The following is a 163,113-nucleotide window of genomic DNA, read 5'->3' as shown; positions in this document are numbered from 1 at the left end:
CGGCGCCGCAGCGCCGACGCCCGCCGCGACGAATTCCCGACGCGGCCCGCCCGGCATGGGCGGGCCGCAGCCGCTTGACCCTCCGAGGGCGCGCCACGTGACAACCCAGCCCAAGGCCACCCAGCTCGACCTCGAAGCCGCGGCCAGGCTCGAGCAGGAAGCGGATACCGAGCTCCGCTTCCGCACGCTCACCGGCTTCGCCGCGCCGCTCGCCTCGGTGCTGCTCGTCGCGCTCTCCGTGTTCCACTACTACACGGCCGGCTTCGGCATCCTGACCGAGCACTGGCACAAATCCATCCACCTGGCCGCCGTGCTGGCGCTGATCTTCATGCTGTTCCCGGGCGGCTGGCTTTCCCTCGGGCCGAGGATCGGCAACGTGCCGGCGCTGGACTGGGTGATGGCCGCCGCCGTGGTGGCCGCCACCATCTACCTGCCGCTGATCTTCGACGAACTCACCTTCCGCATCGGCATGCCGAACGACACCGACGTGCTGATGGGCACGATCATGGTCGTGCTGGTGCTGGAAGCGACGCGGCGCGCCATGGGCTGGGTGCTGCCGGTGATCGTGATCGTGTTCATCCTCTACGCGCTCTACGGCAACCTGCTCTCCGGCGTGCTGTCGCATCCGGGCGCGGATTGGGCGGGCTTCGTCAACCATGTGTACCTGACGCAGGAAGGCATCTTCGGCATCCCGGCCAAGGTGGTCGCCACCTTCGTCTTCCACTTCGTGCTGTTCGGCGTGATCGCCACCCGCATGGGCCTCGGCCAGTTCTTCATCGACCTCGCCAGCGTGATCGCCGGGCGCTACCCCGGCGGGCCGGCGAAGGTGGCGGTGCTGTCCTCGGCGATGTTCGGCTCGATCAGCGGCAGCTCGATCGCCAACACCGTCACCACCGGCTCCCTCACCATCCCGGCAATGAAGAAGATCGGCTACAAGCCGCACTTCGCCGGCGCGGTGGAGGCGGCGGCGAGCGCGGGCGGGCAGATCACGCCGCCGATCATGGGCGCGGCCGCCTTCGTGATGATCGAGTTCCTGGAGATCCCGCTCACCACGCTGCTGCTGGCCGCCTCGGTGCCCGCGATCATGCATTTCTGGGGCGTCTTCGTGCAGGTGCATTTCGAGGCGAAGCGTCTCGGCCTGCGCGGCATGACGGAGGAGGAACTGCCGAAGCTGTGGCCGACCGTGCGCGACGGCTGGCCGACGGTGATCCCGCTGGTTCTCCTCGTCTGGACCATCGTGGAGGGCTACACGCCCTATCTCGCCGCCTTCTACGGCATCACCGCCTGCATCGTGGTCGGCTTCATCAACCCGCGGAACCGGCTGACGCTGAAGGATCTCTATTACGCCTTCGAGGTCGGCGCGCGCTACGCGCTGGCGGTGGGCGCGGCGGCGGCGGCGGTCGGCATGGTGGTGGGCGTGGTCACGCTGACCGGCGCCGGCTTCCGCGTCGGCTTCATCGTCACCCAGGCGGCGGCGCAGACGGCGGCGATGTTCCAGCCGATCATCGACATCCTGCCGACCGGCTGGGCCAGCCTGCAGGGGCTGACGCTCTTCCTCACGCTGGTCTTCGTCGCGCTGATCTGCATCGCCATGGGCGCGGGCATCCCGACCACCGCGCTCTACATCGTGCTGGCGGCGATCGCCGCACCTTCGGTGGTGCAGCTCGGCGTGCCGCCGATCGCGGCGCACCTGTTCATCCTGTATTACGGCATCCTGGCGGACCTGACGCCACCGGTCTGCGTCGCGGCCTATGCGGCGGCCGGCATCGCCGGCTCCAACCCCTTCCGCACCGGGCTGACCGCCTTCCGGCTGGGCGCGGCCAAGGCCACGGTGCCCTTCGTCTTCGCCTATGCGCCGACCATGCTGATCGTCGTGGACGACTTCACCTGGGCGAGCTTCGCCTTCGTCACGGCGACCTGTGCGCTGGGCGTGCTGGTGCTGGGCCTCGGGCTGACCGGCTACGCCTTCACCCATATGGGCATCTTCTCGCAGGTCGGGCTGGTGCTGTCGGCGCTGCTGATGATCGCGCCGAACGGGCCGCTCACCGCGGTGGGCGTCGGCATTGCGGCGCCGATCCTGGCCTTCAACTGGCTGCGGTCACGCCGCGCGCGCCGATCAGGCTGAGGCTGCGCCCGGCGCGTGCCCGGCATCACTCGCCGCCGAATTGCCACTGCACCGCCAGCGCGAGCACGAGCGCCGGTGAGTCCCGCCCGATGCCGGCCGCGGCGGTGACGCCGAGGATGGGGCCGCCCTCGCGCAGCCGGTGGCGCAGCCCGGCGCCGAGCAGGTTGGAATCGCGATCGCCGCGTTCCTGCTGCTCGCGCGCGTAGAAGCCGACGACCGCCGTCTCCGCCGTCACCGCCCGCCCGATCGCCGCGGCCAGCGCAAAGCGCCCCGGCCGTTCCCCGGAGATCGGGTCGAGCCGCACCGTCCAGCCGAGGTTGAGCGTGGCCGAGAGCGGCCGCTCCCCCTCGCCGAAGGTCCGGCCGAGCAGCAGCGCGGCTTCCACCTCCTCCGCCGTCGCGCCGGGCCCGTAGCCCGCCCGCACCGCGCCGAGCAGCCCGAGCGCCGGCCGCGCGCCGTCCTCCTCGACCAGCTGGTACCGCAGGCCCAGCGACGTCGTGCCGCCCCACTCGGCGTCCTCGCCCTCCGCCCGCGGGATCGAGCCATGGGCGGCGGACTGCCTGAGGCGCAGTTCCAGCGCCGGCGCCAGGCCGATGTCGAGGCCGAACTCGACCGAGCCGGTGCGGCGCGGCCGGCCGCTGCGGGCGCGCTCGAACACGGTGGTGAGGGAGACATCCACCTCGCCCGGCGCGTTCGGGCTGGGGCCGGTGACCGGCACCGGATCGCCGGCCACGGAAACCGCCTCCTGCGCCGCGGCGGGCATGGTGAGCATCAGCGCCGCGAACAGCGCCGAAGGCAGGAGGCGGCGGGCCATGGCCTTGTCTTTCCCGGGTTCGCACCCGGCAACCGCAGCGCCCGCCGCGGGTTCCGCTACACCGGCGCGAGGCCCACCGTCAGCCCGCCGCAGACATAGACCGTCTGCCCCGTGACGAAGCCGGCGCGCTCGTCGAGGAGGAAGGCGCAGGCATGCGCGATGTCCTCCGGCGTGCCGAGCCGCTTCACCGGCACGCCCTCGATGATCGCCCGCGTCTTCGGGCTGTTGTCCGGGTTGGCGCGGCGGAACAGCTCGGTGGCGATCGGGCCGGGGCCGATGGCGTTCACCGTGATGCCCTGGCCGGCGAGCTCCAGCGCCCAGGTGCGCGTCAGCCCGATCAGCCCGGCCTTGCTCGCCGCATAGGCGGTGCGCAGCTCCTTCCCCAGCGCGGCGCGGGAGGCGATGTTGACGATGCGCCCGAAGCCGGCCTCGCGCATCGCCGGCAGCAGCGCCTGCGCGGCGAGCACCGCGCTGCGCAGGTTGACGTCCAGCACCGCGGCCAGGTCGTCGATATCGGTCTCCTCCAGCGGCGCGGGGCGGACGATGCCGACATTGTTGACCAGCCGCGTCGGCGCATGCAGCGCCACCGCCTCGGCCAGCGCCGCGCGCGCCGCGGCGGCATCGGCGAAGTCGCAATGGATGTAGGCCTCGTTCGGCAGCGGATCGGAGGGCGCGCGCAGGTCGAGCGTGACGGGCCGCCAGCCCGCCTCGGCCGCGCGATGCGCGATGGCGCGGCCGATGCCGCCCGCGCCGCCGGTGATCAGGATCGAATCATGAGCCATGCGCTTCCCGCCTCCGCTGCCCGCTTCGCGGCGCCCTGCGGCGACCGCGGGGGCGTCACCTGAACGTATCCTCGAGCCAGCCGAGCAGGCGGTCGGCCAGCGCCGCGCGCCCGGCATCGAGCATCATGAGGTGCGATACCTCGTCCAGCAGCGCGAAGGGGCAGGCGTGCCAGGCAGCGGTGCGCACCACGGCATCGGCCGGGATCAGCCGGTCGCGCCGCGCGCCGTAGACCACGCAGGGCCGGCCCAGTCCCCAGGCCGGCGGGGTGGGCTGCGGCGCCTGCGCCTCGAGCAGCGCGGCCCGGCTCTCGCCACCCATCCGCCGCAGATGCCGCAACGCCACGGCCTCGGGAAGTTCCGGCGAGAACAGCGCCTGGCGCAGCAGCGCGGCCTCGGCGCCCGGGCCGCCCGGCTCGGTCATCCGCGAGACGGCACGCCACAGCGGCGGGTCGGCCATGGCCAGGCGCCAATTGGCCCAGGCCAGCCCCTCCGGCGGCACCGGGGCGAGCAGCGCCGCGCCCAGCACCGGCGGCTCGGCCAGCATGCGCTGCGCCACCAGCCCGCCGAGGGAATGGCCCACCAGCACCGCCGGCCGGCGGATCGCCACCAGCGCCGCGCGCGCGTCCTCCATGAAGTCGCCGAGGCCGGCGGGTGCGGCGGCGCCTCCGCGGCCGAAGCTGACGGCGAAGACGGCGTGCCCCGCTGCGGCCAGCTGCGCCGCGAACCCTTCCTCCCAGACCCAGGCGCCGCAGGCTGCGCCGTGCAGCAGCAGCAGCGCCGGCGCACCGGGGCGTGGCGCCGGCGGATCCCAGGCGAGCAGGTTGCCGCGCGCGAAGCGCAGCGTGACGGGGTCCGGCGGACGCATCGGCCGATGGTGGATCGGCGCGGCGCGTCCCGCAACCGGCCTGGCGCGCAGCCGCGGAACCTCCGTGGTGCGCTTGGGCGGACCCTCCGTGGCGCGCTTGCGCGGACCCTCCGTGGCGCGCTTGCGCGCGACGTGCCAAGTCTCACCCATGCACCACGGACCGGACGTGATGCTGGCGACGGTGGTTGCCTGCATCCTGCTCGCTTTCCTATTCGGCGCCGGAGCGCGCGCGCTCCGGCTGCCGGCGCTGATCGGCTACATCGCCGCCGGCATCGTGCTCGGCCCCTACACCCCGGGCTTCGTGGCCGACCGCGGCCTGGTCGCCGCCATGGCGGAGGTGGGCGTCGCGCTGCTGCTCTTCTCGGTCGGGCTGCATTTCCGCCCCGCCGACCTGCTCGCGGTATGGCGCGTGGCGGTGCCCGGCGCGGTGATGCAGATCGCGCTGGCCACCACGCTCGGCGCGGCGGTGGGCGGCTCGCTGCTCGGGCTGACCTTCGGCGCCTCGCTCGCCTTCGGCCTGGCGCTGGCGATCTCCTCCACCGTGGTCGCGACCAAGGTGCTGGAGGAACGCGGCCGGCTGGGCAGCGAGGCGGGGCGCATCGCGCTCGGCTGGCTGGTGATGCAGGATCTGGTGGTGGTCTTCGCGCTGGTGCTGCTGCCGGCGATCGCCGGCGCCGGGCCGGAGGCGGGGCAGGGCGAGGGCGCGCTGCGCTGGCAACTGGCGAAGGCCGGCCTCGCCCTCGCGGCCTTCGTGGTGGTGATGGCGCTGTTCGGCCGCCGTGCGCTGCCCTGGATGCTGGTGCGCGTGGCGCGCGGCGGCTCGCGCGAGCTGTTCACCCTGGCGGTGCTGGCGGTGGCGCTCGGCGTCGCCTTCGTCGCCTCGGCGCTGTTCGGCGTCTCCTTCGCGCTCGGCGCCTTCTTCGCCGGCGTAGTGCTGGGCGAATCCGATGTCGGCCACCAGGCGGCGGCGGAGGCGACGCCGCTGCAGCGCATCTTCGCCGCGATCTTCTTCGTCTCTGTCGGCATGCTGCTCGACCCGATGGCGGTGGTGCAGCAGCCGCTGGCCTCCGTCGCCGCGGTGCTGGCGGTGCTGCTGGCGATCGCCGGCGGCACGCTCGGCCTGCTGCTGCTGCTGCGCGTGCATCCGCGCGTCGCCGTCACGGTGGCCGGCGCGCTCGGGCAGATCGGCGAGTTCTCCTTCCTGCTGGTGGAAGTGTCGGTGCAGCAGGGCGTGCTGCCCGACACCGTGCGCGGCCCGGTGCTGGTCGCCGCGGTCGCCACCATCCTGCTGACGCCGCTGCTGCTGCGCGGGATGGAGGCGCTGGCGCCGCGGCTGGCGCGCTCGCCGCGGCTGGCGCTGTGGTGCGGCGAGCAACGGCCGCGCATCGCGCTCTCGCCGCAGGCGGCGTCGCTCGATGGTCATGCGGTGGTGGTCGGCACCGGCCGCGTCGGTTCCGTGGTGCTGCACGCGCTGCGCCGCCATGGCCTGCCCGTGCTGGCGGTGGACGAGGACCGCGCCGCCGCCGAGCGCCTGTCCGCCGCCGGCCTGCCCGTGGTCTGGGGCGACGCGACGCGCCCGGAGGTGCTGCACGCGGCGGCGCTGGAGCGCGCGCGGCTGCTGGTGGTGGCGCTGCCCGGCGCGGTGGAGGCGCGTGCCGTGCTGGCGCTCGCCCGCGCGGCGAACCCCGCCATCCACGTCGTCGTCCGCACCCATTCCGACGAGGAGGCGGTGATCCTGGAAGCCGAGGAGGGCGTCGGCCTGGTGATGATGGGCGAGCGGGAGGTGGCGCTCGGCATGGCCGAATACGCGATGCGCCGGCTCGGCGTGCCGCCCGGTGCGGCGCAGCGCACCGCGCAGGCGCTGCGCGCCCGGCGCGCGGAGGAACCGGGCGAAGGCTAGCGGGCGGTGCCCTATCGCCGCGCCGCCGCGTGATCCCAATAGGTGAAGTTGAAATCCTGCTGCGCGCGGGCCTGCAGGTGGCAGGTGAAGCAGCTGTTGAGCGGGATGTTGCGCCGCTCGCCGGTGCCGGTGAAGGCCGCATATTCCCATTCGCCGTTGCGCTGTTCCGGCCCGTAGCCCTCGCCCCAGCCCGCCTCCTTCTGCTGCGCGCCGATGGCGATCCAGCCCGGCTCGGGTATGAAGCGGCCGGATGTGTCGAGCAGCGGATTGCCCAGCGGGTCGAGACGCGCGCGGGTATCCGCCATGATGATCAGCGTGCCGTGCGGCGCCGGCTGGCCGGCGCGGGTGGCGGCATAGGCCTCGGGGTTGACGTAGAGATGCCGGATGATCTTGCGGTCCGGCTTGTCCACCGTGGCGTAGCGGATGAAGCGCTGCTGCCAGTCCGCCGGAAGCTCGATGTTCTGCGGCCCCGGCGTGTAAGCCGCGCGCGGTTGCGCAATCGCAACGGCGCCGAGCGCCACGAGCCCGAGCCCGGCGGCGATGATGGTCCGATGCATGGCACTCTCCTGGGGGCCTCGCCCGGCCGCATCAGGCCATGCCGGCGGCCGGCGAGGCAAGCGCGGATCACTGGCGTCCGTCGCCGCCAGCCGATATCAGGATCGGTGCCGGCGCGGGAGGAGACGAGATGAAGGATGCGCTGCTGGCCCTGGACCAGGGCACCACCTCGACCCGCGCCATCCTGCACGATGCCGCGCTGGCGCCGCGCGCGGCGGCACAGGCGGCACTGGCGCAGCACTACCCCTCGCCGGGCTGGGTGGAGCACGAGCCGGAGGAGATCTGGCAGGCCAGCCTCGCCACGCTGCGCGAGGCGCTGGCGCAGGGCGGCACGGCGGCGGGCCAGGTGGCGGGCATCGGCATCACCAACCAGCGCGAGACGGTGCTGCTGTGGGACCGCGCCAGTGGCCGCGCGCTGCACCGCGCCATCGTCTGGCAGGACCGCCGCACCGCTGCGCACTGCGCGAGGCTGGTGGCCGAGGGCGCGGCAGAGACGATCACCGCGCGCACCGGGCTGCTCTGCGATCCCTATTTCTCCGCCACCAAGCTCGCCTGGCTGCTGGACAACGTGGCCGGCGCGCGGGAGGCGGCGGAGCGCGGTGCGCTCGCCTTCGGCACGGTGGACAGCTTCCTGTTGTGGCGGCTGACCGGCGGGCGCGTGCATGCGACGGATGCGACCAATGCCTGCCGCACCATGCTCTACGACATCAGGCGCGGCGATTGGGACGAGGAGCTGCTGAAGCTGTTCCGTATCCCGCGCGCGGTGCTGCCGCGCATCCTGGATTGCGCCGCCGAGTTCGGCACCACCGAGCCTTCGCTGCTCGGCGCCGCCGTGCCGATCCGCGGCATGGCCGGCGACCAGCACGCGGCAACGCTCGGCCAGGCCTGCTTCGCGCCGGGCATGGTGAAATCCACCTACGGCACCGGCTGCTTCGCGGTGCTGAACACGGGCGAGGAGCCGGTGGTCTCGCGGAACCGCCTGCTGACGACGCTGGCCTGGCAACTCGGCGGCAAGCGCACCTATGCGCTGGAAGGCGCGATCTTCGTCGCCGGCGCGGCGGTGCAATGGCTGCGCGACGGGCTGCGCCTGTTCGCCGACGCCGCCGAGAGCGGCGTGCTGGCGCAGCGGGCGGACCCAGCACAGAACGTCGTCTTCGTGCCGGCCTTCGTCGGCCTCGGCGCGCCCTATTGGGATGCGGAGGCGCGCGGCGCGATCCTCGGCCTCACGCGCGGCACCGGCCCGGCGGAGATCGCGCGCGCGGCGCTGGAATCGGTGGCCTTCCAGACCCGCGACCTCATCGAGGCGATGGAGGCCGACTGGTCGGCATCCGGCGCGGGCCGTGTGCTGCGGGTGGATGGCGGCATGGTCGCCTCCGACTGGACGATGCAGTTCCTCGCCGACCTGCTCGGCGCGCCGGTGGACCGGCCGGAGGTGCAGGAGACGACGGCGCTCGGTGCGGCCTATCTCGCCGGCCTGCAGGCCGGGCTGCTGCCGCCGCCGGGGCCTTCGGTCGCGCATTGGCGACTGGAGCGCCGCTTCACCCCGAGCATGCCGCGCCCCGAGGCGGACCGCCGCTACGCCGTGTGGAAGGATGCGGTCGGTCGCGTCCTGACGCGCGGGTCAGAGGATGAGCTGACGCCATGATCTACGAAAGCTTCGGCGTAACACCGGTCATCAACGCCGCCGGCACCAACACCCGCCTCTCCGGCGGCATGATGCACCCCGAGGTGACCGCCGCGATGGCGGAGGCGGCGACCGCCTGCGTGGACATGCTCGAGCTGCAGGCCGCCGCCAGCCGCGAGATCGCGGCGGCGACCGGCGCGGAGGCCGGCATCGTCACCACCGGCGCTTCCGCCGCGCTGCTGCTTGGCGCGGCGGCGTGCATGGCCCGCCTCGACATCGCCGCCATGGACGCGCTGCCGGAGGCGCCGCCGCGCCGCGACTTCCTCATAGCCCGCAGCCAGCGCAACATGTACGACCGTGCGCTGCGCGTCGCCGGCGGGCGCCTCGTCGAGGTCGGCATTCCGGACCGCTTCAGCGGCGCCGGCGTGCGCGATGCCTCGGCGGCCGAGCTTGCCGCCGCGATCGGGCCGCAGACCGCCGCGGTGCTGTGGGTGGCGCAGCCCTGGTCCGAGCCTGCACTGCCGGAGGTGTCGCGCGTCGCGCAGGCTGCCGGCGTGCCGGTGCTGGTGGACGCCGCGGCGCAGCTTCCACCGGCCGCCAATCTCCGCCGCTTCGTCGCGGAGGGCGCGGACCTCGTCTGCTTCTCCGGCGGCAAGGCGATCGGCGGGCCGCAATCCAGCGGCATCCTCGCCGGGCGGCGGGAGCTGGTGGCCTCCGCGCTGCTGCAGATGCTCGACCTCGACCTGCCGGAGACGCAGTTCCGCCTGCCGCCGGAATTCGCCGGCAACGCGCAGCCGCCACGCCTGCCACATCACGGCATCGGTCGTTCCTGTAAGGCGGGCAAGGAGGAGATCATCGGCCTGCTGGTCGCGCTGCGCCGCTTCACCGAGGAAGGCGACGCCGCCCGCAGCGCCCGCCTGCGCGCGAAGCTTGAGGCCGTCTGCGCCGCAATGGGCGATACGCCGGCGGAGATCACCGCCACGCCCGTTCCCCTGCTGCTGCTGCGCCTGCCGGATGCCGCTGCGGCCCACAGCGCAGAGGCGCGGCTGCGCAGCCAGCGCATCCATGTCAGCCAGTCCCGGCTGCGCGAGGGCGTGCTGGTGGTGAACCCGCTGGCGTTGGCCGAGCGCGACCTGCCCGTGCTGGGCCGCGCGCTGGCGGATGCGCTGCGGGCATGAAGCGCCCCTGGCCTCGCATCCCGATCATCATCGTCCCTCCGCGCGGCGTCGCGCGGATCATGCTGTACCTCGTGCTGCCGCTGACGCTGGCGGCGGGCGTGCTGAACCTGTTCTTCGACGTGGACGCCTTCGAGGCGCGCACCGGCTTCTTCGACGCCATCGGCACCTTCATCATCGACGGCATCGTGGCGCTGGCCGGCCTGTTCGCCGCGCTCTACGCGGCATCGGTGTTCTTTCCCCGACGCTGGGGCGAGAAGGCGGGGATCGGCGGCGCCATCGTCGCCGCGCTGATCGCCGCCTTCTGCTTCCGGGTGCTGTGGCTCGGCGGTTCGGGGTAGCTCAACCGTAGCCGACGCCCTGGGTGTTCACATACACCGCATAGAGCGACTTCGCGGCCACCATGAACAGCCGGTTGCGGTGCGTGCCGCCGAAGGTCAGGTTGGCGCAGCGCTCCGGCAGGTCGATATGGCCGATCGGCGCGCCGGCGCTGTTGAAGATCCGCACGCCATCCAGCTCCGCATTCCCCATGCCCCAGCCGCACCACAGATTGCCGTCCACATCCACGCGGAAGCCGTCCGGCGTCTCGCCGGGGCGGCAGTTGTAGAAGACGCGGCTGTTGCGCAGCCTGTCGCCATCCACGTCGAAGACGCGGAAGCGGTTCGGAGAGGAGCGGTCCTCGCTGACATAGAGCAGCTTTTCGTCCGGGCTGAAGCACAGGCCGTTGGGGAAGCTGATGTCGTCCACCACCACCGTCACGCGGCCGGTCTGCCCGTCGATGCGGTACACATTGGTCGGCAGTTCCGGCTCCGCACGCTCGCCGGAGATGTAGCCCAGGATCCCGTAGGGCGGATCGGTGAACCAGATCGAGCCATCGGACTTCACCACCACCTCGTTCGGCGAGTTGAAGCGCTTGCCCTCGAAGCGATCGGCCAGCACGGTGATGCGACCGTCGCGCTCGGTGCGCACCACGCGGCGCGTCAGGTGCTCGCAGGTGACCAGGCGGCCTTCGCGATCACGGGTGTTGCCGTTCGGGTTGTTGGCGTTGTGGCGGAAGATCGCGGTCTGGCCGGTGATTTCGTCCCAGCGGTAGAGCCGGCTGTCATGCGGGTCCGACCAGACGAGGTATTTGTGGTCGCCGAACCAGGCCGGCCCCTCGCCCCAGCGCCAGCCCTCGGCCAGCCGCATGATCGCGGCCAGCGGCACGCGGTAGCGTGCGAAGGAGGGGTCGAGGATCCGGATGGCGGGGTCCGGATAGCGCTCGCTCATCCGCCACTGCGCGAGGGCGGGCGAGGCGAGCAGGGAGAGACCGGCGCCGAGAGCGGCGCGGCGTGACGTCGCCCGCAGGGCGCGGGATTCCGTGATCATGGCGCTTCCTCATGTCGTGCGGGCTCTGCGGCCCGCCGGCAGCCTTGCACATCGCCCGCCCAGGCTGGAACGATTATCCGCCCGGCGCCCCCTGGGTGTTCACGTAGAGGGAGTAGAGCGAATGCGCCGCGGCCATGAACAGCCGGTTCCGGTGCCGCCCGCCGAAGGCGACATTCGCGCAGCGCTCCGGCAGCGCGATGTGGCCGATCGGTGCGCCGGCGGCGTTGAACACCTTCACGCCGTCCCACTCCGGCCGCCCCATGCCCCAGCCGCACCAGAGGTTGCCCTCGATGTCCACGCGGAAGCCGTCCGGCGTCTCGCCGCTCTCGCAAGCGATGAAGACGCGGCGGTTGCGCAGCGTCGCGCCGCTCACGTCGTAGGCGAGGATGTTGCGCGGCTCGCTGCGGCTCTCGATGACGTAGAGGATGTTCTCGTCCGGGCTGAACGCCAGGCCGTTGGGATGGTCCACGTCGTCCGCCACCAGGCTGATCGCGCCGGTCTGCCCGTCCACGCGATAGACATTGGTGTGCGGCAGTTCGGGCGTGTGCTTCTCGCCCTCGTACCAGCCGCCGATGCCGAAGGGCGGGTCGGTGAACCAGATGCTGCCGTCGGACTTCACAACCACGTCGTTCGGGCTGTTCAGCCGCTTGCCCTCGAAGCTGTCGGCAATGACGGTGATGGCGCCGTCGTACTCGTGCCGGATCACGCGGCGGCCGAGATGCTCGCAGGCGATGATGCGGCCCTGCCGGTCGCGGGTGTGCCCGTTGGCGCGGTTGGAGGGCTGGCGGAAGACGGTGACATTGCCCGTCTCCTCATCCCACCGCAGCACGCGGTTGTTCGGGATGTCGGACCACAGCAGGCAGCGCTGGTCGCCGAGCCAGACCGGCCCCTCGCCCCATCGGCTGCCGGTCCACAGCCGCTCCACCGAGGTCAGCGGCAGGTGGTAGCGCTTGAAGCTCGGGTCCAGCGCGCGGATCGCCGGGTCCGGGTAGCGCAGGCTCTCGGTCCAGGTCATGTGGTCTCCATCCCTCTCTTGGCGAAGCATCGGTGCCGGCGCCATGCTGCCGCGAAGCGGAGGGGAGGGGAACCATGCCAGGCGCGCCGGCGCAGAAAGCCGAGCCGACAGCGACGGTCCGTCCGGCCCACCCGCTCTCCGCCCGCGCCGCCGCGACGCGCCAGCGCATCCTCGATGCGGCGCTGGCCGAGTTCGCCGAGAAGGGCCTGGCCGGCAGCCGGGTGGACGAGATCGCGGCGCGCGCCGGCGCCAACAAGCGCATGCTCTACGCGCATTTCGGCTCCAAGGAGGAGCTGTGGCTGACCGTGCTGGAACGCGCCTACGCCGCCAAGCGGGAGGAGGAGCGCGCCGTCGCGGTGGAGCACCTGCCGCCGCCCGAGGCCATGGCGCGGCTGGTCGCCTTCAACCTGCGCTACACCGCCCGCCACCCGGAATTCGTCGCGCTGCTGAACCAGGAGAACCTGCACCGCGCCGCCTATCTGCGCCGGTCGGAGGACGTGCCCGCACTCTACTCGCCGCTGGTGGAGGCGCTGCGGGGCGTGCTGGCGCGCGGCGTGGCCGAGGGCGTGTTCCGCAACGGGGTGGAGCCGATGCAGCTCTACATCTCGATCCTCGCACTCGGCCATTTCTACGTCGCCAACCGCCACACGCTGTCCACCATCTTCGGCACCAGGCTGGATACCGAAGCGGCGATCGCGGCGCGCGAGACCCACATTACGGAGGTGGTGCTGGGCTATCTGCGGCCGTGACTTGACCAGCCGCGCGGCGGCGGGTAACCGATCGGTTACTTAACGGGGAAACGCGCCATGGCGGAACGCCGCATCGGCCTCATCATGAACGGCGTCACCGGCCGGATGGGGATGAACCAGCACCTGATCCGGTCCATCGCCGCGATCCGCGCCGATGGCGGCGTGCCGCTCGCCAATGGCGACCGGATCATGCCCGACCCGATCCTGGTCGGCCGCAACCGCGAGAAGCTGGAGGCGCTGGCCAAGGCGCATGGCATCTCCCGCGTGAGCACGGATCTCGATGCCTGCCTGGCCGACCCGAAGGACGAGGTGTTCTTCGATGCCGCGACCACCCAGATGCGCGCGGCGCTGCTGCGCAAGGCGATCGCGGCCGGCAAGCACATCTATTGCGAGAAGCCGACCGCCGATAACCTCGAGGACGCGATGGATGTCGCGCGGCTGGCCAGGCGTGCCGGCATCAAGGCCGGCGTGGTGCAGGACAAGCTGTTCCTCCCCGGCCTGCGCAAGCTGAAGATGGTGATCGACAGCGGCTTCCTCGGCCGCATCTGCTCGGTGAAGGGCGAGTTCGGCTACTGGGTGTTCGAGGGCGACCTGCAGCCGACGCAGCGGCCTTCCTGGAACTACAAGAAGGCCGAGGGCGGCGGCATCATCCTCGATATGCTCTGTCACTGGCGCTATGTGCTGGACAACCTGTTCGGCGAGGTGGAGAGCGTCTCCTGCCTCGGCGCAACGCACATCCCGGTGCGCTACGACGAAGCCGGCAAGCCGTACGACGCGGACACCGACGACGCCGCCTATGCCACCTTCCAGCTGGCAGGCGGGATCGTGGCCCACATCAATTCCTCCTGGGTCACGCGCGTGCGCCGCGACGACCTGGTGACCTTCCAGGTGGACGGCACGCACGGCTCCGCGGTGGCGGGCCTGCAGAAATGCTGGACGCAGAGCCGCGTGAACACGCCGAAGCCGGTGTGGAACCCCGACATCCCGCAGCCGATCGACTTCTTCGCCGGCTGGCAGGAGGTGCCGAGCACGCAGGACTATCCGAACGGCTTCCGCGTGCAGTGGGAGATGTTCTTCAGGTATCTCGCCGGCGAGGTCGCGACCTATCCATGGGATCTGCTGGCCGGTGCCAAGGGCGTGCAGCTGGCGGAGGCCGGGCTGCAATCCTGGGCCGAGCGGCGTTGGATCGACCTGCCGAAGCTGGAGGTGTGATGCGATGACCGGCGGGCCGAAAGGCCCAGAGATCTGAATCGCATCACCCAGGGAGAATGCCATGCCGACGATCACGCTGCCGGAGGGCGAGTACAAGCTCGGCGCTCCGCGGGACTTCCCGAACGCGACGCCGCCCTTCCCACGCGTGGCGCTCGCCGCCGCGCATGTCGTGGCCGATCCGCTGGCCGAGCAGGATCCCTGGCTCGACGCCAAGGTGGACTGGGACCGCACCATCGCCTTCCGCAAGTATCTCTGGTCGCTCGGTCTCGGCGTCGCGGAGGCGATGGACACCGCCCAGCGCGGCATGGGCCTCGACTGGACGGCCGCGCAGGAACTCATCCGGCGCAGCCTCGACGCGATGCAGGACGTGCCCGGCGCGGTGATGGCATCCGGCGCCGGCACCGACCACCTCGCGCCCGGCCCCGACGTCACGGTGGACGACGTGATCCGCGCCTATGAGGAGCAGTGCGAGGCGGTCGAGCGGATGGGCGGCCGCATCATCCTGATGGCCTCGCGCGCGCTGGCAAAGGCCGCGAGGTCGCCGGCGGATTACGAGCGCGTCTACAACCGCATCCTCTCGGGCGTCGCGCAGCCGGTGATCATCCACTGGCTCGGCGAGATGTTCGACCCCGCGCTGGAAGGCTACTGGGGCAACCACGACCACATGGCGGCGATGGAGACGGCGCTCGCCGTCATCCACGCCAATGCCGCCAAGGTGGACGGCGTGAAGATCTCGCTGCTGGACGACCGCAAGGAGATCACGATGCGCCGCCGCCTGCCGAAGGGCGTGCGGATGTACACCGGCGACGACTTCAACTACGCCGAGCTGATCGCCGGCGACGAGCAGGGGTACTCGGACGCGCTGCTCGGCATCTTCGACCCGATCGCGCCCGCGGTCGGCGGTGCGCTGGCCTCGCTCCAGCGCAACGACCTGGCGACCTTCCACGACATCCTGGCGCCGACCGTCCCGCTCAGCCGCCACATCTTCAAGGCGCCGACGCGCTTCTACAAGACGGGCGTGGTCTTCATGGCCTGGCTCAACGGCCACCAGGACCACTTCGTCATGGTCGGCGGCCAGCACAGCGCACGCTCCATCCGGCATTTCTCCGAGCTGTTCCGCCTGGCCGACAAGGCCGGGCTGCTGCGCGACCCGGAGATGGCGGTGTCGCGGATGCGCAGCCTGCTCGCGGTGCACGGCGTCGCCTGATGCGGATAAGCCTCAACACCGTCACGGTGAAGGAGCGCTGGGGCCTCGCCGACTGCATCGAAGGCTGCGCGCGCCACGCCATCCCGGGCATCGCGCCCTGGCGCGACGTGTTGCAGGCGATGGGTGTCGAGCAGGCGGCGCGGCACATCCGTGACGCCGGCCTCGTCGTCACCGGCCTCTGTCGCGGCGGCATGTTCCCCGCCGCCGATGCCGCCGGCCGCGCCGCCGCGATCGAGGACAACCGCCGCGCCATCGAGGAAGCCCATGCGATCGGCGCGCGCTGCCTGGTCATGGTCTGCGGCGGCCTGCCGCCCGGCAGCAAGGACCTGCCCGCCGCGCGCGAGATGATGCGCGCCGGGCTGCACGCCATCCTGCCGGAGGCGCGTGCCGCCGGCGTGACGCTGGCGCTGGAGCCGCTGCATCCCATGACCTGCGCGGACCGGTCCGTGCTGTCCACGCTCGGCCAGGCGCTCGATCTCTGCGATGAACTCGGCGAGGGCACGGGTGTTGCGCTCGACGTCTATCATGTCTGGTGGGATCCCGATCTCGCGCGGCAGGTGGCGCGCGCGGCGTCACGCATCGCCGCCTTCCATGTCTGCGACTGGAAGGTGCCGACCACCGACACCGTCTTCGACCGCGGCCTGCCCGGCGAAGGCGTGATCGATATCAAGGCCATCCGCCATATGGTGGAACAGGCCGGCTATACCGGCGGCTTCGCGGAGGTGGAGATCCTCTCGAAGCGCTGGTGGACCCATGACCCCGACGAGGTCCTGGGCGAGATCAAGCGGCGGCACCAGACCGCCGTGTGATGCAAGAGCACGGGAGAACACGACCGATGATCCGCATGCAACGCCGGACGCTGGGCCGAACGCTGGTCGCCGCCGCGCTGGCGGCACCGCTCCTGCCGCGCGCCGCGCGCGCCCAAGGGGCTGCCGCTGCCTGGGCGCCGACGCGCGCGCTGCGCTTCGTGGTGCCCTTCCCGCCGGGCGGCGCCACCGACGTGGTCGCACGCATCCTCGGCGAGCGGATGCAGGCGAAGCTCGGCCAGCCGGTGACGGTGGAGAACCGCACCGGCGCCGCCGGCAATGTCGGCGTGGAGAACATCGTGCGCAGCGCGCCGGACGGCTACTCGCTGCTGATGGGCACCACCGGCACGCTGACGATCAACCCGCATCTCTACCGCAACATGACCTTCAACCCGGCCACCGACCTGGCCGGCGTCTCGATGGCCTTCGCGACCGACCATGTGGTGGTCGTGAACCCCTCGGTGCCGGCGCAGACCCTGCAGGAGCTGGTCGCGCTGCTGCGCGCGCGGCCCGGCCAGCTTTCCTTCGGCTCGGGCGGCAATGGCAGCTCCACGCATCTGGTGCCGGAACTGTTCAAGCTCGCCGCGCGCGTGGACATGCAGCACGTGCCCTATCGCGGCAGCGCGCCGGCGCTGAACGACACCGTCGCCGGCAACGTGCAGGTCATGCTGGACCAGCTGCCCTCCGCGCTGCCGATGATCCAGGCGAACCGCGTGCGCGCGCTGGCCGTCACCGGTCCGCGCCGCTCTTCCCTGCTGCCGAACGTGCCGACCATGGCGGAGGCCGGCTTCGCCGAGGCGCAGGCCACCTCCTGGGGCGCGGTGATGGTGCCGGCCGGCACGCCGGCGGCGGCCATCGAGCGGCTGAACGCGGTGATCCGCGAATCGCTCGCCGAGCCCGCGACGCAGCAGCGCCTGGTGGCGGCCGGCGCGGATGCCGTGGTCTCGACGCCTGCCGAGCTTGCCGCGACGATGCGCAGCGAGACGGAGAAGTGGGGCCGCGTGATCCGCGAAGCGCGCATCACGGTGAACTGAGATTGGCAACTGACACGGGGAACTGAGATGGGCGCGCTGCGCCGCCATGCGCCGGCCGTGCTCGCCCACCTCGCCGTGCTGGCGCTGTGGGCCTGGGCGACGACATGGGGCGGCGTGCCGCGCTTCATCCTGCCCGGCCCGCTGGAGACGCTGCGCGCGCTCTCCGCGCCGCAGATCGACTGGCCGCGCCACCTGGCGATGACCGCCGCCGAGGCCTTCGGCGGCTTCGCGCTGGCGGTGGTAATCGGCGTGCTGCTGGCGGTGGTGTTCACCTGGTCGGCTGCGCTGCGGCGCGGGATGATGCCGCTGCTGGTGACGCTGAACCTGATCCCGAAGGTGGCTCTCGCCCCGCTGTTCATCGTCTGGCTCGGCTACGGCCTGGTGCCGAACATCGCGATCACCTTCGTGATCTCCTTCTTCCCCATCGTCATCACCACGGCGCGCGGCCTGGCGGAGGTGGAGCCGGAGCTGATCGACCTCGTGCGCACCGTGCGCGCCACGCGCTGGCAGGTGTTCCGCAAGATCCAGCTGCCCTCCTCGCTGCCCTACCTGTTCAGCGGCATGCGCGTGGCGGCGGTGCTGGCGATCGCCGGCACGGTGGTGGGCGAGTTCGTCGGGTCGGAGGCCGGGCTCGGCTTCGTGATGATGGCGGCGCAGGGCACGCTCGACACGCCGGCGATGGTGATGGCGCTGATCCTCATCACGCTGGTCGGCGTCGCGCTCTATGCGCTCGTGGTGCTGCTGGAGCATCTGACGGTCACGGTCGATGCGCGCCTCCGCTGAACCCTTCCTTTCGCTGCGCGGCGTCGCCAAGACCTACCGCGCCGGCGGGCGGGAGACGGTGGCCGTCTCCGATGTCAGCTTCGACCTGGCGGAGGGCGAGTTCCTCGCGCTTGTCGGCCCGTCGGGCTGCGGCAAGTCCACGCTGCTGAAGATCCTCGCCGGGCTGCACCCGCACGATGCGGGGGAGCTGCGCATCTCCCACCCCGGCTTCGATCCCGGCCGCGACATCGGCGTGGCCTTCCAGTCGCCGCTGCTGCTGAAGTGGCGCCGCGTGCTGGACAATGTGCTGCTGCCCGCGGAGATCCTCGGCCTGCCCATGGCCGCGACGCGGGACCGCGCGCGCGACCTGCTGGCGCTGGTCGGCCTGGCGGGCAGCGAGGACAAGTTCCCCTATGAGCTGTCGGGCGGCATGCAGCAGCGCGTCAGCCTCGCCCGCGCGCTGGTGCACGACCCGAAGCTGGTGCTGCTGGACGAGCCTTTCGGCGCGCTGGATGCGCTGACGCGCGAGCGCATGAATCTCGAGATCCGGCGTATCTGGTCGAGCTCCGGCAAGACGGTGGTGATGGTCACGCACGGCGTGCAGGAAGCGGTGTTCTGCGCCACGCAGGTCGCCGTGCTCACCGCCGGGCCGGCGCGCATGGCGGACCATTTCGCGGTGGAACTGCCAGAGCCCCGGGAGCTTGCCATCCGCAACACGCCGGAATTCGGCGCGCTCGCCAGGCGCGTCTATGACAGGCTTGGACTGGAATGAGGGAGGAAACGCCAATGATCCGACGCATGCTTCTGGCCGCCACGGCGGCGCTCGGCCTGTCGGCCGCGCCCGCGGCCGCGCAGGACCGCATCACCCTGGTGCTGAACTGGCTCCCCGGTTCGGACCACGCGCCGCTCTACTGGGCGCAGCAGCAGAACCGCTACCGCGACGCCAACATCGCGCTGACCATCGAGAACGGGCGCGGCTCCGGCTTCGCCGCGCAGCGCACCGGCAGCGGCCAGGCGCAGATCGGCATCGTCGATTCGCCCTCCGCCCTGCAGGCGCGTGCGCAGGGCGCCGACCTCGTCGCCGGGATGATGATCTACGTGCAGTCGCCCTACGGCATCTATTGGAAGCGCAGCTCCGGCATCACCGGCCCGCAGGATTTCCGCGGCCGCCGCTTCGGCGCGCCGCCGGCCGATGCGGCGCGGGTGATGTGGCCGATGATCGCGCGCGCCATCGGCATCCAGCCGAACGAGGTGACCTGGGTGAACATCGCACCCGAGGCCAAGGTCGCGTCCCTGCAATCCGGCGCGATCCAGGCGACCACGCATTTCTACAACGTGCACTACATCTATGAGCGCGTCTTCGGCGACGACCTCGGCTACGTGCTGACGCGCGACATCGGCTTCAACCCGTACGGCAACGCCTTCTGGATCAACGGCCCCTGGCTGCGCGCCAACCGGGATGCGGCGCAGCGCTTCATCCGGGTGACGCAGGCGGCGTATCGCGACTGCCTGGCCAACCCCGCGCCCTGCGTGGAGGCGGTGTCCGGCCCGGCGGCGACCAGCGTGGAGGACCTCACCGTCTCCTGGCGCCTGGTGGCCGAGCTGATGGGCGACGACCCCGCCGGCAACCGCCCGCTCGGCGGCATGGACCCGGCGCGCATGGCGACGACGATCGAGGCGGTGCGCACCGCCTTCAACGCGCCGGAGATGACGCCGCAGCAGGTGATGACCAACGAGCTGCTCGATCCCTCCATCCCCTCGCACCGGGCGCCCGCACGATGAGCAATCCGAAGATCCTCACCACGGTCGTGGGCAGCTATCCCGTCCCCGACTGGCTGGTGGCACTGCCCTCCGAAACCGCTGTCGCCGACGCCACGCGGGTGGTCATCGCCACCCAGGAGCAGGCCGGCATCGACCTGGTCTGCGACGGCGAGCTCTACCGCTTCGACGTGAACCATCCCGAGACCAACGGGATGATCGAGTATTTCACCCGCCCCATGTCGGGCATCCGCAACGACAGCACCTTCGAGGAAGCGCTGGCCTATCGCGCCCAGCGCGGCATGGCCTTCCGGCTGCGCCCGCCCGGCACGGTGGACGGGCCGATCGGCCATGGCACGCTCGACCTGCCGGCGGCCTGCACGAAGGCGAAGCGTCTGGCGACGAAGCCGCTGAAGTTCACCGTCACCGGCCCGCACATGCTGGCCAAGACGCTGATCGACAGGCACTACGGCGGCAGCGCGGAGAAGGTGGCCTTCGCCATCGCCGACGTGCTGGCCGAGCAGGTCGCGCATTGCGACGCCGCGGTGGTCCAGCTCGACGAGGCGAACCTGCCCGGCAGCCCGGAGGAGGCGCCCTGGGCGGCAGAGGCGATCAACCGCGTGCTGCGCGCCGTGAAGACCAAGGCCGCGGTGCATCTCTGCTTCGGCAACTATGGCGGGCAGAGCATCCAGAAGGGCGGCTGGGACAAGCTGATGGGCTACCTCAACGCCCTGCAGGTGGACCATGTGGTGATGGAGAACGCGCATCGCCCGGCCGAGGAACTCGCGGTGTTCCGTGGCCTGCGCCCGGAGATCGGCATGGGCCTCGGCGTGGTGGACATCAAGCGCACGGATGTCGAATCGCCCGACGACATCGCCCGCGCCATCGAGCGCGCCGAGACGGTGATCGGCCCCGGCCGCGTGCGCTACATCCACCCGGATTGCGGATTCTGGATGCTGAAGCGTAACGTGGTCGACGCGAAGATCCGCGCCCTGGTCGCGGGCCGCGACCTGTTCGAGGGAAGGAGCGTGCGACGCGCCGCGTAGAAGCCGTCACCGGGCCGGGCCCCTGGCCCTGGATCGTCCTCGGCATCGCCGCGCTGGCCGCGGCGGTGCTGCTGGCGATGGGCCGCACGCCGATCTGCACCTGCGGCGACGTGAAGCTGTGGCACGGCATCGTCTTCAGCAGCGAGAACTCGCAGCACCTGACGGATTGGTACACGCCGTCCCACGTCATCCACGGCATGCTGTTCTACGGCGCGCTGTGGCCCCTGCGCGACCGGCTCGGCTGGTGGCCGCGGCTTGCCGTCGCCACGCTGGTCGAAGCCGCCTGGGAGATCGCGGAGAACACCGATGCGGTGATCCAGCGCTATCGCGAGGCGACCATCGCGCTCGACTATTTCGGCGACAGCGTCATCAACTCGGTGTTCGATATCGGCGCGATGTGGCTCGGCTTCTGGCTGGCGACGCGGCTGCCGGTGTGGGCCACCGTCACGCTCGCCCTGGCGATGGAGATCGGCGTCGGCCTGGCGATCCGCGACAATCTGACGCTCAACGTGCTGATGCTGCTCTGGCCGCTGGAGGCGGTGAAGACCTGGCAGGGCGGCGGGTGAGCGACCTCAGCAGCGGTCGGCGCGCTTTTCGGCAAAGTCCAGCAGGCAGCGCGCATAGCGCCCGGTGAAGCGCCAATGCGCGCCGCCGCCATGGCCCTGGATGCCGGAAGGGCGGTCCAGCATCAGCAGCCCCGCGGTGCGGTCGGCCAGCGAGCCGAGGATGCGGGCGCGCGCCTCCGGATCGGGGTCGAACTCGTCGCCGGCGAAATTCGCCACCGCCACCCGCGTCTCCGGGCTGCGCGCGCTGACGACGATGCGGCGGAGATCATCCAGCGCCCAGGCATGCGCGGGGCTGCCGCGCGGGCCATGCGCCGCCGGCGCGATGGCGATCACCGCATCCGCCAGGCCCGGCTCCGCCAGCGCCTGCAGCGCGTTCCATGCACCGCGCGACTGGCCGCCGGCGACCACCCGCGCATAGCCGCGGCGGCGAAGCTCGGCCAGCGCCTGGCGCATCCAGGCGGCGCCAGCCTCCGTCTCGTCGGTGATCGGGTCGCGGTCCAGGCGGATCACGTCGTAGCCGGCATTGTTGAAGGCGCGGACGTGCGGCTGCGGCTGCGAGCCGCGGCTGTCGGCGCCGCCCGGCGAGCGGCCATGCGCCCAGAGATAGGCCCCGCGCGCCCGCGCCGCGCCCTGCCAGAGGAAGCGGCGATCGGGCGAGAGCGACCAGCCGGGACCATCGGCCAGTGGCCGCGAAGGGGCGGGCGGCGTGTGCGCCTCCAGCCCCGGCCAGACCACGTCGAGGTCGCGCACATAGACGCGGCAGCCGCGCCCGCCCCATTGGGCGCAGTTCTCCAGGGCGCGCGTCTCGGTGGCCCTGGCGTCGTCCTCGATCGCGGCGGCCCAGCCCCAGGCGCCGTCCGGCGCGATGGCGAAGACTCGCGGCGTCGGCTGGAGCAGGAAGCGCTGGTAGTCGGCGCGGCCCTCGGCCGAGAGGTGGGGGGGGCGGGCCTCGTCGAGCAGAGGGGGCATGTCGGCGCGCGCGGCGGGTGCCAGCGCGGCCAGGGCAGTCACAAATCGAAGGATTGTCTTCAACATGCCGTGAAGAAGGAAACCATAGCGCAAGCCGGCCTGTCCAGCGGCGCCGCAGCAAGATTCGAGTGCGTATCGTTCCCTGTCTCATGCCCGCCGCCGCCCGGCGCGGACTTGCGGGGGCCGTGCGCCGGCGGCATGTTCCGCCACCTTTTCCGGACCCCCGAGGATCCCCGTTCGATGCGTGTCAAGGACGTGAAGAAGGTCGTGCTCGCCTATTCCGGCGGCCTCGACACCAGCGTGATCCTGAAGTGGCTGCAGACCACCTATGGCTGCGAGGTGGTGACCTTCACCGCCGATCTCGGTCAGGGCGAGGAGCTCGGCCCGGCGCGCGATAAGGCGCTGCTGCTCGGCATCAAGCCCGAGAACATCTTCATGGACGATCTGCGCGAGACCTTCGTGAAGGACTTCGTCTTCCCGATGTTCCGCGCCAATGCGCTGTACGAGGGAATGTACCTGCTGGGCACCTCCATCGCCCGCCCGCTGATCGCTCAGCGCCAGATCGAGATCGCCGAGCAGGTCGGCGCCGACGCGGTGGCGCATGGCGCCACCGGCAAGGGCAACGACCAGGTGCGCTTCGAGCTGAGCTACTACGCCCTCAAGCCCGAGGTGAAGATCATCGCCCCCTGGCGCGAATGGGAGCTGACCAGCCGCACGCGCCTGATCGAGTTCGCCGAGCAGCACCAGATCCCGATCGCCAAGGACAAGCGCGGCGAGGCGCCGTTCAGCGTGGACGCCAACCTTCTCCACAGCTCGTCCGAGGGCAAGATCCTGGAGGAGCCGTGGGACCAGCCGGACGAGATGGTCTGGCAGCGCACGATCAGCCCGATGGACGCGCCCGACAAGGCGACGGAGATCACCATCGAGTTCGAGCGCGGCGACGCCGTCGGCATCAACGGCGAGCGCCTCTCGCCCGCCACGCTGCTGACGAAGCTCAACGCGCTCGGCAAGGAGAACGGCATCGGCCGGCTCGACCTGGTGGAGAACCGCTTCGTCGGCATGAAGTCCCGCGGCTGCTACGAGACGCCCGGCGGCACCATCCTCTACGTCGCGCACCGCGCGATGGAGAGCATCACGCTCGACCGCGAGGCGGCGCATCTGAAGGACAGCCTGATGCCCCGCTATGCGGAGGTGATCTACAACGGCTTTTGGTTCGCCCCCGAGCGCCGGATGCTGCAGGCGCTGATCGACGAGAGCCAGAAGAGCGTGACGGGCACGGTCCGCCTCAAGCTCTACAAGGGCAACACCATCGTCACGGGCCGGCAGTCACCCAACAGCCTCTACTCGATGAAGCACGTCACCTTCGAGGACGACCAGGGCGCCTACGACCAGTTCGACGCCCAGGGCTTCATCAAGCTGAACGCACTGCGGCTGCGCCTCGGCGCGATGGCGGGGCGGAAGGGCGGGGCGCTGTAGGCGCCGCGGGGGGCGTTGCCCCCCTGCACCCCCCCACCAGGAGCCTGAGGCTCCTGGACCTGCGTCCGTTTAACGCCGAAGGCGGAGGGGGCACTTCGGCCCCCTCCGCCTTCGGCGTTGAAAAACAGATGTGGGGGTCCGGGGAGCTTCAAGCTCCCCGGCGGGGGCGTGGGGGCAGCGCCCCCGCTGGCGACCACACACCCACCCCCTCGCCCCCGCCCGCGCGCCCGGCTAGTTTCCGCCCCATGCGCTACATCTCCACCCGCGGCGAGGCCCCGCCCCGTGATTTCGAAGGCGTCCTGCTGGCGGGTCTCGCCGAGGATGGCGGGCTGTTCGTGCCCGAGTCCTGGCCGGTGCTGTCCTCCCGCGAATGGCGCGCGTTGCGCGGCCTGCCCTATCCGGAGCTCGCCGCCCGCATCCTGGCGCTGTTCACCGGCGGCCAGCCGGACGAGGCGGCGCTGAAGCCGCTGCTCGCCGAGGCCTATGCCGGCTTCGGCCACCGCGCCATCTGCCCCCTGGTCCAGCTCGACACCCGCGTCTTTGCGCTGGAGCTGTTCCACGGCCCGACGCTCGCCTTCAAGGACATGGCGATGCAGGCGCTCGGCCGCCTGTTCGACACCACCCTGGCCCGGCGCGGCGAGCGGGTGACGATCGTCGGCGCCACCTCCGGCGACACCGGCTCGGCGGCCATCGAGGCCTGCCGTGACCGGGAGGCGGTGGACATCGTCATCCTCCACCCGGAGGGCCGCACCTCCGAGGTGCAGCGGCGGCAGATGACCACGGTGCTTTCGCCGAACGTCGCCAACCTGGCCATCGCCGGCTCCTTCGATGACTGCCAGGATCTGGTGAAGGCGATGTTCGCCGATGCGCCCTTCCGCACCGAGGTGCGGCTGGCCGCGGTGAACTCGATCAACTGGGCCCGCGTCGCGCTGCAGATCCCCTACTACGTCGCCGCCGCGCTGGCGCTCGGCGCGCCGGACCGGGAGGTGGCCTTCTCGGTGCCCACCGGCAATTTCGGCAACGTCCTCGCCGCCTGGGCGGCGCGGCGGATGGGGCTGCCGATCGCGCAGCTCATCGTCGGCTCCAACCGCAACGACATCCTGACGCGCTTCCTCTCCGCCAACGACATGACGGTGCGCGGGGTGGAGCCCTCGCTCTCGCCCTCCATGGACATCCAGGTCAGCTCCAACTTCGAGCGGCTGCTGTTCGAGCTGCTGGGCCGCGACGCCGAGCAGACCACCGACATGATGCGCCGCTTCCGCACCGAGGGCCGCATGCCGGTGCCGGACGCCGCCTGGCGCGACGCCGCCGAGATCTTCCGCGGCTTCGCGCTGGACGATGAGGGCACGCTGGCCGAGATCGCCCGCCTGCACCGGGAATGCGGCTATCTCGCCGATCCGCACACCGCGGTCGGCACCGCCGCGGCGCTCGCGGTGCCGCCGGTGAACCCGGCCATCCCGCTGGTGGTCGCCGCCACCGCGCATCCGGCGAAATTCCCCGATGCGGTGCGCCGCGCCACCGGCAGCGCGCCCCCCCTGCCTTCGCGCCTGGCCGACCTATATGAGAGGCCCGAACGCCTCACCCGCCTGCCCGCCGATCTCGACGCCATCGAGGCCTTCGTGCGGGCGCATGCCAGACGCAACGCCCCCTGAGCGTTGCAGCCAGGAACAGAATGACCGACGCCATCCAGCTCACCCGCCTGCCCAGCGGCCTGACCGTCGTCTCCGAGACGATGCCCCGTGTCGAGACCGTCTCGATCGGCGCCTATGTGGACGCCGGCGCGCGGCATGAGACGGCGCCGGAGAACGGCGTCTCCCACTTCCTCGAGCACATGGCCTTCAAGGGCACCGCGAAGCGCGACGCCGCGGCGATCGCGCGCGAGATCGAGAATGTCGGCGGCCACATCAACGCCTACACCAGCCGCGAGAACACCGCCTTCTACTGCAAGGTGCTGAAGGAGGACACCAGGCTGGCCGCCGACATCATCGGCGACATCCTCTGCCATTCCGCCTGCGACAAGGAGGAGGTGGAGCGCGAGCGCGGCGTGATCCTGCAGGAGATCGGCCAGGCCAACGACACGCCGGACGACATCGTCTTCGACCATTTCCAGTCCACCGCCTATGCCTCCCAGGCGATCGGCCGCCCCGTCCTCGGCACCGAGGAGAGCATCAAGGCGATGAGCCGGGAGGCGCTGACCGGCTACATGCGCCGCCACTACGGCCACCGCCGCATGGTCGTCGCCGCCGCCGGCGCCATCGAGCATGCCGACCTGCTGGACATGGTGCGCACCCACTTCGCCGACCTGCCCGAGGCCGTCGCGGCCGAGGCCGAGGGCGCGCGCTACACCGGCGGCGAGTTCCGCGAGGACCGCGAGCTGGACCAGGTGCACCTGGTGCTCGGCTTCCCCTCGGTCTCGGCGACGGATGCGATGCACATGCCGACGCAGATCCTCTCCACCCTGCTCGGCGGCGGCATGTCCTCCCGCCTGTTCCAGGAAATCCGGGAGAAGCGCGGCTTGGTCTATTCGGTCTATTCCTTCGTCTCGCCCTTCGCCGATGGCGGCATCTTCGCGGTCTATGCCGGCACCGGCGAGGACCAGGCGGAGGAGCTGGTGCCGGTGGCGGTCGAGGAGTTGCGCCGCGTGCAGCGCGACGTGACGCAGGACGAGCTGGACCGCGCCAAGGCGCAGCTCCGCGCCAGCCTGCTGATGTCGCTCGAGAGCACCGGCAGCCGCTGCGAGCAGCTGGCCCGCCAGCTGCAGGTGCATGGCCGCATCATCCCGGTGGAGGAGACCAAGGCGAAGATCGCCGCGGTGACCATCGAGCAGGTGCAGCAGGCCGCCGCGCGCATGTTCCGCGCCACGCCCACGCTCGCCGCCCTCGGCCCGGCCGGCAAGGTGCCGGCGCTGCCGGCGATCGCGGAGAAGCTGGCGGCGTAGCGCCGGCATGCCGAACAGGAGGCGCGCATGAACGAACTCGACAGGCTTGCCGACCTCGTCGCCGCGGCGAAGCGCGCCGGCGCCGATTCCGCCGATGCGCTGCTCGTGCGCAACGCCTCGCTCTCGGTCTCCCGCCGGCTCGGCAAGATCGAGCAGCTGGAGCGCGCGGAGGGCACCGATCTCGGCCTGCGCGTCTTCTGCGGCAAGCGCCAGGCCATCGTCTCCGCCACCGACCCCGATCCCAAGGGCTTCGCCGCCCTGGCGGAGCGCGCGGTGGCGATGGCGCAGGTGGTGCCGGAAGACCCTTACGGCGGCCTGCCCGACCGCTTCGACCCGCCGCGCGATGTCAGGCCGCTCGACCTGTGGGATCCCGCCGAGCCCGGTGCCGCGCAGCTGATCGAACGCGCCGCCGCGGCGGAGGACGCCGCGCTGGCGGTCAAGGGCGTGACCAACAGCGAAGGTGCGGACGCCGGCTGGGGGCACCTGCACATCGCGCTGGTGATGTCGAACGGCTTCGCCGGCGCCTATGCCCGCAGCTCCCACAGCCTGTCCTGCACGGCGCTGGCCGGCGAGGGCACGGGGATGGAGCGCGACTACGAATGGTCCTCGGTGGTCCATCTGGAGGATCTGGAGGACGCCGCCGGCATCGGCCACCGCGCCGCCGAGAAGGCGATCGCCCGGCTCAACCCGAAGCGTCCGAAGACCGCGCGCATCCCGGTGGTCTACGACCCGCGCGCGGCGGGTTCGCTGCTCGGGCACCTCTCCGGCGCGATCAACGGCGCCGCCGTGGCGCGCGGCACCTCCTTCCTGCGCGAATCGCTCGGCCAGCCTGTGCTGGCGAAGGGCCTGACGGTGCGCGACGACCCGACGCGGCCGCGCGGCCTGCGCTCCCGCCCCTTCGACGGCGAGGGCATGGCGGGCATCCCGCGCGCCATCGTCGAGGATGGCGTGCTCACCACCTGGATCCTCGATTGGCGCGCCGCGCGGCAGCTCGGCATGGCCAGCACCGGCCATGCCAGCCGCGGCACCGGCGGCCCGCCCGGCCCGGCGACGACCAACCTCTGGCTGGAGCCCAGCGCCTTGACGCCCACCGCGCTGATGGCCGACATCGCCGAGGGCCTCTACGTGACCGACCTGATCGGCATGGGCGTGAACGGCGTGACCGGCGACTACAGCCGCGGCGCCGCCGGCTTCATGATCCGCAATGGCGCGCTGGCCGAGCCGGTGAGCGAGATCACCATCGCCGGCAACCTGAAGGAGATGTTCCTCCACATGGCCGCCGCCGACGACCTGCAGTTCAAGCGCGGCACCGACGCGCCGACCATCCGCATCGACGGGATGACCCTGGCCGGCGCATGAGCACGGAGACGCCGATCACGCGCGAAGGCGTGGAGTTCGCCTACCGCTTCCTGCTCGGCCGTCCGCCGGAGAACGAGAAGGCTTACGAGTACGGCCTCTCGGCCGGCACGGTGGAGGCGCTGCGGCGCTGGATCATGGCCAGCCCCGAATTCGCGGACAAGCTGCACCGCGACGCGCCGATCGTCTTCAAGCGCTGGCTCGCCAAGGAGCGCGAGGGGCGTGCGGTGGCGAAGGCGCCGGCCCCGCCGGCGAACGCCGCCGATCCATCGGCGCCCGCCGAGCCACCGACGCGGCCGGCCAGGCCCGCGCGCGCCGTCGCGCCCGCCCGCGCCGCCGCGCAGCGCGCCCGCGCCGCCGAGACGCTGGCGGCGGTCTTCGCCCGGCACGTCGTCATCCACACGCATATCGAGAAATGCGCGGGCAGCTCGGTGATCGAGGGGTTCCGCCGGCTGTTCGGCCCGCCCGCCTGCCTCGACCTGCGCGCGGCGGACGCGCCCAGGCCCGCCAAGCTCCCGCCCGAGCACCGCGCCCGCATCCGGCTGCTGACCGGCCACATCCACCATGGCGGCCACGAGGAGGCCTTCGGGCGGCAGCCGCTCTACATCGCCACGGTGCGCGATCCCGTGGCCCGGCTGGTCTCCTTCCTCGGCTTCCTGCGCCGCAGCGTCGCGCATCCCGAATACGCGCGCTATGCCGGGGTCCCGGTCGAGGAGGCGGTGCGGCGCATGGTTTCGCGGCGCTATTCCTTCGTCGGCAACGGCCAGTGCATGGCACTCGCCCGCACCCCGAGCTTCGAGGCGGCGCGCGCCAGCATCGAGCGGAACTACCTGCTGGTCCTGCCGCATGCCTCGGCGAACCGCATCCCCGCCCTGTTCGCCGATGCCTTCGGCCTGCCGCGCCCGAAGCAGGTGATCTGGGTGAACGCCACCCCCGCCAAGCCGCCCGAGATCGTCCCCGACGAGGCGCTCGCCGCGCACATCCACTCGCTGAACGCCGAGGATGACCGCCTCTACCACTGGGTGCTGGAGAACGAGGAGGCGCTGCTGGCCCGCGCGACGGAGCGGCTCGCCGCGCTGGCCGCGGCGGCCGCCCCCCCGAACCCGGCCCAGGCGGCGGCGCCCGATCAGAACACGAAGCGCGTCCCCACCAGCACCGACCGCCCCGGCGCCGCGAAGCCGTTGGCCGGCTCGTAGCGGCTGTCGGTGAGGTTGCGGCCCTCGGCGAAGGCCGCGATCGCCGGGGTGATCTGGTAGCTCGCCGTCAGGTTCAGCAGCATCCCCTGTGGGTTCCAGGCCGCGCCGAAGCGCGGCGCGCCGCTGTCCTCGTAGGAGGCGAAGGGCCCCTCCAGCGCGCGGCCGGTGAAGACCAGCTCCGGCACCACCGTCAGCCGCGGCAGCGGCGCGATGCGCGCCGAGAGCGCGAGCACGTTCTTCGGCCGCCGCGGCAACTGCCGCCCGGTGCTCTCATCCTCCGTCTCGGTGATGGTCCAGGCCGCGCGCAGGCCGAGCCAGGCGGCGGGGCGCAGCGTCAAGGACAGCTCCGCCCCCTGCGCCCGCGCGCGGTCCACATTCTCCAGCGAATCGAAGGCCGAGTTGAAGTTGATCAGGTTGCGGTAGCGCGCCGAGAACCAGGTGGCGCCGAAGGTCGCGAAATCCGCCCGGCCGGCGGCGGCGATGTCGGTCTCCACCCCCACCTCCCAGGCGAAGGAGCGTTCGGGGCGGAGGTCGGGATTGCCGCGGAAGAAGCCGCCGATGATGCCGAAGCGCTGGAACAGCGAGGGCGCCTTGAATGCCGTCCCCGCCGAGGCATGCACCCGCGACGCGACCTCCGGCAGCGCCAGCACCGCGCCGAGCCGCCAGGTGGTGGCGCCGTCGTAATCCTCCGCCGCGTCGTGGCGCAGCCCGGCCGAGAGGTCGAGCCGCCCGAACAGCCGCCCCTGCGCGCCCACATGCAGCGCGGTGGAGCGCGCCGTCGCGTCGGTGGTGGTCAGCAGCCCGCCGGAGATCGAGCGGCTGTCGCTGCTCTCGATCTCATGCGTGGCGCCGAAGGCCAGCCCGGTGTCCTGGAACGGCCCGACATCGCCGAGCCGCAGCCGGTTGCCCCAGTCGAAGGTCTGGCGCTGGCCGCGGTAGAGGTCGTCGGTGTCGCCGGGATTGCCGGCGTCCGGCAGGTTCAGGTAGCGCCGCCGGTCCTGCGCCACCGCGATGCGCAGGCCGGTGGTCCAGGCGCCGTCGAGCAGCGTGGTCTCGCCGCGGAGCTGGCCGAACCAGTTCTGGTCGCGCCCGGTGTAGTTGGGGTCGTCCAGGCGGAAGAAGGGCGCGTCGTCCAGCTCCGTCCGGTTCCGCCGCCAGCGCAGCAGTGCCTCCACCCGGCTGCCCGCATCGGGGCGGAAGCCGAGGCGGGCGGTGGCGGCGCGCGCCTCCAGCCCGTCGCGCTCGCCGCGGTTGGTCGCCATCCGCCGCGGCACCACGTTGAAGCCGCGCGTGGTGAGTGCCTGGCCCGTCACCATCCAGTCGAACCGGCCATCATTGCCGGCGGCGCCGAGCACCCCGCGGCCGGTGCGCTGGGTGCCGGCGGCGAGCTCGCCGAAGAGTTGCGCCGGCGTGCCCGGCGGCGCGCGGCGCGTCACCAGGTTCACCACGCCGCCCAGCGCGCCGGAGCCGTAGAGCGCCGAGGCCGGGCCGCGCACCACCTCGATGCGCTCGATGTCGCCCAGCAGCTCGTTGCCGAAGTTGAAGGCGCCGTTGGGCTCCGAGGCATCGTTCAGCGGCGCGCCGTCCAGCAGCACCAGCACGTGCCGCCCGGCGGCGCCGCGCAGGAAGGCGGTGGCGTTCTGCCCCGGCCCGCCCTGCTGCACCAGGTTGAGGCCGGGGATGGCGCGCATCGCCTCGGCCAGCGTCTGGTAGCCGCGCTCGGCAATGTCCTCCCGCGTCAGCACGGTGACGGCGGCGGGCACCCGCTCGGCCTCGGTGGGGATGCGGGTGGCGGTGACGATGGTGTCGGGGATCGCCTGCTGGGCATGGGCGCATGGCACCCAGAGCAGGGCGGTGGTGAGGAATAGGAGGCGGCGCATCGGTCTCTCCGTGCGGCGTGACGACATGCCCCGGGCGGGAAACCCGACCGGGACGGCTGGCGTCGTCGCCGCAGGCGAAGGCGAGCGCCGCCCGTTGCCGGACGGCTGTCGCTTCGTTGCGCCGGTGCACCCCGCCCGGCACGCGCGGGACGTCTCTGCGCCGGCCGGTCTCCTGGCTCGCGGAGTGCCGGGGGGATCCCCCCGGGGTCCCCTCCGCCTTCTCGGGTGACAGCACCCAATGGCGTATGGAGAGGACGGCTCCGCCTACAGTTGCGGGGGCAGCCGCGGACTGGACGGGGGAAACTTCCCGTCTTCGCGCGTTCCCGTTTCAGCCCTTGCGGGCCACCGATGCATGAAGTGAGCTAAGCATGCCGCGCGGGTCGCGCAAAGCCGGGCCGCCCCGGGCGGTGTGAGGATGCCGGAAAGAGGGATGTCGCATGTGGCGCACGGTTCTGATCGGGGCTTCGCTCACCCTCGCGGCCTGTGGCACGGCGCCGGGGCCGGACCTGTCCGGGCCCGCGCCCGCCGGTGCGCCGCGGACCGTGCAGAACCTGCCCGAGGGTGTGGCCGGGCCTGCCTCCGACGCGCCGTTCTTCCCGTTCGGCGGCGCTCGCCTGCCGCGGCTGCGCGGCTGGTCGCAGGATGACGAGCGGCCGCCCTGGCTGCGGGACCTGCCGGAGCAGCTGGAGCGCCATCCCGTCCCCGATCGCTGGCCGAACGACACGCTGGCGAAGCTGCGCCGCTGAGCCCGTCCAGCCGTTCAGGAGCCGGCGAGTGGCGCCCTGGCGTGCCCAGCCGCGGTGCGCACACCCCGGGCGATCGCCGGGCTAGAACAGCCGCTGCACCGCCTCCATCCCCAGCCAGCCCAGCAGCCCCAGCACCAGCGTGGCGAAGATGCAGCCCGCCACCGTCAGCCCGACGCCCCAGCCGGTGACCTTGCTGTCGTGCTCGATCAGCCCGAGCGCCATGACGATGTTGCCGAAGGCCGGCGGGCCGTTGGTGCCCGGCCCCGGCAGGATCAGCATGATCGCCACATAGGCGGTCAGCCAGCCGATGATCCGCTCCCCCAGCGGCCCGGTGAAGAAGCCGGGCCGGGGGCGGATGAAGCGCTCGATCCGGTTCAGCCCCATCGAGGAGGCGGAGGCCAGCCGCAGCAGGTCGGTGCGCTTGATGCTCTGCCGCGCCAGGATGCGCGGCAGCTTCGGCACCCGGAGCCCGAGCCCCATCTGCACGCCGAGCAGCAGCAGCGGCAGGCCGAACACGCTGGCCATGCCGGGCAGCAGGCCGGGGAGCAGCAGCAGCAGCAGCAGCAGGCCGAAGGCGCGGTCGCCGAAGGCTTCCGCCATCTCGCCGAGCGTGATCCGCTCGCCCGGCAGCGCGGCGGCGACCTCGGCCACGATGCGCGAGATCGGCGCCGTATCTTCGGCGTGCGGGATGCGCTCGGCGGTCATCGGGGGGTGGGCGTCGGGGATCTCAGGGCAGTCCGAACAGCCAGTTGAAGCCTGCCATCAGGATCCAACCCACGCTGCCGATGACGGACAGGCCGATGACGGCGGCGACCACGCCGAACAGCGCGCCGCCCAGGATGGTCACGCTGTCCTCCTCCATCAGCCCGATCGCCATGATCAGGCAGGCGAGCGAGGGCGGGCCGTTGGTGAAGGGCAGCGGCACGACGACGATCATGCAGAGCAGAACGCCCCAGACGCCGATCAGACGCTCGCCGAGCTGGCTCGTGACCACCGAGGGGCGCGGCTTCACCCAGCGTTCCACCCGGCGCAGCCAGGGCAGCGCCTTCTCGGTGATCAGCAGCAGGTCGCTCCGCCGCATGGAACGGCGCGTCAGCACCACCGGCAGCCGCGGGCTCGGCAGCCCATAGGCGAGCTGCGCACAGATGATCATCAGGGGGAAGCCGAAGATCGGGCTCAGGCCGGGAATGTAGACCGGCAGCAGATTGGGCAGGGCGAACAGCACGATGAGCACGCCGTAGCCGCGCGGGCCGAGCGCCTCGATCAGCTCGCCGAGGGTCAGGCGTTCCCGCGGCCAGCCACGCGCTATGCCGCAGACCAGTTCGGAGACGGGGAGGGCGTGGGCGTCCGCATGCTTCGCGGTCGTCGCCTCGCGCAGGCCTTCGATGGTACGCCCCTCCCGTTCCGGACACGTGCGGCCTTTATGGCCAAGGCTCTCCCCGCACGAGACGTAGCATGCGGCGGCGCCTGCCGACAGGGGCCTTGTTCACGCATGTGCGAGTGGGCGGCGGCCGCTTCGCCGTGCGCAACCGGCAGATGACATGACGGCCGGGGCTCTGCGACAAGGCGGCGCATGGACCCCGTGGATGTCGCCCTCTGCCTCGCGATGGATGTCTCGGCGAGCGTGGATTTCGATGAGTTCGCCCTGATGGCCGGCGGCACCGCCGCGGCGCTGCGCGACCCCTCGGTGCTGGCCGCCGCCACCTCCGGCCCGCGCGGGGCGGCGGCGATCTGCCTGCTGCTCTGGTCGGGCATCGGCGAGCGCGACCTGGCGGTCGGCTGGACCCGGCTGGATGGTCCGGAGGCCGCCGGGGCGCTCGCCCAGGCAATCGCGGACACGCCCCGCCTGCCGCGCGCCGGCGCCACCGCGCTGGGGGAGGGGATGGCCGCCGGCCTTGCCCTGCTCGGCGCCTTCCCGGACGCCACGGCGCGGCTGGTGCTGGATGTCTCGGGCGATGGCCGCCACAACCAGGGCCAGCCGCCCGGCCCGGTGCGCGACCTGGCGGTGGATGCCGGCATCACCATCAACGGCCTGGCGATCCTGAACGAGGAGCCCGACCTTCTGGACCACTACGCCACCGAGGTGATCGGCGGGCCCGGCAGCTTCGCGATGAGCTGCGCCGACTACCCCGATTTCGCCGATGCCATCCTGCGCAAGCTGCGCCGCGAGCTGGGTGGCGGCCTGCTGGTTGCCTGAGCGACCCGACCGGCGGAGGGCGCCGCCTGTAGCCTTGAATCGGCCGGCTCACTGGTTGCTTGCCCCTGCGGCCCGTCGCATAACCCGCCGCCTTCCCGCAGACGCGTCGCCAGCGACGGACCCCTTCCATGCTCATGCTGCTTCCCGGCCCCGTGCAGACCCGCCCCGAGGTCCGCGCCGTGATGGCCGAGGACATCGCCCCCTGGGACGACGAGTTCCGCGCCGAATACGCATCCATGCGCCCGCGCATCGTGAAGATCGCCGGCGGCGTCGAGGGCGAGCATGTCTCGCTGCCGCTGCCGGGCTGCGGCCACATGATGGTGGAGGCCGCGATCCGCACCTTCGTCCCCGCCGGGGGCCGGCTGATGGTGGTACAGAATGGCGGCTATGCCGACCGTCTCGCGCGGCTGGCGACCGAGGCCGGGCGCGTCGTCGTGGCGCTGCACCACCCCGACAACGAGCCCTGCCCGCCGGAGAAGCTGGCGGCCGCGCTGCACGCCAGCCCCGACGTCACGCATGTCGCCGTCGTGGTCAGCGAGACCGGCACCGGCATCGTCAACGATCCGGCGGTCCTCGGCCCGGTGATCCGCGCGGCCGGGCGGCGGCTGATCTGCGATGCGGTCTCCGGCTTCGGCGCGCTGCCCTTCCGCATCGCCGACCATCCGGAATGCGACGTGGTGGTGTTCACCTCCAACAAATGCATCGAGGGCCTGCCCGGCTTCGGCTTCGCAGTGGCGCCCATCGGGCGCGTCGAGGCGGCGGCGGGCAATGCGGGTTCCTGGGTGATGGACCTGCACGACGTGTATCGCCACGCGCTGCGCGACGGCTGGGGCAGCTTCCGCTTCACGCCGGCGGTGCAGGCGCTGCGCGCCTTCCGCGTGGCGCTCGACCTCTACGATGCGGAGGGCGGGCAGCCCGCGCGGCTCGCACGCTACGCCGCCACGCGCGACGTGGCCTATGACGGGCTGCAGGCGCTCGGCTTCCGGCCCTATGTGGAGCGGCCGAACCAGGGCCCGATCATCGTGGTGGTGCACCAGCCGCAGGACCCGAACTGGGACTTCGCGCGCTTCCTGCGCGGCGTGAAGTCGCGCGGCGTGGTCATCAGCAACCACTTCACGACCAAGGCGCCGACCATGCGCATCGGCTGCATCGGCGCCATCGACGCCGACGACATGCGCTTCGCGCTGAAGCAGATGGAGGCGACGCTCGCCGAGATGCGCGTGGGCAACCACGCCGCCTGACGCGAAGGCGCCGCCCCGCTACCCGAACATCGCGGACAGATCCGCCTGCGGCGCCCAGCGCGGGGCGTTGTCCTTGTCCACCAGCACGGCGCGCACGCCCTCGGCGAAATCCGGGTGGCGCGTGACCGTGCGGGTCAGCGCCAGCTCCATCGCCAGGCATTCGGCGAGCGTCATCCCGGCACCGCGACGCAGCAGCTCGAGCGTCACCGCCATGCTGGTCGGCGACATCTTCCCGAGGATCGCCAGCTGCTCCCGCGCCCAGTCGGTCCCCTCCGCTTCCAGCGCGGTGCGGATGGCGTCAAGCGACGCATGGCCGAAGCAGCGATCCACCGCCGCGCGCTGCGCCGCCACCGCACCGGGCGCCACCGGCTGCGCGAAGCGGTCCACCGCCTTCGCATCGCCCTCCAGCAGCGCCACGCGCAGCGCTTGAAGCTCGGCCCGTGGGACGAAATGCGTCGCCAGCCCGGCCTCCACCGCCTCCGCGCCCTTCAGCCGCGCGCCGGTCAGCGCCAGCCAGGTGCCGAGCGCGCCGGGCAGCCGCGGCAGCACGAAGGAGGTGCCGACATCGGGGAACAGCGCGATCGCCGTCTCCGGCATCGCCAGCATCGCATGCTCGGTGACGACGCGGTGGCTGCCATGCACCGAGACGCCGATGCCACCGCCCATGCAGACGCCGTCGATCAGGCTGATCCAGGGCTTGGGGAACTCGGCGATCGCGAAGTTCATCGCGTATTCGCCGGCGAAGAAGGCCTCGATCGCGGCGGCGTCGCCGGCCAGCGCCAGTTCGCGCATCCGCCGCACGTCGCCGCCGGCGCAGAAGGCGCGCCCGCCGGCCCCTTCCAGCACCACCAGCCGCACCGCCGGATCGTCGCGGAACGCGCGCAGCGCGGCGGTGATCTGCTCGATCATCCCGCCATCCAGCGCATTCAGCGCACGCGGGCGGTTCATCAGGATGGTGCCGGCCGCACCCTCGCGGCGGGCGATCACGCTGGGCTCGGCCATGGGTTGCGGTGTCTCGGCCATGCGCGGTCCCCTCGCGGTGGTGTCGCGCGGGGCTAGCGAATCGGGGAGGGGCGGGCAAGCCACCACGCCGGCATCAGCGGCGCGACAGGATGCCGAGCACCAGCGCCGTCACCGCCGCGCCGATCAGCCCCTTCTTCGCGCCCTGGCTCTTCAGCAGCGGCAGCAGCATCGCCGCGCGCGCGGCGCTGTCGCCGAGCTGGCGCATCGCCTCGTTGCGCACCACCAGCGCCTCCTCCGCCACCCTGTCATGCCCGGCGCGGCCCGCGGCGATGCCGATGATCACCATCAGCACCAGGTCGCCGGCCGCGACCAGCAGGGCGGCGCCGGGCGCGCCCCAATCGTCCACCAGCGCAGCGAAGGCCGCGACGTGCAGCATCAGCAGCAGCATCAGCGCAAAGACGGCCGCCGTGGCGGCGAGCGCGGCCTGGATGCCGCGCGCGCGCGCCACCCGGCGCAGGTGCAGCCCCTGCGCCTCGAAGGCGGCGCGGGCCAAGGCGATCAGACGCACCTCGCCGGGGCCTCAGCGATGGTGGCGGTCGCTGGTATAGACGTAGGTGGTGCCGCCCATCAGGCGGCCGAGCAGGAAGCCGCCCACCGCCGCCGCCACCACCGCCAGCAGCGGCCGCTCCCGCACCGTGTCGGACAGCGCGGTGGCATTCTCCTCGATCCGTTCGCGCGCACGCCTGGAATAATCCTCCACCGTCTCGGCGGCGCTGCCGAGGGCGGGCGTCACGCGCTCCTCCATCAGCCGCTCGACCTGGGCGCGCAGCCGGGCGAGTTCGGCCCGGGCATCCTCCGACATCCGCTCGCCCGCAGCGGCCGCGGTGTCGCGCATGTCGCGCATCGGGTCGGGTTCGCCGGCCCTGGGGATTTCGCCATAGGGTTGAGACATGCGGGGTCCCTTTCGTTCTGACTGTCGTTGTCGGCTCGAACGCTTCGGGGGCGAGCCGGTTTCCCTGGCCGGCCGGTTGACAGGCCACGGGGGCACGCGGAGCCTCCCGCCCCATGGATGGTCCGCTGCTGCGCTTCGAAGGCGTCTCCAAGAGCTACGCCGCGCCGGTGCGTGGCGCTGTCGCGCCGCCGGCCGCGCTCGACGGCCTCGACCTCGATGTCGCGCGCGGCGAGTTGCTGACGCTGCTCGGCCCCTCCGGCTCCGGCAAGACCACCACGCTGATGCTGCTGGCCGGCTTCGAGACGCCGGATGCCGGCCGCATCCTGCTGGAGGGGCGTGACATCGCGCGCCTGCCGCCGCACCGCCGCGGCATCGGCGTGGTGTTCCAGTCCTACGCGCTGTTCCCGCACATGACCGTGGCCGGGAATGTCGGTTTCCCGCTGGAGGCACGCGGCATCCCCAGGGCCGAACGGGCGCAGCGCGTCGCCCGCGCCCTGGAGATGGTGCGCCTGCCCGATCTGGCGGACCGCCGCCCGGCGCAGCTTTCCGGCGGCCAGCAGCAGCGCGTCGCACTCGCCCGCGCGATGGTGTTCGAGCCGCCGGTGGTGCTGCTCGACGAGCCGCTCGGCGCGCTCGACAAGGCGCTGCGCGAGGAGATGCAGCACGAGATCCGCACGTTGCACCGGCGCCTCGGCCTCACCATGCTCTATGTGACGCACGACCAGTCGGAGGCGCTGACCTTGTCCGACCGCATTGCCGTGCTCGCCGGCGGCAGGCTGCGCCAGGTGGCGACGCCGCGCGCGCTGTACGACGAGCCGGAAGACGCCTTCGTCGCCGGATTCGTCGGCGAGAACAACCGCCTGCCGGCGACGCTGCTGCGGCCTGCGCCGGAAGGCGCGGTGCTGCGCCTCGATGGCGGGGCGCAGGTGCGGGCGCGGCTGGCCGGCGCGGTGGAACCCGGCACGCGCTGCGTGGTGATGGTGCGGCCGGAGCGCGTGGCGGTTTCCGTCGCCTCCGCGCCGGCGGGCGCCTTGTCCGCCCGGCTCGCCGAGGCGTTGTTCCAGGGCGACCACATCCGCCTGCGGCTTGCGCTGCCCGACGGCGCCGAGATCGTCGCCCGCCGCCCGGTGGGCGAGGCGCTGCCCGCGCCGGGCAGCGAGGTCGCGCTCGCCTGGGCGCCCGACGAGGCGCGCGCATTCCGCGAAGGGGTTTCCTGATGCGCCGCCGATTCACGGCTCCGGACGCTTCGCATCCTCCGCCGACCGGAGGCGTGATGCGCCGCCGCCTCCTTCTCGGCACCCTCGCCGCGCCCGCGCTGCTGCCCTTCGCCGCGCGCGGCCAGACCCGCGACCTCACCGTCGTCTCCTGGGGCGGCGCCTACCAGGAAGCGCAGCGCGAGGCCTATTTCCGCCCCTGGATGCAGGCCGGCGACCAGCGGCTGCTGGAGGAGACCTGGGATGGCGGCATCGGCGTGCTGCGCGCCCGCATGGCCGCCGGCGACAACAGCTGGGACGTGGTGCAGGTGGAAGGCGAGGAGCTGCTGCTCGGCTGCGCCGAGGGCCTGTTCGAGCCGATCGACATCGGCGCGCTCGGCGGCCCCGACGCCTATATCCCGGAAGCGGTGCATCGCTGCGGCGTTGGCGCGATCATCTACGCCTTCGTCCTCGCCTGGGACCGCACGCGGCTCAGCCAGGCGCCGCGCGGCTGGGTGGATATCTTCGACACGCAGCGCATCCCCGGCCGCCGCGCGCTGCGCCGCGGGCCGAAGGTGACGCTGGAGATCGCACTCCTCGGCGACGGCGTGCCGGCCGCCGAGATCTACGCCACCCTCGCCACCCCGTCCGGCGTGGACCGCGCCTTCGCCAAGCTCGACACCATCCGCGACGTGCTAATGTGGTGGGAGCGTGGCTCGGAGCCGGCGCGCTGGCTTGCCTCCGGCGAGGTCGCGCTGGCCTGCGCCTACAATGGCCGCATCGCCGCGGCGAATGCCGGCGGGCAGGATCTCGGCATCCTCTGGTCGCAGAGCCTCTATACGCTGGACTACTGGGTCATCATGCGCGGCAGCCCGAACAAGGCGCGCGCGATGGATTTCCTGCGCTTCGTCGGCCGCGCCGACCGCCAGGCGGAACTGCCGCCGCTGATCCCCTACGGCGTCACCGCGAGGGGCGCGAATGAGCGCCTGTCGCGCCAGGTGCTCGCCCAGCTGCCGACGGCGCCGCAGAACGCCGAGGGCAGGCTGCGCATCAGCGACCGTTTCTGGCTCGACAACATCGACCGGCTGACTGCGCGCTTCGACAGCTGGCTCGGCGGCTGAGCACGCCGGCAGGCGGAACCCGCGCCCCGCGCCACCCGTTCGCGATCCGTCACCCAAGGGGGTCGCGCCCATGCCCATGCGTCTGAAGCCGCTTTCCCGGCAGACCATCCTGATCACCGGCGCCAGTTCCGGCATCGGGCTCGCCACCGCGCGCATGGCCGCCGCGCGCGGCGCCGCGGTGATGCTCGTCGCGCGTGACGAGCCCGATCTCCGCCAGATCGCCGAGGAGATCCGCGAGACAGGCGGCCGCGCAGAGTACCACGTCGCCGACGTGGCGGATGCCGCCGCGCTGGAAGCCGCCGCCGACAAGGCGGAGGAGAGCTTCGGCAGCCTCGATTCCTGGGTGAACGATGCCGGCGTCTCGACCTTCGGCGCCATCGAGGACACGCCGATCGAGGACCAGCGCCGGCTGTTCGAGACCAACTACTGGGGCGTGGTGAATGGCAGCCTGATCGCGGCGCGGCGGCTGCGCGCGCGCTGCGGCGCGATCATCAATCTCGGCTCCGTGCTGTCCGACCGCGCGATGATCTACCAGGGCACCTATTCGGCGACCAAGCACGCGGTGAAGGGCTTCACCGATGCGTTCAGGATGGAGCTGGAGGCGGCCGGCGCGCCGATCTCCGTCACGCTCATCAAGCCGTCCAGCATCGACACGCCCTATGTGGACCACGCCAAGCTGGAGACGCCGCTGCCCGGCCTGAAGCTGCCGCCGCCGACCTATGACCCACGCCTGGTGGCGCGCGCCATCCTCTTCGCCTGCACGAATCCGCGGCGCGACCTCTACATCGGCGCGGGCGGCGCGGCGATCTCGCTGGCCGGCGCATTGTTCCCCCGCCTCACCGACTACGCGATGGAGGCGGTCGGCAAGCCGGTGCAGACGAGCCGGCAGCCCAACCGGCCCGGACTGCGCGACAACCTCCACGAGGGCCGGCCCGGCGGTCATGAGCGGTCCAACCTGCGCGGCCAGCCGCATCGGAAGTCGAGCCTGCTGCTGGAGGCGCAGCTGCACCCGCTCGCCACCATGGCGACGCTGGCCGGCGCCGGCGCGCTGGCGCTCGGCGCGCTTGCGGGGCGGCGGAACGGCCGCGCCCGCGCGGCGCGGCGCCACTGGTTCTGAGGCGGGAGACGCGCATGCCTGACATCCCGATCACGCCGCACATGGACGTCGTCGGCAGCGATGGCGGCCATGTCGGCACGGTGGACCGGCTGGAGCCCGGCCACCTGAAGCTGACCCGCGAGGACGATCCGGCCGGACTCGGCGGCCACCGGATGATCCCGCTCTCCGCCATCGCCGAGGTGGAGCCCGGCCGGGTGCGCCTCGGCCTGGAGGCGGCGAAGGCCCGCGCCATGGCCGCCGGCGGCGGCCATCCCGACCGGATGGAGGAAGGCCTCGCCGAGCGCGGCCGCCCCGGCGAGGCGCGCGGGCCGCTGACCGGCAACGTCCATGGCGGCGGCACCATGGCGCAGCGCGCGGGCACCGGCGACGCCGGCAGCCCCGGCGGGGCCGGCGGCGGCGAGGGCTTCCCCGGCGACCCCAACATGGACCCGAGCGGTAGGGGAAAGGTGTAGCCTTTTATGGCGGAGGGACGTCCCTCCGCGTTCCCCTCTACCCGCCCATCGTGCCCGCCGGCCCGTGGCCGCGGTGTTTGCCGTTCGAGAGGTACGGCCAGTAGAGGGCGTGCGCGGCGTAGAAGTTCTCGCAGTAGATCGGCGTCGGCAGATAGACCCCATCGCCGGCGCGGATCGCCAGGAAATGGTCGGCCATCTTCACGCCGGGGTTCTTCCCGGCGTTGTGGAAGTCGTCCTGGCAGCCATGCTGCAGCCTGGTGATCAGGGTCCGGTTCATCGCCCGCACCAGCTCGCGCGCCTCCACGCTCCACGGTCCGCGCGGGGCGCCGGCTTCGAGGGCGGAGACGTAGATCTTGCGCCAGCCGGTTCCCTCATGCCGCCACATGCTCATCATGTCGTAGTCGGAGACCATGAGATGGCCGCCATGGCCGAGCACGGTGCCGGTCTCCTCGTTCGACTTGGCCTTGGTGGCGAAGGTCTTGCCGGGCAGCGTGCCGTGGAAGGCCCGCGCGCTACGTTTCGGGCAGCGGAACACGATCATCAGCCCGTGCTGCCGGGTGAAGCCGCGCAGGAACATGATGTCGCGCGCATCCATGCCGGATTCGGCCGAGAGCTTCAGGTCGAGCCCATCGGCGCCGGCCGCCTTTGCCTCGGCTTCCTTCACGCGCATCAGGTCGGCGACGCCGCCCGCGCTCATCCTGAGACCGCTCATCCGGCGCCTCCCTGTTCAATCCTGCCGCGAGCCCATCCTGCGTGCGCCGCCGCGCGCCGTCCATCGGTTCAGCGGCCGGGGCGGGAGAGCGTGGCCGGCGGCGGGGGCAGATAGAGGAAGACCTCGGGCTGGAGCATCGGCGACATGCCGCTGCCGCCCTGCGGCAGCGCCTCGCCGCAGGCCGGGCGCAGCACGCCGCAATCCCACCGCCAGCCATCCGGCCGCCCGGAGAGCGTGCCGCCGCGGGCGAAGTCGCAGCGGCAGAGCTTGCCCGCCATGCAGGATGCCACGCCGGCGCGTTCGGCCGTGCAGGATGGCGGATCCTGCGCGGCGGCGGGCGCCGGTGCGGCCATCGGCATGGCGAGGAGCGGCAGCAGGAGCAGGCGGCGCATGGCGTCCAGACTGCCGGAGGGGCCTGAACGGCGTGTGAATCACCGCCCTGCGGTTCGCGCCCTGGCCGGCCCGGCGGCCGTCAGCAAGCCCGACAGCCCCGCGCCACCGGCCTCAGCCGTCAATGCGGCTCCAGAAGCCCGAGCGGACCGAGCGCCGCCAGCGCCTCGGCGTCCGGCGGCTCCATCCCCAGCACCATCGCCTGCCAGCGCCGCGGCACCGCCACCGCGCCGCCGAGCCGCGCCGAAGCAAGCCCTGGCAGCGGCGCGCCCTCCTCAAGCCGCCGCCGCGCCACGGCGTTGAAGCGCTCCGCGCCGTCCGCCGCGGCGTGGGTCGCGGCGTCGTCGCGGAGCGAAACCAGCCGCTCGGTGGCCAGCGCCAGGATGATCGCCTGCAGGGCCTTACGCGGGGTGAGCCCGATCCTTGCCGCCAGTTCATCCGCCAGCGCCGCCACCGCGCGCCGCCCGCCGCCGAGTGCGGCGGCCAGCGCCTCCTCGATGCCGCCGGAGAGCGGGCGGCGACGTGGGCGGTCGGGTGGGGGCGGCGGCGCGGCGGCGACCAGGCGCGCACCAAGCAGCCGGGCGGTCTGCGCCTCGCTTGCGCGCGGGGCGCCGCGGGCGAAGACCGCGTGATGGAAGCTGGCATTGGCCAGCAGGTCGCGCGCCGTCGTGCCCCAGCCTTCGGCCTCGGCCGCCTTCAGCCGCTCGCGCTGCGCCTCGTCGAAGCGCAGCGCGTCCATCGTGTGCTGCAGCCGCGTCGAGCCGACGCGCGACAGCTTGGCCGGCGCCATCGCCGCATCCAGCTCCACGCTCCACAGCGCGTCGCCATGCTCGGCGCCGAACTCATGCAGGAGGTAGGCGTCCGGCAGCCCCTCCATCCGGCTCCAGAAGGCGCGTGCGGCGGCGCTGCCATCCGTCTCGATCCAGCGGGCCAGCGTCGCCCGGACCGCGGCCGGCTCCCCGCGCCCGGCGGCGAGCATGTCGCGGAGGATGCGGCGCCCCGGTGCCAGCGCTGCCCAGGCCGGCATGGCGTTGCAGCCGACATAGACCAGCCCACCCGGGGCGACCCGCCTGCGCAGGATCTCCACCACCGCGGCGCGGTTGCGGGGCGAGATCCAGGTGAAGACGCCGTGCAGCACGATGTAGTCGAAGCGCGGCCCGTCCTCCGCCGCGAAGCTCTCGAAATCGGTCTCGACCAGGTCGAGGTTGCCGAGCCCCGCCTCGTCCCGCAGCCGGCTGGCGGAGGCGATGTGCTCGGGCAGGAAGTCGAGCCCGGCGAAGTGGCCGTGCGGATTGACCGCCGCGAGCGCCGCCAACCCCACGCCGAAGCCGCAGCCCAGCTCGAGATATCGGAACCGCCCGCCCGCCGCGGGCGGAAGCCGCCCGCAGGCCAGCGTCACCAGATCCAGGTGGTCCGGCGCAAGATCGGGCTGGAGGTTCGGCGCGTAGCTCCGGTCAACCGGATAGCCGCCCGCCCAGCCCGCCTCGCCCGTATCAGCCAAGCAGGTCGTCCACGCCGGTCACCAGCGGCGGCGACTGTTCGATGGTCGCCACGTCGAACAGCTTGACCTCATAGAATTTCAGGCCGTCGAACTTGATGTCGAGCGACCCCTCCAGCCTGAATTCCCCCGCCAGGGATTCGATCTCCTGCGGCAGCACGGAGCCATCGCCGAATGCATCGATCGGCTCGAACTTGATGAAGGTGACCACCGGGCTGTTCTCGGTGACGAACTTGAAGTCGAATTCGTTGTCGAACAGGCCGGAGATCGAGTCCGCCAGGGCAAGGAGTTCCTGCCGGTCGCCCTCGAACTTCAGCGCGACCTCGTCCCAGTGGCCCAATTCGAGCTTGGCGAAGACGCCAGATCCGAAGCCAGGCTCCTTGATCGGTATGATGCCCGGATCGCTGATGACTTCCGACATGTGGTCCCTCCCGTGGAACGAACCGGCGCAGTTTGCACCGAGGCGCGAAACGATACAAATCACGAAATTCGAGAGGGGGTCGCATGGGCCGGCATGGGCGGGCCAACCTGTCCGGCCTGCTACGGTCCGCCGAGTGCCCCGAGCACGATGCCTTCGGTCAGCAGCTGCGGCAGCACCAGCGGCTCGGTGGCGCCCGGCGCCCAGTAGAGATAGAGCGGCACCCCCTCCCGCCCGTGCGCGCGCAGCAGCGCACCGATGGCGGGATCGCCGCGCGTCCAGTCGGCCTTGAGATAGGCGAGGTTGCGCGCCGCGAAGGCGTCCTGCACGGACGCGCTTCTCAGCGCAATGCGCTCATTCACCTGGCAGGTGATGCACCAGGCCGCGGTGGCATTGACGAAGACCGGCCGCCCCTCCGCCCGCAAGGCCTCGACCCGGGCGGCGGACCAGGGCTCGGCCCCCGGGCCGGGGTCGGCCGCCGCCGCCGGCATCGCGGCGAGCCGCGGCAGCAGGGCGAGCGCCGCCAGCACGGCCAGCCCCGCCGCCGCCCGGCCGGCGATCGCGCCGCGGCCGATCCCGGCACGCTGCGCCAGCCCGAGCGCCCAGAGCCCCGCCGCCAGCAGCACGCCGCCCGCCAACGCCCAGAGCACGCCATCCGGCCCCGATTGCTGCGCCAGCACCCAGACCAGCCAGGCGGCCGCCGCGAGCATCGGGAAGGCCAGCCCCTGCCGCAGCCGTTCCATCCACGCCCCCGGCCGCGGCAGCGCCCGCGCCAAGCCGGGGAACACGCCGAGCAACGCATAGGGCGCCGCCAGCCCCAGCCCGAGTGCGAGGAACACGCCGAGCGTCATCGCCGGCGGCATCGCCATCGCAGCCCCCAGTGCCGCCGCCATGAAGGGCGCGGTGCAGGGTGTGGCGAGGACGACCGCCAGCGCCCCGGTGAAGAAGGCCCCGGCCGGCCCGCCGCGCGAGGCGAGCGCCTGCCCGGCGCCGACCGGTCGCCCCATGGCGAAGACGCCCATCAGGTTCAGCGCCACCGCCAGCATCAGCCAAGCCATGGCGGCGACGAAGGCCGGCTCGGTGAACTGGAAGCCCCAGCCGATCGCGCTGCCGCCGGCCCGCAGCGCCACCATGCCGCCGCCGATCACGCCGAAGGTCGCCAGCACGCCGGCGGTATAGCCCGCCGCATGCAGCCGCACCTGCCCCCGCGCCTCGCCTGACAGCCGCGCCAGCGCCATCGCCTTCATCGCCAGAACGGGGAAGACGCAGGGCATCAGGTTGAGGATCAGCCCGCCGAGCAGCGCGAACAGCACCGCCTGCACGAAGCCCAGCCCCGCTGCGCCCACCGCCGGCCCAGCCACCGGCGCCGAAACCTCGAAGGCCGGCCGCTGCCCGCCCGCATCGCGCAGCACCACGGTGCCGGAGAGCGCTTCCGGCGTCGCGCCCTCCGCCAGCGTAATCCCGAGCACCATCGCATCGCCCCGCCAGGAGAGCGGCTGCGGCGCGGTATTCTCGATCACGCCCGACTCGTGGGGGAAGAAGAACGCCTGCTGCACCAGCGCCGGCGCCAGCCCCGGCCCGGCGAGGGTCAGGCTCGCCTGCCGGCCGGTCGCGCCGGCGCTCGCCCGCCAGGGCGCGGCGCGGGGCAGGCGTGCCGCGGTCGCCTCGAACAGCGCGCCCGTGGTGGGGGAGGGCAGGGCCTGGTCGGCGACCGGCAGGCTCAGGGTGAAGCTGCCCTCCTCCGGGATGCAGACCTCGGCGCAGACCAGCCATGTGGCCTCGGCGCGCAGCGCGAAGGTGTCGCCCGGCGCGGCGCTGGCCGGCACCCGGACCTCGATCGGCAGCAGGACCTCGCCCTTGTAGCCGAAATTGACCAGCGGCCCGTATTCGATCCGCTCCGGCGCCGGCCAGGCGATCGGCCCGGCGGCCGCGCCTTCCGGCAGCGTCAGAGCGATCTCGGTCGGCGCTCCCGCATCCCCCGCATTGCGCCAGTAGGAATGCCAGCCGGGCGCGAGTTGCAGCCGCAGCCCGGCCCGGAAGCTCTCGCCCGGCGCCACGGCGGCCATGTCCGAGGCCAGCGTGGCGACCGCACGCGGCGAGCGGACAGCCTCGCTCTCCGCCGCAAGGGCGGGCGTGACGCCGAGGCCGAGGAGGAGAAGCGCCATCCGCCACATGCTCGCATAGAACGGGACACCGGCGGCCGGAGGCAAGGGGCGCTTCGGCGGTGATGCGTCCCTGCCGGCACATGACAGCCCCCGCAGGCCGGCCGGGCCGCACTGCCGCGTGATTCGCGCGGCGGCTCAGGGCGGCAACCAGGAGCATTGCACCGGGTTGGATGCGCGTCGCGCGGCCCGGCGTTGAAGGGAGGCACCACGATGCGCAACCTGCGGACCACCGTGCCGCCGCCGGCCTGGGCTGCCGGCGTCTTGACGCTCGGCGCCTGCGCTCGCCGCGAGGGGCCGCTGCCCAGCCCGACCTCCGAGAACATCGTCGCGCCGGCCGCGCTTGGCGCTGCCACCGGCGGCCTGCTCGGCTCGCTGAGCGGCGATTTCGGCTTGGGGGCGCTGATCGGCGCCGGTGCCGGGGCGGCGGGCGGCTACCTGTTCGACCAGGGCTGACCGCCGCGGCGTTCCGCGCGGGGCCGGGAGGCGCTATCCCGCCCCGATGCCGCCGCTGCCCGAGCTTCCCGTCTCCGAGGCGCTGCCGCGCCTGACCGCGTCGTTGCGCGCGGGCTCCAATGCGGTGCTGGTCGCGCCTCCCGGCGCCGGCAAGACCACGCTCGCCCCCCTCGCGCTGATGGACGAGCCCTGGGCGCATCACGGCCGCGTCCTCGTCCTCGAACCCCGCCGCGTCGCCGCGCGCGCCGCCGCGCGCCGCATGTCCGAACTGCTCGGCGAGGCGGCGCCGGGCGGCACCATCGGCCTGGCCACCCGCCTCGACCGCGCCGTCTCCGACCGCACCCGCGTCGAGGTCATCACCGAGGGGCTGCTGGTGCGCCGCCTGCAATCCGATCCCGGTCTGGATGGCGTCGCCGCCGTGTTCTTCGACGAGGCGCACGAAAGAAACCTCGACACCGACCTGGCGCTCGCCCTCTGCCTCGACCTGCAACGCGCGCTGCGCCCCGAACTGAGACTTCTGGCGATGTCCGCCACCCTCGACATCGCCCGCTTCGCCGCCGTGCTGGGCGATGCGCCGGTGGTGGAGTCCCTCGGCCGCGCCTTCCCGGTGCAGGTGGAGCACCGCGCCCGTGACCTCGCCGACGCCCGCGACCTGCCGGAAGCGATGGCCGCCGCCATCCGTGCCGCGCTGAACCAGCACCCCGGCGACGTGCTCGCCTTCCTCCCCGGCTGGGGCGAGATCCGCCGCACCGCGGAGCGCCTCGCCGGCATCGCCGCGGAGGTGATCCCGCTGCATGGCGAACTCCCGCCCGCCGAGCAGGACCGCGCCCTGAACCCCGATCCGCAGGGCCGCCGCAAGGTGGTGCTGGCGACCTCCATCGCCGAGACCTCGCTCACCGTCCCCGGCGTGCGCATCGTGGTGGATGGCGGCTTCCGCCGGGCGCCGCGGCTCGACCCCGCCTCGGGCCTCTCGCGGCTGGTCACCCTCCGCATCAGCAAGGCCGCCGCCGAGCAGCGCGCCGGCCGCGCCGGCCGCACCGCGCCGGGGGTGGCGATCCGCCTCTGGACCGAGGCGCTGCATCGCGGCCTGGCGCCGGCCGACCGGCCGGAGATCCTGGAGGCGGAACTCTCCGGCCTGGCGCTGGACCTCGCCGCCTGGGGCGCTGCCCCGTCCGATCTCGCCTTCCTCGACCCACCGCCCGCCGGCGCGCTCGCCGCCGGCCGCGCCCTGCTGCGGGAGCTGGATGCGCTCGACGCCGAGGGCCGCATCACGCCGATGGGCCGCGGCATGGCGCGGATGGGCACGCATCCCCGCCTCGCGCGGATGCTGCTGGCGGCAGCGGATGACGGCGAGAAGGCGCTCGCCGCCGACCTCGCCGCGCTGCTGGAGGAACGCGATCCGATCCGCGGCCGCGACCAGCCGGCCGACATCAACGCGCGCCTCGAACTGCTGCACGGCGCGGATCATCCGCAAGCCGACCGGGCGACGATCCACCGCATCCGCCGCGCCGCCGCGCTGCACCGGCGCCGCCTGAAGCTGCACGGCACCGCGCTGCCCTGCGGGGAGGCCGGCCCTTTACTCGCCGCCGGCTTCCCCGACCGCATCGCGGCCAAGCGCGGCACCATGGACGGCGCCTTTCGCCTCGCCGGAGTTGGTGCTTCCGGCTCCGCCGGGGGACAAGGCGCGCGCCTCGCCGCCAACGACCCGCTCGCCAAGGCGCCGCTGCTCGCCGTCGCCGACCTCGAGTTGCAAGGCACCGAGGCGCGCATCCGCATGGCCGCCCCGCTCGACCTCGCCGTGCTGGAAGCCCGCTTCCCCGAGCGCCTGCGCTGGGAAACCGGCGCCAGCTTCGATGCCCGCGCCGGCGCCGTGCTGGCCCGCCGCCGCCGCATGTTCGGCCCGCTGGTGCTGGAGGAGCACATCCTGCCGGCGCCCGACCCCGCCACCGTCGCCGCCGCGCTGGCCCGCGCCGTGGCGGAGCGCGACTTCCGCGACCTCGACTGGACCGCGGCCGCGAAGCAGACCCGTGCGCGCCTGCGCTGGATGCGGCAGGTGGAGGGCGAGCCCTGGCCCGACCTCTCCGACGCCGCGCTGGCCGCGAGCGTGGAGGAATGGCTCGCGCCGCACCTGCATGGCCGCGCCAAGCTGGCCGAGGCCAAGGCGCTCGACCTGGTTTCGATCCTGCGCAACCTGCTGCCCTGGGAGCGGCAGAAGCGCCTCGACGCCGCCCTGCCGGCGCGGATCGACCTGCCCGGCGGCCGTTCCGCCGCGGTGGAATACGACCGCGAGGTGCCGACGCTGGAAGCCCGCGCGCAGCACCTGTTCGGCATGGAATCCCTCCCGCCTCTGGCCGAGGGCCGCGTGCCATTGCAGGTCGCGCTGCTCTCGCCGGCCGGCCGGCCCATCGCGATCACCGGCAACCTCGCCGAGTTCTGGCGCGGCGGCTGGCGCGACGCCCGCAAGGACATGCGCGGCCGCTACCCGAAGCACGCCTGGCCGGAGGAACCCTGGCGCGAGGGCGCCTGATCCCCGGCATGTGCAGTTCTTACCTGCGGCCAGCGAAGCTGGCCGAGGCCGCGAATGCGGCCCGCCGCAAGTGCGGCGAGCCAAGTGAAGCGCCGGCGCCTGAGGGCGAAGTGCGTCAGCTCTTCGCAAGCCGGTTATGAGCCGCGCGCGACGTCAGGCGCAATCCGGTTCGGTGCAGACCATAATCATTGTCCATCCGATCAACAGCAGTCATGAACATTACACAGTCATTTTTGTGCAGGAAGCAATACAGCTGGGCCATCATGCTCGCACCGGATCAGAACTACGGTAAAATCTTGCAGCGTTGATTTCAGCATCATGGCCCCGTCGTATCTTCTCCCATGCGGGGCAGGTCGGGGAATGGCCTGCTCTGATTTCAAGACAGCGCCAGGAGACATTTGAAGCATGCCAGGCCACCTCGACGAGCAACAGGAAGTGCTTCGCCAAGACGGCGCCGACCCATCCGTGGATGACAATGGCGACGGCGCCATGGATGCCGCCGGGCACCATCACGACGGCCATGATGGCGGCCATGACGGTCATCACGACGGCCACCACGGCCATCACCACGGCCATCACGGCGATCACGGCGGCGACATCGACTGGGACGCGCTCGGTGCGCAGGTCCTCGCCTACTATGAGGAGACCGGAAGCTGGGGCGATCTCGACAGTTGGCTCGCCACCGGCAAGCCCTGGCCCGCTTCCGCCGATGGTGACAACGGCGACAACGGCGACATCGACTGGGCGGCGCTCGGCGCGCAGGTTCTCGCCTACTACGAGGAAACCGGCAGCTGGGGCGATCTCGACAGCTGGCTCGCCACCGGCGAGCCCTGGTCCGCGTCGGATGACGACGCCGACCAGGGAAGCGCCACCGCCTCGGCCATGGCGGCCAGCGAGGTCAACCTGATCGCCTGAAGCCTGGTCGCCGAGGGTGGCATCACCTGCGGCGTGGACCATGCGTGCAAGGCCGGCGGCCAGACCATGTTCGAGGCGGTGGTCCGCACCGACCACGGCTTGGTCCCCGACACGCCCGGACGTGCCCGCCGGAAGCGGGCACGCCAACCGCCGGACGCCAGCATGCGGGCAACCGCATGCCGGCGACTGGCCATCCCGCCGGCGGACATCCCGGCCGGCGCACCGCCCGGGAACCGGGCCCGGGTCGCCCTGTTGGGGCGGTTGCCGGGGGCGGGCAACGCCCCTGGCAGCGTCCGCGCGACACCGGATCCGGGAGACGTCCAGATGAAGACAAGCGGCAAGCTGTGGCTTCTGCTGCCCACCGCGGCCCTGGCCTGCGGCTTGGTCGCCATGCCCCTGGCGCAGGCCGGGGCGCAGGGCCGCGGCGGCATCCCCTCCTTCCCCGACTACGGCTCGGACGTGCCGCCCAGCCAGCAGGGCCAGGTGTTCGGCGGTGATCGCGGCTGGAACCAGCGCTGGCGGGAGGACCGGAGCTTCGGCCCGGGCACGCCCTCCGGCGAGGATTGGCGCGGCCGCATGGGCATGGGCGGCGCGCTCCCCTGGTATCGCGACTCGGAAGAGGACATGGCCCGGATGCAGGAGCGCATGCGCCAGGGACGCGGCGAGGGGGGCATGGGCGGCCGCATGGCCGGCGATGGCCCCAACGTGCTGCTGCTGATGATCGAGCGCGACCGCCAGCAGGCCCGGCTCGAGGAGGCGCGCCGTGCGGTCGGCGAGGCACGCCAGGCACTGCAGCGCGACGACCAGCCCGGTGCGCTCGGCGCGCTCGACCGGGCGGAAGGTGCCACGCGGATGCTCTCCGTCCGGCAGGAGGCGGCGCTGGAGCGCCTGCTCCAGCAGGCGCAGCGGGCGGTGCAGCAGGGCAACCGGCAGCAGGCGCAGCTCGCGCTGCTCGAAGCGCGCCTCGTGCTGCGCGGCGAGGATGATGTCGCGCCCGGCCGCAACCTCTGGGACATGCAGGGCGCCGGCGGCCAGTCCGGCGGCCGCTGAGGCGTGCTTCCCGCGCGGGCGCCGCCCCGCGCCATAATGCCGGCGGCGCCGGTGCTCGACTGATGCCGGCGGAGCCCCCATGCGCCCTGTTGCTCGGCTCCACCCTGGCCGCCCGGCGCGGCCACGCAAGGAACCCGGCCGACCGCCTCCTGTTCGACCTCTGGCGGTTGCTGCCTGCGGGTGGCGAAACCGGCCGACCCGTGCGGCATCGCCCCACGGCAACAGGCATATCAGGAGACGCCCATATGAGGTTGAGAAACCGGCTGCATCTTCCCGCAGCGATGGCGCTGGCGATCGGCGTCGCGCTGCCCCTGGCCGGGGCCATGGCGCAGGGCAGCGACCAGTACCGCTACGGCCAGCAATACGGCCAGGGCTACGGGCAGCAGGGCCAGATGTTCGGCCAGGATCGCGGCTGGAACCAGCCCTGGCGCGACCAGCAAGGCTCGCGGCAGGGCAACCAGCGCGGCTGGAACCAGCGCGAGCAGTATGGCTGGGGCCAGGACGACCAGCGCTTCGGCCAGGGCAACCAGCGGAGCTGGAACCAGCGCGAGCAGTATGGCTGGGGCCAGGACGACCAGCGCTTCGGCCAGGGCAACCAGCGGGGCTGGAACCAGCGCGAGCAGTATGGCTGGGGCCAGGACGACCAGCGCTTCGGCCAGGGCAACCAGCGCAACTGGAACCAGCGCGGCCCGCAGCAGTACGGCCAAGGCGACAACAACTGGGGCAGCGGCCAGAACTGGGGCAGCGGCCAGAACTGGGGCCGTGGTGAGAACTGGGGCCGCGGCGAGGATTGGGGCACCGGCTCCGACCAGGAGCGCTTCGGCGGCGCGCAGGGCTGGGGCGGCCCGCAGGGCAATTGGCGGCGCTGAGCCGCATCCAGCCACATGACGGCCCGCCGGCGCGGGCACCGCGGGACGCCCGGGCGGGCGCTCCCGCGGATCGCGGGCGCGTCGGCGGCTGGAGCAGATTGCCGCGGGGCGGCACCACCCGGAGGCCTGAATTGAATCCGCTCCGCAGGCGACAAGTCAGGGCATTCGGCGTGAAAGCATGTGAACGGAACATGCTCTGTGCGCAGTTGATCAACGACAAGGAGAAGGCAGGATGAACGGCAGGGTTACGCTGCTGGGCACGGCGTTCGTGCTCGGTCTGGGAACGGTTCTGGCTGGCGGCGCGCAGGCGCAGGGCTGGCAGCGCCCAGGCCTTGAACGGCCGGGCAACGGCATGGAGAGTGAGCGCGGCTGGCGCGGCCAGCAATACGGCCAGTCCCAGGACCGCGGCCCGGGCGGTGCGCCCCCCTGGAGCGACCGAACGGGCCCGCAGACGGGCATGCAGCAGGGCATGGGCGGCCAGGGCATGGGACCCGGCATGGGCAGCATGCCGCGCGACATGTCAGGCATGATGCAGGGCATGGGCGGCCAGGGCATGGGATCCGGCATGGGCAGCATGCCGCGCGACATGTCAGGCATGATGCAGGGCATGGGCGGCCAGGGCATGGGATCCGGCATGGGCAGCATGCCGCGCGACATGTCAGGCATGATGCAGGGCATGGGCGGCCAGGGCATGGGACCCGGCATGGGCGGCATGCCGCATGACATGTCAGGCATGATGCAGGGCATGGGCGACCAGGGCATGGGCGGCCAGGGCATGATGCAGGGCATGGGCGGCGGGAGCCCCGCTCTTGTGATCCTGATGATCGAGCGCCAGCGCCAGGATGCGCAGCTCGGCGAGGCCCGCCGCGCCGTGGACGAGGCTCGCCAGGCCTTGCAGCGCGACGACCAGCCGGGTGCGCTCGGTGCGCTCGACCGGGCCGCCGACGCCACCCGCTCCCGCTCCCTGCGGGAGGAGCAGGCGCTCGAACGTCTGCTCATGCAGGCGCAGCGGGCGGTGCAGGCCGGCAACCGGCAGCAGGCGCAGCTTGCGCTGCTCGAGGCGCGCCTCGTGTTGCGCGGCGAGGACGATGTCGCGCCCGGCCGCAACCTCTGGGACATGCAGGGCGGCAGCGGCCAGTCCAGCGGCCGCTGAGGCGTGCCTCCCGCGCTGGCGCCGCCCGGTGGCGTCAGCGCGTCCAGACGCGCTGAGGGCCGATGTCCAGGTGGACGAAGCTCGGATAGGCGCCCACCCCCATGAAGCCGAGCCGGCGCGCCAGCCCCGCTGCCCGGGTGCCAAGCTCGTCCGCCGAGATCCCCGGCACCGCCATGTCCACCGCCTGGCCATGCAGGTGCAGGCTACGCCGCGCCGCGCCCTCGATCGCGGCGTTGGACAGCGGCGTACGGTAGCCCGAGCGCACGATGATCGGCCGCGAATAGTCCCACCCCTCCTGCAGCACGGAGAGCATGTCGAGCAGCAGCGGCGGCATGGGGCCTTCGACGCCGGCATGGACGTCGCGCAGCAGGTGGCGAAGGCGTGCGATCGCGGCGGGGATGTACTCCTCGCCGGCGCGGAAGGCGACGGCCACCTCCTCGCCGGCGGCGTTCTGCATCCAGAGGAAGCGCTCCGGCGCAATGGCCGCCGCGCGCGCCCGGCCCGAGCCGAGCGCGGCGGCGGCGATCAGGATGCTGCGTCGCCCGAATGCCATGCCGCAGCATTGACGCGGCCCGAACGCCCGCGCAACGGCCGCGAGAGCCGCCCGCCGTAAGGAATGGTGCGGCTGTGTCAGCCGCCTCGCGAAGCTCCGACCTGCGGCCCGCGTCGGAGAGCATGCCCTTGGCATGACGCGGGCCGAGCGGCCGAATGGCCGCCGCGCCAGGTGGCGCGCAGCCAAGCGGGCGGCGCCGGCGCCGGCGATCGAGGGCGAAATGCGTCAGCATTTCGCGAGGACGGCATCAGCCAGCCTTCGGCAGGATCCGCCAGTTCGCCTCGGCCCAGTCGAAGTAGAGCTCCCGCGCCTTGCGGGCGAAGGGGCCCGGCTGCAGGGCGCGCCCGCCGTAGTTGGTGCAGGGCTGCACCTTGGCGTAGTTGCCGGTGGAGAAGATCTCGTCCGCCGTCTCCAGCTCCTCCGGCCGCACCGTCCGCTCCTCCACGGGCACCCCGGCTTCGCGCAGCAGCGCCAGCACGCGCTGGCGGGTGATGCCGTTGAGGAAGGTGCCGTTCGGGATCGGGGTGATCACCACGCCGTCCTTGGCGAACATCAGGTTGGCCGAGGCGAATTCCGCGACATTGCCGATCGCATCGCAGATCACCGCATTCTCGAAGCCGCGCTCCACCGCCCAGGCGGTCGCCCGCGCGCCGTTCGGATACAATGCGGAGGCCTTGGCATCGGTCGGCGCCTGGTCCGGCGCCGGCCGGCGGAAGGGTGCGAGGCAGGCCGAGAAGCCGGTGAAGCCCGGCAGCGGGCTGTCATAGATCGCCAGCACGAAATCGGTGCTGTCCGCATCCGGCCGCGCCGCGCCGAGACCCTTGCGCACGAAGAACATCGGCCGGACGTAGAGCGTGGCCTCCGGCCCCATCCGCCTGATGCCCTCGCGGCACAGCTCCTCGATCTGCTGCGCCGTCATGGTCGGCTTCATCAGCATCTTCCGCGCGCTCTCGACGCAGCGGGCCGAGTGCCGGTCGAGGTCCGGCGCCACCCCCTTGATGCTGCGACCGCCGTCGAAGATCACCGAGCCGAGCCAGAAGGCATGGTCCATCGGCCCGGTGAGCTTCGGCTCCTCGGTCATCCACTGCCCGCCGTACCAGAACACCCCAGCCATCGCTCGCGCCCTCTTCATCCCTCGCCGGCAGCTTTCCCCCACCGGCCCCGGTCCCGCAAGCCGGGGGGCGCGGCAAAGGCGCAGGCCGGCATATTCCCAGGCGCCGCCGGCCGGCCTAGTTTGCGCGCCCTTGCGACATCCGGGGGAAGGAAGCGGAGATGACGATCCATTTCGTCGTCCATGACGAGGGCGACAGCGTAGGCGTGGTGGTGGTGGAGGGCCTGAAGTCCGGCACCCGCCTCAATGGCTGGATCATGGACCAGGACAAGATGATCGAGTTCGACGCCAAGTCGGACATCCCGATCGGCCACAAGCTGGCGATCAAGCCGATCAAGTCCGGCGAGACGATCATGAAATACGGCGTGGACATCGGCAAGGCGGTGAAGGACATCGGCGCCGGCGAGCATCTGCACGTCCACAACGTCAAGACCAAGCGCTGGTAAGGGGAACGCCGAGATGGCATTCGATGTGAAGGGCGCCTCCTTCGAGGGCTGGCGCCGCGAGAACGGCCGGATGGGCGTGCGCAACCACGTCCTGATCCTGCCGGTTGACGACATCTCCAACGCCGCCGCCGAGGGTGTCGCGCGCAACATCCAGGGCACGCTGGCGATCCCGCATGCCTATGGCCGGCTGCAGTTCGGCGCCGACCTCGACCTGCACTTCCGCACCATCATCGGCACCGGCTGCAACCCGAACGTTGCCGCCGTGGTGGTGATCTGCATCGAGCCCGGCTGGGCCGCCAAGGTCGCCGAGGGCATCGCCGCCACCGGCAAGCCGGTCGAGGCCTTCTCGATCGAGCAGAACGGCGACATCGCCACCATCGCCTCCGCCTCGCGCGCCGCGATGCGCATGGTCCGCCACGCCACCAGCCTGAAGAAGACCCGCGCGCCGCTCTCCGAGCTCTGGGTCAGCACCAAGTGCGGCGAGAGCGACACCACCTCGGGCCTCGCCTCCTGCCCGACCGTGGGTGATTCTTTCGACAAGCTCTGGGAGAACGGCAACACGCTGGTCTTCGGCGAGACCAGCGAGATCACCGGCGGCGAGCACCTGGTCGCCAAGCGCTGCCGCACGCCCGAGATCGCCGACCAGTTCATGGCGATGTTCGACCGCTACCAGCGCCTGATCGACGCCAACAAGACCTCCGACCTTTCGGAATCGCAGCCGACCAAGGGCAACATCGAGGGTGGGCTGACCACCATCGAGGAGAAGGCGCTCGGCAACATCCAGAAGATCGGCCGCAAGTGCACGGTGGACGGCGTGCTCGACAAGGCGGAGATGCCGACCCATCCGGGCCTGTGGTTCATGGATTCCTCGTCCGCCGCGGCCGAGATGGTGACGCTCTGCGCGGCCTCCGGCTTCGCGGTGCACACCTTCCCGACCGGCCAGGGCAACGTCATCGGCAACCCGATCCTGCCGGTGATCAAGCTGACCGCCAATCCGCGGACGATGCGCACGATGAGCGAGCACATCGACGTGGACGTGACCGGCCTGCTGCAGAAGCGGATGAACATGGACCAGGCCGGCGATGCGCTGCTCGAGAGCATCCAGCGCACCGCCGACGGCCAGCACACGGCCGCCGAGATCCTCGGCCACCGCGAATACAGCCTCACGCGCATCTACGAGAGCGCCTGACCACCCGCGCCCTTCCTTCTCCCACCTCCCGCGAGAGCGGGGGGTGGGACGCCAAATGCGGGCCGGGGTCCGGGCCCGCGCACCCCTACTCGCTCACCCCCATCGGATAGAGCGCCGCGACTGGCGCCCTGAACACGATGTTTTCCAGCGCCCGCGCGCCCTCGGTGACGATCACCGGCCGCCCACCATCCGGTAGATCTCCGCCAGTTCCACGCCGAAGCCGATGCTCTCCGGCGCCAGCGCGCCCTCAGTCACCGGCAGCGGCTCGGCTGGCCGGTTGCCTTCCGCATCGCGCCGCAGCAACTCCATGCGCGGCGAGGCGGCGACCTCCGCCTGCAAGGCGCCTTGCCCGACCTCGGCCGGCGCCGCACCAGTATTGCCTCGGCGCGACGCACGAAGCGGTACGGCAACGGGCGCGCAGCGGCAGCGAAACCCGCCGTGTGCATCCTGCGGACACGGGCGGCACGACACCGCCCGGTTCCGCAGGAGAACCCGCCATGAACCGCAAGGTCGTCTTCGTCCTCTTCGCCTTCCTCGGCTGCCTCTTCGCCCTGGTCGCCGCGCTGCCCTCCGCCCGCTCCGGCGAGCTTGCCGCCGCGCCGCCCACGCCCGACTTCCAGGTGCCGCTCGCCTGGATGGCCGAGGCGCTGGCGCAGATGCCCTTCATCCTGCCGCCGGGGCGGTGAGGGCTGCGTCGGCGTGCCACGACAACGTCGCCGAATGCGTACCGCGATATCTGCGATGGGCCGCCACCGGTCCCACCCATGCTGCGCGACGGGTCATGCAGGTGCCCAACTCGCCGACCGCCGCCCAATCCAACCACGACTGCTTGCGCAGGCATGCAGGACAAGCGACCATCCACCCGTAACACCCGCCAGGGTCTCCGCCCGATGACGCTGCGTGCCGCCCTCGTCCTCGCCGCGCTTGCCTCGCCGGCATTGGCGCAGTCCACGCCCGCGACGGTGTATTGCGCGAACGAGCGCATCGTCGTGGAGCGCTCGACCATGCAGCAGTTGCAGTCGCGGCTCGGCCACGCCCGGATCTGCGTGATCGGCCCGAGCTTCGACTTCCAGCCTGACGGCGTGACATGGGTGCGCAGCAACCTCCGCAAGGACGTCGGCGACGCCTGCAGCTGCCGCTGAGCGGGGGCCCGCCAGCCCCGGCTTGGGCGCGCGTGGCGCCGATGGGCAGCACGGCGAAGGGCATCCTCGCCGGCGCGCTGGCCCTGGCCCTGCCCATCCTGCTGCAGGTCGCGCTCGAGCCGATGCTGGGCGACGGCTTCCTGCTGGCGCTGCTGTTCCTGGCGGCGCTGGTCCCGGGCTTCGGCGTTGCGCTGGTCTGGTCGGGCGGCGCGCCTTGGCGTCTCGCGGCCGGGGCGCTGCTGATGATGGCGGTGCCCTTCGCCTCGCTCGGCATGCTGGATGCGCGCGTCCTCGGCCCGGTGCCGACCACGACGTTGGAGGCAGCGCTGGGGAACGGTCTCGCCGCCGGCTTCCGCCTGGCCGATGCGGCCCCCGATGCCGCCTTGCAGCGGATCGTCAACGCGAGCAGCACCCATCGCCCGACCGATCAGCGCAACCGCCGCGGGCCGCCGGTGACGGAGCGCGGCACCTTTCTGGTCGCGCCGGTCCTCGGCTCAGGCTGGTCGCAGGCCGATCCGGTGCGGCTCGTGGTGGTGCAGGACCTGGACGAGGCGCCAGCCCGCCCCTGGGCGCCCTCGGGCGGCGTGCTCAAGCTGCTGCCGGACCGGCTTCGGCAAGCCGCGGTGCGCCAGGCGCTGGCCGAGGCGGGGCTGGCGATGGCGCCGGACATCCTCATCGCCCGCTGGGTAGCCAACCCGGACTGGGCGCGGGTCGAGGCAGCCCTGCCGCTGCTCTGGCTCTACTCCGGCGCGCTGGCCGTCTGGAATGTGCTCGCGCGCGGCACGGAACAGCGAGGTGGCAGATAGACCGGGAGCGGGCTGTCGGCCGGGCAGCCGGGCGCAGGCGGGTCGAGACAGGCCGACACCGCGTCCCGCTACGCCAGCCAGTCCTGGGCATATATTCCTTGACCTGTCCCGCCCCCTCGCGCACACTCCTCGCCGAACGCCCGTCGCGAGGCCCCAGATGCGCCCCCCGTCGATCTACCCCCTCCGCCACACCCCCCGCCACGCCTGGTCCCCCATGACCGACGCCGAGTGGGACGCCCTCGCCCCCCTCGTCACCCACGCTGACCAGTGCCGCCCCGGCCGCCCGCCCGCCGATCCGCGCCGGCTGTGGAACGCCATCTTCTGGGTCGCCTGCTCGCATGGCGCCTGGCACCACCTCCCCGCCGAGCTCGGCCGCGCCGACACCGCCCATCGCGCGCTGCGCCGCCATCTCGAGGCCGGGCTGCTGGACCGGCTGCTGGTGGCGATCTCGCCGCATCCGCTGGCCGCGGCCGAGCTCGCCCCGCTCGCCTGGCGCATCGCCCGCGCCTGGCGCCGCGTCGCGCGGCTGGCCAGCATGGCGCAACTCATGCTCGCCCGCCGCCTCGGCCTGGCCTCCGCGCTGCCCTGCGCGCCGGAGGACCTGCCGAAGCCCTATTTGTCCGAATTCGCCAAACGCCTCGCCGCGCATGTCCGCGGCGCCGGCCCGATCCTGCTCGGCTTCCTCGCCGCGCTGCACCACGAGGCGATGGGCCGCCGCCATGCCTGGCGGCTGACGGACGCACCGGCCCGGTCGTGATCCGCCCCGCCGCAGTGCCCGCCCGTGCAGCCAGCGCTTCCGCCGCGGCCGGCGCGCGCGGTAGCCTGCCCGCCCACAGCCAGGGCGGGAGGCGCGCATGACCACATCCCCCAACCCCACGTCGGAGCCGGGCACCTTCCAGCTCGGCCTCTGCATGGCCGGCGCCGTCTCGGCCGGCGCCTATACCGCCGGCGCGCTCGACTTCCTGATCGAGGCGCTCGACACCTGGGAAGCGGCCCGCGCCCGCGGCGAGGCGGTGCCGAGCCACCGCTTGAAGCTGCGCGCATTGTCCGGCGCCAGCGCGGGCGGCATGTGCGCCGCGATCCTCGCTGCCCTGCTGCACCGCCGCTTCCCGCCGGCGCGCGACGCCGCCTCGCGCGCCGCCAACCCGCTCTGGCAGGCCTGGGTCGAGGGGCCGGACATCGCCAAGCTGCTCGACACCGCCGATCGCGGGGCGGATGCCGGGCCGGTGCTGTCGCTGCTCAACGTCACCGCCCTGCAGCAGATCGTGGACGGCGTGCTGGACGCGCCGGGCGAGCCCATCCGCCGCCCCTGGGTGGCCGAGTCGCTGCCGCTGTCGCTCTCGGTCGGCAACCTCCGCGGCGTGCCCTACGGCATGGGCTTCGGCGGCGAGGGCACGCCCTCGCACAAGATGCGCATGCACGCCGATTCCGCCGGCTTCGTGCTCGGCGACGGCAGCCGGCACCGCGACCTGGTGCCGCTCGCCCCGCCCTCCGGCAGCGGCGCGGGGAACTGGAAGCGGCTGGGCCAGGCGGCGCTGGCCAGCGGCGCCTTCCCGCTGGCGCTGCGCGCCCGCGCGCTCACGCGCCCCGGCGCCGACTACGCCAAGCGCGAGGTCGAGATCCCCGGCGACGGCCACCCGCTCTCCGCCCATCGCGAGGCGCTGGTCACCGGCATGCTGCCGGACTGGCCGGGCGGCGAGGCGCCCGGGCGCTACGACCATCTGTGCGTGGATGGCGGGGTCTTCGACAACGAGCCGCTGGCGCTCTGCCGGCGGCACATGATGGACCTGCCCGGCCAGCGCTTCGTCCGCGACGGCCGCTTCGCCGACCGCAGCGTGCTGATGCTCGATCCCTTCCCCGACACGCCGGCCGACGGCCCCTCCGACCCCGCCACCCCGCTGCATGCGCTGGCCATCGCGCTGACCGAGGCGTGGAAGATGCAATGCCGCTTCGGCGCGGTGGATGTGGCGCTCGCCGGCGCGCCGGACGTCTACAGCCGGATGATGCTGGTGCCCTCGCGCGGCGGCGCCGACGAGGCCTCCGGCGCGCCGCTGGCGGCCGGCGGGCTCGGCGCCTTCCTCGGCTTCTTCCACCGCGAGTTCCGCGCGCATGATTTCGCGCTCGGCCGGCGCAACATGCAGCGCTTCCTCGGCCGCCACCTGGCGCTGCCGGCGGAAAACCCGCTGTTCGCCGAGGCCGCGATCCGCCCTGCCGGCGCGATGCTGGCGCAGGTCAAGCCGGGCCACCTGCCGGTGATCCCGCTGCTGGGCGATTGCACGGCGGAGGAGGCGCTGCCGCGCTGGCCGGTGGGCAGGCTGGATCCGGCGACGCTGGCCGCGCCGATCCGCGCGCGCATGGATGCCGTGGCGAAGGACCTGCTGCGCGGCGCGCCGCTCGGCACCTTCGGACGCATCGCCGCGCGGGGCTACTGGTGGTGGAAGCGCGACGAGCTGGTGGCGGCCGCGACCGGCGCGATCCGCGGCGCGCTGGTGGCGAAGAAGCTGGTCTGATGCCACCGCGCGAAACCGGCGCGAAGGGCGAGGCCGCTTGCTATCGCGCCTGGTCGCAAAGCGACATGATCCGGCATTCGCGGAGCGATTCGCCGGAACATGCGCCTTCTTCCCGCCCTCCTGCTGCTCTTCGCCCTCGCCGGCGCCAGGGCCGAGACGCCGCAGCGCCTGCTTGGCCTGGCGGCGGAAGGCGGCGATCTGCGGGCCGAGCTGGCGGATGGCGGCGTGCTGCGCGGCGCCGATCTGGCCGGCGCGGTACTGCGCTTCGACGCGCTGGAACTGCGGCTCGACGAGGTCCGGCGTGACGAGCAGGTGCCCGGCGTCGCGCCCGGCAGCTTCGCCGGCGATGTCTGGCTGTTCCGCCTGCTGGCGCGCGAGCCCGGCGGCGAATGGGCGGAGTTCTGCACCGCCGACGCGAACGGCGAGCGCCTGGCCCTGGTGCTGCCGACCGAGCCAGGCGGCTTCGCCTTCACCTGCTCGGCCGGCGGCAACGGCAGGTGCATCCGGCTCGGCTATCGGCCCTGGGCACGGCTGGCGGATGGCCGGCCGCTGGCGCCGTTCCACGCCGCCTGCGTGCACCTGCTGCGCGCGGCCTATGGCGGTGATGAGCGCGCCTTCAGCCGGGACGCGGCGCCGGTGGACATCTACGACCGCGCCGGCATCCAGGCCTCCGCCAACGACCCCGCCCACGCCTTCGAGGCCGGCTGGTCGGAGGAGGGTGCGGTCTGCCTCGCGCATCCGCGCAGCCCGGAGAATGGCAGCTTGTCCGAAATCCTCCGCCACGCCCCGCGGCTGATCGGCCGGGCCGGCATCGAGGCCTGCGATGAGGCGCGGGCGGCCGCCCTCGGGGCGCTGGTGTTCAACCGCTCGCTGAGATGATGAGGTTGACAATCCACTCACGGATTGGTGATACACGCTCAAATCATGAGCGCTGTCTCGTTTCGAGAACGTCCTGTCCCGCCCGGCTTCGCCGCCGGCGCCCCGGTGCCGTGGTGGGTCAAGTTCGGCGTCAAGCTGGCGATCGGCACCCTGCCGGTGCCGGCGCGGGCTTGGCGGGCGCTTGGCCTGCGCCGCCATTCCTTCTCCGCCTCCGAAGCCCGCCGCCTGGTGCCGCCGCTGGCCAAGGCGGTGGCGCGCGCCACCACCCTGATGGGCCGCGCGCCGCGCAGCGTGCTGGAGATCGGGCCGGGTGCGATGGTCCGCCGCGCTCCGATCGCCGCCGCGCTCGGCCTGGGGCCGATCCTCTACCTCGATGTGGAGGACGACGCGCCGCAGGACCTCGCGCCCTACCGGATGGCGGCCGAGGCGGCGCGCGCGGCCGGGCTCACGCCGCCCGATCTCTCCGGCTGCGCGACGCGGGAGGATGTGCTGGCGGCCTGCGGCGCACGCCTGCTGCTTGGCGGGCCGGAGCTGCTGGCGGCGCTGCCGGCCGGCTCGGTGGACCTGGTGTTCTCCGAGGTCGTGCTGGAACATGTGCGGCGCGAGGCGATGGTGCCGCTGCTCGCGGCGTTGCGCCGGGTGACCGCGCCGGACGGCGTCGGGCTGCACGGCGTGGACTTCCACGACCATCTCGGCGGCGCGCTGCGTCAGCTCGGCTTCTCGCCGGACTTCTGGGAGAGCCGGGCGGTGGACCGCGCCGCCCTCTACAACAACCGCCTCGGCCTCAGCGAGATGCTGGAGCTGTTCGCCCGCGCCGGCTTCACGGCCGAGGCGCCGCACCGCCTGGTGTGGGAGGAGCCGCCGCTGCCACCGCGCGGCGTGCATCCGGCGCTCCGCCGCCGCGCGGAGGACAACCGCATCTGCCACGCCGAGCTCGAGGCGCGGCCCGGCTGACACGCCGTCCGGGACGGCATCCGAGCCCATGGGTTGCCGGCGATGGCCGGCCCGCGGCACTCTGCGGGCAATGCAAATCCCAAGGGAGTCGTCCATGATCCAACGCCGCACCGCGCTCGGCCTTGCCGCCGCGCTTGCCATGCCGGGCCTGGCCCGCGCGCAGGGCAGCTTCCCCGACCGCAACCTGCGCTACATCGTGCCCTTCCCGCCGGCCGGCCTGACCGACATCATGGCGCGGATCGTCGCGCAGAGGCTCACCGAGGTCATCGGCAAGCCGGTGGTCATCGAGAACCGCGCGGGCAACAGCGGGATCATCGGCGCCGATGTCGCTGCCAAGGCGCAGCCGGATGGCCACACGCTGCTGGCCATCACCATGACGCACACGGTGAACGCCACCCTCTTCCCCAACGCGCCCTACGATTTCCGCCGCGACTTCACCACGCTCTCGCTGCTCGGCTCGCTGCCGCTCGTCGTGGTGGTGAACGCGGAGAAGAACCCCGCGCGCGACCTCTCCACCCTGCTCGAGCAGGTGCGCACCCGGCAGATGAGCGGTGCCAGCTCCGGCAACGGCTCGCCGCCGCATCTCGGGCTCGAGCTGCTGCGCCGCACGGCCGGTGCGGGCGACAACCTGGTGCACGTGCCCTATCGCGGCGGCGCGCCGAGCGTCACCGACCTCGCCGCCGGCAACATCGACGTCATGGTCTCGAACCTGCCGGAATGCCTGGCGCAGATCCGCGGCGGCCGGCTGCGTCCGCTGGCGATCACCTCCGCCGAGCGCCACCCGCTGGTGCCCGAGGTGCCGACGGCGCGTGAACTCGGCAAGCCGGAGCTCGAGATCACCAACTGGACCGCGGTGATGACCAATGCCGCCGTGCCCGCGCCCATCCGCGCGAAGCTGGAGCGCGACATCCTGACCTCCATCCGCGATGCGGAGACCACCCGCAAGGGCCAGGAGGCCGGCTTCCAGGTGCTCGGCTGGGAGGCTGCGCGCTCGCAGCAATTCGTCGCGGCGGAAACCGAGCGCTGGGCGACCCTGGTGCGCGAAGCCGGCATCAGGTCTGAGGGGTAGAGGTGCCGAGGCTGACCCTCGCCGAGGCCGAGGCCCTCGCCCGCGCCGCGCTCGCGGCGGCGGGGGCCGGCCCGCGCATGGCGGCGTTCACCGCCGCCGCGCTGGTGGCGGCCGAGGCCGAGGGCCAGTCCGGCCACGGCCTCTCCCGCGTGGCGCAGTACTGCGCCTTCCTGAGGAACGGCCGCGCCGATGGCGCGGCCGAGCCCGCGGTGGTGGCAGAGCGTGGCGGCGCGGCGCTGGTGGATGCACGGCATGGCCTCGCCTATCCCGCCGTCGCGCTGGCGGTGGAGGAGGCGGCCTCGCGCGCGGCGGCGCATGGTGTCGCCTTCCTCGGCATCACCAACAGCCACCATTCCGGCGCGATGGGCCTGCCCGTCGCCGAACTCGCGCGGCGCGGCTTCGTGGCGCTCGCCTTCACCAACTCGCCGGCGGCGATGCCGGTGCCCGGCGGGCGCCGGCCGCTGATGGGCACCAACCCGGTCGCCGCCGCCTTCCCGCGGCGTGAGGCCGACCCGCTGGTGATCGACATGGCGCTCAGCGAGGTGGCGCGCGGGAAGATCATGGTCGCCGCCAAGGAGGGGAAGCCGATCCCCGAAGGCTGGGCGCTGGATGCGGAGGGCAACCCGACCACCGACGCGAAGGCGGCGCTCTCCGGCGCGATGCTGGCGATGGGCGGCACCAAGGGCGCGCTGCTGGCGCTGGTGGTGGAACTGCTCTGCTGCGCGCTGACCGGTGCGGCCTTCGGCTTCGAGGCCGACAGCTTCTTCGAGGAGCAAGGCAACCGCCCGCGGCTCGGCCAGGCGATCCTGGCGATCGACCCGGGCGCGCTGGCCGGGCGCGAGGCCTTCCTCGACCGGCTGGAGGTCCTGCTCGCCGCCATGCAGGCCGATCCCGGCGTGCGGCTGCCCGGCAGCCGCCGCGCGGCGCTCGCCGCCCGCGCCGAGGATCACGGGATCGAGATCCCGGATGCGCTGGCCGGCACGCTGCGCGCGCTTTGCGCCCCGCCGCCGGCCAGGTAAAGCTGCGCGCTTCGGAAACGATGCGCGAGGCCGCAGGGATGCCAGCCCCCGCCTATACGCCGGGCGAGCCGGTCCCCCACTTCCATGCCCGTGCCGCGGGCAATCCCCGCTTCGCCTTCGACACCATCGCCGGCCGCTGGGTGATGGTGCTGATCCCCGGCCCGATGGGCGAGCCGGGCAAGGCCGAGCGGCTCGCCGCCATGGTCGGGCCGCACGCGCATCGCCTCGACACCGACAACGCCTTCATGCTGGTGATCGGCACCGATCCCGCCGACGAGGCCGCCGGCAACCTGAAGGATGGTCCTGGCCGCCGCGTGCTGTGGGACGATGATGGCGCCGCCCGCCGCGCGCTGCGCGCGATGGAGCAGGATGGCACGCTGCGCCCCGGCTGGCTGCTGCTCGACCCGATGCTGCGCGTCTTCGGCGTCTGGCCGCTGGAGCAGGGCGCGGAGGCGATGGCCACCCTCGCCGCCTTGCCGCCGCCGGGGCGGCATGCCGGCGTGCCCCTGACCGCGCCGGTGCTGGTGGTGCCTCGGATCTTCGAGCCCGGCTTCTGCCGCCGGCTGATCGCGCTCTACGAGGAGCAGGGCGGCGACGAGAGCGGCTTCATGCGCGAGGTCGGCGGCAGGACGGTCGGCCTGCTCGATCCCGGCCACAAGCGCCGCAAGGATTGCCTCATCGAGGATCCCGACCTGCAATCGCAGTTCCGCGCCCGCCTCACCGCCCGGCTGATCCCGGAGATCCGCCGCGCCTTCCAGTTCAACGCCACGCGCATCGAGCGCTACATCGTCGCCTGCTACGACAGCGCCGACCAAGGGTTCTTCAAGGCACATCGCGACAACACCACGCGCGGCACCGCGCATCGCCGCTTCGCGGTGACGATCAACCTCAACACCGGCGAGTACGAAGGCGGCGCGCTCTGCTTCCCGGAGTTCGGGCCGCAGACCTATGTCGCGCCGCTCGGCGGCGCGGTGGTGTTCTCCTGCTCTCTGCTGCACGAGGCGCGGCCGGTGACGAAGGGCCGTCGCTACGCGACGCTACCCTTCCTCTACGATGACGCGGCGGCGAAGATCCGCGAGCGGAATGCGCAGTTCCTCGGCGAGAACAACGCGCTGCCGGAGAAGGCGGCCACCGGGTGAGCGACGGCCGGCCGAGTGACGGACCTGGCGCCCGCCTGCCGGACGCCGACCGCATCGCCGGCGTGGCGGCGGTGGCCGCCGTCTTCGCGGCGCGGCCCGATGCGGTGCTGCGCCTGTTCTACCTGCCGGCCCGCCGGCGCGAGGCGGGGCCGTTCTGCAAGCTGCTCGCCGCCGCGCGCAAACCCTACCGGGAGGTGCCGCCCGACGAACTCGCGCGCATCGCCGGCACGCCGCATCACGGCGGCATCGTCGCGGTGGCGGCGGCGCGCGCGGTGCCGGAGCTTGCCGCGCCCTTCCCGGCGGCGCTGCTCGGCGCGCGGGTGCTGCCGGTGCTGGACGGCATCGGCAATCCGCACAACCTCGGCGCCATCGTGCGCTCGGCGGCGTTCTTCGGCTGCGCGGGGATGCTGCTCTCGGGCGATCCGCGCCAGGCCGGGCTTTCGGATGCCGCCTACCGCACGGCGGAGGGCGGGCTCGAACACCTCGCGCTGTACCGCGCGACGAGCCTGGCGGTCGGGTTGCGGGCGATGGCGCCGCGCTTCACCACGGTGGCGGCGGTGGCGAAGGGCGGCGTGGCGCCGGCCGACCTGCCGCGGACGAAGCCCTTCGCGCTGGTGCTGGGCAACGAGGAGGATGGGCTGGCGCCCGCCACCCTCGCCGCCTGCGCGCATCGCGTGACCCTGCCGGGCTCCGGCCGGGTGGAGAGCCTGAACGTCTCGACCGCCGCGGCGGTGCTGATCCACGCGCTCGAAACGCTACCGCCGGCGGCGGGTTGAGACCGGGATGGAGTGCGACCTGCTGGTGATCGGCGCCGGCGCCGCCGGTATCGCCGCCGCCCGCACGGCGCAGGCCGCGGGGCGGAGCGTGCGCGTGCTGGAGGCGCGCGGGCGGGTCGGCGGGCGCGCGATGACCGAGACCACCACGCTCGGCGTGCCCTTCGACCTCGGCGCCACCTGGCTGCACGCGGCGGAGCGCAACCCGCTGGTGCCGCTGGCGCGCGGCCTCGGCATCGCGCTGGCCGACAGCGATGCGCTACGGCAGGAGATCACCTTCGTCGGCCGGCGCCGCGCCACGCCCGAGGAACTGGCCGAGTATGACGCCGCCGAGGCCGCCTTCGAGCCGGCGATCCGCGCCCGCGCCGCGGCGCCCGGCCCCGATATCGCGGCCGCCGAGGCGGCGCCGCGCGGCGGGCCGTGGGATGCGACGGTCGCCGCCTGGCAGGGCCAGGTGATCAGCGCCTGGCCGCTCTCGGCGATCAGCCTGCGGGATTTCGCGGCCAACCTGCTCTCGGGCGGCAACCTGTTGCCGGCCTGCGGGCTCGGCGCGCTGCTCGGGCGGCTGGCGGAGGGGCTCCCGGTGACGCTCGGCGCACGCGTCGCCCGGCTGCGCTGGGGGGGCGGGCAGGTGGTGGCGGAAGGGGCGTTCGGAACGCTGCGCGCCGCCGCCGCGGTCTGCACCATCCCGACCAGCCTGCTCGCCGGCACCGCCATCCGGTTCGACCCGCCGCTGCCGCAGCCGGTGATGCAGGCGGCGCATGACCTGCCGCTCGGCGCCGCGATCAAGGTCGGGCTGCGCGCCGTGGGCGAGGACCGGCTCGGGCTTCCCGCCCATGCCTCGACCGACCGCCAGGTCGCGCCGGGGGAGGAGCTGATCCCGATCACCTTCTGGCCGCAGGGCCGCGACCATGCGCAGGCCTGGATCGGCGGCCCGCTCGCCGCCGAGATGGAGCGCGAAGGCCCGGACGCGGCCGAGGCGCTGGTGCGCGCCGAGATCGCCGCCCGCCTGGGCAGCGATGCGCCGCACGCCTTCCGCCCTGGGGCGCTGGTTTCCGGCTGGATCGCCGATCCCTTCGCGCGCGGCGTCTACAGCCATGCGCGGATCGGCGCGGCGAGGGCGCGTTCGGTGCTGGCGGAGCCGCTGGCGGGCGGCCGGCTCTGCCTGGCCGGGGAGGCCTGCCACGCGGACCTGGCCGGCACGGTGGGCGGCGCCTGGGCCTCGGGCGAGGCGGCGGCACGTCACGCACTCGGCACCTGCGCTTGAACGGCGCGGGAACGGACCGACCTGTTCGCCACATGATCGCCACGGCAACTCCGTCCGCAGGCCGGTTGGACGTGCGGCAGACGGCGGAGGCGAAGACGCTCACGCTGTCCGGCCGGCTCGATACCGCCACCGCCGCCGCGCTCTGGCCGAAGCTGATGGCGGAGGCGGCAGGCGGGCCGGCGGTGCTGGATCTCGCCGGGCTTTCCGCGCTCGACACCACCGGCGCGACGCTGCTGCTGGTGGCCGAGGCGGCCGGCAAGGGCAACCGCATCGAGGGCGCCGCGCCGCCGGTCGTCGCGGTGCTGGACCGGGTGCGGGCCGCCCGGGCCGCGCCACGCCCGAAGCCCGAGGCGCGGCTGCCCGTGGTGGCCCGCATCGGCGAGGCGACCTGGCAGGCCGGGCGGGCGGTGCGCGATGCCGTCGCCTTCCTCGGCGAGCTGACGCTGACGCTGCTGGGCACGCTGCTGCGTCCCTGGCGGCTGCGCTTCCGCGAGACGCTGCGCCACCTGGACGAGGCCGGCACCCGCGCCTTTCCGCTGACGGTGCTGCTCGGCGTGCTGATGGGGGTGATCCTCGCCTTCCAGTCGGCGATCCCGCTGCGGCGGTTCGGCGCGGAGGTGTTCGTGCCGAACCTGGTCGGCATCTCGCTGCTGCGCGAGCTGGGGCCGCTGCTGGCCGGGGTGATCCTGGCCGGGCGCACCGGCAGCGCCTATGCCGCGGAGCTCGGCACGATGAGCGTGAACGAGGAGGTGGCGGCGCTGCGCATCATGGGGATAGACCCGATGGCGCTGCTGGTGCTGCCGCGGGTGCTGGCGGGGCTGCTGGTGATGCCGGTGCTCTCGCTGCTGCTGACCCTGGCGGGGCTGATGGGCATGGCCTTCATCATGGGTTTGTTCGGCTTCCCGCTGACCACGGTGCAGCAGCAGCTGGTCAGCACGCTGCATCTGTCCGACCTGCTGGGCGGCCTGCTGAAGGCGGCGGTGTTCGGGTTGGCCATCGCCGGCATCGGCTGCCATGCCGGGCTCGGCGCCGGGCGCGGGCCGCGGGCGGTGGGCGATGCGGCGACGGGCGCGGTGGTGGGCGGCATCGTCGCCATCGTCGTGCTCGATGGCATCTTCGCCGTGGCGTACGAAAGGCTGGGGATTTGAGCGGCGAGGCGAGCGTCATCGAGGTGGAGAAGCTGGCCGCGGGCTTCGGCGGGCACATGCTGTTCCGCGACGTCTCCTTCCAGGTGAAGCGCGGCGAGGTGTTCGTGATCCTCGGCGGCTCGGGCTGCGGCAAGTCCACGCTGCTGAAGCTGATGATCGGGCTGGTGCCGCCGGTGGCCGGGCGCATCGCCATCCTCGGCACCGATGTCTGGGCCACCGAAGGCGCGGCGCGGCTGGACCTGCTGCGCCGGATCGGCGTGATGTGGCAGCAGGGCGCGCTGTTCGGCAGCCAGACGCTGCTCGAGAACGTGGAGATGCCGCTGGCCGAGCACACCTCGCTGCGCCCCGCGGCGCGCAGCGAGGTGGCGCGCGTGAAGCTCGGGCTGGTGGGGCTTTCGGAAGCGGCCGCGCGGCTGCCCTCGGAGGTCTCGGGCGGGATGCTGAAGCGCGCGGGCATCGCGCGCGCGCTGGCGCTGGATCCGCCGATCCTGTTCCTCGACGAGCCCTCGGCGGGGCTCGATCCCGTCACCTCGGCCGGGCTCGACGAGCTGATCCGGGACCTGGCGCGCTCGCTCGGCACCACCTTCGTGGTGGTGACGCATGAGCTGGCCTCGATCCTGGCGATCGGCGACCGCTGCATCATGCTCGACCGCGAGGCGAAGGGCATGATCGCGGAGGGCGATCCGCGAAGGCTCCGGGACGAGAGCACGCATCCCACGGTGCGCGCCTTCTTCCGGCGGGAGGCGGCATGATGAACGCCACCGATTCACGCCTGCGGTGCTTGCTGCGCTGCGCCCTCCGGCGATCGGAGGCCGTATGACCTCGCACACGCTCTACCTCCGCGTCGGCATGCTGGTGATCGCGGGCGCGCTGCTGGCGGTGGGGTTCGTGCTGTTCCTGGCCGGCAACCGCGGCGGCACGACCTCGGTGATCTACGAGACCTATTCGCGGGAATCCGTGCAGGGGCTCGATGTCGGCGCGCCGGTGCGCTACCGCGGCGTGCAGATCGGGCGGGTGACGGAGATCAGGCTGGCCTCCGCCGAATACCGCCCGGCCGCCGGCATCTCCTTCACCGAGGCGTTCCGGCTGGTGCTGGTGCGCTTCGCGGTGGACCCGAGCCAGCTCGGCACCGTCCCGACGCTGGAGGAGGCCATCCGCCTCGGCCTGCGGGCCCGCATCACCGCGCAGGGCATCACCGGCGTGAACTACGTGGAGCTCGACTTCGTGGAGCCGGAACGCTTTCCCGTCATCGCCATTCCCTGGACGCCGGAATACCCGGTGATCCCCTCCATCCCTTCCACCGTCGCGCAGGTGCGCAACGCGGCGGAGGAGTTGGTGGCGCGGCTGTCCAGCGTGCCGCTGGAGCAGATGATGGGCGATCTCGCGCAGTTGCTTGCCTCGCTCAACCAGCAGACCACGGAAGGCGACCTCGCCACCACGCTGCGGGAGTCCGCGCGCGCCATGACGCTGCTGCGCGACGCGCTGGATGACGGAGAGATTGAGGCGACGCTGGCCGACCTGCGCGCCGCCGCCGGCTCGGCGCGCGAATTGCTGGCCGCGCCGGAACTGCGAGCCACCCTCGCCAGCACCGCCGCCGCGGCCGAGGACATCCGCCAGGTGGCCGCGCGCCTGCCGGCGGCGATGGAGAGCCTGGAGCGCACGCTGCGCTCGGCGCGGGGCACCAGCGCGGACCTGCAGGCGACGGTGGCACCGATCCTGTCCGACCTGCGGGCGACGGTGGCCAATCTGCGGGCGGCGACCGAACAGCTTCGCTCCTCGCCCTCGCAGCTGCTGTTCGGCGCCCCGCCGGCGGCGGACCGGCGGCGGTGAACCCGCGGCGCATCGGCGCCGACGATGATGAGGATGGTGACGAGGATGCGCATCACGCGACGACACGGCCTGGTCCTGCTGCCGGCGCTGCTGGCGGGCTGCACGGTGTTCCCGGACCGGCCCAACGTGCCGGTGCGGCGCTATGGCTTGGCGCCGCGGCGGCCGGAGAGCCGCCCGCCACGCCGCGGCGGGCCGGTGCTGCTGGTGCGCAGCCTGCGCGGCGTGCCGGGCCTGCAGGAACTCGGGCTGCGGCGCGTGCGGCCGGAGGGCGGCTACGACATCGCCCCGTACGAGGAATGGATCGCCCCGCCCGCCGACCTGGCGGAGCCGGCCTTGCGTGCCTGGCTGCTGGACAGCGGCCTGTTCGCCGCGGTGGTGGCGCCCGGCAGCCGGGCCGAGGCGTCGTTGGTGCTGGAGGCGCAGCTCACCCGCCTGGAGGCCGCGCCGGCCGCCGGCGAGGCGCGCGCCGCGCTCTCCGGCGTGCTGCTGCGGGAGGAGCGGCTTTCCGCCCGCATCCTCGCCCCGCTCGAGGTCAGCGCCACCGCGCCGCTGGCCGCGAATGCCGAGCCGCCGGCCCAGGCCGAGGCCATGGAGGCGGCGCTCGGCGGGGCGTTCACCGCGCTGGAGCGGGCGATCGCCCAGGCGATCCGGTAGCGTCCTGCGCCGCCGCGATCGCCTGGCGCAGCACCGCCATGTCGCCGATGTGGTTGGCGAGGATCAGCACCAGCCGCGCATCCAGCCGGCGCGAGGCCTCCGCATCCAGGCCGCGGTGCGCCTCCACCAGCAGGGCGAAGAGCGCGTCCGGATCGGCGAGGCGCGGGGTGGTGTCGAGCGTGCTCATGGGCTGGCCTCTGCCAGGGTGCGCGACAGCGCGCGGTCCAGCGCGGCGGCGATGGCGGCCGGTGCGGGCGTGGCGAAGCGCGCCGCCACATGCTGGTCCGGGCGCAGCAGCACCGCGCCGCCGCGCGGCGCGCCGAAGCGTGCGGCGGCGAGCCCCGTATGGTCCCACAAGGCGCCGGGCGCCTCCTCCGCGCTGACGAAGACCGCCGCGACGCCCGCGGGCAGGGCGGCGACCAGCTTCGGGTCGGGCGGGGCGAAGACCAGCAGCCGGAAGCCGTCGCCGAGATGGCGCAGCAGCCAGTCGGGCCGGCCTTCATGCAGCACCGGCGCATCGGGCGCCGGCGCGCCGGGCGGGGCGCCGCCCTGCCAGGGGCCGGAATCGGCGCTGTTCAGCGGGCTGTCGGCATAGGTGGAGGGGCGGGAGAGCCGGCCGGAATTGACCAGCGGGCGGGCGAAGGCGTGCTGCGCCGCAAGCTCCAGCACCGCGTCCCGATAGGCGCGCGCGGCGTCGGTCTTCGGCGTGATGAAGTCGGTGCTGCGGGTGGAGTTGAGGATGTTCTCGTCGGCGGCCGGGATGCGCTCCGCATCGTAGCTGTCGAGCAGCGCCTCGGGCGCGCGGCCGGCGAGCACGGCGGCGAGCTTCCAGGCCAGGTTGTCGGCGTCCTGCACGCCGGCATTGCCGCCGCGCGCGCCGAAGGGCGAGACCTGGTGCGCGGCATCGCCGGCGAAGACCACGCGGCCATGGCGGAAGCGCTCGATGCGGCGGCAGCGGAAGGTGTAGACGCTGACCCATTCCAGCTCGAACGGCACCTTTTCGCCGAGCATGGCGCGCAGGCGGGGGATCACCTTCTCCGGGCGCTTCTCCCCCTCCGGGTCGGCGTCCCAGCCGAGCTGGAAATCGATGCGCCAGACATCGTCGGGCTGCTTGTGCAGCAGCACGGATTGGCCGGGATGGAAGGGCGGGTCGAACCAGAACCAGCGCTCGGTGGGAAAGCCGACATCCCCCTTGATGACGACGTCGGCGATCAGGAAGCGGTCGCGGAAGACCTGGCCGGTGAAGGGCAGGCCCATGCTCTCGCGGATGAAGCTGCGCGCGCCGTCGCAGGCCAGCAGCCATTCGGCGTGCAGCGCGTAGCCGCCATCCTGCGTGTCCACGATGAGGGTCGCGCCGTCATCGTCCGGCGCGACGCGGCTGATGCGGTGCTTCCAGCGCAGTTCGACGCCGGCGGCGAGGCAGGCCTCCACCAGCCATTCCTCGGCATAGTATTGCTGCAGGTTCACGAAGGCGGGGTATTCGTGGCCTTCCTCCGGCAGCAGGTCGAAGGCGTAGGTCTCGCGGTCGCGGTGGAAGACGCGGCCGGTCTTCCAGGTGATGCCCTTTTCCGTGAAGCGCTGGCCGAGGCCGAGGCGGCCGAAGATCTCCAGGCTGCGCTTGGCGAAGCAGATGGCGCGGGAGCCGAAGGAGACGGTGTCGTCCTCGTCCAGCACCACCACGCTCACGCCATGGCGGGCGAGGTCGAGCGCCAGCGTCAGCCCCACCAGGCCGGCGCCGGCGACGACGACCCTGTGGCTCTCCGACTTCGGCGGTGTCGGCGCGGCGGGGTAGCGGGGGTTGGTGTAGGTGGCGGGCATCTCAGCCGCGCGCTTCGGCGCTCTTCATCGCCGTGCCGTGTTCCAGCGCCTTCCACATCTCCACGTCGCGCTCCGCGGTCCAGATGCGGGGGTGGTCGAGGCCCTTGGCCTCGTCATGGGCGCGGGAGACGTTGAAGGGCATGCAGTGCTCGAAGATCACCCAGGACCCGTAGCGCGGGCGCATGAAATCCATCGTGTCGGCATAGATCTCCTGCAACGCCCAGCCCTTCGCGACACCCTGCCGCACGCGGGCGAAGAGATCGGAGGTGAAGGCGCGGGTGCCGGCGATGGCGTCCTCGCATTCCGCCTTGCTCAGCAGCGCGCGGCCGCGGCCGGGGACCATCTTCTCGGGGCCGAGCTCGCGGATCGCGTCGAGCGTGGCGGGCCAGTCGGTGAAGTGGGCGTCGCCGCAATAGGGGGTGGCGCCGAACTCCACGGTGTCGCCGGCGAACAGCACCTTCTCCTTCGGCAGCCAGACCACCGTGTCGCCGGCGGTGTGGCTGCGGCCGATATGAATCACCTGCGCCTCGCGCTCACCGAGCCAGAGCGTCATCCGCTTGTGGAAGGTGTGGGTCGGCCAGGTGAGGCCGGGGATGGTCTCCTTGCCGCGGAACAGGCGGGGGAAGCGGCCGATCTCGCTGTCCATGTCCTGCTGGCCGCGCTCGACGATCAACTCCCGCGTGGCGTCGGAGGCGATGACGGTGGGCTTGCCGTAGCCGGAGACGCCCAGCACCCGCACCGCGTGGTAATGGGTCAGCACCACCTGGGTGACGGGACGGTCGGTGACGGTCCGGATGCGGGCCTGCACGTCCTGCGCCATGGCGGGGGTGGCCTGGGCGTCCACCACCACCACGCCCTCGGGCCCGACGACAACGCCGGAATTGGGGTCGCCCTCCGCCGTATAGGCGAACAGGCCGGGGCCGAGTTCGTCGAAGGAGACAGTCTTCTCGGCGAGGTCGGTGGTGGAGGCGAAACCGGACATGGCGCTTCCTCTGGTTTCCGGCGGGTCCCTTGGCGGCCCCTGGTGGCGGTGCCGGGGGGCCGTGGCGCGCCCGCCTTCGCGGATGGATGGGCGCAAAGGTGGCATGCCCGGCGCGCAGGGCAAGCGCAACCGCAGCCCTGGCGCGGCTTGGCGGTCCCGGCGGGGTGGGCCGTGTTGCATAAGATGAAGCAGAAACACATTTCATCGCCGCGCGGTCCGCTATAGGTTGCCTCTGTCGGAAGGCATCCGTGGCGGCGGGTCCGACGCGCATCGGGGACACATCGTCGGTCATGAGCCGGAACAGCACGCCCAACCTGACACCTCTTCCGGGCGGTTGCGCCGCCTGCGCGGTGCGGCCCTTCGCCCTGTTCCGGGTGGTGCCTCAGGCACGGGTGGGGGAGATCGCCCGGGTGCGCTCCGGCGTGCGGCTGGTCCGCGCGGGGGAGGCGATCCGCGACGGCGTGTTCACCCTCTATGCCGGCTGGGCCTTCACCTGGACCGCGACCGCCGATGGGCGGCGGCAGATCCTGGACTTCCACCTGCCCGGCGACCTGATCGAACGCACCGAGGACGGGGCGGAGGTGGAGGCGCTGACCGATGTCTCCTTCTGCATCCTGGCGCGCGACCGGCTGTGCGAGTTCATGGGCCGCGATCCCGGCCTGGCGCTGTCCTATGCGGAGGGGCTGACGCGCGACCGCGCGCGCCTGCGGGAGCGGCTGACCAGCCTCGGCCGGCGCGACGCGGTGGGCCGCGTGGCGCATCTGCTGCTCGAGGTGCATGGGCGGCTGCAGCGGCGGGGCGGGGGCGACGCCAAGGGTGGGCCGGTGCCGTTGAAGCAGGCGCATGTCGCCGACGCCCTCGGCCTGTCGGTGGAGCACGCCAACCGCGCGCTGGCGGTGCTGCGCAAGGACGGGGTGGCGACGCTGGCCAAGGGAAGGCTCGACATCCTCGACCGCCGGGCGCTGGAGGATGTGGCCGGCTGGGACGGGCCGCCCTCGGTGGAGCCGCTGGCGCCGCGCACCGCCGTGGTCTGATACCCGCGGCCTCGTCGGGTGACCTGCGCCCGCTGCACGCGGGCGAGCGGCCGAATGGCCGCCGAGGCGCACAAATGCCATGTCAGCGGTCGACGAAGCCGGCCGCTGACATGAGGGGCGTCGCCTCCTATCGCCGGTTGGGTTAGCCTCGGCCCGGAACGAGGAGAGAGGCCCCGCGATGCATCCCCGCCGCCTTCTGCTTGCCGCGCTGCTCGCGCTGGTGGTGGCATCGGCTGCCGTGGCGCAGGGCGCCGATCCTTCCTTCAACCTGGTCAACCGCAGCGGCCAGGACATCACCGAGATCTACGTCTCGCCGGTGAGCGAAACCTATTGGGGGCGCGACCTGCTGGCCGCCGAGGTGCTGCCGAACGGCCGCGCCTTTCCGGTGCGCCTCTCGCCCGCCAGTGGCTGCCGGCAGGACATCCGCGTGGTCTATGCCGATGGCAGGCCGGAGGAGCGGCGCAACCAGGATACCTGCCGGATCGTGGACCTGGTGTTCGGCACCGCGCAGGCGGCGCCGCGCGCCGCGGTGGGCAGCGGCAATCCCTCCTTCAACCTGGTGAACCATGGCGGCCAGCCGATCCGGGAGGTCTATGTCTCCTCGGCGCGCGAGACCCATTGGGGCCAGCAGCGGCTGCCGCGCGTCATGCAGCCGGGGGAGCACCTGGCCGTGCGGCTGGCGGCGAACGATTGCGTGAACGACGTGCGCATCGTGTGGATGGACGGCCGGAGCGAGGAACGCCGCCAGGTGGACACCTGCCGGCTGGTCAACCTGGTCTTCCGGTAAGCCTTCCACCGTGACGGCCTCGGCGGCCGGGCCGCGCGCGACCCTGGCCGAGCAGTATGCCCAGCTGCGCGAGCGCCGCGCGGCCGGCCGGCCGGTGGCGTTCGAGGCGCTGCTGCGCGCCTTCTACGGCGGGTTTCTCAGGCCGGGCGACATCGCGCTCGACCTCGGCGCCTTCAAGGGCACGCACACGCTGCCGCTGGCCGAGGCGGTGCGCGGCGAAGGCGGCGCGGTGCATGCCTTCGAGCCGAACCCGGACCTCGCCGCGGCGCTGCGCCGGCGCTGCGCGCATCCCGCACTCGTCCATGTCACGCTGCACGAGGCGGCGGCGGGGCTGGAGGATGGCGAAGCCGATTTCGTGCTCGCGCTCGACAGCCCGGGCTACAGCGGCCTGCGGCAGCGTGAGTACGACAGGCCGGACATGCGCACCCGCACCATCCGCGTGCGCTCCGCGCGGCTGGACACCGAGCTGGCGGGGCTGGAGCGGCTGGCCTTCATCAAGGCCGACCTGGAAGGCGGCGAGTTCGACGCGCTGCGCGGCGGCGCGGCGCTGATCGCGCGCACGCGCCCGGCGATCGGCTTCGAGTTCGGGCGGCGGTCCTACAGCGCCTATGGCGTGGATCCCGGCGCCGTCTTCGACTGGTTCGCCGGGCAGGGCTATCTGCTGTTCGACATCCTCGGCAACCTGCTGGGCACGCGCGAGCGCTTCCTGCGCGCCGATTCCATGCCGCTGATGTACGAATACCTGGCGCTGCCGCAGGAACGGCGCGACCTGCACCGGCTGGCGCGCGGGCTGGCCGCGCAGATCCCGGACTGGCCCTGGGGCGGTGGCGCGAAGCCATCCGGCGCGACGCGGCATCTGGTGATCCCCGGGCTGGCCAAGGCCGGAACGACCTTCCTGTTCGAGCAGCTCGCCGCGCAGCCCGCATTGTTCGGCCGTGCGCGGGAGAAGGAGATCGGCTACTTCAGCCGCCCCGGCGCGGTCACGCGAGAGGACTACCTGGCGCTGTTCCCGGAGGCGGATCGCGGCCGCATCCTGCTCGACGCCTCGCCCGCCTACATCCAGAACCGGCCCGACACGGCGCGGCGCCTGCGCGAGGCGCTGGCGGGCGACAGGGTGGATGTCGTCATCCTGCTGCGCGATCCGATCGACGCGCTGTTCTCGCACTACCTGCACGACCTGAAATCCACCATCGGCCGCCCGAGCTGGATCGCGGAGCGGCCGGAGAGCTATGCGCTGTCGGAGGAGGCGGTGCTGGCCCGCTACCTGCGGCCGCGCGCGGCGGCAGTGGAGGCGTTCAAGGACGTGTTCGGCGAGCGCTGCCGCGGCTTCCACATGGCGGCGCTGTTCGACGGCACGGCGCAGGCGGCGCTCGGCGCGATGCTCGGCGTGGAACTGCGCGGCTTCGACACGCGGCGTGTCGCCAACCGCGGCGGCTTCGTGCCCGGCTATGTGTATGGCGGGGCGGAGGGCGTCGCATACCGGCAGGGCGGGCAGGCCTGGCACGTGCCGCCGGGGACGCTGGTCTTCGTCGCCGAGGAACGCTCCGAGCTGCATCCCGACATGCCGGGGGACGCCGCGGAGGCGCTGATCCGGCTGGGCGCGAGCTTCACGGCGGAGATCGTCCTGCCGGCCGCCACGCTGCAGCCGGTGGTGGAGGACTACCTCGCCATGTGCCGGACGCTCGGGCTGCCGCCGGCGCTGAAGCCGCGCGGCGAGGCAGTGCGCTTCGCGGCGCCGCGCGCCGGCGTGTCGGAGCAGGTGCTCGCCCGGCTGGCGCGCCTGTAGGCACAGGCGCGCCGCCGCTTCCGTTTCAGGCGGCGTTCAGCGCCTTCCACACGCTCTCCGGCGTCGCCGGCATGTCCACCACCTTGCCGCCGAGCGCATCCACCAGCGCGTTGATCACCGCCGGCGGCGAGCCCACGGCGCCGGCCTCGCCGGCGCCCTTCACGCCGAGCGGGTTGGTCTCGCAGGTCACCTCGATCAGGTCCACGTCGATGTCCGGCAGGTCCTCCGCCCGCGGCAGCGCATAGTCCATGAAGGAGGCCGAGAGCAGCTGGCCGCTGCCGTTGTCGTAGGCGGTGCGCTCCATCAGCGCCTGGCCGACGCCCTGCGCGACGCCGCCATGCACCTGGCCGCGCACGATCAGCGGGTTCAGCGCGTGGCCGACATCGTCCACCACGATGTAGCGCAGCACCTGCACCGCGCCGGTCTCGGCATCCACCTCCACCTCGGCCATGTGGCAGCCATTGGGGAAGGTGTGGCTCTCGATCTTCGCGGTCTCCATCGCATCGAGCAGGATCGCGGACTGGCCGGCGGCGACGCGCTTCCGCTGCGCGGCGGCGAGGTCGAGGATGCCGATGCCACGGTCGGTGCCGACCACGGCGAAGCGGCCGGCGCCGGGCGTGAACTCGATATCGGCGACGGCGGCTTCCAGCTGCTCGGCGGCGGCCTGCTTGCCCTTCTCGATCACGCTGGCGGTGGTCACCAGGATCGCCTGACCCTCGGAATAGAGGCTGCGCGCGCCGCCGGTGCCGCCGCCATCCGGCAGCGAGTCGGAATCGCCCTGCTGCACGCGGATCTTGGCCACGGGGATGCCGAGCTCATGGCTGGTGAGCATGGCATAGGCGGTCTCGTGGCCCTGGCCGGTGGATTGCGTGCCGACATAGACATCCACCATGCCGTCCTCGGCGAACACCACCTTGGCATTCTCGGTCGGGCCGCCGCCGGTGGCTTCGAGGTAGTAGGCCAGCCCGATGCCACGCTTCTTCCCGCGCTTCGCCGCCTCCGCGCGGCGGGCCTCGAAGCCGGCCCAGTTCATCTTCTCCAGCGCGCTGTCGAGCAGCTGCGCGAAGTCACCGCTGTCGTAGCGCTGGCCCATCGCGGAGACGTAGGGCATGGCGCTCTGCGGCACCATGTTGCGGCGGCGGATCTCGACGCGGTCGATCTTGAGCTCGCGCGCCGCGGTGTCGATCAGCCGCTCGACCAGGTAGTTGGATTCCGGGCGGCCGGCGCCGCGATAGGCGTCCACCGGCACGGTATGCGTCATCACGCCGAGCACGTTGGCGTGGATCGCCTCGAAGCCATAGACGCTGGCCAGCACCTTGGTGCCGGCGCCGGTCGGGATGAAGGGCGCGTAGTTGCTGAAATAGGCGCCCATGTTCGCGTAGTTCCTGGTGCGCAGCGCGAGGAACTTCCCGTTCGCGTCGAGCGCGATCTCGCCGAGGGTGATGTTGTCGCGGCCATGCGTGTCCGACAGGAAGGCCTCGGTCCGCTCGGAGGCCCATTTCACCGGCCGGCCGAGCTGCTTCGCGGCGAAGCAGACCAGCACCTGCTCGGCATAGAGGAACAGCTTCATGCCGAAGCCGCCGCCGACATCGGGGGTGAGGACGTGGATGTCCTCCGGCGGCATGCGGAAGATCGCCTCCGCCAGCATGTTGCGCACCTGCCAGGAGCCCTGGGTGTTGGTGTGCAGGGTGAGCTTCCCGCCCTGCCACGCGGCGACGGCGGCGCGCGCCTCCATCGAGGCGACGACGACGCGGTTGTTCACCACGGTCAGCCGCGTGACATGCGCGGCGCGGGCGAAGGCGGCATCGGTCTTCGCCTTGTCGCCCGCCTCCCAGTCGAAGGCGATGTTGTTCGCGGCACCCGGCCACACCAGCGGCGCGCCGGGCTCATGCGCGGTGGCGAGGTCGGTGGTGGCGGGCAGCACGTCGAACTCCACCAGCACCGCCTCGGCGCCGTCGCGCGCGGCCTGCGGCGTCTCCGCCACCACGAAGGCGATGGGGTCGCCGACATGGCGGACGGTGTCGGTGGCCAGGGCCAGCCGCGGCGTGTCGGCGCGCGGCGTGCCGTCGCGGTTCTTCAGGGGGATCATGCAGGGCAGCTCGCCGAGGCCGGCGGCCTTGAGGTCGGCGCCGGTGATCACCGCCAGCACGCCGGGGATCGCCCTGGCAGGCGCGGTGTCGAGCGCGGTGATGCGGGCATGGGCATGCGGGCTGCGCAGCACCACGCCATGCGCCTGGCCGGGCATGCTGATATCATCGGTGTAGCGGCCGCGCCCCGTGAGCAGGCGGGGATCCTCCACGCGCCGCACCGACTGGCTCAATCCGAACTTCGCCATGGCTTCCATCCCCGGTGTTGGTCTGCCGCCATCATCTGACGGCTTTGGGCGATTGGGGAAGGGGGCAACCGCGTCTTCCCGCGGGCGTTCACGCGCTGGCGAGTTTGGAGACCCGAGATGCGCATGATTCGTGCTGCCCTTATAAGTGGCCTGCTGACGTGCAGCCCTGCGCTGTCGCAACCCGCGGCGCAGGCCGAGGCGGCGCGCGCACTGCGTGCCGCGGAGGGCGAGCTGCGCGAGACGATCCGGCGGATGGACGAGGGCGGCCTGACCGCCAGCACGGGGATCTCGCATCTGCGGCAGGCGCTGAACGAGGTGGAGCGCGCCATGCTCACCCTGCCCGCCGCGGCGCGCCAGGGCGCGCCCTGGCAGACCGCGGTGAAGGAGGTGAGCGAGGCGATGACCGTGCTGCGCGAGGAGGGCACCGACCCCGCCCGCGCCCGCGCCGCGGCCGGCGAGGCGCTGTCCACCATCCCCGCGCTGCGCGGCGAGGAGACGGGGTCGGAGGGCGGGTGAGCTACTCCGCCGCCGCCGGCCGCGGCCGGCGGAAGCGGGACTTCACCTTTTCGCGCATCGTCTGGAACACGGCGTAGAGCATCGGGATCATGAAGATCCCGATCAGCGACGCCGCGATCATGCCGCCGAACACCGGCGTGCCCACCGCCCGGCGCGAGGCGGAGGCGGCGCCGGTGGCGATCACCAGCGGCACCAGGCCCAGGATGAAGGCGAAGGAGGTCATCATCACCGCGCGGAAGCGCAGCCGCGCACCCATCACCGCCGCCTCGCGGACGGACATGCCTTCCTCGCGCCGCTCCTTGGCGAATTCCACGATGAGGATGCCGTTCTTCGCCGCCAGCGCGATCAGCACCACCAGGCCGATCTGCGCATAGACATCCAGCGCCAGCCCGGTCAGCCACAGCGCCAGGAGGGAGCCGAGGCCACCGACGACGACCGAGAGCAGCACGGGGATCGGGATCACCCAGCTTTCATAGAGCGCCACCAGGAAAAGGTAGGCGAACAGCACCGAGAGGGCGAGCAGGACGCCCGTCTGCCCCGCTGCCAGCTTCTCCTGATAGGCGGTGCCGGTCCATTCGTAGCCGTAGCCCTGCGGCAGGGCGCGGGCGGAGATCTCCTCCATCGCCAGCAGCGCATCGCCCGAGGAGACGCCCGGCGCCGGCGCGCCCTGCACCGCGACGGAGCGGACGTTGTTGTAGCGGTTGATGGTCTGCGGCCCGAGCACGATGCGCGCCTCCGCCAGGCTGCGCAGCGGCACCATCTCGCCGCGGTTGTTGCGGACATGGATGCGCCAGAGGTCGGGGATGTCGTCGCGGTCGCGCGCCTCGCCCTGGATGTTCACCTGCCAGGATCGGCCATAGAGGTTGAAGTCGTTAACGTAGAAGCCGCCGAGCGTGGATTGCAGCGCGGCGAAGATGTCGCTGATCCGCACGCCGAGCGCCTGCGCCTTGTCGCGGTCCACGTCGAGGAACAGGCTGGGCGTGTCGGCGGCGAAGGTGGAGAACACGCGCGTCAGCCGCGGATCCTGGTTCGCCGCGACGATCAGGCCGAGCATGGCCGAGGACATCTCCTCGGGCGGGCGGCCTTCCAGGTTCTGCAGCTGGTACTGGAAGCCCGCACCGGTGCCCAGCCCGATGATCGGCGGGATGTTGAAGGCGAAGGTGTTGGCGGTGCGCACCTGTTGCACCGCGCCGAAGACGCGGCCGATGGCGGCATAGACGCTCTCTTCCGGGCCGGTGCGCTCGTCGAAGGGCTTCATCCGCACCACGACGAAGGCGGCATTGGATTGTGCGCCCTGATCCACCAGGGAGAAGCCGACGATGGAGAGCGTGTCGTCCACGCCCGGCGTGCCGCGGATGATGCCCTCCACCTGCTCCACCGCGGCGCGGGTGCGCGCCAGGCTCGCACCCTGCGGCAGCTGCATCACCACGAAGAAGGCGCCCTGGTCCTCCTCCGGCAGGAAGCCTTGCGGCGTGCGCTCCGCCAGCCACCAGATGCCGGCCCCGAAGGCCGCGGTCAGCACGAGCGAGAGAGCCGCGATGCGCACCAGCCGCGCGACGACGGCGCCATAGGCGTCGCGCACCTTGTCGATGACCCGCAGCACGAAGCCGAGCGGGCCGCGGCGCGAGCCGTGATGCGGGCGCAGCACCAGCGCGCAGAGCGCCGGCGAGAGGGTCAGCGCGACGACGGCCGAGATCAGCATCGCGGTCGAGACCGTCACCGCGAACTGTGCGAACAGGACGCCGGAGAGGCCCGGGATGAAGCCCACGGGCACGAAGACCGAGAGCAGCACGAGGGTGATGGCGATGATCGGGCCGGTGATCTGCGCCATCGCCTTCTTGGTGGCCTCGGCCGGCGAGAGGTGCGGCTCCTCCGACATCACGCGCTCGACATTCTCCACCACGACGATGGCGTCGTCCACGACGATGCCGATGGCCAGCACCATCGCCAGCAGGGTGACGGTGTTGGCGGTGAAGCCGAGGAGGAGGAGCACGGCGAAGGTGCCGATCAGGCTGACCGGCACGGCGATGGTGGGGATCACCGTGGCGCGCAGGCTGCCGAGGAACAACAGCACCACCAGCACCACCAGCACGAAGGCTTCCAGCAGCGTGATGATCACCTCCTCCATCGTGTCCTGCACGAAGGTCGAGGTGTCGTAGAGGGTCTGGAAGCGCATCCCCTCGGGGAAGCTGCGCGACATCTCCTCCAGCGTGCGGGTCAGCGCGGCGGAGGCCTGCACCGCATTGGCGCCGGGCGAGAGATAGGTGCCGATGGTGATGGCGGGCTTGCCGTCCAGCCGGCTCTCGGTGTCCATCCGCGCGGCGCCGAGCTCGACCCGCGCGACGTCGCGCAGCCGCAGCAGCGAGCCATTGGGCGAGGCGCGGATGACGATGGCGCCGAACTCCTCCGGCGTGGTCAGCCGGCCGCGGGTCTGCAGGTTGATCTGGTACTGCTGGTCCTCGGTGATCGGCTGCGCGCCGATGCGCCCGACGGCCGCCTGCACGTTCTGCGACTGGATCGCCTGGATCACGTCGGCCGGCGTGAGGCCGAGGCTGATCAGGCGGTCGGTCTCGAACCAGATGCGCATGGAGTAGTCGAGCGCGCCGAAGATCTGCACCTGGCCGATGCCGGGCACGCGCGCCAGGCGGTCCAGCATGTTGATGGTGACGTAGTTCGACAGGAACAGCGGGTCCTGCTCCGGCCGGTCGGACAGCACGGCGACGAATTGCAGCACGGCGGAGGATTGCTTGCGCACCGTCACGCCGGCGCGCTGCGCCTCCTGCGGCAGGCGTGCGAGCGCCGACTGCACGCGGTTGTTGACGTTGACGGTGGCGATGTCGGGGTTGGTGCCGAGCGCGAAGGAGACGGAGAGGGTGTAGGTGCCGTCATTGGCGGAATTCGAGGACATGTAGAGCATGCCCTCCACGCCGTTCACCGCGCCCTCGATCACCTGGGCCACGGTCTGCTCGACCACCGCCGCGGAGGCGCCGGGATAGACGGTGGTGACCGAGACCTGCGGCGGCACGATGTCGGGGAACTGCGCCACCGGGATGCGCAGCATCGCCAGCGCGCCGGCCAGCGCGATCAGGATCGAGAGCACGATCGCCAGCCGCGGGCGATCCACGAAGACGGCGGAGATCATGGCGGATCAGCCTGCTCCCGGCGCGCTGCGGACGGCGGGCGCGGAGGCGGGGGCGGGGGCGACGGGCTGGCCGGGGCGGACGCGCTGCACGCCCTCGGCCACCACCGTCTCGCCGCCCTCGAGGCCGCTCTCCACCACCACCTGGTCGGCGATGCTGCGGCCGAGCGTGACGCCGCGGCGCTGCGCCTTGTTCTCGGCGTCCAGCACGAAGACGTAGTTGCCGCGCTGGTCCTGCAGCACGGCGGCGCGCGGGACCACGACCGCGGGCACCGGCTCGGCGCCCTCGACGAAGACGTTGACGAACATGCCGTCGATCAGCCGGCGATCCGCGCCGGTCGCGCCCGATGCGGCATTGCCGTCGATCGGCGGGTTGTCGATGACGGCACGGATCAGGATGGTGTCGGTGCTGCGGTCAACCTGCGGGTCCACGAAGTCGATGCGGCCGGCCGGGGCGTGGAGCTGGCCGCTCGGCAGGCGCAGCCGCACCCGCACCGCCTCCGCCCCGCCGCGCGTGGCGTAGCGCTCCCGCAGCTCGGAGCCGGTGCGGAGCGAGACGGGGAAGGTGACGCGCATCGGGTTCTGGCTGACGATGGTGGCCAGCGGTTCGCTGGTCGGGCCGACGACGGAGCCGACGGAATAGGTCGCACGGCCGATCTTGCCGTCCACCGGCGCCGCGATCTCGGTGTAGCCGAGGTTGATCTCCGCGACGCGGAGCTGCGCCTGGGCGCCGAGGACGGCGGCCTGGGCGGTGCGTTGCTGTGCCGTCGCCTCGTCCACGCGGGCCTGGGTGCCGGCCTGGCTGCGCACCAGGTCGCGGGCGCGATTGAGGTTGATGGTGGCGTTGGTCAGCTCCGCCTCGGCCGCGGCGACCTGCGCCTGGGCGCGGGCGAGCTCCGCCTCGAAGGGCGCGCGTTCCAGGCGGAACAGCGGCTTGCCGGCCTCCACCTCCTGCCCCTCGCGGAACAGGCGCTCCTGGAGAAAGCCGGTGACCCGGGCGCGCAGGTCCACGCGGTCGATCGCCTCGACGCGGCCGACGAACTCGCTGCTTTCGGTGACCGGCCGCCGCTCGGCGGTGATGACGCCGACGGCGGGCGGTCCCTGCGGGCCGAACTGCGCCAGCGCCGGCGTGGCGAGCAGGAGCGGCGCGGCGACGGCGATGGCGGCGCTGAAGCTTCGCATCTGGGGGGTCCAAGGTTCCAGGCATGGCAAGCGCCACCGGCGGCGCGCGTCAAGCGCCGCGGGCGGCCTGCCGGTCCGAGCGCCGCTACGCGGCGGTGCCGCGCGCGGCTTCGAAGGCTTCGATCTCGGGCAGCAGGGTGAAGGTCAGTCCGATCTCGTCGAGGCCGCGCAACAAACAATCGCGCGCGAAGTCCGGAATGGCGAAGTGATACGCGGCGCTGCCGGCGGCGACCAGCAGGTTCTGCGGTAAATCAACTGTGAGCTGTGTGCCGGGCTGCCGCGCAACGAGGTTGCGCAGCGCCGTGCAGTCCGATTCGGCCAGCCGGATCGGCAGCAGGCCGTTCTTCAGGGCGTTGCTGAAGAAGATGTCGCCGAAGCTCTCCGCCACCACGGCGCGGATGCCGAGGGCGAGCAGCGCATAGACCGCCGCCTCGCGCGAGGAGCCGACGCCGAAATTGCGTTGCGCCACCAGGATGCCGGCCTGGTCGAAGGGCGGGCGGTTCAGCACGAAGTCGTCGCGCTTCGCGCCGTCCGGCGTGAAGCGCAGGTCGTGGAACGCGTATGTGGAATACCGCTCGTCGCGCGGGCGGCGCATGAAGCGGGCGGGGATGATCTGGTCGGTGTCCACGTTGGACATCTCGAGCGGCGCGGCGATGGCGGTGAAGGTGGTGAAGGGTTCGGCCATCTGCGTCACTCCCCCGCCGCGACGAGGCGGCCGGCCAGCGCGCTCGCCGCGGCCGAGGCGGGCGAGACCAGGTGCGTGCGCGCGCCGCGGCCCTGCCGGCCCATGAAGTTGCGGTTGGAGGTGGAGGCGCAGCGCTCGCCTTCGCCGACGCTGTCGCCGTTCATGGAGACGCAGAGCGAGCAGCCGCTCTCCTCCCAGCTCGCACCCGCTTCGGCGAAGACGCGGTCGAGGCCCTCCGCCTCGGCGGCGCGCTTCACGGCGGAGGAGCCGGGCGAGATCAGCATCGGCACCGCGATCCGCTTCCCCTTCAGCACGGCGGCGGCGCTGCGCAGATCGTCGAGCCGCGCATTGGTGCAGGATCCCAGGAAGACGCGGTCCACCGCCACGTCGGCGAGCCGCTCGCCGCCGGCGAGGCCCATGTAGTCCAGGCTGCGCTGCCAGGCCTTGGCGCGCGCGGCGTCGGGCGCTTCCGTGGGCCTCGGCACGCGGCCGGCGAGGGGGGCGGCTTCCTCCGGGCTGGTGCCCCAGGTGGCCATGGGCGTGATGGCGGCGGCGTCGAGCGTCACCTCGGCGTCGAAGGCGGCGCCCTCGTCGCTGCGAAGGTCGGCGATGTCCACGGGCCGGGCGAAGGGGCGGCCGGCGAGCCAGGCTTCGGTGACGGCATCGGGTGCGACCATGCCGGTGCGCGCGCCGGCCTCGATCGCCATGTTGCAGAGGGTGAGGCGCCCCTCGACCGAAAGGGCGCGCACGGCGGGGCCGGCGAACTCGATGGCGCCGCCGAGCGCACCGCCGGTGCCGATCATCGCGATCAGGGCCAGCGCCATGTCCTTCGCGGTGCTGCCGGCGGGAAGGCTGCCTTCGAAGGTCACGCGGATCTGGCGTGGCGGGGACTGCCAGATGGTCTGGGTGGCCAGCACATGCGCCACCTCGGAGGCGCCGATGCCGAAGGCGAGCGCGCCGAGCGCGCCGTGGCTCGATGTGTGGCTGTCGCCGCAGACCACCGTCATGCCGGGCAGGGTCAGGCCGAGCTCGGGGCCGGCGACATGCACGATGCCCTGCATCGGGTCGGCGAGCTCGAAGGCGCGGATGCCGGCTTCCCTGGCGTTCTTCTCGAAGGTCTCGATGATGCCGCGGATCTCGGGGTCGGCGATGGCCGTCGTGTCGCGGGCCCGCGTGGGCGCATCGCGCCCGGGGCGCGTGGGAGCATAATGGTCGCCGAAGCCGAAGGAGAGGTCGGGACGGCGCACCTTCAGACCGCGCGCGCGGAGCATGTTGAAGGCGTGGAAGCTGCCCTCGTGGAAATAGTGGCGGTCCACGTAGAGCAGGCAGAGCCCGTCGTCGCGCCGGTGCACGACATGGGCGTCCCAGATCTTTGCGAACAGCGTGCGGGGCATGGCCTAAAGCTGCGGCGCCGGCGGCCGGACCGCAAGGGGCGGGGTCCGGCCCCTGGCCGGCGGGCGCAATCCGGCCCTCTGGCCGGCGGGCGGAAACGCCGGCAGGTTGCGCGCCATGTGGTTCGACCCGCCGCGCGCCCTCGCCGCCACCCTGCTCTCCCGCCTGCCGGATGCGCTGCGCCGGCCGAAGCCCTCCGCCTGGGCGCAGGCGAACCGGGGCGGGGCGGCGATCGACAGCTTCCTGGAAGGGCCCTGCTTCGACGCGGCGGGCAACCTGTTCTGCGTAGACATCCCGCATGGCCGGGTGTTCCGCGTGGCCGGCACCCAGTGGGAGGCGGTGGCGGAATACGAGGGCTGGCCGAACGGGCTGGCGGCGCGGGGTGGGGAGCTGGTGGTGGCAGACTACCGCCACGGGCTGCTCGCGCTCGATCCCCGCGACGGGGCGATGGCGCCGATCCTGGAGACGGTGCTCTCCGAGGGGTTTCGGGGCCTCAACGACGTGCTGGCGCACCCCGACGGCTCGCTGCTGTTCACCGACCAGGGGCAGACCGGGCTGCAGGACCCCACGGGACGCGTCTTCCGCCTGCATGCCGATGGCCGGCTGGACCGGCTGATCGCCAATGGCCCGAGCCCCAACGGCCTGGCGCTCAGCCGCGGCGCGACGCATCTGCTGGTGGCGATGACGCGCAGCTGCGAGGTGTGGCGCTTCGCGCTGCGGCCGGATGCGGTGGTGGGCAAGGCCAACCTGTTTTTCCGCGTGCCTGCCGGCATCTCCGGCCCGGACGGGATGTGCATGGACGCGCATGACCGGCTGTTCGTCGCCAATCCGGGACACGGCCAGGTCTGGGTGGTGGACCCGCACGGGGTCTGCACCCACCGGGTGGACTGCACGCCCTTCGGCCGGATGCCGACCAACTGCACGCTCGCGCCGGATGGCCGCACGCTGGTGATCAGCGAGAGCGCATCGGGCTGCCTGCTGGCCGCCGAGATCCCGCCGCCCTGACCGGTTCCGCTTGACGCGCGCCCGTGCGGTCGCGCATCCTCGGCCGCATAACAGAACGACGTTCTGCACAATAGAACGACCGGAAGGAGGATCCGTCATGCTGCCGCGCCGCACCCTGCTCGCCGCCCCCGCCTTGCTGCTCGCCGCCCGCGCCGCCGCGGCGCAGGAAGCTTGGCCGACGCGCCCCGTCCGAATGGTCCTGCCCTATGCCGCCGGCGGCGCCACCGACGTGATCTGCCGCCTGGTCGCCGACCGCCTGTCCGCCCGGCTGCCGCAGCGCGTGATCGTGGAGAACCGCACCGGCGCCGGCGGCTCGATCGGTGCTTCCAACGTCGCCAAGTCGCCGGGCGACGGGCACCACCTGCTGTTCCACAACATCGGCCATGCGGTGACCCGCGTGCTCTACCCGCAGCTCGACTACGACCCGGCGACCGACCTGAAACCGGCCACCATCGTCGCGGAGAGCCCTATGGTGCTGCTGGTGCCGCCGAACTCGCCGCACCGCTCCGTGCAGGACATGGTGGCCTTCGCGAAGGCGAATCCGGAGCGGCTGACCTATGGCAGCACGGGCGGCGGCGGGGCGCTGCAGCTGGTCTCGCTGCTGTTCCTGCGCGCGGCGGGGATCCGGATGACGGAGGTGCCCTATCGCGGCGGCGCGCCGGCCGCGCTCGATCTCGCGAATGGCTCGCTCGACATGCTCTACGATGCCGGGCTGACCGGCTTCGGCCTGGCACAGGGCGGCCGGGCGCGCGCGCTGGCAATCTCCGGCCCGCAGCGCAGCCCGGTGATGCCCGATGTGCCGACCATGGCCGAGCTCGGCTTCCCGGACGCGACCTTCATGGTCTGGCAGGCGGTGTTCGCGCCGGGCACCACGCCGGCGCCGGTGCTTGCGCGCATCCAGGAGGCGGTGGCGGCGGTGCTGGCCGAACCGGCCACGCGCACGCGGCTGGCCGAGCTCGGCGCCGAGCGGCTGGTCGGCAACACGCCGGAGGAGGCGCAGCGCTACGTCGCGGCGGAGATGGACAAGTGGGCCGTGATCCTGCGCGAGGCCGGGGTGCGCGCGGGCTGATGCCGGAGGGCGCAAGCGAACGGCCGGAGGGCGTCGCGGCGGTCGGCCGTGCGCTCTCGATCCTCGGTGCCTTCCGGGAGGGCGAGGCGGCGCTGACGCTGGCCGAGCTCGCCGCGCGGACGGGGCTCTACAAGAGCACCATCCTGCGCCTGCTCGGCACGCTGGAAGCCGCGCGCTGCGTGGAGCGGCAGGCGGATGGGCGCTGGGCGCTGGGGCCGATGCTGTTCCGCCTCGGCGCGCTCTATGCCCGGGCGCGGCCGGTGGAGCGCCATCTGCCCGCCGTGCTGAGGGCGCTGGCGGAGGAGAGCGGGGAGACTGCGAGCTTCTGGGTGCGGCATGGCGATGCGCGGCTCTGCCTGGCGCGGGTGCGCGCCGCGTCGCCGATCCGCGACGATCTGGCGGAAGGCGATCTGCTGACGCTGCCGGCCGGGGCCGCCGGCCGGTTGCTGACCTCGGCCGATCCGCGCGCGCTCGGCGTGGTGGCGACCTTCGGCGAGCGCAATCCGGAGACGGCGGGTGTCGCCGCGGCGGTGTTCGCGGCGGGCGGGCGGCTGGAAGGCGCGCTCGGCATCTCCGGCCCGCGGGAGCGCATCGCCTCGCGCGCGGCGGCCCATCGTGCGACGCTGGCGCGCGCCGCGGAGGAACTGACGCGCCGCCTGGGCGGCGATCTGTGAAAGGGAAGTCCACCATGCGTGACGTCACCGTCAGCGAGGTCGGCCCGCGCGACGGGCTGCAGATGGTCAAGGCGGTCGTGCCCACCGCGACCAAGATCCGGCTGATCGAGGCGCTGCACGCGGCCGGCCTGCCGGAGATCGAGGTCGGCTCCTTCGTGCCGCCGAAGCTGGTGCCGCAGATGGCCGATACCGAGGAAGTCACCCGCCACGCGACGACGCTGCCGGGCCTGCATGTCGCGGTGCTGGTGCCGAACCTGCGCGGCGCGGAGGCGGCGGTGGCGGCGGGCGCGCACAAGATCACGCTGACGCTCTCGGCCAGCGAGGCGCATAGCCGCGCCAATCTCCGCCGCACGCGGGAGGAGCAGATGCAGGTGGCGCGCGAGGTCGCGGCGCATGTGACGGCGCGGCAAGGCAGGCGGCCGATGCTGGAAGCCGGCCTCAGCACCGCCTTCGGCTGCTCCATCCAGGGCGAGGTGCCGGAGCGCGACGTCGTGGACATGGCCGCGGCACTCGCCGCGGCGGGCTTCGATTCGGTCGGCCTGTCCGACACCTCGGGCTATGCCAACCCGGCGCAGGTCAGGCGCCTGGTGCGCGCGGTGAAGGCCGAGATCGGCGAGAAATGCGACAGCCTGCACCTGCACGACACGATGGGCCTCGGCATGGCCAACGTGACCGTGGGCGTGGAGGAGGGGATCCGCATCTTCGATGCCGCGCTGGCCGGGCTCGGCGGCTGCCCCTTCGCGCCGAATGCCTCGGGCAACATCGTCACGGAGGATCTGGTGTTCCTGCTGGAATCGCTCGGCCTGCGGACCGGCGTGGATCTGGAGGCGCTGGTCGCCGCGCGCCGCATCCTGCAGGAAGCGCTGCCCGGCGAACCGCTGCACGGCAACTATGCCCGCGCCGGGCGCCCGACCGGCTGGAAGACGGCAGCATGACATCGCCCACGCCGCTGCGCGGCATCCGCGTCGTCGAATTCACCCACATGGTCATGGGACCGACCGCGGGGATGGCGCTGGCCGATCTCGGCGCCGAGGTGGTGAAGGTGGAGCCGGCGCCTGCGGGCGATACCACGCGCCGCCTCACCGGCTCCGGCACCGGCTTCTACGCCGCCTTCGGCCGCGGCCGCCGCAGCCTCTGCGTGGACATGAAGACGCCGGAGGGGCGGGCGCTGGTGCAGCGGCTGGTGGGCCGCGCCGATGTGGTGATCGAGAATTTCCGCCCCGGCGCGATGGCGAAGCTCGGGCTCGGCTACGCACAGCTCTCGGCCGCCAATCCCCGCATCGTCTACTGCTCCTGCAAGGGCTTCCTGCCCGGCCCCTATGAGCACCGCACCGCGCTCGACGAGGTGGTGCAGATGATGGGCGGGCTCGCCTATATGACCGGGCTGGAAGGCCGGCCGCTGCGCGCCGGGTCCAGCGTGATCGACATCATGGGCGGGCTCTCGGCGGTGATCGGCATCCTCGCCGCGCTGCGCGAGCGTGACGCCACCGGCAGGGGCGGCGAGGTGCAGGCCGGGCTGTTCGAGACGGTGGCGCTGCTGATGGCGCAGCACATGGCGCAGACGCGCATCACCGGCACCCCGCCGCGGCCGATGTCGGTGCGCACCCCGGCCTGGCCGGTGTACGACATCTTCGATACCGCCGATGGCGGCCAGGTCTTCGTCGGCGTGGTGACCGACACGCAATGGCCGGCCTTCTGCGAGGCCTTCGGGCTGGACGACCTCGCGACCGACCCGACGCTCGCCACCAAGCAGCAGCGGGTGGAGGCGCGCGACCGCACCATCCCGCGTGTGGCCGCCGCGCTCGGCAACTGGACCAAGCCCGACCTGATGGCGAAATGCGAGGCGCTCGGCCTGCCCTTCGCGCCGATCGGCAAGCCGGCCGAGCTGTTCGACGACCCGCATCTGAACGGCTCGGGCGGGCTGGTGCCGCTGACGCTGCCCGATGGGCGCGACATCGCCCTGCCGGCGCTGCCCGTGGCACTCGATGGCGCCCGGCCGGGCGGGGCGGGCGACCTGCGGCCGCCCGGCGCGGATGGCCCGGCGATCGCCGCGGAACTCGGCTACAGCGAGGGAGAGATCGCGGCGATGCGGGAAGCCGGGGTGTTGGCGGTCGGCGGCTGAGGCACGCTCAGCACGTCATGCCCGTGAGCTCCTGCGGCGGCTCCGTCAGGGGCCGGCCGGGGGAGCAGATCCAGCGCGCCTCGAAGCGCAGCGGGGCGGCCTGGCACTCCCGCTCGGCGAAGGCACGTCGTTCCAGACATTCCGCCTGGGAGGCGTAGGCGCGCGGCGCCCAGCCCGAGACCTCGTACCCCGGCACCCACAGCCCGTTCACCAGGAAGAAGACATTCAGCCACCACTGCATGCCGACCCGCCTCTCCGCCGATGCCCGCGGTGGGGCGTTGACCGGACCGGCCATGCATGACGGATGCGTGGCGCCACGCAAAGAGGGCATTCGCAACCGGGGACGATCTCCCTATATTGTGGCCACAAGGTAATCTGGAGACGTCACCCTCATGAAACGCCCGACCGCCGCGCTGTTCGCCGCCTTCGCCGTGGCCACGCTGGCGCTCGCCCCCGCCATCGCCGAGGCGCGCGTGGGCGGCCGGTTCTCGTCCGGCAGCCGCGGCAGCCAGACCTACACCGCGCCACCCGCGACCCGCACCGCGCCGAGCGGCGGCCAGCAGTTCCAGCGCACGGAGACGCCGGCGCAGCGCCCCGGCACCGCCGCGACGCCGCAGACCGCGCAGCGGCCGGTGGGCGCGACGGGCGGCTTCTTCAGCCGCAACCCGCTGATGGCGGGGCTGATGGGCGGCCTGCTCGGTGCCGGCCTGTTTGGCCTGCTGAGCGGCGCCGGCCTGTTCGGCGGGCTTTCGGGCTTCGCCGGCTTCCTCGGGCTGATGCTGCAGATCGCGCTGATCGCCGGCCTGGTCTTCCTGGTGATGCGCCTGATCCGTGGCCGTCAGCAGCCGGCGCTGGCCGGCGGCCCGGCCGGCTACGCGCGCGACATGAACCCGGGCGGGCGCCCGGCCGGTGGCTCCCCCATGGGCGGCGGTGCGTTCGGTGGCGCGGGCGGCGTCGTGCGGCGGCCCATCGAGATCGGCGCGGCCGATTTCGAGGCCTTCGAGCGCAACCTGGTCGAGATGAACGAGGCCTGGACACGCCAGGACGTCGCCGCGCTGCGCCGGCTCTCGACGCCGGAGATGGCGCGCTACTTCGAGCAGGACCTCGAGGACCTGAAGGCGCGCGGCTGGACCAACGCGACGCGCGACGTGAAGCTGGAGGCTGGCGACCTCTCCGAGGCCTGGCATGAGGACGGCCAGGACTATGCCACCGTCGCGATGCGCTTCTCGCTGGTGGACGTGACCACGGATGCCGCCGGCAAGGTGGTGGAAGGCAGCCCGACCGAGCGGGAGACCGCGACCGAGCTCTGGACCTTCACCCGCCGGCCCGGCACGCGCTGGACGCTCTCGGCGATCCAGCAGACCGGCTGAACCCGGCTGCCGGCCAGCCCGTCTCGCGGGCTGGCCGGCCTTCCTTCACAGCTTGATGTCGGCCGCGCGCGCCACCTCGCGCCAGCGCGCATCCTCCTCCCGCACCGACTCGGCGAAGGCGGCCGGGGTCACCGGCGTGGCGATGGCACCCTCCGCCCGCAGCAGCCGGGTGAATTCAGGTGTCCGCAGCGCCGCGTTGGATGCCTCGTTCAGCGTCCGCAGGATCGGCGCCGGCAGGCCCGGCGGGGCGAACAGCCCGAACCAGAGCCCCGCCTCCATGTCGATGCCCGACTGCTTCAGCGTCGGTGCCTCGAGCCCCTGCGCCGGGTCGCCCTCCGCGGTGTAGGCGATGATCCGCACCCGGCCCTCGCGTGCCAGGCCGATGATCGGCGGCGGGGTGGAGACGAGCAGCTGCAGCTGGCCGGAGGCGAGGTCGGTCACCGCCTGGCTGCCGCCGCGATAGGGCACGTGGGTCATGCGGATGCCGGTGCGCAGCGACAGCGCCTCGGTGATGAAATGGCCGAGCGATCCGATCCCGACCGAGCCGTAGTTCACCGCGCCCGGTCGCGCGCGGGCATACTCGATCAGCTCCTGGACGGTGCGGATCGGCAGGCCGGCATGCACCGCGACGGCGTTGGGCGAGCGCGCGATCTGGGCGACCGGGGTGAAGCCGTCCACCGCGGACCAGCCGACCGGCTGGACGATGGCGGCGGTGACGAGGATGGCGGAGGTAACGAGCAACGTGTGGCCGTCCGGCGCCGCGCGGTGCACCTGCGTGGCGCCGATGGTGCCGCCGGCGCCGCTGCGGTTCTCCACCACCACCGGCTGGTCGAAGCTGGCGCGGAGCGCCTCGGCCAGCGGGCGGGCCATCAGGTCGTTGGTGCCGCCGGGCGGGAAGGGGACGATGATGCGGACCGGCTGCGTCGGGCGCCAGGGCGCCTGGGCGAGCGCGGGGCGCGGCAGCGCGAGGGCCGCGCTGCCGGCGGCGAGGGCGGCCAGGGCATGGCGGCGCGGGATGGACATGCGACTTCTCCGACGGCGATCCGCGCTATCGGTAGTGCAGGCGCCGGCCGCGGCAAAGCATCATCAGCCGCCGGCGGTGAGCCGCAGCAGCGCCGCCGAGGCCAGGCGGGAGGTGGCGTCGTCGCTGCGGCTGGTCAGCGCCATCGGCACCCTGAGCCCGAGCGCGACGCCGGCGCCCTCGGCCCCGCCGAGATAGGCGAGCTGCTTGGCCAGCATGTTGCCGCTCTCGATATCCGGCACCACCAGGATGTCGGCGCGGCCGGCGACCGCGCTGACGATGCCCTTGGCCTGCGCCGCCGCCTCGCTCACCGCATTGTCGAAGGCCAGCGGGCCGTCGAGGATGCCGCCCATGATCTGGCCGCGATCGGCCATCTTGCAGAGCGCGGCGGCATCCAGCGTGGAGGCCATGCGCGGCGTCACCGTCTCCACCGCCGAGAGCAGTGCCACCCGCGGCAGCTCGATCCCGATCGCGGCCGCCAGGCGGATGGCGTTGCGCACGATATCCGCCTTCGCCTCCAGGTCGGGGGCGATGTTGATGGCGGCGTCGGTGATGATCAGCAACCTGGGGTAGAGCGGCGCGTCCATCACGAAGGCATGGCTGACCCGGCGCTCGGTGCGCAGCCCGGCCTCGCGCGGCAGGGCGGCGGCGAGCAGCTCGTCGGTGTGCAGGCTGCCCTTGACCAGCGCCGCGGCGCGCCCCTGGCCGGTGAGGGCGACCGCCACCTCCGCGCTGGCGTGGCTGTGCGGGGTGGGGACCAGCTCGAAGCCCGAGATGTCGAGCCCGGCTGCCTCCGCGGTGCCGCGGATGCGTGCCTCCGGCCCGACCAGGATCGGCGCGATCAGCCCGTGCCGGGCGGCCAGCACCACCCCTTCCAGGCTGCTGGCGTCGCAGGGATGGGCGATGGCCGCGGGCACCGGCGGCAGCCCGCGGCAGCGGTCGAGCAGCGCGGTAAGCATGCGCCGCGGCTGCACGCCGAAAGGAGTCTCGACGCCGAGCGGCGCGTTGGGCGGCGGCATGACCTCGGCCAGGCCTTCCAGCACGGCGGCGCCGCCGGCGTGGCGGACCGTGCAGCGCAGGGCGAGCCCGCCCGCCGCGGCAGGGCCGGCGACTTCCACCGCCAGTTCCAGCACGTCGCCCTCGGCGAGCTGCCCGGCGTAGCGGAAATCCTCCCGCAGCAGGCGCGTGCCGGGGCCCGGGAAGCGGCTGACCAGGAGGCGGGTCATCAGCGTGGCGGCGGCGCGGCTGGTCAGTGCCGGGTCGGCCGAGCCGATCAGCGCGGCGACCGGGGCGAGTTCGGCGGCGGTGACCCGGTGCGTCAGGGCGTGGCGGAGGCCGGGGGGGAAGCCGGTCGGGGCGGGGCTGTCCATCGGGACGCAGGTTGCGGAGGCCGGGGGGCGGCTGTCCACCCCATCGGCATGACGTATTAAGCGAGGGGCCTACGCACGCGGAACGTGTATGCACGAAAACGCAAGGCGGCCCTGCCCAAGAAAAGGCTGCACGCATCCCACATTTGCGCTAGGAGGACGCCTTTCGGTGGCAACTCTGTGACGGAACTGGCTGAACGATGGGCGTCGTGATCGGGGAGGTGGCTCGCAGGCTCGGCTACCGCCCGGGGATGGCCTGCGCGGTGATCGGCAACCCGCCTGGCCTTAGTTTTGGACTGCCGAGTGGGGCGACCGCCGCGGCGGACCTGATCCTGGCCTTCGCGGCCGACCGTGCCACGCTGCGCGCGATCGCGCCGCGGGCGCTGAACCTCTATGGGATCGGGGCGCGGCTGTGGTTCGCCTATCCGAAGAAGAGCGGCCCCGTCCGCTCCGACCTGGATCGCGACCATGGCTGGGACCCGGTGACCAGCGAGGGGCTGCTGCCGGTGACGCAGATCGCGCTGGACGACACCTGGTCGGCGCTGCGCTTCCGCTTCCGCGAGGAAATCCCGAAGGTGATGCGCGCCGGGGCCTGAAGCCCCCGGCAGGCCAAGGGGTGTCGCGCGGGCGCTGCGCGCCCTGGCGTGTCCGCCTGCGGCGTGCACACCCAGGGCGACCGCGCGGGCCTAGCCGCCCGTCGCCCGCGCTGCGCGCAGGGCGCGGCGCAGCTTGGCGATGCCTGTCCGCACGAAGCCGGTCTCGCAGAGCTTGCGCCCCTCCTCCGCCAGGGCGCGCGCCTCGCCGGGGGCGGCGCCCGGCTGCTCCTCGAACCGGGCCGAAAGCTCCTCGCAATAGGCCGAGCTGTCCGTCGTCACCCGCACCGGGTGCTCGGCAGCCATGGGCGCGGCAGGCAGCGGCAGCAGGAGGAGCGGAAGCAGGAGCCAGGCACGGAGCATGGGAGGGAGATTGCATCCGCCCGTCGTTCCAGCCCGTTTCAGCGCCGTGAAAGCGGGGTCATTCATGCTTCCGTCACACCCTGGGCCACCGGCAGCCGCAGCCGCACCGTGAGGCCCCGCCGCTCGGCGCCGGGATGGGTATCCTCCAGCACCACCTCGCCGCCATGCAGCGCCGCGACCGCGCGCACCAGCGACAGGCCGAGCCCGGAACCCGGCGTGGTGCGTGCGGCATCGGCGCGGAAGAAGCGCTCCCCGGCACGGGCGCGGTCGGCATCGCGCATGCCCGGCCCGTCATCGGCCACCACGATCTCCAGCGCCACCTCGCCGAGCCGCGCCTCCAGCCGCACCGTGCCGCCGTCGGGGGTGAACTTCAGCGCGTTGTCCAGCAGGTTCGCCACCGCCTGGCCGAGCAGGTCGCGGTCGCCGACGAGCGGCAGGGCGGGCGGGATCTCCGCGACCAGCTGCTGCTCGCGGGCTTCCGCCGCGGCACTGTAGAGTTCCGCCACGTCGGTCAGCATCGGCGCGAGATCGGTGGGCGCGAAGGCGGCGCGGCGGGCGCCGGCCTCCACCTCGGCGATGCGCAGCACCGCCTGGAAGACGCGCGCGATGGCGTCGAGGTCGGCGATGCCCTGCTCCAGCGCGGCGCGCAGCGCCTCCTCGTCCCGCGCCGAGACCAGCGCTTCCTCCAGCTTGGCGCGGGCGCGGGCGATCGGCGTGCGCAGGTCATGCGCGATGGCGTCCGAGACGCCGCGCACGCCTTCCATCAGCCGCGCGATGCGGTCGAGCATGGCGTTCATCGTCACGCCGAGCTTGTCGAATTCGTCCCCGCGGCCGGAGAGCGGCACGCGGCGGGTCATGTCGCCGGTGCCGATCGCCGCGGCGGTGCGATAGACCGGGCTCAGGCGCCGCTCCAGCGCGCGGCGCAGCAGCCAGGCGCCGAGCAGCGCCAGCGCGGCGGAGGCGCCGGCCGCCCAGGCGATCCCCTCGGAGAGCAGGGCGCGCAGGCGCAGCTTCTCCGCCACGTCGCGGCCGACCAGCATGCGGTGGCCATCGGCCAGCACCACCCGCAGCAGCCGCGCCTCGGAGACGGTGCCGTCGCGCTGCAGCGGGATGCGCAGCCAGGGCAGCTCGATGCTGGCCTCCGAGGGCCAGGTGCTGAGATTGCCGGCCAGGCGCCGGCCGGCGGGGTCGAGCAGCAGGTAGAGCGACTCGTTCTGCACATCCACCGCCAGGCGGTCCTCGATGGCCGAGACCAGGTCGTCGATCCCGCCGGTGCGGCGCCGCTCGATCAGCGCGGTCGCATCGGCGCGGATCGCGGCTTCCACTTGGCGGTCGAGCGCGCCAGCGGTGTTCCACCACAGCACCACCGCGGCGGCGGCGGCGGCGGCGGCGAAGACGGCGGTGAAGAACAGCGCGAAGCGGCCCGAGGCGCTGCGCATCAGGCCGAGGAGCGGCGGCTCGAAATTGCTGGTGGTGAGGGGGGGCGGCGGGGCGATGGGCGGGCTTCCGGGTCCAACCTCTACAGAAGCCAGCGATTCACGCCCTGGCGTGCCCGCTGCGACGTGCACACCCCGGGCGATCGCAGGCTGGCGTCAATCCGCGCGGATCATGTACCCCGCATTGCGGACGGTGTGGATCAGCGGCTTGTCGAAGCCCTTGTCGAGCTTGTGGCGCAGCCGGCTGACATGCACGTCGATCACGTTGGTCTGCGGATCGAAATGGTAGTCCCACACCTTCTCGAGCAGCATGGTCCGCGTGACCACCTGGCCGGCGTGGCGCATCAGGTGCTCGAGCAGCCGGAACTCGCGCGGCTGAACGTCGATCTTCTTCCCCCCGCGGGTGACGGTGCGGGACAGCAGGTCGAGCTCGAGGTCCGCCACCTTCAGCCGCGTGGTCGGCATCTCCGCGGCCGGGCGGCGGCCGAGCGCCTCGACGCGGGCCAGCAGCTCGGCGAAGGCGAAGGGCTTGGTCAGGTAGTCGTCGCCGCCGGCCTTGAGGCCCTTCACCCGCTCGTCCACGGCGTTGAGGGCGGAGAGGAACAGCACCGGGGTGCGGTTGCCCTGGCCGCGCAGGGTCTCGACCAGGCGAACGCCGTCCACGCCGCCGGGCAGCATGCGGTCCAGCACGAGCACGTCGAACTGCTCGGAGGCGGCCATGAACAGGCCGTCGCGGCCGTTGGCGGCGTGTTCGACCGTGTGGCCCGCCTCCATCAGCCCCTTGCGGACGAAGCGGGCGACCTCGGCATCGTCCTCGACCAGCAGGATTCGCATGTCGCCTCGCAACCAGGTGAGGAAGAGGGGCAGGTTATGGCGGCATGGCGGAGAATTCCTAGCCCTGCGCCCTGCTGCCGCCGCGCGGCCGGCCCGCGATCAGCCCTGGGGCTGCGACGGGCGCCGCCCGACCTGCACCGGGATCTCGCTGGTCCGCCCGTCGCGCAGCACGGAAAGCCGCACCGTCCGCCCCGGGGGCACCGCGGCGATGTTGCGGACCAGGGCGCGCGAGGTGCCGATCCGCTCGCCATCGATGGCGGTGACCAGGTCGCCCTGGCGCAGGCCGGCGCGGGCCGCCGGGCTGCCGCGCTCGACGCCGGCGATCATCACGCCGGGCGCCATGGCCGGGCTGGTCCGGCCGGGGCGTTCGGGTTCCAGGTCCTGCACGGCCACGCCGAGCCAGCCGCGCTCGACCCGGCCACCATTGCGCAGCTGCTCGACGATCGGGCGGGCGAGGTCGGAGGGGACCGCGAAGCCGATCCCGGCGGAGGCGCCGGAGGGCGAGTAGATCGCGGTGTTGATGCCGATCACCTCGCCGGCGGTGTTGAACAGCGGGCCGCCGGAATTGCCGGGGTTGATCGGCGCGTCGGTCTGCAGGAAGTCGTCGAACGGCCCGGCGCCGATGTCGCGCCCGCGTGCCGAGAGGATGCCGGAGGTGACGGTGCCGCCGAGCCCGAAGGGATTGCCGGCGGCCAGCACCCATTGGCCGATCCGCACCGCGCCGGAACTGCCCCAGGGCACGGCCGGCAGCGGCGCGCGCGCCTCAACCCGCAGCAGGGCGAGGTCGGTCAGCTCGTCGCCGCCGACCACGCGGGCGGTGTATTCGTCGCCGTTCTGCATCGAGACCACGACGCGCGTGGCGTTGCCGACGACATGGTTGGCGGTGACCACCAGCCCGGAAGGGTCGAGCACGAAGCCGGAGCCGGCGCCCTGGGTCTGCTGGCGGTCGCGGCGGTCGCGGAAATAGCGCTCGAACGGGGTGCCCCGCAGCTCGGGCGGGAGCTCGCGCGCGGCGGCGGTGACGGCGATGTTGACCACCGCGGGCAGCACCCGCTCGGCGAGATCGGCGAAGTCGGGCAGGGTGGCGGCGCCGCCGAGCTGCGCCCGGGCGGGCGGTGTGGTGGCGCAGCCGACCAGCGGGATGGTGGCCAGCGCGAGCAGCGCGCGGCGCCCGGCGGGGCGGCCAAGGGGGCGGCTGGTGAGGACACCGGTGGGGCTGGAGAGGGAGTGGTGCATGGCTCCTCGGCGGGGCTGGGGCGTTGCCCCCGGTGAAGGCGGCGCAGCATGGAGAAGTGCCCGGACCGGTTCAACCGCGGCGGGCACGCACCCTTGCGCGAGATGAAGGTGGCGTGGTCCGGCGCCGGGGCAATCCTTGCGGGCGTCGGGCTGGCGCGCTTCGCCTATGTGCCGCTGTTCCCGGCGATGGTCGCCGCCGGCTGGGTGGATGGCGCCGGGGCGGGGCTGCTCGGCGCGGGCAACTTCGCCGGCTACCTGCTGGGCGTGCTGGCCGGGCGCGGGCTGGCGCGGCGGATCGGCGTGCCGCGGGCGATGGATGCGGGCATGGCGCTGGCGCTGCTGGCCTTCGCCGCCTGCGCGCATGAGGGCGGGCTGGCTTGGCTGCTGGCCTGGCGGGCGCTGGCCGGGGTGGCCGGCGGCGTATTGATGGCGCTGGCCGGGCCGGCGGTGCAGGCCTCGGTGACAGCGGCGGCGCGCGGGCAGGCGGGCGGCGTGGTGATGGCCGGGGCGGGCTCGGGGATCATCGCGGCGGGGCTGCTGGTGCCGGTGCTGCTGCAGGGCGGGCTGGTGGTGGCCTGGCTGGGGCTGGCGGTGGCGGTCGGCCTGGTGTGGATCGTTGCGCGGCGCGCCTGGCCAGACCCGCCGGCGCTGCCGGCGAGCGCGGCGGCGGCCAAGGTGCCGCGGGCCGGGCGGCTGCTGCTGGCCTATGGGCTTTCCGCTGCCGGGATGGTGGCGCCGATGGTCTACTTGGCGGATCTGGCGGTGCGCGGCCGTGGCCTGCCGATCGAGGCCGGCGCGGCGGTGTGGATGGGCTTCGGCGCGGGGGCGGTGGCCGGTACGCTGCTGGGCGGGCGGGTGGCCTCGCGGATCGGCGGGCGGCGGGCACTGCCGGCCTGGATGGCGGTGCAGGTGGCGGCGCTGGCGCTGGCGCTGGTGCCGGCCTGGCCGGCGCTGCTGCTGGCCGGGCCGCTCGGCGGCTTCGCCGGGGTGGGCGCCACGGCGGTGACGCTGGCGGCGGCGCGGGAGGTGGCCGGGGCGCAGGCCGGCGTGGTCTGGGTGCGGGCGACGGCGGGCTATGCGCTGGCGCAGGCGGGTTTCGGCTTCGCGCTCGCGGCGCTGTTCGGCGCGACGGGCGACAGCCATGCGGCGGTATTCGGGGTGGGGCTGGCGCTTTCGCTGGCCGCGCTGGCGGTGGCCTGGGCCGACCGGCGGGGGTGAGGATCGGTGCCACCCTCCACGGGCTTGCGGCCGCACGCCGCTCGCGCGCAGGGCAATGGCATGGCCCGGCGCGGCGGGGCGAAGGCAAGGCGGCGGAGCCGCCGCCCGCCGTATGAGGGCGAAAAAAATGGCGGGATCCCCGAGGGGATCCCGCCGAAGTTCTGGATGCCGGCCAATCGGGGGGGAAGCGGCCGGCATCCGGGGAGGGAGAGACGGGGTGCAAAAGCTCGGCAACCCCGCCTGTCTTATCGCGCGGGAAGCTTGCGCGATCCTTTCCAGCGGGCGCTTTTTCGGCCGCCTCGCGCGGACGCGACGCACGCCCCCGGCATGACGCACGCAGGGCGCGCGCCTATGGTCTGCCCGGCACCTCCAGGGTGATCGGAGGGGGGGCATGGCAGGGGGTGATCGGATGACGGGCAAGCGACTGCCTCTCGAGGGGTTCAGGGTGCTGGAGCTCGGCCACTACATCGCCGGCCCCTTCGCCGCGCGGCTGCTCGCCGACATGGGGGCCGAGGTCATCAAGGTGGAACCGCCGGAAGGCGACCCGCATCGCGGTTGGGGCAGCCAGGTGGACGGGCACGCGGTGTGGTTCAGCATCCATGGACGCAACAAGCTCTGCGTCTCGCTCGACCTGAAATCGGCGGAGGGGCGGGAGAAGGTGAAGCGGATCGCCGCAAGCTGCGATGCGCTGATCGAGAATTTCCGCCCCGGCTACCTGGAACGGATCGGATTGGGACCGGAGGTGCTGCAGGCGATCAACCCCCGGCTGACCATCGCGCGGGTGTCCGGCTACGGGCAGGACGGGCCGTACCGGGACAAGCCTGCCTTCGGATCGATCGGCGAGGCGATGGGCGGCATCCGCCACCTGACGGCGACGCCCGGCGTCACCGAGCATCCGCCGCCGCGCTGCGGGGTTTCCATCGCCGACGACATCGCCGGCATCTACGCCGCCATGGCGGTGCTGGGCGCAGCCTGGGCGGCCAAGGGCGATCCGGCGGCGAAGGGGCGGATCATCGACGTGGACCTGGTCTCCTCCGTCTTCTCGCTGATGGAGGGGATGCTGCCGGAATACGGGCTGTTCGGCTGGGTGCGGCAACCGCAGGGCGCGGCGCTGCCGACGGCGGCGCCGACCAACACCTATCTCTGCGCCGACGGCAAATGGCTCTGCGTCGGCGGCAATTCGGACGCGATCTACAAGCGGCTGATGAAGGTGGTCGGGCGCGAGGATCTGGGCGAGGATCCGCGCATGGCCACCAACAACGGCCGCTGCGCCAACGTGCAGGAAATCGACGCCGCGATCGGCGCCTGGACCATCACGCTGCCGGCGGCCGAGGCGGAGCGGCGGCTGGAGGCGGTGGATGTGCCGGTTTCGCGCCTCTACGACATCAAGGACTGCGCCGAGGACCCGCATTTCCGCGCCCGGCAGACAGTGATGGAAGTGGACGACCCGCTGCTCAATCGCCGGCTGCTGCACCCCGCGCCGCCCTTCCGCTTCGATGGGGTGAGCCCGCCCGAGATGGTGCGCTGGACGGCGCCGGCGGTGGGCGCGCACAACGACCGGGTGTTCGGTGAACTGCTGCAGGAGGAGCCCAAGGCATGACATCCCGGGCGATCATCAGCGACGTCGCGCCACGCGACGGGCTGCAATCCATCGGCCCCTTCGTGCCGACCGAGACCAAGATCGCGCTGGTGCGCGCGCTGCACGCCGCGGGCGTGCGGCGGATGGAGGTGGGCTCCTTCGTCAGCCCGAAGGCGGTGCCGCAGATGGCCGATACCGGCGAGGTGCTGAAAGCGGCGCTGGCGCTGGAGGGGCTGGAATCCACCGTGCTGGCGCCGAACCGCAAGGGCTTCGAGGCGGCGAAGGGGGCCGGCGCGCATCGCGTGGGCCTGTTCATGTCCGTCACCGAGAGCCACAACAAGGCGAACGTCAACCGCAGCTGCGCCGAGAGCTTCGCCGACCTCTCGGCGATCGTGGCGGATGCGGTGGCGGCGGGGATGAAGGTGCGCTTCAACCTCTCCTGCTGCTTCCACTGCCCCTTCGAGGGCGTGGTGCCGGAGCGCGATGCGCTGGATTGGATCGAGCGGGCGGTCGCGCTCGACCCCTGGATGGAGATCGGCATCGCCGACACCACCGGCAATGCGGCGCCCGACCAGGTGGCGCGGGTGGTCGGCCATGCGGTGCGGGCTTGGCCGGCGCCGGATGGAAGCTCCCGGATGGCCTATCACGGGCACGATACCTACGGGCTCGGCGTGGCGAATGTCGCCGCGGCGTGGGAGGCGGGCTGCCGGGTGTTCGACAGCGCGGCGGGCGGCCTGGGCGGCTGCCCCTTCGCGCCGGGGGCGACGGGCAATGTCGCCACCGAGGATGTCGCCTGGCTGTTCCGCCGCATGGGCGTGGAGACCGGGCTCGACTGGGCGAAGCTGCTGGCGGCGGCGGACCTGGCGGCCGCGGTGCCGGGCGGGCTGCCGGGTGGGCGGATGCGGGCGGTCCCGGCGGCGCGCAAGTCGGCCTGAGGCTGCGGGTCAGCCGATGCGTTCGAAGGCGTGCTGCCACTCGTAACCCCAGAGGGGGAAGTCGATCTGCCGGCGGTGGATGTTGGTGAAGGCGTCGATGGCGAGCTTCGGACAGCCGAGGATGTCCACGCGCGCCGCCTCCTCGCGCGACCACAGGTAGTCGTCGCAGAGCATGACGCCGCCCGGCGGCAGCAGGCGCCAGGCGAGGACCAGGTCGGCCAGCACGTCCGGCGCCTCGTGCGAGCCGTCCACATAGACGAGGTCGGCACGCTCGCCGCGCGCGAGCAGGCGGACCAGCCCTTCGAAGGACGGGCCCTTCAGCACCTCGACCTTCGCCGCCGCGCCGCTCTCGGCGACGTTCGCGCGGAAGCGCGCCTCGAGGCCCTCGGTCTGGGAGGGCAGGTGCTCGGCGCCGCCGCCGAAGGTGTCGAGGCAGGTGATGCGGCTCTCGGGATGGCGCAGCAGATGGTCGAGGAACCACAGCGTCCCGCGCCCCTCGAAGACGCCGATCTCGACGATCCGACGTGGCGCCGTGGGGTCCCAGCCGAGCAGCTCGAAGAACAGCCGCTGCCAGTGGGGAAAGTGGCCGGTGGACCAGTCCTCGGTGAAATGCGGCATCGGCGTGGCTCCTCGCTCCTGTCGTAACCGGGAGAGTGGCCATCCGTTCCGCAGGCCAGGGTGCCGGGGCGCGTGCAGCGGGGGGCGGATCGCGCTATCAGGGGGCATGCGCGCCGCCCTCGTCGTGCTGGTCCTGCTGCTTGCCGGTTGCGGCGGTGCGCACGCGCCGCAGACCGGGCTGTCCGCCGGCGAGCCGATCTCCTGCGTTCCCTATGCCCGGGCCCGATCCGGCATCGCGATCCAGGGCGATGCCTGGACCTGGTGGGATGCCGCCGCCGGGCGCTACGCGCGCAGCCGGGCGCCGCAGCCGGGCAGCGTGCTGGTGCTGAACCGCACGGCGCGGATGCGGGAGGGGCATGTCGCCGTCGTCTCGCGTGTCGTGACCGCGCGCGAGATCCTGGTGGACCACGCCAATTGGGCCTCCGGCGCGGCGAAGGGGCGGATCGCCACGGCGCAGCGCGTGGTGGACGTCTCGGCTGGCAACGATTGGTCGCTGGTGCGGGTCTGGTACCCGCGCGTCGGCGATTTCGGCGCGACCACCTACGCCGCCCGCGGCTTCGTCCACCCGCGGCTGGAGATGGCGCAGGCAAGGTGATCTTTGCCGCAAGTCGCGGCTCGGGCATCCTGTCGCCCTGAACGATCGCAGGGAGGATCAACGTGCAACTCACACGCCGCGGCCTGGTCGCCGCCGCCAGCCTCGCCGCCCTACCCGGCGCCGTCCGGGCGCAGGGCGCTTGGCCGGACCGGCCGGTGCGCATCATCGTCGCCTTCCCCGGCGGCTCCACGCCCGACATGGCGGCCCGCGTGGTGAGCGGCCACCTCTCCAACGTGCTCGGCCAGCCGGTGGTGGTGGAGAACCGCTCCGGCGGCGGCGGCAACATCGGCACCGAGGCGATCGTCCGCGCCAATGACGGCCACACCGTCGGCGTGACGATCGGCGGGCCGGGCAGCACGGCGAAGGTGCTGAACCCGAACCTCTCCTATGATCCGGCCACCGACCTCACGCCGATCTCCCTGCTGGCGCGGCTGCCCTTCATCCTGGCGGTGCATCCCTCGGTGCCGGCGAACACGGTGCAGGAGCTGGTGGCCTATGCAAAGGCCAATCCGGGCAAGCTGAACTACGGCTCCACCGGGCCGGGCACGCTCTCGCACCTGGCGACCGAGGATTTCGCGGCGAAGGAGGGCTTCCGGGCGGAGCACGTCTCCTATCGCGGCGTGGCGCAGGCGGTGCTCGACCTGGTGGCGGGGCGGCTGCAGATGTTCATGGCGGCGCCGGCCGGCGTGCTCGGGCAGATCGCGGAAGGCAAGCTCAAGGCGCTGGCGGTGACCGGGCCGGAGCGCATGCCGCAGCTGCCGAATGTGCCGACGCTGCGCGAGGCGGGGGTGCAGATGGACCCGGTGGTGGCCTGGATCGGCATGTTCGGCCCGGCCGGCATGCCCGCCGACCGCGTCGCCCGGCTGGCGCGGGAAGCCAACACCGCGCTGAACCAGCCGGAGCAGCGCCGCATCCTGGAAGCCGCCGGTTTCCAGCCGGTGGGCTCCACCCCGGCCGAGTTCGCCGCCCTGCAGAAGGCGGAGATCGAGCGCTGGGGCGGGCTGATCCGGCGCCTGGGCATTCAGCCGAACAGCTGAAGCGGCCGAACGCCTCCTCCCCCGCGAGCGTGGGGGAGGAGGCGCCGCGCTGCTACTCCGCGGCCCGCAGGGTGACCTCGGCGGTCTCGTTGCGGGTCTTCCACAGCGAGTAGAAGACGCCGCCCGCGATCATCGCCAGCGTGACGCCGAGCGAGATGGCCGGGTCCACCTTCCCGAAGATCTGGTTCCAGAAGATCTTCCCGCCGATGAACACGAGCACCAGCGCCAGCGCATACTTCAGGTAGTGGAAGCGGTGCACCATGGCGGCGAGCGCGAAATACAGTGCGCGCAGGCCGAGGATGGCCATGATGTTGGCGGTATAGACGATGAAGGTGTCGGTGGTGATCGCGAAGATCGCCGGCACGCTGTCCACCGCGAAGATCAGGTCGGCGATGTTGATGATGACGAGCGCCAGGAACAGCGGCGTCGCCCACACCGCCAGCCTGCCCTTCGCATCCGGCTTGCGGACGAAGAACTTCTGGCCGTGCAACTCGTCCGTCACCCGCATGTGGCGGCGGAAGAACTTCACCACCGGGTTCTTCGAGATGTCCGGGTCGCCCTCCGGCACCACCAGCATCTTGATGCCGGTGGCGATCAGGAATGCGCCGAAGATGTAGAGGATCCAGTCGTATTCCTGCACCAGCGCGGCGCCGACGCCGATCATGATGCCGCGCAGCACGATCACCGCGATGATGCCCCAGACCAGGGCGCGGTACTGGTATTTCCGCGGGATGGCGAAGAAGCCGAAGATCAGGCTGATGACGAAGACGTTGTCGATGGACAGCGCCTTCTCGATGAAGAAGCCGGTGAAATAGGTGATGCCGGCATGCGTGCCGTCGGCGGTGGTGATGTGCCCGCCCTCGTAGCCCCACCAGACCGCGCCGCCGAACAGCATGGCGAAGCCGATGTAGAAGGCCGAGAGCCAGAGGCTCTCGCTGATCCCCATCTCCTTGTCGTCCCTATTGAGGACGCCGAGGTCGAAGGCGAGCAGCGCGACGACGATCGAGAGGAAGCCGGCCCACATCCAGACCGGTTTGCCGATCCATTCGGCGACAAGAAATTCCATGGCGAACCGTTCTCCCGGCAGGGCCCGCCCGGACATGACTCGAAACGTCACGATCCGGGCCTGGGCTCGTGCAGCACAACGATCCGACATCACGGTGAACGGCTGTTTCCCGTCCATTCCGCCAGAGGGGCCCGGATCAGTCGCGGCAGGTGGAGCGGATTTCGGAAGGTTTCAAGATGGACGAATGGAAATTCCTCGGACAGGCCAGCGTCACCTCCCGGCGGGGCTTCCGCGGGCGGCCGGGCCTGCGATTTCCGGCCGGCCCCCGTTGTCTCGCCGCCCGCGCCGGGCCATGTCCGGTTTGCGCCGGGCCACAACGCGGACTAGTGTCCGGCCGAGGCAACCCGGCTGGCCCGAGGGATAGACCCAGGGCCGGTCTGAAACTGGGATCGAGGCGTCACGATGGGTTCGTTCAGCATCTGGCACTGGCTTGTGGTGCTGCTGGTTATCCTCCTGCTGTTCGGCAGCGGCAAGATCAGCGGGCTGATGGGCGACGTGGCCAAGGGCATCAAGTCCTTCAAGCAGAACATCAAGGAGGAGGAGGGCAAGGAGGACGCCTCGATGGCGGCTGACGCCGCGTCGCAGACCCCTGCCCAGCCGGCCGGCAGCATCCAGGGCCCCCAGGGTGCCCAGGCGCAGCCGAACCAGGCCGCCAGCTCCTCCCGCCCCGCCGCCTGAGCGGCGGCGGCCGCGCGGCAGGCCGGCGGGCGTGCCCCGTGGGCCGGGCGCATGCCCGCATTGATCGTCTCCGCGCGCCGGCCTAGGTAGGGCGCGGGAGGACGTGCCGCACAGGAGCCCCTAGGGGGCGCAGGCGGCCACGCGCCGACCCCGGATGGCGGGGCCGGCGCGTTTCGTTTGTGCGGGCGCTTCTGGGAGGCGACATGACAACACAGCCGGCCGCATCGGGCCTGCCGCAGGGCGCCACCGCGCAGCCGGTGGACGATACCGAGTTCTCCTCCTCCCGCCGCAACCTGACGGGGTGGCAGGGCCAGCTCTGGCGCTATGCCTCGGCTGCCTTCGTCGCCTGGCACATGTGGATCCTGCTGGTCGCGCCGCCCGATCCGACCGTGGCGCGCGCCGCGCATGTGTTCCTCGGCGCCGCGCTCGGCTTCCTGCTGTTCGCCCCCACCGCGCGCGGCGCTGGCAACCGCGTGCCCTTCTACGACTGGCTGGTGCTGATCCCCTGCGTGCTGATTGTCGCGCATTACGTGCTCGATGCCGACGGGATCGAGATGCGCACCTTCATGGGCCCGAACTGGCGCGACCTGGCGGTGGCCGGGGCGGGCATCCTGATCGTGCTGGAATTCGCCCGCCGCAGCGCGGGGATGGCGATGCCGATCATCGCCGGCACCTTCATCGCCTATTGCTTCGTTGGCCCCTGGATGCCGGGCCTCCTGTTCCACCGCGGCGTCTCGCTGGACCAGGCGCTGACCGAGCTGTTCAACAACAACGGGGTGCTGGGGACCATCGTGCAGGTCTCCTCCACCTTCATCATCATGTTCGTCACCTTCGCCTCCTTCCTGCAGACCAGCCGGGCGGGGGACTACTTCAACGAACTGGCGCTCGGCCTGGTCGGCTGGGCCCGCGGCGGGCAGGCGAAGGTGGCGGTGGTCTCCTCCTTCATGTTCGGCACCGTCAGCGGCAGCTCGGTGGCGAATGTCGTCGCCTCCGGCACCTTCACCATCCCGATGATGCGCCGCGGCGGCTACGACCGGGAGACGGCGGGCGCGGTGGAGGCCACTGCCTCCACCGGCGGGCAGCTGGCGCCGCCGGTGATGGGGGCCGGCGCCTTCATCATGTCCGAGGTTCTGGGCCGCCCCTATACCGAGATCGCGCTGGCCGGCGTGATCCCGGCGCTGCTGTTCTACTTCGCGGTCTACACCCATTGCGACCTGCACGCCCGCAAGGCGCGGCTGCACGGCCTGCCGCGCAACGAGCTGCCGAGCGTGCTGCAGCTTCTGAAGCGGGTCTACATGCTCTCGCCGCTGGCGATCCTGATCTTCATCCTGCTGCAGGGCTATTCGCCCTTCCGCGCCGCCGCCTGGGGCATCGCCGCGGCGCTGGTCATCATGACCATGACCTTCCTGCTGCACCGGCTGGCGGTGCAGAAGCAGAACCCGGTGCAGGCGGTGATCGGCACCGTGATGGAGCTGGTGACGAGCTCGATCGACGCGCTGGCGGGATCGGCGCGCGAGGTGATGCAGCTGATCGCGGTCTGCGCCACGGCGGGCATCGTCGCCGGCGTGATCGGGCTGACCGGCGTGGGCGGCCGCTTCGCCTCGCTGCTGCTGCAGATCGCCGCGGGCCTGCCGCTGCTGGCGATGATGTTCGCGATGCTGGTGGCGATCATCCTCGGCATGGGCGTGCCGACCACGGCGGCCTATGCGATCGCCGCCGCGGTGGTGGCGCCGGGGCTGATCGACATGGGCGTGCCGGCGCTGTCGGCGCACATGTTCATCTTCTACTTCGCGGTGCTCTCCGCGATCACGCCGCCGGTGGCGCTGGCCTCGTTTGCGGCCGCGGGGCTGGCGGGCGGCGACATGTGGAAGACCTCGATGAAGGCGGTGAAGCTCGGGCTGGCGACCTTCATCGTGCCCTACATGTTCTGGATGTCGCCGGCGCTGCTCGGCCAGGGTGAGACCTTGGTGGTGGCGCAGGCGGTGGGCAGCGCCCTGCTCGGCGTGTTCCTGCTGGCCTCGGCGACCGAGGGCTGGATGTTCCGCACCGCGCTGGTGCTGCCGCTGCGCATCGTCGCGGGCTGCGCGGCGATCGCGCTGATGGTGCCGGAAGGGCTGACCGATCTCGGCGGGCTGCTGGTCGGCCTCGGCATCATCGTCTGGCAATGGCGGCGCGCGCCAGCGGAGGGCGAGACGGTGGCGCGCGCCCCGCTCGGCGGGCGCTGAGGCCAGGCGGCGTGGGCGTGCCGGCGCATGTCGCGGAAGCGATCGTCGCCGCCGGGCGACGGCTCGACGCGCTCGGCCTGGTGCCGGCGACGGCGGGGAATTTCTCGATGCGGCTCGATGCGCGGCGGCTGGCCGTCACCGCCTCCGGCCGGCACAAGGGGTTTCTCACGACGGACGACGTGATGGTGGTGAACCTCGATGGCGTGGCGGAGGATGCGTCGCGGCGGAGCTCCGCCGAGACGCTGTTGCATTGTGGGATCTACCGCCGCTTCCCGCAGGCCGGCGCCGTGCTGCACGGCCATTCCATCGCCAACACGGTGCTGTCGCGCGCCGCCGGCAACGAGCTGCGCCTGGCGGGCTACGAGCTGCTGAAGGCCTTCCCCGGCCTGCCGACGCATGACGCCGAGGTGATGCTGCCGGTGGTGCCGAACGACCAGGACATCGCGCGGATGCAGCGCGGGCTGGATGCCCTGTGGGATGGCCTCGCCGAGGTTCCGCCCGGGTATTTGATCGGCGGCCACGGCGCCTATGTATGGGCGCCCGACATGCCGGCTGCGCTGCTGCGCATGGAGGCGCTTGAATTCATGCTGGCCTGCGAATTGGAAGAGAGGAGGCACGCGCGATGAGCCGCCTGACCGTCTGGAACGCCGAGACCAACGACCAGCTCCTGGTCACCGAGGACCCGCAGCGCATCGCCGCCGAGCTGAAGACGGTCGGCGTGCGCTTCGAGCAATGGCCGCGCGCGGACCTCCCGGCCGATGCCGATGCGGAGGCGATCCTCGCCGCCTATCGCCCGCATCTCGACGCCTTCCTCGCCGCCACCGGCGCGGGCACGGCTGATGTCATCAAGCTGACGCCGGACCATCCGCAGAAGGATGCGATGCGCGCCAAGTTCCTCTCCGAGCACACGCACACCGAGGACGAGGTGCGCTTCTTCCACAGCGGCACCGGCAACTTCGTGCTGCACATGAATGGAAAGGTGTTCGACGCGCATTGCGGCCCGGGCGACCTGATCAGCGTGCCGGCGAATTCGAAGCACTGGTTCGACGCCGGCGAGAATCCGAACTTCGCCGTGGTACGGGTCTTCACCGACACCACCGGCTGGACGCCGCACTACACCGGCACCGACATGGCGGAGAAGTTCCCCGCCGCGACGGCGTGACCACCGTCCGCGCCATCCTCACCGACATCGAAGGCACCACCAGCGCGATCGCCTTCGTGAAGGAGACGCTGTTCCCCTTCGCGGAGGCGGCGCTGGACGGCTTCCTCGATGCGCATGAGGGCGATCCGAAGGTCGCCGCCCTCCTCGCGGAGGTGCCGGGCCCCGATCGCCGCGGCACGCTGCGCCGCTGGATGGCGGAGGATGTGAAGGCGACGCCGCTCAAGTCGTTGCAGGGCCTGATCTGGCGCGCCGGCTTCGAGGATGGGCGGCTCAAGGGCCATCTCTGGCCCGATGTCGCGCCCTGCCTGCGCGCCTGGGCCGCGGCCGGGATCACCCTCGCGGTCTATTCCTCCGGCTCGGTGGAGGCGCAGCGGCTGCTGTTCCGCCATTCCGTTGCCGGCGACCTTGAGGGGCTGTTCGGCGGCTTCTTCGACACCCGCATCGGCGCCAAGCGCGAGGCCGCGTCCTACGCCGCCATTGCGCGGGAGCTGGCGCTGCCGCCAGCCAGCATCCTGTTCCTCTCGGACGTGGCGGAGGAACTGGACGCGGCTTCTGGCGCGGGCCTCGCCACCTGCCAGCTGGTGCGCACGGCCGACGGCACGCTGCCCTGCGGGCGGCACGCCGAAGCCACAGATTTTCCGGCGGTTGCGCAACGTTTCGCGCTGCCGCACGCGCCGGGGTGACAGCCCCCCGCGCCGCGGGCTAGATGCCGCCCAGCCCCTCGGCGGGAGGCCCCCTGGATGCTGACAACCTATGCCCTCGCCGAAGGCCGCGTTTCGGTGCACGAGGGACTGCTGCCGCCCGCCGAACTGGCGCGCGCCGTCTGGATCGACCTGCTGAATCCGACGCCGGAGGAGGAGCGCGCGGTGCAGTCCGCGCTGCGCCTGGAAGTTCCGACGCGGGAGGAGATGGAGGAGATCGAAAGCTCCTCCCGGCTTTATCGCGAGGATGACGTGCTGTTCCTCACGGCCAACTTCCTGCACGGCGTGGATCGCGGCGAGTACAACTCCACCCCGATCACCTTCGTGCTCGCCAGCCAGGCGCTGGTGACGGTGCGCTACCAGACCCCTAGGGCCTTCACCGCCTTCTCGCTGCGTTGCCAGAAGAGCCCGGGGCTGGTCGCCACGCCGGATGGGGTGATGCTGCACCTGTTCGAGCAGATCGTGGACCGGCTGGCCGACGTGCTGGAGCGCATCGGCGGCGAGATGGACGGCGCCTCCTCCGCCGCCTTCCGCCGGGCACGGGTGAAGGTGAAGGCGAACGAACGCAGCGCCGACCTGCGCGAGACGCTGATCACCCTCGGCCAGGTCGGCGAGGTGACGACGCGGGCGAGCGAGACGCTGCTCGGCCTGTCGCGCATCCTCACCTTCGTCGGCGCGGAGAAGGCGACCGCCGTGCGGAAGGAGAACCAAGCGCAGATCAAGACCCTGGTGCGCGACGTGCGCTCCCTGGTCGAGCACGCGAACGTCCTGAACAGCAAGGCCAACTTCCTGCTGGATGCGGTGCTCGGCATCATCAATGTCGAGCAGACCAACATCATCAAGACCTTCACCGTGGCCTCGGTGGCGCTGATGCCGCCGACGCTGATCGCCAGCATCTACGGCATGAACTTCGCGCAGATGCCGGAGCTGAACCAGGCCTGGGGCTATCCGGCGGCGCTGCTGCTGATGGTGGTCTCGGCGGTGCTGCCGATCGTCTATTTCAAGCGGAAGGGCTGGCTCTGATCCGGCGCGTCGCCTTCCTTCTCCTGCTGCTGACGCCGGGCCTCGCCGCCGCCCATGGTGCGGATGCCGGCGCCGGGCCGGCCTGCCCGCCGCGCGGCACGCCGCTGGTGAGCGTGGAGCTGGTGGACCCGGAGCCGCGCGTGCTGCCGGCACTGCCCGCGGCGCGGCTGCGCGACGAGGTCGGCGGGGCGGCCGATGGCGAATTCCCGCATCATCTCGGCCTCACCCTCTCCCGCGTGGAGTGGAGCAGCGAGATCACGGTGCGCTCGCGCGGGTTGGAGGGCGGCCCGGTCTGCGCACTGCCGGCCGAGGTGCGCCTGCAGCTGGTGCATGCCGAGCACAGCATCCGCCTGGCGCGGGAGGTTCCGGCCGGCGGCTGCCTGGCGGGCGAGGTGCTGGCGCATGAGCGCCGCCATGCCGAGCTCAACCGCCGCACCCTGCGCGAGGCGTCGGCGGAGCTGCGCCGGCTGGCGCGCGACTGGGCGGCGCGCGCGGAGCACCGCGCGGCCGACCTCAACACCGCCGCGACCGCCCTGCAGGACGATCTCTCCCGCGCGGTGGAGCCGGTGCTGCAGCGCCTGCGCAGCGCGCGCGAGGCCGGCCATGCGGCGATCGACACGCCGGAGGAGTACCGCCGCATCAGCCGGATCTGCCCGGAGGACCAGCGGCGGCTGCGCGCCGTGCTGCTGCGCGCGCGCTGAGCAGCCGCACGGATTGACCCGCAGCGCCGGCCGCGATTGTTTGGCGGGCGCTCCATCCCCCGCCACGAGGCCCGCCATGCCCGCCACGCACCGCATCGCCGCGACCCCCGAAACCGTGCGCTACGGCGCCTTCGATGCCGGCTTCCCGCCGGTGGCGACGATCGCCAGCGGTGACCTGGTGGTGCTGGAATGCGTCTCGGGCGCGAAGGAGGTGATGCCTTCGCCGGAGAGTGGGCTGAAGGTGCCGCCGGCGCTCGCCGCCATCCATGCCGCCGACCCGCCGCGCATGGGGCCGCACCTCATCACCGGCCCGGTCGCGGTGCAGGGCGCCGAGCCCGGCGACGTGCTCCGCGTGGACATCGAGCGGATCGAGCTCGGCAACGACTGGGGCTTCTGCGGCTTCCGCCCGCTGTTCGGCACGCTGCCGGAGGATTTCCCCTATGCCCGCATGCTGCACATCCCGGTGGACAAGGCGGCGATGACCTGCCGTGTGCCGGTCGGGCCCGGGGTGACGCTGCCGCTCTCGCCCTTCTTCGGCGTGATGGGCGTGGCGCCGCCCGCCGCCTGGGGGCGGCTGTCCACCAAGGAGCCGCGCGCCCATGGCGGCAACCTCGACAACAAGGAGCTGGTCGAGGGCACCACGCTGTGGCTGCCGGTGCATGTGGCGGGCGGGATGTTCTCGGCCGGCGACGGGCACGGGGTGCAGGGCGATGGCGAGGTCTGCATCAACGCGCTGGAGATGTGCCTGACCGGGCATTTCCGCCTGACGCTGGAGAAGGGCGGCGGCGCGGCCGATCCGGCGCTGCGCTTCCCGCGCGCCGAGACGCCGACGCACTACGTCTCGATGGGCCTGCACGAGGATCTCGACCTCGCCATGAAGCAGGCGCTGCGGGAGATGATCGGCTTCATCGTCGCGCGGATGAACGTCTCCGCCGCGGACGCCTATCAGCTCTGCTCGCTGGCGGTGGACTTCCGGGTGACGCAGACGGTGAACGGCGAGAAGGGCGTTCATGGCCTGTTAAGGAAGGGGCTGCTTTTCTGACGGAAGGCGGCCGCGGGGCATCTGTCCACAGCTTTTCGCACCCGTGACACCAACCAGAACTTGTGTCTGCCGCCGGCGTTGGCCTACCGTATCTGGTAGGTAGGGGGCGGTGGAGGACTGGCATGGACTGGTCGGCAGAGGCCATTGAGCGGCTGCGCGCGCTCTGGGCGGAGGGGCATTCGACGGCCGAGATCGGTCGTCGGATGGGGATCTCGAAGAATGCAGTGGTGGGGAAGGCGCACCGGCTGAACCTGCCGGCGCGGCCTTCCCCGATCCGCCGCGAAACCGGCGGGGCGGTGGCGCGGCCGCAGGCGGTGCGCCCCGTGCGGGCCGCCGTGCCGGCGCCGCGCAGCACCCTGCCGCAGGTGGCGCAGATGCCTGCCGCCGTGGCGGCGCCGGCAATGGCGCCGGCGCGGGCGGTGGTGCGCCCCTTCCCGCGCGCCGCCTCGGCGCGGGCCTGCTGCTGGCCGATCGGCGAGCCGGGCCAGCCCGGTTTCCGCTTCTGCGCGGGCGATGCGCTGTCCGGCAAGCCGTACTGCCCGGAACATGCGGCGGTGGCCTATGTGAAGGCTCGCGACCGGCGCGAGGACGCGGCATAACAGCTACTTGCAGGCCTGCGATCACCGGCGCCCGGCGCCGGTGAAGCGCGGATGCGGGCTGTTCGGCCGGCTCCGCTGCGGCTGACAAACCGCGGGGGCGGTGTCAGTCTTGCTTGACAACCCTCTTCACTCCCGGCGCGGGCTCCTACATCCTGTCGGGTGAACGAGGGACGGGGACGGATGCGCATCCTGCTGGCCGAACCGCGCGGCTTCTGCGCGGGCGTGGTGAGGGCGATCGAGATCGTCGAACGCGCGCTCGCGATCCATGGTGCCCCGGTCTATGTCCGCCATGAGATCGTCCACAACCGCCACGTGGTGGAGGATCTGCGCGCCAAGGGCGCCATCTTCGTGCGTGAGCTGGACGAGGTACCGGCGGGCGCACTGACCGTCTTCTCCGCCCATGGCGTCGCCCGCGCGGTGGAGCGGGATGCCACCCAGCGCGGGCTCGACGTGCTGGACGCCACCTGCCCGCTGGTCACCAAGGTGCATGTCGAGGGCCGCCGCTACGCGAAGGAGGGGCGCGCGGTGATCCTGATCGGCCATGCCGGCCATCCCGAGGTGGAGGGCACGCTCGGCCAGATCGACGGCGAGGTGCATCTGGTCGCCGATGTCGCCGATGTCGCCGCGCTGCCGATCCCGCCGGAGCGCAACGTCGCCTATATCACCCAGACCACGCTGTCGGTGGACGACACGCGGGAGGTGATCGAGGCGATCAAGGCGCGCTTCGCCGATGCGGTCGGCCCGGGGACGCGCGACATCTGCTACGCCACCCAGAACCGGCAGACCGCGGTGCGCGACCTGGCGCGGGAATGCGACGTGGTGCTGGTGGTCGGCGCGGCGAACAGTTCCAACTCCAACCGGCTGCGCGAGATCGCCGAGGAATGCGGCGCCCGCGCCTTCCTCATCGCCGACGCCGGCGCGCTGACCGCGGCGATGGTGGAGGGGGCGCGCAATGTCGGCCTCACTGCCGGCGCCTCCGCGCCCGAGCGCCTGGTGGAGGAGGTGGTGGCGACGCTGCGCGCGCTCGGCGCGGCGGATGTGGCGGCGCTGCCCGGCATCACCGAGGACGTCACCTTCCGCCTGCCGACCAGGCTGCACGCGGCAGAGTAGAGGGGGCCGCACGCGGCGCTCAGGCGGTGCGGCGGACCAGCTCCGCCGCCATCTCGTCGGCGCTGCGCATCACCGCGGCGTTGGCCGCATAGGCCTGGCGCGCCAGCAGCAGATCCACCATGCCGCGGGCCAGGTCCGGCGCGACGGCGGTCGCCTCCAGCGCCGCGCGGGCGCTGCCGTCCTCGACGAGCCGTGGCGCACCGGCGGTGGCGACGCGCCCGGCGGCGTCCGCCGCCTGCGTCCCGACGCGGTGCAGGCCGCGCGCGGCAGCCGCGATGGCGCCGGCCGGTCCGGGCGAGAGCGGTGGGATCGCCATGCGCGGCTACAGCGACCAGCGGATGAGCGCGGCGGGGCGCACATCGGCGGCCCACAAGGCGCTGCCGGCCTCGGCGGCCGCGGCGTAGGCCGCCAGCGTTCCCGCCTGGCGCTGGCCGCGCAGCGGGGCGTGGGTGGACATCGCCAGGGGCGGCGGGGGAGCAAGGCGGACCATGGCTGCGTCATCCTGCGCGACAACGGTTGCGAAAGGATGAATCGGCGACGGCGCCGCCGGCGCGCGCGGTCCGGTGGGCCGGGGCCGGCTTCCGCCCGCCCCGGTTCCAGGCTAAGCCGCCGCGCGATGCGCCACTTCCTGGAATTCGAGAAGCCGATCGCCGAACTCGAAGGCAAGATCGAGGAACTGCGCCGGACCACCGATGCGGGCGGGATCGACGTCGCTGAGGAGGTCGGCAAGCTGCGCGACAAGGTCGAGGCGCTGCTGCGCCAGACCTACGCCAAGCTCACGCCATGGCAGAAGGCGCTGGTGGCGCGCCATCCGGAGCGGCCGAAGGCGCTGGACTACGTCCAGGCGCTGATCGGCGAGTGGATGCCGCTGGCCGGCGACCGCGCCTTTGCCGACGACGCGGCGGTGGTGGCGGGGCTCGGGCGATTCCGTGGCCATGCCGTCGCGGTGCTCGGCACGGAGAAGGGGCGCGACACCGAAGGCCGGGTGAAGCACAATTTCGGAATGGCCAGGCCGGAGGGCTACCGCAAGGCGCGGCGCATCATGGAACTCGCCGGCCGCTTCGGGCTGCCGATCCTGAGTTTCGTGGATACCGCCGGCGCCTTCCCCGGCATCGAGGCGGAGGCGCGCGGCCAGGCGGAGGCGATCGCGCGCTCCATCGAGGCGGGGCTGGAGGCGCCGGTGCCCTTCGTTGCCACCATCATCGGCGAGGGTGGATCGGGCGGCGCCATCGCGCTGGCGGCGGCCGACCGGGTTCTGATGCTGGAGCACGCGGTCTATTCGGTGATCTCGCCGGAGGGCTGCGCCTCCATCCTGTGGCGCGACGCGGCGCAGGCGCCGACGGCGGCCGAGGCGCTGCGCATGACGGCGGAGGATCTGCGCAGGCTCGCCCTGGTGGACGCGGTGGTGCCGGAGCCGCTGGGCGGGGCGCATCGCGACCCGGAGGCGGCGATCGCCGCGGTCGGCGAGCGGATCTGGGCCGCGCTGGACCCGCTGCTGGCGCTGGATGGCGCGACGCTGCGCGCAAGGCGCCGCGAGAAGTTCCTGGAGATGGGCCGCGCGGGGGTGGTCTGACACTGGCGGCGTCGGTCTTTGACCGATGCCGCCGCAAGTGCGCCATGCGGAACGCAAGTGACGCCTGAGTAATTCCGCGCTGAAATCAAGATGCGCTGCCGACTCGGAGGCACGCCATCAGAGGTTGTGCATCCCACATCACTCTTTGATCTGGCATGAGGCGTTCAGGCTGCTTATCAGCTTGGCTCACGAACAACGGAGCCTGAGTTGATGCCCGATACGTCCGGCGTTTCCCAGTGGGAACACCTCCTACTTGAATTGATCAATGAGTCGCGGGCAGATGCCGGGCGCAAGCCGCTCGCCTTCGATGCGGAGCTCGTCTCCGCTGCGGGCAAGCACAGCGACTGGATGATCGCGGCGGATGTCTTCTCCCACACCGGCGCCGGGGGCAGTTCGGCCTCGGGCCGCATGAAGGCGGATGGCTACACCTGGCAGGCGGCTGGGGAGAACATCGCCTACATCGGCGGCTCCGGAGCCGCCACGATCGATGCGGGCGATGTGGAGCGGCTGCACACGATGCTGATGAACTCCTCGGGCCACCGGGCCAACATCCTGAGCAGCAACTTCACCGAGATCGGGATCGGCATCACCCAGGGCGACTACAAGGGACGGCCGGCGATCTTCGTCACCGAGGATTTCGGCAGGCCGACCGCGGCGGAAGCGGCCGAGCCGGACAGCTGGTTCATCTGACCGCTGCCGCGCCGTCCCGGGCCCTCGCGGCCCGGGGCGCCGGCTCCTGCAGGGCTGGCCCCGGATAGAACCGGGCACAGTTGAAGGCACCGAGGCGGCATCCGCGGTCGCGTGCCAGCCCGGAGGGCACGTTTCCCCGGCGGGCAAACCGCCTACACTCATCGCCAATGTCCCCCCGCGACGCTGCGAGCACCGATCCCGCCGATCTCCGCCAACTGTTCCTCCGCGTCTTCCCGGCGGTCGGGCTGGCGCTGGATGGCGCGACGCTGCGCGCAAGGCGCCGCGAGAAGTTCCTGGAGATGGGGCGGGCGGGGGTGGTCTAGCGCCGCCCCGCTTAGGCGCGGGCTGATGCCGCAGCAGGCTCACTGCCTTTGCAGGCCGGCCGGGTCAAGGTCATCCAGGGTCAGGAACAGCGGGTTGGCCTGGCGCCGCTGCGTGGCTGCTGCCGTGCTGCCGCGGGGCTGCGGGAGAACGCCCATCACCAGGTTCAACGCCACCGGCGCTTCCGCCGAAGCCGCCTCGGAGCGGAAGTAGAAGGTCGCCCGCAGCCGACTGCCGGGCGCGAGTCCCAGATAATCCTGCTGATTGGCGTAGGAGTTCGAGGGCCGCAGGCATTCCGGCTGGTAGAGTGGCTGCATGTAGCTGTGCTGGATGTAGCCGCCGCAGGCCGGCAGCCCGTCCACGCCGGTCGCCGTGAGCACCCCGCCCTCGGCGTCGCGCAGTGTCGGCCGCGGACCCACCAGCAGCACGCCGAGAGCGGCTGGACTGGCATTCTCGACCGCGAGGGTGAGCTTTGCGTCCCGCCCGTTGCGCTGCACCTCCGCCACGCACAGCCGCAGCCCGAACTGCTCCTTGCAGGCGGAGGCGGACATCGGCGGTGATACCGGTTGCGAGCCGGGATCGGAGCTCACCGCGGCCGGGGCAGCCGCGGTCACGCAGTTCCGCCCGCGCCCGGAAGGCTGCCGCAGCATCTCGGCCAGCTCGCCGGTGCGGGGAACGGAGACGGCCTGGGCAGTGATCAGCTCGCCGCTGTCGATGCCGACCACGCGGGCATTGATCCGCAGCCGATCGCCGATGACGACGAAGGAGCCGACCACCAGCGCATCGATGCCGGTCAGCCCGCCGAGGCGGCGCCGCTGCTCGGGGTCGGTGAGGAAGTCGTCGAGCCGGTACTGCGCGACGACGGTCTCGAGCTGCAGGCGCTCGACCAACCGCGGCCGCGGTTGCACGCCGATGACGAGGGCGGTGGTCAGCTCGTCCACGACAAAGACCGAGAGCAGGGGGCAGGCCTGGTCGGCGCCGGGGAAGGGCATGACGGAAAGCACCGGCGGGCGCTGGCTCCCCACCGCGCCGGCGAGGCCGCGGGCGAGGGCCTGGAGCCCCGCCTCCAGCGAGCCTGCCATCTCCTGCGCCCTGGCCGGGCCTGCGGAAAGCATGGCGGAAAGCGCGAGGGCGGCCAGCCGCAGGCCTGTCCGGGGCGGCGCTTCGGGCGTCGGCATGCTGGGTCTCACCGGCTGTCAGGGGCGGCGCCGCCCGGGCGGAGGGCGGCTGCGAGGCGCAGCCCGATCTGGTCGCCGGCCCGCCGCAGCGCGTCGCGCCGAGCCTCCTCCTCGGTCGCGCCGAGGCCGGTGACCTCGCGACGCTGCACCGCCCCGCCCGGGGCGCCGGGGCCGAGGAGCCGCGCCTCGATCATGGCGTCCACCGACACGAGGGCGGGCCCTCCCGCCGGCGCCGCACGGGGCGCACCGAAGATCGGCGGCGCGATCTCCGCCCGCAGCTCCGCGACGTCCGGCCCGGCGGCGAGGGCAAAGCCTTCCTCCGCGAGCACCCGTCGCGCCTGTGCCGCCAGAGACGGCCCCTCCGGCGTGTCGGGCGCGACGACGAGGATGCGGCCCTGGAAGGCCGGCGCGGCGGCCTGGTCGGGCGCCGGAACCGGCTGCGGCGGCGCGGGGGGCGCGGGCGCCGGCCGGGGCGCAGGCGCGACCCGGCAGAGGTCCAGGCGCATGCCGGCGAGGGAGCGGCAGATCGTCTCGAGATGGGTGAAGGTGAGCGCGACGGCACCGATGGTGGTGGCGAGCAGGGTCAGGCCGGCGGCCAGCCGCGTGACCACGCCGCCGGAGCGTGGCGGTTCCGGCCGGCGCTTCGCGGAAGAAGCCTTCGACTTCAAGGCCGACGTCCCGGATCCCTCGCCGTGCAGGCTAGCCGCGGCGGGGCCCGGCCAGCAACAACGCCGTTGCTCGCGCGACCGGATGCCGGCGGGCACGTTTCCCCGGCGCGGAAACCGCCTACACTCGGCGCCAATGTCCCCCCGCGACGCTGCGAGCACCGATCCCGCCGATCTCCGCCGGCTGTTCTTCCGCGTCTTCCCGGCGGTCGGGCTGGCGATGTTCGGCGCGGCGCTCGACCAGACCATCGTCGCCGCCGCGCTGCCCGCCATCGCGCGCAGCCTGGGCGAGGTGGAGCGGATCTCCTGGGTGGTGGTGGTCTACCTCGTCGCCACCACGGTCGCCGCGCCCGTCTATGGAAGGCTGGGCGACGCCTTCGGGCGGCGGCGCATGCTGCTGGTGGCGCTGGCGATGTACGGGCTGGGCGCGGCGCTCTGCGCGCTGGCGCCGAGCCTCAACCTGCTGGCGCTGGCGCGGATGGTGCAAGGGTTCGGCGGCGGCGGGCTGATCTCGCTCTCCGTGGCGCTGATCGCGGAGGTGGTGCCGCCGCGCGAGCGCGGGCGCTTCCAGGCCTGGATCGCGGCGGTCTTCGCGCTGGCCAGCGGCTTCGGGCCGGTGGCCGGCGGCTTCCTGACGGAATGGCTCGGCTGGCGGGCGGTGTTCCTGCTGCAGCCGCCGCTGGCGCTGCTGGCGGCGTGGCTGGCGGTGCGGCGGCTGGGCGGCGCGGCGCCGGGCGTCTCCAAGGGCTTCGCCTTCGACTGGCCGGGGCTGCTGCTGTTTGCGCTGTTCGTCGCGCCGGCGCTGCTGGCGCTGGATTTCGCGCGCCGGCTGGAGCCGGGGGCGCTGGCGGCGGCGGCGGGGCTGGCGGCGCTGGCGGGGCTCGCGCTGTTCCTGCTGTGGAAGCAGGAGCGCGCGGCGCGGGACCCGCTGCTGCCGCTGGCGGTGCTGGGCAATCCCTCGGTCTGGCGGGCCAACCTGCTCTCGGCGCTGGTGGCGGGCGCCTTCGTCGGCACCATCGCCTTCCTGCCGATCTATTTCGCGGCGGTGCGCGGGCTGAGCCCGGCGGCGAGCGGCGTGGCGCTGCTGCCGCTGGCGGTGACGGCGGCCTTCGGCGCAATGCTGACGGGGCGGCTGCTGTCGCATACCGGGCGGACCATGATCTGGCCGAGCTTCGGCCTGGCCTTCTCCGCGGTGATGCTGGCGGCGGCGGCGGTGTTCGCGGGGCAGCTTTCGGTGGCACAACTGGCGGGGCTGCTGGGACTGGTCTCGTTCGGCTTCGGCACCTCCTTCCCGATGGTGCAGGTGACGGTGCAGGCGGCGGTGGGGCGGGAGCGGCTGGGCTCGGCCACCGCCTCGGTGCAGTTCACCCGCGCGCTGGGCGCTGCGACCGGGACGGCGCTGATGGGGGCGGTGCTGTTCGGCTTCCTGGTGGCGCAGGGCGGCGGGGCGGCGGAGTTGTTCGTCGCCCTGGTCAATCGCGGCCCGTCGGCGCTGGCGGCGCTGTCGGATGTGGCGCAGGCGGAGTTCCGGGCGGGCATGACGAGCGCCTTCCGCGCCGCCTTCCTGACGGCAGCGGGGCTGGTGGCGGTGGCGGCCTGGCTGACCACGCGGGTGCCGCTGCAGCGCATATGACGGAAAAGGTGCCGAGAATGGGGTTCGATCCCGCCGCCGAGGGCTGGCGCCCGCATGAGGACAGGGCGATGCCGCGCGTGATGGAGGCGCTGTGGCGGCGCGAGGAGGAGGCGGGCTGGGCCTATGGCTTCCAGACCGGCGAGGCGCAGGCCAATGGCCGCGGCGTGGTGCATGGCGGCATCCTGGCCACCTACATCGACCACACGATCGGCCGGGTGGCGCGGGAGGCGGCGGGCGACGTGCCGGTGGCGACGATCCAGCTGGACCTGCACTACCTGGCGCCGGCGCGGATCGGCGGCTTCGTGGAATCGCGCGGCCAGGTGGTGCGGCTGACGCGCTCCGTCATCTTCCTGCGCGGCGAGCTGGTCTGCGAGGGGAAGGCGGTGCTGGCGGCCTCCGGCATCTGGAAGATCCTGGGGCGGCCGTGACGTCGCCGGTCAGAGGTTGAACGCCACGCTGCCATTCGCCGCCACGTCGTAGCCGCCCATCCGCGCGGCGCGCCCGGCGAAGGCCGTGCTGCGCGCGAAGCCGAGCAGCGCCTGCATCGCGGCGCCGAAATAGTGCCGGCGCGCCATCACCAGGTCGAAGCGCTCGCGGATCAGCGGCACGAAGTCGAGGCCGCGTGCCGCCGCCTCGGCGCGGATACCGAAGCCGGCATCGGCGCGACCCTCGGCGACCGCGGCGGCGACCTCGTCCTCCGACAGCGCCGGGGCGGGGAGGAAGGCGACCTGCTCGAGGCGGAGGCCGGCCTCGGTCAGCAGATGCAGCAGCAGCACGTGGCTGCCGGCGCGGGGCTGGCGGCCGGCCACCACCACGCCGCCGGCAAGGTCCGCCACGCCGGCCAGCTTGCGGGGATTGCCGGGCGGCAGGATCAGCCCCTGCTCGCGCCAGGCCCAGGTGATGCCGACCACGCCGCGCCCGGCCAGCACCTCGCGCGCCGCCGGCTCGTTGAAGGCGCCGCTGTCGGGGTCGAGCAGATGCGTCGCGGCGGCCAGCGCTTCGCCGGCGGCGATCGCGGCGAGGCCCTCCAGGCTGCCGCCGCTGCGCAGCGCCAGGCCGCAGCCGGATTGGCGCACCGCCCAGTCGAGCAGCGGGTCGTGGCTGCCGGCGAGGATCGGCGGCGGGTCGGGGCGCGCTGCGAGCTCGGCATCGGCCTGCGCGGCCAGCCAGCGCGCGAGGCCCTCGCGCGGGAACAGCCACTTGCCGCCGAGCTGCGCCGCCGGCAGGCGGCGGCCGCGCGCCAGCTCGTAGAGCGAGCGTTCCGAGAGGCGCAGCCAGGCGGCGGCCTCCTTCAGGGTCAGCACATCCGGCATCCTCCGGCAAAATCCGGCAGCTGCCGTGCCGGCGTCAAGCCTGGAGCGGGTTGACGCTGGTGCCTGCCAGCACTCAATTCCGACCCGGACCGGAGGAAATGGGTGCAGGACATCGGCAGCGCCTTCGCGATGGCCCTCGGGCTGGTTGGCGCCGGCGATCCGGTGCTGGGCGAGATCGTGCTGCTCTCGATCCGGGTGAGCCTGACGGCGGTGGCGCTGGCGGCGCTGATCGGGCTGCCGCTCGGCGCGCTGCTGGCGGTGGCGCGCTTCCCGGGCCGGGCCGGCGTGGTGGTGGTGATCAATGCGCTGATGGGGCTGCCGCCGGTGGTGGCGGGGCTGCTGATCTACCTGCTGCTGTCGCGCTCCGGCCCGCTCGGATCGCTCGGCCTGCTGTTCACGCCGACGGCGATGGTGATCGCGCAGGCGGTGCTGATCGCGCCGATCCTGGCCGCGCTGGCGCGCCAGGTGCTGGAAGCGCTGTGGGAGGAATATGCCGAGCAGCTGCGCTCCTTCGGCGCCGGGCCGTGGCGCGCGGTGCCGACGCTGCTGTGGGATGGGCGCTTCGCGCTGCTGACCGTGCTGCTCGCCGGCTTCGGGCGGGCGAGTGCGGAGGTCGGCGCGGTGATGATCGTCGGCGGCAACATCGAGGGATTCACCCGCGTGATGACCACCGCCATCGCGCTGGAGACCAGCAAGGGCGACCTGCCGCTGGCCTTGGCGCTCGGCATGGTGCTGATGGCGGTGGTGGTCACGGTGAACGCGCTGGCGCAGGGGCTGCGCGGCGTCGCGGCAAGGTGGGCGGGCTGATGCGCGCGCCGGACAGCATCCTGCCGCTGCGGGCCGAGGGGCTGGGCTTCGGCGTCGGCGGCCTGCGGATCCTGCAGGCGGTGGACCTCGCGATCGAGGCCGGCGCGCCAACGCTCGTCATCGGGCCGAATGGCGCCGGCAAGAGCACGCTGCTGCGGCTGCTGCACGGGCTGCTCGGGCCGACCGCCGGGCGCATCGCGTGGTCTGGCCCAGCGAGCGATCCGGCGCGGCGGCAGGCGATGGTGTTCCAGCGGCCGGTGCTGCTGCGGCGGTCGGTGCTGGCGAACGTGCTCTATCCCCTGCGCCTGGCGGGGCTCGATCCGGCGGCGCGGGAGGCGCGCGCGGCGGAGGCGCTGGCGCTGGTCGGGCTCACGGAACTTGCTGCGCGGCCGGCGCGCCGGCTTTCGGGCGGGGAGCAGCAGCGCCTGGCGCTGGCCCGCGCGGCGGCGCTGCGGCCGGAGGTGCTGTTCCTCGACGAGCCCTGCGCCAGCCTCGACCCGGCGGCGACGCGGGCGGTGGAGGGCATCGTCGCCGCACTGGCGGCGCGCGGCACCAAGATCGTCATGACCACGCACGACCTCGGCCAGGCGCGCCGGCTGGCCGGCGAGGTGGTGTTCCTCCACCGCGGGCGGGTGCTGGAGCACGCGCCGGCTGACCGCTTCTTCGCCGCCCCCGCCGCGCCGGAGGCCGCCGCCTTCCTGCGCGGCGAGCTGGTGTGGTGAGAGCTTCCGGGAGCCACGCCATGTTCCGGCGCCTGCTGATCGCCGCGGCCATCGGCATCCTCGCCGCCCCCGCGGTGGCGCAGCCGCGCAGCATCACCGTGGCGAGCACCACCAGCACCGAGCAGTCCGGGCTGTTCCGCCACATCCTGCCGCTCTTCACGCGCGAGACCGGGATCGCGGTGCGCGTCGTGGCGCTCGGCACCGGGCAGGCGTTGGATGTGGGCCGGCGTGGGGATGCCGATGTGGTCTTCGTGCATGACCGCGCGGCGGAGCTGCGCTTCGTGGCGGAGGGCCACGGCGTCGAGCGCCGGCACGTGATGTTCAACGACTTCGTCATCCTGGGTCCGGCCGCCGATCCCGCCGGCATCGCCGGCCTGCGCGACGCCGCCGCGGCGCTGCGCCGGATCGCGGAGGCGCGGGCGCCCTTCGTCAGCCGCGGCGACCGCAGCGGCACGCATGCGGCGGAGCTGCGGCTGTGGCGGGCGGCGGGGGTGGATCCGGTGCAGGGCCGCGGCCAGTGGTACCGCGAGGTCGGCCAGGGCATGGGCGCCGCGCTCAACACCGCGGCGGCGCAGGGTGCCTATCTCCTGGCGGATCGCGGCACCTGGCTCGGCTTCCGCAACCGGCAGGAGCTGAAGGTGCTGCTGGAGGGCGATGCGCGGCTGTTCAACCAGTACGGCGCGATGCTGGTGAACCCGCGCCGGCATTCGCATGTTGAGGCGGAAGACGGCCAGCGTTTCGTGGACTGGCTGGTTTCGCCGGCCGGCCAGCAGGCGATCGCCGAATACCGCATCAACGGGGCGCAGCTGTTCTTCCCGAATGCGCGGCAGGCCGAACCGGTCTCCTGACACCCTGCGCGCCGGGGCTGGTTCGCGGTGTGTGGTTGGCGTGCCTGTGATATCGGCGCTCGTGCTCACGGATTGGCGAATGTGCGGGTGCTGTGCAGAATGAGACAGAGACGGGGCGAATGACGTCGGTAACGAGAAACTCGACGGATGGAAGCGTGAGGCACGCACCCCGGGTGTCCGCTTGACACCGGGTGCCGACAGCGAACCCGCTGCTGCATGGCGCGGCGGGAGTCGGCGGATGCGGGCATGACCGCCCCGGCGAACTTTCCCATTGTCGGCATCGGCGCCTCGGCCGGCGGAATCGAGGCGTTGTCGGGATTCTTCCGCGGCCTGCCGGACTCGCTGGGCATGGCCTTCGTGGTGGTGACCCATCTCAGCCCCGACCGCGAGAGCCGGCTGCACGAGGTGCTGGCAAACCTGACCGGCCTGCCGGTGCGCGTGGCGAGCGACGGCCAGAAGGTCGAGCCCGATCATGTGTATGTGCTGCCAGCCGATGCCGTGCTCGGCATCGAGGGCGGGCATCTCCGGCTGCGACGCCCGAATGCGGTGCAGCGCGAGCGCCATCCGATCGACATCTTCTTCGCCGCGCTGGCGCAGGACCAGGGCGAGTCGGCGGCCGGCGTGGTGCTCTCCGGCGGCGACAGCGACGGCACGCTGGGCCTCAAGGCGATCAAGGAACGCGGCGGGCTGACCATGGCGCAGGTGCCCGACGGCCACGGGCCGCAGCACCGGGACATGCCCGACAGCGCGATCTCGGCCGGGGTGGTGGATTTCGCCCTGCCCGCCGAGCAGATGGGCCCGCGGCTGGTCGAATTCGCCCGCGGGCTCGCCGTGCTGGACGGCCTGGCCGACGGCCCCGCCGAGAGCCCGGGGGCGCAGAGCCTGGATGCGGCCCGGCGCGAGATCTACGCCATCCTGCGCAGCCGCGTCGGCCACGACTTCGAAGGCTACAAGCCGAAGACCTTCCTGCGCCGCGTGCACCGCCGCATGCAGGTGCAGCAGCTCGCCACCGTCGAGGCCTATATCGAGCGGCTGCGCCAGGACCCGCAGGAGGCGGGTGCGCTGTTCCGCGACCTGCTGATCGGCGTCACCACCTTCTTCCGCGATGCCGAGGCGTTCGAGGCGCTGGAGAAGCTCGTCATCCCGAAGCTGTTCGAAGGACGCGGCGCCGACGACACGGTGCGCGTCTGGGTGCCCGGCTGCGCCACCGGCGAGGAGGTGTTCACCATCGCCATCCTGCTGCGCGAGCATATGGACGGGCTCGCCGCCGTGCCGCGGGTGCAGATCTTCGCCACCGACATAGATGAGCGCGCGCTGCTGGTGGCGCGTACGGCCCGCTACCCCGCACCCCTGCTCGACAGTGTCTCGCCCGAGCGGCGGGCGCGCTTCTTCGTGGGCGATGGCGGCACCTACGCGGTGGCGAAGGAGGTGCGCGATCTCTGCATCTTCTCGCCGCACAGCGTGATCCGCGATCCGCCCTTCTCCCGCATGGACCTGATCTCCTGCCGGAACCTGCTGATCTATTTCGGGCCGGAGGTGCAGAACCAGGTGCTGCCGCTGTTCCACTACGCGCTACGGCCGGATGGCTTCCTGTTCCTCGGCACGGCGGAGAGTGTCGGCCCCTTCGGCGACCTGTTCACGCCCCTGGACAAGAAGCAGCGCATCTTCCGCCGCCGGCCGGAGAGCGCGGCCGGCATCCGGCTGCCGCTGCACCTGCCGGGACTGTGGTCCGGCCATGCCGCGGTGCAAGGCCCGCGCCGCTCGCCGCTCGGCGGGGCCGCCCTGCGCCAGGCGGTGGAGGCGCAGGTGCTCGACCGCTTCTCGCCGCCCTTCGTGGTGGTGAACCGCGACGGCGATGTCGCCTACTACTCGGCACGCACCGGGAAATACCTGGAGCCGGCGCCCGGCATGCCGAGCCGGCAGATCCTGACCATGGCGCGCAAGGGCCTGCGCCTCGACCTGCGCACCGCGCTCCGCGAGGCGACGGAGACCGGGAGCACGGTGACGCGCGAGGGGGTTGTGATCGAGGGCGAAGACGGTCGCGTGCAGCCGATCACGCTGACAGTCGAGCCGCTGCGCGACGGCGACCGCGCCGACCCGCTGTTCCTGGTGCTGTTCGCCGACGAGGGACCGCCGCTCGACAGCGAGGCGGCGTCGGGCTGCTCCCGGCCGCAGGATGGCGCGGCGCTGCAGCTGGAGCGCGAGCTGCGAGAGACGCGCGACCGGCTCCAATCGGTGATCGAGGAATACGAGACGGCTCTGGAGGAGCTGAAATCCTCCAACGAGGAGCTGGTCTCGGTGAACGAGGAGCTGCAATCCACCAACGAGGAACTGGAAGCCTCGAAGGAGGAGGTCCAGTCGGTCAACGAGGAACTGCACACCGTCAATGCCGAGCTGGCCGGCAAGGTGGAGGCGCTTGACCGCGCCAACGGCGACCTGCTGAACCTGTTCGAGAGCACCGACATAGCGACGGTGTTCCTCGATTCGGACCTGGTGATCCGCAGCTTCACGCCGGCGGTGGCGAAGGTGTTCAACATCCTGCCGAGTGACCGCGGGCGGCCGATCACCGACCTGTCCAGCCGGTTCAGCCTGCCGGAGCTGACCGCCGATGTCGCCGCGGTGCTGGCGAACGGCGCGCCGATCGAGCGGCGCGCCGACGATGTCGAGGGCGGCGCGCGCTACCTGGTGCGGCTGTCGCCCTATCGCGATGGCAACCAGAAGACGAAGGGGGTGGTGGTCACCTTCGTGGATATCACCAACCTGAGCGAGGCCGAGGACCGCCAGCGCGTGCTGGTCGCCGAGTTGCACCACCGCACGCGCAACCTGCTGACCGTGGTGCAGGCCATCGCGGCGCTGACGCTTGGCAAGGGCGGCTCGCTGAAGAGCTTCAACGAGCGGCTCGCCGCGCTCGGCCGTGCGCAGGAACTGGTGAGCCGCGACGGCCGCGACGAGCTGGACCTGGGCGAGGTGGTGCGGCTGGAACTCGCCGCGCATGCCGCGCCGGATGCGGAGCGCGTGGCGCTCTCCGGCCCGCCGGTGCCGCTCGGGCTGGGCCATGTGCAGGCGCTGGCGCTGGCGCTGCACGAGCTTGCCACCAACGCCATGAAATACGGCGCGCTGAAGCAGGAGGGTGGGCATCTCGACGTGCGTTGGCGTCTCGAGCGGGATGCCGCCGGTGAACCCTGCGTGGTGCTGGACTGGCGGGAGACGGGCGTGGAGATGCCGAAGGAGCCGCCGGGCCACGGCTATGGGCGGCAGCTGATCGAGCGGGCGCTGGCCATGGCGCTCGGCACGCGGGCGGAGCTTACGTTCATGCCGGATGGCGTGTTCTGCCGCATTGCGATCCCGCTCGGTGGGCGCCCGCGGAAGACAGCCTAGTGGTCCGCGCCTAACGCTTGGTTCCTATGCCGAAGCCGGAGAGGGGCAGATTGGAGGTGGAAATGGGGGATGATGGTTGGAAGTGGGCGCAAGCAGATGCAGAGGCCGAGGTTGAGCGGAAGCGGCTGGCTCAAGTTGACAGGCAGCGTGAGCGGACAAGGCGGTTGGCTTACCTTGGGCTTTCGGGAAGCGATCCAAGGCCCAATTGTATCCACTGCGGTCAGCCCTTCGATGATTCTCAGTCTAGCGCCGGGGAGTACGGCATCTGCCAACGGTGCGTTGATCGCTAGCGATTTGGTAGCAGCCTCGGCTCGGGTATCAGGCGTCAGATTTCGACCACTAGTCCCCGGCGGCAAGCCGCCGCGCCAGCGCCCGGTGCCGCGCCGCATGGGCGCGCTCGTCGAGCGTCAGCAATCGTCCCTCCCGCACCACCACGCGGCCGCCGATGATGGAAAGCGCGACGCGCCGCGGCGTGCAGAAGACCAGCGCGGCGACCGGATCCTCGCCGGCGCCGGCATGGTCGAGGCCGCCCAGGTCGAAGGCGACCAGGTCGGCGGCCATGCCGGGGGCCAGCGCGCCGATGTCGTCCCGCCCCAGCACGCGGGCGCCGCCGGTCGTCGCGATCTCCAGCGCCTGGCGCGCCGTCATCGCAGCCGGGCCGTCGCCGATTCGCGCCAGCAGCATCGCCTGCCGTGCCTCGGCCAGCAGGTGGCCGGAATCGTTGGAAGCCGAGCCGTCCACGCCGAGCCCGACCGGCACGCCGGCGCGGCGCATCGCGGGGATCGGCGCGATGCCGGATGCGAGCCGCATGTTGGAGCAGGGGCAATGCGCCACGCCGGTGCCGGTGCGCGCGAACAGCGCGATGCCGGCTGCGTCCAGCTTCACGCAATGGGCGTGCCAGACATCCCCGCCGACCCAGCCGAGCGCTTCCGCGTACTCCGCCGGCGTGCAGCGGAAGCGCTCGCGGCTGAAGGCGACGTCCTTGTCGTTCTCGGCGAGATGGGTGTGCAGCCTGAGGCCGCGGCCGCGCGCGAAGGCGGCCGCGTCGCGCATCAGCTCCCGCGTCACCGAGAAGGGCGAGCAGGGCGCGATGCCGATGCGCAGCATGGAGCGCGGCGCGGGATCGTGGAAGCGCGCGACGACACGTTCCATGTCGGCGAGGATCGCGTCCTCCGCCTCCACCAGCTGGTCGGGCGGCAGGCCGCCCTTCGACTGCCCGAGGCTCATCGCGCCGCGGGTTGGGTGGAAGCGGATGCCGATCTCGCGCGCCGCCTCGATGGTGTCGTCCAGGCGGCAGCCATTCGGGAAGAGATAGTGGTGGTCGGCGGCGGTGGTGCAGCCGGAGAGCAGCAGCTCGGCCATCGCGGTCGTGGCCGCGACGCGCAGCGCCTCGGGCGTCAGCCGCGCCCAGACGGGGTAGAGCGCGGCCAGCCAGTCGAACAGCTCGGCATCCTGCGCGGCGGGCAGGGCGCGGGTGAGCGACTGGAACATGTGGTGGTGGGTGTTGACCAGGCCGGGCAGCAGCACATGGCCGGCTAGGTCCAGGCTGTCGGCGGCCGGCGGCGGCGGCTCGTCCGGCCCGCCGAGCGCGGTGATGGTGCCGTCGGCCACATGCACCCAGCCGCCGGCGATCTCGCGCCGCGCGGCATCCATGGTGACGACCACCTCGGCGTTCCTGAGCAGCAGGCCGTCGCGCATGGCGGCCCCCTTGGCATGCGGCGCAGCACGGGGCAAGCGTAGCGCAGCCCCCTGTGCGCTTGGCCGGCGCCGTGGAAGCATGGGGCGAGCGGAGCATGGGGAGGCAGGCGATGCCGGTGCGGAGCGTGGAGCCATGACGGCGAAGGTCGCCCTCGTCACCGGCGCCGGGCGCGGGATCGGGCTGGCCACGACACGCCGTTTCCTGGAAGAGGGGTGGCGCGTCGCGCTGCTCGACATCGATGGCGAATTGCTCGGCCACGCCATGGCGGAGCTCGCCGCGCCGGAGGCGACGCTCGCGCTGCATTGCGACGTGGCTGACGTGGCGGCCGCGCCCGCTTCGGTGCGGCGCGCGGCGGAGCATTTCGGCCGGCTCGATGCGCTGGTGAACAATGCCGGCACGGCGGTGTTCAAGCCGATGCTAGAGACGACGCCGGAGGAATGGGCGCGGACGCTGGCGGTGAACCTGACCGGCCCCTTCCTCTGCACCAATGCCGCGGCGCCGATCATGGCGGAGGGCGGCGGCGGGGCGGTGGTGAACATCACCTCCATCTCCGGCCTGCGCGCTTCCACGCTGCGGGTGGCCTACGGAACCAGCAAGGCGGCGCTGGCGCATCTGACCAAGCAGCAGGCGGTGGAGCTCGGCGCGCTCGGCATAAGGGTGAACGCGGTGGCGCCGGGTCCGGTGGACACCGCGATGGCCAAGGCTGTGCACACGCCGGCGATCCGCAAGGACTATCACGACACCATCCCGCTCAACCGCTACGGGCTGGAGACGGAGCTGGCGGAGACGATCGTCTTCCTCTGCGGCGAGCGCGCCAGCTACATCACCGGCCAGGTGATCGCGGTGGATGGCGGCTTCGAGGCGACGGGGATCGGACTTCCCACTCTGCGCGCGGAAAGGCGGAACCTGTGACGGATACCTTCGACTACGTGATCGTCGGCTCCGGCGCCGCCGGGTCGGTGCTGGCGAACCGGCTGACCGAGGACCCCGGCGTCACGGTCTGCGTGCTGGAAGCGGGGCCGCCGGACCGCCATCCCTTCATCCACATCCCCGCCGGCTTCGTGAAGACGCTGGCCGACCCCTCCGTCACCTGGCAGTTCCGCACCGAGGGCATTCCGAACACCGGCGGGCGGCGCATCGCGACGATCCAGGGGCGCACGCTCGGCGGTTCGTCTTCGGTGAACGGGATGATCTACAACCGCGGCCAGCCCGCCGACCTCGATGCCTGGGCGCAGCGCGGCAACCGCGGCTGGGGCTACGCCGATTGCCTGCCCTACTACCGCCGCAGCGAGAACCGCATCGGCACCTGCGACGAGACGCGCGGGCGCAACGAAGGCGCGATCCCGGTCACCGACATGGACTGGATCAACCCGGTGTCGGAGGCCTTCATCCAGGGCTGCCTCGGCCTCGGGATTCCCCGCGCGCGGGACTACAATTGCGGCGACCAGGCGGGCGTCGGCTATTACCAGCGCACCATCCACAAGGGCCGGCGCGTCTCCGCCGCGCGTGCCTTCCTCAAGCCGGCGATGACGCGGAAGAACCTGGAGGTGCGCACCAATGCGCGCGCCAGCCGCATCCTGTTCGAGGGCAAGCGGGCAGTGGGCGTGCAGTATCTGGCCGCGGCCGGCGCGCCGCTGAAGGAAGTGCGCGCGCGGCGGGAGGTGATCGTCTCGGCGGGCACGGTGAACACGGCGCGGCTGCTGCAGGTCTCGGGCGTCGGGCCGGCGGACCTGCTGGGCAGGCTCGGCGTGCCGGTGGTGCACGAATTGCGTGGCGTGGGATCGAACTTCCGCGACCACTACGCGGCGCGCTTCGTGATGCGCGCAAAGCCGGGCGTGCAGACGCTGAACGAGCTCTCCCGCGGGCTGAAGCTCGGCGGGCAGATCGCGCGCTGGGCAATGCGGCGGCCGAACATCCTGGCGACCACGCCATCCCATGTGCATGTGTTCTGGAAGAGCTTCGAGGGGCTGGACCAGCCGGACCTGCAATGCGTGTTCACGCCGGGCAGCTACGCGGAGGGCAAGGTCTATATCCTCGACGACTATCCCGGCGTGACCGCCGGCGCCTGGCAGCACCGGCCGGAGAGCACGGGATGGGTGCGCGCGCGCAGCGCCAACGTGTTCGAGGATCCCGAGATCAACCCGAACTACCTCTCCGATCCCATGGACGTGCGCGTGCATCTAGGCGGCATGCGGCTGCTGCGGCGGATGCTCGGCGCGCCGGAGCTCGCGCCCTTCCTGGAGAAGGAGACGCTGCCCGGCCCGCAGGCGCAGACCGATGACGAATTGTTGGATTTCTCGAAGCGCAACGGCAGCACGACCTACCACCTGATCGGCACCGCGCGGATGGGCCCGGAGACCGACCCGACCAGCGTGGTGAGCGACCGGCTCCTGGTGCATGGGATGCAGGCGCTGCGCGTGGTGGATGCGTCGATCATGCCGAGCATGCCCTCGGCCAACACCTATGCGACGACGCTGATGATCGCGGAGAAGGCCGCGGACTTCATCCGCGGCCGCGAGGCGGCGGCGGAGGCGGCGTAGCCGCCTTCCTGCGACGGCTACTCGGCGGCCAGCCCGGCCGGCAGGCGGCGCGGCGCGTCGGCGAAGGCGAGATGCACGAGGCGGCCGAGGAACAGCAGGGCGCCGGCGAGCCAGACCATGCCGGCCGCGATGGCGAGGCCCGGTGCCTCGTGGATCACCGCCAGGTACACGCCCGGCGCGAAGGCGAGCGCCGAGCCGGCGGACAGCACGAACTGCACCATCGCCAGCCGCCCGATGGCGAGTTCAGGCCAGGCGCGCAGCGTCAGCCCCATCAGCGCCAGCGAGGTCCAGCCCACCAGGTTGGTGTGCGCATGCACCGGCATCAGCCGATAGTCATGCGCCATGCCCATGCCGATGCCGAGCGTGACGCCGGCCACCAGACAGGTGGCGGCGGTGATCAGGAACAGGACGGGAAGACGGGACATGACGGTTTCCTCCGGATCGTCGGTGCCCGCTGTTTCGCGCCCCTTTGTTTCAGGATGATGCCGGAGGCACAGGAATCGGGTTGCGTGCGTGACAGGCCTGGTGTCACGCACGAAACACTCAACCCAGCATCTGCCCGCCATCGACGATGATGGTCTGCCCGGTCACCCAGCGCGCCGCCGGACTGGCGAGGAACATCACCACCTCCGCCACCTCCTCCGGCGTGCCGAGCCGGCCGAAGGGGATGGAGCCGAGGATGCGGTTGTAGAGCGCCGGGTCGCCGGTCCGCCGCGCTTCCCAGCTGCCGCCGGGGAACTCGATGGAGCCGGGCGCGACCGCGTTCACGCGCACGCCGTGCTCGGCGAAGGCGGCGGCCTGGCTCGAGGTGTAGTTCACCAGCAGCGCCTTCACCGCCGCATAGGCCGGCGTGCGGCGCGAGGGGCGGAAGCCGGAGATCGAGGTGACGTTGACGATGCAGCCCTTCGCCGCGCGCAGATGCGGCGCCGCGGCGCGGCTGGCGCGCACGGTCGCCATCACGTCCACGTTGAGGCCCTTCGCCCAATCCTCCTCCGTATCCTGGCTGCCGAAGCCGCTGGCATTGTTCACCAGCACGTCCACGCCGCCGAGTGCTGCGGCCGCGCCTTCGACCCAGGCGGCGACGGCCTCGGCCTTGGACAGGTCCGCGGCCATCGCATGCGCCTTCACGCCGAGGGCGGCGATCTCGGCGCGCGTCGCCTCCAGCGCCTCGGCGCCGCGGGCGCAGATCGAAACGGCAGCGCCCTGCCGCGCGAAGCAGAGCGCGACGGAGCGCCCGATTCCCTTGCTGCCGCCCGCCACCAGCACGCGCTTGCCTGCGAAATCGCCCATCTGCATTCCTCCGTTGCCGCGCCCATGGGAGAACCCTGTCCGCGCCCTGGCAAGCCGGGCAGGGTGACGCCCCGGTAAGCGCGGTGCATAACCGCGCCAAGGTGATCGGGAGGGCAATCGATGCCGGATGGAGCTCGCGCAGGTGTGGCGGAGACGGTGGCGGAGGCGCTGCTGGCGGAATTCGCGCGGCGCGGCACGAAGCGCATCTGGGGGGTGCCCGGCGGCGGCAGCTCGCTCGACCTGCTGAACGGCATGGGGCGCCACGGTCTGCGCTTCGTGCTGGCGAAGCATGAGGGCGCGGCCGTGATGGGCGCGCTGGCGGAAGCCGAGCTCACCGGCGCACCGGGCGTGGTGCTGACGACCAAGGGGCCTGGCCTGGCGAATGCGCTGAACGGGATGGCCTGCGCCAGCCTGGAACGCGCCCCGGTGGTGCTGGTCTCGGACGGCTTCACGCAGAAGCAGCTCGGCTATGTCACGCATCAGGTGTTCGACCAGCGCGCGGCGAGCGCGCCCTACGTCGTCGGCTATGCGCGCGGGGAGGGCACCGCGCCTGCGGCGGGGATCGCGGCGCTGCTCGACCTGGCGCAGAGCGAGCGGCGGCCGGTGCATCTGGACCTGACCGGCGAGGCAGCGCGGCGGGCGCCCGGCAGCGCCACGCCGCGCCGGCTGGCGGAGGATGTGCCGCCCGATATCGGCCATGGCGCGGCGCATCTTGCGCGATCGCGGCGGCCGGTGCTGGTGGTGGGGCTTGAAGCGGCCGAGTCAGGCGCCGCGGCAGCGATCCGGGAATTGGCGGAGGTGCTGCAGGCGCCGGTGCTGGTCACCTACAAGGCGAAGGGCGTGCTGCCGGATGCGCATCCGCTGCATGCCGGCATCTTCACCGGCGGCACGCTGGAAGCGCCCTGCGTCAATGCGGCGGACCTTGTCCTGACCATCGGGCTCGATCCCGTGGAGCTGATCCTGCAGCCCTGGCGCTATGCGGCGCCGGTGGTGGATGTCGCGCTACGGCCGCATCCCGTGCGCTACGTGGAGCCGGCGGCGACGATGCACGGCCCGATCGCCGGCTCGCTGAAGCGGCTGGTCCGCGCCGCGCGCGCCTCCGACTGGCCGGCGCCGGAGATCGCGCGCTACCGCGCCGATGCGCTGGCCGCGATGGCGTGGGCAGGGGAGGGCGGCGTCGCGCCGCCCGATATCGTGCGGCTGGCGCAGGCGGCCGCGCGCTCCGCCGGGCGCGCGCCGCGCGTGACGGTGGATGCCGGCGCGCACATGTTCTCCGCCACCGCGTTCTGGGACTGCGAGGCGCCGCGCGACCTGCTGATCTCGAACGGCCTCGCCTCGATGGGCTTCGCGCTGCCGGCAGGCATCGCCGCGGCGCTGCACGACCCGGCGCGCGGCGCGATCGCCTTCACCGGCGATGGCGGGCTGATGATGGTGGCGGGCGAACTTGCGACGGCCGCGGATACCGGCGCGAGGCTGGTGACGGTGGTGTTCAACGACGCGGCGCTGTCGCTGATCGACATCAAGCAGCAGAGTCGCCAGCTGCCGCCGGCCGGCGTGCGCTGGGCGCGGCCCGACTTCGCCAGGGTTGCGGAAGGCTTCGGCGTGAAGGGCTTCGTGGCGACCGATGCCGCGGAGTACCGCGCGGCACTGGACGCGGCGCTGGCAGTGGAGGGGCCCTCGCTGATCGACGTGCATGTGGACCCCGCCGGCTACCCGGCGCAGCTGCAGGCGATGCGCGGATGATCGCCTCCGATGGTCGCAGGGCGCAGGCCCTGAAGGGGCCGAGCACCGGAGAGCTGAATCGGAGGCGCACATGATCCCCGCGCTCCGGCTGGGCACCGCCTGGGCGCGCCTGTGTGGGCTGATGGACGAGGCGGCGGAGACCTTCGTCCGCACCTCCTTCTCCTCCGTCGTGCGCGACAACTGGGACATGGCGGTCGGGCTGATGGACAGCGCCGGGCGGCAGGTGGCGCAATCCTCGCGTTCCGTGCCGAGCTTCGTCGGCACCATGCCGCGCACGCTCGCGGTGATGCTGCGGCGCTATCCGCCGCACACGCTTGCGCCCGGCGACGTGCTGATCAGCAATGACGGCTATCACGGCACGGGGCACCTCAACGACATCACCATGATCAAGCCGCTGTTCCGCCCAGGGGAGGGGAATGGCCGGATCGCCGCCTGGATCGGCAGCACCTTCCACTGCACCGACATCGGCGGCGCGCCTTCCGTGGAGGCGCGCGATGCCTGGGAGGAAGGGCTGACCATCCCGGTCGCGAAGATCCTGCGGCGCGGCGAGGAGAACGAGGATGTCGTCGGCTTCCTCGAAGCCAATCTCCGCCAGCCCGACGAGGCGCTGGGCGACATCCGCGCGCAGTTCGCCATGTACGACCAGGCCGAGCCGCGGCTGTTCCGCATCCTGGAGGAGGAAGGCATCGCGGAGCTCGACGCGCTGGCCGCCGAGATCTTCGCGCGCTCCGAACGCGCGATGCGCAGCGCCATCGCCGCCGTGCCGGATGGCGAGGTGACGGACGAGGTGACGGCGGACGGCTTCGAGCATCCCGTCACCATCCGCCTGCGTGTCGCGATCAGGGGCGAGGACATCACGCTGGATTTTCGCGGCACCGATCCGCAGATCGCCCGGCCGGTCAACTCGCCGCTGAACTTCAGCCGCGCCTATTCGCACTACGCGGTGAAATGCGCCTTCGACCCGCAGACGCCGAACAACGACGGCAGCTTCCGCCCGATCACGCTGATCGCGCCGGAAGGCAGCATCGTGAATCCGCGCCGGCCAGCGCCGGTCTGGGGGCGCCACCTGACCGGGCACTACCTGCCGATGCTGGTGCTGGCTGCGCTCGGCAAGCTGATCCCGGAGCGGGTGATCGCGGAATCCGGCGGCCCGCTGTGGAACGTGTATTTCACCGGCGAGCAGCCGGATGGCCGCCGTTTCGTGCGCATGTTCTTCATGAATGGCGGCCACGGTGCCGCGGCCTCCCATGACGGGCCCTCCTGCCTCTCCTTCCCCTCGAACGTCGCGACGCAGCCGGTGGAGCAATTCGAGAACGCGGCGCCGATGCTGATCACCGAGAAGGCGCTGATCCCCGGCAGCGGTGGCGATGGCGAACGGCGCGGCGGCCTCGGCCAGCGCATCGGATTCCAGGTGGTGGGCGCGAAGCCGGTGATCGCGACCTATCGCCACGAGCGCGTGCAGCATCCGCCGCGCGGGCTGCTCGGCGGCGGCGCGGGGCGCGGCGGGCGCGACCTGGTGAACGGGACTCAGGTGGCGGCGAAGGCGCGCATCGTGCTTGCCCCGGGCGACACCATCACCTTCGAGACGCCGGGCGGCGGCGGCTTCGGCGATCCGGCGCGGCGCAGCGCCGAGGATCGCGCGCGGGATGCGGCGGAGGGCTACACGGCGTGAGCGCTCCCTACCGCATCGGCGTGGATATCGGCGGCACCTTCACCGACCTCGTGATGCTCGACACGCGCGACGGGCGGCTGTTCAACGGCAAGGTGCTGACCACGCCGCATGCGCCGGAACAGGCGGTGCTGGAGGGTATCTCCGGCCTGCTGGCGCGGCACGGCGTCCGTCCGGATCAGGTGCGCCACGTCATCCATGGCACCACGCTGGTCGCCAATGCGCTGATCGAGCGCCGCGGCGTGCCGACCGGCTTCCTGACGACGCAGGGCTTCCGCGACGTGCAGGAGATCGGCACGGAGATGCGGCACGACACCTACGACCTGTTCATGCGCCGCCCCGATCCGCTGGTGCCGCGCCGGCTGCGCCTGGAGGTGCCGGAACGGCTGATGCCGGATGGCAGCGTGAAGACGCCGCTCGACGAGAATGCCGCGCGCGCCGCCATCCGCGCGCTGCGCGAGGCCGGCGTGCAGGCGCTGGCGGTCTGCCTGCTGCACGCCTTCGTCAATCCCGCGCATGAGCGCCGCATCGCCGAGCTCGTCGCGGAGGAAGCGCCGGAACTGGCCGTGTGCCTCTCCGGCGAGCTGGTGCCGGAGATCGGCGAATACGAGCGCGGCTCCACCACCATCGCCAATGCCTATGTGCTGCCGGTCTTCGCGCGCTACCTGGCGCGGCTGGACGAAGGGCTGCGCGCGGCGGGCGTGACCGGGCCGCTGTTCCTGATGCTGTCGGATGGCGGCACCGTCGCGCGCGACGTGGCGGCGCGGCACCCGATCCGCCTGGTGCAGTCCGGCCCCGCCGGCGGCGTGCAGGCGACGCGCGTGTATGGCGAGGCCGCCGGCGCGCCGGACATCCTCTGCTTCGACATGGGCGGCACCACCGCGAAGGCCGCGCTGATCGATGGCGGCCAGCCGCAGCGCAGCCTGGATTTCGAGGTTTCCCGCGTCGATCGCTTCCGCAAGGGCAGCGGCCTGCCGCTGAAGGTGCCGGTGGTCGAGATGATCGAGATCGGCGCCGGCGGCGGCTCCATCGCGCGCGTGGATGCGCTCGGGCTGGTGCGCGTCGGGCCGGACAGCGCGAGCAGCGATCCGGGGCCAGCCTGCTACGGCCTGGGCGGGCGCGAGCCGACGGTGACGGATTGCGACCTGCTGCTGGGCTACCTGGCGGCGGACAGCTTCCTCGGCGGCGAGATGCGGCTCGACGTTGCGGCCGCCGAGGCGGCGGTGGGCGAACGTCTGGGCGCGCCGCTCGGCCTCTCGGCGGTGGAGGCGGCCTGGGCGGTGCACGAGACGGTCAACACCTCCATGGCGCAGGCGGCTGCGATCCATGCGCTGGAGAAGGCGCGGCGGATCGAGGGCTACACGCTGGTGCCGATCGGCGGTGCGGGCCCGGTGCATGCCGTGGAGGTGGCGCGCAAGCTCGGCATCGGGCGGCTGGTGGTGCCGGCCGGCGCGGGTGTGGCCTCGGCCTTCGGCTTCCTCGCCGCGCCGATCAGCTTCGCGCTGCTGCGCGGCCAGGTGGCGCCGCTGGCGACGCTCGACCTCGATGCGCTGCGCACGATGCTGGACGGGATGACGGCGGAAGGCCGCGCGCTGGTCGCCGAGGCCGGCGTGGAGGCCGCGGAGACGACGATCCGCGCCGCGATGCGCTATGCCGGCCAGGGCTACCAGGTGGAGGCCACGATCGCTGCGCTGGACCGCGACGCCATGCGTGCCGCCTTCGAAGCCGAGTACCGCCGCCTCTACGGGCGCATCGAGGCGGGGCTGCCGGTGGAATGCGTCGGCTGGCGCGTAACCGTCAGCGGGCCGACGCCGACGATCGACCTCGCCGCCATGCCTTCCACCACGGGGATCGCACGGAAGGGAAGCCGGCCCGCCTGGTTCGGCGGTCGCTTCATCGAGGCGGCGCTGTACGACCGCGCCGCCCTCGCACCCGGCGAGAGGATCGCAGGGCCAGCGATGGTCGAGGAGCGCGAGAGCACGCTGGTGCTCCCGCCCGGCGCCCGCGCAAGCTGCGACGCCGCGCGGAACCTGCTGGTGGAGGTCGGGTAGCGCCTCTGCCCCGCTACAGCGTCCTGATCTCGACCTTGCGGAAGCGCACGACGCCGCGGTCATTCGGCACGCCGGCCGCGTCACGCAGGCCCGCACCGTGCTGCAGGGCGATGGGACCGGAGGCGAACCTGCCGTCCTGCGCCGCATCCACCGTCTTCTGCCCGTTCAGCAGCACGGTGAAGCGGTCGCCGCGCGCGGTGATGTCGTATTCGTTCCAGCGCCCGCCGGCCTTCGGCATGGGATCCACCGCCGCGACGTCCACGATGGCGCCGGTTCCGTATTTCGGCTCCGGCCGCTCGTCCCAGATGTTCACCTCGTAGGCGTTCGAGGAGTTGATCGAGGACGGATCGCTGACCCGGATGAAGATTCCGCTGTTGGTGCTGGTCTCGACCCAGAACTCGAGGCGAAGCTGGAAATCGCCATAGGATTGCGCCGACACCAGCATGCCGTTGCCCCGGTCGGCGACCATCATGCCGTTCTCGACCCGCCAATTGGCGTCGCCGATGCGGTTCCAGCCTTCGAGATCCCGCCCGTTGAACAGGCTGGTCCATCCGCCGCCCTGCCCGAAGGCCCCGCGCCAGTGTCCCAGGCCGGCCGAGGCGGCCAGCAGCGACAAGCCCATGTTGAGCGATCGACGATTCATCCCGGTTTCCTCCTGGCGCCTGCATGCAGGCGTGCGGCTCCGTCATTCGCGAAGCGCACTGGCTGACCCGGCGCGGCGAGCCTATCGCCCTTCCTCGCCGGGGTTCAATCGGAACCTGGGATCGGGCGCGGGCTACACCGGTGTCCGCCATTCCGGATGCGCATCCGTGGTGCCCCGCACCACGCCTTCATAGGCCGCCTGCAGGCGCTGCGTGATCGCGCCCGGCGTGCCGCTGCCGACCGGCAGGCGGTCCACGCTGGTCACCGGCACAAGTTCCTGGCCCGTGCCGCAGAGGAAGACCTCGTCGGCGACGTAGAGCTCGGTGCGGTCCACCTCGCGTTCCTCGAAGGGAAGACCAAGCTCGCGCGCGAGCGTGATCACCGTCTCGCGCGTGATGCTCTCCAGGATGTCGCTGCTGCGGCTGGGCGTCGCCAGCACGCCGTCGCGCACCAGGAACAGGCAGGCGGCGGCAGCCTCGCTGACCTTGCCACGCTGCGTCAGCAGGATGGCGCTGTCATAGCCATCGGCCTTGGCCTGCAAGGTGGCGAGGCGCCCGGCATGGTAGTTCGCGCTCGCCTTCACGCGCGGCGGCATCGCGTTGTCCGGCAGCCGCGTCCAGGAGGAGACCTGCGCGGCCAGGCCGGTGGCGAATTTCGTGCTGCGCTCGCGCGGCAGCGCGGCGGCGATCCAGCCGACGGGACCGGTGGTGGCCATCATGCCCATGCCCTCGATCTGCACCTGCACGCGCAGATAGGCATCGTCGTCGGGCTCGTTCAGTCGGATGACGTCGAGCACCGCCTGGCGCAGCACATCGAGCGGCGGCGGGTCGGCCAGGCGCAGCACCTTCATGCCCTGGCCGAGGCGGGCCAGATGCTCGTCCAGCCGGAAGACGGTGAAGGCGCCGGTGGTCGGGTGGCGATAGGCGCGCAGCCCCTCGAACACCGCGATGCCGAAGGCGACGCCGAGCGCGAGCGGGTGGATGCGTGCGTCCTCGAACGGGATGGCGCGGCCGTTGTGGATGATGGTGCGGGCCTGCCACATGCTGCTTGCTCTCCTGTCGCGGCGCGGCGAGTCTGGTTGCGCGCGCGGGTTCCGGCAAGCCATTGACGGCGGCTCGCGCCCGGTGCCCGATGGACCGCCCGAGGGGAGGAGAGACGATGCGCAGGGCCCGCCCATGGCCGTGATCGCCAGCACCGCCGATCCGCGGTCCGAAGCCTTCCGCGCGAACGCAGCCGCCATGGCCGCGCTGGTCGCGCAGCTGCGCGCGACGGTGGAGAAGGTGCGGGAGGGCGGCGGCGAACAGGCCAGGCAGCGGCATCTCGGCAGGGGAAAGCTGTTGCCGCGGGAGCGCATCCGCACGCTGATCGATCCCGCCTCGCCCTTCCTGGAATTCTCCCAGCTCGCGGCGCAGGGGATGTATGGCGAGGAGATCCCGGCTGCCGGGATCATCACCGGCATCGGCCGTGTCGCCGGGCGCGAATGCGTGATTGTCGCCAACGACGCGACGGTGAAGGGCGGCACCTACTACCCGATCACCGTGAAGAAGCACCTGCGCGCGCAGGAGATCGCGCAGCAGAACCAGCTGCCCTGCATCTACCTGGTGGACAGCGGCGGGGCGAACCTGCCGAACCAGGACGAGGTCTTCCCCGACCGCGACCATTTCGGGCGCATCTTCTTCAACCAGGCACAGATGTCGGCGGCCGGCATTCCGCAGATCGCGGTGGTGATGGGCAGCTGCACCGCCGGCGGCGCCTATGTGCCGGCGATGTCGGACCAGGCGATCATCGTGCGCAACCAGGGCACCATCTTCCTCGGCGGCCCGCCGCTGGTGAAGGCGGCGACCGGCGAGGTGGTGACGGCGGAGGATCTCGGCGGCGGCGACCTGCACAGCCGCACATCCGGCGTGACGGACCACCTGGCGGAGAGCGATGCGCATGCGCTGGGCCTTGCGCGCCGCATCGTGGCGGGGCTGAACCGCGCCAAGCCCGCCGGCTTCGACGAGCCGGCGCCGCCGCGCGAGCCGCTGCACGGCGACATCGGCGGCGTGGTGCCGGCGGATGTGCGCGAGCCCTATGACGTGCGCGAGGTGATTTCCCGCATCGTGGACGGCAGCGAGTTCGACGAGTTCAAGCCGCTCTACGGCCCGACGCTCGTCACCGGCTTCGCCCGGATCTGGGGCTATCGCGTCGGCATCGTCGCCAACAACGGCGTGCTGTTCAGCGAGAGCGCGCAGAAGGGCGCGCATTTCATCGAGCTCTGCGACCAGCGCGGCATTCCGCTGGTGTTCCTGCAGAACATCACCGGCTTCATGGTCGGCCGCAAATACGAGGCCGGCGGCATCGCCAAGGACGGCGCGAAGATGGTCACCGCGGTCGCCACCGCACGCGTGCCGAAATTCACGGTGATCATCGGCGGCAGCTTCGGCGCGGGCAACTACGGCATGTGCGGCCGCGCCTATTCCCCGAGGTTCCTGTTCATGTGGCCCAATGCGCGGATCAGCGTGATGGGCGGCACCCAGGCGGCGAGCGTGCTGGCGCAGATCCGGCGCGACGCGATCGAGGCGAAGGGCGGGGAGTGGCCCGCCGAGGAGGAGCGGAAATTCAAGGCGCCGATCGAGGCGCAGTACGAGGCGCAGGGCAACCCGACCTACGCTTCCGCACGCATCTGGGACGATGGCGTGATCGCGCCGGAGGATACGCGGATGACGCTCGCCCTGTGCCTCTCGGCGGCGCGCAACAACCCCGTGGCGGGCTGGGGCGGCGAGCCGCGCTTCGGGATCTTCCGCACGTGAGCTTCCAGACCCTGCTCATCGCCAATCGCGGCGAGATCGCCTGCCGCGTCATCCGCACGGCGCGGCGCATGGGGCTGCGCACCGTTGCGGTGTTCTCAGAGGCCGATGCGGGCGCAATGCATGTCGCGATGGCGGATGCGGCGATCAATATCGGCCCGGCGCCGGCGCGCGAGAGCTACCTGAACATCCCCGCGCTGCTCGACGCCGCACGCGCCACCGGCGCGGAAGCCATCCATCCCGGCTACGGCTTCCTCTCCGAGAATGCGGAATTCGCCGAAGCCTGTGCGGCCGCGGGCCTCGTCTTCGTCGGACCGCCGCCTGCCGCCATCCGCGCCATGGGCAGCAAGGCCGCGGCGAAGGTGCTCATGGAGCGGGCGGGCGTGCCGCTGGTGCCGGGCTACCACGGCGAGGACCAGTCGGACGCGACGCTGCGCGCGGCGGCGCAGCGCATCGGTTTTCCCATCCTGGTCAAGGCCAGCGCCGGCGGCGGCGGCAAGGGGATGAAGATCGCCCAGGATGCCTCCGAACTGGATGAGGCGCTGACGCTGGCGCGGGGCGAAGCGGCCTCGGCCTTCGGCGACGACCGGCTGCTGCTGGAGCGCTACCTGACGAGGCCGCGGCACATCGAGATCCAGGTCTTCGCCGATGGCCACGGCAATATCGTGCACCTGTTCGAGCGCGACTGCTCGATCCAGCGGCGGCACCAGAAGGTGGTGGAGGAGGCCCCGGCGCCAGGGATGACGGCGGAACGCCGCGCCGCCATGGGCAAGGCGGCCTGCGATGCGGCGCGCGCCATCGGCTATGTCGGCGCCGGCACCGTGGAGTTCATATCGGAAGGCGACACCTTCGCCTTCATGGAGATGAACACGCGCCTGCAGGTGGAGCATCCCGTGACGGAGGCGATCACCGGCCTCGACCTGGTGGAATGGCAGCTGCGCGTCGCCGGCGGCGAGGCGCTGCCGCTGGCGCAGCAGGAGCTGCGCATCGCCGGCCACGCGATCGAGGTGCGGCTCTATGCCGAGGATCCGACGCGCGACTTCGCGCCGAGCGTCGGCACGCTGCGCCACCTGGCGCTGCCGGAGGGCCTGCCCGGCATCCGCGTGGATGCCGGCGTGCGCACCGGCGACGCCATTCCCATCCACTATGATCCGATGATCGCCAAGCTCATCGCCCATGGCGCGGATCGCGAGGAAGCGCGGCGCCGGCTTCTGCGCGCGCTGGCGGCCTCGGAGGTGGCGGGCGTGCGCACCAACCTGCCGCTGCTGCGCGCCATCTCAGCGCATCCCGCCTTCGCGGCGGCGGAACTCGACACCGGCTTCATCGCGCGCCATGGCGAGGCGCTGCTGGCGCGGCAGGAGGCGGCGCCGCGCGGCGCGCTGGCCGCCGCCGTGCTGCGGCTGCTGCGCGACGAGTCGTTCAGCGATCCCGCCGATCCGCGTTCGCCCTGGGGCCTTGCCAATGCCTGGCGGCTGAACGGCGAAGGCTGGCAGGATTTTCTGCTGCTGGACGGCGAGGACCAGGCGACCATCCGCGCGCATCTCGGCAACGGCCTCGTGCTCGACCTGCCCGGCGGCGCCGCCCGCATCGCGGGCGCGCGCTGGGATGGCGATGCGCTCACCTGCGCGCTCGACGGTGTCGTGATCCGCGCACGGGTGTTGCGCGACGGCGATGCGCTCGCCGTCATCCTCAGCGGCGCGACGCATGAGATGCGCCACCTCGATCCGCGCGCACCTTCGGGCGAGGCGGACAGCGCGGGCGGGCGTGTCGTCGCGCCGATGCCGGGGCGGGTGCTGCAGCTGCTGGTCGCGCCGGGCGATGCCGTCGCGCGCGGCGCGGTGCTGCTGGTGCTGGAGGCGATGAAGGTGCAGATGCGCATCACCGCCCCCGCCGAAGGCATCATCGGCGCGGTGCGCTGCGCCGTCGGCGACCTGGTGGAGGACGGCGCCGAGCTGGTGACGCTGGAGCCCGCCGGCGGAAGCTGACTACCGCACGGGCGACAGCCGCAGCACCTGGCCGTTGGATTGGTCGGTGAGCGCCAGGATAGCGCCGTCCGGTGCCTGCGCTACGTCGCGGATGCGGGCGCCGAGCGCGATGCGCTCCTCGTTCTGCACGCCGCCATCCGCCAGCCGCAGCCGCACGATGCCCTGTGCCCTGAGGCCGCCGATCAGCATGTCGCCGCGCCAGCCGGGGAAGGCCTCGCCTGTGTAGAACACCATGCCCGAGGGCGCGATCACCGGCGTCCACTGGTGCACGGAGCCGGCCAGGTCCGGGCGCGTCGGCGGGTCCGGGATGCCCTGGCCGCTGTAGTGGCGGCCCCAGCTCACCAGCGGCCAGCCGTAGTTGCGCCCGGCTTCCACCAGGTTGAGCTCGTCACCGCCGCGCGGCCCCATCTCGGCGACCCAGAGCGCGCCGGTCTCGGGGTGGATCGCCGCGGCCTGGATGTTGCGGTGGCCATAGGACCAGATCTCCGGCCGCGCGTTGCTCCGGTTCACGAACGGATTGTCTGGCGGCACGCCGCCATCCGGCTCGATGCGCACCACCATGCCGATGGTGCCCGAGAGGTCCTGCGCCGGGTCGAATTCGTAGCGGTCGCCGAGCGTCACGATGAGCCTGCCGTCCGGCGCGAAGACCAGGCGCGATCCGAAGTGGTTGCCGCCCTCCACCTTCGGCTGCTGCCGCCAGATCACCCGCACCTCCTCCAGCGCGGTGGCCTCGGCGTTCAGCCGGCCGCGCGCGACGGCGGTGCCGGCGGTGCCGCCCTCGCCCGGCTCGGCGTAGGACAGGTAGATGCGGCGATTGCCGGCGAAGTCGGGATCGAGCGCCACGTCGAGCAGCCCGCCCTGGCGACGGGCGAAGACCTCCGGCACGCCGTCCAGCGGCGGCGAGAGCTCGCCCTGGCGGGAGACCAATCGCAACCGGCCCGGCCGTTCCGTCACCAACAGGCGGCCATCCGGCAGCACGGCCACCGCCCAGGGATGCACCAGCCCATCCGCCAGCACCTCCACCCGCACGGTGCCGGCCGAGGTCTGGACTTCCCGCGGCTGTGCCTGGGCGCAGGCCGGCAGCAGCAGGGCAGCAGCGAAGAGCAGGCGCACGAGGCCCCGGCGCGTCGCCTCAGGGCCAGTAGGGCGGCAGGCCGTAATGCGCATGGAGCTGCTCCTCATAGCCGCGCGCCGGTGCGCCGGTGGGATCATAGTCCGGGCTTGCCTTCACCTGCGCGCGGGTGAGGTCCACGCTGACCCTCCGCGCGCGCCAATCGATCGCGTGGAACCACTTCGTCCCGACCAGCACCTTCCGCCCGGGCCACCAGTTCCGCGTGTCCACCACCACATAGCGCAGGACCCACGCCTCGCAATCGACGAGGAATTCCTCGACATGGCCGATGTCGCCGTCGCTGGCATGGATGTGGTAGCCGGCGACCTCGTTGGCGCTGCGCAGATGCGGATCGCCCGGCGGGCGATCCGGGTCCGGCAGGTCGGGGTCGCGGCGCGGATGGTCGGTGAGCGGCAGCGGGGCGGGGCCGGTGATGCCGGCGGCCGGCACCACGCCGAAATCCCAGTACGGCGTCTGGCCGTAGTGACCATAGAGACCCGCCTCCAGCTGGCGCGAGACCGGGGCGTCGAAGTCCACCGCCGGGCTTTCCTCCACCTGCCGGCGCGTCAGTCCGACCGGGAAGTCGCGCCCGGCCTGGGGTGAGCCGAGGCAGGCGGTCGGCAGCAGCACCTTGCGTCCGGGCAGCCAGGTGCCGGTGTCCACCACCGCCCAGCGCAGATGCCAGCCTTCATCCTCGAACAGCAGGTCCGCGATGCTGCCGATGCGGCCATCCGTCGCCTGGATGGAACTGCCGATGAGGACCGAGGATCGCCAGAGCATCATCGACGTCACCTCCCTTGGCTCGGGGCTTCCCGGCTTCAAAGCCGCGGCAAAGCGCATGGTTGCGCACCAGCTGCCCGGGCGGGCAACCGATTGCGACCCTGCAGGTTGCGGGACGATGCAGCAGCTGCTCGCCGACGCCCCGCTCTGGGCTTCCATCGCGACGCTCGTGGCTGCGGCGGCGGCGATCTGCTTCGCTGGCACGCGGCTGGCCGGCGTCGCCAACGTGCTGGCCGACCGGACCGGCATGGGAGAGGTGATCGCCGGTGCGTTGTTCGTCGGCGGCGCGACCTCGCTGCCGGGGATCATCACCTCCGTCTCCACGGCGTGGCAGGGGCATGCGGGGCTGGCGATCGGCAACGCGTTGGGCGGGCTGACGGTGCAGACCGCCTTCCTCGCCGTCGCCGACCTGTTCTACCGGCGCGCGAACCTGGAGCACGCCGCCGCCTCCACCGTCGGCCTGGCGCAGGGCACGCTGCTGGTCGTGCTGCTGACGCTGCCGTTGATGGCCGCGAGCGGGCCGGACTGGACCTTGCTCGGCATGCATCCCGTCACCCCGATCCTGTTCGCGGGCTATGGCGCGGGGCTGTGGCTGCTGGCCGCGATCCACGAGAAGCCGATGTGGTCGCCGGTGATGACCTCCGCGACCCAGGCCGAGGAGGTCGGCGGCGATGCGGCGCGGGAGCAGGGCGGCGGCGAGGACCCCACCGCCGGCCCGTATCGCGACAGCCCGACGCGGCGGCTCTGGCTGCTGTTTCTGCTCCATGCCGGCATCACCGGCGCCGCCGGCTATGCGGTGGGCGAGGCGAGCATCGCGCTGGTCGGCCGCACCGGCCTGTCGGAGACGGCGGTCGGCACGGTGTTCACCGCGGTCGCCAATTCGCTGCCGGAACTGGTGACCGCGGTCGCCGCGGTGCGTGTCGGCGCGGTCGGGCTGGCGGTGGGCGACGTGATCGGCGGCAATTCCTTCGAGGTGCTGTTCCTCGCCGCCGCCGATATCGCGTGGCGCGACGGCTCGCTCTATGCGCGCTTCGATCAGGACAATGTCTTCACCGCCGCCACGGCCCTGCTGATGACCGGCGTGCTGCTGCTCGGCATGCTGCCGGCGGCAGCGGCACGGGGTGGCCGGCATCGGCTTCGAGAGCGCCATGGTGCTGGCGCTGTACGCGATCGTGGTGGCGGTCGCCTTCTTCTGACCCCTGCCAGAAGACGGGGCGGGATCTGCCCCCCCCCCGCCCCCGCAAACCCCGCAGCGCTGACGCGTTCCGGCATCGTCGCGGCTTTCTTCGACGAGGCTTCATGGCCGACTGGTCCGCTGCGGACATCGCCCGAGGGGCGCTGCTCCTGCTCGCCGTTGCGCTGGTCGCGCTGACGGCGCTGCCGTGGCTGCGCGCCACGGCGGGGTGGGTGCGGGTCTGGGATTTCCCGCGCCCGCAGATCGCCGCGCTGCTGGCGCTGACGCTGGCCGGCCTGATCGCCCTGTCCGAGTGGCGCGAGGCCGGCACCTTGGCGGTGCTCGGCGCCGCCGGGGTGGCGCTTGCGGCGCAGCTGTGGCGGATCTGGCCCTACACCAGGCTGCACCGGCCGCAGGTCAGGGCGGCGGAGCCCGATGCGCCCGGGGAGGACATCGCCCTGCTGGCCGCGAACCTGCAGCTGCGCAACAGCGGAGCGGAACGCCTGCTGGCCCTGGTGCGCCGCATGTCGCCCGACATCGTCTTCGTGGTCGAGCTGGACGAGAGCTGGGCCGACGCGCTGGAGCCGCTGAAGGACGAGTACCCGCACCGCCTGGTGCATCCGCGCCGCGATTTCTGGGGCATGGCGCTCTACTCCCGGCTGCCGCTGGTGCAGCCGGAGGTGCACTTCCTGCTGGAGGACTACGTGCCTTCCATCCGCACCGGCCTGCGGCTGCCTTCAGGCACGGTGGTATCGTTCCACGGCGTGCATCCCAAGCCGCCGATGATGTTCGGTCACGGCACGGTGCAGCGCGATGCGGAGCTGGTACTGGCCGCGCAGGCGGTGGGCAGCGGTCCGCGCCCGGCCATCCTGGCGGGCGATCTCAATGCGGTCGCCTGGTCGCGCGAGACCGAGCTGTTCATGCGGGCTGGCGGGCTGCTCGATCCGCGCATCGGTCGCGGGCTGTTTTCCACCTTTCCCGCGAACTGGCCGTGGTTCCTGCGCTGGCCGTTGGACCATGTGTTCTTCAGTGGCCATTTCCGGCTGCTGTGGCTGGCGAAGATGCCCGATATCGGCGCGGACCACCTGCCGCTCCATGTGACGCTTCGCCTGCAGCCCGGCCCGCCACAGCCGGAGCCGCTGCCACGAGCGGAGGACGGGGCCGCAATCCGCCGCATCATCGCGGCCGGGCGGCGCGCGGCCGGAGAGGAAGGGTCAGCCTCGCCGGAGAGGTAAACCGCAATCGCCCTGGGTGTGCGCACGGAAGGTTGGCGCGCCAGGCGTGAAACGCCGGCTCACGAACAGCTACTCCGAGCTCCGAGCCTCAGCGGATGGCCGCGGCGCCAGCACCGCCACGGCCCGGGGCAGCACCCGCAGCCGTGCCGGCGTACGCGCGAGGATCTCGCCATCGGCGTTCACGCTGCGCGGCCGGTGCGTGCGGATCTCCACCTCCCGGCAGGCGGCGGTGCGCACCTGGCGCCACTGGCCCTGGCGCCCGGCGCGCAACGCAGGCAGCAGCAGGGCAAGCCACCAGGCGTTCTCGAATTCCAGGCTGTAGAGGTGCAGCACGCCGTCATCCGGCTCGGCATCCTCCTCCACAGCCATGCCGCCGCCGTAGTAGCGGCCATTGCCGAAGGCGACCTGCAGCGTGCGGACATGGTGCAACTCGCCGTCGCAGATGATCTCGGCGCGGAAGGGGCGGGCACGCGGCAGCGCGCGGAGCGAGGCGATCGCATAGGCCAGCCGGCCCCAGCGGCGCTTCAGCTCACCGGTCAGCTCCTTCGTGACCGCGACGCTCAGCCCGATGCTGGCGACGTTGAAGAAGGGATGGCCGTTGACCTCGCCGAGGTCGATTCGGCGCCGGTGCCCTTCCAGGATCACCCGCGCCGCGGCCTCGGCATCGGGCGGGATGCCGAGGGTGCGCGCCAGGTCGTTGGCGGTGCCGAGCGGCAGGATGCCGAGTGGAAGTCCGGTCTCGATCAGCGCGGCGGCGGCGGCGTTCATCGTGCCGTCGCCGCCGGAAAGGACCAGCAAATCCACCGCATCGGCATGGCGGCGGATGATGGCGGCGAGCTCCTCCGCACCGTGGCAGCTCTGCTGCACCAGTTCCAGCCCGGCAGCTTCCAGCGTCGCCGCGGCCGCGAAGAACCCGGTGTCGGCGCGCCGGTGCTTTGCATGGGAGACGAGCAGCACGCGGCGCGGATGCCACGCCGGGCCTGCGTCGGCGGGATTCGGTTCGGGGTCGTCGGAGACACTCATGCGGCACCTTCGGCCGGAGGCCGTGCCATGCGCAGCCTTCCAGCCCGGGCTGCGGCGGGCGGGCGCCTCGGCCAGAGCGCGCGCCGCCTGCCCGGGTTCCCGCTGCATCCCGCGGCCCCGTCGGGCGCTGAGGCTCGACACGCCGCGCCGGCATTCGGCGGCGACGACGAAAAGGAGAAGGGCATGTGGCGGTTGTTCCGGAACCTGGCGATCCTGCGCGGCATCTGGGGCCTGGTGCGGTGGGCGCGCCGGCGTTGAGCGCGGAACCGCAGCGGCCTGCGCCATGCGCCAGCTGAGCATCCGCGTGCCGCGCGGCCATGGCGCGGCGGCGCTGGACGCCGCCCGCGCGCATGGCGGCGCCAACATGGCGCGGATCGAGGCCGCCGACGAGCACGGCGCGGCCGAGCTCGTTCTCGCCAGCCTGCCGAATGCGCAGGTGGGCCCGCTGCTGGATGCGCTGGAGCGGCTGCCCGACCTGCATGTGACGCTGGCGCCGCAGGGTGTCATCACGCTGCGCCCGCCGGCCGGGCAGGCGGCGGAGCAAGCGACGGATGTCGCGTCGCGCAGCCCGGTCGAGGTGTTCCTCGGCGGGCTGCAGAGCGTGGGGTCCTGGACGGGCTTCCTCGGCTATGCGGCGGCGGGCGGGATCGTGGTGTGGATCGGCCTGTTCACCAACACGGTCTACCTGCTCATCGCGGCGATGCTGATCGCCCCCTTTGCCGGGCCCGCGATGAACGCGGCGCTGGCCACGGCGCGCGGCGACGCAGAGCTGCTCGGGCGTTCCGTCGCGCGCTACCTGGCGGCGCTGGCGGTGGCGATCGCGACGGCATTCGCGCTGAGCCTGCTGCTGCGCCAGCAGGTCGCGACGGAGATGATGGAGTCGGTCAGCACGATCTCCTCGGTCGCGGTGCTGCTGCCGCTGGTGGCGGGGGCCGCCGGCGCGCTGAACCTCTGCCAGTCGGAGCGCAGCAGCCTGGTGAGCGGCGCGGCGACGGGGATGCTGGTGGCGGCCTCGCTGGCGCCGCCGGCAGGTGTGGTCGGCATGGCCGGATCCATGGGCGATTGGGAGATGGTGCGCGCCGGCGCCTTCGTACTGGTGCTGCAGCTGGTCGGCATCAATGTCGCCGGCGCGGTGGTGTTTCGCCTGTTCGGCCTGACGCCGCGCGGGGTGCGCTTCGCGCGCGGGCGGCGCTGGGTGGGCGCGTCGGCCTGGCTGGCCTCGGCTGCGGTGGTCGGCGTGCTTCTGGCCTGGCAGTTCTCGGACCCGCCGGAGTTGCAGCGCTCCACACGGGCGCAGCGCGCCGCGGCGGAGGTGCAGCAGGTGGTGGAGGCCAGCGGCACCGCACGGCTGGTGGAGGCCGAGGTCCGCTTCACGCGCGCCGAGCTGGAGCGCGGCAATGCGCTGCTGGTGCTGGTCCATGTGCTGCCGACGGGGGCGGATGGCGCCGCGCCGGACGCGATCCGGCGGCAGCTCTCGGAAGCCATCCGGGCGCGGCTGTCCGCGGAGTTCGAGGTGCGGCCGCTGGTGGACGTCACCGTGCTCGATAGCGGTTGAGCGCCGGTCAGCCCTGCCGGCGCAGCAGCGTCCAGGCGAAGCGCTGTTCGCCGCCGGCAGGGGTGCGATGGATTTCCGCCTCGGCATGTTCCAGCGCGAAGGGCGGGCCGATGCGGGCGGCGAGATCCTGCGGCGACCAGCGGCGCACCGGAAGCCCGCTGCACCGCTCCGGGCCGTCGGGGGCGAAGGCGGCGATGATGACCGCGGCGCCGGGCAGCGTGCCGGCACGCAGCGCGGCGAGGTAGCCCTCCTGCGCTGCGTCGTCGGTGAGGAAGTGGAACGCCGCGCGATCATGCCAGAGCGCGTAGCGGCGCGGCGGCGTCCAGCGCGCGAGGTCGGCCTCGATCCAGGTCACCTTCGCCGCCGCCGCGCCGAGGCGCTTGCGGGAGATGGCCATCGCGGCTGGCGAGAGGTCGGCGACCGTGATGTCGGCGAAGCCCTGCGCGAGGAGCGCGTCCACCAGCTTCGACGCCCCGCCGCCGGCATCGAGCAGCGGCGCCGCGGGATCGGCGCCGGCGGCTTCGATCAGGCGCAGCGACGGCGCGGCCTCGGCCTGGAACCAGGAGCGCGTTTCGGCCCCCTGGGCGTAGGCGGCATCCCAATGCGCGGGGCCGCCCGCCGGCGTCTCAGACACGGCCGTGGCAGTGCTTGTACTTCTTGCCCGATCCGCACGGGCAGGGCGCGTTGCGCGGCGTGGCGGACCAGGTCGAGGGATCGTTCGGATCTACCGCCGCCGCGACCAGCGGCGCACGCGACGTCTGCACCGCTGTGCCGTAGGCGGGCGGCGGACCGGCATCGGCATATTCCAGCTCGCCGCCCGCGCCGGCGGGATCGGGGTGGCGCATGTCCATCACCCGCACCGGCTCCGGCATCGGCGGCGGCTGGTCCTGGCGCAGCTCGATTCGCATCAGCACGCTGGTTACCCGCTCACGCAGATCCACCAGCATGGCGTTGAACAGGTTGAAGGCCTCGCTCTTGTACTCGTTCAGCGGGTCACGCTGGCCATAGGCGCGCAGGCCGATGCCCTGCCGCAGATGGTCCAGCGAGAGCAGGTGCTCCTTCCAGACCGCGTCGAAGATCTGCAGCAGCAGGCTCTTCTCCACCATGCGCATCAGCTCGGGGCCGAAATTCGCCACGCGCGACGCATAGGATTCGTCGGCCGCCTTCTGCAGACGCTCGCGCACCTCGGTCTCGTCGATGCCTTCCTCGCGCGCCCAGCCGGCGACGGGCAGGTCGAGGCCGAGCACTGTGCTGACCTTCTCCTGCAGGCCGACGAGGTCCCACTGCTCGGGGTAGGCGTTCTCCGGGATCGCCTTGTCCACCATCGCGCCGACCGTCTCGCGGCGCATCTCGGCGACCGTCTCGGAGACGTCCTCGGCGGTCATGAACGCCTTGCGCTGCGCATAGACCTCGCGGCGCTGGTTGTTCATCACGTCGTCGTATTTCAGCAGGTTCTTGCGGGTGTCGAAGTTCCGCGCCTCGACCTTCTTCTGCGCCTTCTCCAGCGCCTTGTTGATCCAGGGGTGGATGATCGCCTCGCCCGGCTTCAGCCCGAGCTTCTCCAGCATGCCGCCCATGCGGTCGGAGCCGAAGATGCGCATCAGGTCGTCTTCGAGCGACAGGAAGAAGCGCGAGGCGCCCGGATCGCCCTGGCGCCCCGAGCGGCCGCGCAACTGGTTGTCGATGCGCCGGCTCTCATGCCGTTCGGTGCCGATCACCAGCAGGCCGCCGGCGGCTTTCACCTGGGGCCGCACCGCCTCGACCTCGGCCTTGTGGCGCGCCAGCGCGGCCTCGTATTCCGGGCTGTCGGCATTGCCCACTTCCGCGCGCGCCAGCATGTCGGCGTTGCCGCCGAGCTGGATGTCGGTGCCGCGGCCGGCCATGTTGGTGGCGATCGTCACCGCGCCCGGGCGGCCGGCCTGGGCGATGATGCCGGCCTCCTGCTCGTGGTAGCGGGCGTTCAGCACCTGGTGCGGGATCTTCTTCTTCTTGAGCAGGCTTGCGATCAGCTCCGACTTCTCGATGCTGGTGGTGCCGACCAGGATGGGCTGCCCCTTGGTGCGGCATTCGTCGATCAGCGCGATCACCGCCTCGTATTTTTCCTGGGCGGAGCGGTAGACCTCGTCGTCGGAATCGGCGCGCGCCACCGGCACGTTGGTGGGGATCTCGACCACGTCGAGCTTGTAGATCTCGGCGAACTCGTCGGCCTCGGTGGAGGCCGTGCCGGTCATGCCCGAGAGCTTGGGATAGAGGCGGAAATAATTCTGGAAGGTGATGGAGGCGAGCGTCTGGTTCTCCGGCTGGACCGGCACGCCCTCCTTCGCCTCCAGGGCCTGGTGCAGGCCGTCGGAGTAGCGGCGGCCTTCCATCATGCGGCCGGTGAACTCGTCGATGATGATGACCTTGTCCTGGGTGACGCCGTATTCGGTCACCGGCTTGACGATGTAGTCCACGTCGCGGGTGAACAGCACATGCGCGCGCAGCGACTGGTTGGCGTGGTGCACCAGGGTGACGTTCTGGATGTCGTAGAGCCCGCCTTCCTCCAGCAGCCCGGCCTCGCGCAGCATCTCCTCGAGCTTCTCGGTGCCGGTCTCGATCAGGTGGACGGTCTTGAACTTCTCGTCCTTCTCGTAGAGCGACTTGTCCTTCACCAGCTCCTTCATCACCACGTTGACGCGGTTGTAGAGGTCACTGGTGTCGTCGGTCGGGCCGGAGATGATCAGCGGCGTGCGGGCCTCGTCCACCAGGATGGAATCCACCTCGTCCACGATCGCGTAGTTGAAGTCGCGCTGGACCATCTCGTCCAGGCGGTACTTCATGTTGTCGCGGAGATAGTCGAAGCCGAACTCGTTGTTGGTGCCATAGGTGACGTCGGCGGCATAGGCGGCGCGGCGTTCCTCGTCGGTCAGGCCGTGCACGATCACGCCGGTGGTCAGGCCGAGGAAGCGGTAGATCCGCCCCATCCATTCCGCGTCGCGCTTCGCCAGGTAGTCGTTCACGGTGACGACATGCACGCCCTTCCCGGAAATCGCGTTGAGGTAGACGGGCAGGGTGGCGACCAGCGTCTTGCCTTCGCCGGTCTTCATCTCGGCGATCTTGCCTTCGTGCAGGACCATGCCGCCGATCATCTGCACGTCGAAATGACGCATGCCGAGCACGCGCCTGCCGGCTTCGCGCACCACCGCGAAGGCCTCGGGCAGCAGGTCGTCGAGCGAGCGGCCGGCGGCGAGGCTGGCCTTGAACTCGTCGGTCTTGCCGCGCAGCGCCTCGTCCGACAGCGCGGCGATCTGCGGCTCCAGCGCGTTGATCGCCGGCACGCGCGCCTGGTAGCGCTTGAGGGCGCGGTCGTTCGAGGTGCCGATGAAGGCGCGGACGAGGCGTTGAAACATGATTTCCAGTCGTCTCCGGCCGGCGCCCTGCGCCTGCCCCGATGGTCGCCTGCCGTCGCAGGGCCGATCAGCCCGGTAGCACAGCGGCCGTGCGAAGGGGGCGCAGCCGGCCGGGCACCGGCCATGCCGGCGGGGGCGCGGCAGCCGAGAGATAGGCGCGCCGGGGGGGCGCGTCAACGCGATCGGGCCGGCGCCGGACAGGCCCCGGGGCCCGCCCAAGGGTCCCGCCTTGTGACAGCCTCCGGCATCGGCCATATCGGCCGTTCCCCCGGAGTTGTCCCCCGATGCGCCTTCCGGCCCTCGCACTTGCCGTCCTGCTGCCCGCCGGGCCTGCCCTGGCCCAGGCCCCTGCCGCCCCCTCGGCACCCGCTGCCCAGGCCCCCGCCGCCCAGGCCCCCGCCGCCCAGGCCCCCGCAACGCCAGCCCCGGTCGCCGCCGATCCGCTGCTGGCGCGGGTGGATGGGCAGGAGATCCGCCAGTCCGACCTGGAGGCGGAGCTGAACCGCCTGCCGCAGGAGCTGCGCGGGATGCCGCCGCAGATGCTCCAGCCGCTGCTGCTGGACCAGATGATCACCCAGAAGGCGCTGGTGGCCGCCGCCCGGGCCCAGGGGCTCGACCGCGATGCCGAGGTGCGGGCCCGCATCGCGCGCGCCACCGAGGAGACGCTGCAACAGGCGCTGCTGCTGCGCGAGGTGCAGCCCCTGCTGACCGAGGAGGCGCTGCGCGCCCGCTACCAGCGTGATATCGCCGGCCGCCCGGCGCAGGAGGAGGTGCGCGCCCGCCACATCCTGGTGCCGACCGAGCAGGAGGCGCGCGCCGCGCTCGCCGAGGTGCGCCGTGCCGGCGTGGACTTCGCCGAGGTGGCGCGCCGCCGCTCCACCGGCCCGGGCTCGCGCGAGGGCGGCGATCTCGGCTTCTTCAAGCGCGGCGACATGATCCCGGAATTCGAGCAGGCCGCCTTCGCCCTGCAGCCCGGGCAGATCGCCGACGACCCGGTGCGCACCCAGTTCGGCTGGCACGTGATCAAGGTGGAGGACCGCCGTGCCGCGCCGGCGCCGACCTTCGAGGAAAGCCGCGAGCAGCTGCGCCAGGCGGCCTTCGAGCAGGGCGTGAGCAGCGCCGTCGAGCGCATCCGCGCCGCCGCCAACGTCGAGCGGCTGGCCGGCGGGGAGGCGCCGCGCGCGCCCTCGCTGCTGGATGGTGCCGCGCCGCCGGCCGCGGCGCCCACGCCGCGCCGCTGAGTGGTTTTTCGCCTCCCCGGCTTGCGGGGGCGGTTAGGGTGGGGGAAACACGCCGTCCGTTTCGCTCAAGACTGATGGACCCTCGCCCATGGCCGCCGGTAAGGACCTGCCCGTCTCGCCGCTGATGCTGCCGCTGCCGGTGCTGCCGCCGGTGCCGGGCGTGCGGCTCGGCACCGGGCAGGCGGGCATCCGCTACAAGGCGCGCGAGGACGTGACCATGATGGTGTTCCCCGCGGGCACCACGGTTGCGGGCGTCTTCACGAAGAACAAGTGCCCCGGCGCGCCGGTGGATTGGTGCCGCGCCGCACTGAAGGGCGGCCGCGCCCGCGCGCTGGTGGTGACCGCCGGCAACTCCAACGTCTTCACCGGCAAGGCCGGCCGCGAGACCTGCCAGGCGACCGCGAAGGCGATGGCGGAGCTTGCCGGGTGCAGGCCGGGCGAGGTGTTCCTCGCCTCCACCGGCGTGATCGGGGAGAAGCTGCCGACGGAGAAGCTCACCGCCGCGCTGCCGCCGCTGTTCGGCGCGCTGGGCGAGGATGGCTGGGCGGGTGCTGCGCGCGCCATCATGACCACCGACACCTTCCCCAAGGGCGCCACGCGCACCGCCAGGATCGGCGAGGCGACGGTGACGGTCAGCGGCATCGCCAAGGGCAGCGGCATGATCGCGCCGGACATGGCGACGATGCTCTGCTTCCTGGCCACCGACGCGAAGATCCCCGCCGGCGCGCTCCAGGCGATCCTGCGGAAGGGCTCGGACCGCAGCTTCAACTGCGTGACGGTGGACAGCGACACCTCCACCTCCGACACGGTGCTGCTGTTCGCCACGGGGGCGACGAAGCATCCGCGGGTGCCGCCCGAGGGCGGCGCGATCCTCAGGGACTTTGCCCGCGCGGTGAACGAGGTGCTGATGGACCTCGCGCTGATGGTCGCGCGCGACGGCGAGGGCGCGCAGAAGCTGATCCGCATCGACGTGACCGGGGCGGTCAGCGCGAAGTCGGCGCACCGCATCGGCATGTCCATCGCCAATTCGCCGCTGGTGAAGACCGCGATCGCCGGCGAGGACGCGAATTGGGGCCGCATCGTCATGGCGGTCGGCAAGTCCGGCGAGCCGGCGGACCGTGACCGGCTCTCGGTCGGCGTCGGTGGCGTCTGGATGGCGCGGGAGGGCGAGATCGTGCCCGGCTACGACGAGGCGCCGGTGGTCGCCCACATGAAGGGGCGCGAGGTGGAGATCAGCGTGGATCTCGGCCTCGGCCGCGGCAAGGCCACGGTGTGGACCTGCGACCTGACGCACGGCTACATCGATATTAATGGAGCATATCGTTCGTAGCGGGGCAGGCACCGCTGCCCGGGCCTTGACGCTCTCATTGGCCTAGTCGGCGCCTTAATGTGCGCCAGTAAGATTTCTTGACGGGCGCGTGACGATCGGGGCGGGGCGCGACTCGCTCCTCGCTGCTCGCCACGCGCCCGCCGAAGGAACTTTCAGCCGAACAGGTCCCCGTAGTCAGGAATTGTGGGAAGATCAGGCAGTTCCGGGACCGACAGGTCCGGAAGGTCCACGTCCTCAGGAACAAGCGATCCGACCAGTTCCTCAAGGTCGGGGATATCATACTCGGGCGGCGTCGGAAGGGTGGGCGGCATGTCGTCCTCCATTGCTTGCCCCGGCGTCCCACGTCGAAGTTGGGGCGCGGCCGGCAAGAAACTCTGAATAACGCAGTCCCGCAAAAGCAATGCCCTTGTTGCGCTCTTCCGGATGAACACTTCCTGGCTGAGCTTATACGCCCTTTGTGCAGCATGACCGTCGGCCGGCTAATTCCTTTTTGCTGTCCTTGAGAAGCTTGGCCGCCCGCTAACGTGGCCGCGCCCGTTCGGCGTAGCAGGAAGCCTTGAGGCCGAGCTTGGCGGGAAGGGAGGGCAGCTATGACAGCTATCGCATGGGTCGGTTCCGACGCCTTGGCGCTCGGAGATGCCACTCTCGCAACCACGACAACCGTCGTCACCGCCGAGGCTGGGGACAGCACCTTCAAGGCCACGGCGGACAGCACCGCAACGGCGGTGGGGGAGTCTGAGACGGGAGACTCCCTCGCCACGACCGGGATCACGAGCTTCGTATATGCCAGCGACGCGGACGGCACCGGTGCGGGCGTACTGACGACGACCTCGGGCACGGCCGTGGGCGAGGACTCCTACGCAACAAGCACGACCACGAGCTTCGCGATCAGCACCGACGGCGCGGACGTTGCCGTCGGAATCTGCTACTCCTACGCGACCGGCGACACCTACCAGGAGGCCGAGGCTTACGTTGACCCGTACGGGGATATCACCGCCGGTCACACCGTGGAGACGGATACAGCGCTGTTCGATAGTGCCCGCAGCATCGGGGTCGCAGTGGATATCATCTGAGGGTCGCGGCGCACGCGGCTCAGGCGTCGCCGACAGTCGGGCGAACGCGCCCGAGGGCGGGATCGTGCCCGGCTACGACGAGGCGCCGGTGGTGGCCCATATGAAGGGGCGGGAGGTGGAGATCAGCGTGGATCTCAGCCTCGGCCGTGGCAGGGCCGCGGTGGGACCTGCGACCTGACGCACGGCTATATCGACATCAACGGCGCCTATCCCAGTTGAGACGCCGGGGCGGTCAGCCCCGCTTGCCGACGCGCGCCTCGATCAGCGTGCGGATCTCGGCCAGCGCATCCGCCCCGTGCCCCTCCAGCCGCACGCGCAACGGGGAGGGCACGCCGTAGCGCGTGATCGCCATGTTGTCGCCGCCATAGCTGCCGAAGCGCACCTTGGCGATTTCCTCCCAGCCCATGCGGATCCGCTCGCCCTTGCGTTCGATGGCCAGGCCATGCTCGTCGATCTCGAGCACCGCCGATCCGGCGATGCGGTTCACCAGCGCATAGAAGCCGAGCGTCAGCACCGCCATGGCGGCACCAAGAGCCGAGAGCGCCACGATGTCGCGGAAGCCCTCGAGCCAGCCGAGCAGCGGCGTGAGCACGCCGACGATGGCAGCGGTGATCAGGTTGGAACGGCGCGCCTCGGAGGCCGCCGGGACATAGCGGTTCGTTGTCATGCGCCGAGCTTCGCGCAACCAGCGCGGGATGCAAGCCGCCCTGCCGCACGGCGCCCGCTCGCCTGTGGTGTGCGGCGCAGAATCACGCCCTCGGGCGATTCCGCCCTGCGGCGATCTGCTCTAAGGAAGCCGGAAGCGTGTGGAGCACCCATGGAACTGCCGCCCGGCGCCGAACAGCACGAGTCGGGCGAGGCGGCCGATCCGCTCGCCCCGCCGCCCTTCCAGCCGCTGCGCACCGACCGTCTCGCGCTGCGCCCGCTGCGCGCCGAGGACGCGGCCGAGCTGCATCGCCTGGTGAACGACTGGGAAGTGGCGAAGACGCTGGCGCGCGTGCCCTTCCCCTATCCGCGCGAGCTCGCCGACGAATGGATCGCCTCCACCCGCGCGCAGATCAACGAGGGCCGTGCCTGGCACCTGGCGATCACCGGCATCGAGCATGCCGGCACGCCGGAGGAGGCCGAGGTGCTGGTCGGCTGCGTCGGCCTCACGCTCGATGCGGCGCGGAAGCAGGCGGAGCTCGGCTATTGGGTTGGCCGGCGCTTCTGGGGCCATGGCGTGGCGCCGGAGGCGGCCGGGCGCATCGCGCGCTGGGCGCTCGCCAATCTCGGCATCGAGAAGCTGGTCGCCTCTGCGCTGGTGGAGAATCCGCGCAGCCAGGCGGTGCTGCGCCGCATCGGCTTCCGCCACGCGGGCGAGGGCGCGCGCGATTTCCTCTCGCGCGGCGGCGCCATGCCGGTGGTGCTGTTCGAGATGGGCCGCAACGACCTGCCCGCCCTGCCGCCCTCGCCCGAGTCGGCCATGTCGGCGGAGGCGCCGGGGGCCGGGGCGGCGGAGGTGCCGGCGGGCAAGCGCATCCTGCTGGTCGCCGCCTGCGCGCTGATCGACAGCGATGGCCGCGTGCTGCTGGCGCGCCGGCCGGAGGGCAAGCCGCTCGCCGGGCTGTGGGAATTCCCGGGCGGCAAGGTGCATCCCGGCGAGACCCCGGAAGCCGCACTGATCCGCGAATTGCGGGAGGAGTTGGCGATCGACGTGGCGGAGGCCTGCCTGGCGCCCTTCGCCTTCGCCAGCCATGGCTATGAGGGCTTCCACCTGCTGATGCCGCTCTACCTCTGCCGTCGCTGGTCGGGGCAGGTGACGCCGGTGGAGGGCCAGGCGCTGGCCTGGGTGCGGCCGCAGAAGCTGGCCGAGTACCCGATGCCGCCGGCGGACAAGCCGCTGGTCGCGCTGCTGCGCGACTTCCTGTAGCCTGCCGCCTCGATTCCGTCGCCCGGAGCGTCCATGACAGGTCACTCCCCCACCGCCTGCCTGCTCGTGATCGGCAACGAGGTGCTCTCGGGCCGCACGCGCGACGCCAACATCCAGTTCCTGGCGACACGACTCGGGCAGATCGGCATTCCGCTGCGCGAGGTGCGGGTCATTCCCGATGTGCGGGAGACCATCGTCGCCACGGTCAACGAGGTGCGGCCGAAATTCGACCACGTCTTCACCACCGGCGGCATCGGCCCGACACACGACGACATCACCAGCGAATGCGTCGCTGCCGCCTTCGGCGTGCCGTGGGAGCCGCACCCCGAGGCCTGGGCGCGGCTTGAACGGCATTATGCGCCGGGCGAGTTCAACCCGGCGCGGCAGCGCATGGCGACCCTGCCGCGCGGGGCGACGCTGATCGACAACGCGATCTCCATCGCGCCGGGCTTCACCATCGGCAACGTGCATGTCCTGGCCGGCGTGCCGCGCATCATGCAGGCGATGTTCGACGCGCTGGCGCCGACGCTGCAGGGCGGGCCGCCGATCGCCTCCCGCACGGTGCACGCGGACGGCATCATGGAAGGCCGCATCGCGGAGGGGCTGGCGGCGATCCAGGCGCGCTGGCCGGCGCTCGATATCGGCAGCTATCCGTACTACCGGATGGGCGGCGGCGGGGTGGCGCTGGTGGCGAAGGGCGTGGACGTCGAGGGCGTCGAGGCCGCATCGCGCGACATCACCACCCTGCTGCGGGCGGTGGGCGGCAAGCCGGTGCAAGGGGAGCCGCCGGTCTAGACCCGAGTTGCCCGGGCCGTGTCCGGGCAACTCGGCTCCAGCCCTTTCGAGCCGGCGATTCACGCCCTGGCGTGCCCGCCTGCGGCGTGCACACCCAGGACGATCGCGGGCTAGAGCGACGTGCC

General features: G+C 72.4%; 156 protein-coding genes, 1 pseudogene and 1 riboswitch. Of the genes and pseudogenes, 102 read left to right on the top strand and 55 right to left on the bottom strand.

The window, feature by feature from the left end:
- Window positions 1–97: 97 nt before the first annotated feature.
- Window positions 98–2,125 (top strand): TRAP transporter permease, encoded by a 2,028-nt coding sequence (locus ACESM1_RS12840; protein ID WP_372620624.1) that lies wholly within the window; start codon window positions 98–100, stop codon window positions 2,123–2,125.
- A 25-nt stretch (window positions 2,126–2,150) separates the two neighbouring features.
- Here the strand turns inward: ACESM1_RS12840 and ACESM1_RS12835 are convergent, their stop codons facing one another.
- The 3 genes from ACESM1_RS12835 to ACESM1_RS12825 are packed head-to-tail and all read right to left on the bottom strand — an operon-like array spanning window position 2,151 to window position 4,781.
- On the bottom strand, window positions 2,151–2,939 hold the full coding sequence (locus tag ACESM1_RS12835; RefSeq protein WP_372620622.1) for a hypothetical protein: 789 nt from the start codon (window positions 2,937–2,939) through the stop codon (window positions 2,151–2,153).
- Between the two features lie 56 nt (window positions 2,940–2,995).
- Window positions 2,996–3,721, bottom strand: coding sequence for an SDR family oxidoreductase (locus ACESM1_RS12830; RefSeq protein WP_372620620.1), 726 nt, complete (start codon window positions 3,719–3,721; stop codon window positions 2,996–2,998).
- 55 nt (window positions 3,722–3,776) lie between these two features.
- Complete coding sequence (locus ACESM1_RS12825) at window positions 3,777–4,781, bottom strand: alpha/beta fold hydrolase (RefSeq protein WP_372620618.1); 1,005 nt, start codon at window positions 4,779–4,781, stop codon at window positions 3,777–3,779.
- Between ACESM1_RS12825 and ACESM1_RS12820 the strand changes: the two genes are divergently transcribed.
- On the top strand, window positions 4,756–6,486 hold the full coding sequence (locus ACESM1_RS12820) for a cation:proton antiporter (protein WP_372620616.1): 1,731 nt from the start codon (window positions 4,756–4,758) through the stop codon (window positions 6,484–6,486). The genes ACESM1_RS12825 and ACESM1_RS12820 overlap by 26 nt on opposite strands.
- Window positions 6,487–6,497: 11 nt before the next feature.
- Here ACESM1_RS12820 and ACESM1_RS12815 read toward each other — a convergent pair whose 3' ends face one another.
- The gene (locus ACESM1_RS12815; RefSeq protein WP_372620614.1) at window positions 6,498–7,043 is read right to left on the bottom strand and encodes a cytochrome P460 family protein; all 546 of its coding nucleotides are present in this window, start codon (window positions 7,041–7,043) and stop codon (window positions 6,498–6,500) included.
- Between the two features lie 128 nt (window positions 7,044–7,171).
- Here ACESM1_RS12815 and glpK point away from each other — a divergent pair, with 128 nt between their 5' ends.
- Genes glpK through ACESM1_RS12800 form a run of 3 tightly spaced genes read left to right on the top strand, consistent with a single transcriptional unit; the run spans window position 7,172 to window position 10,181 of the window.
- On the top strand, window positions 7,172–8,686 hold the full coding sequence (glpK, locus tag ACESM1_RS12810; RefSeq protein WP_372620612.1) for a glycerol kinase GlpK: 1,515 nt from the start codon (window positions 7,172–7,174) through the stop codon (window positions 8,684–8,686).
- Entirely contained in the window at window positions 8,683–9,843 is a 1,161-nt protein-coding gene (locus tag ACESM1_RS12805; RefSeq protein ID WP_372620610.1) for a hypothetical protein, read from the top strand. Before glpK ends, ACESM1_RS12805 begins: the two co-directional genes overlap by 4 nt.
- Window positions 9,840–10,181 carry a hypothetical protein gene (locus ACESM1_RS12800; RefSeq protein ID WP_372620608.1) on the top strand — a complete coding sequence of 114 codons (342 nt, stop codon included), beginning with the start codon at window positions 9,840–9,842 and terminating at the stop codon, window positions 10,179–10,181. Before ACESM1_RS12805 ends, ACESM1_RS12800 begins: the two co-directional genes overlap by 4 nt.
- 1 nt (window position 10,182) lies before the next feature.
- Here ACESM1_RS12800 and ACESM1_RS12795 read toward each other — a convergent pair whose 3' ends face one another.
- Together ACESM1_RS12795 and ACESM1_RS12790 are read right to left on the bottom strand one after the other, a co-directional pair.
- Window positions 10,183–11,109 (bottom strand): SMP-30/gluconolactonase/LRE family protein, encoded by a 927-nt coding sequence (locus tag ACESM1_RS12795; RefSeq protein WP_372620630.1) that lies wholly within the window; start codon window positions 11,107–11,109, stop codon window positions 10,183–10,185.
- A gap of 172 nt (window positions 11,110–11,281) precedes the next feature.
- The gene (locus tag ACESM1_RS12790; RefSeq protein WP_372620606.1) at window positions 11,282–12,223 is read right to left on the bottom strand and encodes an SMP-30/gluconolactonase/LRE family protein; all 942 of its coding nucleotides are present in this window, start codon (window positions 12,221–12,223) and stop codon (window positions 11,282–11,284) included.
- A 74-nt stretch (window positions 12,224–12,297) separates the two neighbouring features.
- On the opposite strand from ACESM1_RS12790, the gene ACESM1_RS12785 reads away from it, so the two are divergent.
- The 10 genes from ACESM1_RS12785 to ACESM1_RS12740 all read left to right on the top strand — a co-directional run bounded on the left by ACESM1_RS12785 (window position 12,298) and on the right by ACESM1_RS12740 (window position 21,363).
- A complete protein-coding gene (locus ACESM1_RS12785; protein ID WP_372620604.1) occupies window positions 12,298–12,972 on the top strand; it encodes a TetR/AcrR family transcriptional regulator in 675 nt (224 codons plus the stop codon).
- A gap of 57 nt (window positions 12,973–13,029) precedes the next feature.
- A complete protein-coding gene (locus ACESM1_RS12780) occupies window positions 13,030–14,184 on the top strand; it encodes a Gfo/Idh/MocA family protein (protein WP_372620602.1) in 1,155 nt (384 codons plus the stop codon).
- 61 nt (window positions 14,185–14,245) lie between these two features.
- A complete protein-coding gene (locus ACESM1_RS12775; protein WP_372620601.1) occupies window positions 14,246–15,391 on the top strand; it encodes a dihydrodipicolinate synthase family protein in 1,146 nt (381 codons plus the stop codon).
- A complete protein-coding gene (locus ACESM1_RS12770) occupies window positions 15,391–16,200 on the top strand; it encodes a sugar phosphate isomerase/epimerase family protein (RefSeq protein ID WP_372620599.1) in 810 nt (269 codons plus the stop codon). Before ACESM1_RS12775 ends, ACESM1_RS12770 begins: the two co-directional genes overlap by 1 nt.
- Window positions 16,201–16,226: 26 nt before the next feature.
- Window positions 16,227–17,231 carry a Bug family tripartite tricarboxylate transporter substrate binding protein gene (locus ACESM1_RS12765; RefSeq protein WP_372620597.1) on the top strand — a complete coding sequence of 335 codons (1,005 nt, stop codon included), beginning with the start codon at window positions 16,227–16,229 and terminating at the stop codon, window positions 17,229–17,231.
- 27 nt (window positions 17,232–17,258) lie between these two features.
- The gene (locus ACESM1_RS12760; protein WP_372620596.1) at window positions 17,259–18,014 is read left to right on the top strand and encodes an ABC transporter permease; all 756 of its coding nucleotides are present in this window, start codon (window positions 17,259–17,261) and stop codon (window positions 18,012–18,014) included.
- Window positions 17,998–18,765 carry an ABC transporter ATP-binding protein gene (locus ACESM1_RS12755; protein ID WP_372620594.1) on the top strand — a complete coding sequence of 256 codons (768 nt, stop codon included), beginning with the start codon at window positions 17,998–18,000 and terminating at the stop codon, window positions 18,763–18,765. The genes ACESM1_RS12760 and ACESM1_RS12755 overlap by 17 nt, the downstream gene beginning before the upstream one ends.
- A 14-nt stretch (window positions 18,766–18,779) precedes the next feature.
- The gene (locus ACESM1_RS12750) at window positions 18,780–19,775 is read left to right on the top strand and encodes an ABC transporter substrate-binding protein (protein WP_372620593.1); all 996 of its coding nucleotides are present in this window, start codon (window positions 18,780–18,782) and stop codon (window positions 19,773–19,775) included.
- Window positions 19,772–20,797, top strand: coding sequence for a cobalamin-independent methionine synthase II family protein (locus ACESM1_RS12745; RefSeq protein WP_372620591.1), 1,026 nt, complete (start codon window positions 19,772–19,774; stop codon window positions 20,795–20,797). The genes ACESM1_RS12750 and ACESM1_RS12745 overlap by 4 nt, the downstream gene beginning before the upstream one ends.
- 32 nt (window positions 20,798–20,829) lie before the next feature.
- Window positions 20,830–21,363 (top strand): DUF2585 domain-containing protein, encoded by a 534-nt coding sequence (locus ACESM1_RS12740; RefSeq protein WP_372620628.1) that lies wholly within the window; start codon window positions 20,830–20,832, stop codon window positions 21,361–21,363.
- Window positions 21,364–21,369: 6 nt separating this feature from the next.
- Here the strand turns inward: ACESM1_RS12740 and ACESM1_RS12735 are convergent, their stop codons facing one another.
- Window positions 21,370–22,374, bottom strand: a complete 1,005-nt coding sequence (locus tag ACESM1_RS12735) for a hypothetical protein (protein WP_372620589.1) — start codon at window positions 22,372–22,374, stop codon at window positions 21,370–21,372.
- A gap of 198 nt (window positions 22,375–22,572) precedes the next feature.
- On the opposite strand from ACESM1_RS12735, the gene ACESM1_RS12730 reads away from it, so the two are divergent.
- The 5 genes from ACESM1_RS12730 to ACESM1_RS12710 all read left to right on the top strand — a co-directional run bounded on the left by ACESM1_RS12730 (window position 22,573) and on the right by ACESM1_RS12710 (window position 29,298).
- Window positions 22,573–23,808: an argininosuccinate synthase gene (locus tag ACESM1_RS12730; protein ID WP_372620587.1), complete on the top strand. Its 1,236-nt coding sequence runs from the start codon at window positions 22,573–22,575 to the stop codon at window positions 23,806–23,808.
- A gap of 245 nt (window positions 23,809–24,053) precedes the next feature.
- On the top strand, window positions 24,054–25,460 hold the full coding sequence (gene thrC, locus ACESM1_RS12725) for a threonine synthase (RefSeq protein ID WP_372620586.1): 1,407 nt from the start codon (window positions 24,054–24,056) through the stop codon (window positions 25,458–25,460).
- Window positions 25,461–25,480: 20 nt separating this feature from the next.
- Window positions 25,481–26,746 carry a M16 family metallopeptidase gene (locus tag ACESM1_RS12720; protein ID WP_372620585.1) on the top strand — a complete coding sequence of 422 codons (1,266 nt, stop codon included), beginning with the start codon at window positions 25,481–25,483 and terminating at the stop codon, window positions 26,744–26,746.
- 27 nt (window positions 26,747–26,773) lie between these two features.
- Entirely contained in the window at window positions 26,774–28,105 is a 1,332-nt protein-coding gene (locus tag ACESM1_RS12715; RefSeq protein ID WP_372620583.1) for a TldD/PmbA family protein, read from the top strand.
- Window positions 28,102–29,298 (top strand): hypothetical protein, encoded by a 1,197-nt coding sequence (locus ACESM1_RS12710; protein ID WP_372620581.1) that lies wholly within the window; start codon window positions 28,102–28,104, stop codon window positions 29,296–29,298. Before ACESM1_RS12715 ends, ACESM1_RS12710 begins: the two co-directional genes overlap by 4 nt.
- Here the strand turns inward: ACESM1_RS12710 and ACESM1_RS12705 are convergent.
- On the bottom strand, window positions 29,229–31,178 hold the full coding sequence (locus ACESM1_RS12705) for a TonB-dependent receptor plug domain-containing protein (protein WP_372620579.1): 1,950 nt from the start codon (window positions 31,176–31,178) through the stop codon (window positions 29,229–29,231). The genes ACESM1_RS12710 and ACESM1_RS12705 overlap by 70 nt on opposite strands.
- Before the next feature lie 144 nt (window positions 31,179–31,322).
- A riboswitch (cobalamin riboswitch) is annotated at window positions 31,323–31,543 on the bottom strand.
- A 72-nt stretch (window positions 31,544–31,615) separates the two neighbouring features.
- Here ACESM1_RS12705 and ACESM1_RS12700 point away from each other — a divergent pair.
- Entirely contained in the window at window positions 31,616–31,924 is a 309-nt protein-coding gene (locus ACESM1_RS12700; protein WP_372620577.1) for a hypothetical protein, read from the top strand.
- An 81-nt stretch (window positions 31,925–32,005) separates the two neighbouring features.
- Here the strand turns inward: ACESM1_RS12700 and ACESM1_RS12695 are convergent, their stop codons facing one another.
- Together ACESM1_RS12695 and ACESM1_RS12690 are read right to left on the bottom strand one after the other, a co-directional pair.
- Window positions 32,006–32,629 carry an exopolysaccharide biosynthesis protein gene (locus tag ACESM1_RS12695; protein WP_372620575.1) on the bottom strand — a complete coding sequence of 208 codons (624 nt, stop codon included), beginning with the start codon at window positions 32,627–32,629 and terminating at the stop codon, window positions 32,006–32,008.
- 22 nt (window positions 32,630–32,651) lie between these two features.
- Window positions 32,652–33,245: an exopolysaccharide biosynthesis protein gene (locus ACESM1_RS12690; protein ID WP_372620627.1), complete on the bottom strand. Its 594-nt coding sequence runs from the start codon at window positions 33,243–33,245 to the stop codon at window positions 32,652–32,654.
- 252 nt (window positions 33,246–33,497) lie between these two features.
- Here ACESM1_RS12690 and ACESM1_RS12685 point away from each other — a divergent pair, with 252 nt between their 5' ends.
- Entirely contained in the window at window positions 33,498–34,121 is a 624-nt protein-coding gene (locus ACESM1_RS12685) for a DUF1194 domain-containing protein (protein ID WP_372620574.1), read from the top strand.
- Window positions 34,122–34,249: 128 nt separating this feature from the next.
- Window positions 34,250–35,362 (top strand): 2-aminoethylphosphonate--pyruvate transaminase, encoded by a 1,113-nt coding sequence (locus ACESM1_RS12680; protein ID WP_372620572.1) that lies wholly within the window; start codon window positions 34,250–34,252, stop codon window positions 35,360–35,362.
- 18 nt (window positions 35,363–35,380) lie between these two features.
- On the opposite strand, the gene ACESM1_RS12675 is transcribed toward ACESM1_RS12680, so the two are convergent.
- The 3 genes from ACESM1_RS12675 to ACESM1_RS12665 form a co-directional block, all read right to left on the bottom strand.
- Window positions 35,381–36,385 (bottom strand): enoyl-CoA hydratase/isomerase family protein, encoded by a 1,005-nt coding sequence (locus ACESM1_RS12675; RefSeq protein WP_372620571.1) that lies wholly within the window; start codon window positions 36,383–36,385, stop codon window positions 35,381–35,383.
- A 73-nt stretch (window positions 36,386–36,458) separates the two neighbouring features.
- Window positions 36,459–36,893 (bottom strand): hypothetical protein, encoded by a 435-nt coding sequence (locus ACESM1_RS12670; RefSeq protein ID WP_372620569.1) that lies wholly within the window; start codon window positions 36,891–36,893, stop codon window positions 36,459–36,461.
- A 12-nt stretch (window positions 36,894–36,905) separates the two neighbouring features.
- The gene (locus ACESM1_RS12665; protein ID WP_372620567.1) at window positions 36,906–37,277 is read right to left on the bottom strand and encodes a YqjD family protein; all 372 of its coding nucleotides are present in this window, start codon (window positions 37,275–37,277) and stop codon (window positions 36,906–36,908) included.
- 113 nt (window positions 37,278–37,390) lie between these two features.
- Here ACESM1_RS12665 and ACESM1_RS12660 point away from each other — a divergent pair, with 113 nt between their 5' ends.
- The 4 genes from ACESM1_RS12660 (at window position 37,391) to ACESM1_RS12645 (ending at window position 41,160) form a co-directional block, all read left to right on the top strand.
- The gene (locus ACESM1_RS12660; protein WP_372620565.1) at window positions 37,391–38,494 is read left to right on the top strand and encodes an ABC transporter ATP-binding protein; all 1,104 of its coding nucleotides are present in this window, start codon (window positions 37,391–37,393) and stop codon (window positions 38,492–38,494) included.
- A 56-nt stretch (window positions 38,495–38,550) separates the two neighbouring features.
- Window positions 38,551–39,591, top strand: a complete 1,041-nt coding sequence (locus tag ACESM1_RS12655; protein WP_372620563.1) for an ABC transporter substrate-binding protein — start codon at window positions 38,551–38,553, stop codon at window positions 39,589–39,591.
- A 70-nt stretch (window positions 39,592–39,661) separates the two neighbouring features.
- Window positions 39,662–40,708, top strand: a complete 1,047-nt coding sequence (locus tag ACESM1_RS12650) for an SDR family oxidoreductase (protein WP_372620561.1) — start codon at window positions 39,662–39,664, stop codon at window positions 40,706–40,708.
- Window positions 40,709–40,722: 14 nt separating this feature from the next.
- Window positions 40,723–41,160 carry a DUF2171 domain-containing protein gene (locus tag ACESM1_RS12645; protein ID WP_372620559.1) on the top strand — a complete coding sequence of 146 codons (438 nt, stop codon included), beginning with the start codon at window positions 40,723–40,725 and terminating at the stop codon, window positions 41,158–41,160.
- A gap of 37 nt (window positions 41,161–41,197) precedes the next feature.
- Here ACESM1_RS12645 and ACESM1_RS12640 read toward each other — a convergent pair whose 3' ends face one another.
- The 5 genes from ACESM1_RS12640 to ACESM1_RS12620 all read right to left on the bottom strand — a co-directional run bounded on the left by ACESM1_RS12640 (window position 41,198) and on the right by ACESM1_RS12620 (window position 46,343).
- A complete protein-coding gene (locus ACESM1_RS12640; protein ID WP_372620558.1) occupies window positions 41,198–41,872 on the bottom strand; it encodes a hypothetical protein in 675 nt (224 codons plus the stop codon).
- Between the two features lie 68 nt (window positions 41,873–41,940).
- Window positions 41,941–42,264, bottom strand: coding sequence for a hypothetical protein (locus tag ACESM1_RS12635; protein WP_372620556.1), 324 nt, complete (start codon window positions 42,262–42,264; stop codon window positions 41,941–41,943).
- Between the two features lie 119 nt (window positions 42,265–42,383).
- Window positions 42,384–43,763 carry a methyltransferase gene (locus ACESM1_RS12630; protein WP_372620555.1) on the bottom strand — a complete coding sequence of 460 codons (1,380 nt, stop codon included), beginning with the start codon at window positions 43,761–43,763 and terminating at the stop codon, window positions 42,384–42,386.
- Window positions 43,756–44,181, bottom strand: coding sequence for a hypothetical protein (locus ACESM1_RS12625; protein WP_372620554.1), 426 nt, complete (start codon window positions 44,179–44,181; stop codon window positions 43,756–43,758). Before ACESM1_RS12625 ends, ACESM1_RS12630 begins: the two co-directional genes overlap by 8 nt.
- A gap of 119 nt (window positions 44,182–44,300) precedes the next feature.
- Entirely contained in the window at window positions 44,301–46,343 is a 2,043-nt protein-coding gene (locus ACESM1_RS12620) for a protein-disulfide reductase DsbD family protein (RefSeq protein ID WP_372620552.1), read from the bottom strand.
- Between the two features lie 210 nt (window positions 46,344–46,553).
- On the opposite strand from ACESM1_RS12620, the gene ACESM1_RS12615 reads away from it, so the two are divergent.
- From ACESM1_RS12615 to ACESM1_RS12590, 6 genes are all read left to right on the top strand, one after another.
- Complete coding sequence (locus ACESM1_RS12615; protein WP_372620550.1) at window positions 46,554–46,796, top strand: YMGG-like glycine zipper-containing protein; 243 nt, start codon at window positions 46,554–46,556, stop codon at window positions 46,794–46,796.
- Window positions 46,797–46,842: 46 nt separating this feature from the next.
- Window positions 46,843–49,323: an ATP-dependent helicase HrpB gene (gene hrpB, locus ACESM1_RS12610; RefSeq protein ID WP_372620548.1), complete on the top strand. Its 2,481-nt coding sequence runs from the start codon at window positions 46,843–46,845 to the stop codon at window positions 49,321–49,323.
- Between the two features lie 405 nt (window positions 49,324–49,728).
- On the top strand, window positions 49,729–50,238 hold the full coding sequence (locus ACESM1_RS12605; protein WP_372620546.1) for a hypothetical protein: 510 nt from the start codon (window positions 49,729–49,731) through the stop codon (window positions 50,236–50,238).
- 324 nt (window positions 50,239–50,562) lie between these two features.
- On the top strand, window positions 50,563–51,288 hold the full coding sequence (locus tag ACESM1_RS12600; RefSeq protein ID WP_372620544.1) for a hypothetical protein: 726 nt from the start codon (window positions 50,563–50,565) through the stop codon (window positions 51,286–51,288).
- A gap of 245 nt (window positions 51,289–51,533) precedes the next feature.
- On the top strand, window positions 51,534–52,157 hold the full coding sequence (locus ACESM1_RS12595) for a hypothetical protein (RefSeq protein ID WP_372620542.1): 624 nt from the start codon (window positions 51,534–51,536) through the stop codon (window positions 52,155–52,157).
- A gap of 232 nt (window positions 52,158–52,389) precedes the next feature.
- Window positions 52,390–53,310 (top strand): hypothetical protein, encoded by a 921-nt coding sequence (locus tag ACESM1_RS12590; protein WP_372620540.1) that lies wholly within the window; start codon window positions 52,390–52,392, stop codon window positions 53,308–53,310.
- Between the two features lie 34 nt (window positions 53,311–53,344).
- Here ACESM1_RS12590 and ACESM1_RS12585 read toward each other — a convergent pair whose 3' ends face one another.
- Both ACESM1_RS12585 and ACESM1_RS12580 read right to left on the bottom strand, forming a co-directional pair.
- Entirely contained in the window at window positions 53,345–53,863 is a 519-nt protein-coding gene (locus ACESM1_RS12585) for a YcbK family protein (protein WP_372620539.1), read from the bottom strand.
- 247 nt (window positions 53,864–54,110) lie between these two features.
- Window positions 54,111–54,977: a branched-chain amino acid aminotransferase gene (locus tag ACESM1_RS12580; protein ID WP_372620537.1), complete on the bottom strand. Its 867-nt coding sequence runs from the start codon at window positions 54,975–54,977 to the stop codon at window positions 54,111–54,113.
- Between the two features lie 158 nt (window positions 54,978–55,135).
- Between ACESM1_RS12580 and ACESM1_RS12575 the strand changes: the two genes are divergently transcribed.
- Complete coding sequence (locus ACESM1_RS12575; protein WP_372620535.1) at window positions 55,136–55,420, top strand: UxaA family hydrolase; 285 nt, start codon at window positions 55,136–55,138, stop codon at window positions 55,418–55,420.
- Window positions 55,421–55,433: 13 nt separating this feature from the next.
- Complete coding sequence (locus ACESM1_RS12570; protein ID WP_372620533.1) at window positions 55,434–56,609, top strand: UxaA family hydrolase; 1,176 nt, start codon at window positions 55,434–55,436, stop codon at window positions 56,607–56,609.
- Between the two features lie 171 nt (window positions 56,610–56,780).
- Here ACESM1_RS12570 and ACESM1_RS12565 read toward each other — a convergent pair whose 3' ends face one another.
- Window positions 56,781–56,948 carry a hypothetical protein gene (locus tag ACESM1_RS12565; RefSeq protein WP_372620532.1) on the bottom strand — a complete coding sequence of 56 codons (168 nt, stop codon included), beginning with the start codon at window positions 56,946–56,948 and terminating at the stop codon, window positions 56,781–56,783.
- Window positions 56,949–57,106: 158 nt separating this feature from the next.
- Here ACESM1_RS12565 and ACESM1_RS12560 point away from each other — a divergent pair, with 158 nt between their 5' ends.
- From ACESM1_RS12560 to ACESM1_RS12485, 16 genes are all read left to right on the top strand, one after another.
- On the top strand, window positions 57,107–57,295 hold the full coding sequence (locus tag ACESM1_RS12560; protein ID WP_372620531.1) for a hypothetical protein: 189 nt from the start codon (window positions 57,107–57,109) through the stop codon (window positions 57,293–57,295).
- Window positions 57,296–57,499: 204 nt separating this feature from the next.
- Entirely contained in the window at window positions 57,500–57,751 is a 252-nt protein-coding gene (locus ACESM1_RS12555) for a hypothetical protein (protein ID WP_372620529.1), read from the top strand.
- Between the two features lie 41 nt (window positions 57,752–57,792).
- A complete protein-coding gene (locus ACESM1_RS12550; protein ID WP_372620527.1) occupies window positions 57,793–58,557 on the top strand; it encodes a hypothetical protein in 765 nt (254 codons plus the stop codon).
- 214 nt (window positions 58,558–58,771) lie between these two features.
- Window positions 58,772–59,314: a transposase gene (locus ACESM1_RS12545; RefSeq protein ID WP_372620525.1), complete on the top strand. Its 543-nt coding sequence runs from the start codon at window positions 58,772–58,774 to the stop codon at window positions 59,312–59,314.
- A 97-nt stretch (window positions 59,315–59,411) separates the two neighbouring features.
- Window positions 59,412–61,067, top strand: coding sequence for a hypothetical protein (locus ACESM1_RS12540; protein WP_372620524.1), 1,656 nt, complete (start codon window positions 59,412–59,414; stop codon window positions 61,065–61,067).
- 99 nt (window positions 61,068–61,166) lie between these two features.
- Complete coding sequence (locus ACESM1_RS12535; RefSeq protein ID WP_372620522.1) at window positions 61,167–61,946, top strand: ADYC domain-containing protein; 780 nt, start codon at window positions 61,167–61,169, stop codon at window positions 61,944–61,946.
- A gap of 45 nt (window positions 61,947–61,991) precedes the next feature.
- Entirely contained in the window at window positions 61,992–62,900 is a 909-nt protein-coding gene (locus tag ACESM1_RS12530; RefSeq protein ID WP_372620520.1) for a methyltransferase domain-containing protein, read from the top strand.
- A 94-nt stretch (window positions 62,901–62,994) separates the two neighbouring features.
- Window positions 62,995–63,969, top strand: coding sequence for a Bug family tripartite tricarboxylate transporter substrate binding protein (locus ACESM1_RS12525; protein ID WP_372620519.1), 975 nt, complete (start codon window positions 62,995–62,997; stop codon window positions 63,967–63,969).
- 2 nt (window positions 63,970–63,971) lie between these two features.
- The gene (locus tag ACESM1_RS12520; protein WP_372620517.1) at window positions 63,972–64,988 is read left to right on the top strand and encodes an Ldh family oxidoreductase; all 1,017 of its coding nucleotides are present in this window, start codon (window positions 63,972–63,974) and stop codon (window positions 64,986–64,988) included.
- 20 nt (window positions 64,989–65,008) lie between these two features.
- The gene (locus ACESM1_RS12515; RefSeq protein ID WP_372620515.1) at window positions 65,009–66,127 is read left to right on the top strand and encodes a 2OG-Fe(II) oxygenase family protein; all 1,119 of its coding nucleotides are present in this window, start codon (window positions 65,009–65,011) and stop codon (window positions 66,125–66,127) included.
- A complete protein-coding gene (locus tag ACESM1_RS12510; RefSeq protein ID WP_372620513.1) occupies window positions 66,124–66,903 on the top strand; it encodes a TrmH family RNA methyltransferase in 780 nt (259 codons plus the stop codon). Before ACESM1_RS12515 ends, ACESM1_RS12510 begins: the two co-directional genes overlap by 4 nt.
- Before the next feature lie 7 nt (window positions 66,904–66,910).
- Complete coding sequence (locus ACESM1_RS12505) at window positions 66,911–68,167, top strand: flavin monoamine oxidase family protein (RefSeq protein ID WP_372620511.1); 1,257 nt, start codon at window positions 66,911–66,913, stop codon at window positions 68,165–68,167.
- 71 nt (window positions 68,168–68,238) lie between these two features.
- Window positions 68,239–69,315, top strand: a complete 1,077-nt coding sequence (locus ACESM1_RS12500) for an ABC transporter permease (protein WP_372620509.1) — start codon at window positions 68,239–68,241, stop codon at window positions 69,313–69,315.
- A gap of 56 nt (window positions 69,316–69,371) precedes the next feature.
- Window positions 69,372–70,067 carry an ABC transporter ATP-binding protein gene (locus tag ACESM1_RS12495; protein WP_372620625.1) on the top strand — a complete coding sequence of 232 codons (696 nt, stop codon included), beginning with the start codon at window positions 69,372–69,374 and terminating at the stop codon, window positions 70,065–70,067.
- A 64-nt stretch (window positions 70,068–70,131) separates the two neighbouring features.
- A complete protein-coding gene (locus ACESM1_RS12490; RefSeq protein WP_372620508.1) occupies window positions 70,132–71,145 on the top strand; it encodes an MlaD family protein in 1,014 nt (337 codons plus the stop codon).
- A 45-nt stretch (window positions 71,146–71,190) separates the two neighbouring features.
- Window positions 71,191–71,799, top strand: coding sequence for a hypothetical protein (locus tag ACESM1_RS12485; RefSeq protein WP_372620506.1), 609 nt, complete (start codon window positions 71,191–71,193; stop codon window positions 71,797–71,799).
- Here ACESM1_RS12485 and ACESM1_RS12480 read toward each other — a convergent pair.
- From ACESM1_RS12480 to ACESM1_RS12470, 3 genes are read right to left on the bottom strand one after another with little or no spacing between them, the layout of a single operon-like run.
- Complete coding sequence (locus ACESM1_RS12480) at window positions 71,759–71,986, bottom strand: DUF2783 domain-containing protein (protein WP_372620504.1); 228 nt, start codon at window positions 71,984–71,986, stop codon at window positions 71,759–71,761. The genes ACESM1_RS12485 and ACESM1_RS12480 overlap by 41 nt on opposite strands.
- On the bottom strand, window positions 71,983–73,617 hold the full coding sequence (locus ACESM1_RS12475) for an FAD-dependent oxidoreductase (protein ID WP_372620503.1): 1,635 nt from the start codon (window positions 73,615–73,617) through the stop codon (window positions 71,983–71,985). The genes ACESM1_RS12480 and ACESM1_RS12475 overlap by 4 nt, the downstream gene beginning before the upstream one ends.
- A gap of 1 nt (window position 73,618) precedes the next feature.
- Window positions 73,619–74,599: an MBL fold metallo-hydrolase gene (locus ACESM1_RS12470; protein WP_372620502.1), complete on the bottom strand. Its 981-nt coding sequence runs from the start codon at window positions 74,597–74,599 to the stop codon at window positions 73,619–73,621.
- Between the two features lie 290 nt (window positions 74,600–74,889).
- Here ACESM1_RS12470 and ACESM1_RS12465 point away from each other — a divergent pair, with 290 nt between their 5' ends.
- The 3 genes from ACESM1_RS12465 (at window position 74,890) to ACESM1_RS12455 (ending at window position 78,206) form a co-directional block, all read left to right on the top strand.
- A complete protein-coding gene (locus ACESM1_RS12465; RefSeq protein ID WP_372620500.1) occupies window positions 74,890–75,633 on the top strand; it encodes a Crp/Fnr family transcriptional regulator in 744 nt (247 codons plus the stop codon).
- A gap of 178 nt (window positions 75,634–75,811) precedes the next feature.
- Window positions 75,812–76,420, top strand: a complete 609-nt coding sequence (locus ACESM1_RS12460) for a hypothetical protein (protein ID WP_372620499.1) — start codon at window positions 75,812–75,814, stop codon at window positions 76,418–76,420.
- A 10-nt stretch (window positions 76,421–76,430) separates the two neighbouring features.
- A complete protein-coding gene (locus ACESM1_RS12455) occupies window positions 76,431–78,206 on the top strand; it encodes an FkbM family methyltransferase (RefSeq protein ID WP_372620497.1) in 1,776 nt (591 codons plus the stop codon).
- A gap of 25 nt (window positions 78,207–78,231) precedes the next feature.
- Here ACESM1_RS12455 and ACESM1_RS12450 read toward each other — a convergent pair whose 3' ends face one another.
- Window positions 78,232–80,541 carry a xanthine dehydrogenase family protein molybdopterin-binding subunit gene (locus ACESM1_RS12450; protein WP_372620495.1) on the bottom strand — a complete coding sequence of 770 codons (2,310 nt, stop codon included), beginning with the start codon at window positions 80,539–80,541 and terminating at the stop codon, window positions 78,232–78,234.
- Between the two features lie 117 nt (window positions 80,542–80,658).
- On the opposite strand from ACESM1_RS12450, the gene ACESM1_RS12445 reads away from it, so the two are divergent.
- Window positions 80,659–81,057 carry a hypothetical protein gene (locus ACESM1_RS12445; protein WP_372620494.1) on the top strand — a complete coding sequence of 133 codons (399 nt, stop codon included), beginning with the start codon at window positions 80,659–80,661 and terminating at the stop codon, window positions 81,055–81,057.
- 1 nt (window position 81,058) lies between these two features.
- Here the strand turns inward: ACESM1_RS12445 and ACESM1_RS12440 are convergent, their stop codons facing one another.
- The 4 genes from ACESM1_RS12440 to leuC form a co-directional block, all read right to left on the bottom strand.
- Window positions 81,059–84,199 carry an efflux RND transporter permease subunit gene (locus tag ACESM1_RS12440; RefSeq protein WP_372620492.1) on the bottom strand — a complete coding sequence of 1,047 codons (3,141 nt, stop codon included), beginning with the start codon at window positions 84,197–84,199 and terminating at the stop codon, window positions 81,059–81,061.
- A gap of 6 nt (window positions 84,200–84,205) precedes the next feature.
- Window positions 84,206–85,378, bottom strand: coding sequence for an efflux RND transporter periplasmic adaptor subunit (locus ACESM1_RS12435; protein WP_372620490.1), 1,173 nt, complete (start codon window positions 85,376–85,378; stop codon window positions 84,206–84,208).
- A gap of 85 nt (window positions 85,379–85,463) precedes the next feature.
- Window positions 85,464–86,063: a 3-isopropylmalate dehydratase small subunit gene (leuD, locus tag ACESM1_RS12430; RefSeq protein ID WP_372620488.1), complete on the bottom strand. Its 600-nt coding sequence runs from the start codon at window positions 86,061–86,063 to the stop codon at window positions 85,464–85,466.
- A gap of 5 nt (window positions 86,064–86,068) precedes the next feature.
- Window positions 86,069–87,457 (bottom strand): 3-isopropylmalate dehydratase large subunit, encoded by a 1,389-nt coding sequence (leuC, locus tag ACESM1_RS12425; RefSeq protein WP_372620486.1) that lies wholly within the window; start codon window positions 87,455–87,457, stop codon window positions 86,069–86,071.
- Between the two features lie 115 nt (window positions 87,458–87,572).
- Between leuC and ACESM1_RS12420 the strand changes: the two genes are divergently transcribed.
- The 5 genes from ACESM1_RS12420 to ACESM1_RS12400 all read left to right on the top strand — a co-directional run bounded on the left by ACESM1_RS12420 (window position 87,573) and on the right by ACESM1_RS12400 (window position 92,325).
- Complete coding sequence (locus ACESM1_RS12420) at window positions 87,573–88,460, top strand: SMP-30/gluconolactonase/LRE family protein (protein ID WP_372620484.1); 888 nt, start codon at window positions 87,573–87,575, stop codon at window positions 88,458–88,460.
- Between the two features lie 97 nt (window positions 88,461–88,557).
- A complete protein-coding gene (locus tag ACESM1_RS12415; RefSeq protein ID WP_372620483.1) occupies window positions 88,558–89,529 on the top strand; it encodes a Bug family tripartite tricarboxylate transporter substrate binding protein in 972 nt (323 codons plus the stop codon).
- Complete coding sequence (locus tag ACESM1_RS12410; protein WP_372620482.1) at window positions 89,529–90,203, top strand: IclR family transcriptional regulator; 675 nt, start codon at window positions 89,529–89,531, stop codon at window positions 90,201–90,203. Before ACESM1_RS12415 ends, ACESM1_RS12410 begins: the two co-directional genes overlap by 1 nt.
- Window positions 90,204–90,217: 14 nt before the next feature.
- Complete coding sequence (locus ACESM1_RS12405) at window positions 90,218–91,138, top strand: hydroxymethylglutaryl-CoA lyase (protein ID WP_372620481.1); 921 nt, start codon at window positions 90,218–90,220, stop codon at window positions 91,136–91,138.
- Window positions 91,135–92,325: a CaiB/BaiF CoA transferase family protein gene (locus ACESM1_RS12400; RefSeq protein ID WP_372620479.1), complete on the top strand. Its 1,191-nt coding sequence runs from the start codon at window positions 91,135–91,137 to the stop codon at window positions 92,323–92,325. Before ACESM1_RS12405 ends, ACESM1_RS12400 begins: the two co-directional genes overlap by 4 nt.
- Window positions 92,326–92,332: 7 nt before the next feature.
- Here the strand turns inward: ACESM1_RS12400 and ACESM1_RS12395 are convergent, their stop codons facing one another.
- Window positions 92,333–92,566: a hypothetical protein gene (locus ACESM1_RS12395; RefSeq protein WP_372620477.1), complete on the bottom strand. Its 234-nt coding sequence runs from the start codon at window positions 92,564–92,566 to the stop codon at window positions 92,333–92,335.
- A 151-nt stretch (window positions 92,567–92,717) separates the two neighbouring features.
- Between ACESM1_RS12395 and ACESM1_RS12390 the strand changes: the two genes are divergently transcribed.
- The gene (locus ACESM1_RS12390; protein ID WP_372620475.1) at window positions 92,718–93,695 is read left to right on the top strand and encodes a Tim44 domain-containing protein; all 978 of its coding nucleotides are present in this window, start codon (window positions 92,718–92,720) and stop codon (window positions 93,693–93,695) included.
- 45 nt (window positions 93,696–93,740) lie between these two features.
- Here ACESM1_RS12390 and ACESM1_RS12385 read toward each other — a convergent pair whose 3' ends face one another.
- Together ACESM1_RS12385 and ACESM1_RS12380 are read right to left on the bottom strand one after the other, a co-directional pair.
- The gene (locus ACESM1_RS12385) at window positions 93,741–94,718 is read right to left on the bottom strand and encodes a Bug family tripartite tricarboxylate transporter substrate binding protein (RefSeq protein ID WP_372620473.1); all 978 of its coding nucleotides are present in this window, start codon (window positions 94,716–94,718) and stop codon (window positions 93,741–93,743) included.
- Between the two features lie 63 nt (window positions 94,719–94,781).
- Window positions 94,782–96,086, bottom strand: a complete 1,305-nt coding sequence (locus ACESM1_RS12380; RefSeq protein WP_372620471.1) for a bifunctional enoyl-CoA hydratase/phosphate acetyltransferase — start codon at window positions 96,084–96,086, stop codon at window positions 94,782–94,784.
- Between the two features lie 197 nt (window positions 96,087–96,283).
- On the opposite strand from ACESM1_RS12380, the gene ACESM1_RS12375 reads away from it, so the two are divergent.
- Window positions 96,284–96,679 (top strand): hypothetical protein, encoded by a 396-nt coding sequence (locus ACESM1_RS12375; RefSeq protein WP_372620470.1) that lies wholly within the window; start codon window positions 96,284–96,286, stop codon window positions 96,677–96,679.
- Between the two features lie 90 nt (window positions 96,680–96,769).
- Here the strand turns inward: ACESM1_RS12375 and ACESM1_RS12370 are convergent, their stop codons facing one another.
- From ACESM1_RS12370 to ACESM1_RS12355, 4 genes are all read right to left on the bottom strand, one after another.
- On the bottom strand, window positions 96,770–97,039 hold the full coding sequence (locus tag ACESM1_RS12370) for a hypothetical protein (RefSeq protein WP_372620468.1): 270 nt from the start codon (window positions 97,037–97,039) through the stop codon (window positions 96,770–96,772).
- 62 nt (window positions 97,040–97,101) lie between these two features.
- Entirely contained in the window at window positions 97,102–98,478 is a 1,377-nt protein-coding gene (locus ACESM1_RS12365) for an ATP-binding protein (RefSeq protein WP_372620467.1), read from the bottom strand.
- A gap of 153 nt (window positions 98,479–98,631) precedes the next feature.
- Window positions 98,632–99,309, bottom strand: a complete 678-nt coding sequence (locus ACESM1_RS12360; RefSeq protein ID WP_372620466.1) for a winged helix-turn-helix domain-containing protein — start codon at window positions 99,307–99,309, stop codon at window positions 98,632–98,634.
- Window positions 99,310–99,408: 99 nt separating this feature from the next.
- Complete coding sequence (locus tag ACESM1_RS12355) at window positions 99,409–100,545, bottom strand: S1C family serine protease (RefSeq protein ID WP_372620464.1); 1,137 nt, start codon at window positions 100,543–100,545, stop codon at window positions 99,409–99,411.
- 48 nt (window positions 100,546–100,593) lie between these two features.
- Here ACESM1_RS12355 and ACESM1_RS12350 point away from each other — a divergent pair, with 48 nt between their 5' ends.
- From ACESM1_RS12350 to ACESM1_RS12340, 3 genes are all read left to right on the top strand, one after another.
- A complete protein-coding gene (locus tag ACESM1_RS12350; protein ID WP_372620463.1) occupies window positions 100,594–101,763 on the top strand; it encodes a YbfB/YjiJ family MFS transporter in 1,170 nt (389 codons plus the stop codon).
- Window positions 101,764–102,154: 391 nt separating this feature from the next.
- Window positions 102,155–103,363: a CaiB/BaiF CoA transferase family protein gene (locus tag ACESM1_RS12345; protein WP_372620461.1), complete on the top strand. Its 1,209-nt coding sequence runs from the start codon at window positions 102,155–102,157 to the stop codon at window positions 103,361–103,363.
- On the top strand, window positions 103,360–104,277 hold the full coding sequence (locus ACESM1_RS12340; protein ID WP_372620459.1) for a hydroxymethylglutaryl-CoA lyase: 918 nt from the start codon (window positions 103,360–103,362) through the stop codon (window positions 104,275–104,277). The genes ACESM1_RS12345 and ACESM1_RS12340 overlap by 4 nt, the downstream gene beginning before the upstream one ends.
- Window positions 104,278–104,286: 9 nt before the next feature.
- On the opposite strand, the gene ACESM1_RS12335 is transcribed toward ACESM1_RS12340, so the two are convergent.
- Window positions 104,287–104,895 (bottom strand): class I SAM-dependent methyltransferase, encoded by a 609-nt coding sequence (locus ACESM1_RS12335; protein WP_372620457.1) that lies wholly within the window; start codon window positions 104,893–104,895, stop codon window positions 104,287–104,289.
- Between the two features lie 106 nt (window positions 104,896–105,001).
- Between ACESM1_RS12335 and ACESM1_RS12330 the strand changes: the two genes are divergently transcribed.
- Both ACESM1_RS12330 and ACESM1_RS12325 read left to right on the top strand, forming a co-directional pair.
- The gene (locus tag ACESM1_RS12330) at window positions 105,002–105,490 is read left to right on the top strand and encodes a CHAP domain-containing protein (protein WP_372620456.1); all 489 of its coding nucleotides are present in this window, start codon (window positions 105,002–105,004) and stop codon (window positions 105,488–105,490) included.
- Between the two features lie 62 nt (window positions 105,491–105,552).
- Window positions 105,553–106,527, top strand: coding sequence for a Bug family tripartite tricarboxylate transporter substrate binding protein (locus ACESM1_RS12325; RefSeq protein ID WP_372620454.1), 975 nt, complete (start codon window positions 105,553–105,555; stop codon window positions 106,525–106,527).
- 52 nt (window positions 106,528–106,579) lie between these two features.
- On the opposite strand, the gene ACESM1_RS12320 is transcribed toward ACESM1_RS12325, so the two are convergent.
- Window positions 106,580–107,593 carry a TerC family protein gene (locus ACESM1_RS12320; RefSeq protein WP_372620452.1) on the bottom strand — a complete coding sequence of 338 codons (1,014 nt, stop codon included), beginning with the start codon at window positions 107,591–107,593 and terminating at the stop codon, window positions 106,580–106,582.
- A 402-nt stretch (window positions 107,594–107,995) separates the two neighbouring features.
- Between ACESM1_RS12320 and ACESM1_RS12315 the strand changes: the two genes are divergently transcribed.
- The 10 genes from ACESM1_RS12315 to ispH all read left to right on the top strand — a co-directional run bounded on the left by ACESM1_RS12315 (window position 107,996) and on the right by ispH (window position 116,834).
- A complete protein-coding gene (locus ACESM1_RS12315) occupies window positions 107,996–108,271 on the top strand; it encodes a twin-arginine translocase TatA/TatE family subunit (protein ID WP_372620450.1) in 276 nt (91 codons plus the stop codon).
- Window positions 108,272–108,474: 203 nt separating this feature from the next.
- Window positions 108,475–110,496 carry a TRAP transporter permease gene (locus ACESM1_RS12310; protein WP_372620448.1) on the top strand — a complete coding sequence of 674 codons (2,022 nt, stop codon included), beginning with the start codon at window positions 108,475–108,477 and terminating at the stop codon, window positions 110,494–110,496.
- Window positions 110,497–110,513: 17 nt separating this feature from the next.
- Window positions 110,514–111,122 carry a methylthioribulose 1-phosphate dehydratase gene (locus ACESM1_RS12305; protein ID WP_372620447.1) on the top strand — a complete coding sequence of 203 codons (609 nt, stop codon included), beginning with the start codon at window positions 110,514–110,516 and terminating at the stop codon, window positions 111,120–111,122.
- Complete coding sequence (locus ACESM1_RS12300; RefSeq protein WP_372620445.1) at window positions 111,119–111,658, top strand: 1,2-dihydroxy-3-keto-5-methylthiopentene dioxygenase; 540 nt, start codon at window positions 111,119–111,121, stop codon at window positions 111,656–111,658. The genes ACESM1_RS12305 and ACESM1_RS12300 overlap by 4 nt, the downstream gene beginning before the upstream one ends.
- Window positions 111,655–112,341 (top strand): acireductone synthase, encoded by a 687-nt coding sequence (mtnC, locus tag ACESM1_RS12295; protein ID WP_372620443.1) that lies wholly within the window; start codon window positions 111,655–111,657, stop codon window positions 112,339–112,341. Before ACESM1_RS12300 ends, mtnC begins: the two co-directional genes overlap by 4 nt.
- Before the next feature lie 57 nt (window positions 112,342–112,398).
- On the top strand, window positions 112,399–113,382 hold the full coding sequence (locus tag ACESM1_RS12290) for a magnesium transporter CorA family protein (RefSeq protein WP_372620441.1): 984 nt from the start codon (window positions 112,399–112,401) through the stop codon (window positions 113,380–113,382).
- A 107-nt stretch (window positions 113,383–113,489) separates the two neighbouring features.
- Window positions 113,490–114,083 (top strand): hypothetical protein, encoded by a 594-nt coding sequence (locus tag ACESM1_RS12285; RefSeq protein WP_372620439.1) that lies wholly within the window; start codon window positions 113,490–113,492, stop codon window positions 114,081–114,083.
- Window positions 114,084–114,159: 76 nt separating this feature from the next.
- Window positions 114,160–115,125, top strand: a complete 966-nt coding sequence (locus tag ACESM1_RS12280) for an acetamidase/formamidase family protein (protein WP_372620438.1) — start codon at window positions 114,160–114,162, stop codon at window positions 115,123–115,125.
- A gap of 122 nt (window positions 115,126–115,247) precedes the next feature.
- A complete protein-coding gene (locus ACESM1_RS12275; protein WP_372620436.1) occupies window positions 115,248–115,724 on the top strand; it encodes a GcrA family cell cycle regulator in 477 nt (158 codons plus the stop codon).
- Between the two features lie 180 nt (window positions 115,725–115,904).
- Window positions 115,905–116,834 (top strand): 4-hydroxy-3-methylbut-2-enyl diphosphate reductase, encoded by a 930-nt coding sequence (ispH, locus tag ACESM1_RS12270; RefSeq protein ID WP_372620434.1) that lies wholly within the window; start codon window positions 115,905–115,907, stop codon window positions 116,832–116,834.
- 19 nt (window positions 116,835–116,853) lie between these two features.
- Here the strand turns inward: ispH and ACESM1_RS12265 are convergent, their stop codons facing one another.
- The gene (locus ACESM1_RS12265) at window positions 116,854–117,150 is read right to left on the bottom strand and encodes a flagellar basal body rod C-terminal domain-containing protein (RefSeq protein ID WP_372620432.1); all 297 of its coding nucleotides are present in this window, start codon (window positions 117,148–117,150) and stop codon (window positions 116,854–116,856) included.
- A gap of 6 nt (window positions 117,151–117,156) precedes the next feature.
- Entirely contained in the window at window positions 117,157–117,324 is a 168-nt protein-coding gene (locus tag ACESM1_RS12260; RefSeq protein ID WP_372620431.1) for a hypothetical protein, read from the bottom strand.
- A 126-nt stretch (window positions 117,325–117,450) separates the two neighbouring features.
- Between ACESM1_RS12260 and ACESM1_RS12255 the strand changes: the two genes are divergently transcribed.
- The 3 genes from ACESM1_RS12255 (at window position 117,451) to ACESM1_RS12245 (ending at window position 119,420) form a co-directional block, all read left to right on the top strand.
- A complete protein-coding gene (locus ACESM1_RS12255) occupies window positions 117,451–118,407 on the top strand; it encodes an acetyl-CoA carboxylase carboxyltransferase subunit alpha (protein ID WP_372620429.1) in 957 nt (318 codons plus the stop codon).
- Between the two features lie 258 nt (window positions 118,408–118,665).
- A complete protein-coding gene (locus tag ACESM1_RS12250) occupies window positions 118,666–119,097 on the top strand; it encodes a CAP domain-containing protein (RefSeq protein WP_372620427.1) in 432 nt (143 codons plus the stop codon).
- A 167-nt stretch (window positions 119,098–119,264) separates the two neighbouring features.
- A complete protein-coding gene (locus tag ACESM1_RS12245) occupies window positions 119,265–119,420 on the top strand; it encodes a hypothetical protein (protein ID WP_372620425.1) in 156 nt (51 codons plus the stop codon).
- Window positions 119,421–119,459: 39 nt separating this feature from the next.
- On the opposite strand, the gene ACESM1_RS12240 is transcribed toward ACESM1_RS12245, so the two are convergent.
- Complete coding sequence (locus ACESM1_RS12240) at window positions 119,460–120,596, bottom strand: hypothetical protein (protein ID WP_372620423.1); 1,137 nt, start codon at window positions 120,594–120,596, stop codon at window positions 119,460–119,462.
- 8 nt (window positions 120,597–120,604) lie between these two features.
- Window positions 120,605–121,264 carry a hypothetical protein gene (locus ACESM1_RS12235; protein WP_372620421.1) on the bottom strand — a complete coding sequence of 220 codons (660 nt, stop codon included), beginning with the start codon at window positions 121,262–121,264 and terminating at the stop codon, window positions 120,605–120,607.
- 133 nt (window positions 121,265–121,397) lie between these two features.
- On the opposite strand from ACESM1_RS12235, the gene ACESM1_RS12230 reads away from it, so the two are divergent.
- The gene (locus tag ACESM1_RS12230) at window positions 121,398–122,894 is read left to right on the top strand and encodes an MFS transporter (RefSeq protein ID WP_372620419.1); all 1,497 of its coding nucleotides are present in this window, start codon (window positions 121,398–121,400) and stop codon (window positions 122,892–122,894) included.
- A gap of 17 nt (window positions 122,895–122,911) precedes the next feature.
- Window positions 122,912–123,322: a PaaI family thioesterase gene (locus ACESM1_RS12225; RefSeq protein WP_372620418.1), complete on the top strand. Its 411-nt coding sequence runs from the start codon at window positions 122,912–122,914 to the stop codon at window positions 123,320–123,322.
- A gap of 9 nt (window positions 123,323–123,331) precedes the next feature.
- Here ACESM1_RS12225 and ACESM1_RS12220 read toward each other — a convergent pair whose 3' ends face one another.
- Window positions 123,332–124,198: a substrate-binding domain-containing protein gene (locus ACESM1_RS12220; protein ID WP_372620416.1), complete on the bottom strand. Its 867-nt coding sequence runs from the start codon at window positions 124,196–124,198 to the stop codon at window positions 123,332–123,334.
- A 111-nt stretch (window positions 124,199–124,309) separates the two neighbouring features.
- On the opposite strand from ACESM1_RS12220, the gene ACESM1_RS12215 reads away from it, so the two are divergent.
- The 4 genes from ACESM1_RS12215 (at window position 124,310) to ACESM1_RS12200 (ending at window position 129,962) form a co-directional block, all read left to right on the top strand.
- On the top strand, window positions 124,310–125,014 hold the full coding sequence (locus tag ACESM1_RS12215) for an ABC transporter permease (RefSeq protein WP_372620414.1): 705 nt from the start codon (window positions 124,310–124,312) through the stop codon (window positions 125,012–125,014).
- Entirely contained in the window at window positions 125,014–125,736 is a 723-nt protein-coding gene (locus tag ACESM1_RS12210) for an ATP-binding cassette domain-containing protein (protein WP_372620413.1), read from the top strand. Before ACESM1_RS12215 ends, ACESM1_RS12210 begins: the two co-directional genes overlap by 1 nt.
- Before the next feature lie 20 nt (window positions 125,737–125,756).
- Entirely contained in the window at window positions 125,757–126,584 is an 828-nt protein-coding gene (locus ACESM1_RS12205) for a substrate-binding domain-containing protein (protein ID WP_372620412.1), read from the top strand.
- 246 nt (window positions 126,585–126,830) lie between these two features.
- Window positions 126,831–129,962, top strand: a complete 3,132-nt coding sequence (locus tag ACESM1_RS12200; protein ID WP_372620410.1) for a chemotaxis protein CheB — start codon at window positions 126,831–126,833, stop codon at window positions 129,960–129,962.
- Window positions 129,963–130,301: 339 nt separating this feature from the next.
- Here the strand turns inward: ACESM1_RS12200 and ACESM1_RS12195 are convergent, their stop codons facing one another.
- Complete coding sequence (locus ACESM1_RS12195; protein ID WP_372620408.1) at window positions 130,302–131,660, bottom strand: 8-oxoguanine deaminase; 1,359 nt, start codon at window positions 131,658–131,660, stop codon at window positions 130,302–130,304.
- A 133-nt stretch (window positions 131,661–131,793) separates the two neighbouring features.
- Here ACESM1_RS12195 and ACESM1_RS12190 point away from each other — a divergent pair, with 133 nt between their 5' ends.
- Window positions 131,794–132,573 (top strand): SDR family NAD(P)-dependent oxidoreductase, encoded by a 780-nt coding sequence (locus tag ACESM1_RS12190; RefSeq protein ID WP_372620407.1) that lies wholly within the window; start codon window positions 131,794–131,796, stop codon window positions 132,571–132,573.
- A complete protein-coding gene (locus tag ACESM1_RS12185) occupies window positions 132,570–134,201 on the top strand; it encodes a GMC family oxidoreductase (RefSeq protein WP_372620406.1) in 1,632 nt (543 codons plus the stop codon). The genes ACESM1_RS12190 and ACESM1_RS12185 overlap by 4 nt, the downstream gene beginning before the upstream one ends.
- A 17-nt stretch (window positions 134,202–134,218) precedes the next feature.
- Here ACESM1_RS12185 and ACESM1_RS12180 read toward each other — a convergent pair whose 3' ends face one another.
- Window positions 134,219–134,626, bottom strand: a complete 408-nt coding sequence (locus ACESM1_RS12180; protein WP_372620404.1) for a hypothetical protein — start codon at window positions 134,624–134,626, stop codon at window positions 134,219–134,221.
- Window positions 134,627–134,744: 118 nt separating this feature from the next.
- Window positions 134,745–135,491 (bottom strand): SDR family NAD(P)-dependent oxidoreductase, encoded by a 747-nt coding sequence (locus tag ACESM1_RS12175; RefSeq protein WP_372620402.1) that lies wholly within the window; start codon window positions 135,489–135,491, stop codon window positions 134,745–134,747.
- 120 nt (window positions 135,492–135,611) lie between these two features.
- Between ACESM1_RS12175 and ACESM1_RS12170 the strand changes: the two genes are divergently transcribed.
- From ACESM1_RS12170 to ACESM1_RS12160, 3 genes are all read left to right on the top strand, one after another.
- Window positions 135,612–137,234 (top strand): thiamine pyrophosphate-binding protein, encoded by a 1,623-nt coding sequence (locus tag ACESM1_RS12170; RefSeq protein WP_372620401.1) that lies wholly within the window; start codon window positions 135,612–135,614, stop codon window positions 137,232–137,234.
- A gap of 70 nt (window positions 137,235–137,304) precedes the next feature.
- Window positions 137,305–138,906 carry a hydantoinase B/oxoprolinase family protein gene (locus ACESM1_RS12165; protein WP_372620399.1) on the top strand — a complete coding sequence of 534 codons (1,602 nt, stop codon included), beginning with the start codon at window positions 137,305–137,307 and terminating at the stop codon, window positions 138,904–138,906.
- Window positions 138,903–140,954 (top strand): hydantoinase/oxoprolinase family protein, encoded by a 2,052-nt coding sequence (locus tag ACESM1_RS12160; protein ID WP_372620397.1) that lies wholly within the window; start codon window positions 138,903–138,905, stop codon window positions 140,952–140,954. Before ACESM1_RS12165 ends, ACESM1_RS12160 begins: the two co-directional genes overlap by 4 nt.
- A gap of 13 nt (window positions 140,955–140,967) precedes the next feature.
- Here ACESM1_RS12160 and ACESM1_RS12155 read toward each other — a convergent pair whose 3' ends face one another.
- Together ACESM1_RS12155 and ilvE are read right to left on the bottom strand one after the other, a co-directional pair.
- A complete protein-coding gene (locus ACESM1_RS12155; RefSeq protein ID WP_372620396.1) occupies window positions 140,968–141,597 on the bottom strand; it encodes a DUF1080 domain-containing protein in 630 nt (209 codons plus the stop codon).
- 132 nt (window positions 141,598–141,729) lie between these two features.
- A complete protein-coding gene (ilvE, locus tag ACESM1_RS12150; protein ID WP_372620394.1) occupies window positions 141,730–142,638 on the bottom strand; it encodes a branched-chain-amino-acid transaminase in 909 nt (302 codons plus the stop codon).
- Window positions 142,639–142,771: 133 nt separating this feature from the next.
- Here ilvE and ACESM1_RS12145 point away from each other — a divergent pair, with 133 nt between their 5' ends.
- Together ACESM1_RS12145 and ACESM1_RS12140 are read left to right on the top strand one after the other, a co-directional pair.
- Window positions 142,772–144,388, top strand: a complete 1,617-nt coding sequence (locus ACESM1_RS12145; protein WP_372620393.1) for a carboxyl transferase domain-containing protein — start codon at window positions 142,772–142,774, stop codon at window positions 144,386–144,388.
- Window positions 144,385–146,370, top strand: coding sequence for an acetyl/propionyl/methylcrotonyl-CoA carboxylase subunit alpha (locus ACESM1_RS12140; protein ID WP_372620391.1), 1,986 nt, complete (start codon window positions 144,385–144,387; stop codon window positions 146,368–146,370). Before ACESM1_RS12145 ends, ACESM1_RS12140 begins: the two co-directional genes overlap by 4 nt.
- Here the strand turns inward: ACESM1_RS12140 and ACESM1_RS12135 are convergent, their stop codons facing one another.
- Together ACESM1_RS12135 and ACESM1_RS12130 are read right to left on the bottom strand one after the other, a co-directional pair.
- Window positions 146,371–147,483 carry a PQQ-dependent sugar dehydrogenase gene (locus ACESM1_RS12135; RefSeq protein WP_372620389.1) on the bottom strand — a complete coding sequence of 371 codons (1,113 nt, stop codon included), beginning with the start codon at window positions 147,481–147,483 and terminating at the stop codon, window positions 146,371–146,373. It abuts the gene before it with no gap.
- Window positions 147,484–147,502: 19 nt separating this feature from the next.
- Window positions 147,503–148,264: a PRC-barrel domain-containing protein gene (locus ACESM1_RS12130; protein ID WP_372620387.1), complete on the bottom strand. Its 762-nt coding sequence runs from the start codon at window positions 148,262–148,264 to the stop codon at window positions 147,503–147,505.
- Between the two features lie 115 nt (window positions 148,265–148,379).
- Between ACESM1_RS12130 and ACESM1_RS12125 the strand changes: the two genes are divergently transcribed.
- Window positions 148,380–149,633 carry a sodium:calcium antiporter gene (locus ACESM1_RS12125; RefSeq protein WP_372620386.1) on the top strand — a complete coding sequence of 418 codons (1,254 nt, stop codon included), beginning with the start codon at window positions 148,380–148,382 and terminating at the stop codon, window positions 149,631–149,633.
- A complete protein-coding gene (locus ACESM1_RS12120; protein WP_372620384.1) occupies window positions 149,561–150,670 on the top strand; it encodes an endonuclease/exonuclease/phosphatase family protein in 1,110 nt (369 codons plus the stop codon). The genes ACESM1_RS12125 and ACESM1_RS12120 overlap by 73 nt, the downstream gene beginning before the upstream one ends.
- 69 nt (window positions 150,671–150,739) lie before the next feature.
- On the opposite strand, the gene ACESM1_RS12115 is transcribed toward ACESM1_RS12120, so the two are convergent.
- Window positions 150,740–151,693 carry a lipid kinase gene (locus ACESM1_RS12115; protein WP_372620383.1) on the bottom strand — a complete coding sequence of 318 codons (954 nt, stop codon included), beginning with the start codon at window positions 151,691–151,693 and terminating at the stop codon, window positions 150,740–150,742.
- A gap of 283 nt (window positions 151,694–151,976) precedes the next feature.
- On the opposite strand from ACESM1_RS12115, the gene ACESM1_RS12110 reads away from it, so the two are divergent.
- A complete protein-coding gene (locus ACESM1_RS12110; RefSeq protein ID WP_372620382.1) occupies window positions 151,977–153,248 on the top strand; it encodes a DUF389 domain-containing protein in 1,272 nt (423 codons plus the stop codon).
- A 7-nt stretch (window positions 153,249–153,255) separates the two neighbouring features.
- On the opposite strand, the gene ACESM1_RS12105 is transcribed toward ACESM1_RS12110, so the two are convergent.
- The gene (locus tag ACESM1_RS12105; RefSeq protein ID WP_372620380.1) at window positions 153,256–153,882 is read right to left on the bottom strand and encodes a class I SAM-dependent methyltransferase; all 627 of its coding nucleotides are present in this window, start codon (window positions 153,880–153,882) and stop codon (window positions 153,256–153,258) included.
- Window positions 153,875–156,637 (bottom strand): preprotein translocase subunit SecA, encoded by a 2,763-nt coding sequence (gene secA / locus ACESM1_RS12100; RefSeq protein ID WP_372620378.1) that lies wholly within the window; start codon window positions 156,635–156,637, stop codon window positions 153,875–153,877. Before secA ends, ACESM1_RS12105 begins: the two co-directional genes overlap by 8 nt.
- A gap of 284 nt (window positions 156,638–156,921) precedes the next feature.
- Here secA and ACESM1_RS12095 point away from each other — a divergent pair, with 284 nt between their 5' ends.
- Both ACESM1_RS12095 and argJ read left to right on the top strand, forming a co-directional pair.
- Window positions 156,922–157,878, top strand: coding sequence for a peptidylprolyl isomerase (locus ACESM1_RS12095; RefSeq protein WP_372620376.1), 957 nt, complete (start codon window positions 156,922–156,924; stop codon window positions 157,876–157,878).
- An 88-nt stretch (window positions 157,879–157,966) separates the two neighbouring features.
- Window positions 157,967–159,208, top strand: a complete 1,242-nt coding sequence (gene argJ / locus ACESM1_RS12090; RefSeq protein WP_372620374.1) for a bifunctional glutamate N-acetyltransferase/amino-acid acetyltransferase ArgJ — start codon at window positions 157,967–157,969, stop codon at window positions 159,206–159,208.
- Between the two features lie 152 nt (window positions 159,209–159,360).
- Here argJ and ACESM1_RS12085 read toward each other — a convergent pair whose 3' ends face one another.
- Window positions 159,361–159,519 carry a hypothetical protein gene (locus ACESM1_RS12085; protein WP_372620373.1) on the bottom strand — a complete coding sequence of 53 codons (159 nt, stop codon included), beginning with the start codon at window positions 159,517–159,519 and terminating at the stop codon, window positions 159,361–159,363.
- Window positions 159,520–159,798: 279 nt separating this feature from the next.
- Between ACESM1_RS12085 and ACESM1_RS12080 the strand changes: the two genes are divergently transcribed.
- Both ACESM1_RS12080 and ACESM1_RS12075 read left to right on the top strand, forming a co-directional pair.
- Entirely contained in the window at window positions 159,799–160,281 is a 483-nt protein-coding gene (locus ACESM1_RS12080; RefSeq protein ID WP_372620371.1) for a hypothetical protein, read from the top strand.
- Window positions 160,282–160,327: 46 nt separating this feature from the next.
- Window positions 160,328–160,500: pseudogene (locus ACESM1_RS12075) on the top strand (bifunctional ornithine acetyltransferase/N-acetylglutamate synthase); the annotation flags it as partial.
- A 13-nt stretch (window positions 160,501–160,513) separates the two neighbouring features.
- Here ACESM1_RS12075 and ACESM1_RS12070 read toward each other — a convergent pair.
- A complete protein-coding gene (locus ACESM1_RS12070; protein ID WP_372620370.1) occupies window positions 160,514–160,948 on the bottom strand; it encodes a hypothetical protein in 435 nt (144 codons plus the stop codon).
- Window positions 160,949–161,098: 150 nt separating this feature from the next.
- On the opposite strand from ACESM1_RS12070, the gene ACESM1_RS12065 reads away from it, so the two are divergent.
- Window positions 161,099–162,193: a bifunctional GNAT family N-acetyltransferase/(deoxy)nucleoside triphosphate pyrophosphohydrolase gene (locus ACESM1_RS12065; RefSeq protein ID WP_372620368.1), complete on the top strand. Its 1,095-nt coding sequence runs from the start codon at window positions 161,099–161,101 to the stop codon at window positions 162,191–162,193.
- 33 nt (window positions 162,194–162,226) lie between these two features.
- Window positions 162,227–162,988: a competence/damage-inducible protein A gene (locus ACESM1_RS12060; RefSeq protein WP_372620366.1), complete on the top strand. Its 762-nt coding sequence runs from the start codon at window positions 162,227–162,229 to the stop codon at window positions 162,986–162,988.
- Window positions 162,989–163,113: the final 125 nt, after the last annotated feature.

This window comes from Falsiroseomonas sp., from assembly GCF_041690465.1.
In the GTDB taxonomy this organism is placed as follows: domain Bacteria; phylum Pseudomonadota; class Alphaproteobacteria; order Acetobacterales; family Acetobacteraceae; genus Falsiroseomonas.
The sequence above is the reverse complement of the archived record's forward strand: the minus strand, read 5'-3'. Positions and strand labels throughout refer to the sequence as shown.

Coding starts and splice junctions, on each gene's coding strand:
- ACESM1_RS12835 (WP_372620622.1), bottom strand. CDS start 2,939: ATGGCCCGCCGCCTCCTGCCTTCGGCGCTGTTCGCGGCGCTGATGCTC.
- ACESM1_RS12830 (WP_372620620.1), bottom strand. CDS start 3,721: ATGGCTCATGATTCGATCCTGATCACCGGCGGCGCGGGCGGCATCGGC.
- ACESM1_RS12820 (WP_372620616.1), top strand. CDS start 4,756: ATGCTGGCGACGGTGGTTGCCTGCATCCTGCTCGCTTTCCTATTCGGC.
- ACESM1_RS12825 (WP_372620618.1), bottom strand. CDS start 4,781: ATGCAGGCAACCACCGTCGCCAGCATCACGTCCGGTCCGTGGTGCATG.
- ACESM1_RS12815 (WP_372620614.1), bottom strand. CDS start 7,043: ATGCATCGGACCATCATCGCCGCCGGGCTCGGGCTCGTGGCGCTCGGC.
- glpK (WP_372620612.1), top strand. CDS start 7,172: ATGAAGGATGCGCTGCTGGCCCTGGACCAGGGCACCACCTCGACCCGC.
- ACESM1_RS12805 (WP_372620610.1), top strand. CDS start 8,683: ATGATCTACGAAAGCTTCGGCGTAACACCGGTCATCAACGCCGCCGGC.
- ACESM1_RS12800 (WP_372620608.1), top strand. CDS start 9,840: ATGAAGCGCCCCTGGCCTCGCATCCCGATCATCATCGTCCCTCCGCGC.
- ACESM1_RS12795 (WP_372620630.1), bottom strand. CDS start 11,109: ATGAGCGAGCGCTATCCGGACCCCGCCATCCGGATCCTCGACCCCTCC.
- ACESM1_RS12790 (WP_372620606.1), bottom strand. CDS start 12,223: ATGACCTGGACCGAGAGCCTGCGCTACCCGGACCCGGCGATCCGCGCG.
- ACESM1_RS12785 (WP_372620604.1), top strand. CDS start 12,298: ATGCCAGGCGCGCCGGCGCAGAAAGCCGAGCCGACAGCGACGGTCCGT.
- ACESM1_RS12780 (WP_372620602.1), top strand. CDS start 13,030: ATGGCGGAACGCCGCATCGGCCTCATCATGAACGGCGTCACCGGCCGG.
- ACESM1_RS12775 (WP_372620601.1), top strand. CDS start 14,246: ATGCCGACGATCACGCTGCCGGAGGGCGAGTACAAGCTCGGCGCTCCG.
- ACESM1_RS12770 (WP_372620599.1), top strand. CDS start 15,391: ATGCGGATAAGCCTCAACACCGTCACGGTGAAGGAGCGCTGGGGCCTC.
- ACESM1_RS12765 (WP_372620597.1), top strand. CDS start 16,227: ATGATCCGCATGCAACGCCGGACGCTGGGCCGAACGCTGGTCGCCGCC.
- ACESM1_RS12760 (WP_372620596.1), top strand. CDS start 17,259: ATGGGCGCGCTGCGCCGCCATGCGCCGGCCGTGCTCGCCCACCTCGCC.
- ACESM1_RS12755 (WP_372620594.1), top strand. CDS start 17,998: ATGCGCGCCTCCGCTGAACCCTTCCTTTCGCTGCGCGGCGTCGCCAAG.
- ACESM1_RS12750 (WP_372620593.1), top strand. CDS start 18,780: ATGATCCGACGCATGCTTCTGGCCGCCACGGCGGCGCTCGGCCTGTCG.
- ACESM1_RS12745 (WP_372620591.1), top strand. CDS start 19,772: ATGAGCAATCCGAAGATCCTCACCACGGTCGTGGGCAGCTATCCCGTC.
- ACESM1_RS12730 (WP_372620587.1), top strand. CDS start 22,573: ATGCGTGTCAAGGACGTGAAGAAGGTCGTGCTCGCCTATTCCGGCGGC.
- thrC (WP_372620586.1), top strand. CDS start 24,054: ATGCGCTACATCTCCACCCGCGGCGAGGCCCCGCCCCGTGATTTCGAA.
- ACESM1_RS12720 (WP_372620585.1), top strand. CDS start 25,481: ATGACCGACGCCATCCAGCTCACCCGCCTGCCCAGCGGCCTGACCGTC.
- ACESM1_RS12715 (WP_372620583.1), top strand. CDS start 26,774: ATGAACGAACTCGACAGGCTTGCCGACCTCGTCGCCGCGGCGAAGCGC.
- ACESM1_RS12710 (WP_372620581.1), top strand. CDS start 28,102: ATGAGCACGGAGACGCCGATCACGCGCGAAGGCGTGGAGTTCGCCTAC.
- ACESM1_RS12705 (WP_372620579.1), bottom strand. CDS start 31,178: ATGCGCCGCCTCCTATTCCTCACCACCGCCCTGCTCTGGGTGCCATGC.
- ACESM1_RS12700 (WP_372620577.1), top strand. CDS start 31,616: ATGTGGCGCACGGTTCTGATCGGGGCTTCGCTCACCCTCGCGGCCTGT.
- ACESM1_RS12695 (WP_372620575.1), bottom strand. CDS start 32,629: ATGACCGCCGAGCGCATCCCGCACGCCGAAGATACGGCGCCGATCTCG.
- ACESM1_RS12685 (WP_372620574.1), top strand. CDS start 33,498: ATGGACCCCGTGGATGTCGCCCTCTGCCTCGCGATGGATGTCTCGGCG.
- ACESM1_RS12680 (WP_372620572.1), top strand. CDS start 34,250: ATGCTCATGCTGCTTCCCGGCCCCGTGCAGACCCGCCCCGAGGTCCGC.
- ACESM1_RS12675 (WP_372620571.1), bottom strand. CDS start 36,385: ATGGCCGAGACACCGCAACCCATGGCCGAGCCCAGCGTGATCGCCCGC.
- ACESM1_RS12665 (WP_372620567.1), bottom strand. CDS start 37,277: ATGTCTCAACCCTATGGCGAAATCCCCAGGGCCGGCGAACCCGACCCG.
- ACESM1_RS12660 (WP_372620565.1), top strand. CDS start 37,391: ATGGATGGTCCGCTGCTGCGCTTCGAAGGCGTCTCCAAGAGCTACGCC.
- ACESM1_RS12655 (WP_372620563.1), top strand. CDS start 38,551: ATGCGCCGCCGCCTCCTTCTCGGCACCCTCGCCGCGCCCGCGCTGCTG.
- ACESM1_RS12650 (WP_372620561.1), top strand. CDS start 39,662: ATGCCCATGCGTCTGAAGCCGCTTTCCCGGCAGACCATCCTGATCACC.
- ACESM1_RS12645 (WP_372620559.1), top strand. CDS start 40,723: ATGCCTGACATCCCGATCACGCCGCACATGGACGTCGTCGGCAGCGAT.
- ACESM1_RS12640 (WP_372620558.1), bottom strand. CDS start 41,872: ATGAGCGGTCTCAGGATGAGCGCGGGCGGCGTCGCCGACCTGATGCGC.
- ACESM1_RS12635 (WP_372620556.1), bottom strand. CDS start 42,264: ATGCGCCGCCTGCTCCTGCTGCCGCTCCTCGCCATGCCGATGGCCGCA.
- ACESM1_RS12625 (WP_372620554.1), bottom strand. CDS start 44,181: ATGTCGGAAGTCATCAGCGATCCGGGCATCATACCGATCAAGGAGCCT.
- ACESM1_RS12620 (WP_372620552.1), bottom strand. CDS start 46,343: ATGGCGCTTCTCCTCCTCGGCCTCGGCGTCACGCCCGCCCTTGCGGCG.
- ACESM1_RS12615 (WP_372620550.1), top strand. CDS start 46,554: ATGCGCAACCTGCGGACCACCGTGCCGCCGCCGGCCTGGGCTGCCGGC.
- hrpB (WP_372620548.1), top strand. CDS start 46,843: ATGCCGCCGCTGCCCGAGCTTCCCGTCTCCGAGGCGCTGCCGCGCCTG.
- ACESM1_RS12605 (WP_372620546.1), top strand. CDS start 49,729: ATGCCAGGCCACCTCGACGAGCAACAGGAAGTGCTTCGCCAAGACGGC.
- ACESM1_RS12600 (WP_372620544.1), top strand. CDS start 50,563: ATGAAGACAAGCGGCAAGCTGTGGCTTCTGCTGCCCACCGCGGCCCTG.
- ACESM1_RS12595 (WP_372620542.1), top strand. CDS start 51,534: ATGAGGTTGAGAAACCGGCTGCATCTTCCCGCAGCGATGGCGCTGGCG.
- ACESM1_RS12590 (WP_372620540.1), top strand. CDS start 52,390: ATGAACGGCAGGGTTACGCTGCTGGGCACGGCGTTCGTGCTCGGTCTG.
- ACESM1_RS12585 (WP_372620539.1), bottom strand. CDS start 53,863: ATGGCATTCGGGCGACGCAGCATCCTGATCGCCGCCGCCGCGCTCGGC.
- ACESM1_RS12580 (WP_372620537.1), bottom strand. CDS start 54,977: ATGGCTGGGGTGTTCTGGTACGGCGGGCAGTGGATGACCGAGGAGCCG.
- ACESM1_RS12575 (WP_372620535.1), top strand. CDS start 55,136: ATGACGATCCATTTCGTCGTCCATGACGAGGGCGACAGCGTAGGCGTG.
- ACESM1_RS12570 (WP_372620533.1), top strand. CDS start 55,434: ATGGCATTCGATGTGAAGGGCGCCTCCTTCGAGGGCTGGCGCCGCGAG.
- ACESM1_RS12560 (WP_372620531.1), top strand. CDS start 57,107: ATGAACCGCAAGGTCGTCTTCGTCCTCTTCGCCTTCCTCGGCTGCCTC.
- ACESM1_RS12555 (WP_372620529.1), top strand. CDS start 57,500: ATGACGCTGCGTGCCGCCCTCGTCCTCGCCGCGCTTGCCTCGCCGGCA.
- ACESM1_RS12550 (WP_372620527.1), top strand. CDS start 57,793: ATGGGCAGCACGGCGAAGGGCATCCTCGCCGGCGCGCTGGCCCTGGCC.
- ACESM1_RS12545 (WP_372620525.1), top strand. CDS start 58,772: ATGACCGACGCCGAGTGGGACGCCCTCGCCCCCCTCGTCACCCACGCT.
- ACESM1_RS12540 (WP_372620524.1), top strand. CDS start 59,412: ATGACCACATCCCCCAACCCCACGTCGGAGCCGGGCACCTTCCAGCTC.
- ACESM1_RS12535 (WP_372620522.1), top strand. CDS start 61,167: ATGCGCCTTCTTCCCGCCCTCCTGCTGCTCTTCGCCCTCGCCGGCGCC.
- ACESM1_RS12530 (WP_372620520.1), top strand. CDS start 61,992: ATGAGCGCTGTCTCGTTTCGAGAACGTCCTGTCCCGCCCGGCTTCGCC.
- ACESM1_RS12525 (WP_372620519.1), top strand. CDS start 62,995: ATGATCCAACGCCGCACCGCGCTCGGCCTTGCCGCCGCGCTTGCCATG.
- ACESM1_RS12515 (WP_372620515.1), top strand. CDS start 65,009: ATGCGCGAGGCCGCAGGGATGCCAGCCCCCGCCTATACGCCGGGCGAG.
- ACESM1_RS12505 (WP_372620511.1), top strand. CDS start 66,911: ATGGAGTGCGACCTGCTGGTGATCGGCGCCGGCGCCGCCGGTATCGCC.
- ACESM1_RS12495 (WP_372620625.1), top strand. CDS start 69,372: ATGCTGTTCCGCGACGTCTCCTTCCAGGTGAAGCGCGGCGAGGTGTTC.
- ACESM1_RS12490 (WP_372620508.1), top strand. CDS start 70,132: ATGACCTCGCACACGCTCTACCTCCGCGTCGGCATGCTGGTGATCGCG.
- ACESM1_RS12485 (WP_372620506.1), top strand. CDS start 71,191: ATGCGCATCACGCGACGACACGGCCTGGTCCTGCTGCCGGCGCTGCTG.
- ACESM1_RS12480 (WP_372620504.1), bottom strand. CDS start 71,986: ATGAGCACGCTCGACACCACCCCGCGCCTCGCCGATCCGGACGCGCTC.
- ACESM1_RS12475 (WP_372620503.1), bottom strand. CDS start 73,617: ATGCCCGCCACCTACACCAACCCCCGCTACCCCGCCGCGCCGACACCG.
- ACESM1_RS12470 (WP_372620502.1), bottom strand. CDS start 74,599: ATGTCCGGTTTCGCCTCCACCACCGACCTCGCCGAGAAGACTGTCTCC.
- ACESM1_RS12465 (WP_372620500.1), top strand. CDS start 74,890: ATGAGCCGGAACAGCACGCCCAACCTGACACCTCTTCCGGGCGGTTGC.
- ACESM1_RS12460 (WP_372620499.1), top strand. CDS start 75,812: ATGCATCCCCGCCGCCTTCTGCTTGCCGCGCTGCTCGCGCTGGTGGTG.
- ACESM1_RS12450 (WP_372620495.1), bottom strand. CDS start 80,541: ATGGCGAAGTTCGGATTGAGCCAGTCGGTGCGGCGCGTGGAGGATCCC.
- ACESM1_RS12445 (WP_372620494.1), top strand. CDS start 80,659: ATGCGCATGATTCGTGCTGCCCTTATAAGTGGCCTGCTGACGTGCAGC.
- ACESM1_RS12440 (WP_372620492.1), bottom strand. CDS start 84,199: ATGATCTCCGCCGTCTTCGTGGATCGCCCGCGGCTGGCGATCGTGCTC.
- ACESM1_RS12435 (WP_372620490.1), bottom strand. CDS start 85,378: ATGCGAAGCTTCAGCGCCGCCATCGCCGTCGCCGCGCCGCTCCTGCTC.
- leuD (WP_372620488.1), bottom strand. CDS start 86,063: ATGGCCGAACCCTTCACCACCTTCACCGCCATCGCCGCGCCGCTCGAG.
- leuC (WP_372620486.1), bottom strand. CDS start 87,457: ATGCCCCGCACGCTGTTCGCAAAGATCTGGGACGCCCATGTCGTGCAC.
- ACESM1_RS12420 (WP_372620484.1), top strand. CDS start 87,573: ATGTGGTTCGACCCGCCGCGCGCCCTCGCCGCCACCCTGCTCTCCCGC.
- ACESM1_RS12415 (WP_372620483.1), top strand. CDS start 88,558: ATGCTGCCGCGCCGCACCCTGCTCGCCGCCCCCGCCTTGCTGCTCGCC.
- ACESM1_RS12410 (WP_372620482.1), top strand. CDS start 89,529: ATGCCGGAGGGCGCAAGCGAACGGCCGGAGGGCGTCGCGGCGGTCGGC.
- ACESM1_RS12405 (WP_372620481.1), top strand. CDS start 90,218: ATGCGTGACGTCACCGTCAGCGAGGTCGGCCCGCGCGACGGGCTGCAG.
- ACESM1_RS12400 (WP_372620479.1), top strand. CDS start 91,135: ATGACATCGCCCACGCCGCTGCGCGGCATCCGCGTCGTCGAATTCACC.
- ACESM1_RS12395 (WP_372620477.1), bottom strand. CDS start 92,566: ATGCAGTGGTGGCTGAATGTCTTCTTCCTGGTGAACGGGCTGTGGGTG.
- ACESM1_RS12390 (WP_372620475.1), top strand. CDS start 92,718: ATGAAACGCCCGACCGCCGCGCTGTTCGCCGCCTTCGCCGTGGCCACG.
- ACESM1_RS12385 (WP_372620473.1), bottom strand. CDS start 94,718: ATGTCCATCCCGCGCCGCCATGCCCTGGCCGCCCTCGCCGCCGGCAGC.
- ACESM1_RS12380 (WP_372620471.1), bottom strand. CDS start 96,086: ATGGACAGCCCCGCCCCGACCGGCTTCCCCCCCGGCCTCCGCCACGCC.
- ACESM1_RS12375 (WP_372620470.1), top strand. CDS start 96,284: ATGGGCGTCGTGATCGGGGAGGTGGCTCGCAGGCTCGGCTACCGCCCG.
- ACESM1_RS12370 (WP_372620468.1), bottom strand. CDS start 97,039: ATGCTCCGTGCCTGGCTCCTGCTTCCGCTCCTCCTGCTGCCGCTGCCT.
- ACESM1_RS12365 (WP_372620467.1), bottom strand. CDS start 98,478: ATGCGCAGCGCCTCGGGCCGCTTCGCGCTGTTCTTCACCGCCGTCTTC.
- ACESM1_RS12360 (WP_372620466.1), bottom strand. CDS start 99,309: ATGCGAATCCTGCTGGTCGAGGACGATGCCGAGGTCGCCCGCTTCGTC.
- ACESM1_RS12355 (WP_372620464.1), bottom strand. CDS start 100,545: ATGCACCACTCCCTCTCCAGCCCCACCGGTGTCCTCACCAGCCGCCCC.
- ACESM1_RS12350 (WP_372620463.1), top strand. CDS start 100,594: ATGGAGAAGTGCCCGGACCGGTTCAACCGCGGCGGGCACGCACCCTTG.
- ACESM1_RS12345 (WP_372620461.1), top strand. CDS start 102,155: ATGGCAGGGGGTGATCGGATGACGGGCAAGCGACTGCCTCTCGAGGGG.
- ACESM1_RS12340 (WP_372620459.1), top strand. CDS start 103,360: ATGACATCCCGGGCGATCATCAGCGACGTCGCGCCACGCGACGGGCTG.
- ACESM1_RS12335 (WP_372620457.1), bottom strand. CDS start 104,895: ATGCCGCATTTCACCGAGGACTGGTCCACCGGCCACTTTCCCCACTGG.
- ACESM1_RS12330 (WP_372620456.1), top strand. CDS start 105,002: ATGCGCGCCGCCCTCGTCGTGCTGGTCCTGCTGCTTGCCGGTTGCGGC.
- ACESM1_RS12320 (WP_372620452.1), bottom strand. CDS start 107,593: ATGGAATTTCTTGTCGCCGAATGGATCGGCAAACCGGTCTGGATGTGG.
- ACESM1_RS12315 (WP_372620450.1), top strand. CDS start 107,996: ATGGGTTCGTTCAGCATCTGGCACTGGCTTGTGGTGCTGCTGGTTATC.
- ACESM1_RS12310 (WP_372620448.1), top strand. CDS start 108,475: ATGACAACACAGCCGGCCGCATCGGGCCTGCCGCAGGGCGCCACCGCG.
- ACESM1_RS12300 (WP_372620445.1), top strand. CDS start 111,119: ATGAGCCGCCTGACCGTCTGGAACGCCGAGACCAACGACCAGCTCCTG.
- ACESM1_RS12290 (WP_372620441.1), top strand. CDS start 112,399: ATGCTGACAACCTATGCCCTCGCCGAAGGCCGCGTTTCGGTGCACGAG.
- ACESM1_RS12280 (WP_372620438.1), top strand. CDS start 114,160: ATGCCCGCCACGCACCGCATCGCCGCGACCCCCGAAACCGTGCGCTAC.
- ACESM1_RS12275 (WP_372620436.1), top strand. CDS start 115,248: ATGGACTGGTCGGCAGAGGCCATTGAGCGGCTGCGCGCGCTCTGGGCG.
- ispH (WP_372620434.1), top strand. CDS start 115,905: ATGCGCATCCTGCTGGCCGAACCGCGCGGCTTCTGCGCGGGCGTGGTG.
- ACESM1_RS12265 (WP_372620432.1), bottom strand. CDS start 117,150: ATGGCGATCCCACCGCTCTCGCCCGGACCGGCCGGCGCCATCGCGGCT.
- ACESM1_RS12260 (WP_372620431.1), bottom strand. CDS start 117,324: ATGGTCCGCCTTGCTCCCCCGCCGCCCCTGGCGATGTCCACCCACGCC.
- ACESM1_RS12255 (WP_372620429.1), top strand. CDS start 117,451: ATGCGCCACTTCCTGGAATTCGAGAAGCCGATCGCCGAACTCGAAGGC.
- ACESM1_RS12245 (WP_372620425.1), top strand. CDS start 119,265: ATGTCCCCCCGCGACGCTGCGAGCACCGATCCCGCCGATCTCCGCCAA.
- ACESM1_RS12240 (WP_372620423.1), bottom strand. CDS start 120,596: ATGCCGACGCCCGAAGCGCCGCCCCGGACAGGCCTGCGGCTGGCCGCC.
- ACESM1_RS12230 (WP_372620419.1), top strand. CDS start 121,398: ATGTCCCCCCGCGACGCTGCGAGCACCGATCCCGCCGATCTCCGCCGG.
- ACESM1_RS12225 (WP_372620418.1), top strand. CDS start 122,912: ATGGGGTTCGATCCCGCCGCCGAGGGCTGGCGCCCGCATGAGGACAGG.
- ACESM1_RS12210 (WP_372620413.1), top strand. CDS start 125,014: ATGCGCGCGCCGGACAGCATCCTGCCGCTGCGGGCCGAGGGGCTGGGC.
- ACESM1_RS12205 (WP_372620412.1), top strand. CDS start 125,757: ATGTTCCGGCGCCTGCTGATCGCCGCGGCCATCGGCATCCTCGCCGCC.
- ACESM1_RS12200 (WP_372620410.1), top strand. CDS start 126,831: ATGACCGCCCCGGCGAACTTTCCCATTGTCGGCATCGGCGCCTCGGCC.
- ACESM1_RS12195 (WP_372620408.1), bottom strand. CDS start 131,660: ATGCGCGACGGCCTGCTGCTCAGGAACGCCGAGGTGGTCGTCACCATG.
- ACESM1_RS12190 (WP_372620407.1), top strand. CDS start 131,794: ATGACGGCGAAGGTCGCCCTCGTCACCGGCGCCGGGCGCGGGATCGGG.
- ACESM1_RS12180 (WP_372620404.1), bottom strand. CDS start 134,626: ATGTCCCGTCTTCCCGTCCTGTTCCTGATCACCGCCGCCACCTGTCTG.
- ACESM1_RS12175 (WP_372620402.1), bottom strand. CDS start 135,491: ATGGGCGATTTCGCAGGCAAGCGCGTGCTGGTGGCGGGCGGCAGCAAG.
- ACESM1_RS12170 (WP_372620401.1), top strand. CDS start 135,612: ATGCCGGATGGAGCTCGCGCAGGTGTGGCGGAGACGGTGGCGGAGGCG.
- ACESM1_RS12165 (WP_372620399.1), top strand. CDS start 137,305: ATGATCCCCGCGCTCCGGCTGGGCACCGCCTGGGCGCGCCTGTGTGGG.
- ACESM1_RS12155 (WP_372620396.1), bottom strand. CDS start 141,597: ATGAATCGTCGATCGCTCAACATGGGCTTGTCGCTGCTGGCCGCCTCG.
- ilvE (WP_372620394.1), bottom strand. CDS start 142,638: ATGTGGCAGGCCCGCACCATCATCCACAACGGCCGCGCCATCCCGTTC.
- ACESM1_RS12145 (WP_372620393.1), top strand. CDS start 142,772: ATGGCCGTGATCGCCAGCACCGCCGATCCGCGGTCCGAAGCCTTCCGC.
- ACESM1_RS12130 (WP_372620387.1), bottom strand. CDS start 148,264: ATGATGCTCTGGCGATCCTCGGTCCTCATCGGCAGTTCCATCCAGGCG.
- ACESM1_RS12125 (WP_372620386.1), top strand. CDS start 148,380: ATGCAGCAGCTGCTCGCCGACGCCCCGCTCTGGGCTTCCATCGCGACG.
- ACESM1_RS12120 (WP_372620384.1), top strand. CDS start 149,561: ATGGCCGACTGGTCCGCTGCGGACATCGCCCGAGGGGCGCTGCTCCTG.
- ACESM1_RS12115 (WP_372620383.1), bottom strand. CDS start 151,693: ATGAGTGTCTCCGACGACCCCGAACCGAATCCCGCCGACGCAGGCCCG.
- ACESM1_RS12110 (WP_372620382.1), top strand. CDS start 151,977: ATGCGCCAGCTGAGCATCCGCGTGCCGCGCGGCCATGGCGCGGCGGCG.
- secA (WP_372620378.1), bottom strand. CDS start 156,637: ATGTTTCAACGCCTCGTCCGCGCCTTCATCGGCACCTCGAACGACCGC.
- ACESM1_RS12095 (WP_372620376.1), top strand. CDS start 156,922: ATGCGCCTTCCGGCCCTCGCACTTGCCGTCCTGCTGCCCGCCGGGCCT.
- argJ (WP_372620374.1), top strand. CDS start 157,967: ATGGCCGCCGGTAAGGACCTGCCCGTCTCGCCGCTGATGCTGCCGCTG.
- ACESM1_RS12085 (WP_372620373.1), bottom strand. CDS start 159,519: ATGCCGCCCACCCTTCCGACGCCGCCCGAGTATGATATCCCCGACCTT.
- ACESM1_RS12080 (WP_372620371.1), top strand. CDS start 159,799: ATGACAGCTATCGCATGGGTCGGTTCCGACGCCTTGGCGCTCGGAGAT.
- ACESM1_RS12070 (WP_372620370.1), bottom strand. CDS start 160,948: ATGACAACGAACCGCTATGTCCCGGCGGCCTCCGAGGCGCGCCGTTCC.
- ACESM1_RS12065 (WP_372620368.1), top strand. CDS start 161,099: ATGGAACTGCCGCCCGGCGCCGAACAGCACGAGTCGGGCGAGGCGGCC.
- ACESM1_RS12060 (WP_372620366.1), top strand. CDS start 162,227: ATGACAGGTCACTCCCCCACCGCCTGCCTGCTCGTGATCGGCAACGAG.